The organism is Bradyrhizobium sp. 170, assembly GCF_023101085.1.
Classification (GTDB): domain Bacteria; phylum Pseudomonadota; class Alphaproteobacteria; order Rhizobiales; family Xanthobacteraceae; genus Bradyrhizobium.
Genome location: NZ_CP064703.1, coordinates 8,901,220 through 9,129,018, shown reverse-complemented (window position 1 = coordinate 9,129,018; position 227,799 = coordinate 8,901,220). Strand labels below are relative to the sequence as shown.

The following is a 227,799-nucleotide window of genomic DNA, read 5'->3' as shown; positions in this document are numbered from 1 at the left end:
AAAACTGATCGCCGAGTTCGGCGGCGAGGTGCCGCGCACCCGCGCCGAAATCGAGACGCTGCCCGGCGCCGGGCGCAAGACCGCCAATGTCGTACTCAACATGGCCTATGGCGAGCACACCATGGCGGTGGATACGCATGTGTTCCGCGTCGGCAACCGCACGGGGCTGGCGCCGGGCAATAACGTGCTCGAGGTCGAGCTCGGACTGGAAAAAGTGATCCCGCCCGAGTTCATGCTGCATGCCCATCACTGGCTGATCCTGCACGGGCGCTACACCTGCCTGGCGCGCAAGCCGCGCTGCGAGGTGTGTCTGATCAACGATCTCTGCCGCTGGCCGGAAAAGACGGTGTAGGGGGCGCGGCGCGATCCCAACGCCGTCATTGCCTGTGACAAACGCGAAGCGTTTGCGCAAGGGAGCGAAGCGACGAAGCAATCAATCCATCCCCGCGCGGCGAGGTGGATTGCTTCGCTTCGCTCGCAATGACGAGCTCAAGCTACCGGCATTCCCGTCTTCCTTGCCGGCTCGATCAGCTCGGGCCTCGGGCCGGACAGCCGCTTGTGCATGTGAACCATGAAGGCCATGCCGAATAGCGGCGTTGCCAGATTGACGATCGGGATCGACACGAAGGCCGCGATGAACAGGCCCGCGGTGAACACGGTCGCGGCATTGTCCTTGCGCATCGCCTTGGCTTCGGCCGGTGATCGAAAACGCATCGCCGCGAGTTCGAAGTATTCACGGCCGAGCAGCCAGGCGGTAGCGACGAAGAAGATCAGAAAGCCGGCGCCCGCGAACAGCACGAAGGGCAGCGCGATCAGATAGACCAAAATGGTCAGCAGCGCCGTCTTGATGCCTTCCGGGATCGCGACGCCGAGCGGCAGCGCGTCACCGGGACGCTCCGCCGGATAATGCTCACGCTCGACATGTTCGGCGACGTCATCGACGAACACGCTCGCGACCAGCGAGGTGACCGCCGGCATCAGGAAAATGCCGCCGAGGACGACACCCAGCCCGGCCGCGATCGAGATGATCCAGGAAAGGATGTTGAGCGTCGTGTGGAAGCCCGGCCCCAGCATCGCCTCAGCCCAGCCCTCGCCGTATTCGGCGAACCAGCTCAATGCGCGCTGCAATCCGACGGCCAGCACCGTAATCAGCACCAGCGCCAGCCCGATCGAGCGCCACAGGATGGTGCGCATCGGCGGCGACAGGATCTGCGAAATCGCCTTGACGGCGGCGTCCAACATGGCGGTCTTGCCTCTTGTGAAAAAGCCCTCGCGAGAGGTAGATACCCCCAAGGGTTTAGACAAGGGTTTCGACAAGAGCCTGTCGGCCCCCGGGAAACAAGACTGCCGTCAAAAACAACGCCGCAAGAGGTTGCCATGACCCGCGTCCAGGAACTCTATCCCGACAGCAAAATCATCCTGCGCGAGGTGGGTCTGCGCGACGGCCTGCAGCTGGTGAAGAAATTTCCGTCGACCGAAGCGAAGCAGCGCTGGATCCGCGACGAGTATGCCGCGGGCGTACGGCACTTCGAGGTCGGCTCGTTCCTGTCGGCAAAGACCTTTCCGCAATTCGCCGATGTGCGCGACATCATTGCGACGGTGGCCTCGCTGCCCGGCGCCTGCGGCATCGCGCTGACGCTGAACGAACGCGGCGTCAACGAGGCGCTGGCCGCCGGCGTCGCCGAAGTGGCGAGCGTGGTCTCGGCCACCGAGGAGCACAGCCAGGCCAATGCCAACCGCTCGCGCGAGTCGGCCATTGCCAACGTGAAGCGGCTCTGCGAGCTGCGCGACGCCAGCGCACACAAGCCGGTCGTAAATTCCGCGATCTCGATGGCGCTGGGCTGTTCGATCGTCGGGGCCGTTGATCCCAAGGAAGTGCTGCGGCTGACCGAAAAGCTGTTCGAGGCCGGCGTCGACATGGTCGCGATTGCCGACACGGTCGGTTACGCCGGGCCGAAGCAGGTCGGGGAATTGACCGCGGCGGCGGTGAAGATCGCGGGCTCAAAGCCGATCTGCATCCACCTGCACGATACAAGGGGCATGGGGATTGCGAACGCTTCCGCCGCGCTCGATGCCGGCGCGCGCGTGCTGGATGGATCGCTGGGCGGCCTCGGCGGCTGCCCATTTGCGCCGGGCGCGACCGGGAACGTGGTGTTCGAAGATCTGGTGTTTCTCTGCGAGAGCAAGGGATTCAAGACGGGCATCGATATCGAGAAACTGATCGCGGTGCGAACGATATTGAAATCGGAGATGCCCGGCGAGGCGCTCTATGGCGGGCTGGCGCGTGCAGGCTTGCCAGGCGGGACGGCGAGGGCGGCTTGATGGGCGTCTGATGCACTTTCGTGTCCCGGACGCGGTGCAGCGCGAAACGCTGCTCCGCAGAGCCGGGACCCACTGCGACGTCGGCCCCGGACCAGCAGCGCACCATGCCGCAAGCCATAGTGCGTCGAAGACGCGCGTGTACGCGCTGATGGCGTTGCGCAGCATCCGGGGAACGCGGACGACCGCGCGTTGCGCTACAGCCGCGTTATCCGCAGCCGCAGCGCATTCCCGACGACGCTCACGGACGACAGCGCCATCGCCGCCGCGGCGATGATCGGCGACAGCAACAGGCCGAACGCGGGATAAAGAATGCCCGCGGCGATCGGGATGCCGGCGGCGTTGTAGATGAAGGCGAAGAACAGGTTCTGCCGGATATTGCGCATCGTCGCCTGCGACAGGCGGCGTGCGCGGACGATGCCGACGAGATCGCCCTTCAGCAGCGTGACCCCTGCGCTTTCCATCGCGACATCGGTGCCCGTTCCCATGGCAATGCCGACTTCGGCCGCCGCGAGCGCGGGCGCGTCGTTGACGCCGTCGCCGGCCATCGCGACGATCCGTCCGGCCTTCTGCAGCTTTGCCACCACGGCGCTCTTCTGATCGGGCAGCACCTCCGCTTCGACATCGGCGATGCCAAGGCTGCGTGCGACGGCGTTCGCCGTGGTTTTGTTGTCGCCGGTCAGCATGATGACCTTGATGCCATCAGCCGCCAGCGCCTTTAGCGCGTCCGGCGTCGACGCCTTCACGGGGTCGGCAATGGCGAACAACCCCGCCAGCTTGCCGTCGATGGCGATGTTGATGACGGTGGCGCCATCGCCGCGCAGACGTTCGCCCTGATCGTTCAATGACTGCGTGTCGATACCGAGCGATTGCAGGAAATTCGCATTGCCGAGAACGATGGTCTTGCCGTCAACCTTGCCGGTGGCGCCCTTGCCGGTCGGCGAGTCGAATTCGTCGACCTTGCCGAGATCGAGATTGCGCTCCTTGGCCGTTCGCACGATCGCGTCGGCCAGCGGGTGTTCGCTCGCACGCTCGACAGTCGCAGCCAGCCGCAGAATATCGGCCTCGTTAAATCCATCTGCCGGCACGATGGCGACCACCTTCGGCTTGCCTTCGGTCAGCGTTCCGGTCTTGTCGACCACCAGCGTGTCGACCTTCTCCATGCGCTCCAGCGCTTCGGCGTTCCTGATCAGCACGCCGGCCTGCGCGCCGCGCCCGACGCCGACCATGATCGACATCGGCGTGGCAAGGCCAAGCGCGCAGGGGCAGGCAATGATGAGCACGCTGACGGCGGCGACGAGGCCAAACGCCATGCGCGGTTCGGGCCCGAACCAGGTCCAGGCGCCAAACGCGATCAGCGCCACGACGATAACGATCGGCACGAACCAGCCGGAAACCCGATCGGCCAGCCGCTGGATCGGCGCGCGGGAGCGTTGCGCGTTGGCCACCATTTGCACGATCTGGGACAGCAGCGTGTCGCGGCCGACCTTGTCCGCGCGCATGATGAAGCCACCGGATTGATTGAGCGTGCCCGCGATCACCTTGCTGCCGGCCTCCTTGGTGACCGGCATGGATTCGCCCGTCACCAGCGATTCATCGAGCGAAGAGCGGCCTTCGAGAATGACGCCATCGACCGGCACCTTTTCGCCCGGCCGCACCCGCAATCTGTCGCCGACGGCCAGCGTGTCGATCTCGACCTCGTGGTCGGCGCCATCGTCGCCGATTCGGCGGGCCGTCTTCGGCGCGAGCTGGAGCAGCGCCTTGATCGCGCCGGATGTCGCTTCGCGCGCGCGCAGTTCGAGCACCTGGCCGAGCAGCACGAGCACGGTAATGACCGCCGCCGCTTCGAAATAGACCGCGACCGCACCGCCATGGCCGCGGAAGGTGGCCGGGAAGATTCCCGGCGCGACCGTCCCGATGACGCTGTAGATATAGGCGACGCCGGTACCCATCGCGATCAGCGTGAACATGTTGAGATTGCGCGTGACGAGCGATTGCCAGCCGCGCACGAAGAACGGCCAGCCGGCCCAGAGCACGACGGGCGTGGCGAAGGCAAACTGGATCCAGTTCGACAGCGTCTGGTCGAGGAAGCCGTGGCCGCCGACGAGATGGCCGCCCATTTCGAGCACGACCGCGGGCAGCGCGAGCACGAGGCCGACCCAGAAGCGGCGCGTCATGTCGGCAAGTTCCGGATTGGGCGGCGCATCGAGGCTTGCGACCTCGGGCTCCAGCGCCATGCCGCAGATCGGGCAGCTTCCCGCGCCGACCTGGCGGATCTCGGGATGCATCGGGCAAGTGTAGATCGTGCCTTCCGGCATCGCGGCCTTCGGCCTGCTGTCTTTCTCCAGATAAGCGACGGGGTCGGCGGCGAATTTTGTGCGGCAGCCGGCCGAGCAGAAATGAAAGGTCTCGCCGCGGTAGTCGAAGCGGTGCTTGCCGGTCGCGGGATTCACGGTCATCCCGCAGACGGGGTCCCGGACGGTTGCAGCGGTGTGAGCGTGATGGCTGTGACTGGCGTGGTCGTGGCCGCCGCAGCAGGCGTCCTTCGATCCGCCGCTTCGGTCGGCGTTTTCATTCTCGTTCATCATCCGCTCCGGCACTTGAAACCTATACCCTGTAGGGGTATATAGGCCGCATGCGAAAAGACATCAAGGCATCCTGTCAAAAGCGCCTCAGCCGGATCGAGGGCCAGGTCCGCGGCCTCTCCAAGATGGTCGAGGAGGATCGCTACTGCATCGACATCGTTACGCAGATCTCAGCCGTGCGGGCCGCGCTGCGGCGCGTCGAGGAAGAGGTCTTGCGGGATCACGTGTCGCATTGCGTCGAACATGCGATCACCAGCGGCAACAAGGCCGACCAGCGCGAGAAGATCGCGGAGCTGATGGCGGTGATCGGCCGCTCCGACAGGTAGCGCGTATCCGGGCTACGCCCTAGTCGTGGTGGTGGCCGCGCTTGCGTGCCTTCGGCTTCTTGTCTGATGCCGTCGGGATCATCACCACGCGGCCGTAGCGCACGCCGCGCTCGGCGATGATGTGGTCGGCAAAGTGCCGGACCTCGCCGCTGGCGCCCTTCAGCGCCGTTACCTCCATGCAACTGTCATCGTCGAGATGAACATGCAGCGTTGCCAGCGACAGATCATGGTGGCCGTGGAAATTCTGCACCAGCCGTTTTGGCAGATCGCGCGCGGCGTGATCGTAGACATAAACCAGGGCAGCGACGCATTGTCCTGACGGAGCTGTATTCTCAGCGCTCTGCTGCAGCCCGGCGCGGGCGAGATCGCGGATGATCTCGGAGCGGTTCTGATAGCCGCGCGCTTCCGCCGCCGCATCGATCTCGGCGAGCAGCTCGTCTTCGATGGTGATGGTGATCCGTTGCATCCCAAATTTCCGTCCTGACGAAGTATGACATTTTGATTGTACCGTCATACTGCGCTTGCTAGCGTGAGGCGCCGGGTTAAGTCGATACGGTCGCATGCGGACTGTAGCAATTATCGTGCAGGGGCATGGCGTTGCGTAAGGTCGTTTGGCAGATATTTTCCGTTACCGCATCGCTGATTGTCTTGGCGCCATCAGCCGACGCCCAGAGTGTCGCGGCTGTCACGGCCGGCCAGCTTCCCGCGGTGACGGTGAACCCGCCCGAAGCGCGGCCGCGCAACCGGACCAAGCCGCCGCGCCGCGAGCGGAGCGCGCGAAATCCATCCGCGGTTCAGCCGAGTGCGCCGGTTCCGCCGCAGGTCAGCAGCGGTGTGACGTCAGGGTCCTTGACTGCAGGACCGCCCTACCTCCAACCGACGGCCGCCAGCGCCATGACCATCAGCGGCGCGGAAGGTGAACGCCCGGCCTTTCTCGCGCCCCGGCGAAGCGCTGGAGGTCGTGCCGGGGCTGATCGTCACCCAGCATTCCGGCGAGGGCAAAGCCAACCAGTATTTTCTGCGCGGCTTTAACCTGGACCACGGCACCGACCTCGCCATCAGCGTTGATGGGATGCCGGTCAACATGCCGACCCACGGCCATGGCCAGGGTTATGCCGACATCAATTTCATGATTCCGGAGCTGATCCAGTCGGTGAATGTACGCAAGGGTCCGTACGTCGCTGACGTCGGCGACTTCGGCTCTGCCGGTGCCCTCGCAATCGACTACATCTACAAGCTGCCCAAAAACATTGTGGAGACGACCAATGGCAGTTTCGGCTATCACCGTGGGCTAGCGGCAGGGTCGACTGCGGTCGGTGCGGGCACGTTGCTCGCGGCTGTGGAAGGCGTCAAATACAACGGGCCGTGGGACGTGCCTGACAATGTGCGCAAGCTCAACGGCGTGCTGCGCTACAGCCAGGGTACTGCCACTGACGGGTTCACGCTGTCGGCAATGGCCTATTCCAATGGCTGGAATTCCACCGATCAGGTAGCACAGCGCGCGATCGACCAGGGACTGATCGGCCGGTTCGGGTCGCTCGACCCGACCGATGGCGGGACATCCAGCCGCTTCTCGCTGTCGAGCAACTGGGCGCAGTCGAGCGGGTACGGGCAAAGCAAGATCAACGCCTATGTGATCAGCTCGTCGCTGCGGCTCTATAACAACTTCACCTATTTTCTCGACGATCCCGTCAATGGCGACCAGTTCAGCCAGATGGACCGGCGCGCGGTCTATGGTCTCAACGCCAGCCACGCCTTCGATGTGCGCGTGGCCGGCATCGAAACCCAAACCCGCGTCGGGCTGCAGACGCGCGGCGACGATATCCGGGTCGGCCTGTTCAAGACATTGCAGCGTGAGACGCTCTCGACCGTGCGTGAAGACAGCGTGAGGGAGGGCAATGTCGGCCTGTGGGCCGATACGACGGCGCGCTGGACCGACTGGCTGCGCACCACCGTCGGCATCCGCGAGGATTATTTTGCCGGCCGCGTCATCAGCGACACGCCGGAAAACTCCGGCAACGCACAGGCGTCGATGACGAGTCCCAAAGCCGGCATCGTTCTGGGACCGTGGTACAGGACCGAGTTCTACGGCAATGCCGGCTACGGCCTGCATTCCAACGACATCAGAGGTGCGACGATCACGGTCGATCCGATCGACAAGGTGACGCCGCAGGATCGCGTGCCGTTACTTGTCCGGTCGAAGGGCGCCGAACTCGGCATTCGCACCAGGGCGATCGAAGGCCTTACCAGTTCGCTTGCGGTGTTCGTGCTGAATTTCGATTCCGAATTGCTGTTCGTCGGCGACGCGGGCACCACCGAACCGAGCCGCCCCAGCCGGCGCGTCGGCGTCGAATGGACCAACCAGTATCAGGTGCTGCCGTGGATGTGGTTTGATCTCGACGTCGCCCACACCCGGGCGCGCTTTACTGATTTCGATGCCGCCGGCAATTTCATTCCGGGCGCGCCGGCGTGGGTCGCAAGCGGCGGCGTGACGTTCGGCGGCGAGAGCGGCTGGTTCGGCACGTTGCGTGGGCGCTATTTCGGGCCGCGCCCGCTGATCGAGGATGACAGTGTTCGTTCGCAGGCGTCGCTGATTTTCAATGCGCGGGCCGGCTACAAATTCGATAACGGCCTGCGGCTGCAGCTCGACGTGCTCAATCTCTTCAACGCGAAAACCAACCAGATCGAGTATTACTATCTGTCGCGGTTGCCGGACGAGCCGATCGGCGGCGTGGCGGACCGGCATGTGCATCCGGCGGAGCCGCTGGCAGTGCGGCTGACGCTGGCGGGAAGATTTTGATTGTAGATTGTAGGGTGGGCAAAGGCGCATCGCGCCGTGCCCACCATCTATCCGGGGTGTTGACTTGAAATGGTGGGCACGCTTCGCTTTGCCCACCCTACGATCCGTGCTTACGCCATCATCTCCGGCGCTTTGTTGCGCGGCTTCATGCGGCGCTCCGGCGGGCGGACCGGGACGTATTCGACGGCGAGATAATGTTCCGACACGGTGACGCGTTCGATGATCGTCGTTTCGCAGGTCACTTCTTCAGCCGCAACCGGAAGCGGCGTCTCTTCGTCAATCTCTTCAGGAGCAAGCGGCGGCGATTTGACCTCTGGAAACACACCGAATTCGCCCGCTACCTCCTGGAGCGGCTTCTGCTTGTCGGCCCAGTGCAGGGCCGTGTAGTCGAAGCCGTGCACGATGGTGGGTTTGACGATTTCGAAATAGGGCGAGATGTCGAAATCGCGCGGCATATAAAGCGAGGAATCGCGGATGTGCAGGATCTCGCGCCGGGCCTTGCGGGAGGCAGCGCGGGTGATCTTGGGCAGGATCGGATAGCGCACGGCGTCGAACGCCTGCGCGATCAGCGCCGAGCAGATGATTTTTGTGGGATCGCCGGAGCCGAACGCGATCATGCGCCGGCGCCAGCGCTGCGGCACCGGCAGCGGGATCAGGAAGCGCATCAGGTCGACGATGTTCTTGGTGTCGTAGCCGAAGCCGATGCGGTTGATGGCGTAGCGGCACACCGTGGTGCGGTCCTCGTAGGACAGGCCGATCGGGCGGCAGACGCGGGTGTGATAGGGGAAATATTTCGACAGCGGCGCCGAGGTGACGCCTTCGCCGATATTGGCCTCGATCAGGACGTGCGGCTCTCCGTCGGGTTCGGTCGCGCCATCGACCGGGCCGACATAGAGCGCGCCGTGCGACCACGTGGATTGCGTGAGGTATTTGATGATGCCGGAGATGCGGTTGTTGCCTTCGACCAGCAGCACATCGCCGGGCTCGATGACGCCGCGCAGATGCTCGGGGTCGCTGGGTGTGAACGGCTCATAGCCCGGGACTTCCTTCTGCAGGTAGCCCGCAATCACCTGGCCGATCGTATCGAGCATTACGCCCATGAAACTCCCCCAGAGCGGCTTTTCTCCCGCTTTTTTTGTTTCCTTATCATGGTCGCAAGCCGTTTCAATTTAGTTCATGCGCCAAACGGATCAATCATGATTGATTTACCATGAGTGTTGCTGCGTTACGTGAGATGCGGCACAGTTCGCTAGCTGTTCTCGCTCCTTTCAGGTTCCGGAAACCATGACATGACAATGACCCGCCGCACCTTCCTGTCGGCGTCCGCAGGTCTGGCAGCGACCCCGGTTTTCTGCGGGGGGCGTGCGGGGGCAGCACCCTTGCCGCGGGAAGCCGACATTGTCGTGATCGGCGCGGGTGCGGCCGGCATTGCTGCGGCGCGGCGGATCATGGCGGCGAACCGCAAGGTGATTGTGGTGGAGGCGGCAAACCAGATCGGCGGCCGCTGTCAGACCGACACCTCAAGCTTAGACGTGCCGTTCGATCGCGGCGCGCGCTGGATGCACAATCCCGAGACCAATCCGATGATCAAGCTGGCGCGTGCCGCCGGCCTCGAGATCACGACCGCGCCCTCGGGCCAGAAGATCCGCATCGGCCGCCGCAACGCGCGCGCCGGCGAGACCGAGGAATTTCTCGCCGCGCTCGTGCGCGCCAACCGCGCCATCGATGAAGCCGCGCGGCGGTTCGACGTTTCCTGCGCTTCGGTGCTGCCAAAGGACCTCGGCGACTGGGCCGGCACGGCGGAGTTTGTGTTGGGGGCCAGTTTTTCGGGCAAGGATTTGAGAGATGTTTCTGTGGGCGACAAGTCCCGCGCGCAGGATCGCAATACCGCGATCGGCTGCCGCCAGGGATTGGGCACGCTGATCGCAAAGCTCGGCGAGCAGGTGCCGCTGTCGCTATCGACACCGGCCAACCGCATGGTCTGGAGCAACCGCGATGTCAGCGTGGAAACGCCGGCGGGCAGGATCACCGCGCGTGCCGCCGTGATCACCGTGTCGAGCAACGTGCTGGCCGCCGGCAACATCAAATTCGCGCCCGATATCCCGAAGCGCATGCTCGACGCGGCTTCGAAACTGAGCCTCGGCAGCTACGACCGAATCGCACTGCAGATGGCAGGCAATCCGCTGGGCCTCGCTCGTGACGACGTCGTCATCGAGCAGAGCAATTCGACGAAGACGGCGCTGATATCAGCCAATATCGGCGGCTCGTCGCTCTGTACGATCGACGTCGCCGGTTCGTTCGGCCGTGAGCTTTCCGCGCAGGGCGAGAAGGCCATGGTGGCGTTTGCGGTGGAATGGCTGACGAAGCTATACGGCAGCGAGGCGGCGGCCGCGGTGAAGAAATCGAGCGCGACGCGCTGGAACGCCGCGCCGTTCGCGCTCGGCGCGATGTCGGCGGCCGGTCCCGGCGGGCAGTCCTCGCGAAAGGTTCTGACCGAGCCGATCGGCTGCATGTATCTCGCCGGCGAGGCCACCCATGAAACGCTGTGGGGGACGATCGACGGCGCCTGGGAGAGCGGCGAGCGCGCCGCCGAAGCGGCGTTGCGGCGGATCGGTGCATTGAAGGACCCGGAGCCGGAAGCACGGCCAGCGAAGCAGCGCCGGCGCGGGTCCTCGACCAACTGATGGCACGCCCGAAAGCACTGATCTCCTGGTCGAGCGGCAAGGATTCGGCCTTTGCACTGCACGAGGTGATGCGCGCGGGAGAGTTCGACGTGGTCGGCGCGCTGACCACGGTGACCGAGACGTTCGGCCGGGTATCGATCCACGGCGTGCGGCAGGAGATATTGCAGGCGCAGTGCGAGGCCGCGAGCCTGCCGCAGCGGATCGTGCCGATCCCCTATCCCTGCCCGAACGAGATTTACGAGGCGCGGATGGGGGAAGCGGTCGCGCAGGCCGTTGCCGACGGCGTCACGCACGTGATCTTCGGCGATCTTTTTCCGGCTGACATCCGCACCTATCGCGAACAGAAACTTGCGGGCACCGGCATCACGCCGGTGTTTCCACTGTGGGAGCGGCCGACGCCGGAGCTGGCGAAAGCGATGATCGCGAGCGGGCTGGAAGCGCATATCGCGACCGTCGACCTAAAGAAGCTGCCGGCGGCGTTTGCCGGCCGCACATTCGATGCGGCGCTGTTGGCCGATCTGCCCAAAGGCGTCGACGCTTGTGGCGAGAACGGCGAGTTTCACACCTGCGTGGTGGCGGGTCCGATGTTCTCGCGGCGGCTGGCGGTGACGACCGGCGAGTGCGTCGAACGCGACGGCTATGCGTATTGCGATCTGGTGATGGGCTAGCGCAGGACTCGTAGGGTGGGCAAAGCCACCGGGTCGCGCGAACGCGCGCCCGATGACAGGCTCCGCGTGCCCACCATCTACGGACGGTGCGTGTTGTGGTGGGCACGCTACGCTTTGCCCACCCTACGCAGCTCGCGCCTCAGCGCAGCACGCCGTCCAGCGCCGGCAGGCCGAAGATGACAGCGGCGGCGATCAGCGCGTAACAGATCGCGCGGAATACGGTTTCGCTGGCTTTGCCGAACAGCGAGGCGCCGAACCAGACGCCGACGGCGTAGACCGGGCCGACCACGAGCGCGAACTTGATCGCATCCATCGTGATCAGTCCGGCTGCGGCGTAGCTGACGGCGGAAAAGAAATCCGACGCGCCGAAGAACAGCACGATATTGGCGCGTGCAATGACGGAAGCAATGGGTCGGCCGAGCCAGTAGCCGACGATCGGCGGGCCGCCGGTCTGGGCGAGCCCGCTGCAAAAGCCTGATAGTCCGCCGATGCCGACCGAGACCGCCGCGTGGTCCTTGCCGCGGTAGCGCCAGCCCGACAGCAGCAGCATCAGCAGCGCGAACACGAAGGCGGAAATGATCCAGCGCGTCGTCACCGGTTCGAGCCGGCTCAGGAAATAGGTGCCGATGGGGACGCCGATCAGCGCGCCTGCCACCATGACCGCAGTGGCCTTGCGGTCGGCCTTTTCCCACGCGCCCGGCAGCAGCGGCGCGGCGGCGACGAAATCGATGATGAGCAGCAGCGCGGCCACGAGCCGCGGGTCAGCGATGGAACTCGCCAGCGGCATGAAGATCAGCGCCGAGCCGAACCCGGAAAATCCCCGCGCCGTCCCCGAGACGAAAGCGACCATGCAGATCGCGATCGCAGCGTTGAGGCCGACGTCAGGTGGAATGAGCGCCGCGGGGTTCATGCGGCATCATGCCCGTAACGTGCCGCCAGTTTTCTTCGTCACCTCGGCCACGATCTTCGCCGCCACCGCGTCGATCTCCTGGTCGGTCAGAGTCTTCTCGCGGGGCTGGATCGTAACAGCGATCGCGATCGACTTCTTGTCCGGATCGATGCCCTTGCCTTCATAGACGTCGAATACGCTCACGTCCGTGATCAGCTTTTTGTCGACACCCTGCGCCGCACGCACGATGTCGCCGGCCTTCACGCTGCGATCGACGATGAAGGCAAAGTCGCGCGACACCGGCTGGAACGCGGAGAGTTCGAGCACCGGCTTGGCGCGGGTCGGCCTCTTCTTGGCGTCGGGAATGCGGTCGAGGATGACTTCGAACGCCACTAGGGGGCCGTCGGCGCCGAGCGCTTCCAGCGTGCGCGGATGCAACTCGCCGAAATAGCCCAGCACGTTCTGCGGGCCGATCTGGATGGTGCCGGAGCGCCCGGGATGCAGCCAGTTGGCGCCGCCCGGCACGATCTGCAGCGCCTGCATCGGCGCGCCGGCGGCGGCCAGTACCGCGAACGCATCGGCCTTGGCGTCGAGCGCATCGGTCATGGCAGAGCCCGACCAGTGCCGGCCGATGCCCTTCGAGGAGGCAAAGCCGTGACGCACGCCTGAGGCCGCGGCGAACTGGTTCTCGGGCTTGTCGCCCTTGAAAATCTGCCCGACTTCGAACAGCGCGACGTCAGCGTAACCGCGATTGGCGTTGGCCTGCGCCGCGGCGACGAGGCCCGGCAACAGGCTCGGCCGCATGTCCGAGAGGTCGGAGGCGATCGGGTTGGCGAGCGCCAACTCGGCTTGGCCGCCGCCGAACAATTCGGCATGCGGTTTGGAAATGAACGACCATGTCACGGCTTCCACCATGCCGCGCGCCGCCAGCGCGCGCTTGGCGCGGCGGGTACGGAGCTGGATCGTGGTCAGCACCGGCTTGCGGGCGTCGTCGCCGCGCTCGAACGGCGTCATCGGCACCTTGTCGACACCGACGATGCGCACGACTTCCTCGACGATGTCGGCCTTGCCGTGCACATCGGTGCGCCACGAGGGGACAGCGAGCTTCACCACCGGGCCGCTGCCGGCGACCATGAAGCCGAGATGGCTCAGAATGCGCCGCACCTCGACCAGCGGCACTTCGATCCCCGCCAGACGTTTGACCTCGCTCAGCGGGAAATCGATGATGCGGTCGTCGCCGAAGGCCTTGCCGACGACGACGGTTTCCGACGGCGTGCCGCCGCAGAGTTCCATCACGAGTTTCGTCGCGAGCTCCAGCCCCGGCACCATGAAGGCGGGATCGACGCCGCGCTCGAACCGGTAACGCGCATCCGAATTGATGCCGAGCTTGCGGCCGGTCTGCGCGATGTTGATCTCGTTCCATAGCGCCGATTCGATCAGCACATCTGACGTGTTCTCGTCACAGCCGGAAGTCTCGCCGCCCATGATGCCGGCCAGCGATTCGACGCCGTGCTCGTCCGCGATTACGCAGATCGCGGGATCGAGCGTGTAGGTGCGGCCGTCGAGCGCCAGCAGGCTTTCGCCGTCTTTGGCGCGGCGGACCGTGAGATTGCCGTTCACCTTCCTGGCGTCGAACACGTGGAGCGGCCGGGCTCGGTCGTAGGTCATGAAGTTGGTGATGTCGACCAGCGCATTGATGGGCCGCAGCCCGATCGACGTCAGCCGCTTCTGCAGCCACTCCGGGGAGGGGCCGTTCTTGACGCCGCGCACCAGCCGCAGCGCGAAGCCCGGGCACAACGTGGCGTCTTCCACCGTCACCTGCACCGGACAGGGGAATTCGCCCTTGATCGGCTTGATACCGTGATCGATGAGCTTGCCCATGTCGGCGGCGGAGAGGTCGCGCGCGATACCGTGCACGCCGGTGCAGTCCTGGCGGTTCGGCGTCAAATTGATTTCGAGCACGGGATCGCCGAGGCCAGCCCATTCGGCATAGCCCTTGCCGATGGGCGCATCGGCCGGCAGTTCCATGATGCCGTCATGGTCCTCGGAAATCTCGAGTTCGGCCGCCGAGCACAGCATGCCGCGGCTCTCGACGCCCCTGATGGTGCCGACGCCGAGCGTGATGTTCTTGCCCGGGATGAAGGTGCCGGGCGGTGAAAACACGCTGACGAGGCCGGCGCGCGCATTCGGCGCGCCGCAGACCACCTGCACCGGCGCGGCTCCGTTGCCAGTATCGACCATGCACACCCGCAAGCGATCCGCATTCGGATGCTGCTCGGCCGAGATCACCCGCGCGATCGAGAACGGCGCCAGCGCCTTCGCCTTGTCCTCGATGTTCTCGACCTCGAGCCCGATCATGGTGAGCTTGTCGGCCAGCTTTTCCAGCGGCTCGTCGGTGTCGAGATGTTCCTTCAGCCAGGAGAGCGTGAATTTCATGATCTTTGCTTCTCTTGTCCCCGCTCCCGCGCGCGGGGCAGGGTCAGGGTGGGGGCGCTCTCCGCAACGGCAGTCTCGGCGGCGTTCACGTGCTCAATCCCCCCGCGAGCGTCGGGATGTCGAGCGGCTTGAAGCCGTAATGCGAAAGCCAGCGCACGTCGTTCTCGAACAATTGCCGCAGGTCGGCGATGCCGTATTTCAGCATCGCGATGCGGTCGATACCCATGCCCCAGGCAAAGCCCTGATAGACGTCGGGATCGATGCCGCAGGCGCGCAGCACGTTCGGATGCACCATCCCGCAGCCGAGAATCTCGAGCCAGTCCTCGCCTTCGCCGAAGCGGATCTCGCCCTTATCGCGCCGGCACTGGATGTCGACTTCGAGCGAGGGCTCGGTGAACGGGAAGAACGACGGCCGGAACCGCATGTTGATGTGGTCGACCTCGAAGAACGCCTTGCAGAACTCGTGCAGGATCCATTTGAGGTGGCCGAGATGCGAGCCCTTGTCGATGACGAGGCCCTCGACCTGATGGAACTGCGGCGTATGCGTCGCATCGGAATCGATGCGATAGGTGCGGCCCGGGCAGACCACGCGGATCGGCGGTTTCTGCGTGAGCATCGTGCGCACCTGCACCGGCGACGTATGCGTGCGCAACAGCATGCGCGAACCGTCCTCCCCAAGGTTGAAGAAGAAGGTGTCGTGCATCTCCCGCGCCGGATGGCCCTCAGGGAAATTCAGTTTTGTGAAGTTGTAATCATCGGTCTCGATGTCGGGACCTTCGGCGATCGCAAAGCCCATGTCGGCGAAGATCGTGTTGACCTCCTCGAACACCTGGCTCAGCGGATGGATGCGGCCGGCTTCCGCGGGCGCCTCGCGCAGCGGCAGCGTGACGTCGATGGTCTCGGAGGCAAGCCGGGCATCGAGCGCCGCCGATTTCAGGATGTCGCGGCGCGCCGAAAGCGCCTGGGTCACCTTGTCCTTGGCGAGATTGATGGCGGCGCCTTGCGTCTTCCGCTCGTCCGGCGACATCTTGCCGAGCGTGGCGAGCAACGCGGAGATCGAGCCTTTCTTGCCGAGTGCTGCGACGCGCACGGCTTCGAGGGCGGCTTCATCGCCGGCTGCGGCGACATCGGCGAGAATCTGGGATTCGAGTTGAGCGAGATCGGTCATGGCAATCCTTTTGACTAGGATGCTAAAGCCGATGCTCCTAGCCCGTCATGCCCGGGCTTGTCCCGGGCATCCACGTCTTACAGCGTTTGCGAGAAGGAAGGCCGCGTGGATGGCCGGGACAAGCCCGGACATGACGACCTCAAAAACATCGCAGAAGAACCAAGCAGCGACGGCTTACGCCGCCAGCGCGGCCTTGGCCTTCTCGGCGATCGCCTGGAACGCCGCGGGCTCGGTGATGGCGAGATCCGACAGCACCTTGCGGTCCACCGTGATGCCCGACTTCGAGAGGCCGTTGATAAAGACGCTGTAGGTCATGCCGAACGGACGTACCGCGGCATTGATGCGCTGGATCCAGAGCGCGCGGAACGTGCGCTTCTTGCGCTTGCGGTCGCGGAAGGCATATTGGCCGGCCTTCTCGACGGCGGCTTTCGCCGCGCGGATGGTGTTCTTGCGGCGGCCGCGGAAACCCTTGGCGGCCTTGTAGACTTTCTTGTGCCTGGCGTGAGAGGTCACACCGCGTTTGACGCGAGACATGACTGCTATCCTTGAATTTTAAATCGGTGATGGATCGCCGCGCGGACGCGGCCGGCTTTAGCGGAAGCGCGAGCGCGATCAGGCGTTCGGCAAGAAGTACTTCTTGACGTTGTCGCCGTCGGTCTTGAACAGCACGCGGGTGCCGCGGAGCTGACGAATCTGCTTCTTGGTCCGCTTGATCATGCCGTGGCGCTTGCCGCGCTGGGCGTGCATCACTTTGCCGGTGGCAGTCACCTTGAAGCGCTTTTTAGCGCCTGACTTGGTCTTCAGCTTGGGCATTTGGCTCTCCTATCGGCCACAGAAAAATGCGCCCGAGGGGCGCTTTTGCGGCTTAAAATGCTCGTTAGAGCGTTGAAAGTGCTCAGGTTTTTTCGAAAACGAACCAACCCGCACGGACACCGACACGGCAGCCCTTGATCAGCCGGGCGATGAAGGTCGGGCTTATGGCAGAGGAAGCGCCAATTGGCAATGATGAACCGCGCAAGCCGGTGCTGCTACCTATCCGCGATGTCGTTAACATCTGAGCCCGGAACAGGAAGAAAATGACCCGTTTTCAGCAACCGATTGCCCGTTTTTCCGCTCTTCCCGGCCGGCGTACCCTGCGCTGGCTCCCGATCCTTGCCGTATTCGCCGCGATGGCGGTGCCGCCTTCGGCCGACGCTGCGACCCGCCGCAGGGCCGGGGTCTATGACGGCATATGGAACGTGGTCTTCGCCACCACGCGGGGCAACTGCAGTTCCGGTTATAGCGTCCCATTCACGGTCGTCGGCAGCCGCGTTTTATCGGCGGGCGGCGGCAGGGTCTCGGGATCGGTCAATCGTGCCGGAGCGGTTGCGGTCAGAGTTTCGGTCGGCGCATCCAAGGCGAGCGGCGGCGGCCGCCTCGCCCGCACCCACGGCGCGGGCGCATGGCACGGCATCATCACCGGCGACCGCTGCAGCGGCACCTGGCAGGCCACGCGGGGCTGAGCGCGCAACCTGTAGCACGGATGAAGCGCAGCGAAATCCGGGGCCGCCGTATCAGCGGATCGACCTGTCCCGGATTGCGCTTCGCTCCATCCGGGCTACGAAAACGGCCCGCCGGATGATCCAACGGGCCGCTCTCCATCAATTCCAATCAACTCAAATCAGCGCGGCGCCAGCACCATCACGACCTGGCGGCCTTCGAAACGCGCGTCCTGCTCGACCTTGGCGAACTCGGCGACGTCGGCCTTGACCTTGTCGAGAAGCTTGGTGCCGATTTCCTGGTGCGCCATTTCGCGGCCACGGTAGCGCAAGGTGATCTTGACCTTATCGCCTTCCTCGAAGAACCGCTGCATCGCGCGCATCTTCACGTCGTAATCGTGATCGTCGATCATCGGCCGCAGCTTGATCTCCTTGATCTCGACGATCTTCTGCTTCTTGCGCGCCTCGGCGGCTTTCTTCTGTGCCGAATACTTGAACTTCCCGTAGTCCATAATTTTGCAAACGGGAGGATTGTTGTTCGGCGAAATCTCGACGAGATCCATGCCCGCCTCGAGGGCCATCTTGATGGCGACCACGGTTTCGACGGTTCCGTGGTTGAGGCCGGTCTGATCGATCAGCTGGATCTGCGCGTTGCGGATATCATCATTGGTGCGCGGCCCGTCTTTGGTTGCAGCGGGCGGGGCTCTGTTGGGACGGCGAATGGGTAACTCTCCAAAGTTGTGAAAGGAAGGGTCGTAGTTTGAAGCAATACGCTGATAACAGCAAGCGAACTCACGGCCTGCGCCCGAAAACCGTCAAATGCGAGGCATTTCGGTCACTTCAGGCAAATATAGCTCGGCGGCCGGATGCGCAAGCAAAGTCCGGCCGCGCTTGACCGATGAAGCGCGCTCACGGACAAAGCAGCGGCGAGAGTGACAGATCCATGACCAATTCAGCATCAATCGACCAGGAACCGGCCTTTATCGAGGTGGGGGAGGGCGATGGCCGCCGTCGGATTGCCGTGCGGGCCCGTGACGGCGGCGGGCCCGGGCTGTTCTGGCTGGGCGGCTTCAATTCCGACATGCGGGGCACCAAGGCGCTGGCGCTGGACGCCTGGGCCGCGGAACACGGCCGCGCCTGTATCAGGTTCGATTATTCCGGCCATGGCGAATCGGGCGGCGCTTTCATCGACGGCACCATCGGGCGCTGGCTGGAAGAGGCCGTCGCCGTGTTCGAGCAGTTCTGCCGGGGGCCGCAGGTCGTGATCGGCTCGTCGATGGGCGGCTGGATGGCGCTCTTGCTGGCGCGCGCCATCGCCAACCGCGATGCGAAGGCGGCTGATCTCGCCGGGCTGGTGCTGATCGCGCCGGCGCCCGACTTCACCGAGCAACTGATGTGGAACGCATTCTCCGACGAGGTCCGCGAGGAGATCACGACCAAGGGCGTGTGGATGCGGCCGTCGGAGTATGGCGACGGCGCGCCCTATCCGATCACACGCGCCCTGATCGAGGAGGGCCGCAACCATCTCCTGCTCGGCAGCGCCATCGAAGTCGGATGCCCGGTTCGCATCCTGCAGGGCGCGCAGGACCCCGACGTGCCCTGGCAGCACGCTTTCGCGCTGGCGCACCGGCTGCCGGCCGAGGACGTGGTGCTGACCATGATCCAGGACGGCGACCATCGCCTGTCGCGCCCACAGGACATCGCAAGGATCACGGCGGCGGTGGCGGAGATCTGAGCAAGCCCCACCCTTCGAGGCGCGCAAGGGCGCGCACCTCAGGGTGACGGCCACAAAAAAAGACGTCATCCTGAGGTGCGAGCCTTGCGGTGCACTTGCACCGCTGGGCGAGCCTCGAAGGATGGGCCGCGCGCACGAACGAACGGAGACAGCGCCATGAACACGTCCACCATGCTCCGCGCTTTCTGCGACGCGGTCGAACAGCGCAACGGCAAGGCTTTCTCGGAACTGTTCACCGAAGACGGCGTCTATCACGACGTGTTCTACGGCGCGTTCGCAGGCCGCGCGAAGATCGCCGAATTGATCGACGACTGGTTCTATCGCACGGCCACCGATTTTCGCTGGGACATGCACGATCCCGTCAGCGACGGCGAGATGCTCTATGCGCGCTACACCTTCAGCTACCGCTCGACACTGCCCGAGGCCGAGGGGGCGCGCGCGATGTTCGAGGGCGTTGCGATCATGCGGCTGCGCGACGGAAAGATCACGGAGTACCATGAGGTCGCCAACACCGCGCCGGCGTTCGTCGATATCAAGTTTGCGCCGGAGCGCATCGTCAAGATCGTTGCCAAGCAGGGCGCGGCGCTGAAGGCGCGGCCGGAGATGAAGCGGCATCTGGCGGAGTGAACGGAAACATCTCTTCTTCGTCATTCCGGGATGCGCCACTTGGCGCTGGCCCGGAATCCATTGAGCCGCGTAAGCCGACGAGAAATGGATTCCGGGCTCGCGCTACGCGCGCCCCGGAATAACGAGGTGAGAGTTTGGGCGCGCAGTAACCTTACGGCGGCGGCACATTTGTCATCGGCTTGCGCTGCGCCAGCGCTGCCACCGTCGACGTTCCGATCGGTCCCTGCTCGTCATAGAGCCAGCATTCGCCGATCGCGATGCCGTCGGTGGCGTGGTGGTTGACCACGTCGAAGCCGACCCACGGCGTGACCGGAAGCCGGTGCAGATAGAGCGTGACATCGCTGTTGATGTAGCCGAGCCCCTGATCGCCGGCATTGGCGAACGGGCTGGCGAAATCTGCTCCTGTGGCGACATGCACGAAGGGCGACATCGGCACGCCCTCGACGAGTTCGCGCACCTCGCTCATCCACAGCCGCCGCGGCCCGAGCGAACCCATATGGCCCACGATCGGCCGCGTAGTCCATTTGCCGTTCATGCCGAGCCGGGGATCGGTGGGCCTTGGAATGTCCGACGGCTTCGGCGCGTCCCAGTTCGGCGGCGACCAGACGTTGCCCGGTGCGTTTTCCGTCTTGCGCAATAACTGGCAGGAGGCGCGCGCCATGCGGGTGCCGCCACTGAGGAACTCAGCTTCCACCACTTTGATGCGCAGGCCGTCGCGCACGATTTTTGTCGTGACCTCGATCGGCGTCGTGGTGTTCGGCAGGCGGAACATGTCGACGGTGAGCCGCGCCGGCATGAAATCGTCGGAGCCATGGCGCTGCTCGATCACATGGGCGAGCAGGCCGACCACGACACGACCGTGCAGGGAATTGGGGTCCCACGGGCCGTTGGAGACGGGCGTGGGCATGAAGGTATCGCTGTCGCGATTATGCGTGAAGAAAGGCTGGTTTTTTGTCATGGCGGGCGACCATGGCGGATTTCACTCCGTCTGTCATCGTCCGCCTTGTGCGCAATTGCGCACTGGGCGGACGATCCAGCACGCCGTGCCATATCGAATCATCCGAGATATCAGGGCGTACTGGATGCCCCGCCTTCGCGGGGCATGACGGCCGAGGTTTGGGAGGCCTGCTGCCACTCCGCGCGCACGTCGTCATCTGCTTCGGCGCCAATCGCCTTCGCCGCCAGCGCGTCGAATCTCTCCCGCTCGACCAACTGCGACAACGCCCACACCGCCGCGCCGCGGACCAGCGGGCTTGCATCATCCAGCAGGCGTTCGGCCTCCGCCTCCAGCGACGGATCGTCGGCGTTGCCGATCGCGATCAGCACGTTGCGGACAAAACGGTCGCGGCCGATACGCTTGACCGGTGATTTCGAAAACAGCGCGCGGAATGCGGCGTCGTCGAGCCGCGCCAACTCGGCCAGCGACGGCGCACGCAACTCCGCGCGCGCGGCCAGTTTGGCTTCGCGGCCCTCTTGCGCGAACTTGTTCCACGGGCACACGGCGAGACAGTCGTCGCAACCATAGATGCGGTTGCCGATGCTCTTGCGGAATTCGTGCGGGATCGGGCCCCTGTTCTCGATGGTGAGATACGAAATGCAGCGCCGCGCATCGAGCTTGTAGGGCGCGGGGAATGCCGCGGTCGGGCATATCTCCTGGCAGGCGTTGCAGGAGCCGCAATGATCGCTGTCGGCGTCGTCGCGCGGCAGGTCGGCAGCCGTGAAGATCGCGCCGAGAAACAGCCAGGAGCCGAATTCGCGCGAGACGAGGTTGGTGTGCTTGCCCTGCCAGCCGAGTCCCGCCGCCTGCGCCAGCGGCTTCTCCATCACGGCTGCGGTATCGATGAATACTTTCACTTCCTCGCCTGATGCGGCGACCAGCCACCTCGCCAGCGTCTTCAGTCGCTTCTTGATGACGTCGTGATAGTCGTCGCCCTGCGCATAGGCGGAGATCGCGCCGCGCGTACGTTGTTCGAGAAGCGCGAGCGGATTTTCATCGGGGCCGTAATTGAAGCCGAGCATGATGATCGAGCGCACGCCAGGCCACAGCACGCGCGGGTCCATTCGCCGTTCAGGTTGCGCCGCAAGCCAGTCCATGTCGCCATGCGCACCGGCATCGAGGAACTCGCGAAAATATTTTCCGGCGCTGCCGATCGCGTCGGGCCCGGTCACGCCGATGCAGTCGAAACCGAGCGTCCCTGCTTCGCGCTTGAGCGCGGCCTTCAGATCGGCGGCGGAGAGTTTGACGGCCTTGTTCAGAAGTCGAGGTCCACATAGGTGCGCGACGCCGGCACGCCCGCCAGCCATTCGCTCAGCAGCGGGCGGAACGACGGGCGGGATTTTACCCGCGCGTACCACGCCTTTGCCGCGTCGTCCTCGCTCCATGGCACGTCGCCTAGATAATCGATCGCCGAAAGATGCGCCGCGGCGGCGAGATCCGCGTAGGTCAGCCGGTCGCCGGCGAGGAAATTCCGCGTCTGCGCCAGCCAGCCGATATAGGCCAGATGATAGCGCACATTGACCTTGGCCGCGCGGATTACGTCGGTCGCCGGCGCGCCGCCGCCATTCTCCTCGCTCATGAAACGCTTGTAGATGCGCTCGGTTACCAGCGGGTTCGACACCTCCTCGAAGAATTTTTCGTTGAACCACGCCATCAGCCGGCGCACCTCGACACGCTCGCCCATCGAGGCCGGCAGCAGCCGCCGCTCGCCCGCCTCCAGGCCGTGCGTTTCGTCGAGATATTCGGCGATGATCCCGGCGCCCGGAATCGGCGGAAAACCGTCAGCCATCAACACCGGCGTGGTGCCCGCGGGATTGAGCACGAGAAACCCTTCGCGCCGCTCCCAGGCCCGCTCTTCCACCAGGCGCAGGTCGAGGCCGTGTTCGCCCAGCACCAGGCGAATGAAGCGCGACTGCGGGCAGAACGGGTGATGATAGAGCGTGTACATGAAATCCCTGGGGTAAAATCGCGGCCTGAGGAACCCTCAAGCCGCGTCATGCGAATCGGGACACTAGCCAAGCACGCGTATGAGGCAACCTATGTTTGGCGTTTTTTTGCGATTGCGGCATGGGGAGGAATAGGCGAGAAGAACGCGCTTTTCCCAGCCAAACGGACCACATCATGATGTCGGATGCAGTGAAGGCGGTGATTCTCGGCATCATCGAGGGTATCACGGAATTTCTCCCGGTTTCCTCCACCGGCCATATGCTGTTGGCGCAACGCTTCTTCGGCCTCGGCGAGGGCGCCTTCTGGCAGAGTTTCGTGATCCTGATTCAGCTCGGCGCGATCCTTGCGATCGTGATGCTGTATTTCGTCAAGCTGTGGCGCGTGGCGCTTGGCATGTTCACCAATCCCGACGACCGGCGATTCGTCATCGGCGTGCTGGTGGCGTTCCTGCCGGCGGTGGTCGTCGGCCTGGCTGTCGGCAAATACATCAAGGAATTGCTGTTCAATCCGTGGGTGGTGTGTTTCACGCTGATCGTCGGCGGCGCGATCCTGCTGTGGGTCGATCAGCTCAATCTCAAGCCGCACGAGGACGACGCCACGCGCTATCCGCTGATGATGTATCTGTGGATCGGCATCGCGCAATGCGTGGCGATGATTCCCGGCGTATCGCGCTCCGGCGCCAGCATCGTGGCGGCGATGCTGCTCGGCGGCGACAAGCGCTCGGCGGCGGAGTTCTCGTTCTTTCTCGCGATTCCGACCATGGTCGGCGCGTTCGCCTATGATTTCTACAAGAACCGCGGCGAGATGACGATCGATCACATCGGCGTCATCGCGATCGGCTTCGTGGTGTCGTTCATCACGGCGATCATCGTGGTGAAGACGTTCCTGACCTACGTCACCCGCCACGGATTCACGCTCTTTGCGTGGTGGCGCGTCGTCATCGGCACGCTCGGCCTGATCGCGCTGGCGCTGGGGCGGTAGGTTTCGGGAAATTGTAGGGTGGGCAGAGCGAAGCGTGCCCACCATTGCGAGCGCGGTGCTGGATGGTGGGCACGCTTCGCTTTGCCCACCCTACGAAAGTTACGAAACCTTCACACGCTCATGCGCTGGAATTGCCCGGCGGCGCGGAAGCGCCAGAGATATTGCGGGGCGATCGTCTGCATCGACTCCGGCGTGATGCCGAGGCCTTCCAGCGTGAGGCCCGCGGCTTTGGCGGCGTCCGACACGACATTGTCCGATTGCAGCATCGCCACCTGGTCCGGCGTCAGCTTCAACGGCCCCGGCGCAAATTGCAGGAACAGCGCCTGCAGCCGTGCCAGCCCGAACGGCAGCGAAATCAGCATGCGCTTGCGCTCGGTGATCGCGAGAATGGTCTCCATGATCTCGCGCATGGTCAGCACTTCGGGTCCGCCAAGCTCGTAGGTGGCGCTGGGCTTCGTTTTGCCGTCGACGGCATCGGCAACCGCGGTGGCGACGTCACCGACATAGGCCGGCTGCACCCGCGTCACGCCGCCGCCGATCAGCGGCAGGAAGGGTGATATCCGCGCCAGCGCGGCAAAACGGTTGGTGAATTGATCCTCGGGGCCGAACATCAAAGAGGGCCGCAAGATCGTGGCCGAGGGGGCCGCGGCCAGCACCGCCTGCTCGCCGGCGGCCTTGGCGCGGGAATAGTGCGATGGGGAATTCTCGTCGGCGCCGATCGCCGAGACGTGCACCATCCGCGCGCCGATGGCGCTGGCGGCCTTGGCGATGGTTTCAGCGCCCCTGGTCTGCACGGCGTCGAAGGTCTGCGCGCCGCCCTCGGCCAGGATTCCGACCAGGTTAATGACGACGTGCGAACCGCGCATCGCGGCCTCGACCGAGGCCGGATGGCGAACGTTGGCCTGCACGGCGTGGATCTGGCCGACCTTGCCGGCCGGCTGTAAATGGACGGCCAGTTCAGGCCGCCGTACCGCCACGCGGATACGGTAATCGCGCTTGCAGAGCGTCCGAACCACGTTTCGTCCCAGAAAGCCCGATCCGCCGAAAATCGTGACGAGGGTATCCAGGTTCGATGCCGGGTTCGATGTCATCGGGGTCAAGTCCTGCCGTCAAATTCGAGAGATATCGGTTGAATTTAGCGGATTCGCGATACGCCAACACGCGGTCGCTGTACAGCGTATTTGGGCGGCATTGAAGCGATTTGACAAGTGCGTGACCGTTCCTTACTAACCCGCCCGGGCCCAGGTGGCGGAATTGGTAGACGCGCTGGCTTCAGGTGCCAGTGGCTTCACGGCCGTGAAGGTTCGAGTCCTTTCCTGGGCACCATTGCCCTTGCCCATGATTCGCGAAAATGCGGGCGGTTTGGTCCGCCGGCCGGTGCACAAGACCGGGCACATGCGACCAACGTGCTTGCGGAGTGGCTGTCGTCATTGCGGTGCGCATTTTCGTCACTTCGTTACCGAACAGCGCGACGCCAGTATCCGAGCCCGGTCAATTGCCTGACAAGCAAGCCGCCACCGAAGCCTCGGTAGATTTCCAACCGGTCATCGTGCGAGACGAACGCAAGCTGGCGTCCGGGCTTTGCTGCGATCAGGGCGTCCCAGCCGAGTTCAAGCGAAAATTCGATCGTTTTGGATAGCTGTTCGACCTCGTCAGGTTCGAAACGATGGACCGGGGCTTCATACAGTCGACGATTCTCATTATTCGTGGCGCGCCAACTTCTGTTCCGCCTCCACCTTTCTGTCGAAGCGCCGGGTTCGTCCCAGCCGTCGCCGTTAAGGCAGTACAAGAAAACCACCGTGGCCTCCGAAAATTTCCCGATCGACAGCGCGATTGCATTCGCGGCGGCGGTATAATCGCGGCCGCCGCTGTCGTAGTAGAGGACGAATTTCGGACCGGCCCGTTCTGCGATCTCACGACGAAGCATCTTCTCCAGCAGAGTCGCTTCGTCTCGGCCCAGGAACTTCATTCTCTCGCACCCAGGTGGTCAACTCCGTTCGTGACGATGATCGAATGCTGGCAAGCCAACGTCATCGCGAAGACCGGCTACGTGATTGAGACAGGTGAACGTTACCCGCCGCTTCTCGACGAACTCAGCTCATTCCGCCGGCTCGAGGGCCTGTATTCGCGTCCCGCCAACGAAAGAAAAGCGGCTACGCAGCTTGAGGATCGGAAGTTCGATCACGTGCCAGGAGAACATGGCGAAGGCGGTTGTTGCGATCGCAGCGAGCGCGAAGAGAACAGCTACGTTTATTTGGGAAGGCCAGACGGCAACGATGGTTTGCTGGAGCGGATATCCATAAAGATAGACGCCGTAGGAGTAGTCGCCTCGATGAAAGAACGGCAGTTTGGGCAGATCGGAAACGCCGATATAGGCCGTGAGATACACCAGTGCCGGCGTTACAAAGACGTTGAGGAGCGCGCCGGGCAGTGGCCCCACCGCTGCAACGACCAGGCAGAACACAAGACACGCCAGCGCCGCCTGGCGGCTGTATTCGATATCGAATCGATAAAGATAGATGGCGATACCGAGCAGGAACGAGATGAACAGGCGCGAGCCGCCGCTGCCTACAAAAATGTCGCGCGGATCAAGGCTGGAAGTGGACGTGAACGCCGGGTCGGCCAGATAGATCGCGATGGCAATCACGCCGAATGCCGCGCACAACATCAGCACCAGCCTCGGCCGATGAAGACATTTGCACAGGATGAGTCCGGCCATCAGGGCGTAGCAGCCGATCTCGAATGGAATGGTCCAAAGCGACGTGTTGACCGCGTGATCCGGATTGGTCTCGAAGACGCCCGGCAGCGTCAGGCTGACAAACCCTGCCACGTTTCCGAAGTAACGCCAAAATCCGTCGCTTCGAAAATATTCCGACAACGGCAGCGTCGTAAAAATCGCGCCAAGCACGATCGCCGAGAGCACCACCTCGACAAGCAGGGCGGGAACGATGCGCAGTCCCCGATTGAGGATAAAGTTGCCCAACGACAGCCGCGTCGCGCTTGCGGTGATCAGAAAGCCGCTCAGCGCGAAGAACATCGAAAGGATGGCGTATCCTGGGAACCAGAAGAAATGCAGGTCTGCGAGCGGGTGAGGCTCACCTGCCACGATGTGGAATGAATGCCAGCCGATAACGGAGAAGGCCAGCCCGATGCGCAGCGTGTCGAAACCCGGGCCGACGCCCTTTCTGCTTTCGAGTACGCTTCCGATACTGGGCATCAAAATCCGCTGTCCGTGTGCTGGCGGAGTCACCGATCTCGCAATAAAGCCAAGGCGAAACAGACCGCGCCGCCCAGGTTGTGAAGTCGATAACAGCAGGCGGACATAGCAGGAAAATACCAGCGAAACGTAAACGCGATCGCTGACGCTCGAACAAGCCTTGCCTGCAGCGAGGATTTTACCTGACTATCCGGCCGGATCCGGGTCTGATGGCGTCGTGTGTCCGTCCCGACCGCGGCCGAACACGCAAATCAGTGATAGGCCCTCTTGCGCACCGAACTCAGGGATTTCCCGACGGCTTCGGCCGGCCGCTCGCCGCGAACGCCGCCTCGACGCGCGCATAGCCTTCGCTCGCGGCAGGCATCCGCGGGTCGAGCCCGCGCGCGACGCGGAAATCGTCGAGCGCTTCCGGCAGCCGGCCGAGCTTCTCGTGGCTTTGCGCACGCTCGACATAGAGGCCCGCCTGCATGGGCGCGTTGCGGATCGCGAGCGTGAAGTCGTCGAGCGCCTTGTCGTGCGCGCCACGCTCGCGAAACATGCCACCGCGCTGCACATAGGGGCCGACCATGCGGGGGTCGAGGCGGATCGCCTCGCCGAAATCCCTGATGGCGCCATCGAGGTTGCCTGCGGCGCGACGCAGGATGCCGCGGGCCTCGTAGGCCTCGGCATGTTTCGGATCGAGGCGGATCGCTTCGTCGAAGTCGGCCGCCGCGCGCTCGCGCTGGGCGGCGGCGAGCGCAATCATGCCGCGCGTGACCCGCGCCTCGGCCGACTTCGGATCGAGCCGCACGCCTTCCTCGGCTTCGGCGAGCGGCTCGCCATGCGCTTTCATCAAGGTCAGTACGACGGCGCGGCGGCTGTGCGCGATGGCCAGGCCGGGCTCGAGCTTGATCGCCTGATCGAGGTCGGCGAGCGCGCGCTCGGCGCTGCTGCCCTTGCGCAGCAGGCTGTCGGCCCGCTCGACATAGAACACGGCGAAGTAGGGCTGGATCGCGATTGCGGCGTCGGCGTCGGCAATGGCGCGGTCGTAGGCGCGCTTGCGGCGGTGGCTCGCCGCTCGCGCGACCTTGTAGAACGGATCGCCCGGATCCATCACAATCGCCTGGTTGAGGTCCTTGAGCGCGCGTTCGTCGTCGCCCTTTGCCTGATAGGCCTTGCCGCGTGCGGCGTAATGGCTTGCACGCCGCGAGTCGCGGTCGATCAGCGCGCTCAGGTCGGCGATGGCGAAATCGAAGTCGCCGCGCTTCTGGTAGGCCGCGGCGCGCTCGAGCAAAGCCTGCGTATCCCGCGGCTCGAGCCGGATCACTTCGCCGAAATCGCCGATCGCCGGATCGAGATCGCCCGTGGCAGCGAGCTGGCGCCCGCGGGCCATGTAAACCTTGGCGAGGTCGCGGTCATCGAATTGCCAGCCGAACAGCGGGATTTTCGCGACCAGGACGATCCGTGAGCAGGCGCTGATCGCGTCAGGGCCGCCGTCGCCGGCCGTGCAGGCCGCGAAGTCGTCGGATGGCGAGCAGGCGGCGAGGCCGAGGGCAAGCCCGAGCAGCAAGATGACGTCGCGAACCATAGCTTCACCCCGGTACCAATTCGCCGTGGATTTGGTCGCTGTGGAGGCGCGCCGGGTTCGAGGTCGCCGGGCCACGATGTCGCGCGGGCGGGCTTTTTCTGAAGCGCGAGCGAGCTCTGAAGCGCGAGCGAGCCCGCGATGACGCGACAGATCGGTGGGCTATGCCGCCGGATCCGGATCGGAGCCCGACGTGTGTCCGTCCGGACCGCGGCTGAACACGCCATAATTGCTGGATTTCATTCCCGCGCCATCGGAAGCCATCGCGTTCAATCCGAGCTTCAATAGTTCACGCACTGCCGCCGCCCGCGTCGGCATCCGGTGCTTGAATCGGAAGTCGTCAATCACCGTCAGTTCCTCAGGAGAGAGCATTACCTGCAATCTTTCACCGCGGAGGTCGGCCATCGAAGTCATCCTGGCTGAGACAATTGAGTTACTGTACCCAAGTGAGTAGTTTACTCAACGTCCGTTTTTGACGGCAGTTCCACCAAACCAGATTCTTCTGCCAAATTAGTTAAATACTTCAGTAAAAACAATGTGTTAATGGTTGATTTATGGTCTGCGCGAGCGCATAATTTTGGCGTGGAGCATGCCCATGACCGAGAACATCAAGCTACCGCGCAAGCTGTCCGAAGAGCAGAAGTCGCCGCCTCCGCAGCGGCCGAGCCATGCGGACGTCATCGAGAATCTCGACCGCTGGGCCAACAGCCCGGAGCTTCAGCCGCCGAAATCATCCGACGAGAAGACGGCCTGAACGGCCCTGGCTTCCCGGAGCAAGCCGTAGTTGCGGCACTGCTCCGGCTCGCGCGAAGCAGGCGAATGCCTGATTGGCAGGTAAGAATCCCGGCGGGGCCGTTAAATTCCCATCCTATAAGCCATGCCCACCCGCTCGCCTCCAGCGGCTCCGGGCGCTAGTGTTTCCGTCGAATCGACCTGAGACACGAGGCTTTCCTTCATGACCATCCGCCTGCATCGCGGCGATCTGCCCGATCTCTCCCGCTACAAGGATTCGGTGGCGATCGATACCGAGACCATGGGGCTCAACCCGCATCGCGACCGGCTCTGCGTGGTGCAGATGTCGAACGGCGACGGCAGCGCCGATGTCATCCAGATTCCCAAGGGTCACACCGACGCGCCGAACCTGAAGGCGCTGCTGGCCAATCCTGCCATCACCAAGATCTTTCACTTCGCACGGTTCGATCTGGCCGCGCTTTACAACACCTTCGGCGTGATGCCGCAGCCGGTCTATTGCACCAAGATCGCCTCGCGGCTGACCCGCACCTATACCGACCGGCACGGCCTGAAGGACCTGGTGCGCGAGGTGCTCAACATCGACCTGTCGAAGCAGCAGCAGTCGAGCGACTGGGGATCAGCGAGCCTCAGCGAGGCGCAGCTCGCCTATGCCGCGTCCGACGTGCTGCATCTGCATGCCTTGCGCGAGCGGCTCGACGCCATGCTGGCGCGCGAAGGCCGCACGGCGCTGGCGCAGGCCTGTTTCGACTTCCTGCCGACCCGGGCAAAGCTCGACCTCGGCGGCTGGGAGGCCGAGGACATCTTCGCGCATTCGTGACCGAGGCTATTTGAAGCGGTCCGGCTGCCGCTTCCGCCCCGTTTCGGTCACACTCATCGCGAGTGTCCGGGCTGCATAATCCCGCGATTGCGGGTAGAATGACGCTTTCCTGGCGTCATGGCGCCCCTTGGAGCCGCGGTGAACTCGGTACAGAACCCAGCCTATGCCACCGGAATGGAGGCCCGCTTTGCCGCGGCCGCCCGCCATAGCCGGATGGTGCGGGTGCTGCGGATCGCGGTCCCGGCGGCCGTGCTGCTGGCCATGGCGGGTATCGTCGCGATCTCGGTCTTCAACCCGTTCCGCATCTCGGGGCTGGCGAAGCTGCCTGTCGACATCAGCAATCTCGTGGTGTCAGGCACCAAGGTCACGATGGAATCGCCGCACCTCGCCGGTTTCTCGACCGACCAGCGACCTTACGAATTGTGGGCCAAGGCGGCCATCCAGGATCTGACCAATCCCGATCACGTCGAGCTCCAGACGTTGCGGGCCAAGGTCACAATGGAGGACAAGAGCACGGTGACGATGGATGCGCGCACGGGATTTTTCGACAGCAAGCAGCAGATGCTGGACCTGCGCAAGGATATCTTCCTGCAATCGTCCACCGGCTATGAAGCGAGGCTCTCGCAGGCCTATGTCGACATCAACAAGGGAACGGTGACGTCGGACGAGCATGTCGACGTCAAGCTGCTGAATGGCACGCTCACCGCCGACAGGCTCAGGATCATCAACAGCGGCGAGATCGTTCGCTTCGAAGGCAATGTCGTGATGAACCTGGTCATGGAAAGCCCGCCGGCGCCTGAGCCCGAGCCCGAACCAGCGCCACCACCCAGGACGCGGTCCGTCACCGGCAAGTCCGCCAACACGAAATGAAATTTATGATGCAGTTCTTCTCGCGCAGTTTTGCGGCCGCAGCGCTTGCGCTCGCGCTGATCGGCTCCGGTGACGCCTTGGCGCAAGGCGCCATGTCGGGCGTGCCGAATGCGATGCAGGGCTTTTCGCAGAACCGCGATCAGCCGATTCAGATCGAAGCGGCGTCGCTCGAAATGCGCGACAAGAAAAAGGAGGCGACCTTCGCCGGCAACGTGAAGGTCGTGCAGGGCGACACCACCATGACCTCGAAGTCGCTGGTGGTGTTCTACGATTCCGGCCCGGCGCCGGCGACGCCTGCGCCCTCCGCGCCGAAGGGATCGAAATCCGGCTCGATGCAGTCCGCGACGCCGGGGCCTGGCGGCAGCTCGTCGATCCGCCGGCTCGAAGCCAAGGGCTCCGTCGTGGTCACGCAGAAGGACCAGGTGGTGACGGGAGAGACCGCGATCTTTGACACGCGGGCCAACCTCATCACCATGGTCGGTGGGGTCGTGCTGACCCAGTGCAAGAACGTGCTCCGCGGCGACCGCCTCAAGGTCGACATGACCACCGGCGTGTCGCGGGTCGAATCCGACAGCGGCAAGGTGCAGGGCATGTTCATCCAGGGACAGGATTGCGGGTCCGGATCGGGAGGGTCGAAGCCGGCTCCGGCTCCGGTACAGATACCGTCGCTGATCCCCGGCAAAAAATAATACGGATCAATGCCGGCGCGCTCACCGCAGATGATGCAGTCTTTCTCGCGCAGTTTTGCGGCAGCGGCGCTCGCGCTGATCGCGTCCGGTGATGCGGGCGCTCAAAGCTCCGCGTCGGTGCCGAACGCGATGCAGGGCTTCTCGCAAAACCGCGATCAACCGATTCAGATCGAAGCGGCCTCGCTCGAAATGCGCGACAAGAAGAAGGAAGCAACCTTCGCCGGCAATGTGAAGGTCGTGCAGGGCGACACCACCATGACCTCGAAGACGCTGGCGGTGTTCTACGATTCCGGTCCGGCGCCGGCCACGCCGTCGCCCGCCACTGCCAAAGGAACGAAATCCGCCCCGATGCGGTCGGCGACCCCAGGGCCCGGCGGCAGTTCCTCGATCCGCCGGCTGGAGGCCAAGGGCTCCGTCGTGGTGACGCAGAAGGATCAGGTCGTGACCGGAGAGACCGCGATCTTCGACACGCGGGCCAACCTCATCACGATGCTGGGCGGGGTCGTGCTGACCCAGTGCAAGAACGTGATGCGTGGCGATCGCCTGAAGGTGGACATGACCACCGGCGTATCGCGGGTCGAATCCGACAGCCGCAAGGTGCACGTCCTGATCGAGCAGTCGTCACAGGGCTGCGGGGACGGGGCCGGGCCCGGCGGCGCGAAACCGGCGATACCTTCACTGATCCCGACGAAAAAATGATACACATCAAAGCCTTAAAGAATATTTATAGCTCGTACGGTTGAAGCTGATAGCGCGAGCCTGTATCTACTGGCAGGGCGCACGGCGGGGTGTTTCGCTGGGCAGGGGACATCCATTCATTCATGGTTCGCTGGCGAAGCGGTTCGCCGGCGGACGCGTCGCGGAATCACCGTGAAAGGCGTAAGCGAAGCGGGATGGTGGATTTACTCGGCATGTTCCGTCGACGCCCCGCGAAACGCGGCGCCCCCGGGTTTGCGCGCTCGCGCGACGACATCACCGCGCTCGGCGATTCCTTCGGCGACATGCTGAAGAGCCCGGTGCGCGATGGGCCGCCGATGGCGCGCTCCGCCGCGCTGCCCGGGCTCGAATTGCCGCCGCAGCCCGAAGTCGAACCGCCGCGCGACGACCGACCGCGTCCCCGTGCGCAACCCCGTCCCAAGGGCAATGGCGGCGAAGCGCCGCGGCTGATCAAGCGGCCCGGCTTCCTCGCCGTACACAGCGTGGAAAAGAGTTTCGGCACCCGCCAGGTGGTGCGCGGCGTCAGCATCTACGTCCGCCGCGGCGAGGCGGTCGGCCTGCTCGGCCCGAACGGCGCCGGCAAGACCACGGTGTTCTACATGATCACCGGACTGATCAAGGCAGATCGCGGCGCCATCGAACTCGACGGCCACGACGTGACCAAGCTGCCGATGTATCAGCGCGCGCGGCTCGGTATCGGCTATCTGCCGCAGGAAGCCTCGATCTTCCGCGGCCTCACCGTCGAGCAGAATATTCGCGCCGTGCTCGAGGTCGTGGAGCCCAGCCGCAAGAAGCGCGAGGCCGAACTCAATTCGCTGCTCGATGAATTCAACATCACGCGCTTGCGCAAATCGCCGTCGATCGCGCTGTCCGGCGGTGAGCGCCGCCGCGTCGAAATCGCGCGCGCACTGGCGACGCGCCCGAACTACATGCTGCTCGACGAACCCTTTGCCGGCATCGATCCGATTGCGGTCGGCGACATTCAGGATCTGGTCCGCCACCTCACCAACCGCGGCATCGGGGTCTTGATCACCGACCACAATGTGCGGGAAACGCTCGGCCTGACCGACCGTGCCTATATCGTCTATGCCGGGCAGATCTTGACCGAGGGCAGTCCGGAAGAAATCGTCAACGATCCGGATGTACGCCGCCTTTACCTTGGCGAGGAATTCCGGCTTTAGCGCATGCGGCGCCAAAGGGTGCAGCGGTTTGGCGGTAAGGTATTGCGCTCACTTGGGAATCTATGGCGCGCTCGGATGGAATGCTGGTTCCCCTCGTTGCGGATCGCGCTATAGCCCAATTTTTGCATCCGTCAAGCCGTGTACAAGGGCTTGGGACTAATATAAGCAAGAATCGGACCAACTTTTAGTGGATCGGTTCTTGGCCTCATGGCACTGACGCAGAGACTAGAGTTCCGCCAGTCGCAGTCGCTGGTGATGACGCCGCAATTGATGCAGGCGATCAAGCTGCTGCAATTGTCGAATCTCGACCTCTCGGCTTTCGTCGAGGAGGAACTGGAGCGCAATCCGCTGCTGGACCGCGCCAGCGACGGTCCCGAAGCTCCGGTCGCGGGCGAGCCGGTGGCCGAACGCGCCGAGTTCTCCGATTCGGGCGATTCCGGCAGCTATGGCGACGAGGGCGGCGATGCCTCCGATATGGGCGCCGGCCCAGGAAGCGACGCCTTCGAACCCGGTCAGGAGGAGTGGCTGAACCGTGATCTCGGCAGCCGTACCGAGATCGAGCAGACGCTGGACACCCCGCTCGACAACGTCTTTTCCGAAGAACCCGCTGAAGCTGCCGCCCGTGTGGCGCAGGACGCGGCGCCGACCGCCTACACCGAGTGGGGCGGCGGCGCCTCCAACGACGACGATTACAATCTGGAAGCTTTCGTCGCCGCCGAAGTCACGCTCGGCAGCCACCTCGCCGAACAGCTCGCGGTGGCGTTCAGCGGACCGGCGCAGCGCATGATCGGACAATATCTGATCGATCTCGTTGACGATGCCGGATATCTGCCGCCGGATCTTGGGCAGGCCGCCGAACGGCTGGGCGCCTCGCAAGCGGATGTCGATGCGGTGCTGACCGTGCTGCAGAAGTTCGATCCGCCCGGCGTCTGTGCACGGAATTTGAGCGAGTGCCTCGCAATCCAGCTCCGCGAACTCAACCGCTACGACCCCGCCATGCAAGCGCTGGTGGAGAATCTCGATCTCCTGGCCAGGCGCGACATCGCCTCGTTGCGTAAATTGTGCGGCGTCGACGATGAAGACATCACCGACATGATCGGTGAGATCCGCCGTCTCGACCCCAAGCCCGGCCTGAAGTTCGGTTCGGCGCGCACGCAGACCATGGTGCCCGACGTCTATGTGCGGCCCGGCCCGGACGGCGGCTGGCATGTTGAACTCAACAGCGACACGTTGCCGCGCGTACTGGTCAATCAGGTCTATTACACCGAGCTGTCGAAGACGATCCGCAAGGACGGCGACAAATCCTATTTCACCGATTGCCTGCAGAATGCGACCTGGCTGGTGCGCGCACTCGATCAGCGCGCCCGCACCATCCTGAAGGTCGCCACCGAAATCGTGCGCCAGCAGGATGGCTTCTTCACCCATGGCGTCGCGCATCTGCGGCCGCTGAATCTGAAGGCGGTGGCGGACGCGATCCAGATGCACGAATCGACGGTGTCGCGGGTGACCGCCAACAAATATATGGCGACCAATCGCGGCAGCTTCGAGCTGAAATATTTCTTCACCGCCTCGATCGCCTCGGCGGATGGCGGCGAGGCGCATTCGGCGGAGGCGGTCCGCCACCACATCAAACAATTGATCGATGCGGAAGCCCCGTCCGCGATCCTCTCCGATGACACCATCGTGGAACGATTGCGCGAATCCGGCATTGATATTGCCCGCCGCACGGTCGCGAAATACCGCGAAGCGATGCGCATTCCTTCCTCGGTCCAGCGCCGCCGCGACAAACAGAGCATGCTTGGTAACGCCCTTTCCGCCCCCGCCACTTCCACTTCCTCCGACCGGTCCCGCGATACGGCTCCGGCCTGATTGCGTTCGCGTCAAATCGCGATACTCTCGGTTCCCCGCCAGAGCAGGAAAGGGACACCGGTTCGTCGAAAGGACTCACCCTCCAAATCGAACTACCAGAGTAGTCGAGGCATCAAGTGAGGCACCAAATGACCCTTCGAATCTCCGGGAAAAGCATCAGTGTCGGCGACGCCCTTCGTTCGCGCGTCAGCGAGCGCACCGATGAGGTCCTGAGAAAGTATTTCGACGGCAATTATTCCGGCCACATCACGCTGAGCAAGGATGGCTTCGGCTTCCGCACCGATTGCGCGCTGCACCTGGATTCCGGGATTACGCTGGAGGCCGATTCCAACGCCACCGATGCCTATGCCAGCGCCGATCAGGCGCTGCTGATGATCGAGAAGCGCCTGCGCCGCTACAAGAGCCGGCTGAAGGACCGTTCGGCCCGCAAGGCCTACGCAGCGTCCGCGGCGCTGGCGGAGATCGGCGGGCCGGTGCTCGATGCGTCGAGCTATGTGATCGAGGCGCCGGCGGAGGGCGACGAGGAGGTCACTTCCTATAGCCCGGTCATCATTGCCGAGGCGACCACGTCACTGAAGCGGCTTTCGGTCAGCGAAGCGGTCATGGAACTGGACCTGACCGGGGCCGCCTGCATCGTGTTCCAGCACGGGTCCAGCGGCCGGGTGAACATCATTTACCGCCGGACGGACGGCAATGTCGGCTGGGTCGATCCCCCCTCGGTTACCCCGTGACATTATGCCTGACAGCATTGACGCCCACGGCCGCTCTCCCTATGGTCCGCCGCCTCAACGGACAGGGTACAGGAACTGGCCCTTCGGGAGTTGGCACCGACCATGCGTTGGAGTAGAAGCCCCTGAAATCGGGACCCGGGTCTAAGCCCGCCTCCCGCCTCATCTTCGTGTCGCCCCAGTTCTAGAACCTACTCCGCAACCTGACGGTTCAATTCACCTCGGAACGCCCAATGACGATTACCGATCTGGTCGCACCCGAGGCGATTCTTCCGGCTTTGAAGGTCATCAGCAAGAAGCAGGCGCTGCAGGAGCTGGCGGCGCGCGCTGCCGCCCTGACCGGCCAGAACGAACGCTCGGTGTTCGAGGTGCTGTTGCAGCGGGAGAAACTGGGTACCACCGCCGTCGGCTACGGCGTCGCCATTCCGCACGGCAAGCTGCCGAAACTTGAAAAGCTGTTCGGGTTCTTTGCCCGCCTCGAACGCCCGATCGATTTCGAGGCGATGGACGGCCAGCCGGTCGACCTGATCTTCCTGCTGCTGGCGCCGGAAGGCGCAGGCGCCGATCATCTCAAGGCGCTGGCGCGGATCGCGCGCCTGCTGCGCGACCAGGACGTCGCCAAAAAGCTCCGCGCCTCCCGTGACGCCCAGGCGATCTATTCGGTGCTGGCGCTGCCGCCGGCGAGCGCGGCCTAGTTCCGTCAGGCGGAACTTGCGGCTCTCCGCATGGTAGCAGATCGGGTAAACGCAATTTTAAGCTAAATGGCGGCTATTTCGTTCGCTGGGATTTTTTCTCACCCGGAGAACATTGCCATGACGCTGCGGCTGACGATTTCGCGCGCGATATTGATTTTTGGACTAGTTACCGCATTGGGCCTCGGTGCCGTGATTGCCACCGGTGTTTACGGGCTGTCACAGCTCAAGGTCGGCGGCCCGCTCTACAACCAGATCAAGCTCGGCAACGACCTCATTGCCGACATTCTGCCGCCACCGGAATACGTCATCGAGGCCTATCTCGAGGCCACCCTCGTGCTGCACGATCCGGCGAAGCTTTCGGCGCATCGCGACAGGATTGCGCAGCTCAAGAAGGAATATGACGAGCGGCGCGATTTCTGGGTCAAATCCGATCTCGACCCGGCGCTCAAGACCAAGCTGGTGGAGAAATCCGACAGCGAGGTGCGCCGCTTCTGGAGTGCGATCGAGCAAGGCCTTCTGCCCGCGCTCGCCAAGAGCGACAGCGCCGCGGCGGCGAAGTCCTATGCCGAAATCACCGCACGTTATACGGCGCACCGCGCCATCATCGACGACATCGTGAAGCAGACCAACGACCAGAACGCGGCGACGGAAGTCGCGGCGACGGGACGCGTCAGCACATTCACGTGGGTCCTGTGGGGCGTTTCGGCCGCGGTGTTTCTCGTCATCGGCGCTGGCATTTTCGGCGTGGCATTCGGCGTCATTCGTCCCATCGCGGAAATGACAGCTGTCATGAAGGGCCTTGCCGGCGGCGACCTCGATGTCTCGGTCCCGGCGCTCAGCCGCGGCGATGAAGTGGGCGCCATGGCGCGCGCGGTCCAGGTCTTCAAGGACAACGCGCTTCGCGTCCAGTCGATGGAATCAGAGCAGGCCGGCCTGAAGCTGAAGGCGGAAGGTGAGCGCAAGGCCGCGATGCAGCAGATGGCCGACGGCTTCGATTCCGCGATCGGAAAGATCATCCAGACCGTGTCGACCGCTTCCTCCGAACTCGAATCATCGGCCGGACAACTGACCAAGACCGCCGAAGTGACCCAGGTGCTCTCGGCGACGGTTGCCTCCGCATCGGAGCAATCCTCGGCCAACGCGCAGTCCGCCGCGGCGGCTGCGGAAGAAATGGCCTCATCGGTGTCGGAGATCAGCCGCCAGGTGCAGGATTCACACAAGATATCGCGCGAAGCGGTGAGCCAGGTCGAGCAGACCAACGCGCGGATTGCCGATCTCGCCCAATCCGCCAGCCGGATCGGCGAAGTGGTCAAAATGATCAGCGCGGTCGCCGAGCAGACCAATTTGCTGGCGCTGAACGCCACGATCGAAGCGGCGCGCGCCGGCGAGGCGGGACGCGGATTTGCCGTCGTCGCATCCGAGGTCAAGGCGCTTGCCGCGCAGACTGCGAAAGCGACCGAGGAAATCAGCGAGCAGATCGGCCAGATGCAGTCGGCGACCAATCAGTCGGTATCTGCCATTCAGGAAATCGGCGGCACCATCGGCCGCATCGCGGAAATCTCGCAGGTGATCGCGGCAGCCGTCGAAGAGCAGGGCGCCACGACGCAGGAAATCTCGCGCAACGTGCAGCAGGCGGCGCAGGGAGCCACCCAGGTCGCGGGCAGCATCACCGACGTCAACCGCGGGGCGACCGATACCGGCACGGCATCGACGCATGTGCACGGGCTGGCCCGTTCGCTGCTGGGACAGAGCAATCATCTCAAGGGCGAGGTGGAGAAATTCCTCTCGACCGTGCGCGCGGCGTGATGCTTGCGCTATCGGCCTTGCGGCGCATGCGACAGGTAGCGAACCGTTCGGCGTCCGTCATGGATGCTTGCGGTGCCGACCTCGACAAAACCTAGCGCCGCATGGAAGGCATCCGAAGCGAGGTTCGGCGGAATTGTGTTGACCTCGCAGACAATGCGGTCGTGCCCGGCGCGGACGGCGTGTCCGAACAGGTCATCATACAGCCGCCGTGCGCAGCCGCGCCCGCGCGCCGATGGCGCGACCACGATGCGGTCGACATACACAAAGCGCGGATAGCGGGCGCGGAACCAGATGAAATTCGGGCTGTCATATCGGGCGTCCTGATCGAAGGCGAGCAGGAAGGCGTCCAGCCGGCCAATCCGTCTCGCGAGGAACGCTTCGCTGACCAGGTATTCGAGCCGTTCCGCCTAACCAGGACAGTTCCTGCGCATGCGTGTTGTTGAGCGCCAGAAGGGCCTTTCCCAGTGCCTCGTCCCGCAACATATCGGCCACATCAACCGATCTCGGCTCTGAATCATTCATCGATCTTGGCGCCCGATTGGAGACTGAAGCGAGATGACTATTCTTCGAATCGTCATCCCGCTCTATCTCTTTGATTTGAACATGATCTCCGCGCAAACGCGTTCCGCGCTTGTCGCGAGGGAAAACCGGTGCCCACTTTTCCGGATCATGCTCTGGACATCTCCGTATCCAAAGCAGGGCGCGTCTCGAAACGCAAAAAAATACGCGGGCCGATCCCGAGGATCGTGCCCGCGTATGATGAACTCTCGTTGCGGCTCATCGGCCGCCAGCCGACCACCGCGCTGATAAAGCAGCAAGCGTCGCGTCAGCGACGGCCGGCTTCGTCAGTGCACGCTGACGGCCTGAAGCTCGTTGCTCCATGCGTTGGCGACCGCGGCTTCCCGGCTGTCGGTCAGCATGATCGGGGTGCCGTCGGCGGCATGCAGCGCGAACAGTTTCAGCCCTGGCGCGATTTTCGGCGCCTGCGGAAACAGTCCCGGCACGTCCTCGGAACGGACTTGTTTCACGTAGGCGATGTGGCCTTCACCAAGATGGGCCAGCGCCTCAACGGAAACCTTTTCGGATTCGAAGGTCACACTCACGTCACTCATGGTCTCGACTCCTTCTGGGTCTAAGCGGTCGAGTCCGCTACTTGTTCCATTATTCGTGCTCATTGATAGCTATTGTCTTAACGACCCTTTCAGGCTCCGGCCTGGCGAGGTCGATCGACAACAGCCCGTTTTTCAGATCCGCGCCCAGCACCAGCATCCCCTCCGCCAGCACGAAGGTGCGCTGGAAGTGGCGCGCGGCGATGCCGCGATGGATGTACTGCCGGGCCTTGTCGTCCTGTTGGCGGCCCCGGATCACGAGCTGGTTTTCCTCAGTGGTCACATCGAGTTGGTCGCGGGTAAAACCTGCCACCGCGAGCGTGATGCGCAACCGCTCGGGCTGGCCGTTGGCACGGTCACACCGCTCGATGTTGTAGGGAGGATAACCGTCGGCGCCTTTGACGACGCGATCGAGCGCACGCTCGATTTCGTCGAACCCAAGCAGGAACGGACTGGATAACGAAGGAACACGAGACATTACAAAGTCCTCTCGAAGCGACTTTGAGGGGCCCTTGCGGCGCCCCATTCAACCGGCCGGCCGACTTGCCGTCCGGTCACCGGGAATATGGGGGTGATTTGGGAACGGTTCAAGCGTCTCTGAAAGCAGCGTAAATCGGCCGCGGCGGGGTTTTCCACCGTCATTCCGGGGCAAGCGCGCAGCGACTGAACCCAGAATCCAGAGGTTGACGGCACGAGATTCCGGGTTCGACGCTTCGCGCCGCCCCGGAATGACGGGACTACCCGCCCACCCGCTTCCGGCCGTCGGCGGTAAATAGGTGCAGCTTGTCGCTGGTGGCAACGGCCCTGATTCGCTCGCCGATGGCCGGGCCGACGGCGCCGGGTATCCGCACGATGATTTCCCCCGGCGGCAGTTCGCCTGGGGTGGCGGCGACGCCCTGCACCTCTTGTTGCCGGGTGCCGTAAATAAAAGTTTCGGCGCCGACCCGCTCGATCGCTTCCACCGTGAGGCCAAGCGCCACGCCGCCGGAAACCCCTTCGTTCGAGATCACGAAATCTTCGGGCCGAATTCCCAAAATGCCGGCTTCGTTGATTCTGATATCACCGGCCAGTTGCGATTTGATCTCGTCGGAGCGGAGCGGCATCAAATTCATCGGCGGCGCGCCGATGAAGGAGGCGACGAAGGTGGTCGCGGGCTTCTGGTAGATGTCGAGCGGATTGCCAATCTGCTCAACCTGGCCTCCGTTCATGACCACGAGAATATCGGCCAGCGTCATCGCCTCGAGCTGGTCGTGGGTGACGTAGATCGAGGTCGTGGACAGGCGGCGCTGCAATTTGCGGATTTCCACCCGCATGGCGATGCGCAGCTTGGCATCGAGGTTCGACAGCGGTTCGTCGAACAGGAACACCTTCGGCTGCCGCACGATGGCGCGGCCCATCGCCACGCGCTGGCGCTGGCCGCCGGACAATTGCCGCGGCTTGCGGTCGAGCATCGCGCCGAGTTCGAGAATGCGCGCGGCTTCCTCGACGCGGGTCTTGATCTCGGGTTCGGCCATGCCGCGGTTGCGCAAGCCATAGGCCATGTTGTTGTAGACGCTCATATGCGGGTAGAGCGCGTAGTTCTGGAACACCATCGCGATGTCGCGGTCGGCCGGCTCGATCTGGTTGACGACGCGCCCGCCGATATCGATCTCGCCGCCGGTAATGGTTTCCAGGCCTGCGACCATGCGCAGCAGCGTGGATTTTCCGCAGCCGGACGGGCCGACCAGCACGCAGAACTGGCCGTCGCCGACGTCGAAATCGATGCCCTTGATGGCCTCGAAACCACCGGCATAGGTCTTGCGGACATTACGGAGGGTGACGTTGGCCATGACTACCCTACTTCTCCGTCTCGACCAGGCCGCGCACGAACAGCCGTTGCATGAACACCACGACCGCGACCGGCGGCAGCATCGCGAGAATGGCGGTCGCCATCGCGAGTTGCCATTCGGCGAGTTCGTCGGTCGTATACAGCATCTTCTTGATGCCGATGACGATGGTCTGCATCGAATCCTGGGTGGTGATCAAAAGCGGCCACAAATATTGATTCCAGCCATAGATGAACTGGATCACGAACAGGGCCGCGATCGTCGTCACCGACAGCGGCAGCAGCGTATCCCAGAAGAAGCGGAAGGGGCCGGCGCCGTCGATCCGCGACGCCTCCAGCAGTTCCTCGGGGATGGTCATGAAGAACTGCCGGAACAGCAGCGTTCCCGTGGCGGACGCAATCAGCGGCAGGATCAGCCCGGCATAGGTGTCGAGCATCTTCAGGTCCGCGACCACCTTGTAGGTCGGATAGATGCGGACCTCTACGGGCAGCATCAGCGTGACGAAGATGATCCAGAACGCGGTCTTGCGGAACGGAAAGCGGAAATACACCACCGCATAGGCCGACAGGATCGAGATGAAGATCTTGCCGATTGCGATGCCGATCGCCGAGATGAATGAGTTCATCAGCATCTGCCCGACCGGCTCGCGGATGGCGCGCGCACCGCCGACGAAGATGGCGCGGTAGTAGTTGTCCAGCGTATGGCCGCCTGGCGTCAGCGGCATGTTGCCGCCGACAACGGTGGCGGCGTCATGGGTGGAAGCAATCAGCGCCAGATAGACAGGAAAGGCGACGATGAAGATGCCGAGCGTCAGAATCGTGTAGGCGATGATGTCGCTGAGCGGGCGGTGCTCGACCATCAGTACTGCACCTTGCGCTCGACATATTTGAACTGGATCGCGGTCAGCGCGATCACGATCACCATCAGGATCACCGATTGCGCCGCCGAGCCGCCGAGATCGCCGCCGAGCCGTCCGTCGGCAAACACCTTGTAGACCATGGTGGTGGTCGCGCCGGCCGGACCGCCGCCGGTGACGGCGTCGATGATGCCGAACGTATCGAAGAAGACGTAGACCACATTGACGACCAGGAGAAAGAACGTGGTCGGCGACAGCAGCGGAAAGGTGATGGTCCAGAACCGCCGCATCGGGCCGGCGCCGTCGATCGCGCCGGCTTCCAGCACGCTCTTCGGAATCGATTGCAGCCCGGCGAGGAAGAACAGGAAATTATAGGAAATCTGCTTCCACACCGCGGCCATCACCACGAGCGCCATGGCGTGGTTGCCGTTCAGCAGCGGATTCCAGTCGAAATTCATCCAGCGCAGCGGCCGTGCCAGCGTGCCGAGCGAGGGATGGAACATGAAGATCCACAATACGCCGGCGACCGCAGGCGCCACCGCATAGGGCCAGATCATCAGGGTCTTGTAGCCGCCGGCGGCTTTCAGGTTCTTGTCCGCCTGGGTCGCGAACAGCAAGGCAATGGAGAGCGACAATGCCGCGACCAGCGAGGAGAAAATCACCGTCGTCAGCATCGATTTGTAATAGCTGGGATCGGCGAACAGGCTCTGGTAATTTTCCAACCCAACAAATTCCGAATGCAATCCGAACGCGTCCTCGCGCAGGAAGGATTGCCAGACCGCCTGGCTCGCCGGCCAGTAGAAGAATACGAATGTGATGATGAGCTGCGGCACGAGCAGTAAATATGGCAACAGCCTGTTGTTGAAGACGACCGACTTTTCCATCTAGGGCGCTTTACAGCCTTCCGCGCTTAGGTGTCAGACCGGCTCCCCTTCCGGCGTGGAGGGGGAGCCAATGCCGACTGTCTACTTTGCCGTCTTTTCGAACGTTCGCAACATCGCATTGCCTTTGGCGACGGCCTCATCAAGCGCTTGCTGCGCGGTTTTTTGCCCGGCGAGGGCCGCTTCGATCTGCTCGGCCCAGACGTCGCGCATCTGCACCATGTTGCCGAAGCGCAGGCCGCGCGAATTCTCGGTCGGCTCCTTGTTGGTGAGCTCCTTTAGCGGGGTCTCCGGTACCGGGTTTTTTTCGTAGAAGCCGTCGGCCTTGGTCTTCTCATAGGCAGCTTTGGTGATCGGCAGATAGCCGGATTCCTGGTGCAGCTTGGCCTGACGGTTGGTGTCGGACAGGAAGGTGAAGAATTTCGCCACGCCTTTGTATTCATCGGGCTTCTTGCCGCCCATCACCCACAGCGATGCACCGCCGATGATCGAGTTCTGCGGTGCGCCGGCCGCGTCGGGGTAATAGGGCATCGGCGCCGAGGTGAAGTCGAACTTGGCGGTGCTCTTGGCGGTGGCGTAGTAACCTGACGAGGTCAGGAAGATCGCGCATTCGCCCGAACCGAAGCGGGCTTCGCTCTTATTTTCGCGGCCGGAATAGTCGTAGGTCTTGTCCTTTTGCAGGTCGATCAAGTTCTGCAAATGCTTCACATGTAGCGGCGAGTTGAAGGTCAGAACCGTGTCGAAACCATCGAGGCCGTTGGCCTTGGTTCCGATCGGCACGTTGTGCCATGCCGAAAATTGTTCGATGTGCGCCCACGATGCCCAGGCATTGGAGAAGCCGCAGGTCTCGTGTCCGGCGGCCTTAAGCTTCTTCGCGGCAGCAAACACTTCCGGCCAGGTTTTTGGAATTTCGGCGACGCCGGCCTTCTTCAACTCGTCCTTGTTGATCCACATCACCATCGACGAGGAATTGAAGGGGAACGACAGCATGTCGCCCTTGGAGGTCGAGTAGTAGCCAGTAATGGTCGGCAGATAGGCCTTGGGATCGAAGGGCTCGCCGGCATCCTTCATGAGCTGGTAGACCGGCTTGATGGCGCCGGTGGCGCTCATCATGGTCGCGGTGCCGACCTCGAACACCTGCATGATATGCGGCGCGTTGCCGGCGCGGAAGGCGGCGATGCCGGCATTCATGGTGTCGGGATAGCTGCCCTTGAAGGTCGGAACGACCTTGTAGTCGGACTGGCTGGCGTTGAATTCCGCGGCGAGCTTGTTGACGATGTCGTTGTTGCCGCCGGACATGGCGTGCCACCACTGGATCTCGGTCACGGCCTGGGCAGGCGTTGCGAGCGCCAGCGCAACCGTTACTGCCGCCGCTGCGCCGAATTGTCGTAGTGCCATGGAATTCCTCCGGGTTGGGGTCGTCACCTTCGTTTCGCGCGATAACAGCGCCGGATGACGTGCAAATGACCGTATAAGCGAAAGGATGGTATTGGGAAAGCGGGCGTGGAGGGAAGCCGGAAAATAGGCGGAGGGGCAAATGGTAGCCGTCGCCCCTGCGAAAGCAGGGGCCCATAACCACAGCCGTCTGTGATTCCAGAAGGGCGGCGACCACAGCGCCCAAAGCGAAGAGCCGCGGCGTATGGGTCCCTGCGTTCGCAGGGACGACCAAAGGTTACCGCTTGCGCTCGTTGCCGCAGACCGCGCCCTTGGCGACCAGCGCCTCGATCTCGCTCTTCGCGTAGCCGAACTCGCCCAGCACCTCTGATGTGTGCTGGCTGAATTTCGGTGGTGTCCGGCGCAGGCTCGGCTTGGTCCGCTCCAGCCGGATCGGGGAGGCGACGCCCTTGTACCAATCCTTTTCAATGATATCGCCGCGATGCAGCGTGTGCGGATTGGTCAGCGCCTGGTCGATCTTCTGCACCGGGCCCGCCGGCAGGCCTGCCGCCAGCAGGCGATTGCAGAGCGGTTCGGCCTCGTGCTGGCTGAACACGGCAGCGAGCTCGGCGCGCAGCGCATCGCGGTTGGCGATGCGGTCCTTGTTGCGGGCAAAGCGAGGATCGGTGCCGAGTTCGGGCTTGCCGATTTCCTTGGCGAGCTTGCGGAAGGTGCCGTCATTGCCGACGCCGATGAAGATGTCATCGGTCCTGGTCGGGAAGATCGCATAGGGCACTAGGTTCGGATGCTCGTTGCCGGTAAGGCCCGGCGGCTTGCCATGCATGAAGTAGTTCGCGGTGTGCGGATGCATGATCGCAAGGCCGGTTTCATACAGCGTGGTTTCCAGAAACTGACCGAGACCTGAACGCTGCCGTTCTGAGAGCGCCATCAGGATGCCGATCGCCGCGTAAAGCCCGGTGGTGATGTCCACCAGGGGAACGCCAATCCGCATCGGGCCGCTCTCCGGCGAGCCGGTCGCCGCAATCATGCCGGTCATGGCCTGGATGATGGCGTCGTAGCCGGGATTGCCGCCGCGCGGGCCGTCGGCGCCGAAGCCGGAAATCCGGCAATGCACGAGACGCGGAAATTTCGCGCGCAGCACGTCGTTGCCGATACCCCATTTGTCGAGCGTGCCCGGCTTGAAATTCTCGATCAGGACGTCGGCGGTCTCCAGCATTTTCAGCAGCACGGCGCGCCCGCCTTCGGAAGCGAGGTCCAGCCCGATCGAGCGCTTGTTGCGGTTGATGCCGACGAAATAGGCCGCGTCCTCCTCGTGGAATGGAGGGCCCCAGTCGCGCACTTCGTCGCCGGCCGGCGGTTCGACCTTGATGACGTCGGCGCCGTGGTCGGCGAGGATTTGCGTGCAATAGGGGCCGCCGAGCACGCGCGTCAGGTCGATCACGCGCAGGCCGGTCATTGCGCCGGGAGAACTCATGGAAAACAACCTTCGCTCAGGATGAAAATGGAAATCCTGAGCTAGCGGTCTTCAGGCGCGGCGGCAATGGCGTCCCGCGCACAGGCGCATGATGCCGCCGCCGTAGCAAGCTTGCGGAAAATTCCGCGAGGCGAACGGCCCGCCGGCGATCGTGCGCGGGCCGTTCGAATCCCGTCGTCAGACGACGGTCAGGCGGACATCGATGTTGCCGCGGGTGGCGTTGGAATACGGGCACACCTGATGCGCCTTCGCCACCAGCGCTTCCGCTTCCGCCTTGGCAACGCCGGGCAGCGATACGGCGAGTTCGACATCGAGGCCAAAGCCGCCGGCCGAACGCGGGCCGATGCCGACGGTGGAGGTCACGGTAGCGTCCGCCGGTACCTTCGGGCCGCCTTGGGAAGCTACGAATTTCATCGCGCCGATGAAGCAGGCGGCATAGCCGGCCGCAAACAGCTGCTCGGGGTTGTTGCCAGCGCCACCGCCGCCGCCGAGTTCCTTCGGGGTCGCGAGCTTGACGTCGAGCGCGCCGTCGAGGGTTGCTGCGGTGCCGTCACGGCCGCCGGTGGCCTTGGCGCTGGTCTTGTAGAGCACGTTCACGGACATGTGGTTCTCCCTGGGTTTGCCGTTTCGATGGCGTGTGTATTGCACACAATTTGATTGTGCACAATATAAATCATTGCAACGTCCACAATCTAATCGTATACAATTGAAATCAAGCGCTTACGGTTCCGGATCGGGGGCAGGGGCGCTGTCCGTTGACGAGGTTGTGATGGCCAGGAAACACGCGGCCGACTTGCCGCTCAGGCTCGATAATCAGCTCTGCTTTGCGGTGTATTCCACCGCGCACGCGTTCAACCGCGTCTACAAGCCGCTGCTCGACAAACTCGGTCTGACCTATCCGCAATATCTGGTCATGCTGGTGCTGTGGGAGCGCGACGGTGTGCCGGTCAAGGACATCGGCGAACGGCTGCTGCTGGATTCCGGCACGCTGACGCCGCTGCTCAAGCGGCTGGAGGCGGCCGAACTGGTCAGGCGCACGCGCAGCACCGAGGACGAGCGGCAGGTGCTGATCGCGCTGACGCCAAAGGGCGACGCGCTGCGCGAGAAAGCGCGGGCGGTGCCGCAATCGATTCTCTCGGCGTCAGCTTGTTCAGTCGGCGAACTCATGACGATGAAGAACGAGATCGTGGCGTTGCGCGATCGGCTGAATGCGGTGTTGGGGGAGTAGGGTGCGGGCTAGAGGCGCTTTTTGGCGAAGGCTCGGCCGGAGTGGGATTTCAGGTACTTCTCGAAGGCTAGCGCTTTGTACTTGTCGGGGAAGGCGCAGTACCACACCAGCTCCCAAGGTTTGAATTTTGCTGTATGCGCGGATCTGCCGGCGTTGTGCTCGGGTATCCGCCGCTTCAAATCCGCGGTTGCACCGATGTATTCCTGTTCAGGGAAACTGAGGCTGCGGATGATGTAGACGTACCACATCGGCCCTCACGCGCCGAAGCGCGAACAGAAACCTCTACCAGCCCGTCTTCGCCCTTCGGGCTACGCCGGGCACCACGCTTCGTCCTTCGGGCACCGCGCGGCTGCGCCACGCGTAGCCCGAAGGGCGAAGCGTGGTGGAGCCAGGCGGGATCGAACCGCCGACCTCTTGCATGCCATGCAAGCGCTCTCCCAGCTGAGCTATGGCCCCTCACAGTCAGGGCACGGTCTTCTCGGACCATGCTCCCGCAAGCCTTGGGCGACTTGCGGGGGAGACCCAGAACACAGTTCTGGGCCGATCTCAAGTCTCTTCGTCGCCTCCGACATCACCGATGATGTCGGTAACGTCCTCATCCCCTTCTTCCTCGTCGGGAATGAAGGTGGAATCGTCGTCGTCATCGCCCTCGATGGTCTCGTCGATCTCGATGTCGTCTTCCGATTCGGGAACCACGGCCTTCACCTTGCCGGTATTTTCCTCGGCATCGGCCTCCTCGAGCGAGACCAACTCTTCGGCCTCGGCGGCCTCCGGCTGATCGGCAGCGGCGGTGGCCGAAGCGGCGGCGGCGGCGCGTGCGGCATCGCCACGGGCAGCCCGCGGTGGCGCAATCGGCGCAATCGGCACGACCTCGCCAGTGTAGGGCGAGATCACCGGGTTCTTGTTCAGATCATAGAATTTCTTACCCGTCGTCGGGCAAATGCGTTTGGTTCCGAGATCGGATTTGGCCACGTGTGGATCCTGGGAAATTCTGAAAAACGGTGCTTCACTTGGCTAGTTGAGGGGCCGGTGTCAATAGCGGTTGTCGCATTTGACGGCAGCGTGACGCTGCGTGGCCCATGTGGTACTGCCGCCCTCGCAGAGGACCCCAATCTTGACCGATTCAACCACCCAAACCCCGCTGGAATCCCGCGCAAGCGGCCCTTTGAGCGGCAAAGTCCGCGTTCCCGGCGACAAGTCGATTTCACACCGCGCCCTCATCCTGGGGGCGCTTTCGGTCGGCGAAACCAGGATTTCCGGCCTGCTGGAGGGCGAAGACGTCCTCAATACCGCGAAATCCATGCAGGCGCTGGGTGCCAGGGTCGAACGGACCGGCCCGTTCGCCTGGAAGGTGGCGGGCGTGGGCGTGGCGGGCTTCGCCCAACCAGCCTTCCCGCTCGATTTCGGCAATTCCGGTACCGGGTGCCGGTTGGTGATGGGGGCGGTAGCGGGTTGCCCGATCACGGCGGTGTTCGACGGCGACGACTCGCTGCGGTCCCGCCCGATGCGCCGGATCCTCGATCCCCTGGAATTGATGGGTGCCAAAGCCGGTGAGACCAGGGAAGGCGGCCGCTTGCCGCTGACGCTGCACGGTGCCCGCGATCCGGTGCCGATCCTCTACCGGACCCCTGTTGCATCCGCCCAGATCAAGTCGGCGGTGCTGCTGGCGGGACTTGCAGCGCCTGGTATCACCACGGTCATCGAGCAGGAAGCCAGCCGTGATCACACCGAGCTGATGCTGAAACATTTCGGTGCAGAGATCGTCTCGACCACGGAAGGCAGCCACGGCCGCAAGATCGCGCTGACGGGCCAGCCTGAATTGCATGGTGCTGACGTCGTGGTGCCCGCCGATCCGTCCTCGGCTGCATTCCCGATCGTGGCGGCGCTGGTCGTCGGAGGCTCCGACGTGACCTTCTCCGACGTCATGACGAATCCGCTGCGCACCGGCCTGTTCACGACGCTGCGCGAGATGGGCGCTTCGATCGAGGAAAGCGAAGTCCGCGGCGACGCCGGCGAGCCGATGGCGACCTTGCGCGTGCGCGCGTCGAAACTGCGCGGCGTCGAGGTGCCGCCGGAGCGCGCGCCCTCGATGATCGACGAATATCTGGTGCTGGCGGTCGCAGCCTCCTTCGCCGAGGGCACCACCATCATGCGCGGCCTGCAGGAATTGCGCGTCAAGGAATCCGACCGGCTCGAGGCCACCGCCGCCATGCTGCGCGTCAACGGCGTCAGGGTCGAGATCGCAGGCGATGATTTGATCGTCGAGGGCCGCGGCCATGTGCCCGGCGGCGGTCTCGTCGCCACCCACATGGATCACCGCATCGCGATGTCGGCGCTGGTGATGGGGCTTGCCGCCGACAAGCCGGTCAAGGTCGACGACACCGCCTTCATCGCCACCAGCTTCCCGGATTTCATTCCGATGATGCGCTCGCTGGGGGCGGAGTTTTCGTAAGACGCGCGCTCGCGCGGTTCAGGACGGCGCGAGCCCAAGGCTCGTCACCGCCTCGAGCCAGACGGGCGATTCTTCCTTGTACAGTTTCTGCGTCTCCTCGAACGTCATCGCAGTATCGTCGACGCCGAAGGATTTCATGAGCTGCTGCAATTTTTCGGTCTTGCCGCCGGCGACGAGGAGTTTTGACAGCTTCTCAATGATGGCCGCCGGCGTGCCTGTCGGCACGGCGCAGCACTGGAAGCCGGTCAACTGGAAGATCCGCGATGTTGTGCCTTGCTCTGCGAAAGAAGGAACGTCGGGCAATGTCGACATGCGCTTGCGCGAGACAGCGACCGCATGGCCGCGGCCGCTTTGCAGGACGGACAACGCCGCGGAGTAGCTGCCGTGGGCGGCATCGATAAATCCGCCGGCAAGATCGGTCCACATCGGCGCTTCGCCGCGATAGTGGACCGCTTCCATCTTGAGACCATACTGCTTGTTCATTTCGGCGACCGCCATGTGCGCGTATGAGCCTGCGCCGTAGGTGCCGATGTTGACCTTCTCGGCCTTCTTCGCGTAGGCGACGAATTCCGCAAGCGTTTTTGCGCCTGTCTTCTCGCTGGCCACGAACGGCAGGCTGCCTGCCGGCATGATCGAGACGAGGGTGAAATCCTTTTCGGCGTCGTAAGGGATGTCCTTGATCAGAACGCGGTTCATGATCATGGTCGTCGAGATCGTGAACATCAGCGTGTAGCCGTCGGGCGCGGCGCGCTTGGCTTCAGCCGCCGCGACGGATCCCGAGGCGCCGGCCTTGTTTTCCACCGTCACGTTCTGGCCCGTCTGCGCGCGGATATATTCGCCATAGGTGCGCGCGAACAAATCGGTCTGCCCTCCGGCCGGATAGCCGGCGATGATCTTGATCGGCCTTGTCGGCCAGTCGGTCTGCGCATGGGCCGAAGACCCGATCAGCGGGATCGCCGAGGCGGCTGCTGCGCTGCCGATAAAACGACGTCGTGAAATGGCGCTCATCGTGTCCTCCGGCCGGTGCTATTTCGAGCCGGCTTTCCGCAGATCAATGGATGAATTCACAGCCTGACAGCAGAATAGAGGCGGTCGACGGCCTGGGCGAGGAACATTTGGACGCATCCGCCTCTCCGCGGCCTTGACCGCATGGCCGCTCTATCGCACATGGCTCTCATGATCATCGCCATCGACGGACCGGCGGCATCCGGCAAGGGCACGCTCGGCAAGCGGCTCGCTCACCATTACGGCTATCGCCATCTCGACACCGGCGTGATCTATCGCGCGGTCGCGAAAGCGCTGCTGGACGAAGGGGTTGACCTCACCGACGAGGCGCGCGCGGTGGCGGTTGCCATGGAGCTCGATCCCGAAAAATTCGGACATCCCGAGTTGAAGACGCAGCGCATCGGCGATGCCGCCTCTGTCGTGTCGGCAATACCCAGCGTGCGCGAGGCGCTGGTCAATTTTCAGCGCCAGTTCGCGGCCGATCCGCCGGGCGCCGTGCTTGACGGTCGCGACATCGGAACCGTGATCTGCCCGAATGCCGATGTGAAGATCTTTGTCGTCGCCGACCCGCATGTGCGAGCCCATCGCCGGACGCTGGAAGCGCTGGCGCGTGGCGAAGCCGCCGACGAGGCGATGGTGCTGGCCGATATCCTCAAGCGCGACGAACGGGACCGGAATCGCGCCGCAGCGCCCCTGAAGGCGGCCGCCGACGCCCACATCCTGGATAATTCCAATCTCGATATCGAAGGCGGCGTGCGCGCCGCCATTGCGATCGTCGAGGCGGTCCGCGCCGGACGGGGAAGTTCTCGCTAGCCTGCGTCAATCCGCGGTGACTGGCTCAGTTCTTCGAGCGCTCGCGGTCGAACGGCAATTGCTGTTCGGCCATCATGACGGGCTTCGATTTGGCAGCGGCAATCGCCTTGTCGGTCGCAAAAGCGGTCGGTTTGCCGGCAACGGCCGTGGCGACGGTAAAGACGGCGATGGCGGTCACAGCGATCAGGCTCTTCATGGTGGCACCCCTGTTTTTGAACGGCGTCATCCTGTGGGGCGGCGCTTAAGGTCGGGTTCCATCCCGTCGAGGGCTACGGACCTTTTGCGTCATGCGGTCAATAAGGCGTTGAAAGCGCGGGCCCTTGGTTAGCGTCCGTAAGCCTTAACGGCCCGTAAATCGGGCATTTCCGGCTTGCCGAAATTGGCCCTTGGGGCTATATCCACGCCCATCCGGGCCGCCATCGATAAGATCAGGGCTGTCCGAGCGGGCCGGCGGGAGGTTTGAACCCCCGCTGTCATTGGAGGAAAGCCCGCTCCAGGTTCTTGAAGTCGATACGCTCGTTTCAGGCTCCGGATAAATCAAACGTACCGAACGTGCAGGCATGCTGCCGGCCCGCTTTTGCGCACTCCCGCAAACGCGGTCGTTGGGATTTGCGGACCCCGACACTTCACGCGCGATACGCCCTTTAACCCGAATGGCCGGCAATACCGCATCTGGAGAACATATGGCTTCGACTGCTGCTTCTTATAATCCTACCCGCGACGATTTCGCTGCAATGCTGGACGAGTCCTTCGCCGGCGGCAATCTGCAGGAAAGCTCCGTCATCAAGGGCAAGGTAGTTGCAATTGAAAAGGACATGGCCGTCATCGACGTCGGCCTGAAGACCGAAGGCCGCGTGGCGCTGCGCGAATTCGCCGGCCCCGGCCGCGAAAGCGATCTCAAGGTTGGCGACGAGGTCGAGGTGTTCCTCGACAGAATCGAAAATGCGCTCGGCGAAGCCGTGCTGTCGCGCGACAAGGCGCGCCGCGAGGAAAGCTGGGGCAAGCTCGAGAAGGCCTTCAACAACAACGAGAAGGTTCACGGCGTCATCTTCAACCAGGTCAAGGGCGGCTTCACGGTCGACCTCGACGGCGCGGTCGCCTTCCTGCCGCGCTCGCAGGTCGATATCCGCCCGATCCGCGACGTCGCGCCGCTGATGAACAACTCGCAGCCGTTCCAGATCCTCAAGATGGATCGCCGCCGCGGCAATATCGTGGTGTCGCGCCGCACGGTTCTCGAAGAGACCCGCGCCGAGCAGCGCCAGGAGCTGGTGCAGAACCTCGAAGAGGGTCAGGTGATCGACGGCGTGGTCAAGAACATCACCGATTACGGTGCGTTCGTTGATCTCGGCGGCATCGACGGCCTGCTTCACGTCACCGATATCGCCTGGCGCCGGGTCAACCACCCGACCGAAGTGCTCACCATCGGCCAGACCGTGAAGGTCAAGATCATCAAGATCAACCACGAGACCCACCGCATTTCGCTCGGCATGAAGCAGTTGCTGGACGATCCGTGGCAGGGCATCGAGGCCAAGTACCCGCTGAACGCGCGCTTCACCGGCCGCGTCACCAATATCACCGACTACGGCGCGTTCGTCGAACTGGAGCCGGGCATCGAAGGCCTGATCCACGTCTCGGAAATGTCGTGGACCAAAAAGAACATGCACCCCGGCAAGATCGTTTCGACCTCGCAGGAAGTCGAAGTGCAGGTCTTGGAAGTCGATTCGGTCAAGCGCCGCATCTCGCTCGGTCTCAAGCAGACCATGCGTAATCCCTGGGAAGTCTTCGTCGAGAAGTTCCCGGTCGGCTCGACGGTCGAAGGCGAGGTCAAGAACAAGACCGAGTTCGGTCTGTTCCTCGGTCTCGACGGCGATGTCGACGGCATGGTGCATCTGTCCGACCTCGACTGGAAGCTTCCGGGCGAGCAGGTCATCGACAACTTCAAGAAGGGCGACATGGTCAAGGCCGTGGTGCTCGACGTCGATGTCGAAAAGGAGCGCATCTCGCTCGGCGTCAAGCAGCTCGAAGGCGACCCCTTCGCAGAGCCTGGCGACGTCAAGAAGGGCGCGGTCGTCACCTGCGAAGTGCTCGAAGTGAAGGAAGCCGGCATCGAGGTGAAAATCTCGGGCACCGACTTCACCACCTTCATCAAGCGCTCCGAACTGGCCCGTGACCGCAACGATCAGCGCGCCGAGCGTTTCGCCGTCGGCGAGAAGGTCGATGCCCGCGTGATCCAGTTCGACAAGAAGGCCCGCAAGGTGCAGGTCTCGATCAAGGCGCTGGAAGTCGCCGAAGAGAAGGAAGCCATCGCGCAGTACGGCTCCTCCGATTCGGGAGCAACGCTGGGCGATATTCTCGGCACCGCGCTCAAGAACCGCGACAAGTAAGCGCATCACTTGTCTGTCTGCGACATCAGGCCCCGGTTTCGACCGGGGCCTTTTTCTTTTCCCTTCTCCCACAAGGGGAGAAGGGAAGCAGGGCCTTGTTTTCTTCAAATTACGTCGCAATTGATGTAATCAGATAACGCTTCGCTAGCGCTGCGGATGCAAAACGCGCGGGACACTTCAGGAGAATTTCGATGTCGCTCGATTCGGACGTGATCGTCGATCGCCGCAGGATCCGCCGCAAGCTGACCTTCTGGCGCGTCGTGGCTGGCCTGGTTGCCATCGCGGCCATCGTCACCGTCGGGGCGATCGCGACAAGGACCGGGCCGGCTGCGCTGACGGCATCGGGATCGATCGCGCGTGTCAATATCGAAGGGCTGATCCGCAGCGACCAGCAACGCGTCGAGGCGCTGGAGCGGTTGGAGAAATCGAGCCATGTCGCCGTCATCGTGCACATCAATTCGCCTGGCGGCACCACGGCCGGCTCCGAGCAACTTTATGACGCGCTGGTGCGCCTGAAGGCCAAGAAGCCGCTGGTCGTGGTGGTAGAGGGGCTGGCCGCGTCGGGCGGTTACATCACGGCGATGGCCGCCGATCATATCGTCGCCCGCCAGAGTTCGCTGGTCGGTTCGATCGGCGTGCTGTTCCAGTTTCCGAATTTCACCGAGCTGATGAAGACCGTGGGCGTCAAGGTCGAGGAAGTGAAATCCTCGCCGCTGAAGGCTGCGCCCAACGGTTTCGAGCCGACCAGCCCGGAGGCGCGCGCCGCGCTCGACGCGCTGGTGAAGGATTCCTATGCCTGGTTCCGCGGCCTGGTGAAGGAGCGGCGCGCCATGGATGACGCGCTGCTCGAAAAGGTCGCGGATGGCCGCGTCTTCACCGGCCGTCAGGCGGTCGAACTGAAGCTGGTCGATCAGCTCGGCGATGAAAAAGCAGCCGTTGCCTGGCTGGTTGCCGAAAAGAAGATCAAGAGCGACCTGCCGGTGCGCGATTACAAGCTTAACCCGCAGTTCGGGGACCTGACGTTCCTGCGCGCGGCGGCTTCCATTGCGTTCGATGCGCTCGGCTTGAGTTCCATCGCGCGCCAGATCGAGCAGGCCGGCGTTGCCCAGGCGGTCGATCAGCTCTCGCTCGACGGCATGTTGGCGCTGTGGCGCCCCGCCGCCACCAACTGAGCCGCATCGGCTGCGCTTCGTCACCTTCTCCCGCACTGCGGGTGTCGTCACAAACCCCTCCGGGCGGCTTGTGACGCCATTTCGCGTTGCCCAAAAGTGATTTAGCGTCTTGACAGTTCAAGGTATTTTCACGGAAATGGATTCTGCACGACCCCGGATCCCAACTTCGATGATCAAATCCGAACTTGTTCAGCGCATCGCCGAGCACAACCCGCACCTCTATCAGCGGGATGTGGAGAACATTGTGAACGCGATCCTCGATGAGATCGTCGCTGCCTTGGCGCGCGGCGACCGTGTCGAGCTGCGCGGCTTCGGCGCTTTCTCGGTAAAGCATCGTCCTGCGCGCGCGGGGCGCAATCCGCGCACCGGCGCGCATGTGCCGGTCGACCAGAAGAGCGTGCCGTTCTTCAAGACCGGCAAGGAAATGCGCGAGCGGCTGAACCGCGACGACGGCTCGCCCGAGGCCGGCGCGTAGGCGCTTTTTCGGGTTTAACTAGATGTAGCCGTGTTGCAGGGTTTCATCCCTGCCGTTCTCCATCACCACGAGAGATGGTCATGCGAAAGTTTTTCACGGCGCTGGTCGTCATTCCCTTGGGCCTGATCTTCATCGTCTTTGCGGTCGCCAACCGCCATTTCGTGACGGTGTCGTTCGATCCCTTCAATTCGACCGATCCGGCGATCGCGGTGTCGATGCCGCTGTTTGCGGTGATCATTGCGGTGGCCATTCTGGGGGTGGCGGCGGGCGGCATGGCGACCTGGTTCCGCCAGCGCCACTGGCGCCGCGCGGCGCGCCAGCATGAGGCGGATGCCCGCCGGGCAAGGGCGGAAACGGCCGATTTCCGGGCTGCGGCGGCGGTTTCCCGGATCGAACAGCAGCGGCTTCCGGCGCCCTCCCAGTACGGATTCTATGGGGCCACAGGGCGAGACAAGCAGGGCGCGACGTTGTAGAACCCGCCCCGTCAGCTTGTTCCAATTGCCGCGGCGGCTTTAGATCCCGCCCTCGAGAGACCATGTCCCTGCTCGTCAAAATTTGCGGCCTGTCCACGCGCGAGACGCTCGACACAGCGCTTGAGGCGGGCGCCGACATGGTGGGGTTCGTGTTCTTCTCCCCGTCGCCGCGCCATCTCAGCCTCGAGACCGCGCGGGAACTGGGCCGGCAGGCCAAGGACCGCGCGACCAAGGTGGCGCTGACCGTCGATGCCGACGACGCGACGCTTGAAAACATCGTCGAGACGCTGCGGCCGGATCTCCTGCAATTGCACGGCAAGGAAACCATCGCGCGCGTGCGCGACATCAAGGCGAAGTTCGCACTGCCGGTCATGAAGGTGATTGCGGTCGAAACGTCAGCCGATCTCGCGGCGCTGCCGGGCTATGTCAGTGTGGCCGATCGCATTCTGTTCGACGCCCGTGCGCCCAAGGGCGCCACCCGCCCCGGCGGGCTGGGGGCCGTGTTCGACTGGCACGTTCTGGAAAAGCTCGATCTCCAGCTGCCCTTCATGGTCTCGGGCGGGCTTTCCGCCGCCAACGTCGCGGAGGCGGTCCGCGTCACCCGCGCCGGCGGCGTCGATGTGTCCTCCGGCGTCGAAAGCGCGCCCGGTGTCAAGGATCCAGAGATGATCCGCAATTTCATTCGCGCCGCGCGCGCCACCGAAGAACTGATGGTCCGATGAATCCAAACCTGCCCAATTCATTCCGCACCGGCCCCGACGAGCGCGGGCATTTCGGCAATTTCGGCGGACGTTTCGTCGCGGAAACGCTGATGCCGCTGATTCTCGACCTGGAAAAGGCCTATGCGGCGGCCAAGGCCGATCCTGCGTTCCAGGCGGAGATGAACGGTTACCTCAAGGATTATGTCGGCCGGCCGTCGCCGCTCTATTTTGCCGAACGCCTGACCGAGCATCTCGGCGGCGCCAAGATTTATCTGAAGCGTGAGGAACTCAACCACACCGGCTCGCACAAGGTGAACAACGTGCTTGGCCAGATCATGGTCGCGCGGCGCATGGGCAAGAAGCGCATCATTGCCGAGACCGGCGCTGGCCAGCATGGCGTTGCCACCGCGACGCTGTGCGCGCGCTTTGGGCTGGAATGCGTGGTCTATATGGGCGCAGTCGACGTCGCCCGTCAGGCGCCGAACGTGTTCCGCATGGAGATGCTGGGCGCCAAGGTCGTTCCGGTGCAGTCGGGCACGCGCACGCTGAAGGACGCGATGAACGAGGCGCTGCGCGACTGGGTCACCAACGTGCACGACACGTTCTATTGCATCGGCACGGTGGCGGGGCCGCATCCCTATCCGATGATGGTGCGCGACTTCCAATCGGTCATTGGCGACGAGACCCGCAAGCAGATGATGGAAGCCGAAGGACGCCTGCCGAATTCGCTGGTCGCCTGCATCGGCGGCGGCTCCAATGCGATGGGCTTGTTCCATCCATTCCTTGATGATCCCTCCGTCGAAATTTTTGGTGTCGAGGCCGCCGGCCACGGGCTGACACAGCTCCACGCCGCCTCGATCGCCGGCGGCCGGGCCGGCGTGCTGCACGGCAACCGCACCTATCTCTTGATGGACGATGACGGCCAGATCCAGGACGCGCATTCGATCTCGGCGGGGCTCGACTATCCCGGCATCGGACCGGAGCATTCCTGGCTGCACGAGACCGGCCGCGTCACCTATCTGTCGGCGACGGACGACGAAGCGCTCGCCGCCTTCATGCTGCTGTCGCGGCTGGAGGGCATCCCGCCGGCGCTGGAATCCGCGCATGCGATCGCCAAGGTCACGGAGCTCGCGCCCAAGCGGCCGAAAGATCATCTGATGGTGGTCAATCTGTCCGGCCGTGGCGACAAGGACATTCCGCAGATCACGGAGATTTTGAAAGGCAAGAAGCAGTGACCACCCGCATCGACGCACGCTTTGCCGAACTCAAGAAAGAGGGCCGCTCGGCTTTTGTCACCTTCCTGATGGCTGGCGATCCGGACCCTGCGACGTCGCTCGACATCATCAAGGCGCTGCCGAAGGCGGGCGCCGACATCATCGAGATCGGCATGCCCTTTACCGACCCGATGGCCGACGGTCCGTCGATCCAGGCGGCGGGCCTGCGCGCGCTGAAGGCGGGCATGACGCTGAAGAAGACGCTGGAGATGGTGCGCGGCTTCCGCAAGGACGACCACGCCACGCCGCTGGTGCTGATGGGCTACTACAATCCGATCTACATCTACGGCGTCGACAAGTTTCTCGCCGACGCCAAGACGGCCGGCGTCGACGGCCTGATCATCGTCGACCTGCCGCCGGAGGAGGACGAGGAGCTGTGCATTCCCGCGCTGAAGGCCGGGCTCAACTTCATCCGACTGGCGACGCCGACCACCGATGACAAGCGCTTGCCGGCCGTGCTCGCAAACACGTCCGGCTTTGTCTACTACGTCTCGATCACCGGTATCACCGGCGCAGCTGCGGCCGACTCGACGGTCGTTGGCGACGCCGTGGCGAGGATCAAGCGCCACACCAAGCTGCCAGTGTGTGTCGGCTTCGGCATCCGCACCCCGCAGGCGGCGCGGGCGATTGCCGAGAAGGCCAACGGCGCCGTGGTCGGTACCGCGCTGGTCGACGCGTTGCGCGACAGCCTGGACACGAAGGGGCAGGCGACCACCAAGACGGTCGCGGCGGTGGCCGATCTCGTGGCCTCACTGGCGCAGGGTGTCCGGGGGGCGAAGCAGGCGGCTGAATAAGCCACAATTGCTTGTCAATTGGACCGGAAGGGGCGGCTTGCCCGGAGTGATTCGGGCCGCCATATAGTTCAGACAAGTGCGTTTAACCGCATTTCGGAGCGAACCATGAATTGGCTCACCAATGTCGTCCGGCCGAAGATCCGCAACATCCTGCGCCGCGAGACGCCGGAGAACCTGTGGATCAAGTGCCCGGATTCCGGGCAGCTCGTGTTCTACAAGGACGTCGAGGCCAACCAGTTCGTCATCCCCGGCTCGAACTACCACATGCGCATGGGCGCGGTGGCTCGGCTGAAGTCGATCTTCGACAACGAGACCTGGTACGACATCGCCCTGCCGGAAGTGACGGCCGATCCGCTCAAGTTTCGCGACGAGCGCAAATATGTCGACCGCATCAAGGACGCACGCGCCAAGACCGGGCTGAACGACGCCATCAAGGTCGGCTACGGAAAGTTGGAGGGCGCCGGCGTCGTCGTCGCGGTGCAGGATTTCGATTTCATGGGCGGTTCGCTCGGCATGGCCGCGGGCGAGGCGATCGTGCGCGGGCTCGAGCTTGCGGTGGAGAAGAAGTCGCCGTTCATCATGTTCGCGGCCTCGGGCGGCGCGCGGATGCAGGAAGGCATTCTGTCGCTGATGCAGATGCCGCGCACCACCGTCGGCGTGCAGATGCTGCGGGAAGCGAAGCTGCCCTACATCGTCGTGCTGACCAATCCGACCACCGGCGGCGTCACCGCATCCTATGCCATGCTGGGCGACGTGCAGATCGCCGAACCCGGCGCGCTGATCGGCTTCGCCGGCGCGCGCGTGATCGAGCAGACCATCCGCGAGAAACTGCCGGAAGGATTCCAGCGCGCCGAGTATCTGCTCGACCACGGCATGGTCGACATGGTCGTGCATCGCCACGAGATGCGCCCGACGCTGGCGCGGCTGTGCCGGCTCTTGACCAAATCCCCGGCGCTCGACGTCGCTTCAAAGCCCGCGCCGCAGGTCACGGACCCGGCCCAGATCGTCTTGGCGCCGGAAGCCGTGCCGGCTGCGCCCCACGCGTGAATCTACCTGCCGCCAAATCCCAGCCGCTCGGTGAATTGATCGCGCGGCTGTCTGCCTTGCATCCGAAGCGCATCGATCTCAGCCTCGATCGCATGCACCGCCTGCTGGAGCGGCTCGATCATCCGGAAGCCCTGCTGCCGCCGGTGATCCATGTCGCGGGCACCAACGGCAAGGGTTCGACCATCGCCTATCTGCGCGCGATTCTCGAGGCCGCGGGCCTGCGGGTGCACGTCTACACCTCGCCCTACCTGGTGCGGATCAACGAATGCTTCCGCATCGGCGAGAAGGGCGGTGGCCGGCTGGCAAGCGATGCCGAGTTGCGCCGGGTGCTGGAGCACTGCGAACAGGTCAATGCGGGCGAGCCGATCACGATTTTCGAGATGGAGACCGCGGCGGCGTTTTGCCTGTTCGCGGAGCATGAGGCCGATGTCGTGCTGCTGGAAACCGGCCTTGGCGGGCGGCTCGACGCCACCAACGTGATCGACAGGCCGATCGCCGTTGTCATCACGCCGGTCAGCATGGATCACACGGAATTCCTCGGCAGCACGCTGACCGCCATTGCAACTGAGAAGGCCGCCATCATCAAGCGCGGCACGCCGGTGAGTTGTGCCGAGCAGGCGCCGGAGGCAATGTCTGTCATCGAGGCGCAGGCGACGCGCATGCGCGCGCCGATGCATGCGGCGGGACAGCAATGGCATGTCGGCGTCGAACGCGGGCGGCTGGTCTATCAGGACGAGCGCGGCCTGATGGATCTTGCGGCGCCAAAGCTGTTCGGGCGGCATCAATTCGACAATGCCGGGCTTGCGATCGCAACCTTGCGCGCGATCGATTCGTTCAAGATCGGAATGCCGGCGTTCGAGGCCGGCATCGTCAATGCCGAATGGCCGGCCCGGATGCAGCGGCTGGTCGCGGGCGCGCTGGTCGATCAAGGACCCAAGGGGTGCGAGATCTGGCTCGATGGCGGGCACAATGCGGAAGGCGGCCGCGTTGCTGCTGCAGCGCTCGGCGATCTCGAGGAGCGGGTATCGCGCCCGCTGGTGGTGATCGCGGGAATGATGGCGAACAAGGATGCGGGCGCGTTCCTCGCCAATTTCGCCGGCCTGACGCGCCACATCATGGCGATACCGATTCCCGGCCGCGACAACGTGATGCCGCCGGACCGGCTGGCGGATGCGGCCCGCGCGCTCGGCATGCGCGTGGAAAATGCTGCAAGCGTCGAAGCCGCGCTACACGCGCTGTCGCGGCTGGCTTACGAAGTGCCGCCGCGTATCCTGATTACCGGCTCGCTCTATCTCGCCGGCCATGTGCTTGATATCAACGGCACGCCACCGGGATAGCGCCGAAAGAAAGTTAGTCAGAAGAAAATTAAATGGCCGCTGAAATTGCTTCCAGCGGCCGCCCGGGTAGAAATATCGATTGTTTATGAATGCTCCAGCCCCGGTCGTTGTAAAGACTAGCCAAGACGCCTGCGAACTGCGAGTCGGAACTCGGGTTCCACCCTATAACCAAAAGGAGGATGTTGCGGGTTGGCTTCACCCAAATGAGGTAGATCGCCATAGCATCGTTCTTGCACAGGTTCTTGCAGGTTGTGCGACGTCCCTCGTCGAAAGCTGGAATTGAGAATTGACATGCGCTTTGCCGCGATTGCCGATGTGCACGGAAATTATCTCGCGCTGGAAGCCGTGCTGGCTGACATCCGCGCGCAGGGCATTGGCGAGATCGTCAATCTCGGCGACATGGCGAGCGGCCCGCTCGACGCGCGCCGAACCATGGACACGCTGATGGCGCTCGACGCCGTTCACGTCCTCGGCAATCATGATCGCTATCTGATCGACCGGCCGCCGGAGAAGATGGGGTCATGGGATCGGCCCGCCCATGCGCAACTCGAAGCGCGCCATCTCGACTGGCTGCGCGCGGTGCCAAAGACCGCCGTGTTTCGCGATCAGGTGTTTCTCTGTCATGCGACGCCCAACCATGACGAGGTCTACTGGCTGGAGACCATCTTGCCCGACGGCACCGTGCGAATGTCCCCGCGGGAGGCGGTCGAGGAGCACGCCAGGGGCATCACGCTGTCCTTGATCCTCTGCGCGCATACCCATCTCGCCCGCGTGGTCAGGCTTCGCGATGGCCGATTGATCGTCAATCCCGGCAGCGTCGGCTCACCCGGTTATCGCGATACTCATCCGTTTGCGCATGTGATCGAAGCCGGCACGCCGGATGCGCGCTACGCCATCCTTGAACTCGCCGATGGCGCCTGGCGCGTCACCCTCCGGCATGTGCGATATGATCATGAGGCGATGGCAACGCTCGCGCGGCAGAACGGTCAGGCCGAACTGGCGCACGCGTTGGCGACGGGGTGGATCAACGTGTAGCCCGGATGGAGCGAAGCGCAATCCGGGAGGATCATGCAGCGAACAGAGAATCCCGGGTTACGCTTTCGCTCCACCCGGGCTACGAGATCATTCGCCGCAAAAACAAAAACGGCCGGCTATCCGCCGGCCGCTTCATCACAAATGATCGCTCGAAGCCGATCAGACCGCAGCGGTAATCCACTGCTGCAGCTTCGCCTTCGGCGCGGCGCCGACCTGGCGGGAGGCCATCTCGCCGCCCTTGAAGATCATCAGGGTCGGGATCGACATCACGCCGTATTTCGAGGCCGTCTTCGGGCTCTCGTCGACATTCAGCTTCACGATCTTGACCTTGTCGCCCATGGCGCCGGAAATCTCGTCGAGCGCGGGCGCGATCATGCGACAGGGGCCGCACCATTCGGCCCAGAAATCGACGACCACCGGCCCGGTCGCCTTGAGCACCTCGGCTTCGAAATCGGCGTCAGAAACCTTGCCAACGGCCATGGGAATTACCTCGTTCGGTTAGGAATTAAGGGGCGCGGGATGAGAATCGCGCCCGCAATGATAGGATCAAACCTATGAACGCGATCCTGCCGGGTCAAGCATGGGTCACGCCGAGATGATGGATGCCAGCTCGGCTTCCAGTGCGGGGGCTGAAATCTCCATTAATTCAGCGCTTTCGGTCCAAAGCAGTGCCGCTCGAACCAGCCGCTGGGGATAAAGCTTCGCCAGCACTGCCCGGTACAGCGCGAGCTGGCGGACATAGCCCTTCGGCGCCTCGTCAGGCCGGCTCGGCGGGGCATGGTTGGTCTTGAAATCCACGACCAGGACCTCGTTTTCCGTAACCACAAGGCGGTCGATCTGCCCGGACACCAGCGCCGGCCGTCCGGCCGGCCGCTTCAGCCGTCCGACGATCGAGACTTCGGCCCGGCTGCCGGGGGCGAACACCGGCGCGAAGCGGGCATCTGCGATCAAGGCCAGCGTACTATCGGCGAGCGCCTGCCGTTCCTGCTCGGTCCAGCCATCGGCATTGCGGGCCAGATAGGCCAGCGCGGCCTCGCGGCGGCGCTCGGCGGCAATATCGGGCAACGATTGCAGGAGCCGGTGCACCAGCGTGCCGCGCTGCAGGGCCCGGGCGCGCTGCGTGAGCGATTCGGCCGTCCGGACCGGATGGCGCTCGCTGTCAGCGGTGTCCGAGGGCCGCAGGAGGCTTTCCGGGGAGACCTCGGGCTGCGCCGGGGTCAGCAGCCAGTTGGGCAGCATCATCGGCGCCGGGGGAAGCGGCGCCGCAGCGGGAGCGGCTGACGGTGCCGCCTCCTCGGGGCGCGTATAGCGCTTCACCCGGCCTATGGCGGTCTCGATCTCCTGTAGCTGCAAGGTAGAACCGGCGAGCCCCCTGGTGATCAGATCGTACCAGGACAGCGGTCGGACACTCTTCATGTTGCCGGGCAGGCAGCCGCCGACGATCAGGCGGTCTGCCGCGCGCGTCATCGCGACATAGAGCAGGCGGCGGTATTCATCCTCGGTATCGCCGATCATCGCCGCGCGTGCCGCGACGACGGCCGGGGGATCCTCGGCCTTGCGGCCGGCCCAGACCACGACACCGGGCGCATGCGGATCGGCATTGCCCTGCGGCAAATTGATGAGTTTCAGCCGCTGCGTATCCGAGGGCGAGGTCGTGGTGTCCACCAGGAACACGACGGAAGCCTCCAGCCCCTTGGCGCCATGCACGGTCATGACGCGGACCTCGTCGCGCGAAATTTCCATGTCGCGCTTCACCTCGAGATCGGCCGTGCGCAGCCACGCCATAAAGCCCTGCAATGAGGCCGGCGCCTTGCGCTCGTAGTTCAGCGCCAGCTCCAGAAATTCATCCAGCGCGTCGTTCGCCTCATGTCCGAGCCGGCGCAGGATTCGCGCGCGGCCGCCGTCGCCGCCAAGCAGCCAGGCATAGAACGCAAACGGCGTTTCGCTTGCAAAGCGGCGTTCGCACTGTTCGAGCCGCCACAGCGCATCCCGCAGCCGGCCGTCGGCCACGGCGCGCTCAGTCAATGCCGCGCGCAACGATCCCTTGCGCTGCCAGGCGATCTTGAACAGGTCGTCATCGCCAAGCCCAAACAGCGGGCTCTTCAGCGCCACCGCCAGCGCCAGGTCGTCCTGCGGCAGCAACAGCGCATCCGCCAGGTTCATCAGGTCGATGACGGCAATGTGCTCGGTCAGCTTGAGGCGGTCGGCGCCAGCGACCGGAATGCCGGCGTGCTTCAGCGCCTGGATCACGGCGTCGAACGCATTGCCGCGCCGGCGCACCAGCACCAGCATGTCGCCATAGCGCAGCGGCCGGCGATCGCTCTTGCTGCCGGTCATCACGCCACTGCCGACCAGCGTCTTGATCTCGGCCTGAATGCGCCGGGCAAGCTTCACTTCGGGGCTGGTCGCGGCGACGCCGTCGAACGGCGCGCGCCAGCCTTCGATGTCCTGCCGATCGTCGGTTTCCGCAAGCTCCCAGAGATCGATCTGACCCGGGCCGGCGTCGGCCAGCGCGTGATGGATCGGATTGCCGATATCGACCGCATGAATGCTGCGAAAAATATCCTGCTCGCGAAACACCTGATCGACCGCATGCAGGATCTCCGGTCCCGACCGGAACGAATAGGTAAACGATACCGGATCGAACTTCAGTCCGGCACCCTCGAACTTCCTCTGCAACGCGCGGCGGCGCAGGTCGAATTCGCGCGGCGCTGCACCCTGGAACGAAAAGATCGACTGCTTCTCGTCGCCGACCGCGAACACCGTTCGCACCACGCCGTCGCGCGCGCCTGCGCCCGAGGTGAATTCGGAGATGATGTGGGCGACAATGTCCCATTGCCGCGGGCTGGTGTCCTGCGCCTCGTCGATCAGCACATGGTCGACGCCGCGGTCGAGCTTGTAATGCACCCAGCCCGAGGAGACGCGGTCGAGCATCTCCAATGTCTTGTCGATCAGATCGTCATAGTCGAGCAGGCCGCGTTCCTGCTTCTCGCGGCGATAATTGGCCGCCGCAGCGGTAGCGATATAAAGCAGCGCCTCGGTGCGGTCGCGGGCGGTCACCGCACGGCGTTTCGCGATCAGAGGCGCGAGGCGATCAATCTCGGATTCGAACAAGCGTCCAACCGCAGGATTGTCCCGCGTAAAGTTCTTTGTAACCACGGATTTGCGCGGCGTGCGATCGGCGTCGGTGAGGAACACGCAGAGATACTCGTCCACCTGGGCTGCACCGGAAAATGCCAGCGCGGCGCGAAGCTGCGTAGCCTGGCCCTGATCGGTTTTGCTCCCGGTATCCAGGACCTGTGCGATTTCCTGCCAGCGCGATCGCGGCAGGTTCGGCCCGTCTAATATCTCACGCTCGACACCCTCAATGCGATCATCGGGCTCGACACCGAGTGCAGCCGAAATCTGCGCTGAAGCGGCTTGCGCGCTGCCGGCGGCATCCGTCCAGGCCATGAAGTGATCGCGACTGAGACAGGCCTCGCGCACCACGTCCTTGAAGGTGACGTCGGCGGCGCTCGCCATCGCCGTCATCAGCGCGCGGCCAGTGGCGCTGTCGGGGTTGCGCGACGCTTCGAGGAAAACCCCGAGATTGGCGCGCTCCATCATTTCGTTCTGGTCGCGGTCGTCGAGCACGGCAAACCGCGCCGGCACGTTGGCCTCGAACGGGAATTGCTGCAGCAGCCGCGTGCACAGCGCGTGGATGGTCTGCACCTTCAGTCCGCCCGGCGTCTCCAGCGCGCAGGCGAACAGCTTGCGCGCCGATTTGCGCAGGCGTGCGCCGGGATTGGGAATGCCGGCGTCGCGGATCGCCGCGTCCAGTGCGTCGTCGTCGAGCGTCACCCAATGGCCGAGGGTGGTGAACACCCGTTCCGCCATGTTGGCGGCGGCGGCTTTTGTAAACGTGATGCAGAGAATCTTTTCCGGCGCCACATCGGCGAGGAGCAGGCGAATTACTCGCTGCACCAGCACATGGGTCTTGCCCGATCCGGCGTTCGCCGAGACGAAGGCGGAAGCCGCCGGATCGGAGGCGCGCGCCTGCGTGGCGCGAACGGCGTCGGGAATGATGCGGGCAGCCTTCACCATTCCTCGATCCCCAGTCCGCCGGCCGCCGACCATTCCTTGATGCGGGCGAGGTCGTCATAGGCGCCGTAGCGGTTCGACCACATCGACAGGTTCAGCGAAGTGTAGGCCGTCTCCTCGTTCTCAAATTTGCGGATCAGCGTTTCTAGCTGTTCAAGGGCGTAGTCGGCTGCTTCGTCCGGCCGCTGCGGCGTATCGTTGTTCCTGATTTTCAGCTCCAGCGAGCGTTGCTCGCCGGGCGGATTGTTGCCGCTGAGCCTGACATAGACGAGTTCGCCGACGGACGAGCCGGCGTGGATATTTTCAAAGCCGCCCTCGCGCAGGATCGCGGCTTCCAGCGTCAATTGCGGCGACAGGCCCATGCGCACCTGCTTGCCGGTCGGCGGCTGGCCGGTCTTGTAATCGAGGATCGCGAAGCTGCCGTCACCGCGCTGCTCGATCCGGTCGGCGCGCGCCGACAGCGTGAAGATGCGTTCATTGTCGAGCGGAATCTTGATCTCGCCCCGGATCTCGGCGGCAATTTTCTCAATCTCGTCGCGCCGCGCCAGTTCCCAATCCGCAAACCAGGTGGCGATGCGCTGAAACCGCGGCCACCACAGCGCCCGCGCCTCGGGACGCTCCATCAGTGGCGCAAAGTATTTTTCGCCGATGCCGCGCAGTACCAATGCGGGTTGTGGCGGAAGCGCGTCAGCGAAGTTTTGCGTGAATTCGCCGAGCGCGCCATGGATCGCCGAGCCGCGATCGGCCGCCGACAGCGGCATGTCGACGGGGTCGAGCGGATCGAGCCGCAGGATGTATTTTGCGTAGATCGTATAGGGATCGCGCAGCCAGTCCTCGATTGCCGTGACCGACAGTTTTTGCGGCCGCGTCGCGACCGGCGGCTTCGGCGCGGGCTGCTCGATCGGTTCGACCGCGTCGGGCTGGTCCAGTTCGGCGGCGAAGCGGACGTAATTTTCACCGATGCTTTTGGCCGCGTCCCAACGCGCTTCGCCGGCAACAGCCTCCAAGCGATGCAGAAAGCGCGAGGCGACCGCCGGCGCGCCGCCGACTTTCGCCGAATGGGTCAGGATCACATCGTCTGCTCCCAACAACTGCGCGAAGTCATGCGCGGAAAGGCCGATGCGCCGCTCCGGCAGATCGAGGCCGAGCTCATGGCGCATCGGCCGGCTCAGCCAGGGGTCGACCCGCGGCGCCGGCGGCCAGACGCCTTCGACCAGTCCGCCAAGGATGACGCGGTCGGATTCGGTCAGCCGCGCTTCGAGCTGGCCGTAGATGTGCAGTTGCGCGCTCGCCGATTCAGCCCGCCGCACCATGCGATCGGCATAGGCGGTCTGGAACACATCAGGGTAGTCGCCGAGCTGGACCATCAGGCCGCTCGGCTTTTGCTCGGCGAGCAGGTCATCGAACGCCGCCGACAATGCAGCGCCTTGCGCTTCCTCGAAGACGATTGCAATGCCGTTCTGATCCGAAGACAGCGCGATCAGCGTTTCGCGATGGCGCAGCGCCAGCTCGGCGAAATCGAACGGTTTTGACGAGCCCATGATTTCCAGCGGCGCCAGCGCCTTTTGCAGCGCCGCGATCAGCGCCTGCGCCTGGTCGAGTTCGTTGTCCTTCAGTTTCGCGCGCGGCTCCGAGGCGTGAAGCGAAGAGGTTTCATGGCTCCTGAGCTTTTTGAGCTCGGCGCGGAAGCGATCGAAATCGCGCGCCAGGCCGGCCGTTCCTGCCTGCGGCCGGGTGCCGCGCAGCAGCGCCAGTTCGAGGATCTCGATCGCGTGCCTGAACGCGCCACATGCGCCGCCGAGCCGAAACAACGGATGCTTCAGGAGCGCGAGCAAGGTCGGCGGCTCCAGCCCCTTGCTGGCGGCTTCCGCGGCGAGGCGGGCAAAAATGCCGCTTGGCATGTCCATCAATGCGTCGCCGCCGGAATCGTCGAATTCGAGATTCCAGCGGGTCAGCGCCGCCATCACCCGCCGCGCCAGCGCGCGATCCGGCGTCACCAGCGCCGCCGATTTGTTCAGGTGCCGCGCCTCGCGCATCGCCACCGCAATCGCCAGCGCCTCCATCTCCGAATTGGGCGCTTCGACGACGGCAAGCTTCATCATGCCGCCTGCGATCTTCGCGGCGACCTCCGGCTGGACCAGACGGTCGTGCCATTGTTCGGTCGCGCTCGACGGCCGCATCGTCTCGGACACCAGCACCTCGCGTCCCTGCTGTGCCGGCGTACCCAGGATTTCGACATCGCCACGCTTGATGCCGAAGCGATCCAGCAAACCGTGCATCGCGAATTGAGGATGGTTCGAGGAGGGCTGCGTGGTGAATTTGCCCTGCGCTTCCCTGACGCCGCCGATCGTTTGCCAGGCTTCCTCGTCGAGATCGGTGTCGAGTCCCGGCAGCACCACCGCGCCCAGTTTCAGGCCGGCCACGGCGTTGAGGAATTTCGCGGTTGCCGGCATCGAACCGGTCGAACCGGCTGCCACCACCGGCCCCTCATGATGCGCGGTCAGGCGCGCGGCTTCCGCCTCGATCAGGCGGTCGCGCCGTTCGGCGGGTTCGATCCTGCCGATTTCCTTCAAATGCTCCGGCCATGCCTTGCGCGCGATGCGCAGGAATTCGAGCGAGTGCTGCCAGTATTTGTCGAACTGGTCCGGCACCAGTTTGTCGAGCGCTTCCCAGGCGACGCCGCGCGTCACCATGTCGTCCATCAGCCGCGCCAGATCGCCGGCCAGCGCCAATGTCGAGGCCGGGCCGCCGACCACGAGCGGCGCCGACACCGGGCTTTTCGCCCATGCCGCAACCAGATGCGCCAGCGTCAGGCGGCGCTCCAGTTCACCGAGCCTCGACGGAATGTCGAGCGGCGCCACGCCGCTGAATTGTTCGGAGCCTTCCGCAAACGCCAGCTCGTCCTCGTCGATGTCGCCGAGCGCCACGATGCGCGGCAGGATCGCGGCGTCCGTCTTCAGCTCATCGAGAAAGATCTCCCGCGCCAGCCTTCCTGCGCGCCGGGTCGGCAGATAGAGCGTCGCCGTTGCGAGATTCAGAGGATCCCTGCGCGCCTCGAATCCTTCGACCAGCCGGCCGTCGACCAGCGCCGCGATGACGGTGCGCAGGAACGGCACGGATACGGGAACGCTGAAAACGCGCATGGGCTTCCTGATTCGAGGTCAGGCGCAATATAGGGAGCGATTTCGGGTTGGTCATGTGAGAGAGGGGCAACGTCCCCACTACACACCATCGTCACAGAAACGGCCCGTAGGGTGGGCAAAGCGCAAGCGTGCCCACCATGCTTGATCGAGGTTTAGGTGCAAATGGTGGGCACGCTTCGCTTTGCCCACCCTACGGCACCATGGGCGGATCTACGCCACGCTCTCCAAAAACGCCTCTTCCGCGGCCTGCACCGCGTCGGGGGTTCCGACATGCATCCAGACGCCGTCGAGCCGCAGGCCGAACAGCCGCTCCTGCTCGTTGGCCCGGTCGAACATCTTGGTCAGCGAAAACTCGCCGGCGGGCGCGTCGGCAAAGAGCGAGGGCGACATGATCGCCGCACCCGCATAGACGAACGGCACCACCTGGTGTTCACGCCGCTTGCGCAATGCGCCGTCCGGCAGCATCGCGTAGTCGCCGCGGCCGGCATAGCCGATGCTGCTCGTGGTCGGCGCCATCAGGAGCAGGATGTCCATCCGGTCAGGATCGAAGGTTTCGGCGAGCCGCGCCAGATTGGGCCGCACGCCGTCGATCCACATCGTATCGGCGTTGAGGTGGAAGAAGGGCTCCTTGCCGAGCAACGGGAGCGCCTTCACCACTGCGCCGCCGGTGCCGAGCACGACGTCGCGTTCATCGGAAATGATGATGCGGGGCCGGGCCCGGTTCGCGGTGTGCTGGATGATCTGGTTGGGCAGGTAATGCACATTGACCACGGCCTCGCTGACGCCGGCGCCGGCGAGCTTGTCCAGCACGTGATCGAGCAAGGGCTGGCCGGCCACGCGGACCAGCGGCTTCGGCATATGGTCGGTCAATGGGCGCATGCGCAAACCGAGACCGGCGGCAAGGACCATGGCTTTGGTGGGCGTAACGGACATCCTTGGAATTGCTCTTGGAGTTTCTCGAACCATCAAATCGCGCCGCGGATCATACCACGGCGATTCGCCTGAACCAGCAACCATGGGGCCTTAGTGGCCGTACATGACGGCCGTACGACGGCCGCCGGCGCGGCCAAACCTCAGACTTCGGCGTCCTCGGCTCCGCGCTTGGCCGCCTTCTTCTTCTTGTCGCCCTGCTTCAGGAAGTTGACGCCGATCTGGTCGCCATTGACCCAGGCCAGCTCGCAGCGCCGGTAGGCCAGCCCCGTGGACGACAGCAGCAGGAAGAATTCCTTCAGATGCAGGCCCTCGACCGAACCTTCGACTGTCAGCTTGGCGCCGGTCTCGGAGACGTCTTCCATCACGCAGTCGCGCCGCCAGGTGCCGTCGATGCCCATCATGTGCGCCGCAAAGCCGCGCTCGAATACGACCCGATCTCCCTTGCGCCGTTCCGCCGCCGCCATGGCCGTCTTCCCACTTCAAAACTGGCTGGGCCACGCCGGCTCGGCATGGCCGGGTCCAGATTAAGTGCGGGGTGGCTAACAGGAGGTAAATCAGGAGAGCGGCGGGGGCACGTTGGCGGCATACCATTCGCGAAATGCCGCCAGCGCCGGGTGCGCCAGCGAACGGTTCAGGTAGGTCCAGATCCGGGGCTGGTGGCGCAGATATTGCGGCTTGCCGTCGCGCCGGTTGAGCCGGGCGAAAGTGCCGAGCAGGCGGGTATTTCGCTGCGCCGACATGATGGCGTAAAGCTCGGCAAAGCTGGCCGGATCGAACTGACCATCCGCGGCGCGGCGCGCCTTGATGTAGCGGGTCAGGAGCGTCAATTCGAGCTGTTCGGGAATGTCGAGCCGCGCGTCCTGCAGCAGCGACACCAGATCGTAGGCGGCGGGGCCAAGCACGGCATCCTGGAAGTCGATGATTCCGACGCGCAAGATCCCCGTGCGCTCGCCGAGCCAGATGATGTTGGGCGAATGAAAATCCCGCATCACCCAGGTTCGCGGCGCGGCCGCCGGCTTCTCCAGCAGCGTTCGCCACATCGTGACGAATTCGTCGCGCCGTTGCTGGCTGACCTCGGCGCCGCGATCCGGCAGATACCATTCGAGCATCAGGCCGATCTCGACCAGCCATGCATCGATATCGTAGACCGGAATTTGGTATGAGCCCTGCGGCTCCAGCGGCGCCGTTTCGGGCAGGGCTTTGCGATGCAACTCCGCCAGCATGTCGGTCGCCGCTTCGTAGCACTCGACGATCGGTCGCGGCGGATCACCTTCGACGACGCCGGCGCTGCCGAAATCCTCGGTGATCAGGAAACCGGAATCGAGATCGGCGTGGCGGATCGCGGGCGCCGAGAAGCCGTGCGCGCGCAGGCCGTTGTCGATGGCGACGAACGGCTTGACGTCCTCGGCGAGATGAACCGCCGCGCTGTAGGATTTTCCGTCATAGATCGCCGGGCCATCCGGACGGCGCGGCGAATTCATCAGGATCGACGTTCCGTCGTCGCGGATCAGCCGCGCGTAGGAGCGCGTCGAGGCGTCGCCCGGCATGCGCTCGCGCGCCGCATCCAGGAAGCCGGCATCGCTGAGAAACTTTCGCAAGCCCTCCAGTCGCACCACCTGCGCCGCCGCCCTGCCATAGCCGGTGATTTCGGCGGCGCGCGCGGTGGACCCGAGCGCCGGGCGATGGCTGAAGGCGATGTCGATGCGATCTTCGGGCAATGCATCCGGTGCGCGCTCCGGCCATTCGATCAGCGCCAGCGTGCCCTCCGGCAGCGGCGACAATCCGATTTCCTCCAGCTCGCTCGAATCATTGATCCGATAGAGATCGGCGTGAAGAAGCGGGAACGGCAAATCGTAGCTCTGCGCCAGCGTGAACGTCGGGCTCGGCACTTCCAGCGCGGAATCGTTGGCGAGATAGCGGATCATCGCGCGCGCCGCCGCGGTCTTTCCCGCGCCGAGATCGCCCGAGAGCGTGATGACGTCGCCCGGACCGACCAGCAGCGCGAGGTCGGCCATCAGATGCGCGGTGGACGTCTCGTTCGCAAGCGCTGCCGTAAATGTCGCGGGCGCTGTCATTCGGCGGCGTTGCGATGCGCGTTCTGGTCGATCGGAAAGTCGCAGCTGACCGTGGTGCCCTTGCCGACCACCGAATCGACGCGCACCTTGCCGCCATGCAGTTCGACGAAGGAGCGCACCAGCGACAGGCCGAGGCCGGCGCCGCGATGACGCGAGCCGTGGGAGTGGCTCTCGAACCAGTCGAACACCTTGTCTTTCACGTCAGCCGGAATGCCGGGGCCGGAATCGCTGACGGTGAAGATCACGCGATGCTCGCTGCGCCGCGCGCTGATCGTGACCGCGGCATCGTGCGGCGAGAATCCGACGGCGTTGGCGAGTAAATTATAGAGCACCTGCACGACGCGGCGCTCGTCGCCGGTGAAGTTGCCGATATCCGAATCGATATCGACCTTGAGTTCGATGCGGTCGGTCGCCAGCCGGTCCTGGATGCCTTCGGCGGCGGCCTGGATGGCTTTTTCGATATTGACCGGGCCGAGCTCGAGCTTCATGGCGCCGGCATCGATGGTGGCGAGATCGAGGATGTTGTTGGTGAGCGCGAGCAGCGCGTTGGTCGATTTGGTGACGTAGTCGAGATACTCGGCCTGCTTTGGCGTCAGCGGGCCGGTCGAGGGGTCGCTGAGGAAATGCGCAAAGCCGATGATGGTGGTGAGGGGGGCGCGCAGTTCGTAGGACACGTGGTGGACGAAATCGACCTTCATCTGGTCGGCGGCTTCCAGCGCCTCGTTGCGTTCGCGCAGCGCCCGCTCGACATTTTCGGTGTCGGTGATGTCCTGGAAGGTCAGCATGGTCGCGCCGTCGGGCAGCGGCATGGTCATGCAGTCCAGCACGCTGCCGTCCTTGCGCTCGAGCTTCAGCGATACCTGCGCGCGGTTGTCGATCGCAGTGATCGCCTCGCGCAGCGCCCGCCAGGTCAGCGCATCGTCGAACAGCGGCTTGCACCACGCTTCGACGGTCTCGATGTGGGGTTGCTCCTTGAGCGCTTCCGCCGACAGCTTCCACATTTTCTCGAAAGCGGGATTGAACAGTTCCACGCGGCCATTGCTGCCGAACACCGCGACCGCTTCAGCCAGATTGTCGAGCGTTTCATGCTGGACCCGGGTCAGCCGGTCGTAGCGGCGGGCGAGATCGAGGCTCTCGGTGACATTGTCGAACAGATAGGTGACGCCGCCTTCGAGGTTCGGCGTAGTGACGACGCTGACGGCGCGGCCGTCGGGCAGGAACCAGGTGTAGTTCTCCGGCTCCACGGCGCGGTAGGCTTGGTGCAGCTTGGCCTTCCAGACTCGGAAATCCGGTTGCTCGGGCAGTTTGCGCGCCGCGCGTAAGCGATCGAGCACGCTTGAATCGTCGGGATTGGAATCGAGGAAGGCCTGATCGAGGCCCCACAGCCGACGGTAGGATTCGTTGTAGAAGGCAAGCCGCCGCTGGCCGTCGAACACGGCAACCCCCGACGACAATTGGTCGAGGGTGCGGCGATGGGCTTCCGCCATCCGCTCCATCGCGTCGCGCAACGCAGTCGCCTCGCTGGCGTCGATGGCGATGCCGGCGCTGCCGCCGCCGAGCTTGAGCGCCTGAACATCATAGATGCGCCGCTCGCCGCCGACCACGATCGGCAGCCGCGCGCTGAAGGTGGAATTGTCGTTCAGTACCCGGCCCATCTCGGCGCGCTGGTCGTTTTCCAGCAGTTCGAGGCTGCGGTGGATCGTATCCGCGAGGCTTGCGCCCTCGGTGGCCCGCACATAGGCCGCATTGGCGTAACGCAGGTTGCCCTCGACGCTCTTGGCCCAGATCGGCCAGGGTACCTCCGCGGCGAAGTCGCGCAGCAGCTCGGTCTCCTCCAAAAGCGTCCTGTAGCGGAGATTGGATTCGGCGAGGTCCCGGCGCAAGCCCCCGAGTTCGCGAATCCGCACAATGGCTTGCCCGCCGATGGCGCGGCCCATCGCTTCGATGGCGCGGCCGTTCGAGGTAGCGAGATTGAGCAGAAAACCTTCGCCGGCCTCGCGCAGCGCGTCGACCGCATGGTCCATCTGCAGCGCCGGTTCCGGTGGCAGCCAGGTTCCAAAGGCGAGGATACGCTGCGGTGAATTGGACAGCGCGTCCTGCGAGATCAGAAGCGAGGTGTCGCCGCTGATCTGGGGACGGTTGTCGCCCGCGGCCCAGGCGATCAGGATCTGGGGCTCGGCAAACAAGAGCGCGCGCAGCCGGTCAGCCTGCACCTGCAGGTCGGCGATGTCGGAGCGCAGGTCGAGTTCCAACCGGGTGGCCCGAATGCGCGTGCGCATCAGCAGGATCGCCGCCACCACGGTAAAGCCGAGCAGCGACAGCGCCGTCGTCAGGGCCGCAAATTCCTGGTGATTGAGGTCGAATAGCGCTGAAATCGTCTGCGTGATGGTCAAGTCAGCGGCCAACGCGGGTTCCGGTGAGACGGCGAGGGCGGTGGCGAGCGCAATCACGCCGTGGCGCGCCAGTGAGGTGCACGACAGCAGGGTTCGACGCATCGCCGCGACTACGCCCGACATTATTTGCCCCAAAAACGCACGACTGCAGGGTCCGGAACTACCCCAGCGCATAAATCCGCCAAAGTGTGAGCGGTTTGGCGTTGAGATTATGCGCCAACTAATAGGATTGAGCGCGCCCGGACGCAAAACCGGACCCCCACTTTTGCTGGTCGCGCTCCGCACGAATCGGGTCGAGAGTATCTCCTTCGGGAGTCGACCGGTAAGAGTCCAGACCGTGAACGCAAATATGGCTGTGAAAAATTCGGCGGGTTACCGTTGAGAGAGCAGTTTTTGCTAGCCGATTCAACGTCCCGTCGAGCCGAAACCGCCACTGCCGCGATCGGTTGTTGAAAGCGACACCGCCGGAACCAGTTCCGCCTGTACGACCGGCGCGATCACCATCTGCGCAATCCGCTCGCCACGCCGGATCGGAAACGGCACATCGCCATGGTTGATCAAGAGGACGTTGATCTCGCCGCGATAATCCGCATCCACTGTGCCCGGCGAATTCAGCACCGTGACGCCATGCTTGGCGGCAAGCCCGGAGCGCGGCCGCACCTGCGCCTCATAGCCTGAGGGCAGCGCGATCGTGAGCCCGGTCGGCGCCATCGCATATTTGCCCGGAGGCAGGATCAAGGGGGTGTCCGCCGGCACTGCCGCGAGCAGGTCGAGCCCGGCGGCGTCAGCGCTTTGATAGGCCGGCAGCGCGAGACCTTCGCCATGCGGCAGTTGGCGGATTTCGACTTTCACGGTCGCGCTCACGAATTCTTCTCCACGGTCTTGGCAATCTTCGCCACCAGTTCGGTTGCGACCTGCTCCTTGGTCATCACCGGCCAGGAATCTACCTTGATGTCGTCGACGCCGATATCCTTGCCGGCGCGCGTCAACAGGTGAACGGTGTTGCGGTCGCCGCCCATCACCCCTAGCGCGGGCGAAACGTCGTTGGCGACGATCCAGTCGCAGCCCTTGCGCGCGATCTTGGCCTTGGCGTTGTCGATGAGATGCTCGGTCTCGGCGGCAAACCCGATCACCAGCGGCGGGCGCCTGTCCTTCAGTTTCGAGATCGTCGCGAGAATGTCGGGGTTTTCGACCAGTTGCAGTGGCGGCATGCCGGCGGGAGTCTTTTTCAGCTTCTGCTCGCCTTCGTTGGCGACGCGCCAGTCGGCCACGGCGGCTGCGAAGATCGCGATATCGGCCGGCAAGGCGGCCTCCACCCGATGCAGCATGTCGCGCGCTGATTCCACACGGATCACCGTGACGCCTGGGGGATCACGCAATTCGACCGGGCCGGAGACCAGCGTGACGTCGGCGCCCGCAGCCTGCGCTGCGGCGGCGATGGCAAAGCCCTGCTTGCCGGAGGAACGGTTGGCGATATAGCGCACGGGATCGATCGCCTCATGCGTCGGCCCCGCCGTGATCAGCACGCGCTTGCCTGCGAGCGGTCGCGGTCGCGGCGGGCGGAGAATGTCGACGGCAGCGGCAGCGATTTCGACCGCCTCCGACATTCGCCCGACGCCGGCCTCGTTGGACTCGGCCATTTCGCCAGCGCCGGGGCCGATCATATGGATGCCGTCGCGCCGAAGCTGCAGCACGTTGCGGCGGGTGGCGGCGTTGTTCCACATCAGGGGGTTCATCGCGGGCGCCAGCAGGATCGGCCGGTCAGCCGCCAGCAGGATCGCGCTGGCGAGATCGTCGGCATGGCCCTGCGCCATCTTCGCCATCAGGTCGGCGGTCGCCGGCGCTACCACGATCAGGTCGCATTCGCGCGCGAGGCGGATGTGACCGGCGTCGAATTCGCTGCCGGGGTCGAACAGATCCGTATAGACGCGCTCATGCGACAGCGCGCTGGCGGACAGCGGCGTGACGAATTGCTGCGCGGCCTTGGTCAGCACGCAGCGGACGTCGATGTGCCGCTCCTTCAGCCGCCGGATCAGTTCCAGCGATTTGAAGGCGGCGATACCGCCGCCGATGATCAGGGTGACGCTGGCCTGGCCGGCAGTGTTTGCGCGCTCGACAGCCGGCCGTTCAGCCGAAGCGGACGGCGAGGTCGCTGAAGCTGTTGGCGCCGGGCTCCCCTCGCAATATTCGCGCAGGATCACCCGGACCTCTTCCTCGACCGAGCGGCCGTTCTTGGCCGAGCGGAGCCGCAGGTAGGACTTGATGGCGTCGTCGAGTTTTCGGATGGTCAGGCTGGCCATGGCTGCCTCCAGCAAGGTATGCAGTCAATGCTATCACATCGTGATAGCATTGCAATCAGAGCTGCCGGATAGCGACCAAAATTCCGATAAAGGTGGCTGCGATGATCCAGAGCGCCACCGTCCGCCAGCGGCTCTTGCGGCCCTCGGCCCGGCCCATGGCCGCGATCGTCTCCGGCGACAGAGTCAGGCCCTCCCGGGTCATCTTCTCCATGTTCTCGAGCACGGCAACCGCCCGCGAGGCGATCGCAGGCAGGCCCGCCATCACGCGGCCGAGTTCGCCCGCGCCGGTCATTGCGCCCTGAACCCGCCCGAGCGGGCCGAGATTGCGTTCGATCCATTCGCGCACCACGGGATCGGCGACCTTCCAGATATCGAGCTTGGGGTCGAACCCGCGCGCCACCCCCTCGACCACCACCATGGTCTTCTGCAGCAGGATCAGTTCGGGGCGCGTCTGCATGTCGAACAGCCCGGTGACTTCGAGGAGAAGCGTCAGCAGCTTCGCCATCGAGATTTCTTCGGCGGTGCGGTTGTGGATCGGCTCGCCGATGGCGCGGATGGCTTGCGCGAAATTCTCCACCGAGTGATGGCCTGGCACGTAGCCGGCCTCGAAATGCACTTCGGCGACGCGGCGGTAGTCGCGCGTGATGAAGCCCAAGAGAATTTCAGCGAGGAAGCGCCGCTCCTTCAGCCCGAGCCGGCCCATGATGCCGAAATCGACCGCCACCAGCCGGCCGGCATCGTCGAGAAACAGATTGCCGGGATGCATGTCGGCGTGGAAGAAGCCGTCGCGCAGCGCATGGCGCAGAAAACTTTGGATCACCTTGCGGCCGAGATCGGGCAGATCGATGTGCGACTGCGCGAGGCGCGCGTGGTCGTTCAGCGCGATGCCGTCGATCCACTCCATTGTCAGCACGTTGTGGGTGGTGCGGTCCCAGTCGACGGTCGGTACGCGGAAATCCGGATCGTCGCGCGTGTTCTCCGCCATCTCGGACAAGGCGGCCGCCTCGAGCCGCAGGTCCATCTCCATTGCGACCGAGCGCGACATCGTGTTGATGACCTCGATCAGCCGCAGCCGCCGCGCTTCTGCCGAATGCGCTTCCGCATTGTGTGCGACAAAGAAGAAATCGGAGAGATCGCGGCGGAAGCGCGAGGCGACATGGGGCCGGAGCACTTTCACCGCAACCGGCTGGCGCACGCCGTCACGCTCGACCTCGGCGCGATGCACCTGCGCGATCGAAGCGGCGGCGACCGGCGGGCCGAGGCTGACAAAAGCCTTTGCCAGCGGGCGTTCCAGCGATAGCGCAATGACGGCTTCGGCCTCGGCTTGCGAGAACGGCGGCAGCCGGTCCTGCAGGGCTTCCAGATCGCGTGCCATGGCGACGCCGACCACGTCGGGCCGCGTCGCCAGAAACTGCCCGAGCTTGAGGTAGGCTGGTCCGAGCCGCGTCAGCGCGCGCGACAGCCGCGGGCCGGATTTGGCGCCGGGCCGTTCGATCAGACGCGCCAGCCGCAGCGCGAGCTGCCCGGGCGGTGGCACCAGGCTCGGATCGACGACGCCGAACACGCCTTCGCGCGCGAACACGTAAGCGGCGCGGACGAGCCGCGCGATGTGGGTCGCCGCAGAAATCACAAACGCCAGCCCGAATGCAACGCCACGATGCCGCCGGAGAGGCTTTCCCACTTCACCCGCGAAAAGCCGGCGTCGCGAATCATCTCGGCAAATACATTGGGCCGGGGGAACTTCCGGATTGATTCAACGAGGTACCGATAGGATTCCGCATCGCCCGTCACGGCGCGGCCGAGCGGCGGGATTACGTTGAACGAAAAGAAATCGTACAGCCGATCGAGTCCGGGGACGTCGACGGTGGAGAATTCCAGGCACAAAAATCGGCTGCCGGGCCGCAGCACACGATAGGCCTCGCGCAGCGCGGCATCGATCCGCGGCACGTTGCGGATGCCGAACGCGATGGTGTAGGCGTCGAAGCTGCGATCGCCGAACGCCAGCGTCTCGGCATTGCCCTCGACGAAGGAAACCTGGTGGTCGAGATGACGCGCCAGCGCGCGGTTGCGGCCGACCTCGAGCATGTCGGTGTTGATGTCGCAGACGGTGGCATGGAAGCCCGCGCCCGCGGCCCCAGCCGCGCGGAAGGCGATATCGCCGGTGCCGCCGGCGACGTCGAGCAGCGCAAACGGCGCATCGCCCTTCGGCGGGTTCAGCGCATTGATCATGATGTCCTTCCAGACCCGGTGCAGGCCGGCCGACATCAGATCGTTCATCAGGTCGTAGCGGGAGGCCACGCTGTGAAAGACGTCGTTCACCAGCGTTTGCTTGTCCCCCAGGGGCACATCCCTGAAGCCAAAATGGGTGGTTTGATCCGGCTGGTTCATTCTTCGGCCCTGCATTTTCCCGTCATTGCGAGCGAAGCGAAGCAATCCACCTCCCCGCCCGGGGATAGATGGATTGCTTCGTCGCTTCGCTCCTCGCAATAACGAGGAGTAGTCTGCCGACCATAGCGCGCCGGCCGCAATGGCGCTATCACGTCACCTCCATAAGGTGAATGCCTGCATGCCTGAATTGCCCGAAGTTGAGACTGTCCGCCGCGGCCTGCAGCCCGCCATGGAGGGGTCGAAAATCCTCAAAGCGGAAGCCCGGCGCAAGGATTTGCGGTTTCCCTTTCAAAAAGATTTTATCGCGCGGCTGGAGGGCCAGACCGTGACTGGCCTCGGCCGCCGCGCCAAGTATCTGATGGCCGATCTCGGCTCCGGCGACGTGCTCTTGATGCACCTGGGCATGTCCGGCTCGTTCCGGGTGCTCGAAGGCGGCCATAACGACACGCCGGGCCAATTCCACCACCCGCGCAGCGAGGACCGCGCGCATGATCACGTGGTGTTTCACATGTCATCGGGTGCGGCGATCGTGTTCAATGATCCGCGCCGCTTCGGTTACATGAAGATCATCGCCCGCAACGCGCTGGAGGACGAACCGCTGTTGAAGGACCTCGGCCCGGAGCCGCTCGGCAACGAATTCGACGCCACGATGCTGGCGCGCTCGTGCTTCAACAAGAAGACCAGCCTGAAGGCCGCGCTGCTCGACCAGCGCGTTGTCGCAGGGCTCGGCAATATCTATGTCTGCGAGGCGCTGTACCGGTCGCATCTCTCGCCACGCCGGTTGGCGGCGACGCTATCGACAAAGAAGGGCGAGCCGACCGATCACGCCGGGCGGCTGGTAAATGCGATTCACATGGTGCTGAATCAGGCGATCAAGGCCGGCGGCTCCTCGATCAGCGATCATCGCCTGACCTCGGGCGAACTCGGCTATTTCCAGCACTCGTTCGGGGTATATGACCGCGAGGGCGAGAAATGCCAGACCACACGCTGCGGCGGCATCGTGCGGCGCTTCGTTCAAAACGGCCGCTCGACCTTTTGGTGCCCGAAATGCCAGAAATAACCCACACGCCGACGCTCCAAACGACGCGACTGATCTTGCGGCCGCTCGCGCTATCAGATGCGCCGGCGATCCAGCGCCATTTCAACAACTGGAACATCATCCAGCATCTCGCATCGGTTGTCCCCTGGCCCTATCCGGAGGACGGCGCGGAGACTTTCATCGCGAGGGAGTTGGAGAAGGTCGCCGCGGGGGAAGAGATCTATAATTGGATGCTGGTGCTGCGCGGCGGTGACGGCGAGGCGATCGGGAATATTCGCTTTCGACCGAGGTCGGACGATCCGAAGGGCAACCGCGGCTTCTGGCTTGCGGAGCGCTATTGGAACCAGGGCCTGATGAGCGAGGCCGTCTCGGCGGTGAACGATTTTGCCTTCCGCACGCTCGGGATCGAGAGCTTCTACGCCTGCAATGCGGCGACCAACGTGGCGTCACGCCGGGTCAAGCAAAAGACCGGCGCCGAACTCGTCGGCTACATCGAGCTTGCCCACCACAGTGGTCAGACGCTCGCGGAAAAATGGCGCGTGACGCGGGAGAACTGGCTGCGCCGAAATCCATAGCGAAGCAATCCAGCGGGGCCGGTGGCCGGATTGCTTCCGCGTTCGCCTCGCGCATTTACCTTGCGCGAAACGTGATATCAGACGCGAGCGGGGGTTCTCAGGAAGAGTGCGCTGTCGGCGTCGAAAGACGGGAGCGCAGCCCATTTAGGAATAACTGCGGGTATTTCCACGAACTCCTCGATGATCGGTTCGTCAGTAGCCGCAACCGCATTGCCCAGCCGCGATTCGGTCCACCGCCAGAGGGCGCGCATTTCCTCCGCGGACTTGCCGCCCGGTGCATGTTCGCAGACGGCGAGGCCGGCGCTCAGCGCGTCCTGGTGATCGTTGCGCATGACGATAAGGGGTCTGGCAACGATATCGGCGATGTCGAGCGCGGCCTCGTTGCTCAACGCATTTTCCGCACCGGCGAGGCGTGCCGCGGCCCGGATCGGGGTCTGGTTCAGGACGTAGGCAAACGGCTTGTGCCAGGCCCTGATGACGCGGAGCGTCGCAGCGGTCGCCTCGATGTCGGCGATGCTCGGTCGCGTCGGAATCAGGCAGAAGTCGGAATAACGAATGGCCGAATTGGTCGCGGCGCTTTCGCCGCCGGCGGTATCCACGATCGTCACCGTAACGCCGTCGTGCGCGAGCGATTGCAGGCGCTGTTCGACCTCCCGGGCGGCGTAGATCGGCTCGATGATCGGCGCGGCATAGGGACGGCGGCGCTTCCAGTTCGAAACGGTGCCCTGGGGGTCCGTCTCGATCAGGCGGACATTATGCCCGGCCCGGATGGCGGCAAGTGTAAGGCCGATGGCAAGCGTGCTTTTCCCCGAGCCGCCCTTCTGGGTGGCCAATACGATCGTCTGCATTTCAGGTCCTCTGGATGGCTTTCAGGCATTTGGGTTACGCCACACGAGCTGCGCCGCATTCTGCGACGCCGAGTTACGCGCTCGTTCAGACGTGCCCAGCCCGATCCAAAGGTCAGGGGATCGCGGTAGTCCGAATCAGTCAGCTTGCAATGATGCCCGATTCTGGAATTGTGGTCATCCGGGCAAATACTGCCGGGCGGTGCATTTGCGCCCGATGAAACCACAACAAGAAGCGGAAAAACAACATGACGGGTCATTGGCGGGATCGCGCAGCCACCGGTTTTCAATGTCAGAAGCGGCCGGCGACCGGGAGCCGCGGCATGGTGGTCAGCAATCATCCGCTGGCATCGAGCGCGGGCGCGGAAATGCTGGCGGCCGGCGGCAACGCCATCGATGCGGCAATCGCGACGCTGTTTGCGCTGACGGTGGTCGAGCCGATGATGGTCGGCATCATCGGCGGCGGCATGGCCCATATCCGGCTGGCTGACGGCAGCCACCGCTTCGTCGACGGCCAGAGCACGGTGCCATTGGCGGTCAGACCCGATACCTACACATCGAAACCTGGCTCGGCGCATGACGTGTTCGATACCGTGGGCGATGAAAACCTGACCGGCCCGAAAGCAGTGGCGGTGCCGGGCTCGCTGAAGGCCTGGTGCGAGACGCTGCAGCGGTTCGGCACCATGAGCCTTGCCGACGTCATGCAGCCTGCGATCAGGCATGCCTTGCGCGGTTATGCGGCCACGCCGTACCTGCATGAATGCATTTCCGACAGCGCGAAGGAGATGTTGAAGGACAAGGCGATCTCGGCGATCTATCTGCCCAAGGGGACGCCGCTGAAAGCCGGCGAGCGCGTGGTGCAGTCGGAATATGCGGAGACGCTGCGCTACATTTCGCAGCATGGCGAAGCGGCGTTATATCACGGGCCGCTCGGCGACATTCTCGTCGACTACATGAAGAACAACGGCGGCTTCATCGCCCGCGAGGATCTGGCGACCTACAAGACCGTCGAGCGCCAGCCGATCCGCGCCGATTATCGCGGCTGGCAAATTCTCGGGCCGCCGCCGCCCGCGGCCTCCGGCGTGCACATCGCGCAAATGCTCAACATTCTCGAAGGCTACGATATTGGTGGGCTTGGCTTCGGATCAGCCGCGACAATTCATTACCTCGCCGAAGTGCTCAAGATCGCCTTCGCCGACCGCGCCGCCGCAAGCGGCGATCCCGATTTCATCAACGTGCCGGTCGAACGCCTGACCTCGAAAGCCTATGCCGACGAGCGCCGCCGCGCGATCGATCCCAACCGTGCGCAAGGCTGGGCCGCCGGCGTTGCGCAGCTCGAAAGCGCCGATACCACCCACATGACGGCGGCGGATGGGTTCGGCAACGTGGTCGCGACCACGCAGACCATCAACAATCTGTTCGGTGCAAAAATCCTGATTCCCGGCCTCGGCGCTATCCCGAACAATTACATGAACCTCTACGATCCCCGTCCCGGCCACGCGCTCTCGCTGGCGCCGGGCAAGCGCGTCACCACCTCGATGTCGCCGATGATGGCGCTTCGCGACGGCAAGCTCGTCTACGCGCTCGGCCTGCCCGGGGGAAAGCGGATCTTTCCGAGTGCGATGCAGGCCTTGATCAACCTGATCGATCACGGCATGAGCCTGCAGGAGGCGGTCGAAGCGCCGCGGGTGTGGACCGAAGGCAACGCGCTCGAAGTCGAACTGGCGGTGCCCGACGCTGTTCGCGCCAAACTTGTCTCGATGGGTCACAACGTGCTGGCCGTGCCGACGGTTGCCGGCGGCATGAACGCCATCCAGTTTCACGCGGACGGAACAATGTCGGGCGCGGCCTGCTGGCGCGCGGATGGCACGCCGATCGGCATTGCCGGCCGTCTGGCGCGCGCCGGCGTGCGGTTCGGACTAAGCTGAGAGCCGTACTCAAGCAGCACCAAAGACTGTCATACCCGCGAAGGCGGGCATCCGGTACGCCGCGGCCTATCGGCTCTATCACGAACGTCTCTGGAATACTGGGTCACCCGCCTTCGCGGGTGACGACAGCTGCGGCCTTACTTCCTCACACAGATCACGCGAACGACCGATGTCTTCGCATCGCTCGATCCGTCGGCCGCATTGACGCCGTTGGCCTTGAGAAAATCGCGCAGCGTTTCGCCGGTCACCAGCACGGCCTGCGCCGCCGGTACGCCATTGGCAGGCCCCGCTACCTGAACCGGCTTCAACAGCGCGATGCCGGCAAACCTGCCGTCGCCATCCTGCGCGGGCGCACCGGAAAAGCCGATGGCCGGCGCGGGCGTCAGCGCGATATCGCTGCCGCCGCCAAGCTGGGCCACCGAAGCTTTCACGCTGGTCACGGCGGCGCCGCCGCCCTGGTTCTGCGGATCGGCAATGCCGGTGAGGTCGAGCGCCGTCTTGGTGGCGGCGTTGGCGAGGTTGAGCGCTTTCAGGCCGCGCGCGCCATAGATGCGCAGCAGCGCGAGATCGTGCTCCTTGTCCTCGGCGACGCGATCGGCATTGCCAAAGCCCGCAATCGCGACCGTGAGGCAGCCGTCGGTGATCTGGCGGTCGGCGATGATCGCGCCGTCGTCACTGGCGACGACGCCGGTGCCGTATTCCACGGTCTTGCGCGGAGGAGGCCCGGCTATTTGAGCAGCCGCCGGAAACGCATTGAACGCGCTCGACATCGCGATCACGACCGGTTCCACGGTGTTCTCGGTCGCCTGGTCGTAGAGGATGGTGAGGATGCGGACCTCGTCGCCTTTAAAGGTGCCGCGGAGATAGAATTTCTTCAGGCCCTGCAGGCCGGACAGTACGAAAAAGTCGGGCTTGACCACGGTGTAGTCGATGTTGCGCCCCGGCTCTTTCTTCTCGCGTTCGGCGAGCTTTGCCGTAACGGGGCCGGCTTCCTTGCGCCGCGCCAGTTGAATCTGGATCGTGCCGGTCGGCGACGTCCATTTGGTGCCGTTGGCGTCGCTGGCTTGCTGCGGCACCAGTTTGGTCGGGATCCCCAGCCGCACGCCGGTGAGCGGATCGGTGACGATCTTCCAGCCGACGCTTTCCTGCTTTCGCCTGGCGGTGTCCGCAAGGAGGCCGCGCTCCTGCGAATTGAGCACGCCGGTCGGCTTGGCCCCGCGCAACTTCTGGAATTCCTTGATCGCATTGACCATGCGCTCGCTGACGTCGCCCGTGATGGCGCCGTTGTACTGCCCGACCCAGGCAAGGTCCGACTGCAGCGCCAGCCGCTCGGCCTGCCCCAATGCCTTGGCCGTGTCCTCCGGCTTCTGCAGCGCGGGACGGATCGGTATCGTGGTGACCGGTTTCGCCTTGGCACCGGCCGTAGCGGGTGGCGTCATCTGCGCCCGCGCATCCGAGGCCGCAAAACCCAAGGCCGCGATCATCAATGTTGCCGAAAGCACCGATCTCATGACAAATCCAGAGAATGCCGGGGTGGAACAAGGGAGTGCGCATTGACGTCCCGCCAATTAAGCACATCTGCTTAGTCGGCACCAACCGCGCCCCGGTTCAGGGGGCCGGTTTCCCCTCACCATGAGGGTTGGCCAGCGAAGGAAGGACAGCGCACGACCATGCTGACGGCCGACGAACTCGAACGTTACGCCCGCCATATCGTGCTGCGCGAAGTCGGCGGCCCCGGGCAAACCGCGCTGAAGGAGGCATCCGTGCTGGTGATCGGCGCCGGCGGCCTCGGCGCGCCGGTTCTGATGTATCTGGCGGCTGCCGGCGTCGGCACGCTCGGCGCTGTCGATGACGACATCGTTTCGCTGTCCAACCTGCAGCGCCAGATCATCCACACCACGCCCGACATCGGACGGCGCAAGGTCGATAGCGCCGCCGAAGTGGTTCACGCGCTCAATCCCCATGTTAACTTCGAGGCGCACGCGGTTCGCCTTGATGCTGGGAACGTGATGTCGCTGATCGGCGGCTACGATCTCGTGCTCGACGGCTCCGACAATTTCGAAACGCGCTATCTGGTGTCCGATGCCTGCTTCTTTGCTGGCAAGCCGCTGATCACGGCGGCGCTGGGGATGTTCGACGGATCACTGACCACCATCCGCGCCCATGAGCGCAACGAGCAAGGCGAGTTCAATCCGACCTATCGCTGCCTGTTTCCCGAACCGCCGCCGCCCGGCACCGTGCCGGCCTGTGCGGAGGCCGGCGTCATGGGTGCGCTGGCCGGCATGCTGGGATCGATGATGGCGCTGGAGGCGATCCGCGAGATCGTCGGCTTCGGCGAAAGCCTGGTCGGCCGGCTGGTGATGGTTGACGCCCGCGCGATGCGGTTCGAGACGTTGCGCTACGCGCGCGATCCACAAAACCCGCTCAACGGCGATACGCCTGTCATCACCGATTTGAGCGGGCATGCGGCCTAGCGTTCACCGGCCTTCATCTCACCGCTTCTCGCTATCCATATGCGCGAGCTGCGCCTCGGGATATCGCGCGCCAGCGGCGGCGCCCGGCGGGAAGGCCTTGGCGAGCGCGGCAAGATGCGCGTCCGTCAATTTCACATCGAGTGCTCCGAGCGCCTCGGAAAGGCGGTTGCGGCGACGTGCGCCGACCAGCGGTACGATGTCGTTGCCCTGCGCTGCGACCCAAGCGATGGCGACCTGCGCCGGTGACGCACCAACCTCGGCTGCAATGGAGCGCAGGGAATCCACCAGCGCGAGATTGGCGTCGAGATTGGAGCCCTGGAAGCGCGGGCTCATCTGACGAAAATCCTGCGCAGCGGAGCGTTCCTTCGACCAGTGACCGCTGATCAGCCCGCGCGCCAGTACGCCGTAGGCGGTGATGCTGATTCCGAGTTCGCGGCAGGTTTTCAGGATGTCGCTCTCGATGCCGCGTGCGAGCAGTGAATATTCGATCTGCAGGTCGACGATCGGATGTACGGCGTGCGCCCGACGAATGGTGTCGGAGCCGACTTCGGAAAGGCCGATATGCCTGATCCAGCCGGCTTTCACCATGTCGGCCATCGCGCCGACGGTCTCCTCGATCGGCACGTCCGGATCGAGCCGTGCGGGCCGATAGATGTCGATGGTGTCGACGCCGAGCCGTTGCAGCGAATAAGCGACAAAATTCCTGATCGCGGCAGGGCGGCTGTCATAGCCGAGAAAGCCCTTGTTGGGATCACGCAGCGCGCCGAACTTCACGCTGATCTGGAGATTGTCGCGATTGCGGCCGCTGAGCGCTTCGCGGATCAGCATCTCATTGTGGCCCATGCCGTAGAAATCGCCGGTGTCGAGCAGGGTGATGCCCGCATCGAGCGCGGCGTGGATGGTGGCGATGCTCTCGCTGCGGTCGGCCGGGCCGTAGAAATCCGACATGCCCATGCAGCCGAGGCCGATGGCCGAGACGGTTGGACCTGTCGTGCCGAGTTTGCGCTTTTCCATGGTGGTTCTCCTCGTAATCGGTGGCGGACATTCGCGCCGCGATGACGAGGCTGATATGGGGGATTTGGGTCGCGCCGATAAGCTGGACAATCATAAAAAGCTTGTTCAGTATATTGAACAATGAAAAATTTCGACCTCCGCGACCTCGATGCGTTCGTCGCCGTGGCGCGCACCCGGAATTTCCGTCGCGCCGCGGTCGAGCAGGGCGTCTCCGTCTCGAGCCTCAGCCAGCGGCTGCGCGACATGGAGGAGCGGCTCGGCGTGCGCCTGATGAACCGCACCACGCGCAGCGTCGCACTCACCGAAGCCGGCGAGTTGCTGCTGGCCCGTGTCGGCCCTGCCATGTCGGATGTCGGGGAGGCGCTGGATCAGGTGCGCGGCCTGCGGGCCGTGCCGTCGGGGCGTCTGCGCATCAATGCGCCGCCGCCGGCGATCGATCTGGTGCTGGCGCCGATGGTCGCGCCGTTTCTTGCAGCGCATCCCAAAATCGACATGGAAATCGTTGGCGAGAGTTCGTTCGTCGATATCGTGGCCGGAGGCTTTGACGCCGGCGTGCGCTATGGCGAGCATCTGGCGCAAGACATGATCGCGGTCTCGCTCGGGGCGCCGCAGCGCTACGCGGTGGTGGCCTCGCGCGAATACGTCGCGCGGCATGGGAGCCCGAAACATCCGAAGGATCTGCTGGAACATTCCTGCATCCGTACCCGCTTCGGCAGCGGCGCGATGCTGGATTGGGAATTCGAGAAGGCGGGCCGCGTCGTGAAAGTCTCGCCGCCGCCGAAATTGATCGCGACCTATCTCGGCCTCGCGCTGCGCGCCGTGCATGACGGCACAGGCTTCTGGCTGACGTTCGAGGGCTACGTTCGCTACGGGATCAAGTCGGGCGCGCTGGTCAGCGTGCTCGACGATTGGTGCCCGCCATTTCCGGGGCCGTTTTTGTATTACCCGAGCCGCCGCCAACCGCCGCCGGCGCTCGCCGCGTTCGTGGCCTTTGTCGCGGACTGGCGGAAGCGGGAGCGGCGGAAAAACAGATGATGTCGTAGTCCGGATGGAGCGCGGCGCAATCCGGGACAGTGCGCCTCGCGGATCAAGTTATCCCGGATTTCGCTTCGCTCCATCCGGGCTACAAGGCTTCAGCGATATCAGCTCACAGCATGCTGGGCAGTACGCGGTCCGGCGGCTTGTGGTTGTCGAGGAAGGTTCGGATATTGATGATCACCTTCTCGCCCATCTCGACGCGGCCTTCGATGGTCGCCGAGCCCATATGCGGCAGCAGCGTCACCTTGCCGGCCTTGGCCAGCCGCACCAGTTTCGGATTGACCGCGGGCTCGTGCTCGTAGACGTCGAGGCCGGCGCCGCCGATGTCGCCGGCTTCGATCAGCTTGATCAAGGTGTCTTCGTCGATCACCCCGCCGCGCGCGGTGTTGACGATATAGGCGTCTTTTCGGATCAGCTTCAGCCGCCGCGCCGAGAGCAAATGATAGGTCGCCGGCGTATGCGGACAGTTCACCGAGATGATGTCCATCCGCGCCAGCATCTGGTCGAGGCTTTCCCAATAGGTCGCGCCCAGTTCTTCAGCGATGCGCGGCGCCACTGGACGTCGGTTGTGATAGTGAATCTGCAGGCCGAAGGCGCGCGCCCGGCGCGCCACCGCCTGTCCGATCCGACCCATGCCGACGATGCCGAGCCGCTTGCCGCCGATGCGATGGCCGAGCATCCAGGTCGGCGACCAGCCCGGCCAGTTCTTGCCTTCGGTGAGGATCGATGCGCCTTCGATCAGCCGCCGCGGCACCGCGAGAATCAGCGCCATGGTCATGTCGGCGGTGTCTTCGGTCAAAACCTTCGGCGTATTGGTCACCGTGATGCCGCGCGCATGCGCCGCCGTGACGTCGATATTGTCGACGCCGTTGCCGAAATTGGCGATCATGCGCAGCTTGCAGTCGGGGTGATTGAGCATCTCCTCGCTGATCATGTCGGTGACGGTCGGCACCAGCACGTCGGCCGAACGGCTGGCTTCGGCAATCTGCTGCGGCGTCATCGGTGTGTCGTCGAGGTTCAACGTCGCGTCGAACAGCTCGCGCATCCGGGTCTCGATCGAGTCCGGCAGCTTGCGGGTGACGACGACGAGAGGTTTTTTCTTGACCGACATGTCCTGCTCTCATGAGGGCCGGCAGAAGCGCGCCGTTCAGACCTCATTAACCCGGTTGTTCGACACTGCGATGGCCACGCGGTCCCGGTATCCGGCTGTTTCCTAGGTGAGTCCCTTGGGTTCCCCAATACTTGCCTTGGATTTTCGGCAGAGAATCCGGGCGTTCTGGTTCTTGGCGTTCCGTCCTCTCTATCAGAAGGCCGGGCCAAGACAAGAACCCCTCGGACGTTCGCAAGCCGGGGTGCGGCCAAAGCGGGGCACAGGGGTCTGGGGTTTTTCGGGCGTAGCGGGCGGTTTCAACTCGAAGAATTCGAGTTGCAGGTAGCTCGGCAGGAGACGAGTTGATGGCGTTGGGGCGTTTCTGTTCGGTGGTGGTGCTGGCGGGGTGCTGGCTTTTGGCATCGGTCAGCACAGGGTTTTCGGCCAAGGATTCGGCCACCACGAGCGGCCTGCCGGTGCCGCGATATGTCAGCCTCAAATCCGACCATGTGAATGTCCGGGCCGGCCCGACCAAGGATAACGATGTCGCCTGGATCTATACCCGTTCGGGCCTGCCGGTCGAAATCACCGCCGAATTCGAGAACTGGCGCCGCGTGCGCGATTCGGAAGGCTCCGAGGGCTGGGTCTATCATTCCCTGCTGTCCGGCCGCCGCACTGCGGTCGTCACCATGAAGACCAAGGACGAACTGGCCTCGCTCTATGATCGTCCCGATCCGAGCAGCGCGATTGCGGCCCGCCTGCAGGTCGGCGTCGTCGCCCAGGTCAAGAAATGCACCAATGGCTGGTGCCGCGTGATCGGCAACGGCTTTGACGGCTGGATCGAGCAGCAAAGGCTGTGGGGCGTGTATGCGGATGAGAAGGTGGAGTGAGCGTCACCGTCGTCCCTGCGAACGCAGGGACCCATACGCCGCGGCTTCTCAATGAGGCGCGTAGTCAGACGCCTTCCATCACAACATAGATTTGTGGTTATGGGTCCCTGCCCTAGTGCGTTCGCAGGGACGACGAAAGCGGCTAGCGCTTCTTGCGCAGGCGCACGACCATGTCGACGCGGGCGATTTCGTAGCCTTCCGGCACGTCGGGCATCTTCGACAGCACCAGATGCGGATCGGGAATGTCGACCAGCTCGTGGTTGTTCTCGAGATAGAAGTGGTGGTGCGCGGTGACGTTGGTGTCGAAATAGGTCTTGGTGCCGTCGACCGAAACCTGGCGCAAGAGACCCGCGTCGGTGAGCTGATTGAGCGTGTTGTAGACGGTCGCCAGCGACACCGGGACCTTGGCCAGCGTCGCTTCCTCGTACAGCATTTCCGCGGTCAGATGGCGGGCGCCCTTGCCGAACAGTAGCCACCCCAGCGCCATGCGCTGGCGGGTCGGCCTGAGACCGGCGGCCTGCAGCATTTCGTTGACGTCGTGCCAGGGACAGCCGGTCAACGCCGGCTGATGTCCGGCGGCGCGGGCGGCCGGATCGATACCGTCGTCGTTCACGTTTGAGGCTTGGTCGTTCATGTCCACTTCGGGCACCACGCTTTAACTCTGGCAATAATCTTGCCCAATATAAAAGGAAATCAGGTAGATGCAAGTTTTTCGCAACTAGAACCCGCCCAAGGTAAAGAGGAACCAGCGCGCAAACGCGGCGTTTTAGCCCGTTCCAGTGCTTTGCCGGGCCCTAGTGCCTATGTTACAGAGCGCGCGGACCACATATGCGATTTCGGCAGAGGCTAATGCCGATAGCACCCTAAGTAGCGCCAATTTGCGGGAAACAAGTGTTCTCCCGTAGGGAAACGGGTCCGGTTCGCTCAAAAGCGCTCTATCGGGACACCTTAAGAGAGGCTGGACACCATGCTGGAACGGCGCAGCGGTTATGAATACGAGGACTTGCTGGCCTGCGGCCGCGGCGAGATGTTCGGCCCGGGCAATGCGCAACTGCCGTTGCCGCCGATGCTGATGTTCGACCGCATCACGGAAATTACCGAGAAAGGCGGCGAGTTCGGCAAGGGGCTGATTCGGGCCGAACTCGATGTGAAGCCGGACCTGTGGTTTTTCGGCTGCCATTTCAAGAACGATCCGGTGATGCCGGGCTGCCTCGGCCTCGACGCGATGTGGCAGATGGTCGGCTTCTACCTGGGCTGGGTCGGCGGCGAGGGGCGGGGCCGGGCACTGGGGCTGGGGGAATTGAAGTTCTCCGGCCAGGTGCTGCCGAACGCCCGCAAGGTTGTGTACAACATCGACATGAAACGTGTGATGCGTTCAAAGCTGGTGCTTGGCGTTGCCGACGGCTGGCTTTCCATGGATGGCGAGATTATCTATCGCGCCAAGGATCTGAAGGTCGGGCTGTTCAAGCAGGGCACCGCGCCCACCTGAGCGGCGCGATCACGCGATCAAAATATCTATCTTCACGGACAAACGGAAACGGTAGGGCGAGGCGATCATGAAGCGGGTTGTCATAACGGGGATGGGGATTGTCTCGTCCATCGGAAACAACACCCAGGAAGTGCTTGCGAGCCTTCACGACGCGAAATCCGGGATCACGCGCGCGGATAAATATGCCGAGATGGGCTTCCGTTCGCAGGTACAGGGCGCACCGACGCTTAATCCGGCCGACGTGATCGACCGGCGCGCGATGCGCTTCCTCGGCGAGGGCGCGGCGTGGAATCACATCGCCATGGAGCAGGCGATCCAGGATTCCGGGCTTTCTCCGGAAGAAGTTTCCGACGTCCGCACCGGCATCATCATGGGCTCCGGCGGGCCGTCCGCGCGTACCATCGTGGAAGCGGCCGACATCACGCGAAGCAAGGGCCCCAAACGTGTCGGGCCGTTCGCGGTGCCGAAGGCGATGTCGTCGACGGCGTCGGCCACGCTCGCGACCTGGTTCAAGATCAAGGGCGTCAACTATTCGATCTCCTCGGCCTGCGCGACCTCGAACCATTGCATCGGTAACGCCTATGAGACGATCCAGATCGGCAAGCAGGACGTGATCTTCGCCGGCGGCTGCGAGGAGCTCGACTGGTCGCTGTCGGTCCTGTTCGACGCCATGGGCGCGATGTCCTCGAAATACAACGACACCCCCGCCACCGCCTCGCGCCCCTACGACATCAGCCGCGACGGCTTCGTCATCGCCGGCGGCGCCGGCGTGGTGGTGCTGGAAGAACTCGAACACGCCAAGGCGCGCGGCGCGCGCATCTACGCCGAAGTGGTCGGCTATGGCGCGACATCAGACGGTTACGACATGGTCGCGCCGTCGGGCGAGGGGGCCGAGCGCTGCATGCGCATGGCGCTCGAAACCGTGAAGACCCCGATCGACTACATCAACCCGCACGCGACCTCGACGCCGGCCGGCGATCCCCCGGAAATCGAGGCGATCCGAAAGGTGTTCGGCACCGGCGACAAGTGCCCGCCGATCTCGGCGACCAAGGCGCTGACCGGCCACTCGCTGGGCGCCACCGGCGTGCAGGAGGCGATCTATTCGCTGCTGATGATGAACAACGGCTTCGTCTGCGAGAGCGCCAACATCACCGAGCTCGATCCGGTGTTTGCCGACATGCCGATCGTGCGCAAGCGCATCGACAACGCCAAGCTCGGCACCGTGCTGTCGAACTCCTTCGGCTTCGGCGGCACCAACGCCACGCTGGTGTTCAAGCGGATGGATGCGTGATTTCGTTGTTGCCTCTTCTCGCTCACGGCGAGAGATCGGCAGGCAGCGGATGGTGACTTTGCAACAATCCAGAACGGGGTGGGCATGATTATCGAACCGCGCGTGCGAGGCTTCATCTGCACGACGGCACATCCTGTCGGCTGCGCCAGAAACGTCCGCGATCAAATCGCTTATGTTCTCCGCCAGGGGTCCATTCCGGAGTGCCCCAAGCGCGTCGCCGTGCTGGGGTGTTCAACGGGCTACGGCCTCGCGAGCCGCATTGTTGCGACCTTCGCCGGGGGAGCAGAGACCATCGGCGTGTCACTGGAGCGCGAGCCTTCAGCAAGCAGAACGGGCAGCGCCGGCTGGTACAACAACCGCGCATTCGAGATCGAAGCCCGGAAGATCGGACGATCTCCCCTCACGCTGGAGGGCGACGCCTTCTCCGACGGCATGAAGAAAGACTTCATCAACCGCGTGCGCGAACAGTTCGGACAGCTCGACATGCTGGTCTACAGCATGGCCGCTCCCGTCCGGACCGACCCCGACACGGGCCAGACCTATCGCTCGGCGATCAAGCCGCTGGGTGCTCCTGTCGAAATCAAGACCCTGAACACGGAAACGGGCGAGGTCTTCGAGACGACGATTACGCCGGCGAGTGAGGATGAAGCGGCCGCCACGGTCGCGGTGATGGGCGGCGATGACTGGAAGCGCTGGATCGATCAGCTCGCGGACGCCGGTGTCCTGGCGCCCGGCTTCCGGACGCTCAACTACACCTATATCGGCAGCGAACTGACCTGGCCGATCTACTGGAATGGCACTCTGGGTCGCGCCAAGGTCGATCTCGACCGCAAGGCGGAAGCGATCCGGAGCCGGCTCGACCAGGACGCAGCGCGCGTGGTGGCGCTGAAGGCGGTGGTCACCCAGGCGAGTTCGGCTATTCCGGTGGTGCCGCTCTATGGCACGGTGCTGTTCAAGGTCATGAAGCAACTCAGGCTCCACGAAGGATGCATCGAACAGATCGATCGCCTGTTCCGGACGCGCCTTGGCGGGGGTGTCGAAGTTGACGAGGCCCAGCGCATCAGACTCGACGACTGGGAGCTTTCGCCCGAAGTTCAGGCGGAGGTGTTGCGACGATGGCCTCTGCTCTCGACGGAAACGCTCGGCGAATTGGCGGACCTTGCAGAATACAGGAGCCAATTCCTTCGCCTGTTCGGGTTTGGCATCGATGGCGTCGATTACTCACAGGACGTAGACCCCCGCGTCGTGACGTGACCCGTTCGGGAAGCGGCTCTACTTTGCATGGGGTTGTTTTCGCGATTTTGTTTCGCTGACGCAGTTTCGTAGCCCGGATGGAGCGCAGCGCAATCCGGGGGCGGTGCCGGCGCGTGCGAGAGGCTCCGGGCTGCGCTGCGCTCCATCCGGGCTACTGGTCTCACCCCGCCGCGATCTTCTCCGCGCGCTGGAACGCCGGGCGCGCCACGCAGCGGTCGATATAGGCGTCGAACGACGGCCGCGGCGGCACCATCTTGAACATCCGCACCGCAAAATTCAGCCCGGAGCAGAGCATGATGTCGGCGGCCGAGAATTTCTCGCCGAGAATCCATGGACCCTTTTGCAAGGCAGCATCGAGCACATCGAATGTCTGGGCAGCACTGCCCCACGCCGCCGTGCTCGCCGGCACGTCGAGCTTGGTGAAGAGCTGGATCAGCGCTGGTTCGATGCAGCTCGGCGAAAAGAACAGCCACTGCAGGTATCTCGCCCGCAACGGATCGGTCGTGGCCGGTGCCAGTCCGGTTTCCGGATAGCGGTCGGCGATATAGGCGCAGATTGCGGCCGCCTCGCCGAGCGCGGCGTCACCGTCCTTCAATCCCGGCACCTTGCCCATCGGGTTGATCGCGAGATATTCCGGCGCCTTCTGCGCACCCGTCGAGATATCAGTCAGCACGCGCTCGTAAGGCAGCCCGGTCTCTTCGAGTAGCCAGATCGCGGAGATCGAGCGCGAGCGCGGCGACCAATAAAGCTGGATCATGGGCGGAACCTTTCATCGGCCTAGGACGAACAGCGTCCTGTTTCATTACGCGTCTGCCGCGAATTGGCAACGCACTACGCGTAGGACGAACGCGCGGTGCTCGTAGCGACATATTGGTCAACTTTATTTCGCGCAGCCACTTGGCAAGCAATCTCCGGCGAATTGCCGAGGTCGTTTAGCGCGCGGCTTCCTGTGCCGGACGTCGAAGCATCCCCGGCAGTGTCTTGTCGAGGCTTGCCGTCAGCATCGCGCGCACGCCGTCGCGTAGTACCGGGTTGGCTGCGACGTCGGCAGGCCTTTCCGGAAACATCGCAAGATCCAGCTCGCGAGAGGGACCGCCAAGCGGATTGTGGAGCACGCGCTCGAGATACGTATTCTCGGTCATCATCGCGGGAGCCTCCTTGATCAACTCGAAGGTTCGTCCGTCATAGACCCGGATGTACATCATGGCGAAAAGGTTCGCGTGCCTGCCGAGGTAGTGCTTTGAGATACCAATGCCAAATTCGCGCTGGTTGCCGCCATGCCGGTGCACGAGGACATAACGCTCGCAGTTCATTCCACGCGCAACATACTGAGCGAATTCCCTGATGTTCGTGTCGCGGCCGAAGTGCCAAGCCGGCTTCGGGTGGTTTGCGAGTTCCTCCTTGGTGAAGGGAATTCGCCGCACGGACATGCCGGGCGCTGCGGCCCGAACGCGCGAGACGACCAAATCATCGAGTGCCCACCCGTCCACCGCCACCCGATCGTAGGTGTCGGTGAACGTGAAGGGGCCGAACTTTTCTACAAGAAACAGGTTTCCGGCAATGGGAATGACGCCGATCTGGCACGGCCCGCTCTCAAACGACCTGGCAACGGTCCTGGCCTTTGGCTGAGATTTCCTGGCGGCCGTTGTCGACGACTGCGGCGTCGCTGCCTGCGCCGATTGCGCTTGTGCAAATGAGGGGACGGTAAAGTAGACAAGAAAAATTGCGGCGATGACTGGAATCATTTGTGGCTCGGCGGAATGAGGAGGCGCTCAATCGTTCTTGAGATAATTAGGCAGCACCTGATCGAGCCTTGCCGCAACCAGCGCGCGGGTTCTTTCCCGAAGCATCGCGTTACCTGGAACAGTCGTCGCTGGTTCGGGAAACAGCGAGTTGTCGAGTTTGGTGAGCGGATCTTCGGTCAACCGCAAGCCTTCGGCCAGTCGCGTACCGAGCCCTGCGAACGGGCGGCTGATCGTCTCGTAGTTGCTGCCGTCGAGCAGAGTCAGCCCAACATTGGCGAACAGATGCGAATGCCTGACGAGTGATCCTAGCCCGTGACTGTATGCACCGATTCCGTCAAGCGTGAGTTTGGTGCCCGGCACCTGCCCTTTGAAGCGGGTTACAACAAGATAGCGTTCGCAGTTGGCTGCTGACGTGATGCTTCTGACGATCGCCGGCAGGCCTTCGCGGGGGTCGGGCAAGAATCGTGACGTCGGATGATAGAAGGGCTCGAATGCAGCCTTCGGATAACTGATCCTCCGCACTGCCGGATCAGAGCCGGTCGCCGCGCGTATCCGCGCGACGACGAGATCATCGAGACCCCATCCCTCGATCGTGACCGCGCTCTCCTCGGTCTCAAAGATCGTGAGGCCAAATTTTTGTACGGCAAAGTGGTCCCCGAGCGCCGAAATTACGCCGAGCCTGCAAGGGCCCGTTGCCGCAGCAACCGGTTGCTTCGCGGCGGTCTTGGCTTTGGGGGCCGTTTTCTTCGTAACGGGTTTGGAGGGTGTCGATGCCACCGGGCTCGTCGGTGAAGGCGCTTGGGCCCATCCAGTTGCCGTGAAGCATGAGACGAGGATGACGACGGCAGTGAAGCTACGCAACATGATCCGAAAGAACACAAGTTGATGATGCTGGATGCGAAAACTATAGCTTGTGCGCGCCCTCCGCAAGCGAAGCGATGGATTTCATGCCGGTTTCCGCCACCGATAATATTTCATCATAAAGCCGATCTTCGGCTCGAGCTCTTCCTTCTCGAACACGAAGCCTTCGCGCTCGTACCAGCGCCAGGCTTTTTCATTCTCGCGCACGCAGCGCAGCCAGATTTCGTCAGGCATTTGTTGCCGTGTGAAGGCAAGCAGTTGGCGTCCGAGGCCGTCGCCCTGATACTCGGGCGCAACGAACAATTGATCGAGATAATGGTCGGACAAATGCAGCGTGAGCATCGCCGCCAATTCTCCGTTGTCGTCAGCGACGTAAAGGCTTGAGCCCTTCTCCGCTGCCATCGCAATGCGCGCGCGCAATCTCGCGAGCAGGGCATCGTTGGCGTCCTCAAGCCCGGTCGAGACCCAGCTTGCCATCCAGACCCGGGCGACTGCGTCATATTCGTCCGAGCGGACAGGGCGGATGATGGGCTCAGGCATGGCAATGCTTCCAGGCTTTCTCTTGCGACGGTCGGATTCGAGGCGGCCCGTCCCCCATGAACATGGGAGGACAATGCCGCTCTGCACGGGCATTTTCGGCCGTAACGGCCATGTTCGCAATGCCTCCATGCAAGGCATCCGCGCGGTCGCTTCTCAACAACCGGCTGCAGATATCAGCGGCCTTTGCAGGCGGCGGCGATAGCTTCGTCACCACGACTTTCAGCCAGTCGCCCTGGCTCTATTCGGCAGGCATCGGGCTGGCCTCGAGCGGGGCGGACAATCTGGACCTCAGCATGCGCTACGGCGTGCAAACCAGTCCTTCCGGCTTTCTGAACCAGACGGGATCGTTCACGCTCAGGATAAGACTTTAGCGGCTCGGGCCGTCAGGCCGGTATTTCATTTCCGCGATGACGATTTCGCCTTGCGCGCTTCGCGCAGCGCGTCGGCGGCGAGGCAAACCACTTCGGAGATCTGCGCAAGCTGTCCGGCCAGCGGACTTGTCTTGCGCCACACCATGCCGATGGTTCGCGACGGCTGCGGATTCCTGAAGCGGGCGACCGAGACTGTCGCCGAGCGTGTTTCCACCGTGACCGCCATTTCCGGGATCAGGGTGACGCCGATGCCGGCGCCGACCATTTGAACGAGCGTCGACAGCGAGCTTGCGTCCAGCACTTCCCGCGGCGGCGACTGCATGTTGCAGAACGACAGCGCCTGGTCGCGAAAACAGTGTCCCTCTTCGAGCAGCAAAAGGCGCATCTCGCGCAGCGTCTCGTGGCTCGGCACCGGCGTTCCCTCGTCCTCGCCCGGCCGCACCAGCAGGAAGTTTTCTGAAAAGCACACGACCTCGGTGAGCGAAGGTTCGGATACCGGTAGCGCCACGATCGCCGTATCCAGCCGGCCTTCGACGACCTCCTTGATCAGCTTCGGCGTCAGCGTCTCGCGGACGTGAATGTCGAGCTCCGGATGCATCCGCGCCAGATTCTCGATCACCTTCGGCAGCAGATAGGGCGCAATCGTCGGGATCATGCCGATCCGCAGCCGGCCCGCGAGCCGGTCGCGCGAGGCGCGCGCAAAATCTCCGAGTTCATCGACCGAGCGCAGGATCTCGCGGACGCGCTGGACGATCTCCTCGCCGAACTTCGTCAGCGTGACCTGTCGCGCGCTTCGCTCCAGCAGCACGCCGCCGAGAGTTTCCTCCATTTCCTTGATCTGCATCGACAGCGCCGGCTGCGAGATGGAACACGACTCGGCCGCGCGCCCGAAATGGCCGTGGCGTGCCAGCGCATCGAAGTAGCGGAGCTGTCTGAGCGTCATCTGGATCATCAGGTCATCTTATCGGTTCGATCATTAAAATCAACTTTACCTGATGGGATGCGGTGCTTAGATTGCCTCCAATCTGAACAGGGACCACCCCAGGAGACGACCATGGATGACAAAACCAAATGCCCGTTCACGGGCTCGCGCGGACACGCGAACCGCGACTGGTGGCCGGACGCGCTGGACGTTTCGATTCTCCACCGCAATTCCACTCTGTCCGATCCGATGGGCGAGGCGTTCGACTACGCCAAGGAGTTCAAGACCCTCGACCTCAACGCCGTGGTCAAGGACCTGCATGCCTTGATGACGGAATCGCAGGAATGGTGGCCGGCCGATTTCGGTCACTATGGCGGCCTGATGATCCGCATGGCGTGGCACAGCGCGGGCACCTATCGCATCACGGATGGCCGCGGCGGTGCGGGTGCGGGTCAGCAGCGCTTCGCGCCGCTGAACAGCTGGCCTGACAACGCCAACCTCGACAAGGCACGCCGGCTATTGTGGCCGATCAAGCAGCAATACGGGCGGAAACTCTCGTGGGCCGACCTGATGATTCTTGCCGGCAACGTCGCCCTGGAATCGATGGGCTTCAAGACCTTCGGCTTCGCCGGCGGCCGCGCCGACGTCTGGGAGCCCGAAGAACTCTTCTGGGGTCCCGAAGGCACCTGGCTCGGCGATGAACGCTACAGCGGTGAACGCCAGCTCGCCGAACCCTTGGGCGCCGTGCAGATGGGCCTCATCTACGTCAATCCGGAAGGGCCGAACGGCAATCCGGACCCGCTCGCGGCGGCCAAGGACATCCGCGAAACGTTCTTCCGCATGGCGATGAACGACGAAGAAACCGTCGCCCTGATTGCCGGCGGCCACTCCTTCGGCAAGACCCACGGCGCCGGCGATCCGTCGCTGGTGGGAGCGGACCCGGAAAGCGGTGCGCTGGAGGATCAGGGCCTCGGCTGGAAGAGCAAGCATGGCACCGGCGTCGGCGCCGATGCCATCACCGGCGGTCCGGAAGTCACCTGGACGCAGACGCCGACCAAGTGGAGCAATCTCTTCTTCAAGAACCTGTTCGAAAACGAATGGGAGCTGACCAAGAGCCCGGCCGGCGCCAAGCAGTGGAAGGCGAAAGGCGCGGAAGCCTCGATCCCGGATGCTTACGACACGTCGAAGAAGCATGTGCCGACCATGCTGACCACCGACCTGTCGCTGCGCTTCGATCCGGCCTACGAGAAGATCTCGCGGCGCTTCTACGAGCATCCGGACCAGTTCGCCGACGCGTTCGCACGCGCCTGGTTCAAGCTCACGCACCGCGACATGGGCCCGATCGCGCGCTACCTCGGCCCGCTGGTGCCGAAGGAGACGCTGATCTGGCAGGACCCGATCCCGGCGGTGGATCATCCGCTGATCGGCGAGGCTGATATCGCCGCGCTGAAGGCGAAGATTCTCGCCTCCGGCCTGTCGGTGTCCCAGCTTGTCACGACCGCATGGGCGTCGGCGTCGACGTTCCGCGGCTCCGACAAGCGTGGCGGCGCGAATGGTGCGCGCATTCGTCTTAGCCCGCAGAAGGACTGGGAGGTCAACCAGCCGGCCGAGCTCAAGACGGTGCTCTCGACGCTCGAAGCGATCCAGAAGGAGTTCGGCAAGAAGGTTTCGCTTGCCGACCTGATCGTTCTCGGCGGCAGTGCTGCGGTCGAGAAAGCTGCCAAGGACGCCGGCGTCGACGTGAAGGTGCCCTTCACGCCGGGGCGCATGGACGCGTCGCAGGATCAAACCGATGTCGAGTCCTTCGCTCCGCTCGAGCCGCGTGCCGACGGCTTCCGCAACTTTGTCAGCGGCAAGAAGCATCAGTTCATGGCGCCTGAGGAGGCGTTGGTGGACCGGGCGCAATTGCTGAGGCTGACGGGGCCCGAGATGACGGTTCTCGTCGGCGGCCTGCGCGTCCTCGGCGCGAACGTCGGCGGATCCAAGCACGGCGTGTTCACCAAGCAGCCGGGCACGCTGACGAACGACTTCTTCGTCAACCTGCTCGACATGAGCACGCAATGGCAGCCCGCGGGCTCCGACGGCGCGTATGAGGGCCGCGACCGCAAGACGAATGCGGTCAAGTGGACCGGCACCCGCGTCGACCTGATTTTCGGTTCGCACGCGCAGCTCCGCGCCTTTGCGGAGGTCTATGGATCGGCCGACTCGAAGGAGAAGTTCGCGAAGGACTTTGCGGCGGCATGGACCAAGGTGATGAACCTCGATCGTTTCGAGGTCGCCTGATCCCAGCGACGAGGCACTTGCGCTGTTTGCGCGAGGCCATCCGGAAAAACAAAAAGGGCGGCCGAGGGGCCGCCCTTTTCACATGGTATGCGATCAGGCGCCGAGCGTGCCGGCCTTGGCCGCGGCGTAACGCTCCGCGATTTTGGCCCAGTTCACCGTGTTCCACCACGCCTTGAGATAATCGGCGCGGCGGTTCTGGTAGTTCAGATAATAGGCGTGCTCCCAGACGTCGTTGCCCATCAAGGCGCGCTTGCCGTCCATCATCGGGTTGTCCTGGTTCGGGCGGGTCTCGATCGCGAGCTTGCCGTCCTTGGCGACCGTCACGAACACCCAGCCCGAGCCGAACTGGCGGCCGCCGGCGGCGTTGAAGTCGTTCTGGAATTTTTCCATGCCGCCGAGATCCTTGTCGATCGCGGCCAGCACCTCGCCTTCGGGCTTGCCGCCGTTCGGGCCCATGATTTCCCAGAACATGGTGTGGTTGGCGTGGCCGCCGAGATTGTTGCGAACGGTGAATTTGATGCTGTCGTCCAGCGCATTCAGATTGCCGAGCACGTCCTCTATCTTCGCCGTTCCCAACTGGGCATTGGTCTTGGCGACATTGTTGAGGTTGGCGACATAGGCGGCGTGGTGCTTGTCGTGATGGATTTCCATCGTCTTGGCGTCGATATGCGGTTCGAACGCATTGGTCGGATAGATCAGTGGCGGCAGCGTGAAGGGGCCGGCTGGAGCCGCGGCCGGGGCGGGAGCGGCCGCCTGTGCAAAGACAAGACGTGGGGCTGCCGCAACGGCCGCGATACCGGTTGCCGCAAACATCAGATGGCGCCGGGACATGGATGACATCGACTTCTCCTTACCTGTAGGTGAAATGGGTAAATATATGGGAACGAACGCCGTAAGCCGCTGTGCGCGGCAAGCTACGGGCGACGGGCGGGATCCGGTCTCGTTTTCTGCCCTCGTGAGCCTGCGACGTAATCGCACAGGTGCTGCGGTCCCGGCAATGTAACTCAGGCGGCCAACAAAAAAGGGTGGCCGTTCGGCCACCCTTTTGTTCACATTTTTGCGATGCCTTACTCGCCGGCGGCTTCGCGCTGCGGCGCTTCCGCCTTCTGCTTGGCCTCGAGGTCCTCGCCGGTGGCCTGATCGACCACCTTCATCGACAGCCGCGTCTTGCCGCGGTCGTCGAAGCCGAGCAGCTTGACCTTGACCTTGTCGCCTTCCTTGACGACGTCGGAGGTCTTCTGCACGCGCGCCGAAGCGAGCTGGCTGATGTGGACGAGGCCGTCCTTGGCGCCGAAGAAGTTCACGAACGCGCCGAACTCCATCACCTTGACCACGGTGCCCTCGTAGATCTGTCCGATCTCCGGATCGGAGGCGATCGACTTGATCCACTTGATCGCGGCCTTCATGGCCTCGCCGTCGTTGGAGGCGACCTTGACGGTGCCGTCGTCCTCGATGTTGACCTTGGCGCCGGTCTTCTCGACGATCTCGCGGATCACCTTGCCGCCGGTGCCGATCACTTCACGGATCTTGTCGGTGGCAATCTTGAAGGTCTCGATGCGCGGCGCGTATTCGCCGAGCTCGGCGCGGGCATTGGTCAACGCCTTGGCCATTTCGCCGAGGATGTGGATACGCCCGTCCTTGGCCTGGCCGAGCGCGACCTTCATGATCTCCTCGGTGATGCCCTCGATCTTGATGTCCATCTGCAGCGAGGTGATGCCCTGGTCGGTGCCGGCCACCTTGAAGTCCATGTCGCCGAGATGATCCTCGTCGCCGAGAATGTCGGACAGGACCGCAAAGCGCGAACCTTCCAGGATGAGGCCCATCGCGATACCCGCGGTCGGCCGCTTCAAGGGAACGCCCGCATCCATCAGCGCCAGCGAGGCGCCGCACACCGAGGCCATCGACGACGAGCCGTTGGATTCGGTGATCTCGGAGACCACGCGCACCGTGTATGGGAATTCGTGGTGCGGCGGCAGGACCGGGTGGATCGCACGCCAGGCGAGCTTGCCGTGGCCGATCTCGCGGCGCTTGGTGCCGCCGAGGCGTCCGGTTTCACCGACCGAGTAGGGAGGGAAGTTGTAGTGCAGCAGGAACGTCTCTTTGTACGTTCCCGACAGCGCGTCGATGTACTGTTCGTCTTCGCCGGTGCCGAGCGTGGTCACGACCATCGCTTGCGTCTCACCGCGGGTGAACAGCGCCGAGCCGTGGGCGCGCGGCAGCACGCCGACTTCGGCGATGATGTTGCGCACGGTCTTGGAATCGCGCCCGTCGATGCGCTTGCCGGTGTCGAGGATGTTCCAGCGAACGATCTTGGCCTCGAGTTCCTTGAACACGGCGGCGATGCGCAGCTTGTCGTATTTCGGCTCCTGCCCTTCCGGGAAGTAGTGCGCCATCACCTTTTCCTTGGCCTTGCCGACCGCCGCATAGCGATCCTGCTTGACCGGGATAGCGTAGGCGGAGCGCAGGTCCTGCTCGATCAGGCCGAGGATTTCCTTTTCCAGCGCGCTTTCGTCGACGACCTTGACTTCGCGCGGCTCCTTGGCGGCCTTCTCGGCCAGTTCGATGATCGCCTTGATCACCGGCTGGAAGTGGCGGTGGCCGAACATGACCGCGCCGAGCATGATGTCTTCGTTGAGCTCTTTGGCTTCCGATTCCACCATCAACACGGCATCCGCAGTGCCGGCGACGACCAGGTCGAGCTGGGTTTCGACCATCTCGTCGAGCGTCGGGTTGAGCACATACTCGTCATTGACGAAGCCGACGCGGGCAGCCCCGATCGGGCCCTTGAACGGGGCGCCTGATATCGTCAGCGCCGCCGAGGAGGCGACCAGCGCCAGGATATCGGGATCGTTTTCCATGTCGTGCGACAGCGTCGTCACGATCACCTGGGTTTCATTGCGCCAGCCGTCCACGAACAGCGGACGAATCGGGCGGTCGATCAGGCGGGAGACCAGCGTCTCCTTTTCGGTCGGACGTCCCTCGCGCTTGAAGTAGCCGCCGGGAATGCGGCCCGCGGCGTAGGTCTTTTCCTGATAGTCGACGGTCAGCGGCAGGAAGTCGACGCCTTCGCGCGGAGACTTCGCGGCGACGACGGTGGCGAGCACGACGGTCTCGCCATAGGTGGCGAGCACGGCGCCGTCGGCCTGACGGGCGATCTTGCCGGTTTCCAGCTTGAGGGGACGTCCACCCCAGTCGATCTCGACGGAATGCTTATTGAACATAGTGGTTTCTTTCATGGGTTCACGAGAGAGCGGCGCCCAAAAACACAAAGACCATGCGCAAGATTGCGAGACGCTGATCGCGATACGAGATCAGCATCCGGCGATCCTGCCATGGTCTTCATCTTTCGGATGGCGTCCATCCTCTCGGCAGTCACGGGCACCTTGCCCTGTCCAGCGGCCGGATTGCTGCTGGACGTTGTCGAGCATGATCCTTTCGGGATGATGCTCTTGCGCATGATCGTCTCCGAAAAATTCGGAGTCCGTTTGTTCGGAAGATCATGCGAAAACGCGCGCATACAGCGCGCGTACTCTCTCAAATCAACGACGAATGTTATGCTTTTCTAGCAAGGCCTTGTAACGCGCCTCGTCCTTCTTCTTGATGTAGTCGAGAAGGGAGCGGCGCGTCTGCACGAGCTTCAGAAGGCCGCGGCGTGAATGATGGTCCTTCACGTGGGTCTTGAAGTGGCCGGTGAGATTGGTGATGCGTTCCGACAGGATCGCAACCTGAACCTCGGGCGAACCGGTGTCGCCGGCTTTGTTGGCATTCGTCTTGATGACTTCCGCTTTGCGTTCGGCGGTAATCGACATCGTCAAACTCTCTTATTGCTGCGACCGGGACTGGCAGTCAGCCCGGTCAGGTTGAACACGCGCTTGGGGATGAGTTCGCCATTGCCAATTTCGGCGAGGGCCAGAAGCCGGCCTGCCACCGTGACATAGACTGTGCCGCTACTATTGGGCGCATCCCGTCCGCGCAACAAAACGGCCTGGCCCCTGTGGAGCCTTGCCGCATCAGCCCGTGTGACGGCCAGTGCCGGGATGTCGTCCAGCGCGGTCTCAACGGGCAAAAGCGCGTCGGCGAGGCTTCCCTCGCCAGACGCGGCTCTATTGCATAAAGCCTCCAACTCTTCCAGCGGAATCATGTCCGTCTCGCGGAATGGGCCCACCAAAGTCCGCCGCAGCGCGCAGATATGGCCGAAACAGCCCAGAATCCGGCCGATATCGCGGGCCAGCGCCCGGACATAGGTACCCTTGCCGCACTCCGCCTCGAACACGGACTGTCCGTTATCTCCATGTTCTACAAGGGTTAATTCGTGAATCTCGACCGGGCGGGGCTTCAATTCGACGGTTTCGCCGTCCCGCGCCAGGTCATAGGCACGTTCGCCCTGGACCTTGATCGCGGAATATTGCGGCGGGATCTGCTCGATCAGGCCGGTGAACTGCGGCAGCAGCGCCCGGACCGCGTCGGCCGACGGCCTGAGCTCGCTGCTCTGGGTCACCCGGCCCTCGGTATCGTCAGTATCGCGCTCCTCGCCCCAAGCGACCGTGAAGCGGTAGCGCTTGCGGCCGTCCATCACGAAGGGAACCGTCTTGGTGGCCTCGCCGAGCGCGATCGGCAGGCCACCGGACGCCAAAGGATCGAGCGTGCCGGCGTGGCCGGCGCGCTTGGCCTGGAACAGGCGCTTGAGCACGGCAACCGCGTGCGTCGAGGTCATGCCGATCGGCTTGTCGAGAATCACCCAGCCATGAACGTCGCGCTTGTCGCGACGCGGCTGGTTGTTCTGGCGCGGCTGCTTGTTGTGGCGCGGATCGTTGTTGCTGCGGCGCTGGCCTTCGTTGCCGGCGCGACGTTCGTCGTCGCCAGCGCGGCGCTCGCCGTCGCCAGCGCGGCGCTCGCCGTCGCCAGCGCGACCTTTGTCGTTGCCGCGCGCTTCACCAGAAAAAATATTTTTTTCGGCGTCGTGCGAATCGGCAGTTTGCTGCGCGATCACGCCGTCGGCGGTGGGCATAATCATCACTTGTCGTCCGAATCGGGTGCGGGGTCTCTTTGCACCGCAGGTGTTCTCAGTAATTTCTCGATCCGTTCCGCTTCGTCGAATCGCTCGTCGACGCGAAAGCGAAGGTCAGGGGCAAATTTCAGGTTAACGCGGTGAGCGATCTCGCCGCGCAGAAACTTTTTATTGCGCGCGAGCGCCGCGAGCACGACATCGGTATCGCGACCGCCGAGCGGCATCACGTAAATCGTCGCAAGTTTCAGGTCAGGCGACATCCTCACCTCGGGAACGGTGATGATTTGGCCTTCTAGATCGGGATCGTGCACGTTACCCTGCGATAGAATATCGGCAACGGCATGGCGCACGGTCTCGCCGACGCGCAATTGCCGCTGCGAGCCGCCGGGAGCGGAACCTTTGGTATGATGGCGGGGCATTTTCGTCTTTCAAAGCCGTCATGCCCGCGCCGCAGCCAACTTTAGGCAGGCTGCGCAAACTTGCCTGCGCGCGGGCATTCACGTTTTTGCTTGTTGAATCAGGTTAAGGCGTGGATGGCCGGAACTAGTCCGGCCGTAACGCCACATTCTCAGTCAATAAAATCCGAGGCTCTTCGTAAGGTTTGGACTTACAGAGAGCGCTGGATGGTCTCCACGCGGTAACACTCGATCACGTCGCCGGGACGCATGTCGCCGTAATTCTCGAACGCCATGCCGCATTCCTGGCCGGACTGCACTTCCTTTACTTCGTCCTTGAAGCGCTTCAGCGTCGAAAGCTTGCCTTCATGCACGACGACGTTGTCGCGGATCAGGCGTACATTGGCGCCGCGTTCCACGGTGCCGTCGGTGACGCGGCAGCCAGCGACCTTGCCGACCTTGGAAATGTTGAACACTTCCAGGATCTGCGCATTGCCCAGCATGGTTTCGCGCAGCGTCGGCGCGAGCAGGCCGGACATCGCCTTTTTGATGTCGTCGACGAGATCGTAGATGATGTTGTAGTAGCGGATTTCGATGCCGTTGCGCTTGGCGGCGGCCGCGGCCTCCTTGTTGGCGCGCACCGAGAAGCCGATGATCGCGGCGTTGAAACCTTCCGCCAGCGTGACGTCGGATTCGGAGATGCCGCCGACGCCCGCGTGCAGGATGCGGGCTGCGACTTCGTCGGTGCCGAGCTTTTCCAGCGAACCCAGAATGGCTTCGAGCGAGCCCTGCACGTCGGCTTTCACGATCAGCGGGAATTCCTTGCGGCCCGCGGTCTTGAGCTGCGACATCATCTGCTCGAGCGAGCCGCGCATGCCGGAAATCGAGGCGGCGGCGTTCTCGCGCTTCTGGTGGGCGCGATAGCTCGTGACCTGGCGGGCGCGGGCTTCGTTCTCGACCACGGCGAGACGGTCGCCGGCTTCCGGCGGGCCGTTGAAGCCCAGCACTTCGACCGGCACCGAAGGTCCGGCCTCGTCGAGGTTCTCGCCCTGGTCCGAAATCAGCGCGCGGACGCGGCCCATTTCGGCGCCGGCCACGATGATGTCGCCGACCTTGAGCGTGCCGCGCTGAACCAGCACGGTGGCCACCGGACCACGGCCGCGATCGAGCTTGGCTTCGATCACGGTGCCTTCGGCCGGACGTTCCGAATTGGTCTTGAGGTCGAGCAGTTCGGCCTGCAGCGCGATCATCTCGAGCAGCTTGTCGAGATTGGTCTTGTTCTTGGCTGATACCTCGACGTCGACGACTTCGCCGCCGAACGATTCGACCTGAACCTCGTGCTGCAGCAGTTCGGTGCGCACGCGCTCCGCCCTGGCGTCCGGCTTGTCGATCTTGTTGATCGCGACGATCATCGGAACCTTCGCCGCCTTGGCGTGGTTGATCGCCTCGATCGTCTGCGGCATGACGCCGTCATCGGCCGCGACCACCAGGATCACGATATCGGTGACCTTGGCGCCGCGCGCGCGCATCGCGGTGAACGCGGCATGGCCGGGCGTATCGATGAAGGTGATCTTCTTGCCGCTTTCCGGCGAGGTCACCTGATAAGCGCCGATATGCTGGGTGATGCCGCCGGCTTCGCCCGACACCACGTTGGCGTGGCGAAGCGCGTCGAGCAGCGAGGTCTTGCCGTGGTCGACATGGCCCATCACGGTGACGACCGGCGAGCGCGGCTCGGTATCGGTGGAATCGTCGACGACGTCGAACAGGCCCTCTTCGACGTCGGACGCGGCGACGCGCTTGACGGAATGGCCCAATTCCTCGGCGATCAGTTGCGCGGTGTCGGCGTCGATCACGTCGGTGATCTTGTGCATCGCGCCCTGCTTCATCAGCATGCGGATGACGTCGACCGCGCGTTCCGACATGCGGTTGGCGAGTTCCTGGATCGTGATCGCTTCCGGGATCGTCACCTCGCGGATGAGCTTTTCCTTCGGCTCGTTCGCGGCGTGTCCCTTCAGGCGCTGGGTGCGGCGGCGGAACGAGGCGATCGACCGCTCACGGACATCGTCGGCGTTGAGCGCGGTGACCAGCGTCAAGCGGCCGCGTTCCTTTTGCGGTGCCGGCTTGTGGGTGGTCTTGGGGGGCGTGACGGGGCGCATGGCGCCGCCGGGGCCGCGGCGGATCTGGCGCGGACCTTCGTCTTCATCGGAACCATCGGCAGCAACGCCCGGGGCGCGCGCGGGCGGCACGACAGCCGGACGGGCTCCAGCCGCCGGGCGGGCCGCCGTGGCGGGTCGCGCGGCAGCGGTTGTCGGCGTTGCCGTCGCGGTCTTGGCCTCGGCCTCGCCAAATCGCTTCTTGGCCTCGACTTCGGCCTTGCGCTTGGCTTCCTCTTCCAGCCGGTGCCGTTCTTCCTCGGCCTTGCGGCGGGCTTCGGCGGCCTCGCGTTCGGCCTGTTCGATGCCTTCACGGCTGGCGCGGCGCTTGGCTTCTTCCTCGGCCAGCCGCCGTTCCTCGACTTCGCGCACCTTGGCGTCGGCCAGCGCGCTGGCGCGGGCGGAACGCTCGTCTTCCGTCAGCGTCCGAAGCACCACGCCGGAACCGCTGCGCGGTGCGCCGGGGGCTGCCGCGGGGCGGGAGAGGGGGGCCTTGGCAGGCGCCGGCTTGGCGACGGCCGGCTCGGGCGCATGCGTTTCGGTGGCGGGCGCGTCGCCGCCAACGCGGCGCTTGCCACGCTTTTCGACCACGACCTGCTTGGTCCGGCCATGGCTGAAGCTCTGGCGCACGGTGCCCGTCTCGACCCGCGGCTTCAGCGTCAAGGTCTTGGTCGGGACACTCAGAGTCTTGTCGCCAGGCGTTTTGGTATCAACCATTCAGCAGTCCTAATCTCGTTACGGTGTGCGTATCCGCACATTCATTGAAGCAAGGCTTCGGAACCAATCTTCGTCAGTCAGAATTTCTGGCCGCCATCCCCGGTCTTGTCGTCGTCGTCCATCCGGTATCGAACCAGGATCTGGCAGCGCGACAGGAACGTTTTGCTCGCCGGGCCCGCGAGCAGCGCAGCATGTATCACATTTGACCGCCCCAGTGCCAAATCCAATTGTGCCGAGGTTAAAGCGGTAACGATCGGTAAACCGCGCGATTCACCGATATTTCCGGTCCTTTGCCCGGCGATAGCGTCCAATTTACGGATTCCGTCGGCCGCGCCGTCGGAAGCGTGAATCAGGGCGCCGGCCCTGCCCTGTTCGAGCAGGCCCTCGACCTTGGCAAAGCCGGAAATGACCTGGCCGGCCTTGGCCGCCATGGCCAGCGCCTCGGTGCAGCTTCGTTCCAGCAGCGCCTCGGTATCGGCGGGAAGGGTCGTAGCGACCCGAACGTCGCGCTTGAACCCTCGCTTAAATTGGTGACGCCGCACCGCTTCCGCAACGGTCCGGCGCGAGGCCTGGACCCAAAGGCCGCGGCCGGGCAGCTTGCGCTTCAAATCGGGGATGACTTCGCCCGACGGGGCGACCACGAACCGGATCAGCTCGTCGATCGGGCGGACCTCGCGGCTGACCGCGCACATCCGCATGGTCGCGGACTTGTCGGTCCGCGGCCCATTGTCGAGATCGGGGTCAGCCAAAGCGAGCATGCCTGTTTAGTGGCTCCGGTCATCTGCGCACGGTCTGCGCGCAGAAAAGGTTTTCGGTTTTGCGGAACACCCGCATTACGCCGTCTGGTCTTCGGTGGTCTCGGTCGCCTCGGATTGCTTGGCGAGTTCCGCTTCGGTGATCCAGCCGGCAATGACGCGGGCCTGCATGATCATGCGTTCGGCATCGTCGCGCGAGATTTCGTTGGCGTCGAGAATGCCCGGGTACTTGGTCGGCTCGCCGCCTTCCTTGCGCTCGGTCCAGCCGACCAGATCGTCGGTCGCACAGCCCGCCAGATCCTCGACCGACTTGATATCGTTCTCGCCGAACTTGACCAGCATCTTCGAGGTCACGCCGGGCACCGTCTTCAAAGCATCATCCACGCCGAGCTCCTTACGCTTGTTTTCCAGCTCCGTTTCGAGCTGTTCCAGATATTCCTTGGCCCGGCTCTGCAGCTCGTTGGCGGTTTCCTCGTCGAAGCCTTCGATCCCGGCCAGTTCCTTGACGTCGACCAGCGCGAGTTCCTCGACCGAAGTAAAGCCTTCAGACGCCAGCAACTGGCCGACCACCTCGTCGACATTCAGCGCTTCCATGAACACCCGCGTGGAGTTCTCGAAATCGGCCTGGCGGCGCTCGGATTCTTCCTGCTCGGTGAGGATATCGATATCCCAGCCGGTGAGCTGCGAGGCGAGGCGCACGTTCTGGCCGCGGCGGCCGATCGCCAGCGACAGCTGGTTGTTGGTGTCGGGAACCACGACCTCGATCCGCTCGCGGTCCTCGTCGATCACGACCTTGGCGACTTCGGCAGGCGCCAGCGCGTTGACGACGAAGGTCGCGATGTCGGGCGACCACGGAATGATGTCGATCTTCTCGCCCTGCAGTTCGTTCACCACCGCCTGCACGCGCGAGCCGCGCATGCCGACGCAGGCGCCGACCGGATCCACCGAAGAATCCCTTGAAATCACGCCGATTTTCGCGCGCGAGCCGGGATCGCGGGCCACCGCCTTGATCTCGACGATGCCGTCATAGATTTCCGGCACTTCCTGCGCGAACAGCTTTGCCATGAATTGCGGATGGGTGCGGGAGAGGAAGATCTGCGGTCCGCGGGTTTCGCGGCGGACATCGAAGATGTAGGCGCGGACGCGGTCGCCGTTGCGGAACACCTCGCGCGGCAGCATTTCGTCGCGGCGGATGATGGCTTCGCCGCGGCCGAGATCGACGATCACGCTGCCATACTCGACGCGCTTGACGACGCCGTTGACGATATCGCCGATGCGGTCCTTGAATTCCTGGTATTGCCGGTCGCGCTCGGCCTCGCGCACCTTCTGCACGATCACCTGCTTGGCGGATTGCGCGGCGATGCGGCCATATTCCAGCGGCGGCAGGGTGTCGGCGATGGTGTCGCCGACCTGGGCGCCCGGATTGGCGCGCTGCGCGTCCGCCAGCGAAATCTGGTTCGAGGAGTTTTCGACCTGCTCGACGACCAGCATGTGGCGCGACAGCCGCAGCTCACCCTTCTTGGCGTCGATCTCGGCGTGAACGTCGGTCTCGCTGCCGTAACGGGCGCGGGCCGCCTTGGCGATGGCGTCTTCCATCGCAGCAATCACGATCCCGCGGTCGATCGACTTTTCGCGGGCGACCGCGTCTGCGATCTGCAGCAGTTCGAGTTTGTTGGCACTGACGGCCATGGCCTAGTCTCCTTCGGTAGGATCGAGGTCGCCTCGGCGCAGTCTTTCTGCGGCAAGGCGGTGTTTCTTGGTATTGGTCGGCTCGGGCTTTTTGGGCTCCGGCTTCTTGCCGGGCTTAGGCTTCGGTTTGTTGCTCCTGGCCGGATCGCTCTTCTTTGCGTGCGGCGGAGGCGGCGGCGCCAGCCCGAGATTCTGCTTCATTTCGCGCTCGGCGGCCTTGCCGCGCCGCATCGATTCCGCAATCAGTTCGTCGGTCAGAACCAGCCGCGCGTCGGAGATGTCTTCCATCACCAGCAGCACGTCGGCATCTTCGCCCGCGCGTGTGTCATCCCGATGTAGCCGCACGGCATCGCCTTCGCAGCCTGCGAGGAGCCCGCGAAAACGCTTGCGGCCTTCATGGGCGACAGCCATCTCGACCTTCACGAGATGACCGGCGTAGCGCTCGAAATCGGAGCGGCGCACCAGCGGGCGATCGATGCCCGGCGAGGATATCTCAAGCCGGTAGGCGCGGTCGATCGGGTCGGCGACGTCGAGCACCGGCGACAGCGCCCGCGAGATCGCCTCGCAATCCTCGATCTGCATCGTACCATCAGGCCGCTCGGCCATGATCTGGACGGTGCAGCCGGCCTCGCCTGAAATCTTGATCCGGACCAGCCGATAGCCCATTCCCTGCAAAACCGGGCCGGCCACCGCCGATACCCGCGCGGCCGCGCCCGGCTCGACGACGAGACGGGGCTCGGCCAAGAGGTCGGCATCCACGGAACCAGCAGTTGGATCGGTCATGTCCAGGGTCAAAAGTGTCTTACTTGCATGGGTTTAGGCCGGGCCTTAACCGGCGGTCCGGCCGGTTCCCCGAACCGCGCCTTTAAGGCCCTTCTGGGCCGGGCTCGTTCAGGTAATAAAAAAGAGCGGGTCCCGGGGGGCCCACTCTCAATACGCGATCGTATGAGAACCATAAGTTGCCGCGGATATAGCGCTTTTTGCGCAATCCGACAAGGCCCGCGATCCCGTTAAGTCCGATTTTGCCAAGCTTTGCGAGCGGAAGCAAAGTCTAACCGTTCATTCACGAACCCTGCCTAGATTTCCCGAAAACCAGCCAATTCAGGCCCGTTTGAGTGGGTTTATGATAATTTCACCATCGCTGATCCCGGAACTCGACGACATTGTCAGTCGTGGCGACCCCAAGCGCCGCGCCGATGCCGCGCGCCGCATCAGCGAGCTTTTCCTGCAGGGTGCTGCGAGCTTCCGCTCCGATCATGTCGATCTGTTCGACGGTGTCCTGACCAGTCTCGTCCCCCATGCCGAGCTTGCCGAGCGCGCCGAACTGGCCGAGCGCTTGTCGATGCTGGCGAACGCGCCGCGTGGTTTGGTCGGTCAGCTCGCCCATGACGATGAAATTTCCATCGCAGGCCCGCTGCTGCGCCGCTCGCCGCTCATCGACGAAAAGATGCTGATCGAAATCGCGTCCGTTAAGGGCCAGGGTCACCTACTGGCGATGGCGGAACGGCCGACGCTTTCAACCGATCTCACCGAAATCATCGTCGCCCGCGGCGAACGCGACGTCGTCAGGCGTGCCGCCGGCAATGCGGGCGCAGCCTTCTCGTCGGACAGCTATTCGACGCTGATCAAGCGCGCCGGCCAGGATGGCGTGCTGACGATCAGGCTCGGCCAGCGCGACGATCTGTCGTCTGACCATTTGAAGGAGCTGCTCTCCGGCTCCATCGACGTCGTCCGCCGCCGCCTGTTCCAGGTCGTCAAGCCCGAACGGCAGGCCGACATCAAGCAGGCGATGACTGCCATCACCGGCCCGTCCGAACGCGAGGAGCGGCGCGACTTTATGCCTGCGCAGCGCACCGTGCTGAAGCTCCATCGCGAAGGCATGCTCGGCGAAGGCGCATTGCTCAATTTTGCAAGGGCCTTCAAATACGAGGAGTCGGTCGCCGCGCTGTCGGCGATGACCGGCGTCAAGATCGAAACCCTCGACGGCCTGATCAGCGGCGATCGCTACGATCCGATCCTGATCGCCGGGAAATCCATCGATATCGAATGGGCGACCGTGCGCGCGCTGATCCTGCTTCGGCTAGGTCCGAACCGAACAGCATCCCCCGCCGACATCGAAAGCGCGCGGGTCAATTACGTTCGCCTGATGCCCTCGACCGCCCAGCGCGTCGTCGCGTTCTGGAAGACGCGGTAATCCGGCCTCCGGCCCTCTCCGTCATTGCGAGCGAAGCGAAGCAATCCATCTCCCCGCTTGCCGAGCGATGGATTGCTTCGTCGCGTTGCTCCCTTGCGCAAACGCTTCACGTTTGTCGCAGGCAATGACAGTGTGAGTGAATTGCCATCCGATCGAGTTGCTGGGCCGTGAACGTGGCAAGCGCATGGTGTGGGAAGCGACGGACGCGAAGAAGGCGATGATGGAGGAGGCAGCGAAGGACTGACCTCTCTCCGTCATTCTGGGGCGCGACGAAGTCGCGAACCCGGAATCCATTTCTCTGCTTGAGAATGCCGCCTGATGGATTCTCTGATGTGCAATTGCACATCGTAGCTCGTGCTGCGCACGCCCCGGAATGACGGATTACCCGACCCGCCGAAACCGCAGATACGCCGCGACACGTCCCTCGCGTTCGGCTTTGCGGCCGTAGCGCGTCATGGTGTAGGCATCCCACGGCTTTTGCCAGTCAATGGCGCGTTCGGCGGTCCAGAGAAAATCGGGGCTGCGCATCAGATGCGCCAGCGTCCAGGCGCAGTAATCGTCGATGTCGCTGACGAAGCGAAATTCGCCGCCGTCTTTCAGGATGCGCGCCATTGCGTTGACGGTAGCGTCCTGCACGAAGCGCCGCTTCCAGTGCCGCCGCTTCGGCCAGGGATCAGGATGGATCAGGTCGATCCGCGCCAGCGATTGCGCCGGCGCCCAGGCCAGCAATTCCGCGGCGTCGCCGGCATAGAGGCGAATGTTGCCGATGTGGTGTGCCTCGATCTGCGTCAGGATTTTGGCCATGCCGTTGACATAGGGCTCGCAGCCGATGAATCCGATGTTGGGAAAGGCTTGCGCCTCCGCGATCAGATGTTCGCCGCCGCCGAATCCGATTTCGAGCCTGACGTCCTCGATCTCGCCTTCGAAGAGATCGGCGAGACGCGCCGGCGCGGGCGCTGTGATGTCGAGCGCCAGATGCGGCAGCAGATTGTCGATCAGGTCGGCCTGATGGATGCGGAGCTTGTGACCCTTGCGGCGGCCGAAGAACGAGCCGTGCGCATGTGCCGACGCGCCATCATCAGGCGGCGCGTCGCGGTCGGCGGTATCACGCGGTGCTGATATCATCGCAGCGTCTGGTACAGCTGGTACAACAGCCGCGCCCTCGGCTCGATCGAGGAGATGTACATCTGCTCGTAATGGGTATGCGCGCCCTGGCCGTCGACGCCGAGCCCGTCCAGCGTTGCGGTATGCGGCGCGGTGAAATTGCCGTCGGAGCCGCCGCCGGTCGACGTATCGACCAGATCAAAACCGATCTCCGCCGCAATCGTCCTGGCATGCTCGTAGAGCGCGGCGCCGGCATTGCTCTTCTCGTAAGGAGGGCGGTTCAACTCGCCGATCACCTTGACGGTGACGCCCTCGGTACGTGATTTCAGGTTGAGGATTTTCGCCGTGAGTTCGTCGGAATCCGATATCGTCGGCACGCGCAAATCGACCTCGGCATAGGCCTCCTCTGCGACCACATTCGGCTTTGTGCCGCCTCTGACGACGCCGACATTGACGGTGATGCCGCGCGCCAGATCGTTCATTGCCTCCAGCGTTTGAATGACATTGCCGAGTTCGCGGATGGCGCTGCGGCCGTCCTCGGGCCTGGTGCCGGCATGCGAGGGCACGCCCTTGATGAAGACCTCAAAGCGCCCGACGCCCTTGCGCCCCGTCACGATCTTGCCGCCGTCGCGCGCCGGTTCGGTGACCAGCACATATTTCGCCTTTTTCCCCTCGGCCTCGATCAGCGTGCGCGAGGTCGGGCTGCCGATCTCCTCATCGGAGACATAGAGCTGGGTGATGCCGAGCGGCGGCCGCGCGCCGTCGGCGCAAACTTGCCGAAACGCATGATAGGCGAGGTAGGCGCCGCCCTTCATGTCGTAGATGCCCGGGCCGAAGGCACTGTCGCCATCGATCCGGAACGGTAGGCGCTCGATGAATCCACGCGGATGCACCGTATCGAGATGGCTCAGCACCAGGATTCCCGGTGCGTCTTGCCCCCAAGACGAGCGCGCCGCCAGATGATCGCCGCAGCCGGAGTGCCCGGCGATCCGCTCCACGGTGGCGGGCAGGCCGCGATAGCCTTGCGCGACGAGGTCGGCGAGCTTGTTGACCTGCTCGGGGGCTTCGGTCGGGGTCTCGATCTCGACCCAGCGGCGGATGCCCTCGAGGATCGGCGTGGCATCGAAGGGATTGGCTGTCGTCATGTCGTATCCGATACAGCGTCATTCCAAGATGCGCAATTTCGCACCGGGAAATGATGGCATATTCCAGAATACGAAATTCTCAAACCGGTGCGGATGAAAATCAGCGCGGGTCGGGGCCGTCGCGCGCCGCGATCTGCTCGACCAGCTCGACGATCGAGCGCCGCATTTTGGAATCGCCGATGCGCGTGAACGCGCGCGTCAGCGCGAGACCCTCTGATGTAGCGAGGAAATCGGACACATAGGCCGGGGAGGCGCCTTCGCCGAAGCCGTTGCCATTCACCGCGCCGCTCGGCCCGCCATCGAACAGAAACGACACAGGTACCTGCAATATCTCGGAGATCTGCTGCAGGCGGCTGGCGCCGACCCGGTTGGTGCCTTTCTCGTATTTCTGAACCTGCTGGAAAGTGAGGCCGAGCGCTTCGCCCAGTTTTTCCTGGCTCATGCCCAGCATGATGCGGCGCATCCGGACGCGGCTGCCGACATATTTGTCAACCGGATTGGGCGCTTTGGTGGACATCTGCATCGCTCCTGAGATCGCGCGCCGGGAATGAGGCAGTGGAAGGACTGTGCCTCAGCGCGCCGTGACCGTCATATCCTGCTCGAAGGATCGGGTAGAATTGCGGGACGATCTGAGCAATGAAGTGACTGGTTGTTGTTCTTGGCTTGCAACCGCAGAAAGCGAATCGCAGGCTGTCTGTCAACTGGTGGAACCGCGCAGAAAGCGTTTTTTAGTAAACCAGCAACAACCTGCGGCGCGTAAACATCAGGCAGCGTGCTTTGCAGCACGGCGCCTGACGATGACCAGCAGGGCGGCGGCCACGATCATGGCAGCCGGGATATCTCCAAGACGAGCATAAATCGTCGGCGGCAGCGACGACGGCAGGTTCGCATCCAGGACGCCTTCGATACCGAGGCCGAGCCGTGCGACAATCCGCCCCGACGGATCGATGACGGCGGAGATGCCGGTGTTGGCAGCGCGCACCATCGGCAGCCCTTCTTCGATCGCACGCAGCCGTGCCTGCTGCAGGTGCTGGTAGGGGCCCGTCGAATTTCCGAACCAGCCGTCATTGGTCAGGTTGACGATCCAGCCGGGGCGGTCGTCACGCGCTGCCACATTTCCGGGAAAAATCGCTTCGTAACAAATCATCGGTAGCGCGCGCGGCGCATTCGGTATCTCCATCGTGCGGCGTTGCGTGCCCGGAATGAAGCCGCCATGCACCTTTGTCAGTTGCACGAAACCGAGCTTTTCCATCCACTCCTGAAACGGCAAATATTCGCCGAACGGCACCAGATGCAGCTTGTCGTAGACCGACAGCACGCCACCGTCATGGTCGATCACATATATCGAGTTGTAGGCACGGCTGACGCGGGCGCCGGGCGATCCGTCCGGGGCGCGCACCGAGCCGGTCATCAGCACCGTGCCCTTGGGCAAGAGCTCCGCGATCTGCGCCATCGCGTCCGCCTCCCGCGTCAGGAAGAACGGGAAAGCCGATTCCGGCCAGATCAGGATCTGCACGTCGCGCACGCCGGTGGATTGCGGTCCCGAAGCGCGGTCGGAGAGCGCCAGGTATTTCTGCATCACCTCCGCCTTGGCGGCGTAGTTGAATTTGACGTCCTGCTGCAGGTTCGGCTGCATGATGCGCAGCTTGACCTTGGTCAACTCGGTCGGCTGCAGCGACAGCCGCAGGGCGCCGTAGACACCCATCGCCACCAGCAGCGATAGCGCCGCCACCGGCGCGATCCAGGGCTTTCGGCCGCGCGAAGACCCGTCGATCAGCGCCGCCGGGCTGGCAAAGATCGCGACGCTGAGGAAGGTCATGCCCCACAGCCCGATCAGCGACGCCGTCTGCGCCAGCGCCAGCGGCTCCGACAGCGCGTAGCCGAAGGCATTCCAGGGAAAGCCCGACAGCACATAGCCGCGCAGCCATTCACTGACCGTGAGCCCGATCGCGAGCGCCAGCACCCGCGAGGCATCCCGGGTCCAGATCAGGCGCGCCAGCGCGAAGCCGAGCGCCGGGAATAAGGCAAGGTAGGCCGGCAGGCCGAGCACTGCGAACGGCATCAGCCAGGCGAACGTCGGCGCATCGACCAGAAAGGCGTTGCCGGTCCAGTAAAGCCCGGGCACGAAATAGCCGAGCCCGAACCAGAAGCCCGACATCGCCGCCGCCGGCACGCCGCGCCGTTTTCCGGCCGCCGCCCCGTCGATCAGCCAGACCACGATCGGAAAGGTCACAAACAGCACCGGCCAGGCATTGAACGGCGCCATCGCAAGCACCGACAAGGCGCCCGCGACCAGCGCGATGAGCGCGCGCTTCCAGCCCCAGGCCAGGATGATCGAAAGTCCCGCCATACGGAATTTGCTGGTTGGGATCACTGCGAGCCGGCTCCATCGCCGGGGGTCGGCGGTGTATTGTCATTGGTCGGCGGCGTGGTGGTGTCGGGCGCGGCCTCGCGGCGGCTTCGCTCGCGCGTCGGGCGCGCCGCCGGGCGTTCTTTCCGAATCCCGATCCGCAGCCGCTTGACCCGCCGCGGATCGGCATCGAGCACTTCGATCTCGAAATTGCCCGGGCCCGCAATCACCTCGCCGCGCACCGGCAGGCGGCCGACCTGCGCCACCAGATAGCCACCCAGCGTCTCGACTTCTTCGCCGGCCTCGCCGGTGACGAATTCCTCGCCGATCATCTTGCGGGCATCCTCGAGGCTGGCGCGGGCGTCGGCGATGAATGCATTGTCGCCCTGCCGGATGATCGACGGCGGCTCGTCGCTGTCGTGCTCGTCGTCGATCTCGCCGACGATCTGCTCGACGATGTCCTCGATCGACACCAGCCCGTCGGTGCCGCCATATTCGTCGACCACCAGCGCCAGATGGATGCGCGAGGCCTGCATCTGCGCCAGCAGGTCGATCGCCCGCATCGACGGCGGCACATACAAGAGCTTGCGGATGATGTTGGCCTCCGCCAGCGGCAATGCGAGGTCGACCGCGCGCAGGTCGAGGCCCGCCGGGAACGGCTTCTTGCGCTTCGGCTTGGTGGTATCGCCGATCCGCGCCTTCGCGGTCATGAACGCGAGGAGGTCGCGGATGTGAACGATGCCTTCGGGGTCGTCGAGCGTTTCGTTGTAGACCACGAGCCGCGAATGCGCCGCGCTTTCGAACAGGCTCATTAGTTCGCCGAGCGGAATATCCCGCTTGACCGCGACGATGTCGGCGCGGTGCACCATCACGTCGGCGATCCGCCGCTCGTTGAGGCCGAGGATGTTGCGCAGCATGGTGCGCTCGATGGCGGAGAAGCCGACATCGTCAGGGGTGGAGGCGTCGAGCACGACCTGGAGATCGGCGCGGACCGATCCTGCCCTCCAGCCGAACAGCGTGCGGATCGCGCGCATCAGCCAGCTGTCGGAGGTCGGACGCAGCACCTCGCCTTCCTGCACCACCACCGGCAGGTTGGGGGTGTCGCGTGGGTTGTCCTGTATCGGGTCGGAGTCCGGCATTTCAGTCCATCCGCTCCCGGTCCGAATGCGGATCTCGATCCGCATAGGGATCCGGAATGCCGAGTTGGGCGAGAATCTCCCGTTCGAGACCTTCCATGGCTTCGGCGTCGTCGTCCTTCTCGTGATCGTATCCGATCAAATGCAGGAAGCCGTGGACCGCCAGATGGCTGAGATGGTGATCGAACGGCTTTTCCTCGTCATCGGCCTCTTTCCGCGTGGTCTCATAGGCGATGGCGATATCGCCGAGCATGCGCGGCGCGTCGGCAGGTGCGCCCGCCGTCGGCTGCAGCGCCGGAAACGACAGCACGTTGGTCGGCTTGTCGATGCCGCGCCAGTTGTTGTTGAGCGTGCGGATGCCGGCATCGTCGGTCAGCATGACCGCGAGCTCGGCCTCGCCGACATCGGCATCGGCGATTTCGGCCGCCGCCTGGATGGCGCGATGGATCACCGCCTCGGCTTCCGGCTCCGTCTGCCAGCACTCGGCGACGACGAGAACCTCGGTAAGGGGAAGGGCGGACGACACGGGCGTTCCAGCGCTTTGCATTTCAGAGTTCGGGTTACGGCCGGGAGCTGCCTGCAGCAGGTCCACGGCCGAAGATTGTTGGGTCAAGATTTTCCGGTTGCCGGTTTCTGCGGCAATCCCTCATAGGCGGCGACGATCCGCGCCACCAGTTCATGGCGGATGACGTCTTCCGCGGTGAATTTCACCTGCGCAATGCCCTCGACGCCGTCGAGCAGCTTGACCGCTTCGGCAAGCCCGGAGGCCTGTCCGTTCGGCAGGTCGACCTGCGATGGATCGCCGGTGATGATCATGCGGCTGTTCTCGCCGAGCCGCGTCAGGAACATCTTCATCTGCATCGAAGTGGTGTTCTGCGCTTCGTCCAGGATGATGACGGCATTGGTCAGCGTCCGCCCGCGCATGAACGCCAGCGGCGCGATCTCGATCTCGCCGGCCTGCAGCGCGCGCTCGACGATGCGCGAATCCATCAAATCGTACAGCGCGTCGTAGATCGGCCTCAGGTAAGGATCGACCTTCTCCCGCAAGTCGCCGGGCAGGAAGCCGAGCCGCTCGCCGGCCTCGACCGCGGGCCTCGACAGGATGATGCGATCGACTTCCTTGCGTTCGAACAATTGCGCGGCATGCGCCACCGCAAGCCAGGTCTTGCCGGTGCCGGCGGGGCCGACGCCGAAGACCATCTCGTGGCGCTTTAACGCGCGAATGTAGGAATCCTGCGCGGCGGTACGCGCCCGCACCGGGCGCTTGCGCAAATTGATGGTCTCGAACGAGGACTTGGCGGCCTTGGCGTCGAACTCGAACAGCGAGCCCTGTGCGAGCACGGCGCGGATCGCGCCTTCGACTTCGCCCTGCGAGAGGTCATGTCCCTGCAAGGCCTGTGCATAGAGCGTCTCCAGCACGCGCCGCGCGGCGTCGCAGCCGTCGCGGGAGCCGGCGATGGTGATGTGGTTGCCGCGCGAATCGACGACGACGCCGAGCCGCCGTTCGACCAGCGCCAGGTTTTGCCCATAGGGGCCGACGAGCGCGGAAGCGGCGCGGTTGTCGTCGAAATCGATGACGACCTGGGTCTCGGGCGGAATTTGCATGTCGCGGTCAAATTTGCGGCTGGGAGCGAGCGATGGTGAATCCGATGCGCTTTTTGGCAAGGGTTCAGGCTCCCTGAGTTTCTTGAGAAGAACTGGTTTGTTGAGAAGAATTGGTCATGGTCGAAAGCGTCGAAGAGACTGGCCGCGCGGCAGCGCCGGCGAGTTCGCCGAGCAGGCTGTAACGCTCGAGGCTCTCGATTTTGACCGGCAGCACCTGTCCGATGATGTCAGGTGAGGCAAATACATGCGCGGGCTGGAGGTACGCGGTGCGGCCGACGATCTGGCCGGGGTTGCGGGCCGCGCGTTCGAACAGCACATCGACGGTGTTGCCAATCATCGCCTTGTTGAAGGCCGATTGCTGGCTGTCGATCAATTCCTGAAGCCGCACCAATCGCTCGTCCATTTCAGCCGCTGACACCGTCTCCTGCATGTCCGCCGCCGGCGTGCCGGGCCGTGGCGAATATTTGAACGAATATGCTCCAGCGTATCCGATTTGCATGACAAGCGCGAGGGTCGCGGCGAATTCTCCCTCGGTTTCGCCGGGGAAGCCGACGATAAAATCCGAAGAAAAAGCAATATCTTGGCGCGCGGTACGGAAACGGTCGATGACGCGCCGATAATCATCGGCGGTATGCTTGCGGTTCATGGCGGCGAGAATCCGGTCGGAGCCGGATTGCACGGGCAGGTGGACGAACGGCATCAGCGCGGCGAGATCGCGATGCGCCGCGACGAGCGAATCGTCGACGTCGCGGGGATGGCTGGTGGAGTAGCGAAGCCGCACGATACCTTCGATTTCGGCGAGATGGTGCAGCAGCCTGCCGAGCGGCCAGGTCCGTCCGTCGGGGCCTTCGCCATGATAGGCGTTGACGTTCTGCCCAATCAGCGTGATCTCGCGCACGCCGTTATCGGCGAGCCGCTTGACGTCGTCGATGATCTTCGCCACCGGGCGCGAGACTTCCGCGCCGCGCGTATAGGGCACCACGCAGAAGGTGCAGAACTTGTCGCAACCTTCCTGCACCGTAACGAACGCGGAGATGCCGCGCGCGCGGATCGCCGCCGGCTTGGGGGCGGGGAGGAAGCCGAACTTGTCCTCGACCGGGAATTCGGTCTCCAGCGCGCGGCCTTCGCTCTTCGCGCGCGCCAGCAATTGCGGCAGATGATGGTAGCTCTGCGGCCCGACCACGACGTCGACCGTCGGCGCGCGACGGATGATCTCCTCGCCCTCGGCCTGTGCGACGCAGCCCGCGACCGCGATGCGCATCTCGCGCCCCTGGCGCGCCGCCTCATCCTTGGCGGCGCGCAGCCGCCCGAGTTCGGAGTAGACCTTTTCGGACGCCTTTTCGCGGATATGGCAGGTGTTGAGGATCACCAGGTCCGCATCCTCGGCGCTGTCAGTCTCGACAAAGCCCTCGGGAGCCAGCGTATCCACCATGCGTTGCGCATCGTAGACGTTCATCTGGCAGCCATAGGACTTGATATGCAGCTTGCGCGGCGGCTTCATGGAACCTGAGTGCGGGTGGAAAGGCGCCCTGACGGCGGCTGGGGCTCAGATATAGCCTAAATGGCCAAAAAGCCAGTGTTGGGCCCGTCATTCCGGGTTCGGGCTGCGCAGCGCCCCGGAATGGCGGGCAGGCTCAGTTCGCATTGCCCCAGAGATCGAACAGTTCGGGCGGCGGAACCTCCACCCACTCGTTGCCGAGGTTGATGCGGTAGGGCGTGCCGGCCGATGCGGACAGCTGCCACAATTTTGGATCGACGGGGCGGCCGTTGGCGCGCACCCATCGCGCGATCGGCTCGAGCGCCGCCGCCTGCTTTGCAGGCGCCAGGGTAAATCCACCAAGCATCACGAAGCGCAATTGCCTGTCCGAGGCGAGCCGTTCGATGTCCGAAGGCGTCAGAATCGGATCGTCGCCGAGATAGCCGCCGATCGTCATGACGGGCAGGCCGGTCTGGATAATGAGCGGCGCGGCGACGTTGGCGGTGAGGGCGAGGCGATTCGTTAGAATCTTAGCGATTGTGTTGAATGGAATTTGAGCGCGGAGGTGGTATCTCGGGTCGTATCGGAACCGGGGATGAAGATCGATGCACCACCGCAATGCCCTCGTCGTCGCATGGGTCCTTGGCGCGATGTCGTCAGCATCAGCTGTCGAATGCACCATGGGTCAGGTTGCGATCGACTCGGCGTCGGTCATCACGCCCTGCGGTGAACTGCTCGCCGCGCACAACTTGTCGGATCGCGACCGCGCACAGGCGCATTTCGTCCGCGGGCGCGGCTATCACCGCACGCAGCGTCTCAATGAGGCAGCCGAAGACTACCGCGCGGCCTTTGCGCTCGATCCGAAGAACGAGGAAATCCTCGTCTCATGGTCGAATGTCGATCTGCGCCTGCGGCGCATGGACGATTACAAGAGGCGGGTCGAGCAGGCTTATGCGCTCAATCCGAAGAATCCGCGCGTGCTCAGGACGGTCGGCGCGCTGCTGTTTAACTTCGGGGAGGGCGACAAGGCGTTCGAGTTCTACAGCAAGGCGATCGAGGTCGATCCGACCGAGGGCTTCGCGCTCTATTATCGCGCGCGCGAATATCGTTTCAAGCGCAAATTCGCGGAGGCGATCGCGGACGCGAGTGCGCTCCTCGCCGTTTCGCAGGCCGGGCTCAACGACGCGCGGAGCTTTCTCGACGAGGACGGGATCGTTCGCGATTTCCGCGTCAAGGCGCTGCTTGAGCGCGCCTATAGCTACCAGGATTCCGGTCGGCTCGATCTTGCCGAAAAGGACTACGACGCGGCGGTCGATGTCGGACGTTCGGCGCCTGCGCTCGCCGCACGGGCGCATTTCCTCGGCTTCTACGTCCAGCGCAAGGACGACGCACTGCGCGACCTCACCGAGGCGGTGCATACGGAGCCGCGGAACTCCGCTGCGCTCTATGAGCTCGGCATTTCACTTGCGGGATTCAAGCGCTTTGAGGAGGCTTTCGCGGCCTTCGATGCCGCCGTGACGGCGCGCCCGGATTACACGAGAGGCCTGGTCATGCGAGCACGCATGCACCGCCAGTTCGGCCGCACCGATGCGGCGGTGCGCGACCTGAAAACGGCGGTCTCGCTGGATCGAACGGACTTGGACGGGTTAAGGGAATTGAACGGGTTGATGAACGCGCTACGCCACGCCGGCTACTGGAGCGAGCCGGGACTGCCGAGCGGACAAACGCGGGACCTCGATGACGCCATGCGTGCCTGCATGATCGATCCCCAATGCTAGCCGAGGACAGAATGCAAAGCAGAGCCGTATTCGTCGTTGCCTTCCTTCTTCTTTCCAATGCCGCCGCGCTCGCGGAGAGTCGGTCGGCCTGCCAATCCATGCCGCGGCCACAGGCGAGTTCGTGCGACACGGCGGTCTTGCCCGGCACGCTGCGGAGCGAGGGGCCATTCGCGCAGGCATTTGCACCTAGCCTGTGCCGACGGAGTGCGCCGCTCTGCACCAGCGCGATCAACTACTCCACCCGGCAGCATTGGGCGTCGAGCCAATGATCGGTCGTCTTGTGCTCGTTGCGTTCGCGCTCGCGCTTGCCTCGCCCGCCTTGGCGAGGGATCCCATCGGCACGGCCGGCGCGTTCCGTTCGGTCGGGTGGGCGCAGTGCCGTGCGCCGTACGAGGAATGGAAGCAAGGCGCCTGCGACCCCGCGCCGGTCGATGCCACGCTGTCGGGCTCGTCGCTCGCGCGCGCTCATATCGAGCGGTCGGTTGCGTTGCTTGCGCAGACGCGCACGGAGGAAGCGCTCAAGGCGGTGAATTCGGCGGTGGCCATCGATCCGACGAATGTTTCGTCACTGACATTTCGCGGGCGACTGCTCTCGACGCTGCTGAAGCTCGATGCGGCCGAACGCGACCTCAATGCCGCCCTGATGATCGAGCCGACCAATCCGGTGCTGCTTGCCTCGCGCGCGGAGGTGCTGCTCAACGCCGGGAAGGAGCTCGATGCGCTCGCGGACATCACGGCGGCGATCGCGCAGCGGCCGGACGACACCGACATGCTGTGGATCAAGGCGCGCATCCACATGAGCCGCGGTCAGGTCGATCTCGCGGAGCGCGACCTCGAGCATGCGGTTTCGCTCGACCCGAGCGATCGCCGCACACGGCTAATGAAGGCGCAGGCGCAGTTTCGCCTCGGACAATTCGAGGGCGCGGTCGATGACGCGACGCAGGTGCTCGCAATTTCGGTGAGCGATCTCATGGCGCGTGAGACACGGGCGCTCGCACTGATCGCCCTCAATCGGCCGGCGGAGGCGATCGAGGACCTGAATGTGTTGCTCGGCGCGCCCGGCCAGCCGACGACCGCCGTCGCCTTGCGCCACAATCGCGAGATCCTGTTCCAGCGCGCGCTGCTGCTGGCGCAACTCGGCAAACGCGAGGAGTCCAACCGCGACATCGAGGTGCTGATGCTCTCGGGCGGCAAACAGGCGATCCTGCGTGTGCAACTCTACCTGCGCCGCAACGGCTTTCCGGACGTGCGCATCGACGGCGAGCGCGACACTGATTTCGACAATACGCTCAGGAGCTGCGTGCTCGACCGCGCGTGCGGTCGCGGCATCACGCGGCACATTTGAGCGCCCTGCGCCGATCGAGTCGCATTCACCTGTGAAGTCGCCCTCCAGATGTCCGAAGCGCATTCAGGCGGGGGCCGGATAGATGGCGACTCGGACAGCCGGAGCGCACCTGCCAGTGCACCCGCCATTATGGCCGGGCTCAACGCGTGGAGAGAACGTCTGAATGATGGGCAGGCTCAGTTCGCTTTGCCCCAAAGGTCGAACAGTTCGGGCGGCGGAACCTCTACCCATTCGTTGCCGAGGTTGATGCGGTAGGGCGTGCCGGCTGATGCGGACAGGCGCCACAATTTTGGATCGACGGGGCGGCCGTTGGCGCGCACCCATCGCGCGATCGGTTCGAGCGCCGCCGCCTGCTTGGCCGGCGCCAGGGTATATCCGCCAAGCATCAAGAAACGCAGTTGCCTTTCCGCGGCCAGCCGTTCGATGTCCGATGGCGTCAGGATCGGATCGTCGCCGAGATAGCCGCCGATCGCCATGACGGGCAGGCCGGTCGAGATGATGAGCGGCGCGGCGACGTTGGCGTTGGGAACGGCGACGAGAAACTTTGCGGTCTCACGATTGGCGATCAGGTAATTGGAGAGCTTCTGGCGGGCGGCTTCCAGCCGCGATGTCCGTAGTGCCACACGCTCGGTATCCGATGGCGCGAGCAGGGCGGTCATGTTGGCGACCGGCGCTGCGATGTTGGGGCGCCTCAGAACGACGCTTGCGGTGGTCAGGATCGGCGCAACGAGCAGCGCGCCGATGGAAGCGCCCGCGAACAGTTTTGCGAATCTGCTGCCCTGCTGCGGCAACGCATAAAGGGTGGCCGCGCAAATCGTGGCGATCCCGATCGACGTCAGCCATGTCAGGCTGAGCCAATCGGATCCGATTCCCTCTGATGGCGCCATGCAGAGATAGAGTTGCCAGACGGCCGTGGTCACGATGACCAGCGGCAGGTATATCCGCCCCGGCTTGCCCGCTTTCCACCTCGACCACAGCCCGGCGACGGCGATGCCGGAAAACACGGCGAGTGGCGGACCAAGCACGGCGACGTAGTAGGTGTGGATCAATCCGCCCGCAAAGCTGAGCACGATCCAGTACATCACGAGCCAGCCGGTCCACACACCGGCACTGATGCGGCGTGACACGGGCGTGCCCGCGCCCCATGCATCCGACCAGGCGAGAACAAGGCCCGCGAGCGCGAGCGGCAGCAGCCAGGCGAACTGTGCGGCTGCCCGCGGCCGAAACAGACGGAGAGGGCCGACAGGCGAGTCGTCGGTCATAACGGGCTGCCGGACTTCCGCAGTTGCGGGCGCCGTCTCGCCGGAGGCCGCGGAGTTTGCCGGCTTGCCTGCGGGCGCGGACATCGCAACGAAGCGGGCCGCGCCATTATGCACCAATGCAAGCTCCAGCATCGAATTGTGTTTGGTGCTGCCCGCATAGGGCCGGTCTCGAACCGACGTGAGATCGAAGAAGGCCGCCCATGACAGCGATACGGCAATGAGGACGATGCCTGCGATGGCTTGTCGCTGGACATGCCAGGTGACGGGGGCGCCCGGCCGGGCGAGGCTGAACGTCAAGGCCAGCACGGGAGCCAGCACCAGCGCCGTTCCCATCTTGACGTTGAAGCCGATGCCGATCGCGGCCATCGCGGCGCAGAATGTCGTGAGCCGGCCGGTTTCGGCTGCTCGCATCCCCAACCACACGGCTGCCAGCAGCACCAGGATGAGGCAGCTCTCGGTATTGTTGGACCGGTCGACGGCGACATTGATCGGGCTCAGCGCGAGCGACAGCGCGGCGATAGCCCCAGCCGTCCCGCCCCAATATTTCCGCACCAGAATGTAAACGAAGAGAATCGCGGCCAATCCCGCCATCACCTGGGCGGCCATGATCGAAAGCGCGCTAAAACCGAGCAGCTTGGCGCTGGCGACCTGCAGCCAGATCGCCACGGGCGGCTTGTCGATGGAAACAAAGCCTGCGGGGTCGAACGCGTTGAAGATGAAATTGTGCCAGCTATCGAGCATGCTGCGCACGCCCGCGGCGTAGTATTGCCTTCCAAAATCGTTCTGCAAAAGCTGCCAGGTTCGCGCAAGCACAGCCACCGCCGCAACGAGCGAGAGCGGCAAGGCTGCCTTAAAGATCAAGGCCGTCTTCCATATTTGGCTGTCGGGTAATCTTGGGATGCGCCGCTCCCCTCGCGCAGGTTCACCTGAAACTATCACCTGCGGGTTTCGCGGCCAGTTAACTCGCGGCAAGATTGTTGATCGGATGTCGGCCGGCGACGCCGGACTTCAACCATGCGATGCGGGACTAACCGGCCTTTCGACCGATGCGTGCAATCAGATCGGGCAGTTGCCGCATATCGTCGAAGGTCAAGGCGGCACCAGCGGCGCGCAGCATCTCGGCATGGCCCGGCTGACAATGGCTGCCGCCGTAATAGCCGAGCACGGTCATCCCGGCGGCGCTGCCGCCGGTGACGCCGGGAACGCTATCCTCGATCACCAGGCACTGGGCCGGTTGCACCTTCATCTGTTCGGCGGCGAACAGAAACAGATCGGGCGCCGGCTTGCCGCGGCTGACCTGTGTAGCGGAGAAAATATGCGGCGCGAGTTGGTCGTAGAGGCCGGCGCAGGTGAGGCCGTGACGAATCTTTTCGGGCGTTCCGCTGGAAGCGACGCATTTGGGCAGGCTTATCGCGGCAATCGCCTCGCCGACATGCGCGATCGCCTGCAAATCGCCCTCGTAAAATTTCAGCGTGGCCGCCTTCACCTGTTGTTCGAAGTCATCAGGCAGCTTCCGGTCGATCTCGCGTTCGATCGTTTGGCGCGCCTCGCGGTCAGACACGCCGAGAAAGCGAACGAGCACCTGTTCGGAAGTGATCGGATAGCCATGACGGGTCAGCGTTTCGGCATGGGCGCGGCATGAAATGACTTCGCTGTCGACCAGCACGCCGTCGCAGTCGAAAATGATGAGATCGAAATTCACGAAAAACGATTCACGAAAACTACGTTTTGTCTTCGTCGAGCGGGACGCAATACAGTTCCAGCCGGTGATCGACCAGCTTGTAGCCGAGCTTGCGGGCGATCTCGGCCTGCAATTTCTCGATCTCCTCGGAGGTGAACTCGATCACCTTGCCGTCGCGCAGATTGATCAGATGATCGTGATGGCTGTCGGGCATCTGCTCGTAGCGCGCCCGGCCCTCGCGGAAATCGTGCCGCTCGATGATCCCGGCGTCCTCGAACAGTTTTACGGTGCGATACACCGTCGAAATCGAGATCTTGTCGTCGACCGCGACACAGCGCCGGTAAAGTTCCTCGACGTCGGGATGGTCGACCGAATCGGCCAGCACGCGCGCGATCACCCGGCGCTGTTCGGTCATGCGCATGCCGGTGGCGGCGCAGCGGGCCTCGATACCGGTATTTTTATGCGCAGGCGGGGATTTCAGTGCGGGCATGGTCTCTGGGCCTTCGGACGCAGGTCGGGGGTCTTTTGCCACCCGGCGCACATTACGACAAGTCACGCCGCATCAGAAGCGCATTCAATTGCTCGCCGCCCGGCTGCTGATAATAGCGTTCCCGGCGGCCAACGACCTCAAATCCGGCCCATTCATACAGGCGCCGCGCCGGCTGATTATTTTCTTCAACCTCGAGGAACACCTTGCGTACGCCGCGGCCCGCGAGATGACCGAGGTGCGTCAGCAACAGGTTGCGTGACAGGCCGCGGCCACGTTGGGTCGCATCGATGGCGATCGACAACAGCTCGGCCTCGTCGGCAGCCATGCGCGACACGGCAAAGCCGATGACCTTGCGCCCCTGTCTGAGCCGGTGAACGAGCGTGTTGCGCTCGGTCAGCATGACCTCGAATTCGCCCTCGCCCCAGCCGCGGTGAAATGATGCGCCATGCAGTTGCGCCAGGCGCGCCGCGTCGCGCGGGTTGGCCGGTTCGATCACGGCCGTGCCGCCGCTCCACCAATCGGAGAACCATGTCATCATGATGCCGGCGGCTGTGCTGCGCCGGACAGGGGATCCTTCGGCGGCTTGGCATCGGGCGCGCGCAGATAATAGGGCCGTGCCGGTGAACTCTCGGGACTGACCGCGGCGCCCAGCCACGCCACCCAGGCGATATCGGGTGCGGCCTGCTGATCGATCTTGAAGGGCGGCGCTGCATCGGCCGGCCAGCGGTCGGCCAGAATCTTCGCCGCGTTGCCGACCAGATGTGGCGCACCGAAGCGTGCCGCGTCGAGCGCTTCCGCGATCGGCGCGACCTTCGGCTTGATCAGTGCACTACCGTCGCCGCCGAGCACCTGGAAATAGACATGATCATGCCGCGCATCGATCGCGGCGATGACAGGATGAGGTTCGCCATTCTCGCTGACGATGGGGGCGGCAAACGCGGTCAGTGTCGTCACGCCGACGACCGGCTTGCCGGCGGCGAGCGCAATGCCGCGGGCGGCGGAAAGGCCGACGCGCAATCCGGTAAAGCTGCCGGGACCGGTCGTCGCGGAGATGCGGTCGAGCGCGGCAAAGGCAACGCCTGATGCCTTCATCACGCGCGCGATCAGCGGCATCAGGGCTTCGGCATGGCCGCGCTTCATCGGCTGCGATTCCTGCGCGATGACGCCCGCGCTGGTGTCGAGCACGGCCGCGGCGCAGGCATCGAGCGCGGTATCGATTGCGAGGATGAGCATCGGGCTACCCTATAGCGTTTTCGAGCGAAGTGGACACCGGTTCGCGTCAAGAAAACGCGTCAAAACAAGAATCTAGAGCCCGGTTCTGATTCGATCAGAACCGAAAAAGGGGCTCTGGAGATTCCCATACTGATTGGAAGATTTCTTCCCCGATTTGGCGCCGGTTCGGCGCCTCCGATGGGCAGCGAAAACTCGTTCCCGATTTTCGAGACCTGAGCGACGGATGCAACTTCTGGGAGGGCAAGTCATTGAAAACAAAGGGAATTAACAAAGAATTAGCCATCTGGTGCGACATTCGTCCACGGGGAGACTACGGGTCAATAGCGATCCGGACGACGCATTTTCGGCAGCTAAAGCCACGCTCGTCCCCGGAACCGGAGGATTTTTTATGCCTTTGTGGAAAAGCAGTTCTGCGGCGCGTGAGGCGCTGGCGCAAGCGGTCGCCCTCAGCAAGTCGCAGGCGGTGATCGAGTTCAACATGGACGGCACGATCGTCACCGCCAACCAGAATTTCCTCGACACGATGGGATATCGGCTCGACGAAATCGCGGGCAAGCATCACCGGATGTTCGTGGCGCCGGAGCAGCGCGACAAGCCGGACTATCATGCGTTCTGGGCGAAGCTCAATCGCGGCGAATATCAGGCCGCCGAATACAAGCGCGTCGGCAAGGGCGGCCGGGAGGTGTGGATCCAGGCATCGTACAATCCGATCCTGGACAGCGCCAACAAGCCGGCCAAGGTCGTCAAGTTCGCCACCGACATCACCGAGCGCAAGATCCGCAGCATGGAGGATGCCGGCAAGATCGCGGCGATCGCCCGGGCGCAAGCCGTGATCGAGTTCAATCTCGATGGCACCATCATCACGGCAAACAATAATTTCCTTGGCGCGCTCGGCTACTCGCTCGCCGAGATCCAGGGCAAGCATCATCAGATGTTCGTGGCGCCAGCCGAGCGCGACAGCACGGCCTACCGCGAATTCTGGGCAAAGCTCGGCCGCGGCGAATTCCAGTCGGCCGAATACAAGCGCTTCGGCAAGGGTGGCAAGGAGGTCTGGATCCTCGCGTCCTACAATCCGATCCTCGACGACGCCGGCAAGCCGTTCAAGGTCGTGAAGTTCGCCTCCGATATCACCGAACAGAAACTAAAGACGGCGAATTTCGCCGGACAGATCGAAGCCATCGGCAAGTCACAGGCGGTCATCGAGTTCGGCATGGACGGCCTGTTCATGCCGCACGAGGCGCGCGACAGCGACGGCTATCGCGCGTTCTGGGCGGCTCTGAATCGCGGCGATTTCCAGTCGGGCGAGTATGAGCGGGTCGGCAAGGGCGGCCGGCAGATCTGGATTCAGGCGTCCTACAACCCGATCCGCGACCTCAACGGCAAGCCCTACAAGGTCGTGAAATACGCCACCGATACCACGGCGCAGGTGATCGCGCGGATGCGCAGCGAGAAGGTTCGCGGCTTGATGGAGACGGTCGCCGCCGGCGCCGAGGAGCTCAACGTGTCGGTGCGCGAAATCTCCGAGGCCATGGCGAAGTCGAAGGAAACGGCGCACACGGCCGTCGGTCGCGTCGAGGCCGCCGACCAGCAGGCGCAGCGCCTGACGGAGGCGTCGGAGTCGATGAGCAGCATCGTGCAGCTGATCGGCGCGATCACCGGCCAGATCAACCTGCTGGCGCTGAACGCCACGATCGAATCGGCGCGGGCGGGTGAAGCCGGCCGCGGCTTCGCCGTGGTTGCGTCCGAGGTGAAGGGCCTCGCCAATCAGGCCAAGCAGGCGACCGACAAGATCGAGCAGGAGATCGGCAATCTCAACGGCATCTCCGGCGATGTCGTTGCGGCCCTCAACTCGATCAAGCAGGCGATCCAGGATGTCAGCGAGTATGTGACGTCAACGGCCGCGGCCGTTCAGCAGCAGAGCGCGGTGACGAGCGAAATGTCCGAAGGCATGCAGCGCGCCGCCGCCGAGGCCGCCGGCATCGGGCAGGCGGCGTAATCGTCGTTGCGAGCGGACATGTAAGGTGGGCAAAGCGAAGCGTGCCCACCATGCGACGACGTGGATAGATAATGGTGGGCACGGCGCGAGCGCGCCTTTGCCCACCCTACGACACCAACTTACATCGGCCGGACTTCGACCACGTCGGGCACGAAGTGCTTCAGCAGGTTCTGGATGCCGTGCTGCAGCGTCGCCGTCGAGGACGGGCAGCCGGCGCAGGAGCCTTTCATGTTGAGGTAGACGACGCCGTCCTTGAAGCCGCGGAAGGTGATGTCGCCGCCGTCATTGGCCACGGCCGGCCGCACCCGCGTCTCGATCAAATCCTTGATGGTCGCGACCGTATCGGCGTCGGCCTCGTTGAAGAACTCGCCTTCCTCATCGGCCGCCTCGTCGTTGCCCGCGGTGCCGTCCGCCAGCAGCGGCGCGCCGGACATGTAGTGCTCCATGATGGCGCCGAGGATCGCGGGCTTGAGATGCTGCCAGTCGCCATCCGCCTTGGTCACGGTGACGAAATCGTAGCCGTAGAACACGCTGGAGATGCCGGGCACACCGAACAGCCGTTCGGCAAGCGGCGAGCGGGCGGCGGCTTCGCGATCGGAAAATTCCATCGTGCCGGTGTCGAGCACGGTACGGCCCGGAATGAATTTCAGGGTGGCGGGATTGGGCGTGGCTTCGGTCTGAATAAACATGGTTTTTCTCCGGCGTCGCCGGTTCAAGGCCGGCGCGTGGGCTTCCCATAGCAGATGGCGACCGCCAGCGCACCGTCAAGGGGCGCAAACCTGCAATTCTGTAAGCGTATCAAGCCTTAAGACAGGCCGTCGATGTCCGAATCGCTCAAATCGCCGGGAACGATGACGACGGGAATCGGGAACGAGCCCGCGACCTGCGCCATCATGGTGATCAGCGGGCCGGGGCCCTCGGGGCCTGGATTGGCCGCCAGCACCAGCATCGAAATATCGACGTCCTTGTCGATCACGTCGAGGATCTGGGTGGTCGGGTCGCCCTCGCGAATCACCCGCTCCGGCGTGATCGCGGCAATGCCGTTGGCGCGCCCCGAAGCGCGGTCGAGCGCCTCGTTGGCGGCGTCCTCGGCCTCGGCGCGCATCAGGTCGGCTACTCCGAGCCATTGCTGGTTCTGGTCCTCGATGGCGATGATGCGCAGCATCACCACGCCGCCGCCGACGCGAACAGCCCAGCGGCTGGCGTAATACACCGCGCGGTCCCATTCCGCGGTGTCGTCAACGATGACAAGGCATTTTGGCTTGTGACCCGTCTCGTAGCTTCGTCGCTGGGTGGTCATGCATGTCCCGGTGCTGCGCCAAACCGACGCATGCTGCCACGGCGCAGCCGCCTTCGACAAGCGGCGTCGCTGTTCTCTTTCGACGGCGAGCTAGCTCTTTCGGATGAACCCGACGATATCCCTGGCCGCCCGCATGGTTTCATCGGCGATGACGCGGGCGCGGTCGGCGCCGTCGACCAGGATCTTGTCGACATGGCCGGGGTCGGCCACCAGCCGTTTCATCTCGGAAGCGATCGGCGAGAGTTTTGTGACGCAAAGTTCCACCAGCGCGTTCTTGAAGCTGGAGAACTGCCCGCCGCCGAATTCCTTCAAAACGTCGGCCTTGCTGCGCTCGGAAAGCGCCGCATAGATGCCGACGAGGTTGTCGGCCTCGGGCCGGCTCTCCAGGCCCTTTTCTTCCGACGGCAGCGGTTCCGGGTCGGTCTTCGCCTTGCGGATCTTTTGCGCGATGGTATCGGCGTCGTCGGTCAGGTTGATGCGCGAATTGTCCGACGCGTCCGACTTCGACATCTTCTTGGTGCCGTCGCGAAGCGACATCACCCGCGTCGCCGGGCCCGTGATCAGCGGTTCCGGCTGCGGAAAGAACAGTCCGTCATCGGAGCCATGGCTGCGGATCGAATCGGCAAAGTCATTGTTGAATTTCTGCGCGATGTCGCGCGACAGCTCCAGATGCTGCTTCTGGTCCTCGCCAACCGGCACATGCGTGGCGCGATAAAGCAAAATGTCAGCCGCCATCAGAACCGGATAGTCATAGAGACCCACGGACGCGTTCTCGCGGTCCTTGCCGGCCTTCTCCTTGAACTGGGTCATGCGGCTCAGCCAGCCGACGCGCGCGACGCAATTGAAGATCCAGGTCAGTTCGGCATGGCCGGTGACCTGGCTCTGGTTGAACACGATGTGCTTCTTCGGATCGATCCCGGCGGCGATGAAGGCCGCGGTGACCTCGCGGGTGTTGCGGGCGAGCTCCGCCGGGCCGCCCCAGACGTCGACGCCTTGCGTGATCGCGTGCATGTCGACGACGCAATAGATGCAGTCATGGGTTTCCTGCATCTTCACGAAGTTGACGATCGCGCCGAGGTAATTGCCGAGATGCAGATTGCCCGTCGGCTGGACGCCCGAAAATACTTTTTCAACAAAAGCCATAGCCAGCTTCCCGAAGATGCCTGTTTCGCGCTGTCGTTTGCCACGCAGAGGCTATTGGCGCAAGCCGCTAGGCCTTTGTTTGCCTGACGGCGTTAACCGCCTCGCGCCAGCCGGTGACGCCGAAAAGCCTTAAGAACAGGCCGTAAATCGCAATTCCCGCCGCAATCACGGCAAGCCACAGGACGGCCTGCACAAACCCGTGCGCGCCTGAGGTGAGGGCCGGCAGCGACCGTGTCGCCAGCCACAGCAGCGCGCCCATGGCGAGCGCGGATAGCACGATGCGCGGCAGCCGCCGTCGCGCTTCCATATCGATCGAGAATCCAAAAGTCTCCGCGCCGCGGCGGATCAGGCTGAACGCCATGCTCCACGCGCCGAGCGCAATTGCGGCAGCAATGCCGTCAGCGCCGTACCAATGGCCGAGCAGGAAGGCCGCCGCGATCGCCAGCACGACGCCCTTCAGCGCTGATACCAGCGGCGTCATCGTATCCTCGCGCGCGAAGAACGCCGGCGACAGCGCTTTCACCAGCACATGCGCCGGCAGCGCCAGCGTCAGCCACATCAGCGCGCGCGCCGTCGCCTTTGTGTCATCGGCGGTGAAGGCGCCGTGCTCGAACAGCAGTCGCACGATCGGCTCGCTCAGCACCATCAGGCCGAGCGTGGCCGGCAGCGCCAGGCCGACCGCGAGTTCGAGGCCGCGCGATTCCGCATGCGCAACGCCGGCGTGGTCCGCACCGCGTACCGCGCGCGTCAATTCCGGGATCAGCACCGTGCCCATGGCGACGCCGACGATGCCGAGCGGCAGTTCCACCAGGCGATTGGCGAAATAGAGCCACGATACCGCCGAGGGCGACGACGAAGCGATGATCGCGCCCGCGACCATCAGCAGCTGCGGCGCGCTTGACGCCATCATGCCGGGTGCCGCCTTGCCGAGAAAGCCGCGTATTTCCGGATCGAATGAAATCCGCAAAGGTCCGGCGATGTTGCCGCCACGGCGCAGCACCAGCACCGATAGCTGTAACAGTCCGGCAATGCCTGTTGTCGCGGCGACGATTTGGGCTGATTGCACCGCATCCGGCCGTATGGCGAGCAGTGCGACCATCACCGCGATCAGCGCGATGTTGAACAACAGGGGCGAAAACGCCGTCAGCGCAAACCGGCCCTGCGCGTTCAACAGCGCCATCATCACGGTCACCGGCCCTGCAAAGGCGAGGTACGGCAGCATCAGGCGGGCATTGCCGGTAGCGAGTTGCAGCGTCTCGCGTCCGGAAAATCCCGGCGCCAGCGCCGTCATGACGAGCGGCATCACCAGCGCGAGTACCGCTGTGGCAACGATCAACGCGGCGGTCACCGTGCCGAGCACGCGGCCCGCAAACGCCGCCGCGGCGGTCGCCCCATCGGTTTCACGCACCCGCAGCCATGCCGGCACCAGCGCCGCATTCAGCCCGCCCTCGGTCAACAGCCGCCTGATGACATTGACCAGCTGAAACGCCGCCAGAAACGCATCCGCGACGGCGCCAGCGCCGAGCAGCGCCGCCAGCGCCGAATCGCGCACGAATCCAAGCAGCCGCGAGGCCAGCGTTCCCGAGGATACCGTGAGAAAGGAGCGGATCATTGGAGGGCTGTATAGCAGCCGATTGCCTTGCTGGCAGCAGTGCTAATCCCGTAGGCAGCCTTGCTGGCGCGGGGCCGATCTGGTAGGCCGCAGCCTTCTTGGCCGCGCTCGGCTTCTTCGCGCAAACAGCCGTAAACAGGACGGATGGATGACTGACGCAAAATACGACGTTCTCGGGATCGGCAATGCGATTTTCGACGTGCTGGTGCAGACCGACGAGGGTTTTCTCGCCCGCCACGGCATGACCAAGGGCGGCATGGCGCTGATCGACGAGGCCAGAGCGGCCGCGATCTACAAGGAGATGGGCCCGGCGACCGAGATGAGCGGCGGCTCCGGGGCCAACACCATCGTCGGCCTTGCCAGCTTCGGCGCCCGCGCGGCCTTCATCGGCAAGGTCAAGAACGACCAGATCGGCTCTCTCTACACCCATGACATCCGCGCCGCCGGCGCAGCCTTCGAGACGAAGGCGGCGGAAAGCGGCCCCGCCACCGGCTGCTCCTACATCCTGGTGACGCCGGACGGCGAGCGCACCATGAACACCTATCTCGGCGCCGCGCAGGATCTCAATCCATCGGACATCGATGAAGCGCAGATCGCGGCGTCACGCATCGTCTATCTCGAAGGCTATCTCTGGGATCCGGCGAATGCCAAGGAAGCCTTCGTCAAGGCCGCAGGCATCGCCCACGGCGCCGGCCGCCAGGTGGCGCTGACGCTGTCGGATTCCTTCTGCGTCGATCGTTACCGTGACGAGTTCCTCGATCTGATGCGCAAGGGCACCGTCGATCTCGTGTTCGCCAACGAGGCCGAACTGCATTCGCTGTACCAGACCTCGGATTTCGAGGGCGCGCTGAAGCAATTGTGCGCGGATACCAGGCTCGCCGTCGTCACCCGCAGCGAAAAGGGCTGCGTGGTGGCCTCATCCGACGGCATCACCGCGGTCCCCGCGTTCCCGATCGAAAAACTCGTCGACACCACCGGCGCCGGCGACCTGTTCGCCGCCGGCTTCCTGTTCGGCCTCGTCCGCAATGCCGGTTATGAAAATGCCGGACGCTTAGGGGCGCTGGCGGCGGCGGAGGTGATCCAGCACATCGGCGCAAGGCCGCAGGTGTCGCTGAAGGAGCTGGCGGGGCAGAACGGGCTGCCGGTGTGAGTTGCTAACCTCGCCCCGCTTGCGGGGAGAGGTCGGCGCGAAGCGCCGGGTGAGGGGGAGTCTCCGCGTACTCTCATCGTTCGAATTTGCGGAGGGAGCCCCCTCACCCCGACCCTCTCCCCGCGAAGAGCGGGGCGAGGGAGAAGAGGCCTCACGCCGTCTTCGCCGCCTTCAATCCCAGCTTCGCTTCCACCGCTTCCCGCATCAGGAACTTCTGGATCTTTCCCGTCACCGTCATCGGAAACTCATCGACGAATTCGACGTAGCGCGGGATCTTGTTGTGGGCGATCTGGCCTTGGCAGAAGGCGCGGACGTCGTCGGCGGTGAGCGTTTCGCCGGGCCGGGTGCGGATCCAGGCGCAGAGTTCTTCGCCGTAGCGATCGTCGGCGACGCCAAAGATCTGCACGTCCTGGATTTTGGGATGGCGATAGAGGAATTCCTCGATCTCTCTGGGATAGAGGTTTTCGCCGCCGCGGATCACCATGTCCTTGATGCGGCCGACGATGTTGCAATAGCCCTCGGCATCGATGATCGCGATGTCGCCGGTGTGCATCCACCCCTGCGCGTCGAGCACGTCGGCGGTCTTTTCAGATTCGTCCCAATAGCCCAGCATCACGCTGTAGCCGCGGGTGCAGAGTTCGCCGCGTTCGCCGCGCGGCACCACGCGCCCCTCGAGATCGACGACCTTGACCTCGACATGCGGATGGATGCGCCCGACGGTCGAGACGCGTCGTTCCAGCGGATCGTCGGTCGAACTCTGGAAACTCACCGGCGAGGTTTCGGTCATGCCATAGGCGATGGTGACTTCGCCCATGTTCATCTCGTTGTTGACGCGCTTCATCACCTCGATCGGGCAGGGCGCGCCCGCCATGATGCCGGTGCGCAGCGATTTCAGGTTGAAGCGCGCAAACTCGGGATGATCGAGTTCGGCGATGAACATGGTCGGCACGCCGTAGAGCGCGGTGCATTTTTCGCGCTCGATGGTTTGCAGCGTCGCCAGCGGATCAAAGCCTTCGCCGGGATAGACCATCGTCGCGCCGAGCGTGACGGAGGCGAGGTTGCCCATCACCATGCCAAAGCAGTGATAGAGCGGCACGGGAATGCAGATGCGGTCCTGTTCCGTCAGCCGCATCGCGCGGCCGACGAAATAGCCGTTGTTGAGGATGTTGTGATGCGTCAGCGTCACGCCCTTCGGCGATCCCGTGGTGCCGCTGGTGAATTGAATATTGACCGCATCGTCGAACTGCAGCGTCCTGGCGAGTTCGGCAAGCTGTTCACGGTGCCGTGCGTCGCCCATTTTAGCCACGTCGTCGAAGGCGATGGTGCCCGGACATTTGGGCCCGCCGATCTGGATCACCGCGCGCAGTTGCGGCAGCTGCGCCGCCTGCAATTCGCCCGGCTGCGACGCCGCGAGCTCCGGCAGCAGCGTGTTCAGCATCTCCATATAGTTGGAGGTCTTGAAGGCGGTCGCGGTGACGATCGCGGCGCAGCCGACTTTTGCCAGCGCGAATTCGAGTTCGCTCAAACGGTAGGCGGGATTGATGGTGACGAGAATGAGTCCCGCTTTCGCAGCGGCGAATTGCGTCAGCGTCCATTCCGGGCGATTGAGCGACCACACCCCGATCCGCGCGCCGCGTTCGAGGTCGAGCGCAAGAAAGCCCGCCGCCAGCGCGTCGACGCGTTGGGCAAATTCTTTCCAGGTCCAGCGCACGTCATGGCTTGGCGAAACCAGCGCCTCGCGCTCGCCCCAGCGCGCGGCGGCCTGATCGAGGCAGCGTCCGATGGTGTCGCCGAGCAGCGGCGCGTCGGAAATGCCGCAGACGTAGCTGTCGATGGTGTCGGTCAAGACGGGTTCTCCAGAAATAAGATCAAGTATCAAAGAAGAAATGCACCGAGGTATCAGCCGCGCCCTCCCCCGCAAGGGAGGAGGGAACGGAGATGCTGCGTTAAACTACGCCGCCTTCTGTCCGGCATCGAGCCCGGCATAAACCCCGCGCTCAAACCCCGCAAAGGCTTCCAGCGCCTTGCCATCGACGAACGGCAACAGCTGCATCAGGATCACGCCGGCGACGTTGCGCGCGGGGTCGATCCAGAAATAGGTGTTGGCGAGACCGGCCCAGGCGAGGCTGCCGGCGCTGCGGCCTTCAGCCGTCTTGGCGGTGGTGATCAGGAACGAGAGGCCCCACTTCTTCACGATATCCGGATAGAGATCGACATCGTTGGTGTACATGGGCGCCATCGTGGGCATCTTGCCGATGGTGAGATCGCCGATGTGGTTCTGGCCCATCAGCGCCACGGTCTCGGGCTTCAGCAACTGGTTGCCGTTGCCGCGGCCCTTGTTGAGGATCATCTGGGTGAACTTGATGTAGTCGGCTGCCGTGCCGTAGAGGCCGCCGCCACCCATGTGGAACTCCGGATTCTGTTCCAGCTCGAACGGGATCGGCGCCAGCGCGCCATCCTCGCCGCGCGCATGCATGCCGACCAGCCGCTGGCGCTGGGAGTCCGTGATCTTGAAGCCGATGTCGTTCATGCCGAGTGGCGCGAACATATGGTCGCGCAGGTAAGCGTCGAGCCGCTTGCCGCTCGCGGCTTCCACCGCCTTGCCGACGAAATCGATATTGATGCCATATTCCCAGCGCGTGCCGGGCTCGGACATGATCGGCCCCTTCAGCGCGGCGTTCTGGCAGCTGAAGATGTTCGGGGTTCCGGTCTTCTCCTGGTATTTCCCCATGTCGCCGTTCCACACGTCGTAGCAGAAGCCCGCAGTGTGGGTCATGAGGTGACGCAGCGTGATCGGCTTCGTGGCGGGACGCAGTTTTGGCTCGCCGCGGGCGTCAAAACCTTCCAGCACCTGCGGGTTGGCGAGATCGGGCAGCAGTTTGCCGATCGGCTCGTCGAGCGAGAGCTTGCCTTGTTCGACGAGCTGCATGCCCGCCGCGCTCGTGATGGCCTTGGTCATGGAGGCGATCCAGAACACGCTGTCGGCGGTCATCGGATCGTCCTTGCCGAGGTCGCGTTTGCCGAACGCGCCTTGATAAATCACCTCGCTGCCGGTCGCCGCCATCGCGACCACGCCGGGAATCTCCTTGGCCTCGCATTTCTGACGCAGAATCTGATCGATCTGGGCTTTGCTTTGCATGGGTCGCCTCCCGCTATGATTTTTATGGAGTGGCGCGATCTTCCTCCCGGCCGTGCGATCCCGCAAGCGGCCGCGGATGGGCACCGCCGATGTCGCGATGTCGTGATGGGCGAGCCGCGTGGGCAGCGGTGGCGCGGTATGGGCGGCACCAAACTGCAACACCTCGCCACAATCCGCGGTGGACGATCCGCTCGGTCGGTGACCGGCTTAACCATCCACGATAACGTGATTTCGCCATGATTCCCGTCGCCGATTTTTTGCAGTAAAGCATTCAGATTCCAGCACAAACGTTGCTCGTTGGCTGGCTCAATTGACGAAAAATGTCTTAATTTCCGCCTGTCGCGAAGGTGCGCAATGATTTCGACCTGGAGTGAATGGAAGCGCTATCCCCGTCCCGGGCGTGGCGAAAATATCGAGGCCCCGATCTCGCCCGGTATTTACGAGGTCCGCTACGCCGGCACCGGCGCGCTGCACTCGTTCGAGGCGGTCGATAACGTCGCCCAGGCTTTGGCGCTTTTGCCGATCGGTTCCAAATCCTGGTTCGGCCGCCGCGAGCCCGCCAAGCTGCCCGACCTCGAATACCGGACGTGCGCGACCTCCTCGAAGGCCGACGCCAAGGCCGCCGCGCAACGCATGATCGGCCGCCGCGAAACCTATATGAGCGGCGCGGCCTGACCTCAAAATTGGTTGACGCAGGGTTGCCTCAGCGGGCGGTGCATTGCTGCCGATACAGGCCTATACTCGGACCAATATCCCAAGAAAATCCGAGGAGTACGCCATGAACCCGCCCGTCGCCGCTCGCGCCCAAGCTTCCACCCCCTCGCTGCACGATCGCCTCAAGGATCCCTCGCTGCTGCGCGACCGCTGCTACATCGACGGCGCCTGGGTCGGCACGCCGTCGCGTCCGGTCACCAATCCGGTCAATGGCGTGGAGCTCGCAAAAGTGCCGGCCATGAGCACGGCCGAAGCCACGCAAGCCGTCGAAGCCGCCGAACGCGCCTTCCCGGCCTGGGCCAAGCTCACCGCCAAACAGCGCTCCAACATCCTGCGTAAGTGGTTCGACCTGATCATCGCCAACCGCGAGGACCTCGCGCTGATCCTGACGTCAGAGCAGGGCAAGCCGCTGGCCGAAGCGCTCGGTGAAGTCGATATCGGCGGCGCCTATGTCGAATTTTTCGCCGAGGAAGCCCGCCGCGTCTACGGCGAAACCATTCCGACGCAGCGGCCGGATGCGCGCCTGCTTGCGATCAAGCAGCCGATCGGCGTCTGCGGCGCCATCACGCCGTGGAATTTCCCCTGCTCGATGATCACCCGCAAAGTATCGCCGGCGCTCGCGGCCGGCTGCACGGTGGTCCTCAAGCCCGCCAATGAAACGCCGCTGACCGCGCTGGCGCTGGTCGCGCTCGCCGAAAAAGCCGGCGTGCCGAAGGGCGTGTTCAACATTCTCACCGGCAACTCGTCGGCGATCGGCAAGGTCTTGTGCGAACATCCCGCGGTGCGCTTCATAGGCTTCACCGGCTCAACCGAGGTCGGCAAGATCCTGTATCAGCAGGCCGCCGTCGGCGTGAAAAAGCTCGGCCTCGAGCTCGGCGGCAACGCGCCGTTCGTGGTGTTCGACGACGCCGATATCGATGCGGCGGTCGAAGGCGCCATCGTCTCGAAGTACCGCAACATGGGCCAGACCTGTGTCTGCGCCAACCGTCTCTACGCCCAGGACAAGATCTACGACCAGTTCGTCGAAAAACTCTCGAAGAAGGTCGCGGCAATGAAGATCGGCGACGGCACTGAAGCGGGCGTGGTGCAGGGCCCCCTGATCAACATGGAAGCGATCGACAAGGTCGAGAAGCACATTGCGGACGCGGTCAAGGGCGGCGCGAAAATCGTCACCGGCGGCAAGCGCCACGCGCTCGGCGGCAGCTTCTTCGAGCCGACGGTGCTTTCGAACGTGAAGCCGGACGCGCTGGTCGCGCATGAAGAAACGTTCGGTCCGCTGGCGCCGGTGTTCCGCTTTAAGGACGAGGCCGAAGTGATCGCGATGTGCAACAACTCGCCGTTCGGGCTCGCCTCCTACTTCTATTCCCGCGATCTCGGCCGCGTCTGGCGCGTTGCCGAAGCGCTGGAGTCCGGCATGGTGGGCGTCAACACCGGGCTGATCACGACGGAAGTGGCACCGTTCGGCGGCGTGAAGGAGTCGGGCCTTGGCCGCGAAGGCTCGCATCACGGCATGGAGGAATATGTCGAGATCAAATACGTGATGATGGCGGGGGTGTAGCTTTCACCCGTAGCCCGGATGGAGTCTCGTAGGGTGGGCAAAGCGAAGCGTGCCCACCGCCTTCGTCCGTACCAGACGTGGTGGGCACGCTGCGCTTTGCCCGCCCTACACTCTACCTTCGCAGCACCGCGATGGTGCGGTTCGCGAAGGAGAGCCGCTCCGCCATCACGGAGACAAAGTAAGTCAGGAGCTTTTGGCCCAACTCGGGGACATCGGTCTTGATTGCCTCGAATTGATGCGTGTTCAACACATAGAGCACGCTGGCGACCTCGGCCTGGATCGTCGCGCTGCGCGGCGCGTGCGAGACGAGGCCCATCTCGCCGATCGTGGTGTAGCGGCCGAGGCTGCGCACCCGCGTGGTGCGGCCATCGCCGGCCGGCACCATGATGCCGACGCGTCCGTCGAGAATGAAATGCATGGAATCGGCGGCATCGCCGGCGCGCACGATGATGTCGGCAGCCTCGACTTCGATGCGCTGGCAGCGGCGGATCAGCTCATCCGCGTCGTCCTCGCTGTCGAGGATCTGGGTGAACCATTCGCGCAGACTGGCCGCTTCCTGCGCGAGCCCCTGATGCTGCATGATGATCTCGTTCTCACACCATTCCAGCGCATGGTCGAGTTCGTCGATCGTGGTGACACCGTCCGTGACGAAGTCGCTCGAGCGCAGCACTTTATCGGCGGTGGCGGACAGATGCACCAACACCAGATGGACGCCGAGATCGTGCGCGCTGCGCTTGATCTGGGCAAAGCTGTACGCCGCCGACGAATCGATGCCGGTGACGAGCTTGAAGTCGAACAGCAGATAACGGCATTCCGGCTGATCCCGCAGCAGCGCCTTGACGTGCTGGTAGAGTCGGTTGGCGGAGCCGAAGAATAGATAGCTCTGCAGGTTCAGCCCCTGGATCTTGCCGCCATGGGCCAGCAACACTTTCTGGTCGTTGCGCGAGCGGTCCAGCGAGCTGCGATACTCCGATCCGTCAAAGCTGAATTTGATCGCCGCGATCCGCGCCGCGCTGAGCGCAAAGGTCGCGCAGCCGAAGATGATCCCGATCAGGATGCCCGGCACGAAGCCCCATTGAACGACGATCACGATGATCACCAGCAGCGACGCATATTCGGTCCTGGTCAGGCGCTTGCGCGACTCGATAATCCATTTGTGCAGTTGGTCCGCGCCCAGATAGAGCAGGAGCCCGCCAAGCACGAATTTTGGCATGTAGCCGAGCAGCTCGGGCGCAATCGCCAGCATCAGCAGCGAGAGGGCCGCGGCCGTCAGGCCGGACAGCCGGCCCCTGCCGCCGCTGCTGAAATTCAGGATGGTGCGGCTTACCGAAATGCAGCCGGCATAGCCGGCCAGCGCCCCGGCCAGGATATTGGCAAAGCCGGTGACGTTGAGTTCGCGTTCCAGATTGGCTTCGCGATGCGCCGCGATCTCGACGCCGGTGGTGTTGAACAGCGTACTGGCCGCTGTAACGAAGACCACTGCAATCAGATTGCCGAGCAGGTCCGGCACCGCGGTCCAGGGATAGTGGGCAAGCGCATCCGCATGCCAAGGCAGCATGAACGCCGACGGCGGCGGAGGCCCGAAGGTCCAGCCGGTCGCGCGGGCCTGTTCCGGCGAGATGCCGATGATCCAGAAGGCCAGATGCGCCACGATCACGCCGCCGATCAGGATGATCGGCAGGCCGAACGGGCCGCGCGAACGGTGCCAGGTCAAATACAGCACCAGCGCCATCGCGCAGGCTGCGGCCAGTTCCGATATTGTGACGGTATTGGCGAACTGAGGTAGCGAGCTGAATTGTGCCGGATGATCGGTGATCACGCGGATCGCGCCCAACACGATCAGAAGCCCGGTCGCGCCCAGGAAACCGCCGACGACGGGGTAGGGGACGTAGCGGATGGCGCGGCCCATCCGGGTCAGGCCGAGGCCGCACAGCACCGTGCCGGTGACGATGGTCGAGAGGCCGAGCGTGATCAGGACAGGCGTGAGCAGCGGCGCCGACGGATCGGCTGCGATGATGCGCTCGACCAGCGATGCGGCCAGAATTCCAGTCACTGCCGCGGTGGAACTGTCGGGGCCGGCGACCGCAAATGACAGGGAACTGCCAAGCGCGATGACGGTCGCAATCACGGCAGAGCTGATGAAGGTTGCCGCGATACCATAGGACAAATACGGCGACAGCGGCCCCGCGAAGATCAGCAACGCATAGGACAGGCCGAATGTAATGCCGAGGACGCTCGCCGCGCTCCCACCAAGAACATCATTAATGGCCCGCTTCGCCCGCGAGCCGAAATAACTTGATCGACTAATCACGCGAAAAAAGCCCCAAAATTCCGCACGTTAGTCGTAGACGAGGGCGGTGTGCGACGACAACAACAATCTTCGTGACAACCGGGCTCTCAAAGGACGTATATGGCTGCGCGGCGTCAATCGGTCCCCCTCTCGCCGCCGAACGCGCCGTGGCGTCCGACGCCGGAGGCAAACCGTGTCGCGCCCGACAGCGTTTCGCCCGATCCGATCACCTCCAGCCCGCCGCGCATCTCGTTGGCGATCGCCTCATCCTCGGAAAGATCCCATTGCCGCAGCGCCGACAGCCGGTCGGCGCGCAGGCATTTTTGCGGGAAGCGCGCGATCTCCCGCGCCAGCGCGATCGCCTGCGCAGTGGCCTCGCCCCGGCCGACGACGCGATTGGCCAGCCCCATGCGCAGCGCCTCCTGTGCGCCGACCGGCCGGCCGGTGAGAATCAGATCGATCGCCTGGGAATGGCCGATCAGCCGCGGCAGGCGGATGGTGCCGAGATCGATCAGCGGCACGCCGAAGCGGCGGCAGAAGATGCCAAAGGTGGCGTCCTCGGCAACCACGCGCATATCCGCCCACAGCGCCAGCTCCATCCCGCCGGCCACCGCAAATCCTTCCACTGCGGCAATCACCGGCTTTGATAGCCGCAGCCGGCTCGGCCCCATCGGCGCGATCGAATCGTGGCCGCCAAGCTCCCGCTTTTTGTTGGGATCGCCCGCCGCCACCGCCTTCAGGTCGGCGCCCGCGCAGAAATAACCGCCGGTGCCGGTGAACACGGCGACGGACGCGCTTTCGTCGGCATCGAACGCAAGAAAAGCATCATACAGTTTGCGCGCCGTCGCGCCGTCGACGGCGTTGCGGCAATGTGGGCGGTTAATGGAAACGACGGTGATGGGACCATCGCGTTCGACGAGCACTGTGTCGGTCTCGGTCATGGAGCGCTCCCTGTTGTTTTTCTGACGCGGATACTCGCATCAGATGACAGGCTGAAGCAATCCAGGAGTCGTCGCCGACGGCGCCGCACCGTCATTGCGAGCGAAGCGAAGCAATCGATCTATCCCCACGTTGAGGCATGGATTGCTTCGCTGCGCTCGCAATAACGGGGCTAGATTTGCAGCTCACTCCCCGTCACGCGCCGATACGCCTCGAGATACCGCTTGCTCGTCGCGTCCACCACGCTGTCCGGCAGCGGCGGGGGCGGGGCGTCGCCGTTCCAGCGGCCGGCGCGGCGCTCGGCGTCGAGATAGTCGCGCAGCGGCTGCTTGTCGAAGGAGGGTTGCGGCCGGCCGGGCTTGTAGACGTCGGCGGCCCAGAACCGCGAACTGTCAGGCGTCATCACCTCGTCGATCAGGATGATGCGGCCGTCCGCCGCGCGGCCGAACTCGAACTTGGTGTCGGCGATGATGATGCCCTGATGGCGGCTGATCCGCTCGCCGAAATTATAGACCGTGCGCGCCATGCTCTCGAGCTTCTCGGCGACGTCGTTGCCCAGCAGCTCGCGCACGCGCGCAATCGTGATGTTTTCGTCATGACCGGTCTCGGCCTTGGTGGCCGGGCTGAAGATCGGCGCGTCGAGCTTCTCGCTTTCGACGAGGCCATCTTTCAGCTCCTCGCCGGCCAGCGTGCCGGATGCCGAATACTCCTTCCAGGCCGAGCCGGAGATGTAGCCGCGGATCACGCATTCCACCGGGAATACGGTGGTGCGCCGGCACAGCATCGCGCGGCCGAGAATATCGTCGCGGTGATCTTTCAGCGAGGGTACCTTGCGGATGATCTCGTCGGCATCGGCGCTGATCATGTGATGCGGCACCACGCCTTCGAGCTGCCGGAACCACCACGCGCTGATCTGGGTCAGCACGGTGCCCTTCATCGGGATGGTCTCGGCCATCACGACGTCGAACGCGCTGATGCGGTCGGTGGTGAGCAGCAGCACGCGGTCGTCGCCGACGGCATAGATATCGCGCACCTTGCCGCGGCCGATCCGTGGCAGGGGCAAATCGCTGGCGAGCATCGCGTTCATCAGGTCGGGCTTTCGGTCAGGCGTCCTCGCGTAGGCGCGAGGGCGCAAATTGGAAAACGCAGCAATAGCTCACTCCGGCAGCGGAATGAACTCATGTTCCTGCGGGACAGCCGCAAACCGGCCGGTTTTCCAGTCCTGTTTGGCCTGCTCGATTCGCTCCTTGCTGGAGGAGACGAAATTCCACCAGATATGCCGCGGCCCCTCCAGCGCGTCGCCGCCCAGGAACATCATCCGTGTCGGCCGCACGGCTTTCACGGTGATGCGGTCGCCCGGCCGGAATATCAGGAGGCGCGGCCCCTCATAGCGCTCGCCTGCAATCTCGACCTCGCCATCGACCAGATAGATCGCGCGCTCCTCATGGTCAGGATCGAGCGGTACGCTGGTTTCGGCCTGCGCCGTCACTTCGGCATAGAACCACGGCGACACCATGCTGACCGGCGATTTCACGCCAAAGCCATTGCCGGCGATGATGCGCGCGGTGAAGCCGCTCTCCTTCACGGTCGGCAGCGCTTCGGCGGCATAGTGCTGGAACGACGGCGCGATCTCTTCCGAACCCGCCGGCAGCGCGATCCAGCTCTGCAGGCCCAGCATCTTCTGGCCGTCGCGGCGCTGCACGTCGGGCGTGCGTTCGGAATGCGCGATGCCGCGCCCGGCGGTCATCAGGTTCATCGCGCCGGGCTGGATCTCCTGGATGTTACCCTCGCTGTCGCGATGCATGATCGAGCCGTCGAACAGATAGGTCACGGTGGCAAGCCCGATATGCGGATGCGGGCGCACGTCCATGCCCTTGCCGGCGATGAACTGCATCGGCCCGAAATGATCGAAGAAGATGAAGGGCCCGACCATCTGCCGCTTGCCATGCGGCAGCGCGCGGCGCACCGCAAATCCATCGCCGAGATCGCGGGTGCGGGGCACGATGATGAGCTCGAGCGCATCGCAGGTTTTGGGATCGCCGAGCACGGGATCGTTGGAGGGTTGCCAGCTCATTTTCCTGCACTCCAAGTTTTGCCGCGAGCTTAGCATGCATTATAAGATGCGTCCTGTGACGCTCCCCGGAGGATGACAAAAGAGTGATGCCGTCGCTGAAGAAGGGTGCCACGCTGCCGCAGCCGGACTGGCCGGGGATCGAGACCGAGCGTCTCATCCTCCGGCAATGGCGCGCCTCGGACGTTACTGCGAACACAATGATGCTCGGCGATCCCCTCAGCGCGCGCTTCATTACCGCGGACCGCAAGCCTGTGACGGAGCCGATGGCCGGCTGGCGCAACGCCGCGATCATGGCGGGACATTGGGTGCTGCATGGCTTCGGCATGTTCGTGGTCGAAGAGAAGGCAAGCGGCACGTTCGTCGGACGCGTCGGCCCTTTCTATCCGCCGGTCTGGCCGGGGTTTGAGGTCGGCTGGGGTGTGGCAACGGAATTCCGTGGCAAGGGCTATGCCGTCGAAGCGGCGCGGGCCGCGATCGACTGGTCGTTTGCGACGTTCGAATTGGACAGGATCATCCACTGCATCGATCGCGAGAACACGGCCTCTCAAGCCGTAGCGCGGCGGCTCGGCGCGCAGCCGGAGGGCGAGACGATGTTACTCAGCCATGCCGTTGAATTATGGGTGACGCGGCGGGAGACGTGGAGCAGCCAAAATTGATGTCGCTTTTTGCCCTCGACCTTGCCTTGCGCGCCGGCACGGTGGCCCTGCTGCTGGTGCTGTCAGCATCGCTGTTGCGCGATTTTCGCAACGTCGTCACCGGGCGGCTGGCGATCGCGCTTGCGCTGGGCTCGGCCGCGCATGCCGTGACCTCAGGAATCGGCGCGACCACGCCGATTTCGGTCGCGCATGCGCCGCTGATCGCGCTGTCGACCGGCAATGTCGTGGTGCTCTGGCTGTTCACACGCGCGCTGTTCGATGATTCCATCAAATTGCGCTGGTGGCATGCATTGATCTGGGCGGCGGTGGCGGCGTTCAGCTTCGTCAATTGCATGTGGATCGCGCCCAGCGGCAACGCGCGGATTTCCATCATCGCGATCAATGTGCTCGCGCTCGGCTTTATTCTGCTCGCGGTCGGGCAAACACTCGCCTCCTGGTCGGCCGACCTCGTCGAAGGCCGCCGCCGCGCCCGGGTCTTCATCGTCGGCGCCGCGGCGCTTTACGGCTGCATGAACGCGATTTCGCAGATCGCGATCTCCAGCAATGGCGCCTCGGACGTCGCGAATGCCATCAACAGCGCTGTGCTGGTCCTGATCGTTGCCGCGATCAGCTATGCGATGATGCGCGTCGATGGCGCCGAACTGTTTGCGGCGCCTGCGGCCAACGTCGCGAGCGAGGCGGTCGCGGCGCAGGAGCAGGGCACGGCGGATCAAAAGCTGGTCGGCGCGCTGATGCGGTTGATGGCGGATGAGCGGATCTACCGGCACGACAATGTCAGCATCGGCACGCTGGCGACAAAACTTTCCATTCCCGAGTACAGATTGCGGCGGCTGATCAACCAGCGGCTCGGCTACCGCAATTTCAATGTCTTTCTCAACGAGCACCGGATCGCCGAAGCCAAGGCCGCGCTCGCCGATCCGAGCCAGGCCGAAGTGCCTGTGATTACGATTGCGATGGATGCCGGCTTCCAGTCGCTTGGGCCCTTCAATCGCGCCTTCAAGGCGACCACCGGCGTCACGCCGACCGAATATCGCCGGCTCAAGGCAACGGCGGCCTGATATTCATCCAATAGTTATTGTTGAATAATTCTGAAATCGGCGAGGTGCGTCGAGCTTTTCGGCCAGCGCGAATTCCAAATCCGGCGAGCAGGCGGTGGCCGCTTCGCCATCGTGTCCGGCACGCGCTGATGCGTCATGCCGGAGGCCCCCTGTGAAACGACGAAATCTCATCCTCATCCTCGCCAGCACCACTGCGCTGAGCGTGCTCGCGCTAACGGCCGCCCGCGCCCGCGACGTGCCAAAAGTCGCGACCGGCTTCGTCGCCAACGTGGTCTGCACCGAGACCTTCGCCTCCGGCCTCGACCCCGCGCGCGTGTTCGCCGAGACCACTTCGGTGATGCCGGGCGTCGGGCTGATCTCCTGGGCGCTCGACTATCGCGTCGATCGCGCGCGCAAGGACGTCACGGTGACGCTGTTCGGCCTGGGCCGAAGCCACGCCGTCTACCGCGGCGAAGGTCTCGGCTGCTATCTCGATCACGGCGGTGCAGTCGCCGACATTTCGGTGCCAGCGCCCGATGCAAAGGCGGCGCTGCTGCCTGACATCGCCGGCCCCTCGATCGTCGCGCCGCAAACGCCGCAACTGGCTACCGCGCTCGACCGCGCCTTTGCCGAGCCGGACAAGTCGACGCCTCGCCACACGCGGGCGATCGTGGTCATGAAGGACGGGCGCGTCGTTGCCGAGCGTTATGCCGACGGTATCAGCATCGATACGCCGCTGCTCGGATTCTCCGCCACCAAATCGGTCATCTCGGCGCTCGCCGGCATCCTCGTGCGCAAGGGGGCGCTGAACCTGCACGAGCCGGTGCCGATTGTGACCTGGCAGGGCACCGGCGATCCAAGGCGGGCCATCACGCTCGATCATCTGATCCGCCACACGGCAGGACTGGCGCTCGGCAGCTCGTTGCAGGCGTCGCTGGCGTCCGCGCTGGAGCCTGTCAACCGGATGAAGTTCATGGAACCCGATATGGCGGCCTATGCGGAGAGCATGCCGCTGGAGTCAACGCCGGGCACCGCATGGAATTATCACGACGGCAACACCGTCATCCTCAGTCACGTGATCCGTCAGGCTTCGGGCGGCAGCGCGTCCAAAATGATGCGCTTCGCGCGGCAGGAATTGTTCGACCCGCTCGGCATGCACAACGTGACGCTCGAATTCGACGCATCGGGCAATGCGGAAGGATCGAGCCAGTTGCTGGCGAGCGCGCGCGACTGGGGGCGCTTTGGCCAGCTCTATCTCAATGACGGCACGGCCGGCGGAAAACGCATCCTCCCCGAAGGCTGGGTGAAATATTCGGCGACACCGACGCTGAACGCGTGGGTCGGCCAGGGCGCGGGCTTCTGGACCAATCTCGGCGACAGTTTTGGCGCGACCTACCGCACCGAGCGCGGCTGGCCGCGCGATGCGTTCTTTGCCAAGGGCACGGTCGGGCAATACGTCATCATCGTGCCCTCCGAGCGGCTCGTCATCGTCCGGCTCGGCCGTTCGCCGAACTGGCCGCCGCAAGCCGACGGCGTGTTCGACCTCGTGCGCGATGTGGTGGCGGCGACGGGGAGCAAAGGAAAGCTGGCAGTCAGCAATTGACGCGTAGCCCGGATGGAGCGAAGCGAAATCCGGGGGCGGTATGTCAGCGGATGGTCTGATCCCGGATTGCGCTTCGCTCCATCCGGGCTATGTACTTCAATCCGAGGTCACTGCCGCCCCAACTGCGTGGCCTTCTCGACGCGATCAAATCTCTCGAGGGAAAGGATCGCGTCGGCGAGCTGGTCGGCGCGGCCGTTCAGCACGGGGCGGGCGAGCGTGAGGAATTTTTGCTGCATCGCCTGCGCGTCCGGAAACGAATTCGGCTCGCCGGAGGGATCGGCATAGAGCCGCTCATGCACGCCGTCGTCGGTGGTGATGGAGACGCGCGCGCCGAAGGGGTGGGTGCGGCCGATCTCGAGGCGATCGTCCTGCACCACATCGAACTTGTCGGCGAGCGCGTTGACCGCGGCGTCGCCGAGCCGGTCGTAATCATCCCAGCCGAAGCTGCCCTGGTCGAGCGCCAGCGCGCCGGTGAAGAACATCGAAAACTGTCCGCCGACGATCGAGGTCGGGTGCCGCTTGGTGGCGGCGTCGCCGGTCAGCGTGATGCCGTTGCGGTGCAGGCCGATCTCGACGCGCTTTATCTGGTCCGGCGTCAGATTGTGCTCCCGCCGCATCGCGATCAGCGCATCCAGCGCCGCATGGGTATAGCGGCAGCTCGGATACGGCTTTACGCCGATCTTCAGCGTCTCATAGATCTTGCCGAGGCCGGCAACAGCCTTGTCGGGATGCGCGTCGTCGCTGTAGCCGACGAGGAGGCCATGCTTGCCCTCGACGGATTCGGTCGAGCCGACAAAATCGTTGCGCGCCAGCGTCGCTGCGATGACGCCGTTCATCGCAGCCGCCCCGACCTGGTAACGCTTGTTCCAAGCGCCGTTGACCAAAAACTGCAGCGAGCCCGCGGCCTGGCTGCCGGACACGCCGAACGCGGATATGATCTGGTCCTTCGACAGGCCGAACAATTTGCCCGCCGCCGCCGCCGCGCCATAGGTTCCCGCCGTCGCGGTCGGATGGAAGCCGCGCGCATAATGCGAGGTCGGATCGAGCGCGTTGCCGAGCCGGCAGCACACTTCATAGCCGGCAACGATCGCAGTCAGGACGTCGCGACCGGAGGCGCCGACCATCTCGCCGACCGCGAACGCCGCCGGCACCACGGGGGCGCTCGGGTGCAGCGAGGAGTCGGCATGCGTGTCGTCGAAATCAAGGGAATGGCCGAGCGCGCCGTTAAGGAGGGCGGCGACCGCGGGCGTCCAGGTTTTGCTGTCGCCGAACACGGTGGCCTCGCCCTTGCCGTCGAGCGCCAGCGCTTCCAACATTCCAAGCAGCGAGGGGGTGGATTCTGCATCGCGCCGGGCCCGGATCGCGCTGCCGAGGAAATCCAGCGTCAGCACCTTGGCGCGCTCCAGCACCTCCGGCGGGATGTCCGCAAATTTCAGGTTGGCGACATAGGCTGCGAGCGTTGCGGTTTCGTTGGCCATCGTGTTTCCTCGTTTTGCCGGGCAGGGTAGGCGGGCGGACTTGAGCTTTCAAGCCGTCTCCCCGTCGCGGGCATCAGCCATGCCTGGCGTTGTCTAGCACAGGCACAATGTGCAGATTCCGGAATGCGGCGCATGATGGCCTTCGCAAAACGCATGCTTGGATCGCTCCGCGGCCGCAAGACGCAACTGGCGCTGGCGGTCAGGCTCGCGGTTGCCGCGGTCGCGGCCTATGCAATCGCCCGAGCGCTGCATCTGATGCTGCCGCTATGGGCGGTGCTGACCTCGCTCATCGTCACCCAGATGAGCGTCGGCCGGTCACTGAAGGCGACCCGGGACTACATGCTCGGAACGATCGGCGGCGCGGTCTATGGCGGCGCCATTGCGATGCTGATCCCGCATTCCGGCGAAGGCGGCTTGCTGGCGCTGCTGGTGCTGGCGGTGGCGCCGATGGCTTTCATCGGCGCCATCAATCCCAGCCTGAGCGCCGCCACGGTGACGGCCGTGATCGTGCTGCTGGTCCCGGCCATGAACCACGCCAATCCGCTGGATTCCACGATCGACCGGTTGTTCGAGGTCGCCGTCGGCGCACTCACCGGGCTTGTGGTCTCATTCCTGGTGCTGCCGTCGCGGGCGGTCAGCCAGATCCGTATCAATGCAGCGCAGCTCCTGGAACTGCTGGCTGCCGCATTCGCCGAATTGCTTGCGGGACTGACGCGCGGGCTCGACAACGACGCCCTGCACCGTATCCAGGATGGGATCGGCACGGCGATGGCGAGCCTCCATGCGACCGGGCTGGAAGCCGAGCGCGAGCGCGCGACGCACCTGTCGTCGGGACCCGATACCGGCCCCTTGTTGCGCACCATCCAGCGCCTGCGCCACGATGTCGTGATGATCGGGCGCGCCAGCGTGGTGCCGCTGCCGGCCAATGTGCAGGCAAGGCTGGCGCGGCCACTGTCCGATGTCAGCAACGCGATCGTCGACTATATGCGCGCGGCGGCTGTATCTCTGCGAAGCGGCAGCGGCGCCGTGGACATTCGGCCCGTCGATGCGGCTCTGCAGGCCTATGCCGCGGAAGTCGCCTCGCTGCGAAGCGAGGGCCTGATCCGCGGCGTGCCCGTCGACGTCGCGGAGCGGTTTTTCGCGCTCGGGTTTTCGCTGGAGCAGATGCGGCAGAATTTGAACGATCTCGACCGGTGCCGTGCCAACTGGTGCGAGACCGCGGCCACGACAGCGGCGGGTGCGAAGAGTTAGCCGATCCAGTTAGCTAGCGTCTCAGCCCCCGACTTGACGCAGCAGGGCCGGCACGATCAGCCGGTGAAACGGCTTGATGATTGCGAGATAAGTCCGGCCGAGCCAGTTGTGTGTCAGCACTAGCGTCGTCGCGGTGACCTGCCTGACACCGCCCGGCGCGGTCACGTCCACCACAACGCGAAAATCCAGATGCCTGTCGTTGAAGCCGGCGATAAGCCGATCCGGCGTTTCGCTGACGATCGGAAATATCCCGATCATGTCTCTCGGCGCGGCAAGGCCTGCACCCGACGTCTTCAGCCCCAGCGGCGCCACAAGGAGATTTCGCAACGACAAAAGCGCCTCGGCCCATCGCGGCTGACGCGCCATCATGCGCTCCGCCGCGCGCCTTGCATCGAGCTCGCGATCGCCGATTTCAATTCGGAAGGCGTCGGCGAACTGCGCGCCGGACAGCAGCGCATCGGCATCGACGGCAGGTGCAACTTCGCGGACTTTCATCGGAAGCCAAGCTTGCTCGTGAGCCCGCGGAAGCGCAAGACCAGCAGCACGGCATAGACCGCAGTTCCGATCGACAGCCCGATCCACACGCCGATGGCGCCTGACGGCGTCCAGAAGCCGAGCCAGCAGGCGCAGGCGAAACCGATCAGCCAATAGCTGAGGATTGCGAACAACAGCGGCACGCGCGTGTCGTTCATGCCGCGCAACGAGCCGGCGGCGACGGTCTGGATGGCGTCGACGATGAAGAAGGTCGATCCGACCAGCAGCAGCGTCGCGGAGAGTTCGGCTGTCGCGTCGGTGCTTTCGCCCAGGAATATCTCTGCAATGCCAAAGCGGCTGACGATCACGGCGATCGTCAGAACCGCGACGAGTACGATGCCGAGCCAGGTGGCAACGTAGCCGGCGCGCCGGACTGCGCCCGCGTCGCCACGGCCGATAGCGTGGCCGACCCGCACGGTGGCGGCCATGCCTATGCCGAACGGCACCATGTACAGGATGGCGGCGACCTGCAGCGCGATCTGGTGCGCCGCCAGCGCCGTCGTGCTGATCACGCCCATCAAGAGACCGGCGGCGCCGAACAGGCCGTATTCGAGCAGGAACGAAAGGGAGATCGGCGCGCCGATGACGATGAGCTGCCGCATCAGCCGCATCAGCTTCCAGTCGACGCGCCAGAAATGACCGAGCACGTGATACTTCCGGAACGGCCGCCGACGCGTGGCAAACCACAGGCCCGCCAGGAACGTGCCGAGATTGACGATGGAGGTCGCAAGTCCCACACCGAACAGGCCGAATTCCGGCAGGCCGACCGCGCCATACAGCAGCATATAGACCAGCCCCGCGTTGGCCGGAATCGCGGCCAACGTGATCCACAGGATCGGCTCGGGGCGGTTGACCGCGCTCATGAAGCCGCGGATGGCCATGAACCACAGCGCAGGCAGGATGCTCCATGTCAGGCCCAACAGATATTGCTGGGCGAGATGGGCAGTCGTCGGCGCCTGGCCCAGCATCAGCAGGATCTGTTCGCCGCGGAACGAAAGCGCCATCATCGGCAGCGACATCAGGAGCGCGGCCCACATGCCGACGCGCAGCGAGCGCCGGATCAGATGCGGATTGCGCGCGCCAAATGCCTGCGCAGCCAAGGGTGCTACGGCGGATACCAGGCCCATGCCGAAGGTGAAGCTGACAAAGAAGACGGTATGCGCCAGCGCGGCGGCCGCCATGGCTTCGCTGCCGAGGCGGCCGATCAGGGCGATGTCGGTCGTCATCATCGCGATCTGCCCAAGCTGCGTCAGCGCAATCGGCACCGCCAACTTCAGCGTCTCGGAGAGTTCGAGCGCGAGATGACGTCCGGGCACCGCTGTTGAAGCGGGCGGCGCGACCGATTTGGTTTCGACTTTTTCGAGCATTGCAACGGACTAGATTCTTTTTTGACGCGTTTTCTACCGCAGATAAGTCTACGCAATCTGCGTAAACTTGATTGCTACGCGAACCGGGATCCACTTCGCTCGAAAACGCTATACCACTGACGAAGGTCAGAAAAGTGACGGCGCCTGGGGTCTAGCCACCGTCTCGTGCCGGCACGCGGGTGATTTTTGCGCCAAGCGCATTGAGCCGCTCCTCGATGCGTTCATAACCGCGCTCGATCTGGTCGGCGTTGTTGATTGTGCTGGTGCCCTCGGCAGCCACCGCCGCCAGCAGCATGGCCATGCCGGCGCGGATGTCGGGAGAGATCATCGCCGCGCCGCGCAGTCGGCTCGGGCCGGCCACGATCGCGCGATGCGGATCGCACAGCACGATGCGCGCGCCCATCGAGATCAGCTTGTCCACGAAGAACATCCGCGACTCGAACATTTTCTCGAACATCAGGATCACGCCGTCGCATTGCGTGGCGGTGACGATCGCAATCGACATCAGGTCGGCCGGGAAGGCCGGCCAGGGCTGGTCTTCGAGTTTCGGCACATGGCCGCCGAAATCGTCGTGGATCTTCATGGTCTGGCCCGAGGGCACCACAAGGTCGTCGCCCTCGACGCCGCAGACGATGCCGAGCCGCTCAAAGCCCATCCGGATCGAACGCAGATGCTCGACGCCGGCTTTCGCGATGCGCAGCGGCGAGCGCGTCACCGCGGCGAGCCCGATCAGGGAGCCGACCTCGATATGGTCGGGCTGGATCGAATAGCTCGTGCCGCCAAGCGTCGCCGGACCGTGCACGATGATGGTGTTGGTGCCGATGCCCTCGATCTTCGCGCCGAGCGCGACCAGGAAATGCGCGAGGTCCTGCACATGCGGCTCGGAGGCGGCGTTGCGTAAGAATGTGGTGCCGTGGGCGGCGACGGCTGCGACCAGCGCGTTTTCGGTGGCGGTGACGCTGGGCTCGTCGAGGAACACGTCGGCGCCCTTCAGCCGGCTGGCGCGGAATTCCAACCGGTGCGTCGCGGTGACGGTGGCGCCCAACTGTTCGAAGGCGAGGAAATGCGTGTCGAGGCGACGGCGGCCGATGACGTCGCCGCCGGGCGGCGGCAGCGCCACCTCGCCGCAGCGGGCGAGCAGCGGTCCGGCCAGCAGGATCGAGGCGCGGATCCGCGCGCAGAGTTCGGGATCGAGATCGGCGGCGCTGATATCCTTGGCGTGGATCGCAAGCGTATTGCGTGCTGTCCATTCGGCGGATGCGCCGACCGAGCGGATCAGCTCGACCAGCGTTTCGGTGTCGCGGATGCGCGGCACGTTTTCCAGCGTGACGGGATGCTCGGTGAGCAGGGCGGCGGCGATGATCGGCAGCGCAGAGTTCTTGTTGCCGGACGGCTCGATGGTTCCCGCGAGCCGGTGGCCGCCTTCAACGATGTATTGAATGGGCGGCACGGGCGCGTCCTGCCTTACACGTCGACATTGGCGCTGAGCGAATTATCCTGGATGAATTCGCGGCGCGGCTCGACCACGTCACCCATCAGCTTGGTGAAGATATCGTCGGCTTCGTCGACCTCCTTGATCTTCACCTGCAGCAGCGAACGCTCGTTGGTGTCGAGCGTGGTTTCCCAGAGCTGGCCGGGGTTCATTTCGCCGAGACCCTTGTAGCGCTGCAACGCCACGCCCTTGCGGCCGGCGTCGGTCACCGCCTCGAACAGGCTGACCGGCCCGTGAATTGAGGTTTCGGCATCCTTGCGGCGCAACACTCCGGTCGTCTTCGGATAGGACTCCTGAAGTTTAACGGCGTAGTCGTCGAGCTTGCGCGCGTCGGCGGAGCCGAGCAGGGCGTCGTCGATGATGGCGACGTCCTTGACGCCGCGGATGGTGCGCTCGAAGGCGAAGCCCTCGCCTTCGGTGAAACGGCCGACCCAGCCGCGCTCGACCTCGTCGGCCAGCGCATCGAGGCGCCTGGCGATGTAATCGGCGGCGGCATTGGCGGTGGCGACGTCGCTGGTGATCTTCGGGCTCAGGACGCCGGCAATCGCCGCCTGCTCGACCACCTTGCGGTTATAGCGGCTGTGCAGATTGTTCAGGATGCCGCGAATGATGCGCGCGTCTTCCACCAGCGACAGCAGGTCGCGGCCGGCGCGATCCGAACCCGACGCCGGCTTGAAGACGCAGTCATCGAGGCCGGTTGAGATCAAATAATCTTCCAGCGCGCGCTCATCTTTCAGGTACTGCTCGGACTTGCCGCGCGTCACCTTGTAGAGCGGCGGCTGCGCGATATAGAGGTGGCCGCGGTCGATCAGTTCGCGCATCTGCCGGTAGAAGAAGGTCAACAGCAGCGTGCGGATATGGGCGCCGTCGACGTCGGCGTCCGTCATCACGATGATCTTGTGATAGCGCAGCTTGTCGGCCGAGAAGTCGTCGCTGATGCCGGTGCCGAGCGCGGTGATCAGCGTGCCGATCTGCTCGCTTGACAGCATCTTGTCGGTGCGGACGCGCTCGACATTGAGGATCTTGCCGCGCAGCGGCAGCACGGCCTGGAATTCGCGGTTGCGGCCCTGCTTGGCGCTGCCGCCTGCCGAGTCGCCCTCGACGATGAACAGTTCCGACTTGGCCGGGTCTTTCTCCTGGCAGTCGGCGAGCTTGCCGGGCAGCGAGGAAATGCTGAGCGGGCTCTTGCGGGTCAGTTCGCGCGCCTTGCGGGCGGCTTCGCGCGCGGCGGCGGCCTGGATCACCTTGCCCACGATGACTTTCGCTTCGGCGGGATGCTCCTCGAACCACGCGGCAAGCGCCTCGTTGAGGACGTTCTCGACGACCGGACGCACTTCCGAGGACACCAGCTTGTCCTTGGTCTGCGAGGAGAATTTCGGGTCCGGCACCTTTACCGAAAGCACGGCGGTGAGGCCTTCGCGGCAATCGTCGCCGGTCAGCGCGATCTTTTCCTTTTTCGCATTGGCCTCGGCATAGCCGTTGACCTGGCGTGTCAGCGCGCCGCGGAAACCGGCCAAATGGGTGCCACCGTCACGCTGCGGGATGTTGTTGGTGAAGCACAGCACATTCTCATGGTAGCTGTCGTTCCACCACAAAGCGGCCTCGACGCCGATGTCGTTCATTTCGGCCCGAACCATGATCGGGGCAGGCACCATCGCCTTCTTGTTGCGGTCGAGATATTTGACGAATTCCTCGACGCCGCCGTCGTAACGCATCGCCTCGCGCTTCTCGACCGCGTGGCGCATGTCTGACAGCACGATATTGACGCCGGAATTCAGGAACGCGAGTTCGCGCAGGCGATGCTCCAGCGTCGGGAAATCATATTCGACGTTGGTGAAAGTCTCGGTGGATGCAAGGAAGCTCACTTCGGTGCCGCGCTTGCCATTGGCATCGCCGACGACCTTGAGCGGGGCGACCGCATCACCGTGCGCGAATTCGATGTAGTGCTCCTTGCCGTCGCGCCAGACGCGAAGCTGCAGTTTGCTGGACAGCGCGTTGACGACGGAGACGCCGACGCCGTGCAGACCGCCGGAAACCTTGTAGGAGTTCTGGTCGAACTTTCCGCCGGCGTGCAACTGGGTCATGATGACCTCGGCCGCGGAGATGCCTTCGCCCTTGTGAATGTCGACCGGAATCCCGCGGCCGTCGTCGCGCACCGTCACCGAACCGTCGGCGTTGAGGATGACTTCGACCGCGGTGGCGTGGCCCGCGAGCGCTTCGTCGATCGCGTTGTCGACGACCTCGTAGACCATGTGGTGCAGACCGGAACCATCATCGGTGTCGCCGATATACATGCCCGGCCGCTTGCGCACGGCGTCGAGCCCCTTCAGCACCCGGATCGATTCCGCGCCATATTCGACCGGAATGGGATGCTCAGTTTCGGCAGGAGTCTGCCGGGCAGGTTCTGTCATGTGAGGCCTTCGCGGGTGTCCCGAATCAGCTGCGCAATATGAGGCGCTGATTGATCTATTTGTGCCATGAAAGAGGCATCGCGCCTAGCGCAATCTCTCAGTCAACAAGTCATTGAATAGATGGCGATTTTTTACCCTTTTTCAAGGTCTCCAAAGGCCGATTCCGGCAGCTTCAAAAAGCGCGATTCGGAGCTTGATTCTGCACCCTCGAGGGCCGGTTTTAGACCCGCCGCGCGAAGCAATGGCGGACCGCCGCGGACCTGCTGGAGAAGGCGCCGCGGGCGACTGTCGCAATCCCGGGTTGCCCGGCGAGGGCGCCTGCGGTCAAGCCGCGATAGCGGCCTGCATCAATACATCTGCAACGGCAGCACGTCGCCGCCGGGCCCGATCATCACGCCCCAGGTATCGCCGGCGCCGATCTCGATCTGGTTATTGCGCGCCTGCCCGCCCGCGATCTTCAGCGCGTACTGGTATTTGCCCGGCGGCAGATCGATCATCGGGGGTCTTGGCGATCGGGGTCCCCCGGCGCCGGCCGCAACCTTGATCGTCTGCTTGTTGATCGAGACCATGGCTTCACTGGTGCCGAGATTGCCGAACATCAGTTTGGACTGGCCCGGCTTTGGCACGACGTCCGCCGTGGCGGCGGCGGCCGGATATTTCTGCGCGAGAACGACGGAAGTCTCGCCGTTACGGCGGCCGAGTTTCAGCGTCGCCGGTCCGTCGGGCGAGGTGAACGCCAGTTGCACCTGGTCCGGCTTCACGACGGCGCCTTCCGCGGTCTCCTGCCAGCCACGCTTGCCGAGTTCGCTGCGGTAGAAGACCAGCACCGAATTGAGTGTGGCGGGAACGCTGGCCTCGAGCTCCCTGCGGAACGGTGCGTCGCTGCCGGGCATCTTTCCGGTTCCAATCGTGCGCATGGTGCGCTGCTTCGGCACCGGCAAAACCGAGTCGGCTTCGGCTTCGAGCGCCTCGTCCGTCGCCTTGCTGGCGGGTTCGTTGCTTTCTTTCGCGCCAGCTGCGCCTGACTTGGCAGCGATCCTGGCGTTTGCCATCACGAGCCCCGATCCATCGGCGCTGACTCTTACTTTGGGACCCATCTGCATAGCGGTTAAGGACACCGACTTGCCGCCCTTGGAAAATTCCATCACTGCCATATTGGTTTGATTGATGATCGAGGGCTTCTCCTTCCAGCCCTGCGAGGTCAGCGAGCCGCGGTAGAACGCGGCGACTGCCCTCACGCTGGAGGAGGAGTTGAATTCGAGCCTGCCGTCGGCGCCGTCGAACTTTATTGCTTCCGCGTTCTCCGGCAATGGCACCGGGGTCGAGCTGTCGGCAAGCGCGCGCAGGGGTGCATCCGACAGATTGGCGGCCTGCGCAACCCGCCGCACTTCGTCGGCCGCGATCACCTGCCTGGCCATGACAGCGGCATCCTTCATGAACTTCTCGTCGGCTTCCTTCTTCGCCCTGGCGCGCGCGGCCAGGGTCGCTTCCTTCACCTGCGTGACGAGACTGACGACGGTCAGATCGTATTTGCGCCCGAGCGTCAGCGTCGCCGATTGTTCGGCGGACGAGAATTTCAGGGTGACGTGGTCAGGCGTGACGACCGCGCCGCTCGTCTCCTCGGCCCAGCTTCGGCTTGCGAGTTCGCGGCGATAGAACGCGAGCGTTGCGGGAAGCTCGGCGATGACGGCGACCTCCATCTCGCGGCGGACGGAGTCGGTACCGCCGGAACTCTTCGCGGTCCTGGTCGGTTTTGGTCGCGGCAGGCCGGCCATTTCGGAATCGGCCTCCAGCGTCTCCGGGAGTGTGAACGGCGCGACCCGGATTTCCACGCCGGTCCTGCCGTCGTCGCGGCGTAGCAGCGTCAGCATGATCGGCCGCTGCCGGTAGAAGCCATCGCCGTCGTCATGGCTGTAGTAGGCGCGGACGCCGTTCTGGACCGTCTCGGTGAGCTCCGCATTGGGCCAGCGTGCCGTCGCATCACTGGCGGAGAGCGGCTTCCAGCCGATCGCAGCCATCTCCTTGCGGAAGAAATCGAGCGCCGCGTCGAGCGCGAGCGGCGCGATGCAGCCGAGATAGGGCCGGTTCTGGTCGAACACGATATCGGTCGCATCGAGCGGGAAGGGCAGATTCGCGGTGATCCGATCGGCGGTGTAATTCACCACCGACTGGTCGGGCCGCCCGAGGCCTTGCGAGAACGAAACGCGCAGTCCGTGCTGAGCCTTCTTGAAAGTCAGGGAGGTGCTCTTCTCGTCGAGGGGGCGCGCATATTGAATCCAGCCGTCGGCGGCGAGCAGCTTTTTGGTGGCCGAGCTCGAAAGTGCGACCACGGTCGGAACGCTGTAACTCATGCTGTAGGATTGTGTGCGCGAGGAATCTTCGACGGCGCCTTCCAGGCGCGGCAGCGCGCGGACGTCCACGATGCCTTTGTCGGCTTTCGCCGCAAGCGGTGCGCCGACAGCAAGCAGGAAGATCAGCGGCAGCAGGCGTTTTCCGGCCGGGACGATCCCGCGCGCGATCTCAGGCATTTTCGTCTCCGGTATTTGCTGGCGGATTGGCCGCAGGACCGCAATGGCCGCGGCGTCGCTGACGCCATTTCCGAAAACTAGTCGCGCCGGCGCAGGAATAGGTTCAAACCGGGCCCATATGGGGTCAACCGCGACGGCTCACCTGGCCCGATTCCACGTCGAAAATCTCGCCGCCGGCGCCGATGTCGACGAACGCGGCGGGGTCGGCGCCGGTCATCCAGACCTGCGCGCCGAGTTTCGCGAGTTCATCGAACAGCGCCTTGCGCCTGTTGGGGTCGAGATGCGCCACGACCTCGTCGAGCAGCAGCAGCGGCACGATGCCGGTCATTTCGGCGACCAGCGTGGCATGGGCCAGCACCAGCCCGATCAGGAGCGCCTTTTGCTCGCCGGTGGAGGCGTCGCGCGCCGGCATGTTTTTGGGCGCGTAGACCACCTGCAGATCGGTGAGGTGGGGACCATCCAGCGTCCGGCCGGCTGCGGCGTCGCGCGCGCGGCCGGCGCGCAGGATCTCGCGGTAACGATCCTCCACTGACGTCCCGGACTCGTTGACCAGCGCGTTTTCCATCCAGCCGTCGAGCATGATCTGCGCCGACGGAAAGGCCGAAGCTTGCCCACGTTCGCGCAGCATCGCCGCCAGTCGTGTCACCGTCTGGCCGCGGGTGGCGGCGACGGCGACCGCAAGCTCGGCGGTTTCGCGTTCGATCGCGTCGCACCAATGGTCGTCATAGTTGCGCACTTCGAGCAGGCGGTTGCGCGAGCGCAACGAGCGCTCCAGCGCGGAGACGCGGCTGGAATGCTCGCTGTCGATCGCCAGCACCAGCCGGTCGAAGAAGCGCCGCCGTTCCGAAGCCGCGCCGAGAAACAGCCCGTCCATCGCGGGCGTCAGCCACACCATGCGCAAGTGATCGCCGAACGCAGTTGCCGAGTTCACGGGCTCGCGGTCGATCCGGCAGCGCCGGCTGGTTGACGCCGCCTCCGCGGCGGGCGCATCGATACCGGTGCCGAGCGTGGCAAGCCCGAGCGCACCCTCGACCTCGGCCGACACCGCCCAGGAACCGTCGCCCTGATTGTCGGCGACATCCTCCAGCGTCGCGCGCCGCAGGCCGCGCCCCGGCGACAGAAACGAGATCGCCTCCAGGCAATTGGTCTTGCCGGCGCCGTTCGGCCCCACCAGCACCACAACATCCCCACGCGCCTGCACGCTCGCCGCGCGATAGTTGCGGAAGTGCGTGAGGGACAGGCGTTGGATGCGGGAAGGGGTCATGCCAAGTTGTCATTGCCGAGGAGTCGGAAAAGTGGCGGCAACTTCTGTCGTCATCATCCGCCTTGTGCGCAATTGCGCACTGGAGCGGATGATTCAGTACGCCGAGCTGCTCGATTTTATCACTGGCGCTGGCGATTACTGGATACCCGCCTTCGCGGGTATGACAGCTGCATTCTTGTCAGGCACCATCCTCTCCCCCAAGGGGAGAGGGAAGGTTAGTGCGCGTGTCGCCAGAAGCCTCACACCCGCATCGGCATCAGCACGTAGAGCGCGCCTTTATTTTCCTTGTCCTGCACCAGCGTCGGCGAGCCGGGATCGGCGAGGCGCAGCACGGCGACTTCGCCTTCGATCTGGGCGGCGATGTCGAGCAGATAGCGCGAGTTGAAGCCGATATCGAGGGCGTCGGAGGCGTATTCGACTTCCAGTTCCTCGGTGGCGCTGCCGGAATCCGGGTTGGTCACCGACAGCACCAGCTTGCCCGAAGACAATGCGAGCTTCACCGCACGGCCGCGCTCGCTGGAAATGGTCGAGACGCGGTCTACCGCAGCCTCAAAATCCTTCTTGTCGACGATCAGTTCCTTGTCGTTGTTCTGCGGAATGACGCGGCCGTAATCCGGGAAGGTTCCGTCGATCAGTTTCGAGGTCAGCACGACGTTGCCGAGGGTGAAGCGGATCTTGCCCTGCGAGAGTTCGATTTTGACTTCGGCCTCATTGTCCTCGATCAGCCGCTGCACCTCGCCGACCGTCTTGCGCGGCACGATCACGCCCGGCATGCCGGTGGCGCCGCTTGGCAGCGGCAGGTCGATCTGTGCCAGCCGATGTCCGTCGGTCGCTACCCCGCGTAGCGTTGCCGCCTTGGCGCTGCCGGCCGTGTGCAGATAGATGCCGTTGAGATAATAGCGGGTCTCTTCGGTCGAGATCGCAAACTGCGTGCGGTCGATCAGGCGCTTGACGTCGGCAGCCGCCAGCGCGAACGAATGCGTCATGTCGCCGGCGGCAAGGTCCGGAAAGTCGCTTTCGGGCAGGGTCTGCAGCGTGAAGCGCGAGCGGCCGGCGCGGATCGCCAGCACCGCACGGTCGCCGTCGGCTTCCAGCACGATCTGCGCGCCGTCGGGCAGTTTGCGGACGATGTCGTAAAACATATGCGCCGGCACGGTGGTGGAGCCGCCGGTCGCGGTTTCCGCCGCCAGCGTTTCGGTCACCTCCAGGTCGAGGTCGGTCGCCTTCAGCGACAGCCTGGCGTTTTCGGCGCGGACCAGCACGTTGCCGAGAATAGGGATGGTGTTGCGGCGCTCGACCACACGATGGACGTGGCCCAGCGATTTCAGCAGTTGCGCGCGTTCGACGGTGACCTTCATTGCAATATCCGCCAGAGATGGAAAAGCCGGGCGGCCCGTAAAGGCAGCGCCGCGGCATTGGAAACCCGAAAAGCCGGATCAGGATCGGATTTGATCAAACCCCCGGGGGGACCGCAAGGTGGCGCGGATGGCCCGCCGGTGCAAGGGAGACAGCCCCCCGTTCCCCACCTTTGCGGCAGAAAATAGCGGCAGAAAAAAATTCTCCCACCCCTGGGAGCAGGGGAGGGAGAGGTTGGGGAGGAGGCAGGTGCTGTTCCTGTTGCCGCTATTCCTGCAATTGCCGCTTGAGCGACTCGACTTCTTCGGACAGCGCGGTATCCCGGGCCACCAGTGCCTCGATCTTGCGCACGGCGTGAAGCACCGTGGTGTGGTCGCGTCCGCCGAACCGGCGGCCGATCTCGGGCAGCGAACGCAGCGTCAGCGTCTTCGCCAGATACATCGCGACCTGACGCGGCCGGACGACGTTGGCGGTCCGCCGCGAGGACAGCAGGTCCGAACGGCTGACATTGTACTGCCGGGCGACCACCCGCTGGATGTCCTCGATCTTGATCCGCTTCGGTTCCTGCGGACGGATCAGGTCGCGGACCTCGCGCTCGGCCATTTCCAGCGTCACCGGCTGATTGTTCAGCTTGGAGTGGGCGAGCAGGCGGTTGATGGCGCCTTCGAGGTCGCGGCCATTATGGGTGATGGTGCGCGCCAAATAATCCAGCACCGCTTCCGGCACGTCGAAGCTTGCGTGATGCGCACGTGCAGCCGCCACGCGCGACTTCAGGATTCCGAGCCGCAGTTCTTCGCCGAGCGAGCCCATCTCCACGACGAGGCCACCCGCCAGCCGCGAGCGCACGCGATCGTCGAGGCTCTCGAGATCGGACGGCGGGCGGTCGGCGGCGATCACCACCTGGCGGCCGGCATCGATCAGCGCATTCAGCGTGTGGCAGAACTCGGCCTGGGTCGATTTGCCCTGCAGGAACTGCAGATCGTCGATCACGAGCACGTCGATGCCGCGCAGCGCCTCCTTGAATGCCAGCGCCGTCTGCGTCTTCAGCGCGGCGACGAAGCCGTACATGAATTTCTCGGCGGTGAGATAGAGCACCTTGCGCTCGCTCCCCGAATTGCCGGCCCACGTCACCGCCTGCAGCAGGTGGGTTTTGCCGAGGCCGACGCCGGCGTGAATGTAGAGCGGGTTGAACATCACGGGATCGCCGCGGCGTCCTTCGGCGACCTGGCGCGCGGCTGCATGGGCCAGCGTGTTGGAGCGGCCGATCACGAAGCTTGCAAACGTCAGGCGCGGGTCGAGCGGCGAGCCGCCGAGGGCATCATGGCTGGCGGATACCGGCGCCGTCGCAGTCGCACGCAATTCCGGCGCGGGCCGGCCATTGGCCTGCTCGGTGCGGCGTTGATCGGCCGGTGCGGTGACTTCCTTGGCGGGCGCGGCGCAGCGCATTGCGGTCCGCACGGTGAGATCGATCCGGTGCACTTCCGGCATCTCGGCCTGCCAGCAGGTCAGGACACGGTCGGCATAGTGCGCCTGGATCCAGCTCTTGAGGAACCGGGTCGGAACCGACAGGTGCACGCTTTCGTCCTGCACGCCTTCCAGGTCCATGCGCGCAAACCAGCTCGTGTAGACATCCTCGCCCACACTCGTCCGCAATCGTCCCTTCACGCGCGACCAGCGATCCTGTTCCATATTTGTCATTGCCTGAGAACTTTTCTGAAAGAGTAATGGTATTTGGGAAATCGGCTGGCGGGTTGCCTTGCAGGTTTCCTGCCAGACGTGACCTCGACGCGGAGCTTCAGCCACCAGACAAGGATCGAGCGTTCGGCGGAATCGCCGTTGCTTAAATCAAAGGCTGGATGGAGTGAGAGGCTACCGCGAGGTCAGCGCGTACTCGCCGGTCTAGCCGGAGTTCGCGTGGGAGGACGACCGAAAACGTCGTCCAGGGACTCAGAAGCGGTCTCGATGGAAAAGAGCGTGCCGAATGTCGCGTTGATTCCGTAAAGCATAGTACCTCCCCCTCTCACCGCGAGAACGCGCGGCGAGCAATCACATCACCAGTGTTTTCAAAGCCAGTCTGCTGCTACCGAACATCCGCTTGTCCGACCGCTGCGCCGCCGCGTATCTCAGTCTGTCGTCTTCAACACGTTCACGATCTCCGCGTTCCAAATCGTTGCATCGTTGGCAAGCATCTTGTCCCCTTGTCGTATTCCCCTTGTCCGGAGCGCGCTGAACGCGAGCGCCACGCCGGGAAATTTAGACACAGAACAACCACTCTCATATTGCTATGAGTTATCAACTCAGCTTCGCTTGGAAAGCGTCGCTAACGCGCACACCGCCGCCGATTTGCACGTCCGCTCTTGGGTCTCATACCGCGCTGGTCAGGAGAGCCTTGAACGTCGCGAACGAGTAACAAATACACCAAGCGCGATTTCTGACAATCCGTGATTCGACGTCGCTGCCCGACTCTTCGACGGTGTTGCAACACTGCAATTGCGAAACTCCACACCAAGTTTTTGAATCCGCGCGCAGAATCGCGCGGCACCGACATGCGTGACAGTTTTCGCTGCACTCGCAAAATTTTTTAAGAAACCGTTACAATCGTGGTTACCGGGACCAGTTTTCAAAATGCTTGTGCTCGCTATGTGGATAAGTGATTAGCGAGACGAAGTTTTTCGGAATTGTTTTTCAGGGTAACCCAGCGCGGCAGTGATGCGGGCAGAAGAAGCTGGCGTCGGATCGGCCAGCCGTAGCGCTCAAGCTTCTCGCACATGCGCACGACAACGCTGGTGCAACAAACGGCACCTCGTAAAACTACGGGCGTTAGAAATGTGACACGTAAGGCGGTGCTCAGCAATGGGACAATTGAATTGTCACAGTCAATCCAGGGCACGCAGTTCAGCGTGAACCCGAAATGCAACAGGGTGCACGCGCGTGGCGAGATGGATTTTCGGGATCATGCTCGCACGCCAGCATGATCGAAAAAACAAAAGCCCGGCGAGGCCGGGCTTTTGACGAAAATCTATTTCTGTCAGTTCACTTCGCGAGCTTGGCGATCGCGTGCGTCAGGCGCGACACCTTCCGGCTCGCATTGTTCTTGTGAATGATGTTGCGCTGTGCGGCTTGCATCAGTTCCGGTTCCGCGTGCTTCATCGCCTTAAGTGCCGCCTCGCGATCGCCGCTCTTGATCGCCTCCTCGACGGTGCGCACCGCGCCACGCATCTGCGTGCGGCGCGACTTGTTGACGATGGTGCGGCGGGCAATCTTGCGGGTCGCCTTTTTGGCGGAAGTGGTATTGGCCATGTTCTCAACTATCCTTCGGCTGTCATCGCTCGGGTGGTCGGGCTTGAGCGCGCCGGCCGTTCAAATTGCGTGATCGACGCTGGTTGTGTTTTCCAGGGTGTTCTGACGTAGCCGTTCTTGAGGATGCCATGGACGGAAGCCAAAATGCCCCCGAAGTCGGCGCTGCTCAAAGAACAGCGGCGGCGGGATTGCGCCCGCCGCCATTGGGGGTCTTATAGAGGGCGAGTCCTGCACCGTCAACGCTTTCCGCCCTCCCCGAAAGGCTGGGAGGAGGGCGGAAATGGGCGCGTAAGGTGCTGATGAGGTTGAATTTCCGGGGTGCCCCCGGTATTGGCTGACGGCCTTTTGGGGGCGATAGATATAAGGTGACGCATGATCCGCGGTTTTTTCCGGCTAATCGGCCTGCTGCTCCTGGCCGGCGGATTCATCTTCATGGTCTATGACGGCGCCCGTTTCGTCGCCGACCAGACCCTGCGGTTCACCCGGTTTGGCCAGTTCTGGAACGACATTCATCAGTCCAGCCAGCTTGCGTTCCGGACCTGGGTCGAGGGTACCGCGCCCTGGCTCTGGAACAGCGTGATCAAGGTCCTCCTCGATCAGCCGGTTTTCGCCGTGCTGGGCGTGGTCGGCATTCTGCTCATGATCCTGTTCCGGCCCCGCAAGCCGCTGATCGGCTATTCGCGGGACTGACCCGGCCCGCCCGCCCTCGGAGCGCGGCGTAACGGGGCTGCGGTATCCGGCGTAAAGACATATATAGAGGTCCGACCGGCCGGCGCCGTTGTTGCGTTCGCCGATGTCCCCGCCTGGAGGTATTCCATGTTGTTCATGCGCAAGACCACCGCGTTGCCGAGTGCAGCCGAAGCGCTGCCGGGCCGTGCCAGCCCGATACCGACCGCCACCATGCATTTCGTCAACGGCCGCAAGCTGCAGCCGCCCTATCCCGCAGGCCTCGAGCAGGCGGTGTTCGGCCTCGGCTGTTTCTGGGGCGCGGAGCGCAAGTTCTGGGAACTCGGTGACGGCATCCATGCGACCGCCGTCGGCTATGCCGGCGGACATACCCCCAATCCGACCTATGAAGAGGTCTGTTCGGGCCGCACCGGTCATACCGAAGTGGTGCTGGTCGTGTTCGATCCGAAGAAGATCTCCTACGAGCAGCTCCTGAAGACGTTCTGGGAAAATCACAACCCGACGCAGGGCATGCGCCAGGGCAACGATGTCGGCACCCAGTATCGCTCGGCGATCTACACCTTCGGCGATGCGCAGCGCCAGGCCGCCGATGCGTCGAAGGCGATGTACCAGGAGGCGCTGGCGGCGAAGGGGCTCGGCACCATCACCACCGAGGTCGCGCCATCGGACGAATTCTATTTCGCCGAGGACTATCATCAGCAATATCTCGCCAAGAACCCTGCGGGCTATTGCGGATTGGGCGGCACCGGCGTGTCGTGCCCGATCGGGGTCGGCGTGACCGCCTGATCGGCCGCCTCCTTGTTTCCTCGCTCCGCAAGCACGGGGCGAGGCGTCTCATTCGCTCTACCCCTGATCGCAAAACACCCTTTGTTAACCATACCCGGTGCAAGACTAAAGCTGTCTCGCTTTAAGGGATGGCTCCGGTGCGGGTTGTGCGCGCGTTTCGAATACCGATCACTGCGATCATCACCGCGCTCGCTCTGTCGGGCTGCATGCGCACGACCGGGCCGGTCGCGGTCGCGCCGCAAGGCGATCTCGATTCAATGGCCTATGGCCAGCCTAACGGCCCGCCGCCGCAGGCGGTCGTGGTCGAGTCCGGCGGCGGCGCCATCGGCGCGCTTCGCGCTGCCTTCGCCTCGGCACCACGCGCAGCACCACCACCCGTTATCATTGCCGCCCCCGTGGCCTATGTCGAACCCATGCCGGTGCGATACGACGCGGCCTATCATCTCGATGCCGGGGACAAGCTGCGCGTCGTTGTCTATGGCCAGGAAGGCCTAACCAACACCTACGCGATCGACGCCGGCGGCTCGATCACGATGCCGCTGATCGGTTCGGTGCCGGCGCGCGGCCGGACCACGGCGGGACTGGCGGCGCAGATAGCTGCGAAACTGCGCGCCGGCTTCATCAGGGACCCGTCGGTCGCGGTGGAGATCGAGGCGTATCGGCCGTTCTTCATTCTCGGCGAGGTCGCAGCGCCCGGGCAATATCCGTACGTACCCAACATGACGGTGGAGAGCGCGGTGGCGATCGCCGGCGGCTTTTCGCCGCGCGCCCGCCGCGATAGCGTCACGGTCACTCACACCGATGCGTCGGGAACGGCGCGCTTCGTCGTTCCGCCCGGCAGCCCGATCAGTCCCGGCGACACCGTGCTCGTCAGCGAGCGCTGGTTCTAGGGCGTGACGCCTCTTCATCGATCCGTCATCTGAGCGGGCTGTTTTCTTGAGCAGTTGCGTCAGGCAAATGCCGCGCATTTGACCAAGAAAATTCATCATCCATTTCGCACAGCGGTTCTGCATCTAACTTGCAGTGGCGTACATACGGCTTCGCACGTGTCTGGAAGTCTCGTTGACGCCCGGTACATCGGTGTCGAACCGCTTTGGTTGCGATAAATTAGCGCTATGCGCTGTCCGCATCCGAAACCTTATTCCAAGTTGCAATGCAGCGATGTAGAAGAGCGTCGTCAGATCTAGGCGCGTCGGTTTGTCGGTTAAGTGCCTGCAATCCGGAGTATGACCATGAACTATCATTTGCCGGTTCGCGCGGTGCGCGCGGCGACTGCGGCAGCGTTGCTCGTTTCCATCGCCGCGACCGCTTTGTGTGCCTCTTCGCATCAGGCATCGGCGGCGGATCCCTACCCGAGCCGGCGCATCACCTTCGTCGTGCCCTATCCGGCGGGCGGCGCCACCGACGTCCTGGCCCGTTTGCTTGCCAACAAATTGCAGGAGTCCTGGAAGCAGCCCGTCGTCGTCGAGAACAAGTCGGGCGGCGGCGGTGTGATCGGCAACGACAACGTCGCCAAGGCGCAGCCTGATGGTCATACCGTGCTGATTGGCATTACGCAGATCATTCAGGCGCCGAGCCTTGTTGCGAAGCTGCCCTACGATGTCTTCAAGGATCTTGCGCCTGTCACCCAGATCGCCTTGTCGACCATCGTTCTGGTGGTCCCCGAGCAACAGCCGATCAAGTCCGTCAAGGAACTGATCGATTATGCCAAGGCGAACCCCGGCAAGCCTTATGGCACCTTCGGCAACGCCACGACGTCCCACCTCTACGGCGAATTGCTCAAGAAGACCGCCAATATCGACATGACCCATATCCCCTATCGCGGCTCGGCTCCTCTCACGAACGACTTGCTCGCTAACACGGTTACCTCGGCGTTCCAGGACCTGACCACGGCGAGCGCGCAAATCAAGGCGGGCAAGCTCAGGGCGCTGGCGGTGGGCGGCGAGAAGCGCAGGACCGCGTTGCCCGACGTGCCGACGATGGGCGAACTCGGTTACCCCGGCTTTGAAATCGAAGGCTGGCTCGGCGTGTTCGTGCCCGCCGCAACGCCCAAGGAGATCGTGAAGAAGCTTTCGGACGAACTCGCCCGCATCATCGCCTCGCCCGAGGGCGTTGCCGGGATCGAGACGCTCAGCCTCGTGCCGGTGGGTGGATCGGCGGAAACGTTCGAGAAAGTCCTGCGCCGCGACTCCGAGAAATGGGCCGATGTCGTGAAGGCAACCGGCGTCAAGGGCGAGTGAGGCGGGACGAAAGCGTCCGCTGATAGTGATACTCCGGCTGTCGCCGCCTCGTCATTCCGGGGCGTGCGATAGCACGAGCCCGGAATCCATACTCGCGATCGTGGTTATGGATTCCGGGCCTGCGCTTCGCGCATCCCGGAATGACGGCGGAGAAGTTCGCCTTATCTCTTTAGATGCTTCGCGAAAAACCCCAGGCTGCGTGGCCAGGCGATATCGGCGCTGGCCTTGTCGTAGCTTGCGCGTTCGTCGCAGTGAAAGCCGTGCTGCGCGCCGGGATAGATATGCACTTCGACCTCGGGCCGCTTGGCCTTGATGGTCTCGACATCGGTCTGCGGAATGCCCGCATCCTTTTCGCCGAAATGCAGTTGCGTCGGCACTTGCGGCTTGTCATCGGCAAAGCGGACGACGGCGCCGCCGTAATAGCCGATGGCCGCTGACAGGCCCGACAGCTTGGTCGCTGCCGCATAGGCGATGCTGCCGCCGAGGCAGAAGCCGATGATGCCGATCGGGCCGACATCCTTCACAGCATCGATCGCGGCCTGGGTATCCCGCAGCATCGCGGGCCAATCGGGATTGGCGATGAACTTTCGCGCGGTCGCAATCTCGTCAGGCGAATAGCCGCACTGGAAGTCCGGCTGGGTGCGATCGAAGATCGACGGCGCAATCGCGACATAGCCTTCGCCCGCCAGCCGGTCGCACACCGAGCGGATATGGTGATTGACGCCAAAAATCTCCTGGATCACCACGATGGCCGCTTTCGGCGTGCCCGAAGCATCGGCGCGATAGCCGCCCAGTTTGAAACCGTCCGAAGCCGTCAGTTTGATATCCTGTCCCACGGGTCATCCCTTCTTGTTTTGGGTCGCACGAAGTCGGTTGCGTGAATTTGCGGAGCCGAGAGCTACTGCCACATCCAGTTGTGGCCCCAGTCGCCCTTCCAGCCGGCGAGCCTGCCCTTGCGGAACTGCAGAAACAGCCGGTCCTTCTTGTAGAACAATCCGCTGCCGCCGATGTTGCGGAAGGTGAGGAAGATTTCGTTGCCCGGACGGCCGCTGACATACTGCAGCGGGGTGCCGAGCGCACGCGCGGCTTCGTCGGCGTCCATCCCGAACGCCAGCGGCGTGTTGTTCGACAGCGTTTCGGTGAAAGGCGGAGGGTAAGGGCCGCCGATCGGCGGCAGTTTTTGCGCGGCAGCTTGCGTAAAGCTGCCTGCGATCAGGGCCAGGACCACAACGGCTGTTTTCATGATGCGGCTTTCTGCGTCGCCTTGGCATCGAGGCCGTCGAGGAACGGCAGCACGGCATCGATAAACGCCTGCGGCTGGTCGATGTTGACGGCGTGGCCGGCAGCCGGGATCACCACTTTCTGCGCGCCGGGAATCTTGGCGGCCATGTAGTCGGAGGCGGCGAGGAACGGCGTGTCGTCGGCGCCGACCACGATCAGCGACGGCACCTTGATATCGGGCAGGGATTCGATCACGCGGGCATCGCGCTGGGTGAGCATGCCGCGCGCGGCGCGCGCCAGTCCCGACGCGTCGCGATGGGTGACGCTGGAGCGCTCCCGGCTGGCCGATTTCAGAACCTCCAGTCCCTCGCGCTCGAAGCGGTCGCCGGTATCATGCGCGCGCTTGTTCCAGACCTCGCGGGCCTCGTCCTTTTTGAAGCCCGGGCCGGTGTCGATGATCAGGAGCGCGCGGACACGCTCCGGATGGGCGCGGTAGAACGCCAGCGACATGTAGCCGCCGAGCGAGAGCCCGCCGACGATCGCCTGCTCGGCGCCGACGGCGTCGAGCAGCGCCGCCATGTCGTCAACCGTCAGCGCCTCGCTATAGGCCGAGGTATCCTCGGGGTAACCGGACTGGCCGTGGCCGCGCATGTCCCACAACACGAGCTTGTGATGCTTCGACAGGGCTGCGATCTGGCCCTGCCACATCCCACTGGTCGACGAATAGCCGTGGGTCAGCAGCAGCGGTGGGCCGGAGCCGTGAACTTCGTAGTAGATGCGGACTCCGTCACGATTGATTGTCGGCATGCCTGTTTTTCCCGAAGCAATGACGCCTAATTCCGCTCTTGCACCATCCTAGCGCGATCCGTTCGCCGTTGGGAAATGCGGAAACGGAAGATGCGTCTGCGGCGACGAGGTTGATCGATGTGTCGACGAGATAGCCCTATCGCAGCGCACAACTGCGATCGTCAAAAATAGTTTCGAACGATTCCAAATTGGATTGCCTCCGGGAAAGTTCGGTATCATTCTTCGCGCCGACTGGCATCGACCCGGTGGGTGCCAGCCAATACCCAAAAGTGAGATGCCGCCGTAAGCGGCCTCCAACACCGGAAGGGGAAGCGCCAATGCCTAATCTCAATATTAACGGACGGAATATGTCCGTCGAGGCGTCCAACGATACGCCGCTGCTCTGGGTCATCCGCGAGCAATTGCAGATGACCGGTACGAAATTCGGCTGCGGCGCAGGTCTCTGCGGCGCTTGCACGGTTCACGTCAACGGCGAAGCCGTTCGCTCCTGCCAGACCTCGGTCAGCGACGCGCTCGGCAAGAAGATCACCACCATCGAAGGCCTGTCCGCCAAGGGCGATCATCCCTTGCAGAAGGCCTGGATCCTCGAGCAGGTCCCGCAATGCGGCTACTGCCAGTCCGGCCAGATCATGCAGGCGGCATCGCTGCTTTCCAAGAATTCCAACCCGACCAAGGACGAAGTGGTCGCGCATATGGATGGCAATCTGTGCCGTTGCATGACCTATTCGCGCATTCAGAAGGCGATCATGCGCGCCGCGTCCGAAATGCGTACCGCCTCCAACGCCGGCACCGAGCGGAGGGCAACATGAATACGCACGTGAAAATCCCATCCACCGATCTCAGCCGCCGTTCGTTCCTGGTCGGCTCCGCGGCCACGGGCCTCGTGCTCGGTTATGCCGCCGTTCCAGGTATCGATCAGGCTTTGGCCGCGCCTTCCGCTTTCGAACCCAGCGTGTGGTACTCGATCGGTCCCGACGGCCTCGTGACCGTCACCTGCGGCAAGGCCGACATGGGCCAGCACATCGCCTCGACCATGGCGCAGATCGTTTCCGAAGAGCTCGGTTCGAACTGGAAGGACATGCGGGTCCAGCTTGCCTCCAACGATCCGAAGTTCAACGACCCCGTGCTCGGCGCGCAGATTACCGGCGGCAGCTGGAGCACGATGATGAACTTCGATGCGATGAGCCGCGCGGGCGCCGCGGGACGTATCGCATTGACGGAAGCCGCAGCCGCCGTGATGGGCGTGCCGGCCGGCGAGCTGGTGGTGCGTAACTCCACCGTCTCGCATCCGAAGTCGAAGAAGTCGATGACGTTTGCCGAAATCGTCAAGAGCGGCAAGATCACCAAGACCTTCACGCCGGATGAACTCAAGGCGATCAAGCTCAAGACGCCCGATCAGTACACGATGGTCGGCGTCTCGGTTCCGCAGCTCGATATCCCTCCGAAGATCAACGGCACGGCGAAGTACGGCATCGACGTCATGCTGCCGGGCATGGTCTACGGCAAGGTGGTCACGCCGCCGGTGCGCTTCGGCGCCACGGTGAAATCGGTCGACGATGCTGCTGCGAAAAAGGTGCCGGGCTTCATCAAGGCCATCACGCTCGACGACAAGACCGGCAGCACCACCGGCTGGGTGGTGGCGGTGGCCAACACCTTTGCCAACGCCCGCAAGGCGGCCGACGCGTTGAAGATCACTTACGACAACGGTCCGAACGCCAAGCTGTCGAGCCAGTCGTTGATCGACGAAGCGAAGCGGCTGCAGGCGCTTGATGATTCCGGGCAGTTCTTCGTCAAGGACGGCGACACTGCGGCGGCATTCGGGACGGCGGCGAAAGTGCTGGAGGCCGAATACACCACCAGCATCAACATCCATGCGCCGCTCGAACCGATGAACGCCACCGCCGAGTTCAAGGGCGATATCCTGCACATCTATTCCGGCAACCAGTTTGCGACGCGCTCCGGCGCGATCGCGGCGGGTGCTGCCGGGATCGATCCCAAGTTCGTCGTGATGCACCAGATGTGGCTGGGCGGCGGCTTCGGCCGGCGTCTCGACGCCGACATGATGGTGCCCGCGGTGCAGGCGGCGAAGGCCGTCGGCAAGCCGGTCAAGGTCATCTACAGCCGCGAAAACGACATGACCATGGACTATTCGCGCCCGCTGACCTTCCAGAAGGTCAAGGCGGGTCTCGATGGCGACGGCAAGCTGATTGCGCTCAATCACGACGTGGTCAGTGCGTGGCCGACCCAGCGGTGGGGCATACCGGACTTCCTGTCGCCTTCGGTCGACAAGAAGGGCCCGCTCGATGCCTTCACTGTGAACGGCGCGGATTTCTTCTATTCCGTGCCCAATCACAATGTCCGCGCGATCAAGAACGAGATGGCGCACAACGCCACTCCGTCGGGGCAGTTGCGGTCGGTGGCTCCGGGCTGGACCTTCTGGGCGGTCGAAAGCATGATCGACGAACTCGCTCATGCGGCAGGCCAGGATCCCGCGCAGTACCGCATCGCGTTGCTGGACGGCAAAGGCAAGAACGACGGCGGTGCGCAGCGCCTGCGCAACACGCTGCTGGCGGCGATGGGCATGGCCGGCTACGGCACCACCAAACTGCCGAAGGGCGAGGGCATGGGCGTCGCCTGCGTCTCGTCGCAGGAGCGGGCAACCGCAAGCTGGACCGCGTGCGTGGCCCATGTTGCTGTGTCAGCCTCCGGCGAGGTCAAGGTCAAGAAATTGACCGTTGCCACCGACGTCGGCATGCAGGTGCATCCCGACAACATCCGCGCCCAGGTCGAGGGCGCGGCATTGTGGGGCCTTTCGCTCGCCATGTACGAGAAGGCGACGCTGAAGGATGGTGGTATCGAGCAGACCAACTTCGATACCTACACCCCCTTGCGGATGAGCCAGACGCCGGAAGTGGCCGTCAACGTCATCGCCAATGGCGACAAGCCGACCGGCGTCGGCGAGCCGGCGGTGACGGTGATCGCGCCCGCGCTCGGCAACGCCATCTTCAACGCCTGCGGTGCGCGCATCCGCTCGCTGCCGATCACGGCAGAGGCGGTGAAGGCGAATATGAGGGCGTAAAGCGTAACACGCTGACAAGGAACGATCCGCCGGGGGCCACGTCTCCGGCGGATTTGTTTTATTCCCCTATCTCGTCATGCCCCGCGAAGGCGGGGCATCCAGTACGCCGCGGCCCCGCCATCTTCACAGCCGTCACGGCGTACTGGATCATCCGCCTGCGCGGATGATGATGGTTTCGGGTGCAGCGCATCACGAACCAGATCTCTAAAATTTTAGCGTCTATGGTAGTTCGCTTTCAGCATCCCTCTTAAGCCCCGAGGAACTCCTTATCCGCTAGCCTCGGTTGCAAGTCGTCACCGCGAGGGGTCTGGGGTTTCATGACATCGGTAGCCAACAAGACTTCGACCAAGCGCCGGCTGCTGCTGGCTTCGGATCGAAGCGATCAAAGCAGCGAACTCGCCAGCATTCTGCGATCCGTCGGTCAGGTCGACACCATCGCGACGTCAGATATTCCCGATGCGCCGGAACGCGACCTGGCGGGTATCGTGGTCGACATCAATTTGCGCTCCGCCGAGAGCGTGCAGCTGGTGCGCAACAAGCTGCGCGCCGAGGCCTACCGCGAAATGCCGCGGCTGTTCGTGCTGGCTGACGCGCTGCATCACGGATCGATGCAGGCCTGGGCGCTCGGCGCCACCGACACCATCGCGCGGCCGTTCGACGCGCAAGGTATCCTGCAGCGGATTCGCGCCGCGTTTCCGGACAGCGACGGATATGACGAAACCGATCGCGGCAAGGTCCTGAACAGGGGCGTCGAAGCGGCGCATGCCGTGATGGTCAAGATCTTCGAAAAGCTTCCGGCCGGCGTTCCCTTGAAATTCAGCGACATCGTCGAGGCCGAGAACAAGATTCTCAAGGCGATCAAGCATTCGTCCTTACGGGAATGGCTGACGACGGTCGGCTGCCATCACGCCGGCAGCTATCGCCATTGCCTCTTCGTCACCGGCTTTGCCGTCGCCTATGCGCAGCATCTCGGCATGCGCGAGGACGACCAGCGCCGCCTCGCCCGTGCAGCCCTGCTGCACGACGTCGGCAAGGCGTACATTCCGGTGGCGATCCTGGACAAGCCGGGCCCGCTGACGCTGGAAGAGATGGAAGAAATGCGCCAGCATCCGCGCCGCGGCTACGACGCGCTGGCTGCCCAAGGTGGCTTCCCGCCCGAAATGCTCGACGTGGTGCTGCACCACCACGAATTCCTCGACGGCACCGGCTATCCCAACGGCCTCAACGGCAAGCAGATCAGCGACATCGTGCGGCTGACCACGATCGTGGACATCTATGCCGCCCTGGTCGAGAAGCGCGCCTACCGGCTGCAGTTCACCCACGCCAAGGCGTTCGGCATGATGGAAGAAATGGGCGACAAGATCGACCAGCATCTGCTGCACGCTTTCCGCCCGGTGGCGTTCGGGTATTACTGAGCGCCGCAATATCTCCGCCGTTCATGATCTCCGCCGTCATTGCCTGCGACAAACGCGAAGCGTTTGCGCAAGGGAGCTCGCGACAAAATTGCAAAGCAATTTTGCGCTGAAGCGACGAAGCAATCCATCTTCGCGGCAAGCGGAGAAGTGGATTGCTTCGCGGAGCCTGTCATCGGGCGCGCATTCGCGCGGCCCGTTGGCTCGCAATGACGCGGAGAGAGTAGCCGCTCAACGCAAGCTGTGGGCCTTGCAACTGCCTAATTATCGTTGATCATCTGCACACCTTGCGCAGGTGGCATAGGCAGGCGGGGGAGACCATGGATACGACCGTCGATTCGAGTCCGAATCTCAACATCCCCGCCGACATTGCGGCCACGCTCGTCAATCCGGCCGCCTATGCCGACCACCGCATCCATGACAGCTACCGCTGGCTGCGCGCCAACAATCCGCTCGGCATTGCCAGGCCCGAGAAGTTCGACCCGTTCTGGGTCGTGACAAAGCATGCGCATATCCAGGCCGTCAGCCGCCAGAACGAGCTGTTCCACAATGCCGACCGCCCGACCACGCTGACGAACCGGGCGGTGGAAGAGCGCGTCCGCAAGATCACGGGCGGGCCAAATCTGGTTCGTTCGCTGGTGCAGATGGATGCGCCCGATCATCCAAAGTACCGGGCGCTGACGCAGGGCTGGTTCATGCCGGCCAATCTCGGAAAGTTCGAGGCGCGCGTGCGCGAGATCGCGCGCGCCACCGTGCAGCGCATGCTCGACAAGGGTGGCGCTTGCGATTTCGTCGAGGACGTCGCCCTCGGCTATCCCCTGCATGTCATCATGGAAATTCTCGGCGTGCCCGAGAAGGACGAGCCGCGCATGCTCAAGCTGACGCAGGAGCTGTTCGGCCCGCAGGATCCCGACACGGCGCGGATCAGGGAACAGCTCACGGCGGAGCAGTTCTCCGGGATGATGCAGTCGGTGGTGGCTGATTTCGGCGCCTATTTCCGCGGCATCACCGAGGACCGCCGCCGCAACCCGCGTGAGGATCTCGCCACCGTCATTGCGAACGCAAAGATCGGCGGCGCCTACATGCCGGATCATGACGCGACCAGCTACTACATGATCGTCGCCACCGCCGGCCACGACACCACGTCATCCTCGACCGCCGGCGCGATCTGGGCGCTGGCGGAAGACCCCGCGCAATTCGAAAGGGTGAAGGCCAATCCCGAGCTGATCCCCGGTCTCGTCGACGAGGCGATCCGCTGGATGACGCCCGTGAAGCATTTCATGCGCTCGGCCACGTCGGATACCGAACTCGGTGGCCGCAAGATTGCAAAGGGCGATTGGCTGATGCTGTGCTACGCGTCCGGCAATCGCGACGAGGACGTGTTCGAGGAGCCGTACAAGTTCCGCTGCGACCGCCAGCCGAACCGCCACGTAGCCTTCGGCTATGGCGCGCATCTCTGCCTCGGGCAATATCTGGCCAAGCTCGAGATGCGCATCCTGTTCGAGGAGCTGCTGCCGCGGCTGAAATCGATCGCCCTCGACGGTGAAGTGAAGATGACGCAGGCCTATTTCGTGAACGGCCCGAAGAAGCTGCCGATAAGGTTCGAGGTGAGTTGAGGGGGACTTCGTAGGGTGGGCAAAGGAGCGTTAGCGACGTGCCCACCATCTCATGGCACCGTCGTCGATGAATGGTGGGCACGCTGCGCTTTGCCCACCCTACGCAGCTACGCACCACGCACTAGCGTCGCTCCTCGGCAAACGGCGGCGCCGCATACACCACCTTGCCGCCGAGCATCGTCAGCACCGATTTGATCTTGCCGATCTCCTTTACGGGCGCCGTCATGTAGTCCGCCGACAGCACCGCGAGGTCGGCGAACTTGCCGGCCTCCAGGGTGCCGCGCTTGTCGTCGTCATTTGCCATGAAGGCGGTGTTGCGGGTGTACATCTCCAGCACCTGGCGGCGGCTGGGCGCTTCCTCGTCGCCACGGGTCTTGGTGCCGCCGATCGTGGTGCCGTCGAGATACCATTGCAGCGACACGAAGGGATTGTAGGACGACACGCGATGCGCGTCGGTGCCGCCGCCGACCATGAGCCCGAGCTTCATCGCGGTAGCGATCCGCGGCATCGCCTTGGCCTGTTCGACGCCGACCTCCTTCTGCAGCCGCTCGCCGCCGAAATAGAGCCCATCCTGCACGCCCCAGACCAGGCCGAGCGCCTTCATCCGCTTCAAGCTGGCTTCGGAAGCGGTGTAGAGATGCAGCACGGTCCAGCGCAGGTCGCGCACGGGAAAATCCTTGTTGATGTCCTCGACCACGTCGAGCAGGTCGTGGACGGTGCGGTCCGGGTTCCAGTGCAGCTGAATGGTGTAGCGCTTTGATGCCGCCCAGCGCAGCAGTTCGGCAAGCTTCGCCTTGCCGTCGGGCGTGATGTCGCCGTCGGTCCAGTCGGCCCAGATCAGGATTTCGCCGGGGCCGTTGAAGTGCAGCATGGCGTCGCCAAATCCCGGCGGCGAGAGTTGCGTCAGGTTTTGCAGGTCGGCAAGCTCGCTGCCGGGCTTTGGCGCGCAGAGGTGATAGGCGACGCGCACGGTCAGCTGCTTGTCCTGCCACAGCCGGAATACCGCCTGGTAGTTCGCCGGATACATGCTGACGCCGCCGCCATCGACGATGCCGGTGATGCCGAGGCTGTTCATCTCGCGGAAGAATTTCCTGGAGCCGTCGATCTGCTGTTCCATGGTCGGCTTGGGCAGCTTGTCAAATATCCTGCCGAGCGCAGCGCCGCCGGCGTCGATGATGCCGGTGGGCTTGTTGTCGCCATCGCGCGCGAGCTTGCCGCCGGGCGCCACATCGTTGTCGTCGCGGATGTTCAGCGCCTCCATCGCCTTTGGCGACAGCAGCAGCCAGTCATAGAGATGCTGGATGTAGACGGGATTGTCGGGCGCCACTGCTGCGACCTCCGCCGGTGTCGGCCGGCGCTTCTCGGCAAACTGCTCCTCGGTCCAGCCGCCGGCGACGACGATCCAGGATCCGGGCTTCTGCGCCTTTGCGGCTTGAGCAATCTTTTCCAGCGCGTCCTTCAGCGTGGGCACGCCGATCCAGTTCACTTCGGTACCGAAGGTCAGCGCGGCGCGGATGCCGTGGATGTGTCCGTCGGTGAAGCCCGGAATCACGGTGCGGCCACCGAGATCGATCAGTTTTGCGGTTTTGCCGGCGAGCTTCCTCATCGCGGCTGAAGTGCCGGTGGCGAGGATCTTGCCGTCGGTAATCGCCAATGCCTGCTGGGTGGAGAAATCCTTGTCGACGGTGAGGATTTTGCCGTTGAAGAGGATCGTGTCGGCGGTTTGGGCTGACGCGATGCCGATCGGCGATGTCGCGATGAAAGCAGCAGCAAAATAGCAAGCAAGCCTCGAAGAATTCGACCTCAGCTCCGGCATTACGCGCTCCCCTGTGATTTTTGTTATCTGCTCTCCCGTCATTGCGAGGAGCGAAGCGACGAAGCAATCCATTCTGTCCGTCTCGCGTGGAGAGATGGATTGCTTCGCTTCGTTCGCAATGACGGCGGACGACTTCACCCCAGCATCTTACGCAACTCCGCCTTCGCCACCTTTTCCAGCGTCGAGCGCGGCATGTCGTCGACGAAGTGAATTTCGCGCGGCACCTTGAAGTCCGCAAGCCCGTTGCGGCAGGCGGCCATGACGGTGTCATGCAGGTCGGCCGGTGCGCCCTTGACGCCGGCCTGCGGAATGATGAACACGACCGGCACTTCATCCAGCATCGGATGCTTCTTCGCCACCACCGCGGCCTCGCGCACGCCCGGCACCACCGCGATCACCTGCTCGATCTCGGACGCCGCGACATTCTCGCCACCGACCTTCAGCATGTCCTTGGTGCGGTCGCCGAACTTGATGAAGCCATTTTCGAGCAGGGTGACGCGGTCGCCGGTGATGAAATAGCCGTGCTCGTCAAAACTTTCGCGGGTGGCTTTTTCGTTGTGCAGATATTCCGAAAACAGCGACAGGCCGGGAATGCCCTTGATCAGGAGATTGCCGGTGCCGCCGACGTCCGTAGGCCCGCCGTCGTCCCCGACGATGCGGATCTGATATTCGGGCGCGGCGCGGCCGATCGACATCGGCGTGTTGGGCTGGTCGACCTCGCCGACGATCCCGTGCGTGATGGTTTCCGTCATGCCCCACCAGCCGATCGTCTTGACGCCGAAGGCGGCAAACGGCGGCGGTTCGGATACGGCGGTGCCCCAGAGCCGGAACTTGTGGTGCTTGGGAATCTCGTGCTCCAGCAGCGCCTTCATGCAGAACGGGATCGTCGAGGTCCAGGTGCAGTTGTGTTCCAGCGCCACGCCCCAGAACCGGCTCGCCGAAAACCGCGGCTGGATCACGCAAGAAGCACCCACCCACAGCGTCGCCAGCATCGAATAGGCCAGCGCGTTGGTATGAAACAGCGGCAGATAGGCCTGGTGCACGTCGCCGGCGTGCAGGTCTTCGTGCGCGGCATTGATCTTGGCGCCCCACAGCGCATTGGCGTGCGTCCACAACACCGCTTTCGGCCGCGACGTGGTGCCGGAGGTGTATTGAACGCTGCACGGCGCGGACGGGTCGGCGGCGCGGCGCGGTCGATCGGCGCTGTCGGCGAATAATGATTCAAAACTGTCGCCGCGCTGCGTGCTGCGCGCAGGCGTACTGCCGGCATCATGCGAGATCACGGCGATCCAGCGCAGGCCGCGGCAATTGGCCGAGATCAGTTCGGCATAGGCGGGCTGGGTGATGGCGGCGACTGCGCCGCAATGGCCGGCGAAATACTCCATTTCCGCCGCCGCCGAGCGGGTGTTGGTGGTGACGGCAATGGCGCCGAGTTCGACACAGGCAAACCAGGCCAGCATGGCCTCGATGCAATTGTCGAGATGGATCAGCACATATTCGCCCGGCTTGACGCCACGTTTGACGAGGCCGGCGGAAAGCGCGCCGACGCGTTCGTGAAACTCACCGTAGGACCAACTCCGCGCCGGTGCCTCGAACGGCGCCCAGATCAGGAACGGATGGTTGCGGCGGCTCTCGGCGCGCATCCGCAGCAGCCACGGCACGTCGAGATCAGCGAATGGTCCGACAATGCCCGGCGTGGCTTGCGAAAGTGGCATGAATTCCTCCCGTGCAGCTCTATCGGCTGCCTTGATTTTTGCTTGGGACTAGTTCTGCCATTGGACGGCGCAATGGGCAAATCGGTAGTTGGAGGTCGTCTCTCCCCGTCATTGTGAGCCAACGGGCGCGCATTCGCGCGACCCGTTGGCTCACAATGACGGGGAGGGAGACGGGCTAGCCCCCGCCATCCTCATACGACGAAATCTCGATCAGGCTCCCATCGGGATCCCGGCAATAGACCGAGCGCAGCGCGCCGCGGGCGCCCTGTTTGGCGACCGGGCCTTCCTCGATTGCGACGCCGTTTGCCTTCAGATGCGCCACCACTTCGTCCGGCGTGCTTGACGTCAGGAAGCACAGGTCGTCGCTTCCTGCGGTTTCGTGGTTGGCCGTGAACCATTCGACCTTGTCGGCATCGCGCGGCCGCACGTTGATCTTCTGGTTACCGAACACCAGCGAAGTCCGCGGCGTTTTGCCCGCACCCGGATCGAATACCTTGACCTCCATGCCGAGAATCTTCCGGTACCACTCGGTGGAACGCGCTACGTCGGACACATTGATGACGAGGTGGTCGAGCGCGTTAACCCTGACAGACATGTCTTATCCTTTCGTCGCGGTCGGAAGCATCGGGTCGCACTGGCCGCACCTGACTTTGTTTGTTACAACGCGGGCCGCGTTCGGTTCAATAGTGCCGCGCCTCAATAGAAACGGACTGGGCTCTGAATCCCGGCCTCCAAGGAGAAGTTTTATGATTTCACGTCGCACCGCGATTTGCCTGGCCGTCATCGGTCTTTCCACTGCCGCTTCGATCGGCAGCGTTTCGGCGCAGGATTACCCAACTCGCCCGGTGAAATGGGTCGTCGGATATCCACCGGGCGGTGCGACCGATATTATCGCGCGGCTGCTCGGCCAGCGGCTCTCCGAACGGCTGGGCCAGCAATTTGTGATCGAGAACAAGCCCGGCGCCGGCAACAATATCGCCACCGAATCCGTCATCAACGCCGAGCCCGATGGCTATACCCTGCTGTTCGTCAATCCGGCGAACTACATCAACGCCTCGCTCTACGCCAATCTGAAATTCAACGTGATTCGCGATATTGCGCCGATCGCAGCGTTCAACCGCGTGCCGAACGTGATGACGGTCAATAACAACGTGCCGGCGAAGACGGCCGCGGAGTTCATCGCCTATGTGAAAGCCAATCCCGGCAAGGTCAACCTGGCGTCGTCGGGCAATGGCACGTCGGTGCATCTGTCCGGCGAAATGTTCATGGCGATGTCCGGCGCCAAGATGCAGCACGTGCCCTATCGCGGCGCCGCGCCGGCGATCACCGATCTGCTGGGCGGTCAGGTTCAGTTGATCTTCGACAACATGCCCTCGATTCTCCAGCATGTCCGCGCCGGTTCGGTGCGGGCGCTGGCGGTCACTGGTACCGCGCGGTCGCCACTGTTGCCTGACGTGCCGGTCCTCGCCGACACCATCCCGGGCTACGAGGCGAGCGCGCTGTTTGGCGTGGGAGCGCCGAAGAACACGCCGAAGGCGATCATCGAGAAGCTGAACAAGGAGATCAACGCGGTGCTCGCCGAGCCGGCGATCAAGGCGCGTCTGCTTGACCTCGGCGGCGAGCCGCTGATCGGCACACCTGAAGCGTTCGGCGCGATGATCGTGGCCGAAACCGACAAGTGGAAGAAGGTGATCGAGGAAGCCAAGGTCGAAAAGGTGCAGTGATCTACATCACGGAACATTGGCTCGGTCGCGGTGTTTTATCGAAAAGGCAACCCGGCTTTTGCGTCACGTGAAGGAGATCGAAGATGCGCAATGCAATGTTAGCGATATTGGCACTGTCGGCAGCGACAGTCGCTACCGTGGCCGGCAGCTCGCCGGCGGCGGCGTACGATTATCCCTATTGCCTCCAGGGCCGGGGAATCGGCATCCCCGGCGACTGCTCCTACAGCAGCTATGGCCAGTGCATGGCGTCGGCGTCCGGACGGGCGCTCTACTGCAATGTCAATCCGCGCGTTGCCTTCGGAGAGCAGCGGCGGATGCGGGTTTATCGGGATTATTGATCGGGGCTCGCGAATTCTTCCCGGGATGGCCGGACTGACGCGCGAAAGCTATTTGCGCTGAATGATCCGGCCATCCGCGTCTTCGTTGCCCACTCCCGACTTCGTGATGCAGACGCCGGCTTGACGGCGTTTCTTTTGCGTCTATACTAAACCATATGGTTAAGTATCAAGAGCAAGTTCTGGACCGTACCTTTGCCGCGCTTGCCGATCCGACCCGTCGCGCGCTGCTGGCGCGGCTCGGCGACCGCGAAAGCCTTTCGGTCAGCGAGCTGGCGCAGCCGTTTTCGATGTCGCTGCCCGCGATCATGAAGCACCTCGATGTGTTGTCGGACGCCGGCCTGATCGCGCGCGAAAAGACCGGCCGCACGGTCGCGTGCCGGTTGACCGCCCAGCCGATGGAGCAGGCGATGGACTGGCTCAATCGCTACCAGCGCTTCTGGTCCGACGCTCTCGACCGCCTTGCCGCTTTTGTGGAGGAAGACCCATGGCCACCCAGTCAAGCCCTATCAAGTCAAGCGCCCGCGATGCCGAGCCCGCCGAGCGCCCCAGCCTCACGCTCAAGCGCCGGTTCAACGCGGCGCCCGAAAAAGTCTACGCCGCGTGGGCCGACCCGCAAAAGCTAGTGCAATGGTTCGGGCCCGGATCGGTCGAGGAAGGCTCGGTCAAGGCCGACATCGATCTGCGCGTCGGCGGCCGCTACCGCATCAGCTTCAACGCCAAGGGGACATTTAACGAGGTCGGCGGCGTCTATCGCGAGGTCGTGCCGAACCAGCGGCTGGTTTTCAGCTGGGCCTGGCATTCCACGCCGGAGCGGGAATCGCTGGTGACGATTTCGATGAAGCCGGAAGGCAGCGGCACGCTGCTCACTTTCCTTCACGAACAGTTCGCCGATGCGACGGCACGCGACAATCACGAGCGCGGATGGACGGAACTTCTGGCCAAACTCGAAAACTACCTGGAAAGCTACTTGGCCTGAACACAGGAGCCCCCATGCAGCCGCACACCATCGTCTCCCGCGAGGAGTGGATCGCCGCCCGCAAGGCCCACCTTGCGCGTGAGAAGGAATACACCAAAGCGCGCGAGCGCCTGAACGAAGAGCGCCGTGCGCTGCCATGGGTCAAGGTCGACAAGGATTACCTGTTCGACGGGCCCGACGGCAAGGTGTCGCTGGTTCACCTGTTCAAGGGACGCAGCCAGCTGGTGGTGCAGCATGTCATGTTCGCGCCCGATTGGAACGAGGCCTGCAAGAGTTGCTCGTTCTGGGCCGATGGCTTCGAACGCATGATCCCGCATCTTGCCGCGCGCGACACCGCGATGGTCGCGATCTCGCGCGCGCCGCTGCCAAAGCTTGCCGCCTTCAAGCAGCGGATGGGCTGGACCTTCGACTGGCTGTCATCAGGCGCAAACGCGTTCAATTACGACTACGGCGTTTCGTTCACGCCGGAGCAAATCGAGAGAGGCGGCAACTACAATTTCGGAACCACGCCCTTCGGCAGCGAGGAAGCGCCCGGAATCAGCGTGTTCTATCGCGACGAGGCCGGAAACATCTTCCACACCTATTCCTGCTACTCGCGCGGCCTCGACATGATGAACGCCGCCTATCATTACCTCGACCTGACCCCGCTCGGGCGTCATGAGGAAGGCCTGCCATATCCGATGGACTGGGTGCGGCTACGTGACCAATACCAGTCGTCGCCGATTCAGGCATCTTGTTGCCATAGCTAAAATCGCCTGGCCGTCATTGCGAGCGTAGCGAAGCAATCCATCGGGCCGCAAAGAAAAGGTGGATTGCTTCGCTACGCTCGCAACGACGCCGGAGAACAAGAGGAAAATTCCCCATGCCTTACGTCGACGGCTTCATCGTTGCCGTGCCGAAGAAAAAGCTCGCGGAATACGCGGCGCTATCAAAGAAGTGTGGCAAGCTCTGGCGTGAATACGGCGCGCTTGATTACCGCGAATGGGTCGCCGACGACGTCAAGGTCGGCAAGCTCACGTCCTTCCCGCGCAGCGTCAAGCTCAAGCCGGGCGAGACCGTGATATTCTCCTGGATCACCTACAAGTCGCGCGCCCAGCGCGACAAGATCAATGCCAAGGTGATGGCGGACCCGCGGCTCAACGCGATGATGGATCCGAAATCGCCGCCGTTCGACGGCAAGCGGATGATCTATGGCGGCTTCGAAAGCCTGGTGAAAGTGTAGCTCGCATCGGCTTTCTGGCCAGCTGTTATGCCGCGCGGTGGAATTGCTGGCCTCGTCTCGCGCTCCTGCGCCAGCCAGGAGAAGGCGCGCATGCCTCAAGTCTGCGGATAACTGTCCGCGGCCAGTGGACGTCTGCCCCCGCAACGAAATATTCAGAGCCCACCGACTGCCAGAACAACAAGAAGCGTGTGGCGGTCCGAGGCGCAGGGTGTGAGCATACAGGTTGCTATTCTAAAAGTTTTGACCAGTCACGGCAGCGGCAGAGCGACGACAGCTTCACTCAAGAGAGACATTGCCATTCTCGCCACCAGCGGTCCCGAGTGGAGCGCGCGGATGAGACGTCTCTCGGGTCGGGTTGGGCCAATCGATATTCTCGCCAGAGGCCATGTGCTTTGCGATGGCGACGGTTGGCAAATCACGGCCGAGGGGCGGGATTTCCTGCGTGCGCTCGAGGCGGTGACGCAGGACAACCGGCTGGCTGAAGCCGGACCGCGCCAACCGGAGGGCGGCGAGAGCGCCGAGCGCCCGCGTGCGGCGCTGATCGTCGTCGGTCATCGCTTCAAGACCCGGCGACGCTGACGCGCCATCGATATCGCCCGTCACCCCGGCCGTGCCTGCGCCTCCAGATGCCGGCTGTAGCGCGACATCGCGAAGCAGAAGACGAAATAGATCAGGCCGACGAATATATAGACCTCGACGCTGAAGGACTGCCAGGCGGGATCGATGATCGACGTCTTCGCCGTCGTCAGCAGGTCGAGGATGCCGATGATCAGCACCAGGCTGGTATCCTTGAAGAAGGCGATGAACGTGTTCACCAGCGGCGGGATCACGTGGCGGATCGCCTGCGGCAGGATGATCAGGCCGTTCTTCTTCCAGTAAGTCAGGCCGAGCGCGTCGGCGGCGTCGTGTTGCCCTCTGGGTACGGCCTGCAGGCCGCCGCGGACGACTTCGGCGAGATAGGCGCCGGCGTACAGCACGAATGCGATCTGCGCCCGCAGCAATTTATCGATATTGACGCCGTCGGGCATGAACAGCGGAAACATGACGCTGGCCATGAACAACAGGCTGATCAAGGGAACGCCGCGGATCAGTTCGACATAGAGCACGCAGAGCGAACGTATCGCAGGAAGTTTCGAGCGGCGGCCCAGCGCCACGACGATGCCGAGCGGAAAGCCGAAGGCGAGCCCGAACGTCGCAAGGATCAGCGTCACCGGCAGCCCGCCCCAGCGGTCCTGCGACACGTAGGTCAATCCGAAGATGCCGCCCCACATCAGGACGCCGATCAGCACCAGCGCGGCCGCCCACACCGCCACCAGTTCCGCGCGCCACCAGCTCCGCCGGCTCGATACATAGAACAGCGCAATGAATGTCAGGCACACCAGCGCCGGTCGCCATTGCTCGCTGAACGGATAGGTGCCGAACAGGATGAAGCGATATTTCTCGGGGATCACGGCCCAGCACGCGCCGAGCCCTCGGATCGACCGGCAGGCGCCGGTCTGGTCGCCGGGCACCGACCAGATCGCATTCCAGTAGCCCCATTGCACGAGGCTCACCAGCGCCTTGCCGAGCAGCGCTATCAGGAGCACGGAGATGACCGAGGACGTGACCGAGGCGAACAGGTTGGCGCGCAGCCAGCGGACGATGCGTCCGCCCGGGACCTTGCGTGATCGCGCGCGGTTGAATGGCAGCGGATTTTCCGGCGCATCTGTAATTGACGTCATGGGATCAGCGCTCCACCAGCGCGATGCGCGCATTGTACCAGTTCATGAACAGGCTGATGCCAAGGCTGATGGTCAGGAACACCATCATGATGAGCGCGATGGCTTCGATGGCCTGACCGGTCTGGTTCAGCGTCGTGTTGGCGATCGACACCACGTCCTGGTAGCCGACCGCGACGGCAAGCGAGGAATTCTTGGTGAGGTTGAGGTACTGGCTGGTCATCGGCGGAATGATGACGCGCAACGCCTGCGGCAGCACGATGCGTTGAAGCACAAAACTCCGGCGCAGGCCGAGCGCGTTGGCTGCATCCCATTGTCCCCTGGGAACGGCCTGGATGCCGCTGCGGACGATCTCGGCGATGAAGGCCGATGTATAGGTGACGAGCGCGATCAGCAGTGCAAAATATTCCGGCGCCAGCGTCAGCCCGCCGACGAAATTAAAGCCGCGCAGCTCCGGCATCGTGACGGTCCAGGAAGCGCCGAGGGCAAACGACACCAGCGCAGGCAATCCCACGAGCAAGGCCAACGCGTACGGCCAGAGATGCCGCACCTTGCCGTCCGCCATCTGCCGCGCCATCAATTGCCGCCGCAGCACGTAGAGCGCGATCAGTCCGGCGACGACGGCCGCGATCACCCAGAGGTTTGCTTCCGCGATCGGTACTGATGGAAGCACCAGCCCTCGGTTTGAAAGAAACACGCCCTCGATCGGCTTCCATGCGGCGCGCGCCGCCGGCAGGCCCTGCATCAGCACGTACCAGAACAACAATTGCAGCAGCAGGGGAATGTCGCGCAGCAGTTCGACATAGATGGCGGCGAGCCGCGACAGCAGCCAGTTCGACGACAGCCGCGCGATGCCGATCAGCGTGCCGATCACGGTCGCCAGCACGATGCCGATGATAGCGACGCGGAGCGTATTGACGATGCCGACGATGAAGGCGCGGACGTAAGGATCCCTAGGGCTGTAGGCGAGCCAGGTGTCCGCGATCGGCATCCCGGCTTCGCGGCCGAGAAAGGCAAAACCGGTCGAAATCCGGCGTACCGACAGATTGTGCAGGGCGTTCGACCACAGGAAGGCGACGATCGCGACCGCGATCCCGACCACCACGATCTGCCAGAGCAGGCCAATGATCTGCTGGCGGTTCAGCGAGAAGCGCCGTTGCCTGCGGCGGCGGAGTTCGGGCGTCGATGTCGTCACAGCACAAGGATCCTTCTGGCAACAGCGATCTTCGGCCATGCGTCCCCGAGGGGCGCATTTCAAATGTTGCAGCAAAAGGCATTTTATGCAACATATGTTTCATGGCGCAGCCGCAACCGAAATCCTCGCCGCTCAACGAATTGTGCAGCGCGTTGCCGTCGCTTCCTGCGCGGCTGCAGCAGGTCGGGCGCTTCGTCGCGGCCAATGATTACGACGCCACCACACGCTCGATGCGCGATCTGGCCGCCGAGGCCGGCGCCGATCCCGCCGCCTTCACGCGCCTGGCAAAAGCGCTGGGTTATTCCGGATGGGACGAATTGCGCGCCGCGCTCACCGAGGCGCGCCGGCCGGTGCAAGCCCAGCCCTTCTCGGCCCGCACCCGGGGTGGCCGCAAGGGTCCCCACGCCGACATCTCGCTGGTCGCCGACAAGCTGGAAGCGGAGGCGGCAGGCCTTGCGCGCATTTCCACGAGTTCCGTGGCCGAAGCAGCCAAGGCGTTGCATGCAGCACGGCGAATCTGGATCGCCGGCTTTCGCAGCTGCCGCAGCGTGGCCGAACTGCTCAATTATCAGCTCCGGCTGTTTCGGTCTGACGAGGTGCAACTGGTCGGCGGCTCCGGTCCGGAAGATCTCGACCTCGGTGCCTTCCAGAGCGGCGATGCCGTCGTCGTCATCGGCTTTGCGCCCTATTCCAGGGCCAGCGTGCTGTCGGCGCGCGCGGCGCATGATTCCGGCGCCACGCTGGTCGCAATTGCCGACGCGATCACCGCGCCGATGGCGGAGGGCGCCGATCATTTGCTGCTCTATGAAGCCGCCGCATCGCCTGGATTCTTCCCGAGCCTGACCGGCGCCATTGCGATTGCGCAGTCGCTGGCCGCGGTCACCTTCGTGCTGGGCGGCGCCAAGGCAAGGCGCCGCCTTGAGGAGACCGAAGGCCGGCTGGCCGCGATGTCGCAATATGTCGCCGAGGAGGCTTGACCGTCATGGGCGTCAGCAAGAGCCGGGTGCTGCATCGAAGCCTGCGTGAAAGCCCGCCCAAGGCGATCGGCGGCGAGGGCGTCTGGCTGATTGCCGAGGACGGAAGGCGCATTCTGGATGCGTCCGGCGGCGCCGCCGTCTCCTGTCTCGGCCACCAGCATCCGCGCGTGCTCGAGGCAATGACGCGGCAGGCCTCGAAGCTCGCTTATGCCCACACCAGCTTCTTTTCGTCGGAGCCCGCCGAAGCGCTGGCCGACAATCTCGTGGGCCATGAGCCTGGCGGACTGGGCTACGCCTATTTCGTCAGCGGTGGCTCTGAAGCGATCGAAGCCAGTATCAAGCTGGCGCGGCAGTATTTTATCGAGATCGGTCAGCCGCAGCGCCAGCGCTTCATCGCGCGCCGCCAGAGCTATCACGGCAATACGCTGGGTGCGCTGGCTGCCGGCGGCAATGCCTGGCGCCGCGAGCCCTATGCGCCGCTGTTGTCGTCAGCCTTCAGCCACGTGACCCCGGCCTTGGCCTATCACGAAAAACGTGACAGCGAATCCGAGGCGGATTTTGTCGCCCGGCTGGCGGCCGAACTCGAGGCGGAATTCCAGCGTCTTGGCCCGCAGAATGTGGCGGCGTTCATCGCCGAGCCTGTTGTGGGCGCGACCGCCGGCTGTGTACCGGCGCCGGAGGGATATTTCCGTGCCGTTCGCGAGATCTGCGATCGGCACGGCGCGCTCGTCCTCCTCGACGAAGTGATGTGCGGCATGGGTCGCACCGGCACGCGCCACGCCTGGGAGCAGGAAGGCATCGCGCCCGACATCCAGGCGATCGCCAAGGGACTGGGCGGCGGCTATCAGCCGATCGGCGCCATGCTTGCGAGCGCGCGCATCGTCGATGTGATCCGCGATGGTTCGGGCGCGTTCCTGCACGGCCATACCTATATGGCTCACCCGCTGGCCTGCGCCGCGGCGCTCGAGGTGCAGCGGGTGATCGATGACGAGCAATTGCTCGACAGGGTCAAGGCGCTCGGCGCTCAACTCGAGCGGCGGCTGATCGAGCGTTTTGGTAATCACCGGCATGTCGGCGATATCAGAGGGCGCGGCCTGTTCCAGGCCATCGAGCTCGTCGCCGATCGCGCCACCCGCGCGCCGTTCGATCCCGCGCTGAAATTGAACCAGCGCATCAAGGCGATCGCGTTCGAAGGCGGGCTCGGCTGCTATCCCGCGGGCGGATGCATGGACGGTCGCCGCGGCGATCATGTCCTGCTCGCGCCGCCCTATATCGCGACATCTGATGATATCGACGTGATCGTCGACCGCCTGGGCCAGGCGATGGACAGCGCCTTGAAGAGTGTGGGTCATTAGCAGGAGGAGCAGTATGAAGAGGATCGTCATCGCTACAGGCTTGCTCGCCGCGTCGTGCCTGACGGCGCAGGCCGGAACGCTTGATACGGTCAAGCAGCGCGGCATGCTGGTCTGCGGCGTCAGCACCGGTTTTGCCGGCTTCTCGACACCGGACTCGCAAGGCAACTACAAGGGGCTCGACGTCGACTATTGCCGCGCTTTGGCGGCCGGCGTGCTCGGCGACGCCAAAAAAGTGCGATACGTCGCACTCACGGCGCAGAACCGCTTCACGGCCCTGCAATCGGGCGAGATCGACGTGCTCTATCGCAATTCGACCCAGACCTATCTGCGCGGTGTGACGCTCGGGCTGCGGCAGGGCCCGGTCAATTTCTACGACGGCCAGGGGTTCGTCGTGCGTGCCGATGCCGGCGTCAAGGATCTCAAGGGCCTGAACGGCGCCACCGTCTGCGTCGCGCAGGGCACGACCCACGAGGTCACGCTCGGCGATTACGGCCGCGCCAACGGGATCGAATGGAAACCGCTGGTGTTCGACCGCACCGACACCATGTACCAGACCTTTTTCGGCGGGCGCTGCGATGCGATGACCCAGGATGCATCGGCGCTGGCGGGCGCCGTCACCACGGCGGCCTCGAACCCTGCCGACTATGTCGTCCTGCCACAGACCATCAGCAAGGAGCCGCTCGGGCCGTTCACCCGCAACGGCGACGAGGTGTGGACCGACATCATCGCCTGGCTGCATTACGGCCTGATCGAAGCGGAAGAGCTCGGCGTCACCGCTGCCAATGCCGACGAGATGGCGAAGTCCAGCAGCGTTCCGGCCATCCAGCGGTTGCTCGGCGCGTCAGGCGATCTCGGATCGCGGTTCGGTCTCGACAACAAGTGGATGCTGCAGGCGATCAAGGCGGGCGGCAATTACGGCGAGATCTTTGAGCGCAATGTCGGCAAGTCGAGCCCGCTGAAGCTCGATCGCGGCCTGAACGCGGCCTGGGCCAAGGGCGGCCTGATGTACGCCCTGCCGTTCAAGTAAAAATCACGCTGCGGCGCGCGCCAGTTGACACGAGCCGCGCCGCAGCCAGACTGATCCGCATGCGCATTACTCTCATCCACGCCCTGAAACATTCGATTGTGCCGATCGAGGCCTCCTTCGCAAAACTTTGGCCGGAGGCTCGCCTGATGAACCTGCTCGATGACAGCCTGTCGGCCGATCTGGCGCGCGACGGCGGGCTCACCGACGCGATGACCGAGCGTTTCCTCCGGCTCGGGCGCTACGCCGCCGGCACCGGGTCGGACGCGATCCTGTTCACCTGTTCGGCGTTCGGCCCCTGCATCGAAGCGGTCGCGCGTGCGCACGCGCCGATGCCGGTGCTCAAGCCCAATGAGGCGATGATCGAGCAGGCGGTCGCGCGGGGCCGCCGAATTGGGCTGCTGTCGACGTTTCCGCCGACGCTGGCTTCGATGCCGCCGGAGTTTCCGCCGTCGATCGAACTGGTGCCGAAACTGGCGGAAGGCGCCATGGCCGCGCTCGATCGCGGGGACCGCGCGACGCATGATCGTTTGGTCGTCGAAGCTTCAAAAGATTTGCGCGATTGCGACCTGATCGCGCTGGCGCAATACAGCATGGCGCCTGCGGCAGAACGGGTCGCCGAGGTAACCGGGCGGCCAGTGCTGACAACACCCGACAGCGCGGTGCTGAAATTGAAGGGAATGCTTTCCGCCGGCCGGCCTTAGGTTCCAGGGCGTTGAGGGGAGCGCGATGATAGTGCGGTTCAGTCGGCGCGATACGTTGTTGCGAACGGCAGCCGTCGCGGCGGCAGGCCTGATCCCCGGTGCAGCCATTCCTGGCCTTGCAGCTCCGCTCCGCACCTCGTCCCGTAGCGGCGAAATCGACGCCAATTTGCAGGCCCGGGTCGATGCGGCAGACGTGCCAGGCGTTGTCGCTATGGCCGCAACGGAGCAGTCGGTGATCTACCAGGGCGCATTTGGCGCGAGAAGCATGGGCGCGGCTGCCAGGATGTCGGCCGACACGATCTTCAGTATCGCGTCAATGACCAAATTGCTGACATCCGTCGCAGCCCTGCAGCTCGTCGAACGGGACAAACTCAAACTGGACGAACCAGCGGCAAGAATTGACCCGACGCTCGGGTCGCCTCAAGTTCTCGATGGTTTCGATGTGCACGGGGTCCCGCAACTGCGTGCCGCGGGAAAGCCCATCACGCTACGCCATCTGTTGACGCACACATCCGGGCTTAGCTATCAGCTTTGGGACACGAATGTCGTTCGCTACGGCAAGGCGTCTCACAACGATCCAGCGCTGCCGCGTACGCCGCTGATATCAGATCCGGGTACCAGGTGGGCCTATGGCGCCAGTCTCGACCGGGTCGGCCGGCTCGTTGAAATCATCAGCGGGAAAAGTCTGGATCGCTATTTCCGCGATCACATCCTGGGTCCGCTCGGGATGAACGACACCGCCTTCTCGCTTACAGAGAAGCAGCGCGCACGTCAGGCAAGTCTGCATTTGCGCAAGGCGGATGGGACGCTTGCGCCGCAGCCCTTGGTGAGACGAACCGAGCCGAAAGTGATTTCTGGTGGCGGCGGCATCTATTCCACAGCGCCCGATTATCTGACTTTGCTCCGCGCGCTTTTGAATGGCGGGACACTTGCCGGGAAGAGCATCCTGCGGCCGCCGACGGTCGCGCTTATGTCCACCAATCAGATCGGCAACCTCGACGCGGGAATTCTCAAGACAACAAATCCAGCGTTGTCCGACAACGTCGATTTTTTCCCGGGAGTCCGGCTGCGGTGGGGGCTCGGCGATATGATCAATCTCGATCCTGTGCCTGATGGCCGGAGCGCAGGAAGCCTGACATGGGCCGGGCTTTACAACACCTACTATTGGATCGACCCTGCGTCGCGTATCGCGGGCGTGATCATGATGCAAATATTGCCGTTCGCCGACCAGCGCGCGCTTAACGTCTATCGTCTATTCGAGCGCGGCATTTACCGTGCCCATAGATAGGGCAGCCTGAGCTCGGGCGCCGCTTCAATCGTCCTTCTTCTTGGCAGGCTTTTTCGCAGCCGCCGCGGCTTCCTCGGCGGCGTTCCTGATCGCCCGGGCGTAGCTATCGGCGGTGTTTTCCGCCGAATTCTGCAGCCGCTTGGCCGCCGCCGCGCCGAGCAGCATCGTGCTCTTGGCGATCAGCCGGAATTGATCCCGGGTCTCCTTGTCCTTGGCCTTGGCCGCGCGGGCCATGATCTGGTCGCGCCGTTTCTTGACGGCGGCCATCAGGCTCTTGTTCTGCGTTTTTGCGATTTGCCGGATAACGAGGTCGAGATCGGCTTCAGCCATTGTGGTCACTCTTACCGCGGCAAGCCGTCCGCACGGTGCGGCGATCATTGGCGCGTCATGTTGGAAGGATAGGCGCACCATTGTGTCGCCGCAGCGCTGTCATTTCAAGCGCCGATTCTCGCGATCGGACGTCGCGGGTCATCTGCGCAACCCGATAACAATCGGTTAACGTTGTGTTGGTACGAATCTTCAACCAACAGGAAAGCCAGCGGCATGCGTAACCTCACCGTCTACCAGCGTTTTGCGATGATCATTGCGGCGCTGACGATGGTGCTGTTAGCCGTCTCCGCCTTGCAGATACTGGTGCTGCGCGACGCGGTCCTGGACCAGCGGCGCACCACGGTCCGCAATCTTGTCGAGGCCGCGACCAAGGTTCTTGCCCACTACGAGGGTGAGGCCAAGGCCGGCAGGGTCGAGCCGGACAAGGCGCGCCAGATGGCCTTCGGCGCGATCAGTTCGATGCGCTGGGGCGAATATTCGGACTATATCGGCGTCTACGGCACGGGTAGCGCCGACGCCGGCGTCACCTACGTGCATGCCAATCCCAAATACATCAACGTCAACCGCTGGGAGTTCAAGGACAAGAGCGGCAAGCTCTTGATCCAGGATATCGTGCGGACGGCGCGCGCCGGCGGCGGCTTTGTCGAATATCTCTCGCCCCGCTCCGCCGGTGGCGCCGAACTCCGCAAGGTTTCCTATGTCGGGTCGTTTGGCGCGGGCGACAAGCTTCTGGCGCTTCAGGCCGGCGCCTATGTCGACGATATCGACGCGGTGGTTTTCCGCCGGATGATCTGGGCCGGGATCGCCGGCTTGGCGGGGCTGGCATTCGCGGCATTCGCGGCGTTCTGGCTTGGCCGCGGCCTGGTCGGTCCGCTCAACAGAACCTGCTCGGCCATGGACGAACTGGCCAAGGGCAATCTCGCGGTCGACGTTCCGTTCGTCGACCAGACCAACGAGGTCGGCCGGATTGCGCGAAGCCTGCAGGTTTTCAAGGATCATCTGGTTGAGACGACACGGCTCCGCACCGAGCAGGAAGCGATGAAGGCGCGTTCCGCCGAGGAGCGGCGGACGGATCTGTCCCGTATCGCCGACGAATTCGAGCGTAGCATCGGCGGGGTGATCCGGGGTACCGCCACCGCGGCCGACGAGCTGCAGGATTCGGCTTCGTCGATGTCCACGATCGCGGTGGGGACGACGGGTCAGAGCGCCAAGGTCGCGGCCGCCGCCGAGCAGACCGCATCGAACGTTCAGACCGTTGCGGCTTCGGCGGAGGAGCTGTCGTCCTCGATCCAGGAGATCGCGCGGCAGGTCACCCAGTCGTCGTCAATTGCCCAGAACGCGGTCGGGCAGGCCAACCGGACCGAGGCCATGGTCGGACGCCTGGTCGAGGCCTCTCAAAAGATCGGCGAGGTTATGGCGCTGATCCAGACTATCGCGGGACAGACCAACCTTTTGGCCTTGAACGCCACCATCGAGGCCGCCCGGGCCGGCGACGCCGGCAGGGGTTTTGCCGTCGTGGCCAACGAGGTCAAGGCGCTGTCGTCGCAAACCGCCAAGGCCACCGAAGAAATCACCAGCCAGATCCAGGCCATCCGCGACGCGACCGGCTCGACCGTCGAGGCCATCCGCGAAATCGGCACCACGATCGGGCAGATGAACGAAATCACCGGCTCCATTGCGGCCGCGGTCGAAGAGCAGGGCGCTGCGACCAACGAGATTGCCCGCAGCGTGCAGCAGGCGGCACAGGGCGCCCAGGAGGTGATGCAGAACATCACGGGCGTGCGAGAAGCGTCGAGCAAGGTCGACGCCGCCGCGACCCTTGTCTTGAACGCAGCAGCCCAGCTCACCTCGCAATCCGAGCAGCTCGAGACCGAAACCGGCAAATTCCTCGGCAACATCCGCGCCGCGTGACGTCCGCTGCGACCTTTCGGCCGGGGGTGGAGCGACCAAGCTCCGCTGGCGACCCGGATGTCTCGCCGGGGGCCGCCGACTTCCGCGCTTAATTCAGCCGCGCGCCGATCCCCGTGAGGATGCGATAATCGGGCTTGGACTGAACGCCGTTGTGCTGGTTGATGACCGGCACGCCGACGGAGACGAAGCCCGAGAAGCGATCGAAGCCCACGCGCACGCCGGGTGAGAGATAGACCGTGGTGCCGCCCGAGTTGGGGTCCGGGATGCCGGCGATCCGCTGCTTGTCGTGCCACTCGCCGTTGAGCTCGAGAACGAGGTCGAGCGTATAGGGCGTCTTCTTCATGTCGCTGTGGTCGTGATTGGCGTGATAGAGGCAATGCTCCTGCAACTGGTTGCGGGGCTGCATGCAGTATTCATGCAGCTCCACCTCTTTCGCCGAGCCGGTGGCGCCGACCAGGCGATATGACACGGCGGTGCCGAACAGGAAGCGGTCGCCGAGATTGGTGTTCTGCGTGCCGTTGCTGATCAGATAATAAAGGCCGCTGACGTCGAACGACCAGCGGCCCGTGCGCTTGGTGAAGGCCGCGCCGAACAGGCCGTCCCACGAGCCCGAGCCCGGCTGAAATTCGGCCTGGAAAAGTTGCCCGGCGGCATCGCGTTGGCTGGTGCTGCCGGTCGGTGCCTTGAAGCCGAACAGCACGGCGGCCGACGTTCCGGTCTGCGCATTGTTGTGGAAGCGGTATTGCCCGAGCATCGTCACGTCGCCGAAGCCCGCCGAGTTGCCGCGCCTGTTGATGCCGTCGGGGCTCATCAGGCTGCTCATGTCGCTCGTATTCATCATGCCCATATGGCCGCCGCTCAGCATGTCTTCCGCGGGTTCGCTGATACCCGAGCGGCGGACGCCGCCGGCGCGAACGGCAACCGTGAAGTCGTTGGTGATGCCGTAGGCGGCTGAAATCGAGATGGCGTCGATCGAGCGGAGCGAATGCGCATGTGTGCCCTTAGCTGCGGCGGCGAGCAGGTCGGCGTCACCGAGCTGGCCCAGCCGGATGAATTCGTAGCGGACCGATGCGGCGATCAGTCCTTCGGAAAGCGTGTCGGCCGAGATGGTGTTGATGGGGCCGCCGCTACCGGTATTGCCGCCGCCGCCGGGATGATGCGCTTCTGCAGGAGCTGCGAGAAAAAACATGATGGATGAAAAGACGCCGGCAGCCGGCCTTATACGATACGCACACACATACGCCCCCTTTACTCACTGGCGGACGATTAGCCATTGCAATCGGGCGCGAGATTGACTGGATCGTGCGAGAAGCGCGGCTTGCTGGCGACGGGAGGGAAGCGGAAAAGCGAAGACATCATCGCGAGCGCGGCATCGGTGTGGCCGTCGCGTGTTGGGCAAATGGTGAAAGAGGTGCGGCCCGGCTGCCTGGTTGTGCGTCCGATTTTCTTCGCGTCGCGTCACGATGCGGTGGCCGCAATCACGTCCGGCAGTGGCCGCAATCACGGCGAGCACCGGCCGTAATCGCGTCTGATTGTTTCTCTACGCCTTAACCGTCCAGCGCGCGTATCGGAGTAGGACAATTATGACAACCATCGTCAGAGATATCTTTGTGTTTATCACTGCGGCCATTTTTGTCGCAGCCGCTGTGCTCATTACGACCGGGGCCGGCGCGCACGAGTTCAAGGTCGGCGCGATCGACATCGGTCACCCCTGGTCGCGCCCGACCCCGAAAGACGCCAACATCGCGGGCGGCTATCTCACCATCACCAACAAGGGAAAGACTGCGGATCGCCTGATCGGAGGCGCCTCACCCTCGGCAGGCCAGATCGAGGTGCACGAGGTGGTCGACGTGGACGGCATGTCGAAGACGCGCCCGCTCGCGAACGGCATCGAGATCAAGCCCGGCAAGACCGTGGAGCTCAAACCCGGCTCGTATCGTCTCCTGATGCTCGGCCTCAAGGAGTCATTCCAGCTCGGCCAGAAGGTGAAGGGTACGCTGGTGTTCGAGAAGGCCGGGCCCGTCGAGATCGTCTACAACGTCGAGGAAAATGCCGGAGCCGCCGTAAGCGGAGTCGCGCAGCAGCATAAGCACCATTAGGGCGGCCTTGCGTGCTCTGCCGGGGAAGGGCTCCCCGCCCTTGAGCATCGAATAGCTCTCGGCAGATCGCCGTGTGTTCGGCGTCAAGCGCCGGACGGACAGCGCCGGGCTATCGCGATCGGCGATGGCTGGTCTCGAACGCATCATTCTCCAGTCAGGATCCTGACCAGTGTCCAGCCCGAACCAGATGTCAGCCGTCACCGCGGCCGGCCTGCGACCACCACCGCAAACAAGACGAGTGACCTGGCCGTTCGCTGCCACGATGTTGTGCGCATCGCTTCTCGGGATCGGGTTGGCCTACTGTGTCCGTACCTTGTCGATCCCGGCATGGGGGCTTGATGGGGGCGGCGCGTCTCTCTTGCCGAAGGACGTCGTCTGTTCGAGCGACAATCCTTCGACCGCGCCGCAGACAATTCGCGCAGACGAGTGAAGCGGTGGGATTTCCGGACGCCGAGGGGCCACGCCGCGGCCGTCCGTTGCGCGTCAACCGTTCGGAAACCACGCGAATTCTCTTCCAGTCCCGCTAACTAATCGAAAATCGTTGTGCCGCAAATTCGTGCCCGGGAAAGAAAGGGGAGATCCGAACATGAACAGCCTGGCCATCATGGAAAACGTTCGCCGATACCGCACCATCGCGTCGTTGTACCGCCAAACCGCAGCCTTCCGGCCGCTTCATAGCGGCTCCCTCCTGGCGCAAGCCAGGGAATGGGAACATCGCGCGGTTGCGGAGCTGGAAGCCTACTATGAGGCTTTCTGTTACGCGGCGTCAGGCAATGCCCCGAGCCACTCCGCAAGCTGCGCAGCGTGAGCTGACGGCGGGCTGCCCGGAAAACGGGCGCGCCTCGAATTCATTAAGAATTGCGCCGGCGTCGGGCGAGATCAGCCGGCGATTTGCGTGCCGTCGCCGTCCCAGCGGGGCAACTTGATGGGTCAAGCTGCCGTCATCGATGGCGATACGATCGAAATCCACAGCAGCGCATTCGGCTTTGGGCCAATCCTGGATCAAGCAGCCTCGGCAAATTTTAAGAATACCCCAAAAACTCTGGTGGGCCATTCAGAACCAAGTTACGACCTCATACACAATTGAAATTGCTTGTGATTTTGTCTGACATCAATGGTTCGGCGGTCGTCAGCACCGACGTCGGCCTCACGCGCTGCCGGTAGGGCACCTCAGCACGCCTCACAACAGCGTGCGCCTTGATCGCTCTGGGATGGTAGTATTGTCGTCAGGAGTTGTCGAAGCTTTGAGACCGCGCATGCGCTCGATCGCGGTCGAGGCATTGGCGCGCGGAGAGATGCACTCCAGAATCAAGCTGACGATCGCGACTGCGGTCGGACGGCGCAGCAAATGGAGGACATTATGGCGTGGCGTGACGATAAAGCTCGGGCAACCTTGATCCGCGAAGCAGCGGGAAGCGTGCAGCCGGGCAAGGCTCCCCGGACCTTTGCCGAGCTTCTGTTCGGCCACACCAACGTCGAGGACCTCGCCAATTGTGATGCCGCGTCGCTGGCCTTCCTGGCGGAACAGGCCTGGGAACACGTGCAGCAGCGCACGGCCGGCAGCGCCGATATCCGCGTCGTCAATCCGATGATGCCGGACGGGCGCGAGATTTCCGTGCTCGAAGTTCTGAACGACAACATGCCCTTCCTGTTCGATTCCACCATGGCGGAGCTCGCCGAGCAGGGCATCGAAGTCACCCTCGTCGCTCACCCGATCATCGCCGGGGAGCGCGATGACCGGGGCAAGCTGCTGCGCTTCTACGGCGAAGCACTGCCGGAGGGAGCAAAGGGCACGCGCGAAAGCCTGATTCATCTCCACATCACCCGCCTGGACGCCGATGCCGATCGTCAGAAGCTGATCGACGGCCTCACCAGGACGTTGAACGACGTCCGCGCCTGCGTCACCGACTGGCGCGCCATGCGTGACCGCGTCGAGGAAGCGATCAAGACTTTCTCTTCCAGTCCGCCGCCGCTGCCGATCGACGAGGTCGCCGAAGCCAACCAGTTCCTGCAATGGCTCTGCGCGGACAATTTCACCTTCCTCGGCGTGCGCGAATATCGCTTCTCGCCCGACAGCGATGCGTCCGAAGACATTACAACCAGCGAAGGCCTCGGCATCTTGCGCGATCCCGACGTGAAGGTCCTGCGCCGCGGCAGCGAAATGGTGGTGATGACGCCGGAAATTCGCGAGTTCATGCGCGAGCCGACCCTGCTGATCGTTATCAAGGCCAATGTCTCCAGCCGCGTCCATCGCCGCATCCGGATGGATTATGTGGGCATCAAGCTCTATACGCCCGACGGCCGGCTCGAGGGCGAATTGCGCGTCGTCGGCCTGTTCACCTCGGGCGCCTATACCCGCTCGGTACGACAGATCCCTTATGTCCGCCACAAGATTTCGGGGGTGCTCCAGCGCGCGGGCTTCGACCCGAGCGGCCATTCGGGCAAAGCGCTCATGCATATTCTCGAAGAATATCCGCGTGACGAACTGTTCCAGATCGACGTCGACACTCTCAACAATTTCGTCATAGAGATCCTGATTCTCTACGAGCGCCCCCGCGTCCGGGCGCTGGCGCGGGTGGACAAGTTCGATCGCTTTGTCTCCATCCTCACCTTCATTCCGCGCGAGAAATACGACACTGACGTCCGCACACGCGTCGGTGCCTTCCTGGCGCAGGCCTACAAGGGGACCTTGGCCGCCTCCTACGTATCATTCCCTGAAGGGGCGCTTGCGCGCGTTCATTACATCATCGGGCGCTATGAAGGCAAAACTCCCGTCGTCGAGCGCGCCACGCTCGAAGCCGGGATCAGCGCCATTGCCGCGACCTGGGCCGACAGGCTGAAGGCCGCGCTCACCGCGTCGACCGATGGCATGCGGGCGCGCATGCTCACCAACCGATATGCCCAGGCATTTAGCGGCGGCTATACCGAGGTGTTCGGCGCGGAGCAGGCGATCACCGACATCGCCACGATCGAAAAGCTCACGCCAATGCGTCCCGTGGCGATTTCGGTTCACCGCGACGAAAGCGAGGGCGATCCCCGGCGTTTCGAACTGAAGGTGTTCTCGTACGGCGCCCCGCTGTCGCTATCCTATCGCGTGCCCGTGATCGAAAATCACGGCCTGCGCGTGGTCAACGAACGCACCTATCAGATCGCGCCCCGCGCCATGCCGGCGCCTCCGCCGGTCTGGCTCCACGACATGACGATCGAGACCAGCGACGGCCAGCCGATTGCGGTCAGCCCGGAATTCAACCATCGGCTGGAAGCCTCGATCATGGCGGTGGTCCGCGATCGCGCCGAATCCGATGGATATAACGCCCTGATCCTGCGCACCGCCCTGGGTTGGCGGGAAGTCTCGACTATCCGGGCGCTGTCGCGCTACCTGCACCAGATCCGCGCTCCGTTCACCCAGGACTATATGTGGGAGACCTTGCGCAAGAACGCCGCGACCACGGCCAGCCTCGTCGCGCTGTTCCAGACCCGCCTCGATCCACGCCTCACCTTGACGGATGCCGAGCGCTCGGCACGCGAGACGGCTCTGCTTGCCGAGGTCGAAGAGCAACTCAAATCCGTCGCCTCGCTCGATGAAGACCGCATCCTGCGCCGCTTCACCAATCTGGTGCAGGCAACCATCCGCACCAATCTGTGGCAGATTGGCGAGAATGGATATCCGCGTCCGGTGATCTCCTTCAAGTTCGACGCGCGCCGGATCGACGACCTGCCGGCTCCACGACCTTTCTACGAGATCTTTGTCTATTCACCTCGTGTCGAAGGTATTCACTTGCGCTTCGGCAAGGTTGCTCGCGGTGGCTTGCGCTGGTCCGACCGGCCGCAGGATTTCCGCACTGAGATCCTGGGCCTCGTGAAGGCGCAGCAGGTCAAGAACGCCGTGATCGTGCCGGTCGGCGCCAAGGGCGGCTTCGTTCCCAAGCGCCTGCCGCCGCCTTCCAATCGCGACGCTTGGCTCGCGGAAGGCACCGAAGCCTATCGCATCTTCGTTCGCACGCTGCTGGAACTCACCGACAATCTCGACGGCGACATCGTCGTGCCGCCGGATTCCACCGTGCGCCATGACGGCGACGACCCCTACCTCGTCGTCGCCGCCGACAAGGGCACCGCCACCTTCTCCGACGTCGCCAACGCGATCTCGGCCGAGAAGAACCATTGGCTCGGCGATGCCTTCGCTTCCGGCGGCAGCCAGGGCTACGACCACAAGAAGATGGGGATCACGGCGCGCGGCGCCTGGGAGGCGGTCAAGCGCCACTTCCGCGAGCTCGGCATCGACATTCAGACCATGCCGTTCACCGCGGTCGGCGTGGGCGACATGTCCGGCGACGTTTTCGGCAATGGCATGCTGCTCTCGCCGGCGACAAAGCTTGTGGCGGCTTTCGATCATCGCGACATCTTCATCGATCCCTCGCCTGATCCTTCGACCAGCTTCGCTGAGCGCAAGCGCCTGTTCGACCTGCCGCGATCGAGCTGGCAGGACTACAACAAATCGCTGATCTCGCAGGGCGGCGGCGTGTTCTCGCGCCAGCTCAAGGCGATCCCGCTCGCTCCGGAAGTGCGCACCCTGCTCGATCTCGACAAGCCGCAAGCCACGCCTTTCGAGGTGATGACGGCGATCCTGAAGGCGCGCGCGGACCTCTTGTGGTTCGGCGGTATCGGTACCTATGTCCGCTCCTCCGGGGAAAGCGACGATCAGGCCGGCGACCGCGCCAACGATACGATCCGCATCACGGGCGGCGACGTGCGCGCCCGGGTGATCGGCGAAGGTGCCAATCTCGGCGTCACCCAGCGCGGCCGCATTGAAGCGGCGCAGAAGGGCGTCAAGCTCAACACCGACGCCATCGACAATTCGGCCGGTGTGAACACGTCCGACGTCGAGGTCAATATCAAGATCGCGATGGCGCGCATCGAGCGCGAGGGACGCCTCAGCCCCGCCGACCGCAACAGCCTGCTTGCCGCGATGACCGACGAGGTCGGCGTGCTGGTGCTGCGCAACAACTATCTGCAGACGCTGGCGCTCTCGCTCGCCGAGCGCAAGGGCGTGGCCGAAACCGGCTTCCTCACCCGCCTGATGCAGTCGCTGGAGCAGCGCGGCTTGCTCAGTCGCGCAGTGGAGTTCCTGCCCGACGACGCAGCGCTCACCGAGCGCACACGGCGCGGCCAGTTCCTGACGCGGCCCGAGCTTGCCGTGTTGCTCGCCTACGCCAAGCTGACCCTCTACGATGACCTGCTCGCCACCAGCGTGCCCGATGATCCCTATCTTGCCCGCGAACTATCCCAGTATTTTCCGCGCGAGGTTCAGGACAAATTCCCGACAGCGGTCGAATTCCATCGCCTGCGGCGGGAGATCATCGCGACTGGCCTCGCCAATGCGGTGATCAACCGCGGCGGCCCGGCCTGTGTCGTGCGCCTGATCGACGAGACGGACGCCGATATCCCGACCATCGTCATGGCCTACGTGGCGGTCGATGAATGCTACGGACTGAAGTGGCTCAATGACGCGATCGATGCACTCGATACCTGCATCGACGGGCAGGTGCAGTTGTCCCTCTACGCTTCTGTGCAGGACCTCCTGCTCTCCCGCATGGTCTGGTACGTGCGCAATGTCGATTTCAAGGATGGGCTGGAGGCCGTCGTCGCGCGCTTCGGCCCGGCTATCCGCCAGATCGTCGCCGGGCTCGACACCACCCTGCCGCCGGACTTGCAGGCCGCACGCGCCAAGCGTTGGCAGGACCTGACCGATGCCGGTGTCCCGACCGGCCTCGCCGGCGAACTCGCCGATCTCGACACCCTGGCCTCGGCACCTGACATCGTGACGGTTGCCGAGCGCACCACCCGCCCCATCGGCGACGCCGCCGCGACCTTCTTCGCTGCCGAGGCGAATTTCCGTCTCGACCGCATCATCGCCGCCGCGCGCAGCGTGCCGGCAAACGATTATTTCGAACGTATGGCCATCGATCGCGCCGTCGAGCAGATCGGTGGCGCCGAAAGAAGACTGGCCGCGGATATGCTGGCAACCGGCCAGTCCGGCCAGCAGGCCGTCGAGACCTGGCTCGCGGCTCACCCCGAAGCGACGCGCATCCGCCGCTCGGTCGAGGAGATTGCTGCCAGTGGCCTGACGCTCGCCAAGCTGACTGTGGCGGCGAACCTGCTGGGGGACCTGGTCAAAGCCTGAGGGTGTGAGGCAGCGATGTGAAACGCTAGCGCCTTTTCGGTTCTGATAGAATCAGAACCGGGCTCTAGATTCTTGTTCTGACGCGTTTTCTTAACGCGAACCGGCGTCCACTTCGCTTGAAAACGCTATCAGGCGCCATGCTAGCGCAGATGGTCAGCCGGCGAACGGAGGAATCCAATGATCCACGCTACTTGCCATACCGCCGATAATGTCCGCTGCATCGAGTTCGATGCCACACCCTGGTTCAGCGCGGCTGACGCTCCAAGCATTATCGATTTGGCCCAGCGACAGTGGGCCAGCACGGCGGTTGCGGAATCCCTTGAGGGCCGACGAGGATACGAACGCTTGCACGAACTCGTTGAGTACGCGGCAGAGCGGCTTCAACCGGAATCCCTCGAGGACCCGACCTGGGAAACGTTCGAGTGCATCGTCGACGGTCCGGAGGCTCTGGCCTGGCTCGAGAAAAACCGACCTGACGTTGCGGCAAGAATCCCGAGCGGGAACCGATATCAGCGCTGAGGAATCCTGCTTCCACAAGGGCGCCGGGATAACCGGTAAATCTCGGACTGCCTGCGATTTGCACTACGCTTGCAAATAGCCTTCAGGTGGCCACATCAAAGGGAGCACAGGTTCACCGGTCCCGCCATGGCTGACACGACAGATACCGCTGGCGTCATTGTCCGGCCGCCGATCGCGTGGGCGCTCGCGGTGTTTGCCGGGCTCGCGCTCAACTGGCTCATGCCCTTGCCGTTCTTGCCGGCCGCGATATCTGCAGGCTGGCTCGGCGCTATAGTGTTTGTCCTTGCGCTGGCGCTGGTCGCGTGGGCGATCTTTACCATGATCCGGGCCGGCTCGAACGTGCCCACCAACCTGCCGACCACGACGATCGTGGAGGCCGGCCCCTACCGCTTCACCCGCAACCCCATCTATCTCGGCATGGTGCTGGGGCTCATCGGCCTGGCCATTGCCTTCAACGGCCTCTGGCTGCTGATGACGCTGGTGCCCTTCGCGCTTGTCATCCGCTACGGTGTGATCGCCCGCGAGGAAGCCTATCTCGAGCGCAAGTTCGGGGACGGCTATCGCCGCTACCGCGCGCGAGTACGGCGCTGGCTGTAGGGCTTGTCGGCCGAGGAGCCCGTATCTTGTGGTTCCCGCTACGCACAACGGCATGGCACGGGTCCGCGGAAGGCGTATAATCGTGTGGTCCTTCGCGCATGATCAACATGACATGGAGGTAGCCATGAAATATGTGCTGCTTGGTAATCTGAGCCCGGAATGGGCAAGCAAGCAATCGGATCGGACCAGCAAGGCCAAGGCAAAACTCGACAAGCTGGGCATCAAGATCGAGTCGATCCACTACACGCAGGGTTACTACGATTTCGTCGACATCGTCGATGCGCCGAATGAGGCGGCGATGCTCGCGTTCTCCGTCTGGTACGCGACCCAGGGTCTGGGACGGATCCAAAGTATGCCGGCCTTCGACGCAAAGACCTTCGAAACCGCGATCAAGGACGCGGCGAGCTAAGCGCCGGGTAGTGGCCACAGTTTCCTGCCAACCACCTGTGCCACTCGCATGCGCGAGGTGCGGCATTCTTCTCAGGCGCGAGTAGCGCGGAACCGGCGAAGGTAGTGGGAAGAATGAAGAATCTGGAGAGGCTCCTCGTGTTGGCGATCTGCTGGGTGTGGGGCGCTGGCGCTGCACACGCATGTCGCTGCGATCCGATCTCTCCCGAGGCTGGCTTCGACCGCGCCCAATATGTGTTTACCGGCAAGGTCGTCCAGTCAGAAAACCATGCATGGCTCATTGAGGTCGACCGCGTGTGGAAAGGCCATGAAAGGCTCGCGCGCACCATCAAGCTGATGGACGTCTACGCAACGCTGGACTGCGAATTCTTTTTTCAACCTGGACAGCGCTATGTTTTTTTCGCGATCCTGGCGAAGGGCGGTCGCGAAGTCTTTTATCACCCGCAAGCCTGCAACTGGACGAGACAATTGCAGTCGACGCGCGTCCCCGCCGAGGGGAACGAGTCGTTATGGCTCGAGGACTTGATCGCTCGGGAGCACGGCCCGGGAGAACAACCCCGCGACGAGCGCCGTTGAAAAACTTGGTCGGACTTGAAGACTTGCCGTTCCGCCAACCAAGTAACGGGGGGCCGTAAATTTCCCTAGGCCAAATCCCGGGCTAAACAGAAATTTGGTCCAGGATCGTTTGGACCGATCCTGAAATCGACTGTACCTCAGGAAGTTAATGGCGCGCCACGGCCGATGAAGATGGGCACTATTGCTTCGCCGTGGTGCTATGATTTGGCACTCGATCCCTCTCGATTGTCGACCAACCTTCGCTAGAATAGTATTACCCATCAGGTGGCACGCACTGTTTATTCTGCCGCCGAGCCGAAGAAGGTGGGTGAGCGAAGATTCGAGACTGAAGAATGCCGGATGACATCCCCGCGCAGCCGTTGCTGGTCGAAATCGCGATCGAGCCGAAGTCGAAGGCCGACCAGGCATGGCTGGCACAAAAAGGGTACGTGCTAGTACGTCGCGGGTCGGCGGCGAAGCTCTCGCGCTGCCGATCACGTCGGAATCATCCGGTCTGCGTTGCCAACCACTCGCTGCGCCTTACTGTCGAGATCACTGGAGCTTTGCTTGCTTTGGCGTAACGCTTTCTTGACGACGCTCGTTGCGCTCATTGCGTTGAGCTTTTTGCCATCGCTTTGGAGATCGCGGCGTCGCCCGGTTCGGTTCGATCCCGATCGGCCTTATCAGGTCTATACCCGAAACTTTGACGTGGAGATCAAGGCCAACGATTTGGATGCGGTCCTTGCGGTGCTCCCCGATTCTGACCGGCGCTGGGCCGAGCGCTTTCCCAAGGTCGACCCCGAACAGCTGTACGACCTCGAAAAGGATCTTGCTGCACGGCGTGCGCGCATGGAGACCGCCCAGCCCCAAGACAACTCCGGTCTTGGGGCTGCTGATACGATCGTGTCATTGCTCATCGATCATTCCGGATCGATGCGCGGACAACCTATGCTGTTCGCGGCCAGGGCTGCGCTGGTCGCCTCGGACCTGCTCGACGGCCTCGGAGCAAAGCAGGAAGTGCTCGGCTTCACGACCGCGCGCTGGAAGGGCGGTCGGAGTCGAGAAAAATGGCTGAGCGACCGCCAGCCCTCCTATCCCGGGCGACTGAACGACCTGCTGCACATCATATATTGCAGCGCCGGCGAGAAGCTGAGCGCGCGACACTGTGCCGCGATGCTACGGCCAGACCTCGTTAAGGAGAATATTGATGGCGAAGCCCTCGAATGGGCTGCGTCGCGTTTGCGCCGACGCGAAGAAAGGCAGAAATGTCTGATCGTGCTGTCCGACGGTGCGCCGGTCGACGATTCCACATTGCACACGAATGGCGATGGGTATCTGAACCGCCATTTGAGCCGTGTCACCAGCGAGATCGAGCAAGCCGGCGACATTCGGCTGGCGGCGATAGGCATCGGCCACCCGGTCGAGCAGTACTACAAACAAGGCATCACCATCAGCTCTCCGGAAGAGTTGGAGGGCACCCTGGTTCAGCTCATCAACCGGCTCTTACACCCGTCGCTTTGATGCGTTTGTTAGTGCGGGAACGAGAGCGGCGACCAAGGTCTGGGATCGACGGCAAGATAAAAGCGACGGTGTCGCTCCGTGCTGTCGAGGGTCGTAAGTGTTTGTCAGCATATTGTTTTGGATGACACGGTAACGGCACTGCGCAAAACGTCCCAGTGCCGCTTCAACGAAAAAGGTGTTCGGAATCAATATCCCGAGCGCCACCCATCGCAACGTAGCGGTTTGCTGCGCGTGCTCGGCGGGATGTCTGGCCATGACCGCATGGGAGGCCGCTGCCGGATCAACGGAACGCCGTCAAGGCTCGCGCTTCGCGCGACCGGCTCCGCCGGCTCGCGGCCTTGACTGCGCTCCGCTGGCCCGGCTCTTTTGCTGCCATGCGTTCATGGCCTGCTCTGCGCAATCGCGCTCATGCTGCAGAGAAAGTGCGAGCTCGCAGGGCTGCAGCGTGACTTGGCGTAGACATCGGCCGTTCAGCGGATCGGCCAAGATTGCCACAGTGGCGCCATGGCTCCCCCTCACAAGTCGCAGCCACGGCGTCCGCCGGACCGCGCGCAACTTGACGATCTTTACGACTATGCGCGTGCGCCCGCGCGTCCTGGCCGACGACGAGCGAAGCGCGCTTCGGTGACATGGACGGTGACGGACGACTGGCCGAAGGACGTGCCGGTGACCGAAACTGAGATCGACGTGTTCGAAGCCTGGTTCGGTGATCTGTTCGACGAGTTGTTTGGGAAGGATTGAGGGGACATCACCATGGCTGTAACGGTTCGGGCGGCACTCTACCTGCGGGTCTCAACGGGACGGCAGGCGGACAGCGATCTCTTCATCCCGGATCAGCGCCGCCAAGCGAAAGGCTATTGCGCGTCGCGCGGCTGGGAAATCGTCACCGACTATGTCGAGCCCGGCGCATCCGCGACCGACGATCGGCGGCCGGAATTCCAGCGTATGATCGATGCCGCGACGACAAAGCCGTCGGCGTTCGAGGTGATCCTGGTCCACAGCTTCAGCCGCTTCTTCCGCGACCAGTTCCAGCTTGAGTTCTATGTCCGCCGGCTCGCCAAGAGCGGCGTGCGGCTGGTGTCGATTACTCAGGAGCTTGGCGACGATCCGATGAGCAACATGATCCGCCAGATCATGGCGCTGTTCGACGAATATCAGTCCAAGGAGAACGCCAAGCATACGCTGCGGGCGATGAAGGAGAACGCGCGCCAAGGCTTCTGGAATGGCGCGCTGCCGCCGATCGGCTACCGCATCGTGGAAGCCGCCGAGCAGCGTGGCCACCGCACCAAGAAGACACTGGAGATCGATCCCATCCAGGCCGAGACCGTGCGGCTGATCTATCGCCTGGCGCGGGAGGGAAACGGCTCTTCGGGGTCAATGGGCGTCAAATCGATCGCCAAGCATCTGAACGAATCCGGCATCCGGACGCGCGATGGCGGACGCTGGGGCGTCGACGCCGTGCACAAGGTGTTGACCCGCACGACGTATATCGGCCGCCATCGCTTCAACACTAAGTATTGGAAGACGCGCGAGCGCAAACCGGAGGCCGAGGTGGTCGAGATGGTGGTGCCGCCGATCATCGACGCCGCCGAGTTCGAGGCCGTGCAGATGCTGCTCAGGACACGCAGTCCCACGCTAACCGCGCCGCGCGTCGTCAGCGGACCGACCCTCCTTACCGGCATCTGCTTCTGCGCCGCGTGCGGCGGCGCGATGAAGCTGAGGACCGGGAAGAGTGGGCGGTACAGGTACTACACGTGCTCGACCAAGGCTCGGCAGGGGGAGACTGGCTGCGAGGGCCGTACCGTTCCGATGGAGAAGCTCGACAGCGCGGTGGCTGAGCACATCGAGCAGCGCCTTTTGCAGCCCAAACGTCTCGAGGAAGTTCTATCGGCCGTTCTGTATCGCCGGAAGGAGCGCGCCGAGCGCCGAACGGCGCATATCGCCGAATTGCGCAAGCGTGCGTCCGAGGCGGAAGCCAAACTCAAGCGATTGTATGACGCGATTGAAAACGGAGTCGCCGACGTATCCGATCCGCTGCTCAAGGAGCGCGTGACCGAGCTGAAGTCCGTCCGCGACCAGGCCCGCACTGACGCGGAGCGGGCCGAGGGCGCGCTTGATCGGGCTGGGCCGAGCATCACACCCCAGGCGCTCAAGACCTTCGCCAGCCAGGCCCGCAAGCGCATGCGGACCGAGTCGGGCGGCTACCGCCGCGACCACCTCCGCGCGCTGGCCCAGCGCATCGAGGTGGACGCGAAAGGGGTTCGCATCATGGGGTCGAAAAACGTGCTCCTGCGCACCCTGGTCGCCGCCTCAAGCGCAAAATCGGCAGGTTTTGGAGTGCCCAGCTTTGTACCGAAGTGGCGCACCCGACACGATTCGAACGTGTGACCTTTGCCTTCGGAGGGCAACGCTCTATCCAGCTGAGCTACGGGTGCTTCGGGGCTTCGTTTAGCCGATTGGCCGGGCAGGGGCAACGGCCAGTTAAGGGCTTGGAAGGCTCGGTTGGAGGGTTGCGTGGCCCTCTTTCAGGCGTCGGTCACACGTTCGAACAGTGTCGGGTGCGCTGGAAGAGCACGTGCGGGACTGTGGCGGGCCGAAATCGCTGCGCCGCAGGCGATGTACCCGCCTAAGCCGGGACCGAAACCAGGTTCTCCTTCAGCAAGTGAGTTTCCCCCGACCACCGATAAGCCGTTAGATAGCCCTTCCTGGCGACACTAAAGTCCAGACATGCGGCATTGTAAGCTGTCATCGTCGGACTTCCGTGCAGCCAATAGTGGCCGAAGAACACAGGTTTTTTCGCGGTGTATCGGAAATCTCTAGGGAGAGGTGAATCAGGAAGCTCGTCTTCTCGCCCGTCCATGCTGAGAGCTGCGCTTCGGAACGTTTTCGCGTCTTGATCCCACCAACGGAGTCGGACTTCCTCCCGCTTGTGGCCGTCCTTGTCGAAGAAATGAATTCCCTCGGGCAGATGCTGCTCCGGGCCTTTCAAAAGTATCTCGACGGCGGCGTGTGCGTCTGTTCCATGGCGATAACTTTCCCGGATTCCTGCCGCCGTGAGACAGCCCCGCTCGTCGAGCATTGACATCAGGATCTCGCGCGAAGGTTCGTGCCAACAAGCGTGAACCACTCGAAGGCCAGGGAGGTCCAACCAAACCGGCAGGCTCCTAAACCAGCTGACGGCATCCCGGTGGGCGGCCGAGTTCTCTTCGAACTGACGGAGAAATTCCGCGTGCTGGTGCGCATTCTTCGGAGAGTGACTTCGTAGAAAGTCTCCGTTCTCACGTTGAGTAGCCCAGCCAATGGCGTTGAACTCGTGATTTCCCAAGACCGCGCTGGCTGATCCCGCCTCGCACATCGTGCGGGCAACCCGCAGAACTTCTTGCTGTTGCGGGCCGCGATCAATGAAGTCGCCGACAAAGATCATTTTTCGTTCTGGATGTCGGAAAACCCCGTCGATCTCGGCATAATCGAGCTTGTGTAGCAATCTGTGCAAGGGATCTGCATAGCCGTGAATATCGCCAACGACATCGTATCCTGGATTGGACATACTCAACTGGCTCATCTTTGCGGTTGGTTGGCGCGCCAAGCCTTGTGTTGTTCACGCATGCCGGAAAACTGACGACGAGGTCGCGAGTTTGGTTGTTTAAGGAGACTGATTCCAAAGGAGATCTGAGCGGGCGCGCTCGGCAGAGAGTCCAGCTTCGGAGGCAACGCTCTATCCAGCTGAGCTACGGGTGTTTCGGGGGTTCATCTAGCCGATTGGCCGGGCAGGGGCAACGGCCCTGGCAGGGGTGGGGAGACGAGGGTGGCGGCCGGCGACCCGCGTTTCCCATGCAAAATTCCGATTCCTTCCCCTCAATTGGTGCTAGTCTTGCCGCGTTAATCTTCTAGACCATGGATGGGGACGTCCGATGTATAAGAAGGTTCTTCTCGCCTATGACGGTTCGGTCGAGGGGCGGCGCGCGTTGCGGGAGGGCGCAAAGCTCGCACAACTCTGCCGTTCCGAGGTCTTTCTGCTCGCCGTCGTCGAGGTTTCCTCGATCATGACGCCCGAGGCCGGCCTTACGATCCCGATCGAACTGCAGACCGAGGATTACAAGGCCATCCTGAACGAAGGCACCGAGCGGCTGAAGGCGCTGGGATTTTCGCCGACCGCGCGGCTCGAGGTCGGAGATGCCGGGCAGAAAATTGCCGAAGTTGCCGAAGAAATCGGCGCGCATCTTGTCGTCGTCGGCCACCGCCCGCAGGGGACGCTGGCGCGTTGGTTCGGCTCGATCGGCAGCTATCTGGTCAAGCGCCTGCGCTGCAGCGTGCTGGTGGCCCAGACCGAGATCAGCGACGCCGAGTTCGAGCGGCTGAAGCCGGCGGAAACGGCAGCCTCGGGATAGACCAAGGGTTGACCTGAAACTAAGCCGTGGGGACGATGACCTTGCCGATCGGCCAAAGCGCGATTCCGGCAAGCTTCAGGTGTGCCCAGGCAAAGGGAATCCCGATGATGGTCACCGCCAGCACCACGGCCGTGGCGAGATGCCCGAGCGCCAGCCACCATCCCGCCAGCACCAGCCAGATGATGTTGCCGATCACCCCGAGTGGTCCGGTGCCGATATCCTCTTGGCCCGTATAGGCGTCGCGAGAGATCGCCGTGAAGCCGAACGGGAACAGGGTATAGGCCGCGATGTTGAACGCGGCCCGTGCCCAGGGAATCCCGATGATCGTGATCGCCATGATGACGGTGGCAACCAGCCAGCCGAACGCCATCCACGCGCCGCCGAGAACGATCCAGATGATATTGAGCAGCAGCGAGACCGGTGACATGACTGAAATTCTATCTTGCCCTAGGCACGATTGAAATCGAAAACCGCCCCGCAACCGGAACCCGATTGCCCCGGCCTTCGCAACCGTTAAACTCATCTGCCTAACGACCGAGCAACAAGTGTCGACAGGGAGAAACGTCCATGCGTCCACTCGAATTCGGCTGGTATCTGCCCACGCATGGCGACACCACGGCCTATGGCCTGATGGACGCGCAGATTCCGGGCTCTCCCGAACTGTGCGACCGCGTGGTGCAGGCGGCGGAAGCGGCCGGTTTTGAATATCTTTTGATCCCGGTCGGCTCGGTGTGCTGGGAAGCATGGATATCCGGCGCATTCATGGCGGCGCGTTCGTCATCCATCAAGCCGCTGATTGCAGCAAGGCCGGGCTACATCAACCCGGTGCTGCTGGCGAAGATGATCTCGACCTTCGACCAGATGTCGGGCGGGCGCATCTGCATCAATCTGATCGCCGGCCAGAACGAGAGCGAGGTCGAAGGCGAGGGCGTGCGTTACCCTAAGGAAGAGCGTTACGCGCTGATGGAGGAGGAAGTCTCGATCCTGAAAGCGCTGTGGACGACGCGCGGACCGCTAAACTTCGAAGGAAGATTTCACAAATTGTCTGGCGCGCATATCAGGCCGCGCCCGCACCAGCAGCCGTTTCCAAAATTCTATCTCGGCGGCGGCTCGCGCCAGGCCTGGGAATTGTCGGCCAAACATTCCGACGTGCATCTGTTCTGGGGCGACCTGCCGGAAAAGATCGCCGCGAACATTGCCGAGATCAGGGAGATGGCGCGTGGCCATGGCCGCGAAAACGACATCGGCTTCGGCATGCGGCTGCAGGTGATCTGCCGCGAAAACGAAGCGGACGCCTGGGAGGCCGCCGATCAACTGGTGCGCCACGCCACCGAGCGGCAGAAGCAGGAAATCAAGACGCTTTACAACAAGTCTGAAGCGAATTTGCGCGTACAGCAGCTTGCCCGCGAGCATGGCGATTTGTTGCTGCCGCATCTGTGGACCGGCATCACCAAGGTCCGTCCGGGCGCCGGCATCGCCGTGGTCGGCAATCCCGTTCAGTGCGCCGACACGCTGCAGCAATTCATCGATGCCGGCTGTCATTCGTTCTGCCTGTCCGGCTATCTGCACGACGAGGAGGCCGAGCGCTTTGGCCGGCTGATCCGGCCCGTTCTCGCGGAGAACAATCGCGGCCGGTGGGCGGCGTAAACAGGGACGGATGCGGTCATGCTGCAATGCATCCGAGCGCATTGTTGCGGTGCGCTCGCGCACGGCTTTATATCGCTCGCGGTAGTGGGAGCCCGGCGTTAAGGTTGGGCCGCGAATTAAACTAGGTACCGCCAAATGAGTGGATCGAGCTCGGTACTGGCGTGGAGCTCCGCCCTGGAGGAGTTCGCGCTGTTTCGAACGCTCAGTTCCGAACAGCGGCTGAAGGCTCTCAACGCCATGGTCCGCCAGGATCTGGTGCGCGGGCAGATGCTGGTTGCGCAAGGCGGGCCGTCGGATTCGCTTTTCCTGGTGCTGCATGGTGCGCTCGCGGTGCGCAAGACCGGGTATCTCGAGCCGATCGCCGAGCTTCGGGCCGGCGAGCTGGTGGGCGAGATCGGCTTCTTCGCCAATGTCCCGCGCACGGCGGATGTGATCGCCATCCGCGACACCAGCGTGCTGGCGTTGACGCGCCCGGCCTACCAGAAGCTGGTCGAGGAAGCCCCCGCCATCGTCGAGGCGCTGCTCGCCGCGCTGGCGCGGCGGTTCGCCAAGGAGACCGCGCGCATCGCGCCGTTCCCTACTTCGCCGAAGGCGCGAACGGTGGCGCTGATCGACGGCGGATTGGAGCCGCTGCCGGGCGCTTTCGAGCGCCGGATGCGCGACGGACTGGCCGCCACCCATGCCGAGATCGTTGACGCCGCCCGCCTCGACGCGATGTTTCCCGGCCGCGCGCTCGATGCGCATGAAGTCACCGAATGGCTCAACAGGCTCGAACACACCGCACCACTGGTGGTTTATCTCGGCGGCCGCGAAGCCTCGCCCTGGGCGCGCAAGGCCATCCGTCAGGCCGACATGGTGGTGTTCGCGTGCCGCGGGGGTGCGCCTGCGGCCGCACTGACGGAAATCGAGGCCTTCGCCTGCGAGGTTCATGCCGTCTCGGCCAGACGCCTCGTCCGCGTTCATGACCGGCGAAGCGGCGAGGTCTCTGGCACCGCGGCCTGGCTGGCAAGGCTGCCGGTGTTCATGAACCACCATGTCGCCCTCGAAGACCAGATCGATATCGACAGTCTGATCCGTTTTCTGTGCGGCCGGGCGATCGGCTTCGTCGCCGCCGGCGGCGGCAGTTTTGGGACGGCGCATGTCGGAATCTACAAGGCGTTTCGCGAACGCGGCGTGATGTTCGATATCTATGTCGGCACCAGCGTCGGCTCTGCCATGGTGGCCGGCTTTGCCAAAAATCTCGAAGCCGAGCATCTCGAGCGCGGCACGCATGAGATCTTCGTCAGGAGCAGAAGCTTTCGGCGGCCGACCTGGCCGCGTTACGCGCTGCTGGATCACAAGGCGTTCGATCGCGCGCTTGCCCATCAGTACGGCCCCGACTGCCGGATCGAGGATTGCTGGCGGCCCTTCGCCGCCGTCGCCACCAATCTTTCGACCCACAATCTCGAACTGATCCGGACGGGGCCGCTCTGGCAGGCGGTGCGCGCATCGAGCGCGATCCCCGGACTGTTGCCGCCGTTCTACACGCCGGAGGGGGCGATGCTGGTCGATGGGTGTCTCATCGATAACGTGCCCTTGGCGTCGATGCACCAGCTCAAGAGCGGGCCCAACCTGGTCGTGCATTTCGGCGAGCCGGCGGCGGAGATGTTCGACGTCGACTATGCGTCGCTCCCCGGACGGTTCGAACTGATCGCCGCCATGCTGACGCCGTTCCGCAAGAAGTTGCTGCCCGCCGCACCCAGCGCGGTGAACGTGCTGTGGCGAAGCCTCGTGGCGCATCAGCGCTACGATACGTTGCCGGTCGGGCCGTTCGATACGGTGATGCGGCCGCCGCCTCCGGTCGGGATCGACGTGACGGATTTCGATCGCCACACGGAGATCTTTGATGCCTCCTACCTCTGGGCCAAAGAGGCCATCGCGACGCTGGAGGCGGGAGACAGTTCGGCGATTGCAGCCATACTCGACACCGACGCGCTGGAACGGCGTCAGGCGACCGCTGTCGCAGCTTCCAATCGCGCGCCCAGCAATCGCCTCGCCTCGGCCGCCGGCTTCGGCGCGCTGAACAGATAGCCCTGCATCTGGGTGCAGCCGAGCTGACGCAGCATCTCGCGCTGCTGCTCGGTCTCGACGCCTTCCGCGGTCGTGGTCATGTTGCGGGCTGCGGCGATGCTCACCACCGCCTGCACGATCGCGGCCGAGCCGTCGACCTCGATGTCGCTGACGAAGCAGCGGTCGATCTTGATCTTGTCGAACGGGAACCGCTTCAGGTAGCTCAACGAGGAGAAGCCGGTGCCGAAATCGTCGAGCGCGATGCGCACGCCGATGGCGCGGAGCTGATGCAGGATCGCCAGCGCGCTTTCGTCGTCATGGATCAGCACCGCCTCGGTGATTTCGATCTCGAGCCGGTCGGGCGGCAGGCCGGAGGCGGCAAGCGCGCCGGTGATCCGCAGCGCCAGCGTCGGCGACTTCAACTGGATCGGCGAAACGTTGACGGCGAGCCTGACCCGCGACGGCCAGCCGGCCGCCTCGTTGCAGGCGGTCTGCATGACCCAGTCGCCGAGTTCGTTGATCAGGCCGGTATCCTCGGCGACCGGAATGAATTCCGCCGGCGAGACCATGCCGCGTTCGGGATGGTGCCAGCGCAACAGCGCCTCGCAGCCCGTCACCTCGCCGCTCGCGAGATCGAGTAGCGGTTGGTAGTAGATTTCGAAGTCGCCATCGGCCAATGCCTGCCGCAGGTCCTGCTCCATGGTGAGCCGCGCCTTGGCGCGGGCATCCATGGCAGGCTCGAAGAAGCGATGGACGCGGCGTCCCTCGGCCTTGGCGGCGTACATCGCGAGGTCGGCGTGCTTGATCAACTGGTCGAGTTCGGTGCCATCTTCGGGCGCGATCGCGATGCCGACGCTGGCGTCGGTCGAAAGATGGTGGCCGAGGCATTGATAGGGCTGGCGTATCGCCTCGTAAATACGCGTCACGAATTCCTCGACCTCGGCGCGGCCGCTGACCGCGGTCTGGATCACCGCAAATTCGTCGCCGCCGAGACGGGCGATGAGATCGCCGGGCTTGGTGCAATCCTTGAGGCTGGCCGCGACCGCCTTCAAAAGTTCATCGCCGACATGGTGTCCAAGCGAGTCGTTGATGCCCTTGAACTCGTCGATGTCTATATAGAGCAGCGCGAACTGCTGGCCGCGAACGGCCTTGCGAAGCTCGCGCTCGATCTGCTCGCGGAACAGCACCCGGTTCGGAAGGTCGGTCAGCGCGTCGTAATGCGCCAGATGCGCGATCTTTTCGTTGGCCAACCGGCGCTCGGTAACGTCGTCGACGACGTTGATGATGTAGCGCGCCTGACCCGCCGCATTGCGGATTCCGAGCCGCTTGGAGGTGATGTAGCGCGGGCCCATGCCCTGGGTTTCCCAGACGTGCTCGTCCTTGAACAGGCCGTCGGGAGATTGCAGCGTTTTCTCCTCGTCGGCCGCGATGAGCTCGGCAGCGGCTTTTGGAAAGAGGTCAAGGGCCGTCTTGCCGACGATCAGGTCGCGCGAAATGCCGAACTGGGCTTCCGCCACGCGGTTGACCAGCAAATAGCGCCGGTCGTGCACGTCCTTCACGGTGATCTGCGAGGGGATGTGGTCGATGATCTGGCTCAGGAAGGCGTAGTTGCGGTCGCGCTCCTGTTCGAGATTGAGCCGCTCGGTGATGTCTTCCATGGTGGCGACCCAGCCGCCGTCCGCGAGCGGCCTGCTGACGGCCAGGAAGGCGCGTCCGTCCTGGCACTGCATGACGCTGTGGGTGACCTGACCGCGCGCGACGTTTCGCATGACAAGGGAGCAGAACGCATCGACGTCGCCGTCGAACGATCCGTTGTCCTTGCGATGCTTCATCAGGTCGCGGAAGTGGCAACCCGGCTTCACGATGTCGGCCGACAGGCCGTGCATTTCGACATAGCGCCGGTTGAAGGTGACGAGGCGCGCCGAGGCGTCGAACGTCACCAGTCCCTGGATCATGTTGTTCAGCGCGGTGTCGAGCCGGCTTCGTTCCGCTTCCAGCCGTTGCTGCGCCTCGCGGTTCTGCCGGGTGATCTGCCTGATAATCAGGAACAGGATCAGGGCGATCACCGTCGCCGCCAGCGTTGCCGCGATGACCAGGAACCTGGTTTGTTCGCGCCAATCGGCGAGCGCGGCGGTAACCGTGTTGGTCGCGACCACGATGCCCGAGTAGTGGCCGAGCGGGGCTGCAGATCCCAGCCGGTCTGTCTGGTCGATCGGGCTTTGTACGCGCAGCGTCTGCTGGCTGCCCCGCTCCCGGACCCGCTGCAGCAGCGGCGCCTTTGCGAAATTCTGGCCGATCAGGTCGTCGACCCGCGGATAGCGCGCCAGCAGGGTGCCGTCGGCATGAAACATCGAGATGGCGGCGCCCGTTCCGAGCGCTACGGAAGCGAAGAATTTTTCGTAGTTGACCGGGTTGATGCGCCGCGTCATCACGCCGAGGAAAACGCCATCTTCGCCTCGCAATCGGTGGGCGATGACGGAGTTCAGATTACCGGTGAGATAGCTGCGAACCGACTCGGTCAGAATGGATGGCGATCGCGAATCGAACTTGAAGCTCTTGAAGTAGGCCCGTTCGGAGATATTGAGGGCAGGCGCCGGCAGCGGCCGCGACCAGTTGACCATGTCGCCATTGGAATCGAAGATCGAGATGTCGCCGAGATAGGACAGGACGCCCGCCTTGGACCTCAGGATCTCGTGGGCTTCGGAGCTTCCGACATGTTTCCGGAATTCCTTCTCCGAGGCGATGCCGTAAATTTGCAGCCGGGAGATCACGTCGTCGGCGAGCGTGTCGGAGTCTTCGAACTGCTGGTCGAAGTGACGGGCAAGCAGGAGGACGGTATTCTCCAGCTCGCGTTCGCTGTTGAGAAGCGCGCGCTCACGAAATTCACCGGCCATCATGATGGTGCCGACGAAAATCGCCGCGACCAGCAAGCCGCCGCAAAGGGTCAGCCACAACACCGGCCCCCGGACCGTCGCGGCAAGGTGCCGCCCCGCGGCTGCGGTTCGGGCCTTCATTCCGTGCAGGTAGTGAAACAGGCCGCGCATTCTCCCTTCCCGGGAACATGCATACGATGGGCAGATGTCATAAGCCGTTAGGAAATCCGGTTACCTAAGGCTTAATCGCGTGTCCTTCGGGCGACGCGATCGCGAGAGGGAGCGGTATTCGACTGCTTCTGCCGCTCTGTCTGCGGGAATGAAGCGCCAAACCGCGGCAAGCGCCCGTCCCTCAGCGGCGATAGCCGCCGCTGCGTGCGTAGGCGGCGCGGGTTTCCGGCGCGGGTCGGCTGACGAGACTGGCGCGCGCCTCGCTGGCGCGCGGGGTCGCGAGCTTGAGGTCTTCCAGGAAAACCGGTCTTGAGAAGTAGTAGCCCTGGGCGTAGCGAATCCTGGTCGCGGCCTGCAGATAGGCCAGTTCCTCGAAGCTTTCGAGCCCTTCGGCGATCACGGTCATGCCGAGCGCTTCGCTCAGGGACTCGATCGCCCGCAGGATACCCTGGCTACGCGGACGCTTGTGGATGTCGGTGATGAAGGAGCGGTCGATCTTGATCTCGTCGGCGGTAATGTCGGCCAGCGCCGACAGCGACGAATAGCCGATGCCGAAATCGTCGATCGAGATCTTGACGCCGAGCTTGCGAAAGAACGGCAGGATATCGTCCTGGAAATGCGTCTTGGTGACGAAGGCGTCTTCCGTCACCTCGATCATGAAGCGCGCTGGAAATCCGGTGGCCTCGAGCGCCTCGGCGAACGGCCGCATGAATTCGGGATTGCCGGCCTGCTTGGCCGCGACGTTCATGCTGATCGTGGTGTCGGGGCCGAAGGTCTCGTTGATCAGGTCGATCGACTTGACGATCTCCGCCAGCACCAGATGGGTCAGTTCGTCGATCAGGCCGAGTTCGGTGGCAAGGTTGATGAAGGTGCTGGGGGCCTGAATCACCCCCTCGTCGTCGCGCAGGCGCACCAGCGCCTCAACGCCCGTGATTTCCTGGGTCCGGATATCGACCTTGGGCTGGAAGGCGCAGCAAAAGCGCTTTTCCAGGATAGCCAGCCGCAGCGATTGCTCGATCTTCATCCGCGCCAGCGCCTCGCGCTCCATGCTGGCATCGAAGAACGCCGCGGCGCCCTTGCTGCCGTTCTTGACGCGGTACATCGCGATGTCGGCGTTCTGGCGCAGCACCTCGTAGCTGCGCCCGTGTTCGGGATAGAGGCTGACGCCGATCGAGGTCGAGGCGAATATCTCGGATTGGTCGATGAAGAACGGCGCCTTCAGCCGCTGCAGGATGAAGTGGATGTACTCTTCGACCTCGGCGTCGCTCTGGATCGGGTTGAGCAGCAGCACGAACTCGTCGCCGCTGATCCGCGACAGGATGTCGGAGTCGCGCAGGTCCAGCCCCAGCCGCTTGGCCATCTCCACCAGCAGCGCGTCGCCGACCGCGTGTCCGTAATAGTCGTTGATGTGCTTGAAATTGTCGATGTCGAGAAACGCCAGTGCGAAGCGGCCCTGTCCGTTGTCGTACTTCAGCAGACTGTTGACGCGATGCTCGATCACGCGCCGCGTCGGCAGGCCGGTCAGCTCGTCGTAATAGGCGGAGCGGAACAGGTGATCCTCGAACGCCTTCTGCTCGCTGATGTCGGTCGAGCTCGAGATCAGCAGATTGCGCCCGGCGACCTGGACGGGCCGATGCGAGGTGAGAAACACCTTTTTGGCCGGACCGCCGGCAATGGCTTCTTCCAGCACGGCCGGGCGGCCGGTACGCAGCAATTCGAGGCAGGTTTCCCGGCGATCGCTCAATTGCGAGGCCGACGGCGCCGCGGCGGCCGCCTCCAGCAGGGCAGTCGCGGCATCGTTCATCAGCACGAACTCGCCGTGCTCGTCCTGAACCGTCACGCCGGCCGGAAGTAACCTGAAGACATCCCGCAGGATGTTCAATTCGGATTCAAAATTGCTTTCATCACTGGCTTGCGTCGCCGCCGTCTGAAAGTTGTGCTTGTTGGGACTATGCATGCCACCGAGCTTGGCAAAGTCCCTTGTAGCATTGGTTAAGCGGAACTGCGAAAAGCCGTAACAACCGTAGAAGTCGGCGATTTCCAGCGGCGTTGGGCTTGATTGTCATTAACAGAATGTCAACGCCGAAGCAGAGGGCCGCATGTGAGGCGAATGGCGGTTCGCGCGCGCTTTGCCAGCCCGACGGAGGTTTTGCGTCGGGACTTCGCTGGAAACGCTCTAATTCGCCGGAATCCGGCATTGCATCGTGCAATGAACGCCGGTCTTCAGGAAGCGGATCTCCGTCTTGCCGTCGAACGCGCGAAGCGCCGATTGCAGCAGCTTGGTGCCGAAGCCCGCCGGACCGACGTTTTCAACCACGGGACCTTCCGTTTCATCCCAGGTGACGTTGAGGCGACTTTCCGACACCGACCACGACACCTGCAACAGCCCGCGGGCCGAAGAAAACGCGCCGTACTTGCCTGCGTTGGTGGCCAGTTCGTGAAAGATCAGCGCCAGGCTGACCGCCAGTTTGGCCGGCAGGAACAGCGGATCGCCGTTCAGATTGAACCGGACGTGACCGTACGGCCCGAGTTCGGAATGCAGCATATCCTTGATGTCGCAGCCGCGGCCGTCCAGCCGCGCGATCAAATCGTCGGTTGCCGACAGCGCGCGGAGGCGGCTATCGATGGTGCCCCAGATCTGCGGCTGGTTCTGCAGCACCTGGTGCAGCACGGCATGGATCGTCGACGTCTTGTTCTTGAGCCGGTGCTGCAATTCCTCGACCAGGAGCTTGCGGTATTCCTCTTCCTTGATCAGGCGCTTCGCATCTTCCCGCTGTTGTGCCACGATCGTCCGGTAATGCTCGACGCCCCAGATGGCGAAGCCGCAAACTGCCCAGAACATCACGAGCAGCGCAAACCGCGCGGAATCGGCAATGGCGGTACTGAAATTGACGGCGACGCCGAGCGCGCCTCCCGCGATTGCGGTCGCGATCCCGACCCGGGCGCCGCCGACGGCGGCGGCCAGGAACACGGCCGGGAAATAGGGCGTGAAGAATACGTCGGGACGGAGCTGGGCTATGCCCCACCGCGCGATTGTCGACAAAGCGAGGCAGCCGGCGGCGAAGACCGCGCTGAAAAGCAGCGAGGGCTGGGAAATTCCCTGCCAGCCGCGCCGGAACTCGTCGATCAATTTCTTCATCGGAATTGTCACTTCACGTGATCAGCGAATCCAAAATATGGCCGAACCTGCTGGAATCCCGGGATTTCACCGTGAACGGAGGCCGTCCAGCCGGATCAGCGGGCAGGTGCGCGATGGAACAAGCTCGCTTGCGTTGTTCCCGGCAGCCGGGAATATTGGATTCAACTGAGATCAACAGGGGGACGACGACATGGGGCGGCTGGATGGCAAGGTCGCGGTCATTACCGGCGCGACGAGCGGTATCGGACTGCACACTGCGGAGATCTTCGTCGCCGAAGGCGCGAAGATCGTGATTGCCGGGCGGCGCGCGCCGGAGGGCGAGGCGCTGGCCAAAAAGCTCGGCGCCAACTGCATATTCCGCCAGACCGACGTCACGGTGGAAGAGCAGATGAAGGCGCTGATCGCCCTTTCGGTGGAGAAGTTCGGCCGCATCGATTGCCTGTTCAACAATGCCGGTGGTCCGGCGCAGACCGGCGGCATCGAAGGCCTCGAGGTCGAGCGCTTCGACGCGGCGATGGCGACGCTGGTGCGCAGCGTAATGCTCGGCATGAAACATGCTGCGCCCTATATGCGCAAACAGGGCTCCGGCAGCATCATCAACAATGGCAGCATCGCCGGCCGCCTGGCCGGCTTTTCGTCGTCGATGGTCTATAGCGCGGCGAAGGCCGCCGTCATCCACCTCACCAAATGCGTGGCAATGGAACTCGGCGAGGCCAACGTCCGCGTGAACTCGATCTCGCCCGGCGCGATCGCGACGGGCATTATCGGCAAGGCGCTGGGCCTGCCTGTGGAGGCTGCCGAAAAGACCGCTTCTGTCATGCGCGAGATCTACAAATCGGTCCAGCCGATACCGCGTGCCGGCCTGTCCGAGGATATCGCGCATGCTGCGGTGTTTCTGGCGAGCGACGAATCCTCCTTCATCAACGGCCACGACCTGGTGGTTGACGGCGCCATGACGGGCGGCCGCAACTGGAGCCAGCAGCAGCAGGGCTATGTTACGCTGAAGAAAGCGTTCGATCAGGGCGCGTAGTCCACTTTCACCCGTCATTGCGAGCGAAGCGAAGCAATCCATGGTGCCGAGCAGTGGATTGTTTCGTCGCTTCGCTCCCTTGCGCAAACGCTTCGCGTTTGTCGCGGGCAATGACGGCCAAAGTTGAGCCAACAGGGAGAGAGACGCAAATGTCTGCAACATTCCGACTATCACCGACATCAGAAGGCCGTCCGTTCTACCTCGCCGTCATCGCCGGCCTCGCCTGCGCCTTTGTCATCGGCAAGGCGCTGCCGTCGACCATGGATGCTGTCTCGGCGATCATCGAGCCGCTTTGCGCCAACAGCGTTTCGTCTGCACAGGACGTCGTCGAGCCGATCTCCTCGCATGCGTTGCCCAACGTGGCGGGCAAACGCGTGACGATCGTGCGCGTGTTCTACGGCCCCGGCGGGTTCACGCCTGCGCACCGGCATGCCGGTTCGGTCACCGCCTATGTCACCAAGGGTGAAATCCGCTCGCAATTGGCGGGCGGTCCGGTCGAGACGTTTGGGGTCGGGCAATCCTTCTTCGAGCCGCCCGGCGCCGTGCATCTGGTCTCGGCCAATGCCAGCATGACCGAGCCGGCCGAACTGATCGCGGTGTTCGTGGCCGACGAGGGCGCGCAACTCACGACGCTCGTGAAGTGAAGGCGTCAGATCGTAGGGTGGGCAAAGCGAAGCGTGCCCACCATTCTAGGCCGCACTCTGGGGATGGTGGGCACGCTGCGCTTTGCCCACCCTACACACCAGACCTCACACCGCCTTCAACACCACGCGCAAGCCATCCCGCGGTTTCGGGATCGGCCACATCTGCCAATCCGATTTGTAGCCGGGCTCCAGCGATACTTCGAGATTCTGCAGGAAATGCCGCGCAAAACATTTCGCCTGCATGTAGGCGAAGTGCAGGCCGAGGCACATATGCGCGCCGCCGCCATACGGCACCCACGCAAAACGATGGCGGCTGCGCTGCGCTTCGTCAGAGAAACGCATCGGATCGAACTTGTCCGGCTCAGACCAGATCTCCGGCATATGGTGCGTGAACAGCGGGTTGACACCGACCAGCGTGCCGGCGGGAAGGTCGTACCCCCTAAACGAAAAGTCGCGCACCGCGCGGCGCGGCATCGACGGCACCGGCGGCTTCAGTCGCAGCGCTTCCTTGAACGCCATTTCCGACAGCGGCATCTTTTCGAGATTGTCGATGCTGGAGGGATCGTTGGCCTCGATGCCGAGACCTTTGACTTCCTCGCGCAACTGCTGCTGCCATTCGGGGTGGGCGGCAAGCTCGCCGACAAAGGAGGTCAGCGACGATGTCAGCGTGTCATGCGCCGCCATCATCAGAAAACTCATGTGGTCGATGATGTCCTGGGTTGACAGCAGCGCACCGTCCTCGTGCGTCGCCTGGCACAGTTGCGAGAACAGGTCATTGCCGCCGCCCCGCGCGCGGCGGATCGGAATCTGCTCGGCGAAGTAGGCAACGATCCGCTTGCGGCCTGCAACGCCGCGACCCATCTGCGTGAACGGCAGCGGCCGCCGGATCG

Annotated in this window: 202 protein-coding genes, 3 tRNA genes and 1 pseudogene (2 of these 206 cut by a window edge); 93 read left to right on the top strand and 113 right to left on the bottom strand. The window is 63.7% G+C overall.

Annotated elements, in window-relative coordinates; all coding sequences use genetic code 11:
• Window positions 1–352, top strand: the 3' portion of a protein-coding gene (nth, locus tag IVB05_RS43040; RefSeq protein WP_247787401.1) for an endonuclease III. 437 nt of this gene lie to the left of the window's left edge; only the last 352 of its 789 coding nucleotides appear in the window; its start codon lies off the left edge, out of view; the stop codon is at window positions 350–352.
• A gap of 137 nt (window positions 353–489) precedes the next feature.
• Here nth and IVB05_RS43035 read toward each other — a convergent pair whose 3' ends face one another.
• Window positions 490–1,242, bottom strand: a complete 753-nt coding sequence (locus IVB05_RS43035; RefSeq protein ID WP_247782255.1) for a sulfate transporter family protein — start codon at window positions 1,240–1,242, stop codon at window positions 490–492.
• Window positions 1,243–1,377: 135 nt separating this feature from the next.
• On the opposite strand from IVB05_RS43035, the gene IVB05_RS43030 reads away from it, so the two are divergent.
• Window positions 1,378–2,322 carry a hydroxymethylglutaryl-CoA lyase gene (locus tag IVB05_RS43030; protein WP_247782254.1) on the top strand — a complete coding sequence of 315 codons (945 nt, stop codon included), beginning with the start codon at window positions 1,378–1,380 and terminating at the stop codon, window positions 2,320–2,322.
• A gap of 194 nt (window positions 2,323–2,516) precedes the next feature.
• On the opposite strand, the gene IVB05_RS43025 is transcribed toward IVB05_RS43030, so the two are convergent.
• Window positions 2,517–4,904, bottom strand: a complete 2,388-nt coding sequence (locus tag IVB05_RS43025; protein WP_276578737.1) for a heavy metal translocating P-type ATPase — start codon at window positions 4,902–4,904, stop codon at window positions 2,517–2,519.
• Between the two features lie 50 nt (window positions 4,905–4,954).
• Between IVB05_RS43025 and IVB05_RS43020 the strand changes: the two genes are divergently transcribed.
• Window positions 4,955–5,230, top strand: a complete 276-nt coding sequence (locus IVB05_RS43020; protein WP_108512737.1) for a metal-sensitive transcriptional regulator — start codon at window positions 4,955–4,957, stop codon at window positions 5,228–5,230.
• 19 nt (window positions 5,231–5,249) lie between these two features.
• Here the strand turns inward: IVB05_RS43020 and nikR are convergent, their stop codons facing one another.
• Window positions 5,250–5,696 carry a nickel-responsive transcriptional regulator NikR gene (gene nikR, locus IVB05_RS43015; RefSeq protein ID WP_247782251.1) on the bottom strand — a complete coding sequence of 149 codons (447 nt, stop codon included), beginning with the start codon at window positions 5,694–5,696 and terminating at the stop codon, window positions 5,250–5,252.
• Between the two features lie 450 nt (window positions 5,697–6,146).
• Between nikR and IVB05_RS43010 the strand changes: the two genes are divergently transcribed.
• On the top strand, window positions 6,147–8,030 hold the full coding sequence (locus IVB05_RS43010; RefSeq protein ID WP_247782246.1) for a TonB-dependent receptor: 1,884 nt from the start codon (window positions 6,147–6,149) through the stop codon (window positions 8,028–8,030).
• A gap of 110 nt (window positions 8,031–8,140) precedes the next feature.
• Here the strand turns inward: IVB05_RS43010 and IVB05_RS43005 are convergent, their stop codons facing one another.
• Complete coding sequence (locus IVB05_RS43005; RefSeq protein WP_247782244.1) at window positions 8,141–9,130, bottom strand: YiiX/YebB-like N1pC/P60 family cysteine hydrolase; 990 nt, start codon at window positions 9,128–9,130, stop codon at window positions 8,141–8,143.
• A 189-nt stretch (window positions 9,131–9,319) separates the two neighbouring features.
• Here IVB05_RS43005 and IVB05_RS43000 point away from each other — a divergent pair, with 189 nt between their 5' ends.
• Both IVB05_RS43000 and IVB05_RS42995 read left to right on the top strand, forming a co-directional pair.
• Window positions 9,320–10,714 carry an NAD(P)/FAD-dependent oxidoreductase gene (locus IVB05_RS43000; protein ID WP_247782243.1) on the top strand — a complete coding sequence of 465 codons (1,395 nt, stop codon included), beginning with the start codon at window positions 9,320–9,322 and terminating at the stop codon, window positions 10,712–10,714.
• Window positions 10,714–11,382, top strand: coding sequence for an adenine nucleotide alpha hydrolase (locus tag IVB05_RS42995; RefSeq protein ID WP_247782242.1), 669 nt, complete (start codon window positions 10,714–10,716; stop codon window positions 11,380–11,382). The genes IVB05_RS43000 and IVB05_RS42995 overlap by 1 nt, the downstream gene beginning before the upstream one ends.
• 139 nt (window positions 11,383–11,521) lie before the next feature.
• On the opposite strand, the gene IVB05_RS42990 is transcribed toward IVB05_RS42995, so the two are convergent.
• The 5 genes from IVB05_RS42990 to rpmI form a co-directional block, all read right to left on the bottom strand.
• On the bottom strand, window positions 11,522–12,292 hold the full coding sequence (locus tag IVB05_RS42990) for a sulfite exporter TauE/SafE family protein (protein ID WP_247782241.1): 771 nt from the start codon (window positions 12,290–12,292) through the stop codon (window positions 11,522–11,524).
• 6 nt (window positions 12,293–12,298) lie between these two features.
• Window positions 12,299–14,707 (bottom strand): phenylalanine--tRNA ligase subunit beta, encoded by a 2,409-nt coding sequence (gene pheT, locus IVB05_RS42985; RefSeq protein ID WP_247782239.1) that lies wholly within the window; start codon window positions 14,705–14,707, stop codon window positions 12,299–12,301.
• 85 nt (window positions 14,708–14,792) lie between these two features.
• Window positions 14,793–15,875 carry a phenylalanine--tRNA ligase subunit alpha gene (gene pheS, locus IVB05_RS42980; RefSeq protein ID WP_247782237.1) on the bottom strand — a complete coding sequence of 361 codons (1,083 nt, stop codon included), beginning with the start codon at window positions 15,873–15,875 and terminating at the stop codon, window positions 14,793–14,795.
• Window positions 15,876–16,049: 174 nt separating this feature from the next.
• Complete coding sequence (rplT, locus tag IVB05_RS42975) at window positions 16,050–16,409, bottom strand: 50S ribosomal protein L20 (RefSeq protein ID WP_108512729.1); 360 nt, start codon at window positions 16,407–16,409, stop codon at window positions 16,050–16,052.
• Between the two features lie 78 nt (window positions 16,410–16,487).
• Window positions 16,488–16,688 carry a 50S ribosomal protein L35 gene (rpmI, locus tag IVB05_RS42970; RefSeq protein ID WP_008539890.1) on the bottom strand — a complete coding sequence of 67 codons (201 nt, stop codon included), beginning with the start codon at window positions 16,686–16,688 and terminating at the stop codon, window positions 16,488–16,490.
• 263 nt (window positions 16,689–16,951) lie between these two features.
• Here rpmI and IVB05_RS42965 point away from each other — a divergent pair, with 263 nt between their 5' ends.
• Window positions 16,952–17,377, top strand: a complete 426-nt coding sequence (locus tag IVB05_RS42965) for a hypothetical protein (protein WP_247782235.1) — start codon at window positions 16,952–16,954, stop codon at window positions 17,375–17,377.
• Window positions 17,378–17,535: 158 nt separating this feature from the next.
• Here the strand turns inward: IVB05_RS42965 and infC are convergent, their stop codons facing one another.
• Window positions 17,536–18,075 (bottom strand): translation initiation factor IF-3, encoded by a 540-nt coding sequence (gene infC / locus IVB05_RS42960; protein ID WP_057849055.1) that lies wholly within the window; start codon window positions 18,073–18,075, stop codon window positions 17,536–17,538.
• A gap of 221 nt (window positions 18,076–18,296) precedes the next feature.
• Here infC and IVB05_RS42955 point away from each other — a divergent pair, with 221 nt between their 5' ends.
• Together IVB05_RS42955 and IVB05_RS42950 are read left to right on the top strand one after the other, a co-directional pair.
• The gene (locus tag IVB05_RS42955) at window positions 18,297–19,088 is read left to right on the top strand and encodes an alpha/beta hydrolase (RefSeq protein ID WP_247782234.1); all 792 of its coding nucleotides are present in this window, start codon (window positions 18,297–18,299) and stop codon (window positions 19,086–19,088) included.
• A 156-nt stretch (window positions 19,089–19,244) separates the two neighbouring features.
• Window positions 19,245–19,715 carry a nuclear transport factor 2 family protein gene (locus IVB05_RS42950; protein WP_247782233.1) on the top strand — a complete coding sequence of 157 codons (471 nt, stop codon included), beginning with the start codon at window positions 19,245–19,247 and terminating at the stop codon, window positions 19,713–19,715.
• A gap of 151 nt (window positions 19,716–19,866) precedes the next feature.
• Here IVB05_RS42950 and IVB05_RS42945 read toward each other — a convergent pair whose 3' ends face one another.
• From IVB05_RS42945 to IVB05_RS42935, 3 genes are all read right to left on the bottom strand, one after another.
• Window positions 19,867–20,673, bottom strand: coding sequence for an acyl-CoA thioesterase domain-containing protein (locus IVB05_RS42945; protein ID WP_247782231.1), 807 nt, complete (start codon window positions 20,671–20,673; stop codon window positions 19,867–19,869).
• Window positions 20,674–20,783: 110 nt separating this feature from the next.
• Entirely contained in the window at window positions 20,784–22,019 is a 1,236-nt protein-coding gene (gene queG / locus IVB05_RS42940) for a tRNA epoxyqueuosine(34) reductase QueG (protein ID WP_247782230.1), read from the bottom strand.
• Window positions 21,968–22,660, bottom strand: a complete 693-nt coding sequence (locus IVB05_RS42935; RefSeq protein WP_247782228.1) for a glutathione S-transferase family protein — start codon at window positions 22,658–22,660, stop codon at window positions 21,968–21,970. The genes queG and IVB05_RS42935 overlap by 52 nt, the downstream gene beginning before the upstream one ends.
• 173 nt (window positions 22,661–22,833) lie before the next feature.
• Between IVB05_RS42935 and IVB05_RS42930 the strand changes: the two genes are divergently transcribed.
• Window positions 22,834–23,640 (top strand): undecaprenyl-diphosphate phosphatase, encoded by an 807-nt coding sequence (locus IVB05_RS42930; RefSeq protein ID WP_247782226.1) that lies wholly within the window; start codon window positions 22,834–22,836, stop codon window positions 23,638–23,640.
• A 110-nt stretch (window positions 23,641–23,750) separates the two neighbouring features.
• Here IVB05_RS42930 and IVB05_RS42925 read toward each other — a convergent pair whose 3' ends face one another.
• Complete coding sequence (locus IVB05_RS42925; RefSeq protein ID WP_247782221.1) at window positions 23,751–24,731, bottom strand: complex I NDUFA9 subunit family protein; 981 nt, start codon at window positions 24,729–24,731, stop codon at window positions 23,751–23,753.
• Window positions 24,732–24,879: 148 nt separating this feature from the next.
• On the opposite strand from IVB05_RS42925, the gene IVB05_RS42920 reads away from it, so the two are divergent.
• A tRNA-Leu gene (locus tag IVB05_RS42920) sits at window positions 24,880–24,966 on the top strand.
• Between the two features lie 130 nt (window positions 24,967–25,096).
• Here the strand turns inward: IVB05_RS42920 and IVB05_RS42915 are convergent.
• The 4 genes from IVB05_RS42915 to IVB05_RS42900 form a co-directional block, all read right to left on the bottom strand.
• Entirely contained in the window at window positions 25,097–25,609 is a 513-nt protein-coding gene (locus IVB05_RS42915; protein ID WP_247782220.1) for a hypothetical protein, read from the bottom strand.
• A gap of 129 nt (window positions 25,610–25,738) precedes the next feature.
• Window positions 25,739–26,857: an acyltransferase gene (locus tag IVB05_RS42910; RefSeq protein WP_247782218.1), complete on the bottom strand. Its 1,119-nt coding sequence runs from the start codon at window positions 26,855–26,857 to the stop codon at window positions 25,739–25,741.
• Window positions 26,858–27,137: 280 nt separating this feature from the next.
• The gene (locus IVB05_RS42905) at window positions 27,138–28,424 is read right to left on the bottom strand and encodes a tetratricopeptide repeat protein (protein WP_247782216.1); all 1,287 of its coding nucleotides are present in this window, start codon (window positions 28,422–28,424) and stop codon (window positions 27,138–27,140) included.
• Window positions 28,425–28,583: 159 nt separating this feature from the next.
• Window positions 28,584–28,826 (bottom strand): hypothetical protein, encoded by a 243-nt coding sequence (locus tag IVB05_RS42900; protein WP_247782215.1) that lies wholly within the window; start codon window positions 28,824–28,826, stop codon window positions 28,584–28,586.
• Between the two features lie 190 nt (window positions 28,827–29,016).
• On the opposite strand from IVB05_RS42900, the gene IVB05_RS42895 reads away from it, so the two are divergent.
• The 10 genes from IVB05_RS42895 to IVB05_RS42850 all read left to right on the top strand — a co-directional run bounded on the left by IVB05_RS42895 (window position 29,017) and on the right by IVB05_RS42850 (window position 38,546).
• Window positions 29,017–29,175 (top strand): hypothetical protein, encoded by a 159-nt coding sequence (locus IVB05_RS42895; protein WP_247782214.1) that lies wholly within the window; start codon window positions 29,017–29,019, stop codon window positions 29,173–29,175.
• A gap of 201 nt (window positions 29,176–29,376) precedes the next feature.
• Entirely contained in the window at window positions 29,377–29,991 is a 615-nt protein-coding gene (locus IVB05_RS42890; protein WP_247782213.1) for a ribonuclease D, read from the top strand.
• 174 nt (window positions 29,992–30,165) lie between these two features.
• Window positions 30,166–30,861 carry an LPS export ABC transporter periplasmic protein LptC gene (gene lptC / locus IVB05_RS42885; RefSeq protein ID WP_247787400.1) on the top strand — a complete coding sequence of 232 codons (696 nt, stop codon included), beginning with the start codon at window positions 30,166–30,168 and terminating at the stop codon, window positions 30,859–30,861.
• Entirely contained in the window at window positions 30,858–31,550 is a 693-nt protein-coding gene (locus IVB05_RS42880; protein ID WP_247782212.1) for an LptA/OstA family protein, read from the top strand. The genes lptC and IVB05_RS42880 overlap by 4 nt, the downstream gene beginning before the upstream one ends.
• 9 nt (window positions 31,551–31,559) lie before the next feature.
• Complete coding sequence (locus IVB05_RS42875; protein WP_247782211.1) at window positions 31,560–32,249, top strand: LptA/OstA family protein; 690 nt, start codon at window positions 31,560–31,562, stop codon at window positions 32,247–32,249.
• 194 nt (window positions 32,250–32,443) lie between these two features.
• A complete protein-coding gene (gene lptB, locus IVB05_RS42870; RefSeq protein ID WP_247782209.1) occupies window positions 32,444–33,448 on the top strand; it encodes an LPS export ABC transporter ATP-binding protein in 1,005 nt (334 codons plus the stop codon).
• Between the two features lie 207 nt (window positions 33,449–33,655).
• Complete coding sequence (rpoN, locus tag IVB05_RS42865) at window positions 33,656–35,317, top strand: RNA polymerase factor sigma-54 (RefSeq protein WP_247782206.1); 1,662 nt, start codon at window positions 33,656–33,658, stop codon at window positions 35,315–35,317.
• Between the two features lie 128 nt (window positions 35,318–35,445).
• Entirely contained in the window at window positions 35,446–36,048 is a 603-nt protein-coding gene (raiA, locus tag IVB05_RS42860; RefSeq protein WP_247782205.1) for a ribosome-associated translation inhibitor RaiA, read from the top strand.
• A gap of 230 nt (window positions 36,049–36,278) precedes the next feature.
• A complete protein-coding gene (gene ptsN / locus IVB05_RS42855) occupies window positions 36,279–36,740 on the top strand; it encodes a PTS IIA-like nitrogen regulatory protein PtsN (RefSeq protein ID WP_212417171.1) in 462 nt (153 codons plus the stop codon).
• A gap of 117 nt (window positions 36,741–36,857) precedes the next feature.
• A complete protein-coding gene (locus IVB05_RS42850; RefSeq protein WP_247782203.1) occupies window positions 36,858–38,546 on the top strand; it encodes a HAMP domain-containing methyl-accepting chemotaxis protein in 1,689 nt (562 codons plus the stop codon).
• 8 nt (window positions 38,547–38,554) lie between these two features.
• Here the strand turns inward: IVB05_RS42850 and IVB05_RS42845 are convergent.
• The 9 genes and pseudogenes from IVB05_RS42845 to IVB05_RS42805 all read right to left on the bottom strand — a co-directional run bounded on the left by IVB05_RS42845 (window position 38,555) and on the right by IVB05_RS42805 (window position 46,690).
• Window positions 38,555–39,029: pseudogene (locus IVB05_RS42845) on the bottom strand (GNAT family N-acetyltransferase).
• Between the two features lie 362 nt (window positions 39,030–39,391).
• Window positions 39,392–39,658, bottom strand: a complete 267-nt coding sequence (locus IVB05_RS42840) for a DUF1150 domain-containing protein (protein WP_247782201.1) — start codon at window positions 39,656–39,658, stop codon at window positions 39,392–39,394.
• A 49-nt stretch (window positions 39,659–39,707) separates the two neighbouring features.
• Window positions 39,708–40,133, bottom strand: coding sequence for an Hsp20 family protein (locus IVB05_RS42835; protein WP_057839164.1), 426 nt, complete (start codon window positions 40,131–40,133; stop codon window positions 39,708–39,710).
• A 259-nt stretch (window positions 40,134–40,392) separates the two neighbouring features.
• Complete coding sequence (locus IVB05_RS42830; protein WP_247782199.1) at window positions 40,393–41,484, bottom strand: sn-glycerol-3-phosphate import ATP-binding protein UgpC; 1,092 nt, start codon at window positions 41,482–41,484, stop codon at window positions 40,393–40,395.
• 7 nt (window positions 41,485–41,491) lie between these two features.
• Entirely contained in the window at window positions 41,492–42,340 is an 849-nt protein-coding gene (gene ugpE, locus IVB05_RS42825; RefSeq protein WP_247782198.1) for a sn-glycerol-3-phosphate ABC transporter permease UgpE, read from the bottom strand.
• Window positions 42,340–43,221 carry a sn-glycerol-3-phosphate ABC transporter permease UgpA gene (ugpA, locus tag IVB05_RS42820; protein WP_247782196.1) on the bottom strand — a complete coding sequence of 294 codons (882 nt, stop codon included), beginning with the start codon at window positions 43,219–43,221 and terminating at the stop codon, window positions 42,340–42,342. The genes ugpE and ugpA overlap by 1 nt, the downstream gene beginning before the upstream one ends.
• An 81-nt stretch (window positions 43,222–43,302) precedes the next feature.
• On the bottom strand, window positions 43,303–44,616 hold the full coding sequence (gene ugpB, locus IVB05_RS42815; protein WP_247782195.1) for a sn-glycerol-3-phosphate ABC transporter substrate-binding protein UgpB: 1,314 nt from the start codon (window positions 44,614–44,616) through the stop codon (window positions 43,303–43,305).
• A 274-nt stretch (window positions 44,617–44,890) separates the two neighbouring features.
• Window positions 44,891–46,087, bottom strand: coding sequence for a CaiB/BaiF CoA-transferase family protein (locus tag IVB05_RS42810; RefSeq protein ID WP_247782194.1), 1,197 nt, complete (start codon window positions 46,085–46,087; stop codon window positions 44,891–44,893).
• A gap of 177 nt (window positions 46,088–46,264) precedes the next feature.
• Window positions 46,265–46,690, bottom strand: coding sequence for an organic hydroperoxide resistance protein (locus IVB05_RS42805; protein ID WP_247782192.1), 426 nt, complete (start codon window positions 46,688–46,690; stop codon window positions 46,265–46,267).
• A gap of 166 nt (window positions 46,691–46,856) precedes the next feature.
• On the opposite strand from IVB05_RS42805, the gene IVB05_RS42800 reads away from it, so the two are divergent.
• Window positions 46,857–47,315, top strand: a complete 459-nt coding sequence (locus IVB05_RS42800; RefSeq protein WP_247782191.1) for a MarR family transcriptional regulator — start codon at window positions 46,857–46,859, stop codon at window positions 47,313–47,315.
• A gap of 8 nt (window positions 47,316–47,323) precedes the next feature.
• Here the strand turns inward: IVB05_RS42800 and IVB05_RS42795 are convergent, their stop codons facing one another.
• The 3 genes from IVB05_RS42795 to IVB05_RS42785 all read right to left on the bottom strand — a co-directional run bounded on the left by IVB05_RS42795 (window position 47,324) and on the right by IVB05_RS42785 (window position 48,287).
• Complete coding sequence (locus IVB05_RS42795; RefSeq protein WP_247782189.1) at window positions 47,324–47,563, bottom strand: GIY-YIG nuclease family protein; 240 nt, start codon at window positions 47,561–47,563, stop codon at window positions 47,324–47,326.
• Between the two features lie 132 nt (window positions 47,564–47,695).
• Window positions 47,696–47,771, bottom strand: a tRNA-Ala gene (locus tag IVB05_RS42790).
• Window positions 47,772–47,861: 90 nt separating this feature from the next.
• Entirely contained in the window at window positions 47,862–48,287 is a 426-nt protein-coding gene (locus IVB05_RS42785; RefSeq protein WP_247782187.1) for a TIGR02300 family protein, read from the bottom strand.
• Between the two features lie 142 nt (window positions 48,288–48,429).
• Between IVB05_RS42785 and aroA the strand changes: the two genes are divergently transcribed.
• A complete protein-coding gene (gene aroA / locus IVB05_RS42780; protein ID WP_247782185.1) occupies window positions 48,430–49,767 on the top strand; it encodes a 3-phosphoshikimate 1-carboxyvinyltransferase in 1,338 nt (445 codons plus the stop codon).
• An 18-nt stretch (window positions 49,768–49,785) separates the two neighbouring features.
• Here the strand turns inward: aroA and IVB05_RS42775 are convergent, their stop codons facing one another.
• Window positions 49,786–50,775, bottom strand: coding sequence for a tripartite tricarboxylate transporter substrate binding protein (locus IVB05_RS42775; RefSeq protein ID WP_247782184.1), 990 nt, complete (start codon window positions 50,773–50,775; stop codon window positions 49,786–49,788).
• Between the two features lie 168 nt (window positions 50,776–50,943).
• Between IVB05_RS42775 and cmk the strand changes: the two genes are divergently transcribed.
• Complete coding sequence (gene cmk / locus IVB05_RS42770; RefSeq protein ID WP_247787398.1) at window positions 50,944–51,585, top strand: (d)CMP kinase; 642 nt, start codon at window positions 50,944–50,946, stop codon at window positions 51,583–51,585.
• A gap of 25 nt (window positions 51,586–51,610) precedes the next feature.
• On the opposite strand, the gene IVB05_RS42765 is transcribed toward cmk, so the two are convergent.
• A complete protein-coding gene (locus tag IVB05_RS42765; protein ID WP_247782182.1) occupies window positions 51,611–51,781 on the bottom strand; it encodes a hypothetical protein in 171 nt (56 codons plus the stop codon).
• A 457-nt stretch (window positions 51,782–52,238) separates the two neighbouring features.
• Between IVB05_RS42765 and rpsA the strand changes: the two genes are divergently transcribed.
• The 10 genes from rpsA (at window position 52,239) to IVB05_RS42715 (ending at window position 62,277) form a co-directional block, all read left to right on the top strand.
• The gene (rpsA, locus tag IVB05_RS42760; protein WP_108512700.1) at window positions 52,239–53,969 is read left to right on the top strand and encodes a 30S ribosomal protein S1; all 1,731 of its coding nucleotides are present in this window, start codon (window positions 52,239–52,241) and stop codon (window positions 53,967–53,969) included.
• Between the two features lie 191 nt (window positions 53,970–54,160).
• On the top strand, window positions 54,161–55,141 hold the full coding sequence (gene sppA, locus IVB05_RS42755) for a signal peptide peptidase SppA (protein ID WP_247782181.1): 981 nt from the start codon (window positions 54,161–54,163) through the stop codon (window positions 55,139–55,141).
• A gap of 169 nt (window positions 55,142–55,310) precedes the next feature.
• Window positions 55,311–55,616, top strand: coding sequence for an integration host factor subunit beta (locus IVB05_RS42750; RefSeq protein ID WP_247782179.1), 306 nt, complete (start codon window positions 55,311–55,313; stop codon window positions 55,614–55,616).
• An 80-nt stretch (window positions 55,617–55,696) separates the two neighbouring features.
• Window positions 55,697–56,089, top strand: coding sequence for a LapA family protein (locus IVB05_RS42745; protein WP_247782176.1), 393 nt, complete (start codon window positions 55,697–55,699; stop codon window positions 56,087–56,089).
• Window positions 56,090–56,151: 62 nt separating this feature from the next.
• Complete coding sequence (locus tag IVB05_RS42740; protein ID WP_247782175.1) at window positions 56,152–56,811, top strand: phosphoribosylanthranilate isomerase; 660 nt, start codon at window positions 56,152–56,154, stop codon at window positions 56,809–56,811.
• Entirely contained in the window at window positions 56,808–58,025 is a 1,218-nt protein-coding gene (gene trpB / locus IVB05_RS42735) for a tryptophan synthase subunit beta (protein WP_247782174.1), read from the top strand. Before IVB05_RS42740 ends, trpB begins: the two co-directional genes overlap by 4 nt.
• On the top strand, window positions 58,022–58,858 hold the full coding sequence (gene trpA, locus IVB05_RS42730) for a tryptophan synthase subunit alpha (protein ID WP_247782173.1): 837 nt from the start codon (window positions 58,022–58,024) through the stop codon (window positions 58,856–58,858). The genes trpB and trpA overlap by 4 nt, the downstream gene beginning before the upstream one ends.
• 105 nt (window positions 58,859–58,963) lie before the next feature.
• The gene (gene accD / locus IVB05_RS42725) at window positions 58,964–59,905 is read left to right on the top strand and encodes an acetyl-CoA carboxylase, carboxyltransferase subunit beta (protein ID WP_247782172.1); all 942 of its coding nucleotides are present in this window, start codon (window positions 58,964–58,966) and stop codon (window positions 59,903–59,905) included.
• On the top strand, window positions 59,902–61,242 hold the full coding sequence (locus tag IVB05_RS42720) for a folylpolyglutamate synthase/dihydrofolate synthase family protein (protein WP_247782171.1): 1,341 nt from the start codon (window positions 59,902–59,904) through the stop codon (window positions 61,240–61,242). The genes accD and IVB05_RS42720 overlap by 4 nt, the downstream gene beginning before the upstream one ends.
• Window positions 61,243–61,533: 291 nt before the next feature.
• Window positions 61,534–62,277, top strand: a complete 744-nt coding sequence (locus IVB05_RS42715; protein WP_247782170.1) for a metallophosphoesterase family protein — start codon at window positions 61,534–61,536, stop codon at window positions 62,275–62,277.
• A 159-nt stretch (window positions 62,278–62,436) separates the two neighbouring features.
• Here IVB05_RS42715 and trxA read toward each other — a convergent pair whose 3' ends face one another.
• The 11 genes from trxA to ubiE form a co-directional block, all read right to left on the bottom strand.
• Entirely contained in the window at window positions 62,437–62,757 is a 321-nt protein-coding gene (gene trxA, locus IVB05_RS42710) for a thioredoxin (RefSeq protein WP_016847387.1), read from the bottom strand.
• Window positions 62,758–62,862: 105 nt separating this feature from the next.
• Entirely contained in the window at window positions 62,863–66,360 is a 3,498-nt protein-coding gene (addA, locus tag IVB05_RS42705; protein ID WP_247782169.1) for a double-strand break repair helicase AddA, read from the bottom strand.
• Window positions 66,354–69,500, bottom strand: coding sequence for a double-strand break repair protein AddB (gene addB / locus IVB05_RS42700; RefSeq protein ID WP_247782168.1), 3,147 nt, complete (start codon window positions 69,498–69,500; stop codon window positions 66,354–66,356). Before addB ends, addA begins: the two co-directional genes overlap by 7 nt.
• A 210-nt stretch (window positions 69,501–69,710) precedes the next feature.
• A complete protein-coding gene (locus tag IVB05_RS42695) occupies window positions 69,711–70,433 on the bottom strand; it encodes a nucleotidyltransferase family protein (protein ID WP_247782167.1) in 723 nt (240 codons plus the stop codon).
• A 140-nt stretch (window positions 70,434–70,573) separates the two neighbouring features.
• Window positions 70,574–70,897: a PilZ domain-containing protein gene (locus IVB05_RS42690; protein WP_247782166.1), complete on the bottom strand. Its 324-nt coding sequence runs from the start codon at window positions 70,895–70,897 to the stop codon at window positions 70,574–70,576.
• A 90-nt stretch (window positions 70,898–70,987) separates the two neighbouring features.
• Complete coding sequence (gene tsaE / locus IVB05_RS42685; RefSeq protein ID WP_247782165.1) at window positions 70,988–72,508, bottom strand: tRNA (adenosine(37)-N6)-threonylcarbamoyltransferase complex ATPase subunit type 1 TsaE; 1,521 nt, start codon at window positions 72,506–72,508, stop codon at window positions 70,988–70,990.
• Entirely contained in the window at window positions 72,505–75,024 is a 2,520-nt protein-coding gene (locus IVB05_RS42680) for a PAS domain-containing sensor histidine kinase (RefSeq protein ID WP_247782164.1), read from the bottom strand. The genes tsaE and IVB05_RS42680 overlap by 4 nt, the downstream gene beginning before the upstream one ends.
• A gap of 282 nt (window positions 75,025–75,306) precedes the next feature.
• On the bottom strand, window positions 75,307–75,765 hold the full coding sequence (gene dut / locus IVB05_RS42675; RefSeq protein ID WP_247782163.1) for a dUTP diphosphatase: 459 nt from the start codon (window positions 75,763–75,765) through the stop codon (window positions 75,307–75,309).
• Window positions 75,762–77,201 (bottom strand): bifunctional phosphopantothenoylcysteine decarboxylase/phosphopantothenate--cysteine ligase CoaBC, encoded by a 1,440-nt coding sequence (gene coaBC / locus IVB05_RS42670; RefSeq protein ID WP_247782162.1) that lies wholly within the window; start codon window positions 77,199–77,201, stop codon window positions 75,762–75,764. Before coaBC ends, dut begins: the two co-directional genes overlap by 4 nt.
• 55 nt (window positions 77,202–77,256) lie before the next feature.
• Complete coding sequence (ubiB, locus tag IVB05_RS42665; RefSeq protein ID WP_247782161.1) at window positions 77,257–78,831, bottom strand: 2-polyprenylphenol 6-hydroxylase; 1,575 nt, start codon at window positions 78,829–78,831, stop codon at window positions 77,257–77,259.
• A complete protein-coding gene (ubiE, locus tag IVB05_RS42660; protein WP_247782160.1) occupies window positions 78,828–79,589 on the bottom strand; it encodes a bifunctional demethylmenaquinone methyltransferase/2-methoxy-6-polyprenyl-1,4-benzoquinol methylase UbiE in 762 nt (253 codons plus the stop codon). The genes ubiB and ubiE overlap by 4 nt, the downstream gene beginning before the upstream one ends.
• A 178-nt stretch (window positions 79,590–79,767) precedes the next feature.
• Between ubiE and mutM the strand changes: the two genes are divergently transcribed.
• On the top strand, window positions 79,768–80,649 hold the full coding sequence (gene mutM, locus IVB05_RS42655; protein WP_247782159.1) for a bifunctional DNA-formamidopyrimidine glycosylase/DNA-(apurinic or apyrimidinic site) lyase: 882 nt from the start codon (window positions 79,768–79,770) through the stop codon (window positions 80,647–80,649).
• Entirely contained in the window at window positions 80,637–81,203 is a 567-nt protein-coding gene (locus IVB05_RS42650; RefSeq protein ID WP_247782158.1) for a GNAT family N-acetyltransferase, read from the top strand. The genes mutM and IVB05_RS42650 overlap by 13 nt, the downstream gene beginning before the upstream one ends.
• Before the next feature lie 77 nt (window positions 81,204–81,280).
• On the opposite strand, the gene IVB05_RS42645 is transcribed toward IVB05_RS42650, so the two are convergent.
• Window positions 81,281–82,051, bottom strand: coding sequence for a ParA family protein (locus IVB05_RS42645; RefSeq protein WP_247782157.1), 771 nt, complete (start codon window positions 82,049–82,051; stop codon window positions 81,281–81,283).
• A gap of 245 nt (window positions 82,052–82,296) precedes the next feature.
• Between IVB05_RS42645 and ggt the strand changes: the two genes are divergently transcribed.
• The gene (gene ggt / locus IVB05_RS42640) at window positions 82,297–83,976 is read left to right on the top strand and encodes a gamma-glutamyltransferase (protein ID WP_247782156.1); all 1,680 of its coding nucleotides are present in this window, start codon (window positions 82,297–82,299) and stop codon (window positions 83,974–83,976) included.
• 137 nt (window positions 83,977–84,113) lie between these two features.
• On the opposite strand, the gene IVB05_RS42635 is transcribed toward ggt, so the two are convergent.
• Window positions 84,114–85,487 carry a serine protease gene (locus IVB05_RS42635; RefSeq protein WP_247782155.1) on the bottom strand — a complete coding sequence of 458 codons (1,374 nt, stop codon included), beginning with the start codon at window positions 85,485–85,487 and terminating at the stop codon, window positions 84,114–84,116.
• 159 nt (window positions 85,488–85,646) lie between these two features.
• On the opposite strand from IVB05_RS42635, the gene moeB reads away from it, so the two are divergent.
• The gene (moeB, locus tag IVB05_RS42630) at window positions 85,647–86,450 is read left to right on the top strand and encodes a molybdopterin-synthase adenylyltransferase MoeB (protein ID WP_247782154.1); all 804 of its coding nucleotides are present in this window, start codon (window positions 85,647–85,649) and stop codon (window positions 86,448–86,450) included.
• An 18-nt stretch (window positions 86,451–86,468) separates the two neighbouring features.
• Here the strand turns inward: moeB and IVB05_RS42625 are convergent, their stop codons facing one another.
• Window positions 86,469–87,464: an aldo/keto reductase gene (locus IVB05_RS42625; protein ID WP_247782153.1), complete on the bottom strand. Its 996-nt coding sequence runs from the start codon at window positions 87,462–87,464 to the stop codon at window positions 86,469–86,471.
• A 120-nt stretch (window positions 87,465–87,584) separates the two neighbouring features.
• On the opposite strand from IVB05_RS42625, the gene IVB05_RS42620 reads away from it, so the two are divergent.
• On the top strand, window positions 87,585–88,499 hold the full coding sequence (locus IVB05_RS42620) for a LysR family transcriptional regulator (protein ID WP_247782152.1): 915 nt from the start codon (window positions 87,585–87,587) through the stop codon (window positions 88,497–88,499).
• A 112-nt stretch (window positions 88,500–88,611) separates the two neighbouring features.
• Here IVB05_RS42620 and IVB05_RS42615 read toward each other — a convergent pair whose 3' ends face one another.
• Window positions 88,612–89,613 carry a D-glycerate dehydrogenase gene (locus IVB05_RS42615; protein ID WP_247782151.1) on the bottom strand — a complete coding sequence of 334 codons (1,002 nt, stop codon included), beginning with the start codon at window positions 89,611–89,613 and terminating at the stop codon, window positions 88,612–88,614.
• A 344-nt stretch (window positions 89,614–89,957) separates the two neighbouring features.
• Between IVB05_RS42615 and IVB05_RS42610 the strand changes: the two genes are divergently transcribed.
• Window positions 89,958–90,482 carry an SH3 domain-containing protein gene (locus tag IVB05_RS42610; RefSeq protein ID WP_247782150.1) on the top strand — a complete coding sequence of 175 codons (525 nt, stop codon included), beginning with the start codon at window positions 89,958–89,960 and terminating at the stop codon, window positions 90,480–90,482.
• 142 nt (window positions 90,483–90,624) lie between these two features.
• On the opposite strand, the gene irrA is transcribed toward IVB05_RS42610, so the two are convergent.
• Entirely contained in the window at window positions 90,625–91,116 is a 492-nt protein-coding gene (irrA, locus tag IVB05_RS42605; protein ID WP_276578736.1) for an iron response transcriptional regulator IrrA, read from the bottom strand.
• 333 nt (window positions 91,117–91,449) lie between these two features.
• Between irrA and fabA the strand changes: the two genes are divergently transcribed.
• From fabA to fabV, 3 genes are all read left to right on the top strand, one after another.
• Complete coding sequence (gene fabA, locus IVB05_RS42600) at window positions 91,450–91,971, top strand: 3-hydroxyacyl-[acyl-carrier-protein] dehydratase FabA (RefSeq protein WP_247782149.1); 522 nt, start codon at window positions 91,450–91,452, stop codon at window positions 91,969–91,971.
• 67 nt (window positions 91,972–92,038) lie between these two features.
• Entirely contained in the window at window positions 92,039–93,262 is a 1,224-nt protein-coding gene (gene fabB / locus IVB05_RS42595; RefSeq protein ID WP_247522073.1) for a beta-ketoacyl-ACP synthase I, read from the top strand.
• Window positions 93,263–93,346: 84 nt separating this feature from the next.
• Complete coding sequence (gene fabV, locus IVB05_RS42590) at window positions 93,347–94,516, top strand: enoyl-ACP reductase FabV (protein ID WP_247782148.1); 1,170 nt, start codon at window positions 93,347–93,349, stop codon at window positions 94,514–94,516.
• Window positions 94,517–94,676: 160 nt separating this feature from the next.
• On the opposite strand, the gene IVB05_RS42585 is transcribed toward fabV, so the two are convergent.
• The 4 genes from IVB05_RS42585 to IVB05_RS42570 form a co-directional block, all read right to left on the bottom strand.
• A complete protein-coding gene (locus tag IVB05_RS42585) occupies window positions 94,677–95,273 on the bottom strand; it encodes a glutathione S-transferase family protein (RefSeq protein WP_247782147.1) in 597 nt (198 codons plus the stop codon).
• 175 nt (window positions 95,274–95,448) lie between these two features.
• Window positions 95,449–96,261, bottom strand: a complete 813-nt coding sequence (locus tag IVB05_RS42580; protein ID WP_247782146.1) for a hypothetical protein — start codon at window positions 96,259–96,261, stop codon at window positions 95,449–95,451.
• 27 nt (window positions 96,262–96,288) lie between these two features.
• Complete coding sequence (locus tag IVB05_RS42575; RefSeq protein ID WP_247782145.1) at window positions 96,289–97,191, bottom strand: hypothetical protein; 903 nt, start codon at window positions 97,189–97,191, stop codon at window positions 96,289–96,291.
• Window positions 97,192–97,206: 15 nt separating this feature from the next.
• Window positions 97,207–97,662, bottom strand: a complete 456-nt coding sequence (locus IVB05_RS42570) for a GNAT family N-acetyltransferase (protein ID WP_247782144.1) — start codon at window positions 97,660–97,662, stop codon at window positions 97,207–97,209.
• A 110-nt stretch (window positions 97,663–97,772) separates the two neighbouring features.
• Here IVB05_RS42570 and IVB05_RS42565 point away from each other — a divergent pair, with 110 nt between their 5' ends.
• Window positions 97,773–98,033, top strand: a complete 261-nt coding sequence (locus tag IVB05_RS42565; RefSeq protein ID WP_247782143.1) for a hypothetical protein — start codon at window positions 97,773–97,775, stop codon at window positions 98,031–98,033.
• Window positions 98,034–98,058: 25 nt separating this feature from the next.
• Here the strand turns inward: IVB05_RS42565 and IVB05_RS42560 are convergent, their stop codons facing one another.
• Complete coding sequence (locus IVB05_RS42560) at window positions 98,059–98,985, bottom strand: LysR substrate-binding domain-containing protein (RefSeq protein ID WP_247782142.1); 927 nt, start codon at window positions 98,983–98,985, stop codon at window positions 98,059–98,061.
• Window positions 98,986–99,087: 102 nt separating this feature from the next.
• Here IVB05_RS42560 and katG point away from each other — a divergent pair, with 102 nt between their 5' ends.
• Entirely contained in the window at window positions 99,088–101,238 is a 2,151-nt protein-coding gene (gene katG / locus IVB05_RS42555) for a catalase/peroxidase HPI (protein ID WP_247782141.1), read from the top strand.
• Between the two features lie 93 nt (window positions 101,239–101,331).
• Here katG and IVB05_RS42550 read toward each other — a convergent pair whose 3' ends face one another.
• From IVB05_RS42550 to rimP, 9 genes are all read right to left on the bottom strand, one after another.
• Entirely contained in the window at window positions 101,332–102,078 is a 747-nt protein-coding gene (locus IVB05_RS42550; RefSeq protein ID WP_247782140.1) for a superoxide dismutase, read from the bottom strand.
• 227 nt (window positions 102,079–102,305) lie between these two features.
• Window positions 102,306–104,459, bottom strand: a complete 2,154-nt coding sequence (pnp, locus tag IVB05_RS42545) for a polyribonucleotide nucleotidyltransferase (RefSeq protein WP_247782139.1) — start codon at window positions 104,457–104,459, stop codon at window positions 102,306–102,308.
• 318 nt (window positions 104,460–104,777) lie between these two features.
• Entirely contained in the window at window positions 104,778–105,047 is a 270-nt protein-coding gene (gene rpsO, locus IVB05_RS42540) for a 30S ribosomal protein S15 (protein ID WP_247782138.1), read from the bottom strand.
• A 2-nt stretch (window positions 105,048–105,049) separates the two neighbouring features.
• Window positions 105,050–106,252, bottom strand: coding sequence for a tRNA pseudouridine(55) synthase TruB (gene truB / locus IVB05_RS42535; RefSeq protein WP_247782137.1), 1,203 nt, complete (start codon window positions 106,250–106,252; stop codon window positions 105,050–105,052).
• Window positions 106,252–106,665, bottom strand: a complete 414-nt coding sequence (gene rbfA / locus IVB05_RS42530; RefSeq protein WP_247782136.1) for a 30S ribosome-binding factor RbfA — start codon at window positions 106,663–106,665, stop codon at window positions 106,252–106,254. The genes truB and rbfA overlap by 1 nt, the downstream gene beginning before the upstream one ends.
• A 188-nt stretch (window positions 106,666–106,853) precedes the next feature.
• Window positions 106,854–109,511 (bottom strand): translation initiation factor IF-2, encoded by a 2,658-nt coding sequence (gene infB / locus IVB05_RS42525; protein WP_247782135.1) that lies wholly within the window; start codon window positions 109,509–109,511, stop codon window positions 106,854–106,856.
• Between the two features lie 77 nt (window positions 109,512–109,588).
• Window positions 109,589–110,269, bottom strand: coding sequence for an RNA-binding protein (locus IVB05_RS42520; RefSeq protein WP_247782134.1), 681 nt, complete (start codon window positions 110,267–110,269; stop codon window positions 109,589–109,591).
• A gap of 75 nt (window positions 110,270–110,344) precedes the next feature.
• Window positions 110,345–111,955: a transcription termination factor NusA gene (nusA, locus tag IVB05_RS42515; RefSeq protein ID WP_247782133.1), complete on the bottom strand. Its 1,611-nt coding sequence runs from the start codon at window positions 111,953–111,955 to the stop codon at window positions 110,345–110,347.
• Between the two features lie 3 nt (window positions 111,956–111,958).
• Entirely contained in the window at window positions 111,959–112,738 is a 780-nt protein-coding gene (gene rimP / locus IVB05_RS42510) for a ribosome maturation factor RimP (protein WP_247782132.1), read from the bottom strand.
• Between the two features lie 340 nt (window positions 112,739–113,078).
• Here rimP and IVB05_RS42505 point away from each other — a divergent pair, with 340 nt between their 5' ends.
• On the top strand, window positions 113,079–114,149 hold the full coding sequence (locus IVB05_RS42505) for a DUF2336 domain-containing protein (protein WP_247782131.1): 1,071 nt from the start codon (window positions 113,079–113,081) through the stop codon (window positions 114,147–114,149).
• Between the two features lie 381 nt (window positions 114,150–114,530).
• Here the strand turns inward: IVB05_RS42505 and trmB are convergent, their stop codons facing one another.
• The 9 genes from trmB to IVB05_RS42460 all read right to left on the bottom strand — a co-directional run bounded on the left by trmB (window position 114,531) and on the right by IVB05_RS42460 (window position 123,423).
• On the bottom strand, window positions 114,531–115,274 hold the full coding sequence (gene trmB, locus IVB05_RS42500; RefSeq protein ID WP_247782130.1) for a tRNA (guanosine(46)-N7)-methyltransferase TrmB: 744 nt from the start codon (window positions 115,272–115,274) through the stop codon (window positions 114,531–114,533).
• Window positions 115,271–116,398, bottom strand: coding sequence for a M20 family metallopeptidase (locus IVB05_RS42495; protein ID WP_247782129.1), 1,128 nt, complete (start codon window positions 116,396–116,398; stop codon window positions 115,271–115,273). The genes trmB and IVB05_RS42495 overlap by 4 nt, the downstream gene beginning before the upstream one ends.
• Before the next feature lie 100 nt (window positions 116,399–116,498).
• Window positions 116,499–116,915, bottom strand: a complete 417-nt coding sequence (locus IVB05_RS42490) for a helix-turn-helix domain-containing protein (RefSeq protein WP_247782128.1) — start codon at window positions 116,913–116,915, stop codon at window positions 116,499–116,501.
• 246 nt (window positions 116,916–117,161) lie between these two features.
• Complete coding sequence (lnt, locus tag IVB05_RS42485; protein WP_247782127.1) at window positions 117,162–118,748, bottom strand: apolipoprotein N-acyltransferase; 1,587 nt, start codon at window positions 118,746–118,748, stop codon at window positions 117,162–117,164.
• Between the two features lie 20 nt (window positions 118,749–118,768).
• Window positions 118,769–119,887 carry a hemolysin family protein gene (locus IVB05_RS42480; RefSeq protein WP_247782126.1) on the bottom strand — a complete coding sequence of 373 codons (1,119 nt, stop codon included), beginning with the start codon at window positions 119,885–119,887 and terminating at the stop codon, window positions 118,769–118,771.
• A 1-nt stretch (window position 119,888) separates the two neighbouring features.
• Entirely contained in the window at window positions 119,889–120,431 is a 543-nt protein-coding gene (gene ybeY / locus IVB05_RS42475) for an rRNA maturation RNase YbeY (RefSeq protein WP_247782125.1), read from the bottom strand.
• 62 nt (window positions 120,432–120,493) lie between these two features.
• The gene (locus IVB05_RS42470; protein ID WP_247782124.1) at window positions 120,494–121,549 is read right to left on the bottom strand and encodes a PhoH family protein; all 1,056 of its coding nucleotides are present in this window, start codon (window positions 121,547–121,549) and stop codon (window positions 120,494–120,496) included.
• A 4-nt stretch (window positions 121,550–121,553) separates the two neighbouring features.
• Window positions 121,554–122,990 carry a tRNA (N6-isopentenyl adenosine(37)-C2)-methylthiotransferase MiaB gene (gene miaB / locus IVB05_RS42465; RefSeq protein ID WP_247782123.1) on the bottom strand — a complete coding sequence of 479 codons (1,437 nt, stop codon included), beginning with the start codon at window positions 122,988–122,990 and terminating at the stop codon, window positions 121,554–121,556.
• Window positions 122,991–123,123: 133 nt separating this feature from the next.
• Window positions 123,124–123,423: a hypothetical protein gene (locus IVB05_RS42460; RefSeq protein WP_247782122.1), complete on the bottom strand. Its 300-nt coding sequence runs from the start codon at window positions 123,421–123,423 to the stop codon at window positions 123,124–123,126.
• 148 nt (window positions 123,424–123,571) lie between these two features.
• Between IVB05_RS42460 and IVB05_RS42455 the strand changes: the two genes are divergently transcribed.
• Entirely contained in the window at window positions 123,572–124,744 is a 1,173-nt protein-coding gene (locus IVB05_RS42455) for a tetratricopeptide repeat protein (protein WP_247782121.1), read from the top strand.
• Between the two features lie 265 nt (window positions 124,745–125,009).
• Window positions 125,010–126,089 carry a tetratricopeptide repeat protein gene (locus IVB05_RS42450; RefSeq protein ID WP_247782120.1) on the top strand — a complete coding sequence of 360 codons (1,080 nt, stop codon included), beginning with the start codon at window positions 125,010–125,012 and terminating at the stop codon, window positions 126,087–126,089.
• A 176-nt stretch (window positions 126,090–126,265) separates the two neighbouring features.
• Here IVB05_RS42450 and IVB05_RS42445 read toward each other — a convergent pair whose 3' ends face one another.
• The 5 genes from IVB05_RS42445 to tsaB form a co-directional block, all read right to left on the bottom strand.
• Entirely contained in the window at window positions 126,266–128,212 is a 1,947-nt protein-coding gene (locus IVB05_RS42445) for a glycosyltransferase family 39 protein (protein WP_247782119.1), read from the bottom strand.
• 166 nt (window positions 128,213–128,378) lie between these two features.
• Window positions 128,379–129,053 carry an HAD family hydrolase gene (locus IVB05_RS42440; RefSeq protein WP_247782118.1) on the bottom strand — a complete coding sequence of 225 codons (675 nt, stop codon included), beginning with the start codon at window positions 129,051–129,053 and terminating at the stop codon, window positions 128,379–128,381.
• A gap of 19 nt (window positions 129,054–129,072) precedes the next feature.
• Window positions 129,073–129,522 (bottom strand): Fur family transcriptional regulator, encoded by a 450-nt coding sequence (locus IVB05_RS42435; protein WP_247782117.1) that lies wholly within the window; start codon window positions 129,520–129,522, stop codon window positions 129,073–129,075.
• 52 nt (window positions 129,523–129,574) lie between these two features.
• Window positions 129,575–130,057, bottom strand: a complete 483-nt coding sequence (gene rimI, locus IVB05_RS42430) for a ribosomal protein S18-alanine N-acetyltransferase (RefSeq protein WP_247787396.1) — start codon at window positions 130,055–130,057, stop codon at window positions 129,575–129,577.
• Window positions 130,057–130,755: a tRNA (adenosine(37)-N6)-threonylcarbamoyltransferase complex dimerization subunit type 1 TsaB gene (gene tsaB, locus IVB05_RS42425; protein WP_247782116.1), complete on the bottom strand. Its 699-nt coding sequence runs from the start codon at window positions 130,753–130,755 to the stop codon at window positions 130,057–130,059. The genes rimI and tsaB overlap by 1 nt, the downstream gene beginning before the upstream one ends.
• 388 nt (window positions 130,756–131,143) lie before the next feature.
• Here tsaB and IVB05_RS42420 point away from each other — a divergent pair, with 388 nt between their 5' ends.
• The gene (locus tag IVB05_RS42420; RefSeq protein WP_247782115.1) at window positions 131,144–132,751 is read left to right on the top strand and encodes a PAS domain-containing methyl-accepting chemotaxis protein; all 1,608 of its coding nucleotides are present in this window, start codon (window positions 131,144–131,146) and stop codon (window positions 132,749–132,751) included.
• A gap of 119 nt (window positions 132,752–132,870) precedes the next feature.
• Here the strand turns inward: IVB05_RS42420 and IVB05_RS42415 are convergent, their stop codons facing one another.
• From IVB05_RS42415 to murJ, 4 genes are all read right to left on the bottom strand, one after another.
• The gene (locus IVB05_RS42415; RefSeq protein ID WP_247782114.1) at window positions 132,871–133,440 is read right to left on the bottom strand and encodes a NifU family protein; all 570 of its coding nucleotides are present in this window, start codon (window positions 133,438–133,440) and stop codon (window positions 132,871–132,873) included.
• A 116-nt stretch (window positions 133,441–133,556) separates the two neighbouring features.
• Window positions 133,557–134,051: a universal stress protein gene (locus IVB05_RS42410; RefSeq protein WP_247782113.1), complete on the bottom strand. Its 495-nt coding sequence runs from the start codon at window positions 134,049–134,051 to the stop codon at window positions 133,557–133,559.
• A 90-nt stretch (window positions 134,052–134,141) separates the two neighbouring features.
• Window positions 134,142–135,194, bottom strand: coding sequence for a tryptophan--tRNA ligase (gene trpS / locus IVB05_RS42405; protein ID WP_247782112.1), 1,053 nt, complete (start codon window positions 135,192–135,194; stop codon window positions 134,142–134,144).
• 67 nt (window positions 135,195–135,261) lie between these two features.
• Window positions 135,262–136,806, bottom strand: coding sequence for a murein biosynthesis integral membrane protein MurJ (gene murJ, locus IVB05_RS42400; RefSeq protein WP_247782111.1), 1,545 nt, complete (start codon window positions 136,804–136,806; stop codon window positions 135,262–135,264).
• Window positions 136,807–136,954: 148 nt separating this feature from the next.
• On the opposite strand from murJ, the gene IVB05_RS42395 reads away from it, so the two are divergent.
• The gene (locus IVB05_RS42395; protein WP_247782110.1) at window positions 136,955–137,956 is read left to right on the top strand and encodes an adenosine kinase; all 1,002 of its coding nucleotides are present in this window, start codon (window positions 136,955–136,957) and stop codon (window positions 137,954–137,956) included.
• 151 nt (window positions 137,957–138,107) lie between these two features.
• Here the strand turns inward: IVB05_RS42395 and IVB05_RS42390 are convergent, their stop codons facing one another.
• Together IVB05_RS42390 and IVB05_RS42385 are read right to left on the bottom strand one after the other, a co-directional pair.
• Window positions 138,108–139,802 carry an AMP-binding protein gene (locus tag IVB05_RS42390; RefSeq protein ID WP_247782109.1) on the bottom strand — a complete coding sequence of 565 codons (1,695 nt, stop codon included), beginning with the start codon at window positions 139,800–139,802 and terminating at the stop codon, window positions 138,108–138,110.
• A gap of 105 nt (window positions 139,803–139,907) precedes the next feature.
• On the bottom strand, window positions 139,908–141,095 hold the full coding sequence (locus IVB05_RS42385) for a serine hydrolase domain-containing protein (protein ID WP_247782108.1): 1,188 nt from the start codon (window positions 141,093–141,095) through the stop codon (window positions 139,908–139,910).
• Between the two features lie 354 nt (window positions 141,096–141,449).
• Between IVB05_RS42385 and IVB05_RS42380 the strand changes: the two genes are divergently transcribed.
• Window positions 141,450–141,770, top strand: a complete 321-nt coding sequence (locus IVB05_RS42380) for a hypothetical protein (RefSeq protein WP_247782107.1) — start codon at window positions 141,450–141,452, stop codon at window positions 141,768–141,770.
• A gap of 103 nt (window positions 141,771–141,873) precedes the next feature.
• Window positions 141,874–143,367: an NAD-dependent succinate-semialdehyde dehydrogenase gene (locus tag IVB05_RS42375; RefSeq protein WP_247782106.1), complete on the top strand. Its 1,494-nt coding sequence runs from the start codon at window positions 141,874–141,876 to the stop codon at window positions 143,365–143,367.
• Window positions 143,368–143,479: 112 nt separating this feature from the next.
• Here the strand turns inward: IVB05_RS42375 and IVB05_RS42370 are convergent, their stop codons facing one another.
• From IVB05_RS42370 to IVB05_RS42355, 4 genes are all read right to left on the bottom strand, one after another.
• On the bottom strand, window positions 143,480–145,678 hold the full coding sequence (locus tag IVB05_RS42370; RefSeq protein WP_247782105.1) for a SulP family inorganic anion transporter: 2,199 nt from the start codon (window positions 145,676–145,678) through the stop codon (window positions 143,480–143,482).
• A 113-nt stretch (window positions 145,679–145,791) separates the two neighbouring features.
• Complete coding sequence (locus tag IVB05_RS42365) at window positions 145,792–146,598, bottom strand: crotonase/enoyl-CoA hydratase family protein (protein ID WP_247782104.1); 807 nt, start codon at window positions 146,596–146,598, stop codon at window positions 145,792–145,794.
• A gap of 170 nt (window positions 146,599–146,768) precedes the next feature.
• Window positions 146,769–147,683 carry a phosphoribosylaminoimidazolesuccinocarboxamide synthase gene (locus IVB05_RS42360; RefSeq protein ID WP_247782103.1) on the bottom strand — a complete coding sequence of 305 codons (915 nt, stop codon included), beginning with the start codon at window positions 147,681–147,683 and terminating at the stop codon, window positions 146,769–146,771.
• A gap of 69 nt (window positions 147,684–147,752) precedes the next feature.
• Complete coding sequence (locus IVB05_RS42355) at window positions 147,753–148,670, bottom strand: pirin family protein (protein WP_247782102.1); 918 nt, start codon at window positions 148,668–148,670, stop codon at window positions 147,753–147,755.
• Window positions 148,671–148,756: 86 nt separating this feature from the next.
• Between IVB05_RS42355 and IVB05_RS42350 the strand changes: the two genes are divergently transcribed.
• The 3 genes from IVB05_RS42350 (at window position 148,757) to IVB05_RS42340 (ending at window position 151,966) form a co-directional block, all read left to right on the top strand.
• Complete coding sequence (locus tag IVB05_RS42350) at window positions 148,757–149,326, top strand: GNAT family N-acetyltransferase (protein WP_247782101.1); 570 nt, start codon at window positions 148,757–148,759, stop codon at window positions 149,324–149,326.
• Complete coding sequence (locus tag IVB05_RS42345; RefSeq protein ID WP_247782100.1) at window positions 149,326–150,384, top strand: helix-turn-helix domain-containing protein; 1,059 nt, start codon at window positions 149,326–149,328, stop codon at window positions 150,382–150,384. The genes IVB05_RS42350 and IVB05_RS42345 overlap by 1 nt, the downstream gene beginning before the upstream one ends.
• Window positions 150,385–150,535: 151 nt before the next feature.
• Entirely contained in the window at window positions 150,536–151,966 is a 1,431-nt protein-coding gene (locus IVB05_RS42340; protein WP_247782099.1) for a serine hydrolase, read from the top strand.
• Window positions 151,967–152,073: 107 nt separating this feature from the next.
• Here the strand turns inward: IVB05_RS42340 and IVB05_RS42335 are convergent, their stop codons facing one another.
• Window positions 152,074–153,444, bottom strand: coding sequence for an MmgE/PrpD family protein (locus tag IVB05_RS42335; protein WP_247782098.1), 1,371 nt, complete (start codon window positions 153,442–153,444; stop codon window positions 152,074–152,076).
• 135 nt (window positions 153,445–153,579) lie between these two features.
• Between IVB05_RS42335 and IVB05_RS42330 the strand changes: the two genes are divergently transcribed.
• Complete coding sequence (locus IVB05_RS42330; protein ID WP_247787394.1) at window positions 153,580–154,695, top strand: FUSC family protein; 1,116 nt, start codon at window positions 153,580–153,582, stop codon at window positions 154,693–154,695.
• A 21-nt stretch (window positions 154,696–154,716) separates the two neighbouring features.
• Here the strand turns inward: IVB05_RS42330 and IVB05_RS42325 are convergent, their stop codons facing one another.
• The 9 genes from IVB05_RS42325 to rpsT form a co-directional block, all read right to left on the bottom strand.
• Window positions 154,717–155,190: a DUF2867 domain-containing protein gene (locus IVB05_RS42325; RefSeq protein ID WP_247782097.1), complete on the bottom strand. Its 474-nt coding sequence runs from the start codon at window positions 155,188–155,190 to the stop codon at window positions 154,717–154,719.
• Window positions 155,187–156,596 (bottom strand): MATE family efflux transporter, encoded by a 1,410-nt coding sequence (locus IVB05_RS42320; protein ID WP_247782096.1) that lies wholly within the window; start codon window positions 156,594–156,596, stop codon window positions 155,187–155,189. Before IVB05_RS42320 ends, IVB05_RS42325 begins: the two co-directional genes overlap by 4 nt.
• Before the next feature lie 151 nt (window positions 156,597–156,747).
• The gene (murA, locus tag IVB05_RS42315; protein WP_247782095.1) at window positions 156,748–158,046 is read right to left on the bottom strand and encodes a UDP-N-acetylglucosamine 1-carboxyvinyltransferase; all 1,299 of its coding nucleotides are present in this window, start codon (window positions 158,044–158,046) and stop codon (window positions 156,748–156,750) included.
• A 14-nt stretch (window positions 158,047–158,060) separates the two neighbouring features.
• On the bottom strand, window positions 158,061–160,499 hold the full coding sequence (gene gyrB / locus IVB05_RS42310; protein WP_247782094.1) for a DNA topoisomerase (ATP-hydrolyzing) subunit B: 2,439 nt from the start codon (window positions 160,497–160,499) through the stop codon (window positions 158,061–158,063).
• 347 nt (window positions 160,500–160,846) lie between these two features.
• On the bottom strand, window positions 160,847–163,027 hold the full coding sequence (locus IVB05_RS42305; RefSeq protein ID WP_247782093.1) for a hypothetical protein: 2,181 nt from the start codon (window positions 163,025–163,027) through the stop codon (window positions 160,847–160,849).
• A 124-nt stretch (window positions 163,028–163,151) separates the two neighbouring features.
• Complete coding sequence (recF, locus tag IVB05_RS42300; RefSeq protein ID WP_247782092.1) at window positions 163,152–164,291, bottom strand: DNA replication/repair protein RecF; 1,140 nt, start codon at window positions 164,289–164,291, stop codon at window positions 163,152–163,154.
• Window positions 164,292–164,530: 239 nt separating this feature from the next.
• A complete protein-coding gene (dnaN, locus tag IVB05_RS42295; RefSeq protein WP_247782091.1) occupies window positions 164,531–165,649 on the bottom strand; it encodes a DNA polymerase III subunit beta in 1,119 nt (372 codons plus the stop codon).
• A 265-nt stretch (window positions 165,650–165,914) separates the two neighbouring features.
• Window positions 165,915–167,345: a chromosomal replication initiator protein DnaA gene (dnaA, locus tag IVB05_RS42290; RefSeq protein ID WP_247782090.1), complete on the bottom strand. Its 1,431-nt coding sequence runs from the start codon at window positions 167,343–167,345 to the stop codon at window positions 165,915–165,917.
• 1,335 nt (window positions 167,346–168,680) lie between these two features.
• Window positions 168,681–168,947: a 30S ribosomal protein S20 gene (gene rpsT, locus IVB05_RS42285; RefSeq protein ID WP_108512615.1), complete on the bottom strand. Its 267-nt coding sequence runs from the start codon at window positions 168,945–168,947 to the stop codon at window positions 168,681–168,683.
• Between the two features lie 372 nt (window positions 168,948–169,319).
• Between rpsT and IVB05_RS42280 the strand changes: the two genes are divergently transcribed.
• From IVB05_RS42280 to IVB05_RS42265, 4 genes are all read left to right on the top strand, one after another.
• On the top strand, window positions 169,320–169,637 hold the full coding sequence (locus tag IVB05_RS42280) for a hypothetical protein (protein WP_247782089.1): 318 nt from the start codon (window positions 169,320–169,322) through the stop codon (window positions 169,635–169,637).
• Between the two features lie 126 nt (window positions 169,638–169,763).
• Window positions 169,764–170,420, top strand: a complete 657-nt coding sequence (gene msrA / locus IVB05_RS42275) for a peptide-methionine (S)-S-oxide reductase MsrA (RefSeq protein ID WP_247782088.1) — start codon at window positions 169,764–169,766, stop codon at window positions 170,418–170,420.
• 146 nt (window positions 170,421–170,566) lie between these two features.
• A complete protein-coding gene (locus tag IVB05_RS42270) occupies window positions 170,567–171,310 on the top strand; it encodes a polysaccharide biosynthesis/export family protein (RefSeq protein WP_247787392.1) in 744 nt (247 codons plus the stop codon).
• A gap of 342 nt (window positions 171,311–171,652) precedes the next feature.
• Window positions 171,653–172,660, top strand: coding sequence for a tripartite tricarboxylate transporter substrate binding protein (locus IVB05_RS42265; protein WP_247782087.1), 1,008 nt, complete (start codon window positions 171,653–171,655; stop codon window positions 172,658–172,660).
• Between the two features lie 161 nt (window positions 172,661–172,821).
• Here the strand turns inward: IVB05_RS42265 and IVB05_RS42260 are convergent, their stop codons facing one another.
• The 3 genes from IVB05_RS42260 to IVB05_RS42250 form a co-directional block, all read right to left on the bottom strand.
• The gene (locus IVB05_RS42260) at window positions 172,822–173,496 is read right to left on the bottom strand and encodes a dienelactone hydrolase family protein (protein WP_247782086.1); all 675 of its coding nucleotides are present in this window, start codon (window positions 173,494–173,496) and stop codon (window positions 172,822–172,824) included.
• 62 nt (window positions 173,497–173,558) lie between these two features.
• Window positions 173,559–173,903 (bottom strand): hypothetical protein, encoded by a 345-nt coding sequence (locus tag IVB05_RS42255; protein ID WP_247782085.1) that lies wholly within the window; start codon window positions 173,901–173,903, stop codon window positions 173,559–173,561.
• Window positions 173,900–174,688: an alpha/beta fold hydrolase gene (locus tag IVB05_RS42250; protein WP_247782084.1), complete on the bottom strand. Its 789-nt coding sequence runs from the start codon at window positions 174,686–174,688 to the stop codon at window positions 173,900–173,902. The genes IVB05_RS42255 and IVB05_RS42250 overlap by 4 nt, the downstream gene beginning before the upstream one ends.
• 317 nt (window positions 174,689–175,005) lie before the next feature.
• Between IVB05_RS42250 and IVB05_RS42245 the strand changes: the two genes are divergently transcribed.
• The 4 genes from IVB05_RS42245 (at window position 175,006) to IVB05_RS42230 (ending at window position 180,795) form a co-directional block, all read left to right on the top strand.
• Window positions 175,006–175,497, top strand: coding sequence for a (2Fe-2S)-binding protein (locus tag IVB05_RS42245; protein WP_214492520.1), 492 nt, complete (start codon window positions 175,006–175,008; stop codon window positions 175,495–175,497).
• Window positions 175,494–177,767 (top strand): molybdopterin cofactor-binding domain-containing protein, encoded by a 2,274-nt coding sequence (locus IVB05_RS42240; RefSeq protein ID WP_247782083.1) that lies wholly within the window; start codon window positions 175,494–175,496, stop codon window positions 177,765–177,767. Before IVB05_RS42245 ends, IVB05_RS42240 begins: the two co-directional genes overlap by 4 nt.
• Window positions 177,768–178,084: 317 nt before the next feature.
• Complete coding sequence (locus IVB05_RS42235; RefSeq protein WP_247782082.1) at window positions 178,085–179,182, top strand: HD domain-containing phosphohydrolase; 1,098 nt, start codon at window positions 178,085–178,087, stop codon at window positions 179,180–179,182.
• A gap of 317 nt (window positions 179,183–179,499) precedes the next feature.
• Window positions 179,500–180,795, top strand: a complete 1,296-nt coding sequence (locus tag IVB05_RS42230; protein WP_247782081.1) for a cytochrome P450 — start codon at window positions 179,500–179,502, stop codon at window positions 180,793–180,795.
• A 121-nt stretch (window positions 180,796–180,916) separates the two neighbouring features.
• On the opposite strand, the gene IVB05_RS42225 is transcribed toward IVB05_RS42230, so the two are convergent.
• The 3 genes from IVB05_RS42225 to IVB05_RS42215 all read right to left on the bottom strand — a co-directional run bounded on the left by IVB05_RS42225 (window position 180,917) and on the right by IVB05_RS42215 (window position 184,921).
• Entirely contained in the window at window positions 180,917–182,611 is a 1,695-nt protein-coding gene (locus IVB05_RS42225) for an amidohydrolase (protein WP_247782080.1), read from the bottom strand.
• A gap of 134 nt (window positions 182,612–182,745) precedes the next feature.
• Entirely contained in the window at window positions 182,746–184,326 is a 1,581-nt protein-coding gene (locus IVB05_RS42220) for an AMP-binding protein (protein WP_247782079.1), read from the bottom strand.
• Window positions 184,327–184,501: 175 nt separating this feature from the next.
• Window positions 184,502–184,921 (bottom strand): VOC family protein, encoded by a 420-nt coding sequence (locus IVB05_RS42215; RefSeq protein ID WP_247782078.1) that lies wholly within the window; start codon window positions 184,919–184,921, stop codon window positions 184,502–184,504.
• Window positions 184,922–185,072: 151 nt separating this feature from the next.
• Between IVB05_RS42215 and IVB05_RS42210 the strand changes: the two genes are divergently transcribed.
• From IVB05_RS42210 to IVB05_RS42180, 7 genes are all read left to right on the top strand, one after another.
• Window positions 185,073–186,050, top strand: a complete 978-nt coding sequence (locus tag IVB05_RS42210; RefSeq protein ID WP_247782077.1) for a tripartite tricarboxylate transporter substrate binding protein — start codon at window positions 185,073–185,075, stop codon at window positions 186,048–186,050.
• Window positions 186,051–186,145: 95 nt separating this feature from the next.
• Entirely contained in the window at window positions 186,146–186,388 is a 243-nt protein-coding gene (locus IVB05_RS42205; RefSeq protein ID WP_247787391.1) for a DUF3551 domain-containing protein, read from the top strand.
• 155 nt (window positions 186,389–186,543) lie between these two features.
• Window positions 186,544–187,011 carry a metalloregulator ArsR/SmtB family transcription factor gene (locus IVB05_RS42200; RefSeq protein ID WP_247782076.1) on the top strand — a complete coding sequence of 156 codons (468 nt, stop codon included), beginning with the start codon at window positions 186,544–186,546 and terminating at the stop codon, window positions 187,009–187,011.
• Window positions 186,894–187,364 (top strand): SRPBCC domain-containing protein, encoded by a 471-nt coding sequence (locus IVB05_RS42195; RefSeq protein WP_247787383.1) that lies wholly within the window; start codon window positions 186,894–186,896, stop codon window positions 187,362–187,364. The genes IVB05_RS42200 and IVB05_RS42195 overlap by 118 nt, the downstream gene beginning before the upstream one ends.
• Window positions 187,365–187,378: 14 nt before the next feature.
• Complete coding sequence (locus IVB05_RS42190; RefSeq protein WP_247782075.1) at window positions 187,379–188,113, top strand: thioredoxin family protein; 735 nt, start codon at window positions 187,379–187,381, stop codon at window positions 188,111–188,113.
• Between the two features lie 113 nt (window positions 188,114–188,226).
• The gene (locus IVB05_RS42185) at window positions 188,227–188,586 is read left to right on the top strand and encodes a DUF1428 domain-containing protein (protein WP_247782074.1); all 360 of its coding nucleotides are present in this window, start codon (window positions 188,227–188,229) and stop codon (window positions 188,584–188,586) included.
• Window positions 188,587–188,919: 333 nt separating this feature from the next.
• Complete coding sequence (locus IVB05_RS42180; RefSeq protein ID WP_247782073.1) at window positions 188,920–189,165, top strand: hypothetical protein; 246 nt, start codon at window positions 188,920–188,922, stop codon at window positions 189,163–189,165.
• Between the two features lie 20 nt (window positions 189,166–189,185).
• Here IVB05_RS42180 and IVB05_RS42175 read toward each other — a convergent pair whose 3' ends face one another.
• Complete coding sequence (locus IVB05_RS42175; RefSeq protein WP_247782072.1) at window positions 189,186–190,307, bottom strand: amino acid ABC transporter permease; 1,122 nt, start codon at window positions 190,305–190,307, stop codon at window positions 189,186–189,188.
• Between the two features lie 4 nt (window positions 190,308–190,311).
• Entirely contained in the window at window positions 190,312–191,499 is a 1,188-nt protein-coding gene (locus IVB05_RS42170) for an ABC transporter permease subunit (RefSeq protein WP_247782071.1), read from the bottom strand.
• A 101-nt stretch (window positions 191,500–191,600) separates the two neighbouring features.
• Between IVB05_RS42170 and IVB05_RS42165 the strand changes: the two genes are divergently transcribed.
• The 5 genes from IVB05_RS42165 (at window position 191,601) to IVB05_RS42145 (ending at window position 196,847) form a co-directional block, all read left to right on the top strand.
• Window positions 191,601–192,476: a MurR/RpiR family transcriptional regulator gene (locus IVB05_RS42165; protein WP_247782070.1), complete on the top strand. Its 876-nt coding sequence runs from the start codon at window positions 191,601–191,603 to the stop codon at window positions 192,474–192,476.
• 5 nt (window positions 192,477–192,481) lie between these two features.
• Complete coding sequence (locus IVB05_RS42160) at window positions 192,482–193,831, top strand: aspartate aminotransferase family protein (RefSeq protein WP_247782069.1); 1,350 nt, start codon at window positions 192,482–192,484, stop codon at window positions 193,829–193,831.
• Between the two features lie 13 nt (window positions 193,832–193,844).
• Window positions 193,845–194,858 carry an amino acid ABC transporter substrate-binding protein gene (locus IVB05_RS42155; protein ID WP_247782068.1) on the top strand — a complete coding sequence of 338 codons (1,014 nt, stop codon included), beginning with the start codon at window positions 193,845–193,847 and terminating at the stop codon, window positions 194,856–194,858.
• A 59-nt stretch (window positions 194,859–194,917) separates the two neighbouring features.
• Window positions 194,918–195,559, top strand: a complete 642-nt coding sequence (locus IVB05_RS42150; RefSeq protein ID WP_247782067.1) for an arylsulfatase — start codon at window positions 194,918–194,920, stop codon at window positions 195,557–195,559.
• 166 nt (window positions 195,560–195,725) lie between these two features.
• A complete protein-coding gene (locus IVB05_RS42145) occupies window positions 195,726–196,847 on the top strand; it encodes a serine hydrolase domain-containing protein (RefSeq protein ID WP_346771814.1) in 1,122 nt (373 codons plus the stop codon).
• 24 nt (window positions 196,848–196,871) lie between these two features.
• Here IVB05_RS42145 and IVB05_RS42140 read toward each other — a convergent pair whose 3' ends face one another.
• Window positions 196,872–197,177 carry a hypothetical protein gene (locus tag IVB05_RS42140; protein WP_247782065.1) on the bottom strand — a complete coding sequence of 102 codons (306 nt, stop codon included), beginning with the start codon at window positions 197,175–197,177 and terminating at the stop codon, window positions 196,872–196,874.
• 213 nt (window positions 197,178–197,390) lie between these two features.
• On the opposite strand from IVB05_RS42140, the gene IVB05_RS42135 reads away from it, so the two are divergent.
• Window positions 197,391–199,088, top strand: coding sequence for a methyl-accepting chemotaxis protein (locus tag IVB05_RS42135; RefSeq protein ID WP_247782064.1), 1,698 nt, complete (start codon window positions 197,391–197,393; stop codon window positions 199,086–199,088).
• A gap of 88 nt (window positions 199,089–199,176) precedes the next feature.
• On the opposite strand, the gene IVB05_RS42130 is transcribed toward IVB05_RS42135, so the two are convergent.
• On the bottom strand, window positions 199,177–200,277 hold the full coding sequence (locus tag IVB05_RS42130; protein WP_247782063.1) for a transporter: 1,101 nt from the start codon (window positions 200,275–200,277) through the stop codon (window positions 199,177–199,179).
• Window positions 200,278–200,406: 129 nt separating this feature from the next.
• Between IVB05_RS42130 and IVB05_RS42125 the strand changes: the two genes are divergently transcribed.
• From IVB05_RS42125 to IVB05_RS42075, 11 genes are all read left to right on the top strand, one after another.
• Window positions 200,407–200,610 (top strand): hypothetical protein, encoded by a 204-nt coding sequence (locus tag IVB05_RS42125; protein WP_247782062.1) that lies wholly within the window; start codon window positions 200,407–200,409, stop codon window positions 200,608–200,610.
• 61 nt (window positions 200,611–200,671) lie between these two features.
• Window positions 200,672–201,187 (top strand): copper chaperone PCu(A)C, encoded by a 516-nt coding sequence (locus tag IVB05_RS42120; protein WP_247782061.1) that lies wholly within the window; start codon window positions 200,672–200,674, stop codon window positions 201,185–201,187.
• Window positions 201,188–201,773: 586 nt separating this feature from the next.
• Window positions 201,774–201,995: a hypothetical protein gene (locus IVB05_RS42115; protein WP_247782060.1), complete on the top strand. Its 222-nt coding sequence runs from the start codon at window positions 201,774–201,776 to the stop codon at window positions 201,993–201,995.
• A gap of 540 nt (window positions 201,996–202,535) precedes the next feature.
• Complete coding sequence (locus IVB05_RS42110; protein WP_247782059.1) at window positions 202,536–207,368, top strand: NAD-glutamate dehydrogenase; 4,833 nt, start codon at window positions 202,536–202,538, stop codon at window positions 207,366–207,368.
• A 177-nt stretch (window positions 207,369–207,545) separates the two neighbouring features.
• Window positions 207,546–207,887, top strand: coding sequence for a hypothetical protein (locus IVB05_RS42105; RefSeq protein ID WP_247782058.1), 342 nt, complete (start codon window positions 207,546–207,548; stop codon window positions 207,885–207,887).
• A gap of 126 nt (window positions 207,888–208,013) precedes the next feature.
• On the top strand, window positions 208,014–208,484 hold the full coding sequence (locus tag IVB05_RS42100; protein ID WP_247782057.1) for an isoprenylcysteine carboxylmethyltransferase family protein: 471 nt from the start codon (window positions 208,014–208,016) through the stop codon (window positions 208,482–208,484).
• 124 nt (window positions 208,485–208,608) lie between these two features.
• Window positions 208,609–208,893: a GYD domain-containing protein gene (locus IVB05_RS42095; RefSeq protein ID WP_108512575.1), complete on the top strand. Its 285-nt coding sequence runs from the start codon at window positions 208,609–208,611 to the stop codon at window positions 208,891–208,893.
• Between the two features lie 113 nt (window positions 208,894–209,006).
• The gene (locus IVB05_RS42090; protein ID WP_247782056.1) at window positions 209,007–209,468 is read left to right on the top strand and encodes a hypothetical protein; all 462 of its coding nucleotides are present in this window, start codon (window positions 209,007–209,009) and stop codon (window positions 209,466–209,468) included.
• 332 nt (window positions 209,469–209,800) lie between these two features.
• Window positions 209,801–210,028, top strand: a complete 228-nt coding sequence (locus tag IVB05_RS42085; RefSeq protein ID WP_247782055.1) for a hypothetical protein — start codon at window positions 209,801–209,803, stop codon at window positions 210,026–210,028.
• A gap of 7 nt (window positions 210,029–210,035) precedes the next feature.
• Window positions 210,036–210,968, top strand: a complete 933-nt coding sequence (locus tag IVB05_RS42080; protein ID WP_247782054.1) for a cobalamin biosynthesis protein CobT — start codon at window positions 210,036–210,038, stop codon at window positions 210,966–210,968.
• A gap of 753 nt (window positions 210,969–211,721) precedes the next feature.
• A complete protein-coding gene (locus tag IVB05_RS42075) occupies window positions 211,722–213,356 on the top strand; it encodes a recombinase family protein (RefSeq protein ID WP_247782053.1) in 1,635 nt (544 codons plus the stop codon).
• Here the strand turns inward: IVB05_RS42075 and IVB05_RS42070 are convergent.
• Window positions 213,327–213,403, bottom strand: a tRNA-Arg gene (locus IVB05_RS42070). The two genes, IVB05_RS42075 and IVB05_RS42070, sit on opposite strands and share 30 nt — an antisense overlap.
• A 191-nt stretch (window positions 213,404–213,594) precedes the next feature.
• A complete protein-coding gene (locus tag IVB05_RS42065; RefSeq protein WP_247782052.1) occupies window positions 213,595–214,515 on the bottom strand; it encodes a metallophosphoesterase in 921 nt (306 codons plus the stop codon).
• A 364-nt stretch (window positions 214,516–214,879) separates the two neighbouring features.
• On the opposite strand from IVB05_RS42065, the gene IVB05_RS42060 reads away from it, so the two are divergent.
• Window positions 214,880–215,356, top strand: coding sequence for a universal stress protein (locus IVB05_RS42060; RefSeq protein ID WP_212417006.1), 477 nt, complete (start codon window positions 214,880–214,882; stop codon window positions 215,354–215,356).
• Window positions 215,357–215,375: 19 nt separating this feature from the next.
• Here IVB05_RS42060 and IVB05_RS42055 read toward each other — a convergent pair whose 3' ends face one another.
• The gene (locus IVB05_RS42055) at window positions 215,376–215,783 is read right to left on the bottom strand and encodes a YccF domain-containing protein (RefSeq protein ID WP_247782051.1); all 408 of its coding nucleotides are present in this window, start codon (window positions 215,781–215,783) and stop codon (window positions 215,376–215,378) included.
• 140 nt (window positions 215,784–215,923) lie between these two features.
• Here IVB05_RS42055 and IVB05_RS42050 point away from each other — a divergent pair, with 140 nt between their 5' ends.
• Window positions 215,924–217,003: an LLM class flavin-dependent oxidoreductase gene (locus IVB05_RS42050; RefSeq protein WP_247782050.1), complete on the top strand. Its 1,080-nt coding sequence runs from the start codon at window positions 215,924–215,926 to the stop codon at window positions 217,001–217,003.
• Between the two features lie 135 nt (window positions 217,004–217,138).
• Window positions 217,139–219,073, top strand: a complete 1,935-nt coding sequence (locus IVB05_RS42045; protein WP_247782049.1) for a patatin-like phospholipase family protein — start codon at window positions 217,139–217,141, stop codon at window positions 219,071–219,073.
• Here IVB05_RS42045 and IVB05_RS42040 read toward each other — a convergent pair.
• From IVB05_RS42040 to IVB05_RS42030, 3 genes are all read right to left on the bottom strand, one after another.
• Entirely contained in the window at window positions 218,989–222,066 is a 3,078-nt protein-coding gene (locus IVB05_RS42040; RefSeq protein ID WP_247787381.1) for an EAL domain-containing protein, read from the bottom strand. The two genes, IVB05_RS42045 and IVB05_RS42040, sit on opposite strands and share 85 nt — an antisense overlap.
• 211 nt (window positions 222,067–222,277) lie before the next feature.
• Window positions 222,278–224,053, bottom strand: coding sequence for an EAL domain-containing protein (locus tag IVB05_RS42035; RefSeq protein WP_247782048.1), 1,776 nt, complete (start codon window positions 224,051–224,053; stop codon window positions 222,278–222,280).
• Window positions 224,054–224,272: 219 nt separating this feature from the next.
• The gene (locus IVB05_RS42030) at window positions 224,273–225,235 is read right to left on the bottom strand and encodes a sensor histidine kinase (protein WP_247782047.1); all 963 of its coding nucleotides are present in this window, start codon (window positions 225,233–225,235) and stop codon (window positions 224,273–224,275) included.
• A gap of 190 nt (window positions 225,236–225,425) precedes the next feature.
• Here IVB05_RS42030 and IVB05_RS42025 point away from each other — a divergent pair, with 190 nt between their 5' ends.
• Together IVB05_RS42025 and IVB05_RS42020 are read left to right on the top strand one after the other, a co-directional pair.
• Window positions 225,426–226,265: a glucose 1-dehydrogenase gene (locus IVB05_RS42025; protein ID WP_247782046.1), complete on the top strand. Its 840-nt coding sequence runs from the start codon at window positions 225,426–225,428 to the stop codon at window positions 226,263–226,265.
• A gap of 149 nt (window positions 226,266–226,414) precedes the next feature.
• A complete protein-coding gene (locus IVB05_RS42020) occupies window positions 226,415–226,909 on the top strand; it encodes a cupin domain-containing protein (protein WP_247782045.1) in 495 nt (164 codons plus the stop codon).
• A gap of 105 nt (window positions 226,910–227,014) precedes the next feature.
• On the opposite strand, the gene IVB05_RS42015 is transcribed toward IVB05_RS42020, so the two are convergent.
• A protein-coding gene (locus IVB05_RS42015) for a cytochrome P450 (RefSeq protein ID WP_247782044.1) crosses the window boundary here: on the bottom strand, window positions 227,015–227,799 show its 3' portion. It continues 592 nt past the right edge of the window; only the last 785 of its 1,377 coding nucleotides appear in the window; the start codon falls outside the window, past its right edge; its stop codon occupies window positions 227,015–227,017.

Excerpts from the sequence above, each read along its gene's own strand:
- IVB05_RS42255 (WP_247782085.1), bottom strand. The coding sequence starts at position 173,903 with ATGAAAACAGCCGTTGTGGTCCTGGCCCTGATCGCAGGCAGCTTTACG.
- IVB05_RS42635 (WP_247782155.1), bottom strand. The coding sequence starts at position 85,487 with ATGAGATCGGTGCTTTCGGCAACATTGATGATCGCGGCCTTGGGTTTT.
- IVB05_RS42945 (WP_247782231.1), bottom strand. The coding sequence starts at position 20,673 with ATGACAAAAAACCAGCCTTTCTTCACGCATAATCGCGACAGCGATACC.
- dnaA (WP_247782090.1), bottom strand. The coding sequence starts at position 167,345 with ATGACAAATATGGAACAGGATCGCTGGTCGCGCGTGAAGGGACGATTG.
- IVB05_RS42020 (WP_247782045.1), top strand. The coding sequence starts at position 226,415 with ATGTCTGCAACATTCCGACTATCACCGACATCAGAAGGCCGTCCGTTC.
- moeB (WP_247782154.1), top strand. The coding sequence starts at position 85,647 with ATGCTGACGGCCGACGAACTCGAACGTTACGCCCGCCATATCGTGCTG.
- IVB05_RS42120 (WP_247782061.1), top strand. The coding sequence starts at position 200,672 with ATGACAACCATCGTCAGAGATATCTTTGTGTTTATCACTGCGGCCATT.
- IVB05_RS42110 (WP_247782059.1), top strand. The coding sequence starts at position 202,536 with ATGGAGGACATTATGGCGTGGCGTGACGATAAAGCTCGGGCAACCTTG.
- IVB05_RS42060 (WP_212417006.1), top strand. The coding sequence starts at position 214,880 with ATGTATAAGAAGGTTCTTCTCGCCTATGACGGTTCGGTCGAGGGGCGG.
- rimI (WP_247787396.1), bottom strand. The coding sequence starts at position 130,057 with ATGACATGGTTCTCCGATTGGTGGAGCGGCGGCACGGCCGTGATCGAA.
- ugpB (WP_247782195.1), bottom strand. The coding sequence starts at position 44,616 with ATGGCACTACGACAATTCGGCGCAGCGGCGGCAGTAACGGTTGCGCTG.
- miaB (WP_247782123.1), bottom strand. The coding sequence starts at position 122,990 with ATGAAGCCGCCGCGCAAGCTGCATATCAAGTCCTATGGCTGCCAGATG.
- IVB05_RS42805 (WP_247782192.1), bottom strand. The coding sequence starts at position 46,690 with ATGTCCGTGAACGTGCTCTACAAGACCAGCGCCAAGGCCACCGGCGGC.
- IVB05_RS42490 (WP_247782128.1), bottom strand. The coding sequence starts at position 116,915 with ATGTCCACCAAAGCGCCCAATCCGGTTGACAAATATGTCGGCAGCCGC.
- IVB05_RS42890 (WP_247782213.1), top strand. The coding sequence starts at position 29,377 with ATGACCATCCGCCTGCATCGCGGCGATCTGCCCGATCTCTCCCGCTAC.
- IVB05_RS42925 (WP_247782221.1), bottom strand. The coding sequence starts at position 24,731 with ATGACATCGAACCCGGCATCGAACCTGGATACCCTCGTCACGATTTTC.
- IVB05_RS42585 (WP_247782147.1), bottom strand. The coding sequence starts at position 95,273 with ATGATCCAGCTTTATTGGTCGCCGCGCTCGCGCTCGATCTCCGCGATC.
- IVB05_RS42835 (WP_057839164.1), bottom strand. The coding sequence starts at position 40,133 with ATGTCTCGTGTTCCTTCGTTATCCAGTCCGTTCCTGCTTGGGTTCGAC.
- IVB05_RS42850 (WP_247782203.1), top strand. The coding sequence starts at position 36,858 with ATGACGCTGCGGCTGACGATTTCGCGCGCGATATTGATTTTTGGACTA.
- ubiE (WP_247782160.1), bottom strand. The coding sequence starts at position 79,589 with ATGAACCAGCCGGATCAAACCACCCATTTTGGCTTCAGGGATGTGCCC.
- IVB05_RS42040 (WP_247787381.1), bottom strand. The coding sequence starts at position 222,066 with ATGAAGGCCCGAACCGCAGCCGCGGGGCGGCACCTTGCCGCGACGGTC.
- trxA (WP_016847387.1), bottom strand. The coding sequence starts at position 62,757 with ATGGCCGTTGGCAAGGTTTCTGACGCCGATTTCGAAGCCGAGGTGCTC.
- IVB05_RS42880 (WP_247782212.1), top strand. The coding sequence starts at position 30,858 with ATGAAATTTATGATGCAGTTCTTCTCGCGCAGTTTTGCGGCCGCAGCG.
- IVB05_RS42800 (WP_247782191.1), top strand. The coding sequence starts at position 46,857 with ATGGCCAGGAAACACGCGGCCGACTTGCCGCTCAGGCTCGATAATCAG.
- IVB05_RS42135 (WP_247782064.1), top strand. The coding sequence starts at position 197,391 with ATGCGTAACCTCACCGTCTACCAGCGTTTTGCGATGATCATTGCGGCG.
- IVB05_RS42875 (WP_247782211.1), top strand. The coding sequence starts at position 31,560 with ATGCCGGCGCGCTCACCGCAGATGATGCAGTCTTTCTCGCGCAGTTTT.
- IVB05_RS42360 (WP_247782103.1), bottom strand. The coding sequence starts at position 147,683 with ATGAACGCGATGCTCGCCAGCGATTTGCCCCTGCCACGGATCGGCCGC.
- rpoN (WP_247782206.1), top strand. The coding sequence starts at position 33,656 with ATGGCACTGACGCAGAGACTAGAGTTCCGCCAGTCGCAGTCGCTGGTG.
- IVB05_RS42355 (WP_247782102.1), bottom strand. The coding sequence starts at position 148,670 with ATGAGCTGGCAACCCTCCAACGATCCCGTGCTCGGCGATCCCAAAACC.
- IVB05_RS42245 (WP_214492520.1), top strand. The coding sequence starts at position 175,006 with ATGCCTAATCTCAATATTAACGGACGGAATATGTCCGTCGAGGCGTCC.
- IVB05_RS42750 (WP_247782179.1), top strand. The coding sequence starts at position 55,311 with ATGATCAAATCCGAACTTGTTCAGCGCATCGCCGAGCACAACCCGCAC.
- IVB05_RS43020 (WP_108512737.1), top strand. The coding sequence starts at position 4,955 with ATGCGAAAAGACATCAAGGCATCCTGTCAAAAGCGCCTCAGCCGGATC.
- IVB05_RS42810 (WP_247782194.1), bottom strand. The coding sequence starts at position 46,087 with ATGAGTTCTCCCGGCGCAATGACCGGCCTGCGCGTGATCGACCTGACG.
- IVB05_RS42215 (WP_247782078.1), bottom strand. The coding sequence starts at position 184,921 with ATGTCTGTCAGGGTTAACGCGCTCGACCACCTCGTCATCAATGTGTCC.
- IVB05_RS42075 (WP_247782053.1), top strand. The coding sequence starts at position 211,722 with ATGGCTGTAACGGTTCGGGCGGCACTCTACCTGCGGGTCTCAACGGGA.
- IVB05_RS42185 (WP_247782074.1), top strand. The coding sequence starts at position 188,227 with ATGCCTTACGTCGACGGCTTCATCGTTGCCGTGCCGAAGAAAAAGCTC.
- IVB05_RS42350 (WP_247782101.1), top strand. The coding sequence starts at position 148,757 with ATGCCGTCGCTGAAGAAGGGTGCCACGCTGCCGCAGCCGGACTGGCCG.
- IVB05_RS42130 (WP_247782063.1), bottom strand. The coding sequence starts at position 200,277 with ATGTTTTTTCTCGCAGCTCCTGCAGAAGCGCATCATCCCGGCGGCGGC.
- lptC (WP_247787400.1), top strand. The coding sequence starts at position 30,166 with ATGGAGGCCCGCTTTGCCGCGGCCGCCCGCCATAGCCGGATGGTGCGG.
- IVB05_RS42895 (WP_247782214.1), top strand. The coding sequence starts at position 29,017 with ATGACCGAGAACATCAAGCTACCGCGCAAGCTGTCCGAAGAGCAGAAG.
- pheT (WP_247782239.1), bottom strand. The coding sequence starts at position 14,707 with ATGAAATTCACGCTCTCCTGGCTGAAGGAACATCTCGACACCGACGAG.
- IVB05_RS42695 (WP_247782167.1), bottom strand. The coding sequence starts at position 70,433 with ATGTCCGTTACGCCCACCAAAGCCATGGTCCTTGCCGCCGGTCTCGGT.
- ptsN (WP_212417171.1), top strand. The coding sequence starts at position 36,279 with ATGACGATTACCGATCTGGTCGCACCCGAGGCGATTCTTCCGGCTTTG.
- katG (WP_247782141.1), top strand. The coding sequence starts at position 99,088 with ATGGATGACAAAACCAAATGCCCGTTCACGGGCTCGCGCGGACACGCG.
- IVB05_RS42615 (WP_247782151.1), bottom strand. The coding sequence starts at position 89,613 with ATGTCGGTCAAGAAAAAACCTCTCGTCGTCGTCACCCGCAAGCTGCCG.
- pnp (WP_247782139.1), bottom strand. The coding sequence starts at position 104,459 with ATGTTCAATAAGCATTCCGTCGAGATCGACTGGGGTGGACGTCCCCTC.
- IVB05_RS42610 (WP_247782150.1), top strand. The coding sequence starts at position 89,958 with ATGGCGTTGGGGCGTTTCTGTTCGGTGGTGGTGCTGGCGGGGTGCTGG.
- IVB05_RS42415 (WP_247782114.1), bottom strand. The coding sequence starts at position 133,440 with ATGTTTATTCAGACCGAAGCCACGCCCAATCCCGCCACCCTGAAATTC.
- IVB05_RS42955 (WP_247782234.1), top strand. The coding sequence starts at position 18,297 with ATGACCAATTCAGCATCAATCGACCAGGAACCGGCCTTTATCGAGGTG.
- IVB05_RS42580 (WP_247782146.1), bottom strand. The coding sequence starts at position 96,261 with ATGATTCCAGTCATCGCCGCAATTTTTCTTGTCTACTTTACCGTCCCC.
- truB (WP_247782137.1), bottom strand. The coding sequence starts at position 106,252 with ATGATTATGCCCACCGCCGACGGCGTGATCGCGCAGCAAACTGCCGAT.
- IVB05_RS42280 (WP_247782089.1), top strand. The coding sequence starts at position 169,320 with ATGATCCGCGGTTTTTTCCGGCTAATCGGCCTGCTGCTCCTGGCCGGC.
- fabB (WP_247522073.1), top strand. The coding sequence starts at position 92,039 with ATGAAGCGGGTTGTCATAACGGGGATGGGGATTGTCTCGTCCATCGGA.
- IVB05_RS42930 (WP_247782226.1), top strand. The coding sequence starts at position 22,834 with ATGATGTCGGATGCAGTGAAGGCGGTGATTCTCGGCATCATCGAGGGT.
- IVB05_RS42330 (WP_247787394.1), top strand. The coding sequence starts at position 153,580 with ATGGCCTTCGCAAAACGCATGCTTGGATCGCTCCGCGGCCGCAAGACG.
- fabV (WP_247782148.1), top strand. The coding sequence starts at position 93,347 with ATGATTATCGAACCGCGCGTGCGAGGCTTCATCTGCACGACGGCACAT.
- IVB05_RS42625 (WP_247782153.1), bottom strand. The coding sequence starts at position 87,464 with ATGGAAAAGCGCAAACTCGGCACGACAGGTCCAACCGTCTCGGCCATC.
- IVB05_RS42965 (WP_247782235.1), top strand. The coding sequence starts at position 16,952 with ATGACCCGTTTTCAGCAACCGATTGCCCGTTTTTCCGCTCTTCCCGGC.
- IVB05_RS42375 (WP_247782106.1), top strand. The coding sequence starts at position 141,874 with ATGAACCCGCCCGTCGCCGCTCGCGCCCAAGCTTCCACCCCCTCGCTG.
- IVB05_RS42950 (WP_247782233.1), top strand. The coding sequence starts at position 19,245 with ATGAACACGTCCACCATGCTCCGCGCTTTCTGCGACGCGGTCGAACAG.
- coaBC (WP_247782162.1), bottom strand. The coding sequence starts at position 77,201 with ATGGCCAGCCTGACCATCCGAAAACTCGACGACGCCATCAAGTCCTAC.
- IVB05_RS42480 (WP_247782126.1), bottom strand. The coding sequence starts at position 119,887 with ATGCCGGACTCCGACCCGATACAGGACAACCCACGCGACACCCCCAAC.
- nusA (WP_247782133.1), bottom strand. The coding sequence starts at position 111,955 with ATGGCCGTCAGTGCCAACAAACTCGAACTGCTGCAGATCGCAGACGCG.
- trpB (WP_247782174.1), top strand. The coding sequence starts at position 56,808 with ATGAATCCAAACCTGCCCAATTCATTCCGCACCGGCCCCGACGAGCGC.
- IVB05_RS42180 (WP_247782073.1), top strand. The coding sequence starts at position 188,920 with ATGAGACGTCTCTCGGGTCGGGTTGGGCCAATCGATATTCTCGCCAGA.
- IVB05_RS42565 (WP_247782143.1), top strand. The coding sequence starts at position 97,773 with ATGTTCGCAATGCCTCCATGCAAGGCATCCGCGCGGTCGCTTCTCAAC.
- nikR (WP_247782251.1), bottom strand. The coding sequence starts at position 5,696 with ATGCAACGGATCACCATCACCATCGAAGACGAGCTGCTCGCCGAGATC.
- IVB05_RS42765 (WP_247782182.1), bottom strand. The coding sequence starts at position 51,781 with ATGAAGAGCCTGATCGCTGTGACCGCCATCGCCGTCTTTACCGTCGCC.
- IVB05_RS42520 (WP_247782134.1), bottom strand. The coding sequence starts at position 110,269 with ATGCTCGCTTTGGCTGACCCCGATCTCGACAATGGGCCGCGGACCGAC.
- cmk (WP_247787398.1), top strand. The coding sequence starts at position 50,944 with ATGATCATCGCCATCGACGGACCGGCGGCATCCGGCAAGGGCACGCTC.
- IVB05_RS43025 (WP_276578737.1), bottom strand. The coding sequence starts at position 4,904 with ATGAACGAGAATGAAAACGCCGACCGAAGCGGCGGATCGAAGGACGCC.
- IVB05_RS42935 (WP_247782228.1), bottom strand. The coding sequence starts at position 22,660 with ATGTACACGCTCTATCATCACCCGTTCTGCCCGCAGTCGCGCTTCATT.
- IVB05_RS42620 (WP_247782152.1), top strand. The coding sequence starts at position 87,585 with ATGAAAAATTTCGACCTCCGCGACCTCGATGCGTTCGTCGCCGTGGCG.
- IVB05_RS42380 (WP_247782107.1), top strand. The coding sequence starts at position 141,450 with ATGATTTCGACCTGGAGTGAATGGAAGCGCTATCCCCGTCCCGGGCGT.
- recF (WP_247782092.1), bottom strand. The coding sequence starts at position 164,291 with ATGACCCCTTCCCGCATCCAACGCCTGTCCCTCACGCACTTCCGCAAC.
- IVB05_RS42395 (WP_247782110.1), top strand. The coding sequence starts at position 136,955 with ATGACTGACGCAAAATACGACGTTCTCGGGATCGGCAATGCGATTTTC.
- gyrB (WP_247782094.1), bottom strand. The coding sequence starts at position 160,499 with ATGACAGAACCTGCCCGGCAGACTCCTGCCGAAACTGAGCATCCCATT.
- IVB05_RS42200 (WP_247782076.1), top strand. The coding sequence starts at position 186,544 with ATGGTTAAGTATCAAGAGCAAGTTCTGGACCGTACCTTTGCCGCGCTT.
- msrA (WP_247782088.1), top strand. The coding sequence starts at position 169,764 with ATGTTGTTCATGCGCAAGACCACCGCGTTGCCGAGTGCAGCCGAAGCG.
- IVB05_RS42150 (WP_247782067.1), top strand. The coding sequence starts at position 194,918 with ATGCGCATTACTCTCATCCACGCCCTGAAACATTCGATTGTGCCGATC.
- rpsA (WP_108512700.1), top strand. The coding sequence starts at position 52,239 with ATGGCCGGCAATACCGCATCTGGAGAACATATGGCTTCGACTGCTGCT.
- IVB05_RS42045 (WP_247782049.1), top strand. The coding sequence starts at position 217,139 with ATGAGTGGATCGAGCTCGGTACTGGCGTGGAGCTCCGCCCTGGAGGAG.
- IVB05_RS42410 (WP_247782113.1), bottom strand. The coding sequence starts at position 134,051 with ATGACCACCCAGCGACGAAGCTACGAGACGGGTCACAAGCCAAAATGC.
- dnaN (WP_247782091.1), bottom strand. The coding sequence starts at position 165,649 with ATGAAGGTCACCGTCGAACGCGCGCAACTGCTGAAATCGCTGGGCCAC.
- addA (WP_247782169.1), bottom strand. The coding sequence starts at position 66,360 with ATGGTGAAGGCTGCCCGCATCATTCCCGACGCCGTTCGCGCCACGCAG.
- lnt (WP_247782127.1), bottom strand. The coding sequence starts at position 118,748 with ATGGCGGGACTTTCGATCATCCTGGCCTGGGGCTGGAAGCGCGCGCTC.
- IVB05_RS42325 (WP_247782097.1), bottom strand. The coding sequence starts at position 155,190 with ATGAAAGTCCGCGAAGTTGCACCTGCCGTCGATGCCGATGCGCTGCTG.
- IVB05_RS42450 (WP_247782120.1), top strand. The coding sequence starts at position 125,010 with ATGATCGGTCGTCTTGTGCTCGTTGCGTTCGCGCTCGCGCTTGCCTCG.
- mutM (WP_247782159.1), top strand. The coding sequence starts at position 79,768 with ATGCCTGAATTGCCCGAAGTTGAGACTGTCCGCCGCGGCCTGCAGCCC.
- IVB05_RS42775 (WP_247782184.1), bottom strand. The coding sequence starts at position 50,775 with ATGAGCGCCATTTCACGACGTCGTTTTATCGGCAGCGCAGCAGCCGCC.
- IVB05_RS42910 (WP_247782218.1), bottom strand. The coding sequence starts at position 26,857 with ATGCCCAGTATCGGAAGCGTACTCGAAAGCAGAAAGGGCGTCGGCCCG.
- IVB05_RS42795 (WP_247782189.1), bottom strand. The coding sequence starts at position 47,563 with ATGTGGTACGTCTACATCATCCGCAGCCTCAGTTTCCCTGAACAGGAA.
- IVB05_RS42025 (WP_247782046.1), top strand. The coding sequence starts at position 225,426 with ATGGGGCGGCTGGATGGCAAGGTCGCGGTCATTACCGGCGCGACGAGC.
- IVB05_RS42225 (WP_247782080.1), bottom strand. The coding sequence starts at position 182,611 with ATGCCGGAGCTGAGGTCGAATTCTTCGAGGCTTGCTTGCTATTTTGCT.
- ybeY (WP_247782125.1), bottom strand. The coding sequence starts at position 120,431 with ATGCAAAGCGCTGGAACGCCCGTGTCGTCCGCCCTTCCCCTTACCGAG.
- IVB05_RS42085 (WP_247782055.1), top strand. The coding sequence starts at position 209,801 with ATGCCGGATGACATCCCCGCGCAGCCGTTGCTGGTCGAAATCGCGATC.
- IVB05_RS42495 (WP_247782129.1), bottom strand. The coding sequence starts at position 116,398 with ATGACGACAGCCAATCCCTTCGATGCCACGCCGATCCTCGAGGGCATC.
- IVB05_RS42320 (WP_247782096.1), bottom strand. The coding sequence starts at position 156,596 with ATGCTCGAAAAAGTCGAAACCAAATCGGTCGCGCCGCCCGCTTCAACA.
- ggt (WP_247782156.1), top strand. The coding sequence starts at position 82,297 with ATGACGGGTCATTGGCGGGATCGCGCAGCCACCGGTTTTCAATGTCAG.
- IVB05_RS42645 (WP_247782157.1), bottom strand. The coding sequence starts at position 82,051 with ATGCAGACGATCGTATTGGCCACCCAGAAGGGCGGCTCGGGGAAAAGC.
- IVB05_RS42305 (WP_247782093.1), bottom strand. The coding sequence starts at position 163,027 with ATGCCTGAGATCGCGCGCGGGATCGTCCCGGCCGGAAAACGCCTGCTG.
- IVB05_RS42830 (WP_247782199.1), bottom strand. The coding sequence starts at position 41,484 with ATGGCCAACGTCACCCTCCGTAATGTCCGCAAGACCTATGCCGGTGGT.
- rpsO (WP_247782138.1), bottom strand. The coding sequence starts at position 105,047 with ATGTCGATTACCGCCGAACGCAAAGCGGAAGTCATCAAGACGAATGCC.
- pheS (WP_247782237.1), bottom strand. The coding sequence starts at position 15,875 with ATGACCGATCTCGCTCAACTCGAATCCCAGATTCTCGCCGATGTCGCC.
- queG (WP_247782230.1), bottom strand. The coding sequence starts at position 22,019 with ATGGCTGGCGGGCGTGCCGGCGTCGCGCACCTATGTGGACCTCGACTT.
- IVB05_RS42205 (WP_247787391.1), top strand. The coding sequence starts at position 186,146 with ATGTTAGCGATATTGGCACTGTCGGCAGCGACAGTCGCTACCGTGGCC.
- IVB05_RS42235 (WP_247782082.1), top strand. The coding sequence starts at position 178,085 with ATGACATCGGTAGCCAACAAGACTTCGACCAAGCGCCGGCTGCTGCTG.
- IVB05_RS42065 (WP_247782052.1), bottom strand. The coding sequence starts at position 214,515 with ATGTCCAATCCAGGATACGATGTCGTTGGCGATATTCACGGCTATGCA.
- ugpA (WP_247782196.1), bottom strand. The coding sequence starts at position 43,221 with ATGGAAAAGTCGGTCGTCTTCAACAACAGGCTGTTGCCATATTTACTG.
- addB (WP_247782168.1), bottom strand. The coding sequence starts at position 69,500 with ATGCGCGTTTTCAGCGTTCCCGTATCCGTGCCGTTCCTGCGCACCGTC.
- IVB05_RS42030 (WP_247782047.1), bottom strand. The coding sequence starts at position 225,235 with ATGAAGAAATTGATCGACGAGTTCCGGCGCGGCTGGCAGGGAATTTCC.
- IVB05_RS42745 (WP_247782176.1), top strand. The coding sequence starts at position 55,697 with ATGCGAAAGTTTTTCACGGCGCTGGTCGTCATTCCCTTGGGCCTGATC.
- IVB05_RS42250 (WP_247782084.1), bottom strand. The coding sequence starts at position 174,688 with ATGCCGACAATCAATCGTGACGGAGTCCGCATCTACTACGAAGTTCAC.
- IVB05_RS42240 (WP_247782083.1), top strand. The coding sequence starts at position 175,494 with ATGAATACGCACGTGAAAATCCCATCCACCGATCTCAGCCGCCGTTCG.
- rimP (WP_247782132.1), bottom strand. The coding sequence starts at position 112,738 with ATGACCGATCCAACTGCTGGTTCCGTGGATGCCGACCTCTTGGCCGAG.
- IVB05_RS43005 (WP_247782244.1), bottom strand. The coding sequence starts at position 9,130 with ATGGGCGTAATGCTCGATACGATCGGCCAGGTGATTGCGGGCTACCTG.
- rplT (WP_108512729.1), bottom strand. The coding sequence starts at position 16,409 with ATGTCTCGCGTCAAACGCGGTGTGACCTCTCACGCCAGGCACAAGAAA.
- IVB05_RS42160 (WP_247782069.1), top strand. The coding sequence starts at position 192,482 with ATGGGCGTCAGCAAGAGCCGGGTGCTGCATCGAAGCCTGCGTGAAAGC.
- IVB05_RS42990 (WP_247782241.1), bottom strand. The coding sequence starts at position 12,292 with ATGAACCCCGCGGCGCTCATTCCACCTGACGTCGGCCTCAACGCTGCG.
- accD (WP_247782172.1), top strand. The coding sequence starts at position 58,964 with ATGAATTGGCTCACCAATGTCGTCCGGCCGAAGATCCGCAACATCCTG.
- IVB05_RS42035 (WP_247782048.1), bottom strand. The coding sequence starts at position 224,053 with ATGCATAGTCCCAACAAGCACAACTTTCAGACGGCGGCGACGCAAGCC.
- rpmI (WP_008539890.1), bottom strand. The coding sequence starts at position 16,688 with ATGCCCAAGCTGAAGACCAAGTCAGGCGCTAAAAAGCGCTTCAAGGTG.
- IVB05_RS42650 (WP_247782158.1), top strand. The coding sequence starts at position 80,637 with ATGCCAGAAATAACCCACACGCCGACGCTCCAAACGACGCGACTGATC.
- ugpE (WP_247782198.1), bottom strand. The coding sequence starts at position 42,340 with ATGGTCGAGCACCGCCCGCTCAGCGACATCATCGCCTACACGATTCTG.
- tsaB (WP_247782116.1), bottom strand. The coding sequence starts at position 130,755 with ATGCTCATCCTCGCAATCGATACCGCGCTCGATGCCTGCGCCGCGGCC.
- raiA (WP_247782205.1), top strand. The coding sequence starts at position 35,446 with ATGACCCTTCGAATCTCCGGGAAAAGCATCAGTGTCGGCGACGCCCTT.
- IVB05_RS42190 (WP_247782075.1), top strand. The coding sequence starts at position 187,379 with ATGCAGCCGCACACCATCGTCTCCCGCGAGGAGTGGATCGCCGCCCGC.
- IVB05_RS42265 (WP_247782087.1), top strand. The coding sequence starts at position 171,653 with ATGAACTATCATTTGCCGGTTCGCGCGGTGCGCGCGGCGACTGCGGCA.
- rpsT (WP_108512615.1), bottom strand. The coding sequence starts at position 168,947 with ATGGCCAATACCACTTCCGCCAAAAAGGCGACCCGCAAGATTGCCCGC.
- IVB05_RS42090 (WP_247782056.1), top strand. The coding sequence starts at position 209,007 with ATGAAGAATCTGGAGAGGCTCCTCGTGTTGGCGATCTGCTGGGTGTGG.
- IVB05_RS42455 (WP_247782121.1), top strand. The coding sequence starts at position 123,572 with ATGCACCACCGCAATGCCCTCGTCGTCGCATGGGTCCTTGGCGCGATG.
- IVB05_RS43035 (WP_247782255.1), bottom strand. The coding sequence starts at position 1,242 with ATGTTGGACGCCGCCGTCAAGGCGATTTCGCAGATCCTGTCGCCGCCG.
- IVB05_RS42570 (WP_247782144.1), bottom strand. The coding sequence starts at position 97,662 with ATGCCTGAGCCCATCATCCGCCCTGTCCGCTCGGACGAATATGACGCA.
- fabA (WP_247782149.1), top strand. The coding sequence starts at position 91,450 with ATGCTGGAACGGCGCAGCGGTTATGAATACGAGGACTTGCTGGCCTGC.
- IVB05_RS42230 (WP_247782081.1), top strand. The coding sequence starts at position 179,500 with ATGGATACGACCGTCGATTCGAGTCCGAATCTCAACATCCCCGCCGAC.
- rbfA (WP_247782136.1), bottom strand. The coding sequence starts at position 106,665 with ATGCCCCGCCATCATACCAAAGGTTCCGCTCCCGGCGGCTCGCAGCGG.
- IVB05_RS42420 (WP_247782115.1), top strand. The coding sequence starts at position 131,144 with ATGCCTTTGTGGAAAAGCAGTTCTGCGGCGCGTGAGGCGCTGGCGCAA.
- IVB05_RS42220 (WP_247782079.1), bottom strand. The coding sequence starts at position 184,326 with ATGCCACTTTCGCAAGCCACGCCGGGCATTGTCGGACCATTCGCTGAT.
- IVB05_RS42385 (WP_247782108.1), bottom strand. The coding sequence starts at position 141,095 with ATGCAAAGCAAAGCCCAGATCGATCAGATTCTGCGTCAGAAATGCGAG.
- IVB05_RS42715 (WP_247782170.1), top strand. The coding sequence starts at position 61,534 with ATGCGCTTTGCCGCGATTGCCGATGTGCACGGAAATTATCTCGCGCTG.
- IVB05_RS42560 (WP_247782142.1), bottom strand. The coding sequence starts at position 98,985 with ATGATCCAGATGACGCTCAGACAGCTCCGCTACTTCGATGCGCTGGCA.
- IVB05_RS42995 (WP_247782242.1), top strand. The coding sequence starts at position 10,714 with ATGGCACGCCCGAAAGCACTGATCTCCTGGTCGAGCGGCAAGGATTCG.
- IVB05_RS42460 (WP_247782122.1), bottom strand. The coding sequence starts at position 123,423 with ATGACGATCGGCGGCTATCTCGGCGACGATCCGATTCTGACGCCTTCG.
- IVB05_RS42115 (WP_247782060.1), top strand. The coding sequence starts at position 201,774 with ATGAACAGCCTGGCCATCATGGAAAACGTTCGCCGATACCGCACCATC.
- IVB05_RS42840 (WP_247782201.1), bottom strand. The coding sequence starts at position 39,658 with ATGAGTGACGTGAGTGTGACCTTCGAATCCGAAAAGGTTTCCGTTGAG.
- trpS (WP_247782112.1), bottom strand. The coding sequence starts at position 135,194 with ATGGCTTTTGTTGAAAAAGTATTTTCGGGCGTCCAGCCGACGGGCAAT.
- IVB05_RS42050 (WP_247782050.1), top strand. The coding sequence starts at position 215,924 with ATGCGTCCACTCGAATTCGGCTGGTATCTGCCCACGCATGGCGACACC.
- IVB05_RS42690 (WP_247782166.1), bottom strand. The coding sequence starts at position 70,897 with ATGGCGGCGGCGGAACGGCGCAAGGGAGATCGGGTCGTATTCGAGCGC.
- IVB05_RS42105 (WP_247782058.1), top strand. The coding sequence starts at position 207,546 with ATGATCCACGCTACTTGCCATACCGCCGATAATGTCCGCTGCATCGAG.
- IVB05_RS42175 (WP_247782072.1), bottom strand. The coding sequence starts at position 190,307 with ATGACGTCAATTACAGATGCGCCGGAAAATCCGCTGCCATTCAACCGC.
- IVB05_RS42550 (WP_247782140.1), bottom strand. The coding sequence starts at position 102,078 with ATGTCATCCATGTCCCGGCGCCATCTGATGTTTGCGGCAACCGGTATC.
- IVB05_RS42140 (WP_247782065.1), bottom strand. The coding sequence starts at position 197,177 with ATGGCTGAAGCCGATCTCGACCTCGTTATCCGGCAAATCGCAAAAACG.
- IVB05_RS42055 (WP_247782051.1), bottom strand. The coding sequence starts at position 215,783 with ATGTCACCGGTCTCGCTGCTGCTCAATATCATCTGGATCGTTCTCGGC.
- sppA (WP_247782181.1), top strand. The coding sequence starts at position 54,161 with ATGTCGCTCGATTCGGACGTGATCGTCGATCGCCGCAGGATCCGCCGC.
- IVB05_RS42100 (WP_247782057.1), top strand. The coding sequence starts at position 208,014 with ATGGCTGACACGACAGATACCGCTGGCGTCATTGTCCGGCCGCCGATC.
- IVB05_RS42915 (WP_247782220.1), bottom strand. The coding sequence starts at position 25,609 with ATGAAGTTCCTGGGCCGAGACGAAGCGACTCTGCTGGAGAAGATGCTT.
- IVB05_RS42680 (WP_247782164.1), bottom strand. The coding sequence starts at position 75,024 with ATGTCGGGCGTAGTCGCGGCGATGCGTCGAACCCTGCTGTCGTGCACC.
- IVB05_RS42365 (WP_247782104.1), bottom strand. The coding sequence starts at position 146,598 with ATGACCGAGACCGACACAGTGCTCGTCGAACGCGATGGTCCCATCACC.
- murJ (WP_247782111.1), bottom strand. The coding sequence starts at position 136,806 with ATGATCCGCTCCTTTCTCACGGTATCCTCGGGAACGCTGGCCTCGCGG.
- IVB05_RS42740 (WP_247782175.1), top strand. The coding sequence starts at position 56,152 with ATGTCCCTGCTCGTCAAAATTTGCGGCCTGTCCACGCGCGAGACGCTC.
- infB (WP_247782135.1), bottom strand. The coding sequence starts at position 109,511 with ATGGTTGATACCAAAACGCCTGGCGACAAGACTCTGAGTGTCCCGACC.
- IVB05_RS42435 (WP_247782117.1), bottom strand. The coding sequence starts at position 129,522 with ATGCCCGCACTGAAATCCCCGCCTGCGCATAAAAATACCGGTATCGAG.
- IVB05_RS43030 (WP_247782254.1), top strand. The coding sequence starts at position 1,378 with ATGACCCGCGTCCAGGAACTCTATCCCGACAGCAAAATCATCCTGCGC.
- IVB05_RS42335 (WP_247782098.1), bottom strand. The coding sequence starts at position 153,444 with ATGGCCAACGAAACCGCAACGCTCGCAGCCTATGTCGCCAACCTGAAA.
- IVB05_RS42095 (WP_108512575.1), top strand. The coding sequence starts at position 208,609 with ATGAAATATGTGCTGCTTGGTAATCTGAGCCCGGAATGGGCAAGCAAG.
- IVB05_RS42210 (WP_247782077.1), top strand. The coding sequence starts at position 185,073 with ATGATTTCACGTCGCACCGCGATTTGCCTGGCCGTCATCGGTCTTTCC.
- IVB05_RS42165 (WP_247782070.1), top strand. The coding sequence starts at position 191,601 with ATGGCGCAGCCGCAACCGAAATCCTCGCCGCTCAACGAATTGTGCAGC.
- trmB (WP_247782130.1), bottom strand. The coding sequence starts at position 115,274 with ATGATATCAGCACCGCGTGATACCGCCGACCGCGACGCGCCGCCTGAT.
- IVB05_RS42505 (WP_247782131.1), top strand. The coding sequence starts at position 113,079 with ATGATAATTTCACCATCGCTGATCCCGGAACTCGACGACATTGTCAGT.
- IVB05_RS42900 (WP_247782215.1), bottom strand. The coding sequence starts at position 28,826 with ATGGCCGACCTCCGCGGTGAAAGATTGCAGGTAATGCTCTCTCCTGAG.
- IVB05_RS42155 (WP_247782068.1), top strand. The coding sequence starts at position 193,845 with ATGAAGAGGATCGTCATCGCTACAGGCTTGCTCGCCGCGTCGTGCCTG.
- tsaE (WP_247782165.1), bottom strand. The coding sequence starts at position 72,508 with ATGACAGCGCCCGCGACATTTACGGCAGCGCTTGCGAACGAGACGTCC.
- IVB05_RS42345 (WP_247782100.1), top strand. The coding sequence starts at position 149,326 with ATGTCGCTTTTTGCCCTCGACCTTGCCTTGCGCGCCGGCACGGTGGCC.
- IVB05_RS43000 (WP_247782243.1), top strand. The coding sequence starts at position 9,320 with ATGACAATGACCCGCCGCACCTTCCTGTCGGCGTCCGCAGGTCTGGCA.
- irrA (WP_276578736.1), bottom strand. The coding sequence starts at position 91,116 with ATGAACGACCAAGCCTCAAACGTGAACGACGACGGTATCGATCCGGCC.
- IVB05_RS42905 (WP_247782216.1), bottom strand. The coding sequence starts at position 28,424 with ATGGTTCGCGACGTCATCTTGCTGCTCGGGCTTGCCCTCGGCCTCGCC.
- lptB (WP_247782209.1), top strand. The coding sequence starts at position 32,444 with ATGGTGGATTTACTCGGCATGTTCCGTCGACGCCCCGCGAAACGCGGC.